Annotated in this window: 204 protein-coding genes, 7 tRNA genes and 4 pseudogenes (2 of these 215 only partly in view); 105 read left to right on the top strand and 110 right to left on the bottom strand. The window is 58.6% G+C overall.

Features of this window, described 5'->3' with window-relative positions; translation table 11 throughout:
• From ACIGEK_RS11115 to ACIGEK_RS11105, 3 genes and pseudogenes are all read right to left on the bottom strand, one after another.
• On the bottom strand, positions 1-168 hold the 5' end (the start) of the coding sequence (locus ACIGEK_RS11115) for an NADPH-dependent FMN reductase (protein WP_397493381.1). Its footprint begins 429 nt before the window's first position; 168 of the gene's 597 nt are visible here — the first part of the coding sequence; its start codon is at positions 166-168; its stop codon lies off the left edge, out of view.
• 115 nt (positions 169-283) lie between these two features.
• A pseudogene (locus ACIGEK_RS11110) lies at positions 284-796 on the bottom strand (methyl-accepting chemotaxis protein); the annotation flags it as partial.
• 345 nt (positions 797-1141) lie between these two features.
• Positions 1142-2209 (bottom strand): annotated as a pseudogene (locus tag ACIGEK_RS11105) (HAMP domain-containing protein); the annotation flags it as partial.
• Positions 2210-2706: 497 nt separating this feature from the next.
• On the opposite strand from ACIGEK_RS11105, the gene ACIGEK_RS11100 reads away from it, so the two are divergent.
• The 4 genes and pseudogenes from ACIGEK_RS11100 to ACIGEK_RS11085 all read left to right on the top strand — a co-directional run bounded on the left by ACIGEK_RS11100 (position 2707) and on the right by ACIGEK_RS11085 (position 7585).
• Positions 2707-4026 (top strand): Na+/H+ antiporter family protein, encoded by a 1320-nt coding sequence (locus ACIGEK_RS11100; RefSeq protein WP_397493380.1) that lies wholly within the window; start codon positions 2707-2709, stop codon positions 4024-4026.
• A gap of 120 nt (positions 4027-4146) precedes the next feature.
• Positions 4147-4923: pseudogene (locus tag ACIGEK_RS11095) on the top strand (cache domain-containing protein); the annotation flags it as partial.
• Positions 4924-5007: 84 nt separating this feature from the next.
• Positions 5008-5829, top strand: coding sequence for a methyl-accepting chemotaxis protein (locus ACIGEK_RS11090; RefSeq protein ID WP_397493998.1), 822 nt, complete (start codon positions 5008-5010; stop codon positions 5827-5829).
• 361 nt (positions 5830-6190) lie between these two features.
• The gene (locus ACIGEK_RS11085; protein WP_397493379.1) at positions 6191-7585 is read left to right on the top strand and encodes a pectin acetylesterase-family hydrolase; all 1395 of its coding nucleotides are present in this window, start codon (positions 6191-6193) and stop codon (positions 7583-7585) included.
• 40 nt (positions 7586-7625) lie between these two features.
• On the opposite strand, the gene ACIGEK_RS11080 is transcribed toward ACIGEK_RS11085, so the two are convergent.
• From ACIGEK_RS11080 to ACIGEK_RS11015, 14 genes are all read right to left on the bottom strand, one after another.
• Entirely contained in the window at positions 7626-8264 is a 639-nt protein-coding gene (locus ACIGEK_RS11080) for a hypothetical protein (RefSeq protein WP_397493378.1), read from the bottom strand.
• A 59-nt stretch (positions 8265-8323) separates the two neighbouring features.
• The gene (locus ACIGEK_RS11075) at positions 8324-8812 is read right to left on the bottom strand and encodes a DUF4442 domain-containing protein (protein WP_397493377.1); all 489 of its coding nucleotides are present in this window, start codon (positions 8810-8812) and stop codon (positions 8324-8326) included.
• Positions 8813-8903: 91 nt separating this feature from the next.
• On the bottom strand, positions 8904-10904 hold the full coding sequence (locus ACIGEK_RS11070) for a PhoX family protein (protein WP_397493376.1): 2001 nt from the start codon (positions 10902-10904) through the stop codon (positions 8904-8906).
• A 192-nt stretch (positions 10905-11096) separates the two neighbouring features.
• The gene (locus ACIGEK_RS11065) at positions 11097-12692 is read right to left on the bottom strand and encodes an isocitrate lyase (protein WP_397493375.1); all 1596 of its coding nucleotides are present in this window, start codon (positions 12690-12692) and stop codon (positions 11097-11099) included.
• 630 nt (positions 12693-13322) lie between these two features.
• Positions 13323-14132 (bottom strand): secretin N-terminal domain-containing protein, encoded by an 810-nt coding sequence (locus ACIGEK_RS11060; protein ID WP_397493374.1) that lies wholly within the window; start codon positions 14130-14132, stop codon positions 13323-13325.
• Positions 14129-14770, bottom strand: coding sequence for a histone acetyltransferase HPA2 (locus ACIGEK_RS11055; protein ID WP_397493373.1), 642 nt, complete (start codon positions 14768-14770; stop codon positions 14129-14131). The genes ACIGEK_RS11060 and ACIGEK_RS11055 overlap by 4 nt, the downstream gene beginning before the upstream one ends.
• A gap of 8 nt (positions 14771-14778) precedes the next feature.
• Positions 14779-15204: a GNAT family N-acetyltransferase gene (locus tag ACIGEK_RS11050; RefSeq protein ID WP_397493372.1), complete on the bottom strand. Its 426-nt coding sequence runs from the start codon at positions 15202-15204 to the stop codon at positions 14779-14781.
• Positions 15197-16363, bottom strand: a complete 1167-nt coding sequence (locus ACIGEK_RS11045; protein ID WP_397493371.1) for a JmjC domain-containing protein — start codon at positions 16361-16363, stop codon at positions 15197-15199. Before ACIGEK_RS11045 ends, ACIGEK_RS11050 begins: the two co-directional genes overlap by 8 nt.
• A 78-nt stretch (positions 16364-16441) precedes the next feature.
• Positions 16442-17812 carry an adenylosuccinate lyase gene (gene purB / locus ACIGEK_RS11040; RefSeq protein ID WP_397493370.1) on the bottom strand — a complete coding sequence of 457 codons (1371 nt, stop codon included), beginning with the start codon at positions 17810-17812 and terminating at the stop codon, positions 16442-16444.
• An 86-nt stretch (positions 17813-17898) separates the two neighbouring features.
• On the bottom strand, positions 17899-18759 hold the full coding sequence (locus ACIGEK_RS11035; protein ID WP_397493369.1) for a DMT family transporter: 861 nt from the start codon (positions 18757-18759) through the stop codon (positions 17899-17901).
• Between the two features lie 2 nt (positions 18760-18761).
• A complete protein-coding gene (gene hflD / locus ACIGEK_RS11030) occupies positions 18762-19382 on the bottom strand; it encodes a high frequency lysogenization protein HflD (protein ID WP_397493368.1) in 621 nt (206 codons plus the stop codon).
• On the bottom strand, positions 19379-20497 hold the full coding sequence (mnmA, locus tag ACIGEK_RS11025) for a tRNA 2-thiouridine(34) synthase MnmA (RefSeq protein ID WP_397493367.1): 1119 nt from the start codon (positions 20495-20497) through the stop codon (positions 19379-19381). Before mnmA ends, hflD begins: the two co-directional genes overlap by 4 nt.
• Positions 20498-20557: 60 nt before the next feature.
• Positions 20558-20998, bottom strand: coding sequence for an NUDIX hydrolase (locus ACIGEK_RS11020; protein WP_304866807.1), 441 nt, complete (start codon positions 20996-20998; stop codon positions 20558-20560).
• A 123-nt stretch (positions 20999-21121) separates the two neighbouring features.
• Positions 21122-23347, bottom strand: coding sequence for an NADP-dependent isocitrate dehydrogenase (locus ACIGEK_RS11015; protein WP_397493366.1), 2226 nt, complete (start codon positions 23345-23347; stop codon positions 21122-21124).
• Between the two features lie 361 nt (positions 23348-23708).
• Between ACIGEK_RS11015 and icd the strand changes: the two genes are divergently transcribed.
• Entirely contained in the window at positions 23709-24965 is a 1257-nt protein-coding gene (gene icd / locus ACIGEK_RS11010; protein WP_090253672.1) for an NADP-dependent isocitrate dehydrogenase, read from the top strand.
• Positions 24966-25043: 78 nt separating this feature from the next.
• On the opposite strand, the gene cspD is transcribed toward icd, so the two are convergent.
• The gene (cspD, locus tag ACIGEK_RS11005) at positions 25044-25307 is read right to left on the bottom strand and encodes a cold shock domain-containing protein CspD (protein ID WP_090386463.1); all 264 of its coding nucleotides are present in this window, start codon (positions 25305-25307) and stop codon (positions 25044-25046) included.
• A 228-nt stretch (positions 25308-25535) separates the two neighbouring features.
• Here cspD and clpS point away from each other — a divergent pair, with 228 nt between their 5' ends.
• Together clpS and clpA are read left to right on the top strand one after the other, a co-directional pair.
• Complete coding sequence (clpS, locus tag ACIGEK_RS11000; protein WP_397493365.1) at positions 25536-25898, top strand: ATP-dependent Clp protease adapter ClpS; 363 nt, start codon at positions 25536-25538, stop codon at positions 25896-25898.
• A 29-nt stretch (positions 25899-25927) separates the two neighbouring features.
• Positions 25928-28198: an ATP-dependent Clp protease ATP-binding subunit ClpA gene (gene clpA / locus ACIGEK_RS10995; RefSeq protein ID WP_160014300.1), complete on the top strand. Its 2271-nt coding sequence runs from the start codon at positions 25928-25930 to the stop codon at positions 28196-28198.
• A 100-nt stretch (positions 28199-28298) separates the two neighbouring features.
• Here the strand turns inward: clpA and infA are convergent, their stop codons facing one another.
• From infA to trxB, 4 genes are all read right to left on the bottom strand, one after another.
• On the bottom strand, positions 28299-28517 hold the full coding sequence (infA, locus tag ACIGEK_RS10990) for a translation initiation factor IF-1 (RefSeq protein WP_002553999.1): 219 nt from the start codon (positions 28515-28517) through the stop codon (positions 28299-28301).
• A 100-nt stretch (positions 28518-28617) separates the two neighbouring features.
• On the bottom strand, positions 28618-29325 hold the full coding sequence (locus ACIGEK_RS10985; RefSeq protein ID WP_397493364.1) for an arginyltransferase: 708 nt from the start codon (positions 29323-29325) through the stop codon (positions 28618-28620).
• 55 nt (positions 29326-29380) lie between these two features.
• On the bottom strand, positions 29381-30061 hold the full coding sequence (gene aat, locus ACIGEK_RS10980; protein WP_397493363.1) for a leucyl/phenylalanyl-tRNA--protein transferase: 681 nt from the start codon (positions 30059-30061) through the stop codon (positions 29381-29383).
• Between the two features lie 59 nt (positions 30062-30120).
• Entirely contained in the window at positions 30121-31071 is a 951-nt protein-coding gene (trxB, locus tag ACIGEK_RS10975) for a thioredoxin-disulfide reductase (RefSeq protein ID WP_397493362.1), read from the bottom strand.
• A 230-nt stretch (positions 31072-31301) separates the two neighbouring features.
• Between trxB and ftsK the strand changes: the two genes are divergently transcribed.
• The 6 genes from ftsK (at position 31302) to cysG (ending at position 38949) form a co-directional block, all read left to right on the top strand.
• Positions 31302-33704 carry a DNA translocase FtsK gene (gene ftsK / locus ACIGEK_RS10970; protein WP_397493361.1) on the top strand — a complete coding sequence of 801 codons (2403 nt, stop codon included), beginning with the start codon at positions 31302-31304 and terminating at the stop codon, positions 33702-33704.
• Positions 33705-33732: 28 nt separating this feature from the next.
• Entirely contained in the window at positions 33733-34359 is a 627-nt protein-coding gene (gene lolA / locus ACIGEK_RS10965; protein WP_397493360.1) for an outer membrane lipoprotein chaperone LolA, read from the top strand.
• A gap of 34 nt (positions 34360-34393) precedes the next feature.
• The gene (locus ACIGEK_RS10960; protein ID WP_397493359.1) at positions 34394-35719 is read left to right on the top strand and encodes a replication-associated recombination protein A; all 1326 of its coding nucleotides are present in this window, start codon (positions 34394-34396) and stop codon (positions 35717-35719) included.
• The gene (gene crcB / locus ACIGEK_RS10955) at positions 35716-36096 is read left to right on the top strand and encodes a fluoride efflux transporter CrcB (RefSeq protein ID WP_397493358.1); all 381 of its coding nucleotides are present in this window, start codon (positions 35716-35718) and stop codon (positions 36094-36096) included. The genes ACIGEK_RS10960 and crcB overlap by 4 nt, the downstream gene beginning before the upstream one ends.
• Before the next feature lie 105 nt (positions 36097-36201).
• Entirely contained in the window at positions 36202-37482 is a 1281-nt protein-coding gene (serS, locus tag ACIGEK_RS10950) for a serine--tRNA ligase (RefSeq protein WP_397493357.1), read from the top strand.
• Between the two features lie 72 nt (positions 37483-37554).
• Positions 37555-38949, top strand: coding sequence for a siroheme synthase CysG (cysG, locus tag ACIGEK_RS10945; protein WP_397493356.1), 1395 nt, complete (start codon positions 37555-37557; stop codon positions 38947-38949).
• Between the two features lie 45 nt (positions 38950-38994).
• Here the strand turns inward: cysG and ACIGEK_RS10940 are convergent, their stop codons facing one another.
• The 7 genes from ACIGEK_RS10940 to ACIGEK_RS10910 form a co-directional block, all read right to left on the bottom strand.
• Positions 38995-39993 carry a glutathione S-transferase family protein gene (locus tag ACIGEK_RS10940; protein ID WP_397493355.1) on the bottom strand — a complete coding sequence of 333 codons (999 nt, stop codon included), beginning with the start codon at positions 39991-39993 and terminating at the stop codon, positions 38995-38997.
• Positions 39994-40077: 84 nt separating this feature from the next.
• Positions 40078-41061 (bottom strand): glycosyl transferase family protein, encoded by a 984-nt coding sequence (locus tag ACIGEK_RS10935; RefSeq protein WP_397493354.1) that lies wholly within the window; start codon positions 41059-41061, stop codon positions 40078-40080.
• Entirely contained in the window at positions 41058-41393 is a 336-nt protein-coding gene (locus ACIGEK_RS10930; RefSeq protein ID WP_397493353.1) for a TusE/DsrC/DsvC family sulfur relay protein, read from the bottom strand. The genes ACIGEK_RS10935 and ACIGEK_RS10930 overlap by 4 nt, the downstream gene beginning before the upstream one ends.
• Positions 41390-41689: a sulfurtransferase complex subunit TusB gene (gene tusB, locus ACIGEK_RS10925; protein ID WP_397493352.1), complete on the bottom strand. Its 300-nt coding sequence runs from the start codon at positions 41687-41689 to the stop codon at positions 41390-41392. The genes ACIGEK_RS10930 and tusB overlap by 4 nt, the downstream gene beginning before the upstream one ends.
• On the bottom strand, positions 41689-42048 hold the full coding sequence (gene tusC, locus ACIGEK_RS10920; protein ID WP_397493351.1) for a sulfurtransferase complex subunit TusC: 360 nt from the start codon (positions 42046-42048) through the stop codon (positions 41689-41691). Before tusC ends, tusB begins: the two co-directional genes overlap by 1 nt.
• A gap of 1 nt (position 42049) precedes the next feature.
• Positions 42050-42442, bottom strand: coding sequence for a sulfurtransferase complex subunit TusD (gene tusD / locus ACIGEK_RS10915; protein WP_397493350.1), 393 nt, complete (start codon positions 42440-42442; stop codon positions 42050-42052).
• 181 nt (positions 42443-42623) lie between these two features.
• The gene (locus tag ACIGEK_RS10910) at positions 42624-43292 is read right to left on the bottom strand and encodes a Bax inhibitor-1/YccA family protein (RefSeq protein ID WP_339411251.1); all 669 of its coding nucleotides are present in this window, start codon (positions 43290-43292) and stop codon (positions 42624-42626) included.
• A 132-nt stretch (positions 43293-43424) separates the two neighbouring features.
• Between ACIGEK_RS10910 and ACIGEK_RS10905 the strand changes: the two genes are divergently transcribed.
• From ACIGEK_RS10905 to galU, 9 genes are all read left to right on the top strand, one after another.
• A tRNA-Ser gene (locus ACIGEK_RS10905) sits at positions 43425-43514 on the top strand.
• Between the two features lie 140 nt (positions 43515-43654).
• On the top strand, positions 43655-44299 hold the full coding sequence (uvrY, locus tag ACIGEK_RS10900) for a UvrY/SirA/GacA family response regulator transcription factor (protein ID WP_397493349.1): 645 nt from the start codon (positions 43655-43657) through the stop codon (positions 44297-44299).
• Positions 44286-46127: an excinuclease ABC subunit UvrC gene (uvrC, locus tag ACIGEK_RS10895; RefSeq protein ID WP_397493348.1), complete on the top strand. Its 1842-nt coding sequence runs from the start codon at positions 44286-44288 to the stop codon at positions 46125-46127. The genes uvrY and uvrC overlap by 14 nt, the downstream gene beginning before the upstream one ends.
• Positions 46128-46160: 33 nt before the next feature.
• Positions 46161-46721: a CDP-diacylglycerol--glycerol-3-phosphate 3-phosphatidyltransferase gene (pgsA, locus tag ACIGEK_RS10890; protein ID WP_397493347.1), complete on the top strand. Its 561-nt coding sequence runs from the start codon at positions 46161-46163 to the stop codon at positions 46719-46721.
• 67 nt (positions 46722-46788) lie between these two features.
• Positions 46789-46864 (top strand) — tRNA-Gly (locus ACIGEK_RS10885).
• Between the two features lie 39 nt (positions 46865-46903).
• Positions 46904-46977: transfer RNA gene (locus ACIGEK_RS10880), tRNA-Cys, on the top strand.
• Positions 46978-47089: 112 nt separating this feature from the next.
• A tRNA-Leu gene (locus ACIGEK_RS10875) sits at positions 47090-47176 on the top strand.
• A 179-nt stretch (positions 47177-47355) separates the two neighbouring features.
• Positions 47356-48717, top strand: coding sequence for a UDP-glucose dehydrogenase family protein (locus ACIGEK_RS10870; RefSeq protein WP_397493346.1), 1362 nt, complete (start codon positions 47356-47358; stop codon positions 48715-48717).
• A 43-nt stretch (positions 48718-48760) separates the two neighbouring features.
• On the top strand, positions 48761-49600 hold the full coding sequence (gene galU, locus ACIGEK_RS10865; RefSeq protein ID WP_397493345.1) for a UTP--glucose-1-phosphate uridylyltransferase GalU: 840 nt from the start codon (positions 48761-48763) through the stop codon (positions 49598-49600).
• Between the two features lie 50 nt (positions 49601-49650).
• Here the strand turns inward: galU and ACIGEK_RS10860 are convergent, their stop codons facing one another.
• Positions 49651-50073 carry a VOC family protein gene (locus ACIGEK_RS10860; protein ID WP_397493344.1) on the bottom strand — a complete coding sequence of 141 codons (423 nt, stop codon included), beginning with the start codon at positions 50071-50073 and terminating at the stop codon, positions 49651-49653.
• Between the two features lie 82 nt (positions 50074-50155).
• On the opposite strand from ACIGEK_RS10860, the gene gorA reads away from it, so the two are divergent.
• On the top strand, positions 50156-51514 hold the full coding sequence (gene gorA / locus ACIGEK_RS10855) for a glutathione-disulfide reductase (protein WP_397493343.1): 1359 nt from the start codon (positions 50156-50158) through the stop codon (positions 51512-51514).
• 7 nt (positions 51515-51521) lie between these two features.
• Positions 51522-52145 carry a trimeric intracellular cation channel family protein gene (locus tag ACIGEK_RS10850; protein WP_397493342.1) on the top strand — a complete coding sequence of 208 codons (624 nt, stop codon included), beginning with the start codon at positions 51522-51524 and terminating at the stop codon, positions 52143-52145.
• Between the two features lie 23 nt (positions 52146-52168).
• Here the strand turns inward: ACIGEK_RS10850 and ACIGEK_RS10845 are convergent.
• The 5 genes and pseudogenes from ACIGEK_RS10845 to ACIGEK_RS10825 form a co-directional block, all read right to left on the bottom strand.
• Positions 52169-53524: pseudogene (locus ACIGEK_RS10845) on the bottom strand (cation:proton antiporter).
• A gap of 297 nt (positions 53525-53821) precedes the next feature.
• A complete protein-coding gene (locus ACIGEK_RS10840) occupies positions 53822-54628 on the bottom strand; it encodes a glycine betaine ABC transporter substrate-binding protein (RefSeq protein ID WP_397493340.1) in 807 nt (268 codons plus the stop codon).
• A gap of 35 nt (positions 54629-54663) precedes the next feature.
• Positions 54664-55158 carry a VOC family protein gene (locus tag ACIGEK_RS10835; RefSeq protein ID WP_397493339.1) on the bottom strand — a complete coding sequence of 165 codons (495 nt, stop codon included), beginning with the start codon at positions 55156-55158 and terminating at the stop codon, positions 54664-54666.
• Positions 55155-56273, bottom strand: a complete 1119-nt coding sequence (locus ACIGEK_RS10830; RefSeq protein WP_397493338.1) for an alkene reductase — start codon at positions 56271-56273, stop codon at positions 55155-55157. The genes ACIGEK_RS10835 and ACIGEK_RS10830 overlap by 4 nt, the downstream gene beginning before the upstream one ends.
• Positions 56274-56291: 18 nt before the next feature.
• A complete protein-coding gene (locus tag ACIGEK_RS10825) occupies positions 56292-56963 on the bottom strand; it encodes an SDR family oxidoreductase (RefSeq protein WP_397493337.1) in 672 nt (223 codons plus the stop codon).
• 188 nt (positions 56964-57151) lie between these two features.
• Between ACIGEK_RS10825 and ACIGEK_RS10820 the strand changes: the two genes are divergently transcribed.
• From ACIGEK_RS10820 to ACIGEK_RS10805, 4 genes are all read left to right on the top strand, one after another.
• Positions 57152-57955 carry a LysR substrate-binding domain-containing protein gene (locus ACIGEK_RS10820; protein WP_397493336.1) on the top strand — a complete coding sequence of 268 codons (804 nt, stop codon included), beginning with the start codon at positions 57152-57154 and terminating at the stop codon, positions 57953-57955.
• 157 nt (positions 57956-58112) lie between these two features.
• Complete coding sequence (locus ACIGEK_RS10815; RefSeq protein WP_397493335.1) at positions 58113-58982, top strand: helix-turn-helix transcriptional regulator; 870 nt, start codon at positions 58113-58115, stop codon at positions 58980-58982.
• Positions 58983-59042: 60 nt separating this feature from the next.
• Positions 59043-59597: a YbhB/YbcL family Raf kinase inhibitor-like protein gene (locus ACIGEK_RS10810; RefSeq protein WP_397493334.1), complete on the top strand. Its 555-nt coding sequence runs from the start codon at positions 59043-59045 to the stop codon at positions 59595-59597.
• A gap of 248 nt (positions 59598-59845) precedes the next feature.
• The gene (locus ACIGEK_RS10805; RefSeq protein WP_397493333.1) at positions 59846-60826 is read left to right on the top strand and encodes a polysaccharide deacetylase family protein; all 981 of its coding nucleotides are present in this window, start codon (positions 59846-59848) and stop codon (positions 60824-60826) included.
• 427 nt (positions 60827-61253) lie between these two features.
• On the opposite strand, the gene ACIGEK_RS10800 is transcribed toward ACIGEK_RS10805, so the two are convergent.
• The 8 genes from ACIGEK_RS10800 to ACIGEK_RS10765 all read right to left on the bottom strand — a co-directional run bounded on the left by ACIGEK_RS10800 (position 61254) and on the right by ACIGEK_RS10765 (position 66146).
• Entirely contained in the window at positions 61254-62429 is a 1176-nt protein-coding gene (locus ACIGEK_RS10800) for a zonular occludens toxin domain-containing protein (protein ID WP_397493332.1), read from the bottom strand.
• Positions 62430-62444: 15 nt separating this feature from the next.
• On the bottom strand, positions 62445-62741 hold the full coding sequence (locus ACIGEK_RS10795) for a DUF2523 domain-containing protein (protein WP_397493331.1): 297 nt from the start codon (positions 62739-62741) through the stop codon (positions 62445-62447).
• A complete protein-coding gene (locus ACIGEK_RS10790; RefSeq protein WP_397493330.1) occupies positions 62742-64031 on the bottom strand; it encodes a virulence factor TspB C-terminal domain-related protein in 1290 nt (429 codons plus the stop codon). It lies immediately after the preceding gene.
• A gap of 75 nt (positions 64032-64106) precedes the next feature.
• On the bottom strand, positions 64107-64313 hold the full coding sequence (locus ACIGEK_RS10785) for a major capsid protein (RefSeq protein WP_397493329.1): 207 nt from the start codon (positions 64311-64313) through the stop codon (positions 64107-64109).
• Positions 64314-64320: 7 nt separating this feature from the next.
• On the bottom strand, positions 64321-64527 hold the full coding sequence (locus ACIGEK_RS10780) for a hypothetical protein (RefSeq protein ID WP_397493328.1): 207 nt from the start codon (positions 64525-64527) through the stop codon (positions 64321-64323).
• 2 nt (positions 64528-64529) lie between these two features.
• Complete coding sequence (locus ACIGEK_RS10775; RefSeq protein WP_397493327.1) at positions 64530-64814, bottom strand: hypothetical protein; 285 nt, start codon at positions 64812-64814, stop codon at positions 64530-64532.
• A 61-nt stretch (positions 64815-64875) separates the two neighbouring features.
• Positions 64876-65109: a hypothetical protein gene (locus tag ACIGEK_RS10770; protein ID WP_397493326.1), complete on the bottom strand. Its 234-nt coding sequence runs from the start codon at positions 65107-65109 to the stop codon at positions 64876-64878.
• On the bottom strand, positions 65109-66146 hold the full coding sequence (locus tag ACIGEK_RS10765; RefSeq protein ID WP_397493325.1) for a phage/plasmid replication protein, II/X family: 1038 nt from the start codon (positions 66144-66146) through the stop codon (positions 65109-65111). The genes ACIGEK_RS10770 and ACIGEK_RS10765 overlap by 1 nt, the downstream gene beginning before the upstream one ends.
• A 127-nt stretch (positions 66147-66273) precedes the next feature.
• Between ACIGEK_RS10765 and ACIGEK_RS10760 the strand changes: the two genes are divergently transcribed.
• Positions 66274-66633 (top strand): helix-turn-helix domain-containing protein, encoded by a 360-nt coding sequence (locus tag ACIGEK_RS10760; protein WP_397493324.1) that lies wholly within the window; start codon positions 66274-66276, stop codon positions 66631-66633.
• 351 nt (positions 66634-66984) lie between these two features.
• Here the strand turns inward: ACIGEK_RS10760 and ACIGEK_RS10755 are convergent, their stop codons facing one another.
• Together ACIGEK_RS10755 and ACIGEK_RS10750 are read right to left on the bottom strand one after the other, a co-directional pair.
• Entirely contained in the window at positions 66985-67254 is a 270-nt protein-coding gene (locus ACIGEK_RS10755; protein ID WP_397493323.1) for a hypothetical protein, read from the bottom strand.
• A 531-nt stretch (positions 67255-67785) separates the two neighbouring features.
• Positions 67786-68808, bottom strand: coding sequence for a zinc-dependent alcohol dehydrogenase family protein (locus ACIGEK_RS10750; RefSeq protein WP_397493322.1), 1023 nt, complete (start codon positions 68806-68808; stop codon positions 67786-67788).
• A gap of 260 nt (positions 68809-69068) precedes the next feature.
• Between ACIGEK_RS10750 and ACIGEK_RS10745 the strand changes: the two genes are divergently transcribed.
• The 4 genes from ACIGEK_RS10745 to ACIGEK_RS10730 all read left to right on the top strand — a co-directional run bounded on the left by ACIGEK_RS10745 (position 69069) and on the right by ACIGEK_RS10730 (position 76001).
• Positions 69069-69986, top strand: a complete 918-nt coding sequence (locus tag ACIGEK_RS10745; protein WP_397493321.1) for a LysR family transcriptional regulator — start codon at positions 69069-69071, stop codon at positions 69984-69986.
• Positions 69987-70153: 167 nt separating this feature from the next.
• On the top strand, positions 70154-71395 hold the full coding sequence (gene mexE / locus ACIGEK_RS10740) for a multidrug efflux RND transporter periplasmic adaptor subunit MexE (protein WP_397493320.1): 1242 nt from the start codon (positions 70154-70156) through the stop codon (positions 71393-71395).
• Positions 71396-71421: 26 nt separating this feature from the next.
• Positions 71422-74601, top strand: coding sequence for an efflux RND transporter permease subunit (locus ACIGEK_RS10735; RefSeq protein WP_397493319.1), 3180 nt, complete (start codon positions 71422-71424; stop codon positions 74599-74601).
• Positions 74598-76001, top strand: a complete 1404-nt coding sequence (locus ACIGEK_RS10730) for an efflux transporter outer membrane subunit (protein ID WP_397493318.1) — start codon at positions 74598-74600, stop codon at positions 75999-76001. Before ACIGEK_RS10735 ends, ACIGEK_RS10730 begins: the two co-directional genes overlap by 4 nt.
• Positions 76002-76085: 84 nt before the next feature.
• Here the strand turns inward: ACIGEK_RS10730 and ACIGEK_RS10725 are convergent, their stop codons facing one another.
• The 5 genes from ACIGEK_RS10725 to ACIGEK_RS10705 form a co-directional block, all read right to left on the bottom strand.
• Entirely contained in the window at positions 76086-76427 is a 342-nt protein-coding gene (locus ACIGEK_RS10725; RefSeq protein ID WP_397493317.1) for a YciI family protein, read from the bottom strand.
• 20 nt (positions 76428-76447) lie between these two features.
• The gene (locus tag ACIGEK_RS10720; protein WP_397493316.1) at positions 76448-76918 is read right to left on the bottom strand and encodes a hypothetical protein; all 471 of its coding nucleotides are present in this window, start codon (positions 76916-76918) and stop codon (positions 76448-76450) included.
• 72 nt (positions 76919-76990) lie between these two features.
• A complete protein-coding gene (locus tag ACIGEK_RS10715) occupies positions 76991-77545 on the bottom strand; it encodes a YdeI/OmpD-associated family protein (RefSeq protein ID WP_397493315.1) in 555 nt (184 codons plus the stop codon).
• Positions 77546-77598: 53 nt separating this feature from the next.
• Positions 77599-77817 (bottom strand): DUF6500 family protein, encoded by a 219-nt coding sequence (locus ACIGEK_RS10710; protein WP_397493314.1) that lies wholly within the window; start codon positions 77815-77817, stop codon positions 77599-77601.
• A gap of 28 nt (positions 77818-77845) precedes the next feature.
• Positions 77846-78121 (bottom strand): hypothetical protein, encoded by a 276-nt coding sequence (locus ACIGEK_RS10705; protein ID WP_397493313.1) that lies wholly within the window; start codon positions 78119-78121, stop codon positions 77846-77848.
• Positions 78122-78454: 333 nt separating this feature from the next.
• On the opposite strand from ACIGEK_RS10705, the gene ACIGEK_RS10700 reads away from it, so the two are divergent.
• The 4 genes from ACIGEK_RS10700 to ACIGEK_RS10685 all read left to right on the top strand — a co-directional run bounded on the left by ACIGEK_RS10700 (position 78455) and on the right by ACIGEK_RS10685 (position 81626).
• Positions 78455-78979 (top strand): transporter suffix domain-containing protein, encoded by a 525-nt coding sequence (locus tag ACIGEK_RS10700; RefSeq protein WP_397493312.1) that lies wholly within the window; start codon positions 78455-78457, stop codon positions 78977-78979.
• A 93-nt stretch (positions 78980-79072) separates the two neighbouring features.
• The gene (locus ACIGEK_RS10695; protein ID WP_397493311.1) at positions 79073-80215 is read left to right on the top strand and encodes an HlyD family secretion protein; all 1143 of its coding nucleotides are present in this window, start codon (positions 79073-79075) and stop codon (positions 80213-80215) included.
• Positions 80205-81248, top strand: coding sequence for a DUF2955 domain-containing protein (locus ACIGEK_RS10690; RefSeq protein ID WP_397493310.1), 1044 nt, complete (start codon positions 80205-80207; stop codon positions 81246-81248). Before ACIGEK_RS10695 ends, ACIGEK_RS10690 begins: the two co-directional genes overlap by 11 nt.
• A gap of 33 nt (positions 81249-81281) precedes the next feature.
• Positions 81282-81626: a hypothetical protein gene (locus tag ACIGEK_RS10685; RefSeq protein WP_397493309.1), complete on the top strand. Its 345-nt coding sequence runs from the start codon at positions 81282-81284 to the stop codon at positions 81624-81626.
• A gap of 7 nt (positions 81627-81633) precedes the next feature.
• Here the strand turns inward: ACIGEK_RS10685 and ACIGEK_RS10680 are convergent, their stop codons facing one another.
• Positions 81634-82965: an ATP-binding protein gene (locus ACIGEK_RS10680; protein WP_397493308.1), complete on the bottom strand. Its 1332-nt coding sequence runs from the start codon at positions 82963-82965 to the stop codon at positions 81634-81636.
• On the bottom strand, positions 82962-83657 hold the full coding sequence (locus ACIGEK_RS10675; RefSeq protein ID WP_397493307.1) for a response regulator: 696 nt from the start codon (positions 83655-83657) through the stop codon (positions 82962-82964). Before ACIGEK_RS10675 ends, ACIGEK_RS10680 begins: the two co-directional genes overlap by 4 nt.
• A 256-nt stretch (positions 83658-83913) precedes the next feature.
• Between ACIGEK_RS10675 and dsbD the strand changes: the two genes are divergently transcribed.
• The 4 genes from dsbD to ACIGEK_RS10655 all read left to right on the top strand — a co-directional run bounded on the left by dsbD (position 83914) and on the right by ACIGEK_RS10655 (position 88043).
• Complete coding sequence (gene dsbD / locus ACIGEK_RS10670) at positions 83914-85593, top strand: protein-disulfide reductase DsbD (protein WP_397493997.1); 1680 nt, start codon at positions 83914-83916, stop codon at positions 85591-85593.
• Positions 85593-86402 (top strand): prolipoprotein diacylglyceryl transferase family protein, encoded by an 810-nt coding sequence (locus ACIGEK_RS10665; RefSeq protein WP_397493306.1) that lies wholly within the window; start codon positions 85593-85595, stop codon positions 86400-86402. The genes dsbD and ACIGEK_RS10665 overlap by 1 nt, the downstream gene beginning before the upstream one ends.
• Positions 86403-86431: 29 nt before the next feature.
• Positions 86432-87175 (top strand): thiol:disulfide interchange protein DsbG, encoded by a 744-nt coding sequence (gene dsbG, locus ACIGEK_RS10660; protein ID WP_397493996.1) that lies wholly within the window; start codon positions 86432-86434, stop codon positions 87173-87175.
• Between the two features lie 118 nt (positions 87176-87293).
• Positions 87294-88043: a 3-oxoacyl-ACP reductase family protein gene (locus ACIGEK_RS10655; RefSeq protein ID WP_397493305.1), complete on the top strand. Its 750-nt coding sequence runs from the start codon at positions 87294-87296 to the stop codon at positions 88041-88043.
• An 85-nt stretch (positions 88044-88128) separates the two neighbouring features.
• On the opposite strand, the gene ACIGEK_RS10650 is transcribed toward ACIGEK_RS10655, so the two are convergent.
• Complete coding sequence (locus tag ACIGEK_RS10650; RefSeq protein ID WP_397493304.1) at positions 88129-88677, bottom strand: ATP-dependent zinc protease; 549 nt, start codon at positions 88675-88677, stop codon at positions 88129-88131.
• A 154-nt stretch (positions 88678-88831) separates the two neighbouring features.
• Complete coding sequence (gene katG / locus ACIGEK_RS10645; protein WP_397493303.1) at positions 88832-91042, bottom strand: catalase/peroxidase HPI; 2211 nt, start codon at positions 91040-91042, stop codon at positions 88832-88834.
• 221 nt (positions 91043-91263) lie between these two features.
• Here katG and ACIGEK_RS10640 point away from each other — a divergent pair, with 221 nt between their 5' ends.
• Entirely contained in the window at positions 91264-91455 is a 192-nt protein-coding gene (locus ACIGEK_RS10640) for a hypothetical protein (protein WP_397493302.1), read from the top strand.
• 24 nt (positions 91456-91479) lie between these two features.
• Complete coding sequence (locus ACIGEK_RS10635; RefSeq protein WP_397493301.1) at positions 91480-91878, top strand: cupin domain-containing protein; 399 nt, start codon at positions 91480-91482, stop codon at positions 91876-91878.
• A 1-nt stretch (position 91879) separates the two neighbouring features.
• On the opposite strand, the gene ACIGEK_RS10630 is transcribed toward ACIGEK_RS10635, so the two are convergent.
• Positions 91880-92215 (bottom strand): DUF1203 domain-containing protein, encoded by a 336-nt coding sequence (locus ACIGEK_RS10630; protein ID WP_397493995.1) that lies wholly within the window; start codon positions 92213-92215, stop codon positions 91880-91882.
• A gap of 179 nt (positions 92216-92394) precedes the next feature.
• Between ACIGEK_RS10630 and ACIGEK_RS10625 the strand changes: the two genes are divergently transcribed.
• The 3 genes from ACIGEK_RS10625 (at position 92395) to ACIGEK_RS10615 (ending at position 95636) form a co-directional block, all read left to right on the top strand.
• The gene (locus tag ACIGEK_RS10625) at positions 92395-92895 is read left to right on the top strand and encodes a disulfide bond formation protein B (RefSeq protein WP_397493300.1); all 501 of its coding nucleotides are present in this window, start codon (positions 92395-92397) and stop codon (positions 92893-92895) included.
• Positions 92896-93206: 311 nt separating this feature from the next.
• The gene (locus ACIGEK_RS10620) at positions 93207-94211 is read left to right on the top strand and encodes a TRAP transporter substrate-binding protein (protein ID WP_397493299.1); all 1005 of its coding nucleotides are present in this window, start codon (positions 93207-93209) and stop codon (positions 94209-94211) included.
• 417 nt (positions 94212-94628) lie between these two features.
• Positions 94629-95636, top strand: coding sequence for a DctP family TRAP transporter solute-binding subunit (locus ACIGEK_RS10615; RefSeq protein WP_397493298.1), 1008 nt, complete (start codon positions 94629-94631; stop codon positions 95634-95636).
• 60 nt (positions 95637-95696) lie between these two features.
• Here ACIGEK_RS10615 and ACIGEK_RS10610 read toward each other — a convergent pair whose 3' ends face one another.
• From ACIGEK_RS10610 to ACIGEK_RS10570, 9 genes are all read right to left on the bottom strand, one after another.
• Positions 95697-97127 carry an efflux transporter outer membrane subunit gene (locus tag ACIGEK_RS10610; RefSeq protein WP_397493994.1) on the bottom strand — a complete coding sequence of 477 codons (1431 nt, stop codon included), beginning with the start codon at positions 97125-97127 and terminating at the stop codon, positions 95697-95699.
• Between the two features lie 71 nt (positions 97128-97198).
• Positions 97199-100306, bottom strand: coding sequence for an efflux RND transporter permease subunit (locus ACIGEK_RS10605; RefSeq protein WP_397493297.1), 3108 nt, complete (start codon positions 100304-100306; stop codon positions 97199-97201).
• The gene (locus ACIGEK_RS10600) at positions 100303-103401 is read right to left on the bottom strand and encodes an MdtB/MuxB family multidrug efflux RND transporter permease subunit (RefSeq protein WP_397493296.1); all 3099 of its coding nucleotides are present in this window, start codon (positions 103399-103401) and stop codon (positions 100303-100305) included. The genes ACIGEK_RS10605 and ACIGEK_RS10600 overlap by 4 nt, the downstream gene beginning before the upstream one ends.
• Positions 103398-104624: an MdtA/MuxA family multidrug efflux RND transporter periplasmic adaptor subunit gene (locus ACIGEK_RS10595; RefSeq protein ID WP_397493295.1), complete on the bottom strand. Its 1227-nt coding sequence runs from the start codon at positions 104622-104624 to the stop codon at positions 103398-103400. The genes ACIGEK_RS10600 and ACIGEK_RS10595 overlap by 4 nt, the downstream gene beginning before the upstream one ends.
• A 235-nt stretch (positions 104625-104859) precedes the next feature.
• On the bottom strand, positions 104860-105360 hold the full coding sequence (tpx, locus tag ACIGEK_RS10590; RefSeq protein WP_397493294.1) for a thiol peroxidase: 501 nt from the start codon (positions 105358-105360) through the stop codon (positions 104860-104862).
• Positions 105361-105501: 141 nt separating this feature from the next.
• Positions 105502-106845, bottom strand: a complete 1344-nt coding sequence (locus ACIGEK_RS10585) for an alanine/glycine:cation symporter family protein (RefSeq protein WP_397493293.1) — start codon at positions 106843-106845, stop codon at positions 105502-105504.
• A 297-nt stretch (positions 106846-107142) separates the two neighbouring features.
• Complete coding sequence (locus tag ACIGEK_RS10580) at positions 107143-110811, bottom strand: translocation/assembly module TamB domain-containing protein (RefSeq protein ID WP_397493292.1); 3669 nt, start codon at positions 110809-110811, stop codon at positions 107143-107145.
• Positions 110808-112535: an autotransporter assembly complex family protein gene (locus tag ACIGEK_RS10575; protein WP_397493291.1), complete on the bottom strand. Its 1728-nt coding sequence runs from the start codon at positions 112533-112535 to the stop codon at positions 110808-110810. Before ACIGEK_RS10575 ends, ACIGEK_RS10580 begins: the two co-directional genes overlap by 4 nt.
• A 99-nt stretch (positions 112536-112634) precedes the next feature.
• Positions 112635-113276 carry a GNAT family N-acetyltransferase gene (locus ACIGEK_RS10570; protein WP_397493290.1) on the bottom strand — a complete coding sequence of 214 codons (642 nt, stop codon included), beginning with the start codon at positions 113274-113276 and terminating at the stop codon, positions 112635-112637.
• Between the two features lie 143 nt (positions 113277-113419).
• On the opposite strand from ACIGEK_RS10570, the gene xthA reads away from it, so the two are divergent.
• The 4 genes from xthA to ACIGEK_RS10550 all read left to right on the top strand — a co-directional run bounded on the left by xthA (position 113420) and on the right by ACIGEK_RS10550 (position 117042).
• Positions 113420-114235, top strand: coding sequence for an exodeoxyribonuclease III (gene xthA, locus ACIGEK_RS10565; RefSeq protein WP_397493289.1), 816 nt, complete (start codon positions 113420-113422; stop codon positions 114233-114235).
• A gap of 103 nt (positions 114236-114338) precedes the next feature.
• Positions 114339-115721: a substrate-binding domain-containing protein gene (locus tag ACIGEK_RS10560; RefSeq protein WP_397493288.1), complete on the top strand. Its 1383-nt coding sequence runs from the start codon at positions 114339-114341 to the stop codon at positions 115719-115721.
• Positions 115722-115850: 129 nt separating this feature from the next.
• The gene (locus ACIGEK_RS10555) at positions 115851-116834 is read left to right on the top strand and encodes a TerC family protein (protein WP_397493287.1); all 984 of its coding nucleotides are present in this window, start codon (positions 115851-115853) and stop codon (positions 116832-116834) included.
• Between the two features lie 4 nt (positions 116835-116838).
• A complete protein-coding gene (locus tag ACIGEK_RS10550) occupies positions 116839-117042 on the top strand; it encodes a hypothetical protein (RefSeq protein ID WP_160014234.1) in 204 nt (67 codons plus the stop codon).
• A 54-nt stretch (positions 117043-117096) separates the two neighbouring features.
• On the opposite strand, the gene ACIGEK_RS10545 is transcribed toward ACIGEK_RS10550, so the two are convergent.
• A complete protein-coding gene (locus ACIGEK_RS10545; protein ID WP_397493286.1) occupies positions 117097-118326 on the bottom strand; it encodes an acyl-CoA dehydrogenase in 1230 nt (409 codons plus the stop codon).
• Positions 118327-118751: 425 nt separating this feature from the next.
• Here ACIGEK_RS10545 and ACIGEK_RS10540 point away from each other — a divergent pair, with 425 nt between their 5' ends.
• From ACIGEK_RS10540 to ACIGEK_RS10495, 10 genes are all read left to right on the top strand, one after another.
• Positions 118752-119684: a LysR family transcriptional regulator gene (locus ACIGEK_RS10540; protein ID WP_397493285.1), complete on the top strand. Its 933-nt coding sequence runs from the start codon at positions 118752-118754 to the stop codon at positions 119682-119684.
• A gap of 19 nt (positions 119685-119703) precedes the next feature.
• The gene (locus tag ACIGEK_RS10535; protein WP_397493284.1) at positions 119704-120033 is read left to right on the top strand and encodes a low molecular weight protein tyrosine phosphatase family protein; all 330 of its coding nucleotides are present in this window, start codon (positions 119704-119706) and stop codon (positions 120031-120033) included.
• Positions 120034-120168: 135 nt separating this feature from the next.
• Positions 120169-120570, top strand: coding sequence for a MerR family DNA-binding transcriptional regulator (locus tag ACIGEK_RS10530; RefSeq protein ID WP_397493283.1), 402 nt, complete (start codon positions 120169-120171; stop codon positions 120568-120570).
• Positions 120571-120599: 29 nt separating this feature from the next.
• Complete coding sequence (locus tag ACIGEK_RS10525) at positions 120600-121763, top strand: isovaleryl-CoA dehydrogenase (RefSeq protein WP_397493282.1); 1164 nt, start codon at positions 120600-120602, stop codon at positions 121761-121763.
• Between the two features lie 18 nt (positions 121764-121781).
• Positions 121782-123389, top strand: a complete 1608-nt coding sequence (locus ACIGEK_RS10520; RefSeq protein ID WP_397493281.1) for a carboxyl transferase domain-containing protein — start codon at positions 121782-121784, stop codon at positions 123387-123389.
• A gap of 91 nt (positions 123390-123480) precedes the next feature.
• Positions 123481-124281 carry a gamma-carboxygeranoyl-CoA hydratase gene (locus ACIGEK_RS10515; RefSeq protein ID WP_397493280.1) on the top strand — a complete coding sequence of 267 codons (801 nt, stop codon included), beginning with the start codon at positions 123481-123483 and terminating at the stop codon, positions 124279-124281.
• On the top strand, positions 124278-126239 hold the full coding sequence (locus tag ACIGEK_RS10510; RefSeq protein ID WP_397493279.1) for an acetyl/propionyl/methylcrotonyl-CoA carboxylase subunit alpha: 1962 nt from the start codon (positions 124278-124280) through the stop codon (positions 126237-126239). Before ACIGEK_RS10515 ends, ACIGEK_RS10510 begins: the two co-directional genes overlap by 4 nt.
• Before the next feature lie 131 nt (positions 126240-126370).
• Entirely contained in the window at positions 126371-127273 is a 903-nt protein-coding gene (locus ACIGEK_RS10505; protein WP_397493278.1) for a hydroxymethylglutaryl-CoA lyase, read from the top strand.
• 200 nt (positions 127274-127473) lie between these two features.
• Positions 127474-129429, top strand: coding sequence for an acetoacetate--CoA ligase (locus tag ACIGEK_RS10500; protein ID WP_397493277.1), 1956 nt, complete (start codon positions 127474-127476; stop codon positions 129427-129429).
• 156 nt (positions 129430-129585) lie between these two features.
• Positions 129586-130230 (top strand): substrate-binding periplasmic protein, encoded by a 645-nt coding sequence (locus ACIGEK_RS10495; protein ID WP_397493276.1) that lies wholly within the window; start codon positions 129586-129588, stop codon positions 130228-130230.
• Between the two features lie 22 nt (positions 130231-130252).
• Here ACIGEK_RS10495 and ACIGEK_RS10490 read toward each other — a convergent pair whose 3' ends face one another.
• Positions 130253-131482: a PilT/PilU family type 4a pilus ATPase gene (locus ACIGEK_RS10490; protein WP_397493275.1), complete on the bottom strand. Its 1230-nt coding sequence runs from the start codon at positions 131480-131482 to the stop codon at positions 130253-130255.
• Between the two features lie 143 nt (positions 131483-131625).
• Between ACIGEK_RS10490 and ACIGEK_RS10485 the strand changes: the two genes are divergently transcribed.
• The 6 genes from ACIGEK_RS10485 (at position 131626) to ACIGEK_RS10460 (ending at position 138057) form a co-directional block, all read left to right on the top strand.
• A complete protein-coding gene (locus tag ACIGEK_RS10485; protein WP_397493274.1) occupies positions 131626-131904 on the top strand; it encodes a peptidylprolyl isomerase in 279 nt (92 codons plus the stop codon).
• 14 nt (positions 131905-131918) lie between these two features.
• Entirely contained in the window at positions 131919-132287 is a 369-nt protein-coding gene (locus ACIGEK_RS10480) for an MmcQ/YjbR family DNA-binding protein (protein ID WP_397493993.1), read from the top strand.
• Positions 132288-132420: 133 nt separating this feature from the next.
• Positions 132421-133935, top strand: coding sequence for a sphingomyelin phosphodiesterase (gene sph / locus ACIGEK_RS10475; protein ID WP_397493273.1), 1515 nt, complete (start codon positions 132421-132423; stop codon positions 133933-133935).
• 107 nt (positions 133936-134042) lie between these two features.
• Positions 134043-134984: a LysR family transcriptional regulator gene (locus ACIGEK_RS10470; RefSeq protein ID WP_397493992.1), complete on the top strand. Its 942-nt coding sequence runs from the start codon at positions 134043-134045 to the stop codon at positions 134982-134984.
• Positions 134985-135074: 90 nt separating this feature from the next.
• Complete coding sequence (locus ACIGEK_RS10465) at positions 135075-136265, top strand: MFS transporter (protein WP_397493272.1); 1191 nt, start codon at positions 135075-135077, stop codon at positions 136263-136265.
• A gap of 205 nt (positions 136266-136470) precedes the next feature.
• Positions 136471-138057, top strand: coding sequence for an ABC-F family ATPase (locus tag ACIGEK_RS10460; RefSeq protein WP_397493271.1), 1587 nt, complete (start codon positions 136471-136473; stop codon positions 138055-138057).
• A gap of 62 nt (positions 138058-138119) precedes the next feature.
• On the opposite strand, the gene ACIGEK_RS10455 is transcribed toward ACIGEK_RS10460, so the two are convergent.
• Complete coding sequence (locus ACIGEK_RS10455; RefSeq protein WP_397493270.1) at positions 138120-138728, bottom strand: FMN-dependent NADH-azoreductase; 609 nt, start codon at positions 138726-138728, stop codon at positions 138120-138122.
• 123 nt (positions 138729-138851) lie between these two features.
• On the opposite strand from ACIGEK_RS10455, the gene ACIGEK_RS10450 reads away from it, so the two are divergent.
• On the top strand, positions 138852-139751 hold the full coding sequence (locus tag ACIGEK_RS10450; protein WP_397493269.1) for a LysR substrate-binding domain-containing protein: 900 nt from the start codon (positions 138852-138854) through the stop codon (positions 139749-139751).
• A gap of 27 nt (positions 139752-139778) precedes the next feature.
• Here ACIGEK_RS10450 and ACIGEK_RS10445 read toward each other — a convergent pair whose 3' ends face one another.
• Positions 139779-140747, bottom strand: a complete 969-nt coding sequence (locus ACIGEK_RS10445) for an alpha/beta fold hydrolase (RefSeq protein WP_397493268.1) — start codon at positions 140745-140747, stop codon at positions 139779-139781.
• 86 nt (positions 140748-140833) lie between these two features.
• Positions 140834-141664: an undecaprenyl-diphosphate phosphatase gene (locus ACIGEK_RS10440; protein ID WP_397493267.1), complete on the bottom strand. Its 831-nt coding sequence runs from the start codon at positions 141662-141664 to the stop codon at positions 140834-140836.
• A gap of 333 nt (positions 141665-141997) precedes the next feature.
• On the opposite strand from ACIGEK_RS10440, the gene ACIGEK_RS10435 reads away from it, so the two are divergent.
• The 4 genes from ACIGEK_RS10435 to ACIGEK_RS10420 all read left to right on the top strand — a co-directional run bounded on the left by ACIGEK_RS10435 (position 141998) and on the right by ACIGEK_RS10420 (position 146829).
• Positions 141998-143632, top strand: coding sequence for a methyl-accepting chemotaxis protein (locus tag ACIGEK_RS10435; RefSeq protein ID WP_397493266.1), 1635 nt, complete (start codon positions 141998-142000; stop codon positions 143630-143632).
• Positions 143633-143638: 6 nt separating this feature from the next.
• Positions 143639-144256, top strand: coding sequence for a hypothetical protein (locus ACIGEK_RS10430; protein WP_090386664.1), 618 nt, complete (start codon positions 143639-143641; stop codon positions 144254-144256).
• A 433-nt stretch (positions 144257-144689) separates the two neighbouring features.
• Positions 144690-146348, top strand: a complete 1659-nt coding sequence (locus ACIGEK_RS10425) for a nitrite/sulfite reductase (RefSeq protein ID WP_397493265.1) — start codon at positions 144690-144692, stop codon at positions 146346-146348.
• Positions 146332-146829, top strand: coding sequence for a DUF934 domain-containing protein (locus ACIGEK_RS10420; protein ID WP_397493264.1), 498 nt, complete (start codon positions 146332-146334; stop codon positions 146827-146829). Before ACIGEK_RS10425 ends, ACIGEK_RS10420 begins: the two co-directional genes overlap by 17 nt.
• Positions 146830-146889: 60 nt before the next feature.
• Here the strand turns inward: ACIGEK_RS10420 and ACIGEK_RS10415 are convergent, their stop codons facing one another.
• Positions 146890-147879, bottom strand: coding sequence for a YhdH/YhfP family quinone oxidoreductase (locus ACIGEK_RS10415; protein ID WP_397493263.1), 990 nt, complete (start codon positions 147877-147879; stop codon positions 146890-146892).
• A 19-nt stretch (positions 147880-147898) separates the two neighbouring features.
• Positions 147899-148918, bottom strand: coding sequence for a protease SohB (gene sohB / locus ACIGEK_RS10410; protein WP_397493262.1), 1020 nt, complete (start codon positions 148916-148918; stop codon positions 147899-147901).
• A gap of 210 nt (positions 148919-149128) precedes the next feature.
• Between sohB and ACIGEK_RS10405 the strand changes: the two genes are divergently transcribed.
• The 4 genes from ACIGEK_RS10405 to ACIGEK_RS10390 all read left to right on the top strand — a co-directional run bounded on the left by ACIGEK_RS10405 (position 149129) and on the right by ACIGEK_RS10390 (position 152292).
• Complete coding sequence (locus ACIGEK_RS10405; RefSeq protein WP_397493261.1) at positions 149129-149839, top strand: histidine phosphatase family protein; 711 nt, start codon at positions 149129-149131, stop codon at positions 149837-149839.
• Positions 149840-149899: 60 nt separating this feature from the next.
• Entirely contained in the window at positions 149900-150211 is a 312-nt protein-coding gene (locus ACIGEK_RS10400) for an SCP2 sterol-binding domain-containing protein (protein ID WP_397493260.1), read from the top strand.
• 208 nt (positions 150212-150419) lie between these two features.
• The gene (locus ACIGEK_RS10395; protein WP_397493259.1) at positions 150420-151487 is read left to right on the top strand and encodes a phosphotransferase family protein; all 1068 of its coding nucleotides are present in this window, start codon (positions 150420-150422) and stop codon (positions 151485-151487) included.
• 37 nt (positions 151488-151524) lie between these two features.
• Positions 151525-152292 carry an SDR family oxidoreductase gene (locus ACIGEK_RS10390; protein ID WP_397493258.1) on the top strand — a complete coding sequence of 256 codons (768 nt, stop codon included), beginning with the start codon at positions 151525-151527 and terminating at the stop codon, positions 152290-152292.
• Positions 152293-152350: 58 nt separating this feature from the next.
• Here ACIGEK_RS10390 and ACIGEK_RS10385 read toward each other — a convergent pair whose 3' ends face one another.
• Complete coding sequence (locus ACIGEK_RS10385) at positions 152351-152998, bottom strand: hypothetical protein (RefSeq protein ID WP_397493257.1); 648 nt, start codon at positions 152996-152998, stop codon at positions 152351-152353.
• A 102-nt stretch (positions 152999-153100) separates the two neighbouring features.
• On the opposite strand from ACIGEK_RS10385, the gene ACIGEK_RS10380 reads away from it, so the two are divergent.
• The gene (locus ACIGEK_RS10380; protein WP_397493256.1) at positions 153101-153886 is read left to right on the top strand and encodes a TSUP family transporter; all 786 of its coding nucleotides are present in this window, start codon (positions 153101-153103) and stop codon (positions 153884-153886) included.
• On the opposite strand, the gene nudC is transcribed toward ACIGEK_RS10380, so the two are convergent.
• From nudC to ACIGEK_RS10345, 7 genes are all read right to left on the bottom strand, one after another.
• Positions 153854-154681, bottom strand: coding sequence for an NAD(+) diphosphatase (gene nudC, locus ACIGEK_RS10375; RefSeq protein ID WP_397493255.1), 828 nt, complete (start codon positions 154679-154681; stop codon positions 153854-153856). The two genes, ACIGEK_RS10380 and nudC, sit on opposite strands and share 33 nt — an antisense overlap.
• Before the next feature lie 2 nt (positions 154682-154683).
• Positions 154684-156363 carry a ferrous iron transporter B gene (locus ACIGEK_RS10370; protein WP_397493254.1) on the bottom strand — a complete coding sequence of 560 codons (1680 nt, stop codon included), beginning with the start codon at positions 156361-156363 and terminating at the stop codon, positions 154684-154686.
• 50 nt (positions 156364-156413) lie between these two features.
• Positions 156414-157226, bottom strand: a complete 813-nt coding sequence (locus ACIGEK_RS10365) for a crotonase/enoyl-CoA hydratase family protein (protein ID WP_397493253.1) — start codon at positions 157224-157226, stop codon at positions 156414-156416.
• 240 nt (positions 157227-157466) lie between these two features.
• Positions 157467-159725 (bottom strand): Orn/Lys/Arg decarboxylase N-terminal domain-containing protein, encoded by a 2259-nt coding sequence (locus ACIGEK_RS10360; protein WP_397493252.1) that lies wholly within the window; start codon positions 159723-159725, stop codon positions 157467-157469.
• A gap of 129 nt (positions 159726-159854) precedes the next feature.
• On the bottom strand, positions 159855-160598 hold the full coding sequence (gene dnaQ / locus ACIGEK_RS10355) for a DNA polymerase III subunit epsilon (protein WP_397493251.1): 744 nt from the start codon (positions 160596-160598) through the stop codon (positions 159855-159857).
• Positions 160591-161043, bottom strand: coding sequence for a ribonuclease HI (gene rnhA, locus ACIGEK_RS10350; protein ID WP_397493250.1), 453 nt, complete (start codon positions 161041-161043; stop codon positions 160591-160593). Before rnhA ends, dnaQ begins: the two co-directional genes overlap by 8 nt.
• Before the next feature lie 36 nt (positions 161044-161079).
• Entirely contained in the window at positions 161080-161841 is a 762-nt protein-coding gene (locus ACIGEK_RS10345; RefSeq protein ID WP_397493249.1) for a class I SAM-dependent methyltransferase, read from the bottom strand.
• A 178-nt stretch (positions 161842-162019) separates the two neighbouring features.
• Here ACIGEK_RS10345 and gloB point away from each other — a divergent pair, with 178 nt between their 5' ends.
• Both gloB and ACIGEK_RS10335 read left to right on the top strand, forming a co-directional pair.
• Complete coding sequence (gene gloB, locus ACIGEK_RS10340; RefSeq protein ID WP_397493248.1) at positions 162020-162793, top strand: hydroxyacylglutathione hydrolase; 774 nt, start codon at positions 162020-162022, stop codon at positions 162791-162793.
• A gap of 98 nt (positions 162794-162891) precedes the next feature.
• Complete coding sequence (locus tag ACIGEK_RS10335; RefSeq protein ID WP_397493247.1) at positions 162892-164460, top strand: LysM peptidoglycan-binding domain-containing protein; 1569 nt, start codon at positions 162892-162894, stop codon at positions 164458-164460.
• Here the strand turns inward: ACIGEK_RS10335 and ACIGEK_RS10330 are convergent, their stop codons facing one another.
• Entirely contained in the window at positions 164461-165906 is a 1446-nt protein-coding gene (locus tag ACIGEK_RS10330; RefSeq protein WP_397493246.1) for an HDOD domain-containing protein, read from the bottom strand.
• 146 nt (positions 165907-166052) lie between these two features.
• Here ACIGEK_RS10330 and ACIGEK_RS10325 point away from each other — a divergent pair, with 146 nt between their 5' ends.
• Genes ACIGEK_RS10325 through fabI form a run of 6 tightly spaced genes read left to right on the top strand, consistent with a single transcriptional unit; the run spans position 166053 to position 174268 of the window.
• A complete protein-coding gene (locus ACIGEK_RS10325; RefSeq protein WP_397493991.1) occupies positions 166053-167882 on the top strand; it encodes an extracellular solute-binding protein in 1830 nt (609 codons plus the stop codon).
• Positions 167879-169738 carry an extracellular solute-binding protein gene (locus ACIGEK_RS10320; RefSeq protein ID WP_397493245.1) on the top strand — a complete coding sequence of 620 codons (1860 nt, stop codon included), beginning with the start codon at positions 167879-167881 and terminating at the stop codon, positions 169736-169738. Before ACIGEK_RS10325 ends, ACIGEK_RS10320 begins: the two co-directional genes overlap by 4 nt.
• Before the next feature lies 1 nt (position 169739).
• Entirely contained in the window at positions 169740-170813 is a 1074-nt protein-coding gene (locus tag ACIGEK_RS10315) for a microcin C ABC transporter permease YejB (protein ID WP_397493244.1), read from the top strand.
• 1 nt (position 170814) lies between these two features.
• On the top strand, positions 170815-171834 hold the full coding sequence (locus ACIGEK_RS10310) for an ABC transporter permease (RefSeq protein ID WP_397493243.1): 1020 nt from the start codon (positions 170815-170817) through the stop codon (positions 171832-171834).
• 1 nt (position 171835) lies between these two features.
• A complete protein-coding gene (locus ACIGEK_RS10305) occupies positions 171836-173443 on the top strand; it encodes an ABC transporter ATP-binding protein (RefSeq protein ID WP_397493241.1) in 1608 nt (535 codons plus the stop codon).
• 30 nt (positions 173444-173473) lie between these two features.
• Positions 173474-174268, top strand: coding sequence for an enoyl-ACP reductase FabI (gene fabI / locus ACIGEK_RS10300; protein ID WP_274086671.1), 795 nt, complete (start codon positions 173474-173476; stop codon positions 174266-174268).
• A 142-nt stretch (positions 174269-174410) separates the two neighbouring features.
• Here fabI and ACIGEK_RS10295 read toward each other — a convergent pair whose 3' ends face one another.
• The 9 genes from ACIGEK_RS10295 to ACIGEK_RS10255 form a co-directional block, all read right to left on the bottom strand.
• Positions 174411-176288 carry a SurA N-terminal domain-containing protein gene (locus ACIGEK_RS10295; RefSeq protein ID WP_397493240.1) on the bottom strand — a complete coding sequence of 626 codons (1878 nt, stop codon included), beginning with the start codon at positions 176286-176288 and terminating at the stop codon, positions 174411-174413.
• A 220-nt stretch (positions 176289-176508) separates the two neighbouring features.
• Positions 176509-176781 carry a nucleoid-associated protein HU-beta gene (gene hupB, locus ACIGEK_RS10290; RefSeq protein WP_010490206.1) on the bottom strand — a complete coding sequence of 91 codons (273 nt, stop codon included), beginning with the start codon at positions 176779-176781 and terminating at the stop codon, positions 176509-176511.
• A 136-nt stretch (positions 176782-176917) separates the two neighbouring features.
• Positions 176918-179311 carry an endopeptidase La gene (gene lon / locus ACIGEK_RS10285; protein ID WP_304869314.1) on the bottom strand — a complete coding sequence of 798 codons (2394 nt, stop codon included), beginning with the start codon at positions 179309-179311 and terminating at the stop codon, positions 176918-176920.
• Between the two features lie 149 nt (positions 179312-179460).
• On the bottom strand, positions 179461-180741 hold the full coding sequence (clpX, locus tag ACIGEK_RS10280; protein ID WP_397493239.1) for an ATP-dependent Clp protease ATP-binding subunit ClpX: 1281 nt from the start codon (positions 180739-180741) through the stop codon (positions 179461-179463).
• Between the two features lie 112 nt (positions 180742-180853).
• A complete protein-coding gene (gene clpP, locus ACIGEK_RS10275; RefSeq protein WP_090241800.1) occupies positions 180854-181489 on the bottom strand; it encodes an ATP-dependent Clp endopeptidase proteolytic subunit ClpP in 636 nt (211 codons plus the stop codon).
• 91 nt (positions 181490-181580) lie between these two features.
• Entirely contained in the window at positions 181581-182891 is a 1311-nt protein-coding gene (gene tig, locus ACIGEK_RS10270; protein ID WP_397493238.1) for a trigger factor, read from the bottom strand.
• 127 nt (positions 182892-183018) lie between these two features.
• Positions 183019-183103, bottom strand: a tRNA-Leu gene (locus ACIGEK_RS10265).
• A 52-nt stretch (positions 183104-183155) separates the two neighbouring features.
• Positions 183156-183231 (bottom strand) — tRNA-His (locus tag ACIGEK_RS10260).
• Between the two features lie 34 nt (positions 183232-183265).
• Positions 183266-183342: transfer RNA gene (locus tag ACIGEK_RS10255), tRNA-Arg, on the bottom strand.
• A gap of 271 nt (positions 183343-183613) precedes the next feature.
• On the opposite strand from ACIGEK_RS10255, the gene folD reads away from it, so the two are divergent.
• Positions 183614-184468, top strand: coding sequence for a bifunctional methylenetetrahydrofolate dehydrogenase/methenyltetrahydrofolate cyclohydrolase FolD (folD, locus tag ACIGEK_RS10250; protein WP_397493237.1), 855 nt, complete (start codon positions 183614-183616; stop codon positions 184466-184468).
• 67 nt (positions 184469-184535) lie between these two features.
• Here the strand turns inward: folD and ACIGEK_RS10245 are convergent, their stop codons facing one another.
• The 6 genes from ACIGEK_RS10245 to ACIGEK_RS10220 all read right to left on the bottom strand — a co-directional run bounded on the left by ACIGEK_RS10245 (position 184536) and on the right by ACIGEK_RS10220 (position 190527).
• Positions 184536-186284, bottom strand: a complete 1749-nt coding sequence (locus tag ACIGEK_RS10245) for an ABC transporter substrate-binding protein (RefSeq protein ID WP_397493236.1) — start codon at positions 186282-186284, stop codon at positions 184536-184538.
• Between the two features lie 83 nt (positions 186285-186367).
• Positions 186368-186640 carry a DUF2160 domain-containing protein gene (locus ACIGEK_RS10240; RefSeq protein ID WP_090386722.1) on the bottom strand — a complete coding sequence of 91 codons (273 nt, stop codon included), beginning with the start codon at positions 186638-186640 and terminating at the stop codon, positions 186368-186370.
• Between the two features lie 11 nt (positions 186641-186651).
• Positions 186652-187452 (bottom strand): carbohydrate ABC transporter permease, encoded by an 801-nt coding sequence (locus tag ACIGEK_RS10235; protein WP_090386724.1) that lies wholly within the window; start codon positions 187450-187452, stop codon positions 186652-186654.
• Positions 187453-187460: 8 nt separating this feature from the next.
• The gene (locus ACIGEK_RS10230; protein WP_397493235.1) at positions 187461-188324 is read right to left on the bottom strand and encodes a carbohydrate ABC transporter permease; all 864 of its coding nucleotides are present in this window, start codon (positions 188322-188324) and stop codon (positions 187461-187463) included.
• Positions 188321-189433, bottom strand: a complete 1113-nt coding sequence (locus tag ACIGEK_RS10225) for an ABC transporter ATP-binding protein (protein ID WP_397493234.1) — start codon at positions 189431-189433, stop codon at positions 188321-188323. Before ACIGEK_RS10225 ends, ACIGEK_RS10230 begins: the two co-directional genes overlap by 4 nt.
• The gene (locus ACIGEK_RS10220) at positions 189433-190527 is read right to left on the bottom strand and encodes an ABC transporter ATP-binding protein (protein ID WP_397493233.1); all 1095 of its coding nucleotides are present in this window, start codon (positions 190525-190527) and stop codon (positions 189433-189435) included. The genes ACIGEK_RS10225 and ACIGEK_RS10220 overlap by 1 nt, the downstream gene beginning before the upstream one ends.
• 260 nt (positions 190528-190787) lie before the next feature.
• On the opposite strand from ACIGEK_RS10220, the gene ACIGEK_RS10215 reads away from it, so the two are divergent.
• Both ACIGEK_RS10215 and ACIGEK_RS10210 read left to right on the top strand, forming a co-directional pair.
• Positions 190788-192659: a sigma-54-dependent Fis family transcriptional regulator gene (locus ACIGEK_RS10215; RefSeq protein WP_397493232.1), complete on the top strand. Its 1872-nt coding sequence runs from the start codon at positions 190788-190790 to the stop codon at positions 192657-192659.
• A gap of 269 nt (positions 192660-192928) precedes the next feature.
• Entirely contained in the window at positions 192929-193756 is an 828-nt protein-coding gene (locus tag ACIGEK_RS10210) for a polysaccharide deacetylase family protein (protein ID WP_397493989.1), read from the top strand.
• A 94-nt stretch (positions 193757-193850) separates the two neighbouring features.
• On the opposite strand, the gene ACIGEK_RS10205 is transcribed toward ACIGEK_RS10210, so the two are convergent.
• The 3 genes from ACIGEK_RS10205 to ACIGEK_RS10195 form a co-directional block, all read right to left on the bottom strand.
• A complete protein-coding gene (locus ACIGEK_RS10205; RefSeq protein ID WP_397493231.1) occupies positions 193851-194639 on the bottom strand; it encodes an alpha/beta hydrolase in 789 nt (262 codons plus the stop codon).
• 74 nt (positions 194640-194713) lie between these two features.
• The gene (gene cysS / locus ACIGEK_RS10200) at positions 194714-196096 is read right to left on the bottom strand and encodes a cysteine--tRNA ligase (RefSeq protein WP_397493230.1); all 1383 of its coding nucleotides are present in this window, start codon (positions 196094-196096) and stop codon (positions 194714-194716) included.
• Between the two features lie 65 nt (positions 196097-196161).
• On the bottom strand, positions 196162-197826 hold the full coding sequence (locus tag ACIGEK_RS10195) for a glutamine--tRNA ligase/YqeY domain fusion protein (RefSeq protein ID WP_397493229.1): 1665 nt from the start codon (positions 197824-197826) through the stop codon (positions 196162-196164).
• Positions 197827-197989: 163 nt separating this feature from the next.
• Between ACIGEK_RS10195 and ACIGEK_RS10190 the strand changes: the two genes are divergently transcribed.
• The 3 genes from ACIGEK_RS10190 (at position 197990) to ACIGEK_RS10180 (ending at position 200643) form a co-directional block, all read left to right on the top strand.
• On the top strand, positions 197990-198484 hold the full coding sequence (locus ACIGEK_RS10190; RefSeq protein ID WP_090386745.1) for a peptidylprolyl isomerase: 495 nt from the start codon (positions 197990-197992) through the stop codon (positions 198482-198484).
• Complete coding sequence (lpxH, locus tag ACIGEK_RS10185) at positions 198481-199209, top strand: UDP-2,3-diacylglucosamine diphosphatase (protein ID WP_397493228.1); 729 nt, start codon at positions 198481-198483, stop codon at positions 199207-199209. Before ACIGEK_RS10190 ends, lpxH begins: the two co-directional genes overlap by 4 nt.
• A 99-nt stretch (positions 199210-199308) precedes the next feature.
• Positions 199309-200643 carry an SPFH domain-containing protein gene (locus ACIGEK_RS10180; RefSeq protein WP_397493227.1) on the top strand — a complete coding sequence of 445 codons (1335 nt, stop codon included), beginning with the start codon at positions 199309-199311 and terminating at the stop codon, positions 200641-200643.
• A gap of 49 nt (positions 200644-200692) precedes the next feature.
• On the opposite strand, the gene ACIGEK_RS10175 is transcribed toward ACIGEK_RS10180, so the two are convergent.
• Positions 200693-201298, bottom strand: coding sequence for a tRNA isopentenyl-2-thiomethyl-A-37 hydroxylase MiaE (locus ACIGEK_RS10175; RefSeq protein ID WP_311091667.1), 606 nt, complete (start codon positions 201296-201298; stop codon positions 200693-200695).
• A 261-nt stretch (positions 201299-201559) separates the two neighbouring features.
• Between ACIGEK_RS10175 and ACIGEK_RS10170 the strand changes: the two genes are divergently transcribed.
• The gene (locus ACIGEK_RS10170) at positions 201560-202423 is read left to right on the top strand and encodes a universal stress protein (RefSeq protein ID WP_397493226.1); all 864 of its coding nucleotides are present in this window, start codon (positions 201560-201562) and stop codon (positions 202421-202423) included.
• A 64-nt stretch (positions 202424-202487) separates the two neighbouring features.
• Here ACIGEK_RS10170 and ACIGEK_RS10165 read toward each other — a convergent pair whose 3' ends face one another.
• A complete protein-coding gene (locus ACIGEK_RS10165) occupies positions 202488-202964 on the bottom strand; it encodes a DUF1289 domain-containing protein (protein ID WP_397493225.1) in 477 nt (158 codons plus the stop codon).
• Between the two features lie 406 nt (positions 202965-203370).
• On the opposite strand from ACIGEK_RS10165, the gene acnB reads away from it, so the two are divergent.
• The 4 genes from acnB to alaC all read left to right on the top strand — a co-directional run bounded on the left by acnB (position 203371) and on the right by alaC (position 209628).
• Positions 203371-205980: a bifunctional aconitate hydratase 2/2-methylisocitrate dehydratase gene (gene acnB, locus ACIGEK_RS10160; protein WP_397493988.1), complete on the top strand. Its 2610-nt coding sequence runs from the start codon at positions 203371-203373 to the stop codon at positions 205978-205980.
• A 504-nt stretch (positions 205981-206484) separates the two neighbouring features.
• Positions 206485-207681, top strand: a complete 1197-nt coding sequence (locus ACIGEK_RS10155; RefSeq protein ID WP_397493224.1) for a CmpA/NrtA family ABC transporter substrate-binding protein — start codon at positions 206485-206487, stop codon at positions 207679-207681.
• 1 nt (position 207682) lies between these two features.
• On the top strand, positions 207683-208261 hold the full coding sequence (locus ACIGEK_RS10150) for an ANTAR domain-containing response regulator (protein ID WP_397493223.1): 579 nt from the start codon (positions 207683-207685) through the stop codon (positions 208259-208261).
• 140 nt (positions 208262-208401) lie between these two features.
• Entirely contained in the window at positions 208402-209628 is a 1227-nt protein-coding gene (gene alaC / locus ACIGEK_RS10145; protein ID WP_397493222.1) for an alanine transaminase, read from the top strand.
• A 168-nt stretch (positions 209629-209796) separates the two neighbouring features.
• Here the strand turns inward: alaC and ACIGEK_RS10140 are convergent, their stop codons facing one another.
• The gene (locus ACIGEK_RS10140; protein WP_397493221.1) at positions 209797-210189 is read right to left on the bottom strand and encodes a hypothetical protein; all 393 of its coding nucleotides are present in this window, start codon (positions 210187-210189) and stop codon (positions 209797-209799) included.
• 211 nt (positions 210190-210400) lie between these two features.
• Between ACIGEK_RS10140 and ACIGEK_RS10135 the strand changes: the two genes are divergently transcribed.
• From ACIGEK_RS10135 to cobA, 9 genes are all read left to right on the top strand, one after another.
• Positions 210401-210718 carry a transcriptional regulator gene (locus ACIGEK_RS10135; protein WP_397493220.1) on the top strand — a complete coding sequence of 106 codons (318 nt, stop codon included), beginning with the start codon at positions 210401-210403 and terminating at the stop codon, positions 210716-210718.
• Positions 210719-211195: 477 nt separating this feature from the next.
• Complete coding sequence (locus tag ACIGEK_RS10130; RefSeq protein ID WP_397493219.1) at positions 211196-212584, top strand: CmpA/NrtA family ABC transporter substrate-binding protein; 1389 nt, start codon at positions 211196-211198, stop codon at positions 212582-212584.
• A 57-nt stretch (positions 212585-212641) separates the two neighbouring features.
• On the top strand, positions 212642-213631 hold the full coding sequence (locus tag ACIGEK_RS10125) for an ABC transporter permease (protein ID WP_397493218.1): 990 nt from the start codon (positions 212642-212644) through the stop codon (positions 213629-213631).
• A gap of 27 nt (positions 213632-213658) precedes the next feature.
• Complete coding sequence (locus ACIGEK_RS10120; protein ID WP_397493217.1) at positions 213659-214453, top strand: ABC transporter ATP-binding protein; 795 nt, start codon at positions 213659-213661, stop codon at positions 214451-214453.
• Between the two features lie 145 nt (positions 214454-214598).
• Positions 214599-215288 carry a polysaccharide lyase family 7 protein gene (locus ACIGEK_RS10115; protein ID WP_397493216.1) on the top strand — a complete coding sequence of 230 codons (690 nt, stop codon included), beginning with the start codon at positions 214599-214601 and terminating at the stop codon, positions 215286-215288.
• 115 nt (positions 215289-215403) lie between these two features.
• Positions 215404-215850, top strand: coding sequence for a thioesterase family protein (locus tag ACIGEK_RS10110; RefSeq protein WP_397493215.1), 447 nt, complete (start codon positions 215404-215406; stop codon positions 215848-215850).
• Between the two features lie 813 nt (positions 215851-216663).
• Positions 216664-217875 carry a nitrate/nitrite transporter gene (locus ACIGEK_RS10105; protein ID WP_397493214.1) on the top strand — a complete coding sequence of 404 codons (1212 nt, stop codon included), beginning with the start codon at positions 216664-216666 and terminating at the stop codon, positions 217873-217875.
• Between the two features lie 240 nt (positions 217876-218115).
• Entirely contained in the window at positions 218116-219783 is a 1668-nt protein-coding gene (locus tag ACIGEK_RS10100) for a protein kinase (RefSeq protein ID WP_397493213.1), read from the top strand.
• Positions 219784-220172: 389 nt separating this feature from the next.
• Complete coding sequence (gene cobA, locus ACIGEK_RS10095; RefSeq protein WP_397493212.1) at positions 220173-220910, top strand: uroporphyrinogen-III C-methyltransferase; 738 nt, start codon at positions 220173-220175, stop codon at positions 220908-220910.
• A 194-nt stretch (positions 220911-221104) separates the two neighbouring features.
• On the opposite strand, the gene ACIGEK_RS10090 is transcribed toward cobA, so the two are convergent.
• The 8 genes from ACIGEK_RS10090 to ppsA all read right to left on the bottom strand — a co-directional run bounded on the left by ACIGEK_RS10090 (position 221105) and on the right by ppsA (position 229384).
• Positions 221105-222070 (bottom strand): OmpA family protein, encoded by a 966-nt coding sequence (locus tag ACIGEK_RS10090; protein ID WP_397493211.1) that lies wholly within the window; start codon positions 222068-222070, stop codon positions 221105-221107.
• 99 nt (positions 222071-222169) lie between these two features.
• Positions 222170-222769 (bottom strand): RNA polymerase sigma factor SigX, encoded by a 600-nt coding sequence (gene sigX / locus ACIGEK_RS10085; RefSeq protein ID WP_397493210.1) that lies wholly within the window; start codon positions 222767-222769, stop codon positions 222170-222172.
• An 88-nt stretch (positions 222770-222857) separates the two neighbouring features.
• The gene (locus ACIGEK_RS10080) at positions 222858-223673 is read right to left on the bottom strand and encodes a mechanosensitive ion channel domain-containing protein (protein ID WP_397493209.1); all 816 of its coding nucleotides are present in this window, start codon (positions 223671-223673) and stop codon (positions 222858-222860) included.
• Positions 223674-223675: 2 nt separating this feature from the next.
• Positions 223676-223921 carry a CrfX protein gene (locus ACIGEK_RS10075; RefSeq protein WP_397493208.1) on the bottom strand — a complete coding sequence of 82 codons (246 nt, stop codon included), beginning with the start codon at positions 223919-223921 and terminating at the stop codon, positions 223676-223678.
• A gap of 54 nt (positions 223922-223975) precedes the next feature.
• Positions 223976-224971 carry a zinc transporter ZntB gene (locus tag ACIGEK_RS10070; RefSeq protein ID WP_397493207.1) on the bottom strand — a complete coding sequence of 332 codons (996 nt, stop codon included), beginning with the start codon at positions 224969-224971 and terminating at the stop codon, positions 223976-223978.
• Between the two features lie 20 nt (positions 224972-224991).
• Positions 224992-225480 (bottom strand): ribonuclease E activity regulator RraA, encoded by a 489-nt coding sequence (rraA, locus tag ACIGEK_RS10065; protein ID WP_397493206.1) that lies wholly within the window; start codon positions 225478-225480, stop codon positions 224992-224994.
• 379 nt (positions 225481-225859) lie between these two features.
• The gene (locus ACIGEK_RS10060; protein WP_397493205.1) at positions 225860-226867 is read right to left on the bottom strand and encodes an alpha/beta fold hydrolase; all 1008 of its coding nucleotides are present in this window, start codon (positions 226865-226867) and stop codon (positions 225860-225862) included.
• Positions 226868-227008: 141 nt separating this feature from the next.
• On the bottom strand, positions 227009-229384 hold the full coding sequence (ppsA, locus tag ACIGEK_RS10055; protein WP_397493204.1) for a phosphoenolpyruvate synthase: 2376 nt from the start codon (positions 229382-229384) through the stop codon (positions 227009-227011).
• 177 nt (positions 229385-229561) lie between these two features.
• Between ppsA and ACIGEK_RS10050 the strand changes: the two genes are divergently transcribed.
• A complete protein-coding gene (locus ACIGEK_RS10050; protein WP_397493203.1) occupies positions 229562-230380 on the top strand; it encodes a pyruvate, water dikinase regulatory protein in 819 nt (272 codons plus the stop codon).
• A gap of 67 nt (positions 230381-230447) precedes the next feature.
• Here ACIGEK_RS10050 and prpF read toward each other — a convergent pair whose 3' ends face one another.
• Positions 230448-230686, bottom strand: the 3' portion of a protein-coding gene (gene prpF, locus ACIGEK_RS10045) for a 2-methylaconitate cis-trans isomerase PrpF (RefSeq protein WP_397493201.1). The gene runs 949 nt beyond the window's last position; only the last 239 of its 1188 coding nucleotides appear in the window; its start codon lies beyond the right edge, outside the window — the gene reads right to left on this strand; it ends in the stop codon at positions 230448-230450.

The raw sequence follows: 230686 nt of genomic DNA, 5'->3' as shown, positions 1-230686 counted from the left end.
GTCGTCGGCGGGCCAAAGCGGTAGCGGGGCGAGCCCCAGGTCAATCACGTTGCTCTGCGCATCATCGGTATGGTCCAGCTGAATCAGGCGCTGGCGCAAGAAGCGGGCGACCTTGCCCGATTGGCTATTAGTACGACCTGAACCAGCCACCAAAGCGATATTGAGCATCGTGTACCTCTCAAATTTATGAGTCATAAATGAAAAACGCAGGCTAACGATTGCTAGCCTGCGTCACAAGGGAACAGCCGCCAGAGTGGCGGACCGATGGTGCTATACCCGGCGTTTAGACGCGGAACTGGTCCATAAGACTTTGCTGGTGATTAGCCAGTTTGTTCAGGCCCTGGCTGATCTTGGCGGACTCATCGGCCTGAACAGAAATTGACTCGGTGACATCCCGGATAGAAGCCACATTGCGGTTGATCTCCTCAGCTACCGAGCTTTGTTCCTCGGCGGCGCTGGCGATCTGCAGGTTCATATCGGTAATGACGCTGACCGCCTGACTGATGCGCTGGAGTACGGCCACTGCCTGCTCGACCTGCTCAACGCTGCCCTGTGCCTGGCGATGGCTACTATGCATGGTGCTGACCACTTCCTTGGTACCACTTTGCAGACCTTCGATGACCTGACGGATTTCCTCCACCGAGTCCTGGGTACGTTTTGCCAGATTGCGCACTTCATCGGCTACTACAGCAAAACCACGCCCAGCCTCACCGGCGCGGGCGGCTTCAATCGCGGCGTTGAGTGCCAGCAGGTTGGTCTGTTCGGCGATCGAGCGGATCACTTCCAGTACCGAGCCGATCTTCTCGCTGCTGTTAGCCAGGCCTTCGACTTCCTGCATGGCCACGTTCATCTCATTGGCCAGCAGTTCGATAGTCGAGGTGGTCTTGCCAATCACGCTCATGCCTTCGCGGCTGGCATGGTCAGCGGTACGCGCGGCTTCTGCGGCCTGGGCGGCGTTGTGCGCAACATCCTGCGCAGTGGCGCTCATTTCCTGGAAGGCGGTGGCAACCTGATCGACTTCACGGAACTGCTGCTGCATGCCGTCGCTGGTCTGGCTAGCGATCAGCGCGGACTGGTCGGCGGTGCTGCGGGCGTCCTGCACACTGCGTTTGACGTCAGCGATGATCGGTTGCAGCTTGTCGAGGAAACGGTTGAACCAGCTGACCAGCTCACCTAACTCATCCTGTTTGGCGTATTCCAGACGGCGGGTGAGGTCGCCTTCGCCACTGGCGATATTTTTCAGCATCGCCGCTACACCGAGAATTGGTCGAGTGACACCCAGCGCCGTCAGCCAGATCAGCAGAATACCCACTACTCCCGCAGCCAGGCCTAGGCCCAATGAAACGGCAGTGCTGCGTGTGCCCATTTCATCCATTTGCGCTTCGAGGCGAGCTGCCGGGGCCAGCAGAACCTTCTCCGGCACCTCCATTAAAACGCCCCAGGGTTGCGACTCAGGGATCGGCAGCAGCGGTTGTAGCACTTGCAGTGCACCGTCGTAGTGCAAGGTTTCTGGGCGATTACTTGCGACCAAACTGAGTATTTCGCTGTGTTGGTCAGTGAAGGCTTTCTCCAGTTTTCCACCTAACAGGCTGCTGTCGCGACTGTGCCCAGCAAGCAAGCCTGCGGGGCTGATGATGCTGACATGTCCAGCACCGTCAAACAGACCTTGGTGCGCGCTGGTACTCAGCTCCTGCAGACTGGCCAGGCTGATATCCACACCCAGTACACCAATCACTTTGTCGCCTTGGATCAAGGGGAAAGCGATGCTGGTCATCAGGGTTTTTACCCCGTCAGCCTCATCGATATAGGGATCAAGCAGACACACCTTTTTTTTCTGCAATGGGCAGCTGTACCAAGCGTTATAGGGCGCGCCGCTGATACCTGGTGTGGTGTCGTTGAGGTTTTCTTCGGTCATGGCCTCGGAGCTGAGTTCGCCGTTATCGCCCTGTGACCAGTAGATCGAAAAGCGACCTTTATCATTGCTGCCTAGGTTTTCCTGATCGGCAAATAGCTCATCCTTGCCATCCAGTGCGTTGGGCTCGAACGCGACATAAATGCCCAGCAAGCTGCGGTTGGCTTCCAATGCACTGCGTACCTGACGAGTCAGGTCTTCACGTAGGTCGAAGGCATCGAGAAAGCGTTTTTCGGCCTGTTCACGAATAAACAATACCTGCGTAGCCGCACCACGCCCGTACTGATAGGCGTCCATAAAATAGCGCTGGATTTGCAAGGCCTGGGATTCGCCGCGTGCGGACATGCGCAGCTGTGCGGACTCTTGCAGCATGGCCGTGCTGGCCTGCTTGACCAGGCTGGCGCTGCGTGAGGCCTGGATAACCGAGGCGGAAACCAGCACCGCAACAATTGCCAGCAAGCAAAGGCCGGCCAGTAGGGTGATCTTCAACTGGATAGAAAGTCGGCTGAACAGCATTTTCAGGACCTTTATATGAATGAGGCTTAGAGCGCCTATCGGCGCTTAGGCACTTTTCTTTAAGTTTCAGGTTAAGTAAAGCAGAGCAAATTGCAGGCCAGTAGCGCTCTTTAAGCCGCAGATTAATCGAAATTAGCAACGCCTTGTACAGAATAATTTACGGGTGTTTTGACAGGTCAGTCAGCATTGTGCAGAGTACGCGCCCTTCGCCGAGCCGGCGCAGCATCCAGAGAAGGTCGAAACCTTCGCGGACCTATTTAAATTGCGGGAGTAAATCGATGAACGCAGTCGTTGCGGCAGTGGGGATCATGCTGATTCTCAGCTTGTGCCGTGTGCATGTGGTGGTAGCCCTGATCGTCGGCGCCTTGGCCGGTGGCCTGCTCGGTGGCCTGGGCATTGAAGGCTCTCTGGCTGCATTTAACAAAGGCCTGGGCGGCGGGGCGACAGTGGCGTTGTCCTATGCCTTGCTTGGCGCATTTGCTGTGGCGATTGCCAAATCCGGCCTGGCCCACGCCCTGGCGGACAAGGCCCTGGCCATGGTCGGTAAGCAGGACGCCAAAGGTGCTGGCCTGCTCAAGTGGCTGCTGATTGCGCTGTTGTTGGTGGTGGCGATTTCCTCGCAGAACATCCTGCCGATTCATATCGCGTTTATCCCGCTGCTGGTGCCGCCTCTATTGTATGTGTTGAGCAAACTGCAGCTCGATCGTCGCCTGATCGCCTGCGTGCTGACCTTTGGCTTGATTACCCCCTACATGTTTTTACCGGTGGGTTTTGGCGGGATTTTCCTCAATGACATTCTGCTGGCCAATGTCGCCAGTGGCGGCGTCGATACCAGCAGCCTGGACGTGAGCAAGGCCATGGCGATTCCGGCGCTGGGCATGCTGTTTGGTTTGCTGGTAGCGGTGCTGTTCAGCTACCGCAAGAAACGTGTCTACGACCTGAGCAAGATCGAACAGGTCGAGCGCGTGGATGTCGCCTACAACCCGCTGAGTCTGCTGGTGGCGGGCGTGGCAATTGTTACTGCGTTTGTTGTGCAGCTGTGGCTGGACTCGATGATTATCGGTGCGCTGGCCGGCTTTATCATCTTCTCGGTGTCTGGCGTGGTGCGCTGGAAAGAGGCCGATGGCCTGTTTACCGAGGGGATGAAAATGATGGCGATGATCGGCTTTATCATGATCGCCGCCGCCGGTTTTGCCGAAGTGATGAAAGCCACTGGCGAAGTGAAAAGCCTGGTCGACAGCTCCGCTGAGCTGATTGGTCACGACAAGGCGCTGGGTGCGCTGTTGATGCTGCTGGTTGGCCTGCTGGTGACTATGGGTATCGGTTCGTCGTTCTCCACCGTGCCGATCATTGCCGCGATTTTCGTACCGCTGGGTCTGCAATTGGGCTTCAGCCCGCTAGCCATTCTGTGCATTGTCGGCACTGCCGGCGCGCTGGGTGATGCCGGCTCGCCTGCCTCCGACTCGACCCTCGGGCCAACTGCCGGGCTCAACGTCGATGGCCAACACAACCATATCTGGGACAGCGTAGTGCCGACCTTCCTGCACTACAACCTGCCGTTGCTGGTATTCGGTTGGGTAGCAGCTATGGTGATTTGACCGGGGCATTGCACGTCTGTTGCGTGTTCGCAAACAGGCGATTCAATCTTTCAGCGGGGCTACCGATAAACCGGTAGCCCCGTTTTAATTTCGCTTCACTGCCAAGCAAGGACCTGCTCTATGCGCCTTACATTGAAATCAAAAGTAGTGCTGCTGGCACTGGTTCCAGTGGTGTTGTTTGCCCTGGTTCTCAGCGGTGCTGCTGCCAAGGTGCTGCAGCATCTGGCGGAGCAAGAGATCAAAGAAACACGTGAGCGGTTGTTACAGCAAAGCCGTGATGAATTGGAACACTACATACAGATCGCGATGGGCTCGGTGCAGATGCTGTATGACGGTGCGGCGCAAGGTGATATGGGCAGCCGTGAGCAGGCGATTAGCATTCTGTCGAAGATCAAGTACGGTAAGGATGGTTACTTTTTTGGCCATGACTCCAACGTGGTCCGCCTGTTCCGTGGTGATAGCTCGGTCGATGTGGGCAAGAGTCTGGCCGATCGCCGCGACCCCAACGGGGTTTACACCAACCGTGAGTTGGTTAATGTGGCGAAAAACAACACCTATTTCGTTAACTACAGCTCGCCATTACCTAGCAATGACGCAGTGTTGGTGCCGAAAATGGCCTACAGCTTTTACCTGCCCAAATGGGACATGGCACTGGGCACGGCAATCAACCTTGACGGTGTAGAAGCACAGATCGCCATGGTGCAGGTTGAGATTGATGAACGCATCAGTACCATCATCACCAGCATCATGATTGTGGCCGCTGTGCTGCTACTGGTCTTTGGCATCGTGGGTGTAGTGCTGAGCAATGCGTTCCTGCGCCCCCTGCAGCAGATAAAAGATAACCTTGATGACATCGCCGCCGGTGAAGGTGACCTGACCCGACGCTTGCCAATCAATGGCGATGATGAACTGGGCCAGTTGGCAGGTTCGTTCAACCGGTTTGTCGAGAAAATTCATGGTCTGGTACGTCAGATTGTCGATATGACGGGCCAGCTAACCGAGCTGGTCGGCCAGGTATCAACTCAAGCCCAGCGCTCGGAGGAGGCCATGGAGCGTCAGCGCCATGAGACCGATCAGGTCGCCACCGCCATCAATGAAATGTCCGCCGCCGCCCACGAAGTTGCGCAGAGTGCCCAGGGCGCAGCTGAAGCGGCGCAGAAGACTGACACCGAAGGCCAGGCGGCGAAAAAAGTGGTCGATGGCAGTATCGAGCGCATCCATACCCTGGTGCAGGACATCCGCGACAGCGGCGTGTCTCTCGACACTCTGCAGAAAGACGTGTCGTCGATTGTCAGTGTGCTCGATGTGATTCGCTCCATCGCCGAGCAAACCAATCTGCTGGCACTCAACGCTGCCATTGAGGCTGCCCGCGCCGGTGAAGCGGGGCGCGGCTTTGCCGTGGTGGCCGATGAGGTGCGGGCGCTGGCTAGTCGTACGCAGCAGAGTACCCAGGAAATCCAGGGCATGATCGACCGTTTGCAGAAGGGCACCCAGGATGCGGTGACCGCAATGCGCCGCTCCAGTGATGCCGGTGATGTGACCAGCGAGCAGGCCAATCGCGCCGGCACGTCGCTGGATGCCATCGCGCAACTGATCGGCACCATCAACGCGATGAACGCGCAGATCGCTAGCGCTGCCGAGGAGCAGACCGCGGTTGCCGAAGAGATCAACCGCAGCGTGCACAAGATTGCCGTGGCGGTCGACAGCGTGGCCGACGAAACCCAGCAGGGCGCGCAGACCGCGCGCAATCTGGCCGGGCTGGGCGAACGACTGGGCGCACTGGTGCGGCAATTCCGCATCTAGCACCTGACGCAACCGCATTGAAAGGGAAGCCATGCTTCCCTTTTTTATTGCGCATACCACTGCAGGAATCACGCGCAGGCAGATAACTGCAGCAGCTTAAAAACCCACCGATCTATATCCAATAAGTATGTAACCCTGTGGTTAGCGGGAGTTTCTTGGACTAACGTGCACGAATCGCCGGGCCCGCTTGAAATCTGAGCAGCGGCGACACGTTTGGGTACGCGTAGTTACTGCTGCTTCGGCGCGGTGTATGAGCAGTCTCCAGTAGGTGATTGGCTGATTTTGGGTGATAGCTGGAGGGGATTCGTACAACGGCTCGGGTATGTGGACCCATCGATAACAACAAGATGAGGGACTCACTATGTCTGTAGCGATAACACTTCGGCGCTGTGTCGCGCCGCTGATGGTTTCGGCCCTGGCCATGCCAGTGCAGGCCGAGCAGGGCGATTACAACTTCTGGCAAACCCTGAGCAACCTGGTGGTTGCACCGGCGGCAGATAACAAGGTCACCCCGGCGCAACGCCTCGGGCCGTATCCGCTACTCGCCAACCCGGGCGGTTTCAACAGCGGCTTCAAACCGGCTAATTACTACGCCTGGCAAACCGTGCAGATGGCCCCGCAAACCGGCGCTGTGTGTGGCAACGGCTCGCCTTACAAGTTCTTCGTCAACCGCGTGCCCAATACCCGTAACACCATCATCTATCTGGAAGGTGGCGGGGCGTGCTGGGACTACGCCAGCTGCACCGGCCAGAGCGGCATTCGCGGTGCGCGCAATCCCGACGGCATTCCCAATGACTACATGAGCCTGCTCAACCCGGGGGCCAGCCTGGTTAGCCCCTTTGTCGTGCGCCTGCATCCCTGGACGCGGGTTAAGACTCAGAACTGGAACATGGTCTATGTGCCGTATTGCACCGGCGACATCTACTCAGGCGACAAGGTTGCAGTCTATGAAGACCCGCAAAGCCAGCAGGCGCCGCTGATCTGGCACCACAACGGCCTGCGCAACATGCGTGCGGTAGTGGGCTGGCTGAAAGACAACCTGCCGCGCCCCACGCAAATGCTGACCACCGGTTGTAGCGCGGGTGGTGCCGGCAGCCTGACCAACTACGCACCAACCCGGCAGGACATCGCGCCCACACGCAGCTTCCTGATCAATGACTCTGGCCCAGTGTTCTCGGCTATCAGTGGTGGGGGCAACGAGGCCTATCCGTCCTTGCCGTTGCAGGGTTTTATTCGCGATGCCTGGGGCCTGGATGCCGGGCCGTTGCCGTACCTGCAGTCACGTTTGCCGGGGCTGAACCTGAACAACCTTGGCAGTCTCTACCCGGCGCTATCGAGCAACCTGGCAGGCGACCGCATGGGCCATACGCACTTTTGGAAGGATCTGAATTACTCGTCCTATTCCTATGAGCGGTTCTACCCAGAGATCATCAATGCACCGAACCAGGTCGCCAAGGAGGCGCTGATCCACGCCAAGTGGGATGTGGACACCGGCAGGCTGCGTAACGAGCTGGCCAACCTGCCGAATGTTGGCGGTTACTTCCCGCAGTACCGCGCGGTCAATGAGAGCCACTGCACCAGCATCATCGAGTTTGCCAACGCGGATATTCAGGAGCAGAACCTGCAGCTGGATGACTTCGTCAATAACGTGATGAATGGCAGCGGCCCGGTACTCGATGCCTCTGAGCAAAGCGACACCGCCGACCGCAACAAGCCCTTCAACCTGCTGTACTACGCGCTCGACCAACTGCTGTAACAACGCCGCCGCCCGACCTGAGCAGCCTGCTCAGGTCGGGTTATTGATAATGCTGTTCACGCGCCTGCTGCAGGCGTTGGCGCAGGTATTCATCACGGCTCAAACCATCGGGGAAGCTATCCATGCTCAGGATCTCCTCAACGATGCGTTTCTCATCGGTCTTGTAACGGCGAAACTCGGCGCTGGGTGTCGCGGCCTTGGCTTCGCGCTCGGCGCTAATCGCCTTGTAGCGCGCGACCAAGGCGGTTGCTTGGTCTTTCTGCGCTTGTTCATCGCCGGTGGTGAGCTGAATCAACCCCAGTTGCAGTAACAACGACTCACTCATGGCCAGCTCGTTGCGCTGCTCGTAAGTCTCGATCTGCTCACGTAAGGCCTGCGCCTGGCTTTCACGTTGTGCGGGGGACAGCTCGGCAGCCCCGCTGACAAAGCTGCGATAGGCCTGATGGAACGCCAAACGCTGCTCCTGGTTTTTTACGGCGGGGTTTTGCAACAGCTCTTGCAGCTGCGCCTCGGTGGGCATCGGCGTTGCGGGGTTATCACCCGTAAACACGCTTGCAGTGTTATCGGCCGGACTGGTCAGCGCGGCCAACGGTGGCTCGTTGTGCAAACGCCAGTACAGCGTACCGAGCACGGCAATCAGCACCAGCCCACCACCAATTAAAAGAGGTTTTCCCTGCACCGGCTATCTCCCGAATAACGCCGCACACTACGGCGTTTTCAGCTTAGCCCAGTCTGCATTCAGCGCTTCTTGCTAACCCAGGCCCACAGCATTTCACACTGGATCGGCTGGATGCCGGCTTCATCGGTCACGGTCACGGCAACCAGTACTTCGCCTTTTTCCTGGGTATGAATGGCTTGAATCTGCTCGGGTGTCAGGCTTGCCACGGCGCGCAGGCTGCCAGTGGCGCGCTTGAGGTAGTCGACCTTGAGGCTTTTGATTAGCGGCAGTTTGTCATCCGGCACGTTCATACCCACCAGAAAACCCGTGGCCGATTCAGCCAGCAACGCCATGGCGGCGGCATGCACGCCTTTAATGTGGTTTTGTACCTTGCGCTTGTTGGCGATGCTCATCACCGCCTGCTGCTGGGTCAGCGTATGCACGCGCACCTTGGCGGTGCCGGCGAACTTCACCTGGGAGCCAAATAGCAGCGACAGCGCCGGGCTTTGCAGGGCGCTGGGCAGTTGCTGGATTTTGTCGACGATACGGCTCAAGCGGTTGCTGGACATGCTTATGCTCTTTGCGCAGAGGGAAGAGCATGAGTCTGTCACAGCAAAATGTGACCGGCCAGGGCTGGCCGGTCACATAATTGCCAGCCGATTAAAGCAGCCGACGGCCGTCTTCACGGGTGATGATCACGGTGGCCGAGCGCGGACGCTGAGCGGGGCCATCGGGCCAGGTGCTGAGCAGGTTAGTCGCCGTGGAGCCTTCGCCCGGGTGCTGGATATTGACGAACAGCGTGCGGAAGTCCGGCGTTGCGGTGATGCCCGTTACCTCGGCGCCCACAGGCCCCACCAGGAACCGCTTAAGTTCACCAGTGCGCGGCTCAGCCACCAGCATCTGGTTGTTGCCAAACGGCCCGCTGCTCAATTGGCTGCCGCTCATGTCGGTCTGAATCCACAGCCGGCCTTCTTCGTCAAACCACAGCCCATCGGGGCTGGCCAGGCGGTTGTCAGCCGTAAGCGGTTTGCCATTCGGGCCGATGCTGTCGCTCTCAGGCCCGGCCAACATAAACAGGCTCCAGGCAAACTTCCGGCCGGCGTAATCCTTGCTTAGTTCACGCCAACGGATGATATGGCCGAACGCGTTGGCTGGGCGCGGGTTGGCGGCATCAGTGCTGGTCCGGGCAGTGTTGTTGGTCAGGGTGAAATACACCTCACCGTTGTCCGGATTGACCGCGCCCCATTCCGGGCGGTCCATCTTGGTAGCACCAACCACGTCAGCGGCCAGACGGGTATTGATCAACACTTCGCCCTGGTCGGCAAAACTCACCCCAGCTGCCATGCAGGCTTTCTGGAATTTCTTGTTGTTGATATCCAGCGCCAGCCATTCACCCTTGCCGCTAGCATCGAAACGCGCGACATACAGCGTGCCTTCATCCAGCAAACGGCCATTACTGCGCCCTGGCCGGTACTTGTCGCGGCTGACGTATTTATAGATGTACTCGTTCTGCGAATCGTCGCCGGAGTAGCACACCACCGGGCGGCCGGATTTTACCGGGGCAAACACCAGGCCTTCGTGGGCGAAGCGGCCGAGTGCCGTGCGCTTGACTGGGACGGATTCCGGCGCGAATGGGTCGATTTCGACAATCCAGCCAAAGTGATTGGGTTCGTTACGATAGTCCGCGCTGGCGGTGGTTGTGATGCGCGTGGCATCAAAACGCTCGAACTCATCACCCGTGAGGTGATCCCAGCCGTAGCGGCTGCTGCTGCGCAGGCCATAGCGGCTCAGTTCGCGCGGTAAGTCGCTATCGCGGCTGGCAAAGTAACCAGCCCAGTTCTCTTCACAGGTCAGGTAGGTTCCCCATGGGGTAAAACCGTTAGAGCAATTGTTCAGGGTTCCGCGGGTTGCCGTGCCTTTGGGGCTGTAACGGGTTTTCAGCAGCACATGACCGCGCGCAGGGCCGCTGATCTGCATGGGCGTAGCCCCGGTGATACGGCGGTTTCGGGCGCTCGGCAGCACGGCCCACTCGCCATTCAGGCCACGGCGTACTTCCACCACTGAAACACCGTGGGCGTTGATCTCCTTACGTACTTCCTCGGCGCTGCTGCGTTTACCGGCAGCGAGCGTCGGGCCATTGGGGTGTAGCAGTGGCGCATCGATATATTCGTGGTTGAGCACCAGCAATCCGTGATCGCTTTTCTTGCCGCCGCGCTGTGCGTCAATCGGGAAGAAATGCATGCCGTCATGGTGCATGCCCAGTTGCTCAGCCTGGTCCTGGGCGCTGTTGCTGCCATCGCTCAGGTAAGCCGGATAGTTGCCGGTTATCGGCGTGCCCCAGGGGATAAAGGGCGTGGCGCGGTAACCCGCCGGCACACTGATGCTGTCTAAACGATTGGTCGCAATAGCCGTGAAGGGCAGTTTGCTGCGCGGTTTAAAGCGCAGCTTATCCAGGCCCTTGGCCGCTGGTTCAGCCGCAACAGCGGCGCCGGGCAGGGCGCTGCCGAGAAACGCCAGAGTGCCGAGCGCGGCACCGGCGGCCAGCACTTGCCGACGACCGACGCCGTCGATCATCTGATTGATATGCGGGTTGCTGGACGCATTGCTGGGCAATTCATCGCCATTGCCGAACAGCACTGAGTTGTCATTATCGTGGCTCATGCAGGCTCCTTGGATTAATCGACGGGTGCCTGACGCTATCCAAGTAAATTGACGTAAACATGACAGCGGCTGTGCGAAAGCGCACAGAATCAGAAAAGGGCAAATTGCAGGCAAAAAAAATCCCAGCATTTCTGCTGGGATTTTTTCAACACCCTCAACCTTGATCGTGGCCTCGGTTGAGTGAGCCGGTTCTTAGCTGAACTGGTTCATGGTGTTGTCTTTGCCGCCGGCTTTCAGAGCAGCTTCGCCAGCGAAGTACTCTTTGTGAGCGTCGCCGATGTCGGAACCGGACATGTTCTGGTGCTTAACGCAGGCGATACCTTGACGGATTTCCTGACGCTGAACGCCTTTCACGTAGGCCAGCATGCCTTGGTCTGCGAAGTACCCTTTGGCCAGGTTGTCGGTGGACAACGCAGCGGTGTGGTAAGTCGGCAGGGTGATCAGGTGGTGGAAGATACCAGCCTGAGCCGAACCGTCGCGCTGGAAGGTGCGGATGCGCTCGTCAGCGATCTGAGCCAGTTCAGTTTCGTCGTAATCAACGCTCATCAGTTTGGCGCGATCGTAGGCAGAAACGTCCTTGCCTTCAGCAACCATGGCATCGTATGCCTGCTGACGGAAGTTCAGGGTCCAGTTGAACGATGGGCTGTTGTTGTAAACCAGCTTGGCGTTCGGGATGGTTTTACGGATTTCGTTAACCATTTCTGCGATCTGGCCGACGTGTGGCTTCTCGGTTTCGATCCACAGCATGTCAGCGCCGTTCTGCAGCGAAGTGATGCTGTCCAGTACGCAACGCGCTTCACCGGTGCCAGCACGGAACTGGAACAGGTTGGAAGGCAGACGCTTAGGACGCAGCAGCTTGCCACCACGGTTCAGAACTACGTCACCGTTGTTCAGGTCAGCAGCGGAAACTTCTTCGCAATCCAGGAAGGAGTTGTACTGGTCGCCCAGGTCGCCTGGCTCTTTGGTCACGGCGATTTGCTTGGTCAGGCCAGCACCCAGGGAGTCGGTACGAGCAACGATCACGCCGTTGTCGATGCCCAGTTCCAGGAATGCGTAGCGAACAGCGTTGATCTTGGCCAGGAAGTCGGCGTGAGGAACGGTTACTTTACCGTCCTGGTGGCCGCACTGCTTCTCGTCGGAAACCTGGTTTTCGATCTGGATGCAGCAAGCACCCGCTTCGATCATCTTCTTGGCCAGCAAGTAGGTGGCTTCCGGGTTACCGAAACCAGCGTCGATGTCAGCGATGATTGGTACTACGTGAGTTTCGTAGTTGTCGATCTGGTTCTGCAGGTCAGCAGCTTTGGCGTTGTCGCCAGCAGCGCGGGCAGCGTCCAGAGCGGTGAACAGCAGATCCAGTTCACGGGCGTCAGCCTGGCGCAGGAAGGTATACAGCTCTTCGATCAGGCCGGATACAGAGGTCTTCTCGTGCATGGACTGGTCTGGCAGCGGACCGAAATCCGAACGCAGAGCAGCAACCATCCAGCCCGACAGGTAGAGGTAGCGCTTGTTGGTGGTCTTCAGGTGCTTCTTGATCGAAATCAGCTTCTGCTGACCGATGAAGCCATGCCAGCAACCAAGCGACTGGGTGTAGACGGAGGAGTCAGCGTCGTACTCAGCCATGTCTTTGCGCATGATGTCAGCAGTGTACTGAGCGATTTCCAGACCGGTTTTGAAGCGGTTCTGAGCGCGCATACGGGCTACGGACTCAGGGTCAATAGCGCTCCAGCTGCTGCCGGCAGCTGCTTTAAGGGCGGCAACGGCTTTGATGTCGTTTTGATAAGCTGACATGGTCAATCCTTCAAAGTATGTGTTTGGTTGAGCACCGACTTCCCCCACCGAAAACTGTGTTGCTGGAGGTTGTTGTAGCCAACTGCAGAACGCCGAGACATCGACTTGAGACGGAATTGATCCGGGAGGAGGGTGACGAGCTAAACAGTTCGCGGGCTTCAGCTGTTGCAAATGAGCGAATCATTTGGCGTTTACCGGCCAAAGATGCTGCCGGACGACTCAACTTGCTGTGCGTGCTGCGCGCTGTTGCTAAACGCTTCCCCGTCCCTCAGGACAACTTCGTTCCAGTCGCAATCTCATCGAACGGCCTTGTGGGCTTTACAACGCAAATCGGCTCGGACGGTAAGTTGGAGCGCGATTCGGAGGGCCTTTCAGCACCTCTGATTAGCGGGAGCGGGGCCATCATGCCTCTGCCAAAAGTGTTCGTCAATTATTTTGTAGTGCTTTTTACATGACTACTACATAAATCCGAAAACGACCGACAAGTCAGCTTTTACGGCTCTATCCGGCGCTTTGCGGGGTTGGGCAATGGCTGCGAGGTTTTTGCTTTGCGGCGGCGACATAGATCAGCCGATGAGCGGTTATCGGCACTGGGCCAGGGCGGCCCAGTGCTAGGGAGGGGCGCGGGGTTTAGTTAACCACGTCGACTTTGACGCGCATGCTCATGTCTTCACGGCCCTGGGTCGAGCGGTGTTGCAGAAAGTCGCCTTGCTCGCCCTGGCTTTGCTCGCTGACGCCGCCAATGCTGATCCATTCGCCCAGTCGTCCGCTGACTCGCGTATCGGTGCTTTGCACATCAATGGCGCCGGGCTGTGACTGGCTGAGGCGATCACGGTTGCTGCTGATGTCGATATGCACACGCTCGCCACTGATGCTGGCCGTGACGTAGAAACCGCGAGTGACGTTGCGATACTGGGTATTGCTATAGGGCTGGCCATAGGCATCACGCCCGCGGGTAGTCAGCGGCACGCTCTGGCCGACCTGAATCAGCGCTGGATAACCCTCAGTGGCCTGCACTTGCTGGGTACCACCGCTGCGGCTGTCGGTACTGCGGCGGATAATGCGCACCTGATCGCGACCATTGATTTCGCCCTGGCCAATCTGTACTTCGGCATTGCCGGCGCTGATCGTGCCGTCGGCGCGGTAACCGCGGTCGGACTGAAAGCCTGATTCATTGGTGTCGACGCTGATCAGCAAGCGGCGTGGTTCGGTGTCGAGTTGCTGCAGCAGGGCGCGCACCTCGGCAATCTTCGCTGGCTCGGCATTGACGATCAACTGGTTGCCATAGGCGTTGACCTTACCCTCGTGGCCGAGCACCGATTGCACCACACTGAGCACTTCATCAGCCGTGCGGAAATTCAGTGGAATCACCTCGGTCGCAGCGCTTAGAGACAGGCTGCAACTAAACAGCGCAGCGGCGAGCAGGGCACGAACCTTCATAGCAGAAAACTCCGTAAATCAGCGTCGGTGATGCTGGTATCCCAGGCTTGATCAAACTGTGCGCGGCGTTGGCGATTACGCCCGGGGTCTTGGTACAGGGCATAGCCGCTGGCCTGGCCAATTTCGGGTAACAGCAGCAAACCGCGATCGTCGGCCAGCAAAAACGCCAGCTCCTCATTAGGGTAGTCCGGGTGCAGCTTGCGGATCTGCAGGTTGGAGGACAGCCGGCGCGAGAGGCTGAGCAGGCGGTGGCCTTCCTTGACCGCACGACTGGGGTCGCGCAGCAGAATACGCAGTTGATTGCGCGGGCTGGCCAGGAGAAAACGGGTGCAGGCGTCTTGCACGCTGCTGTGGTGATAGAGCCAGGGCTCCAGGTCGTGGCTGTAGATGCACAGGCTGCGCTGCGCTTGTTGTAACAGCGCGAGGGCATGGGCGCGGGCCTGTTCGGGCTGGCTGAAGCGCTCCAGCGTGGTGTGCGCGCCAAGGGTGAACGGCGCCGGTTCTGCGCGTGGGCTATCCGGGCTGAGGCTGCCCGGGTTGTGCACAGCAAAACGCCCCGGTGACTGAAACTCGATGGCGGGAAGCTCTATGGGCTCCAGCGGTTCGGTAGGGTCATTCGGGGCGTTTTCGTCGTTCATCTCTGCCTCTAGGCGCTATGACGCACCATGTCCACGTGGGGGATGCCGGCGTCAAGGTACTCCCCGCTGACGATGGCAAACCCGAGCTTTTCATAGAAGGCGGTGGCGTGAACCTGGGCGCTGAGCATTTGCTGGGTCAGGCCACGATCTTCCGCTTCCGCGATCACCGCCTGGATCAGTGCCACACCCACGTTCAGGCCGCGCCAGTCCTTAAGCACTGACACCCGGCCGATATGGCCATCGGGTAACAGGCGCGCGGTGCCGACCGGGTAGTCGCCTTCCAGTGCCAGAAAATGCACGGCATCGGCGTCTTCGGCATCCCATTCGAGCTCCGGCGGCACCGCTTGTTCCGCGATGAAAACGGTTTCGCGAATGCGCCGCAAGTCAGCGTTGTCCTTCTGCCAGTCGGCCAGACGAACCTGTATCTCACTCATCAGCAAACTCCAGGCTGCCTTGTTTGACCAGTTCAACCAACAGATTACGCCCTTCATCATCAGCGAGCCATGCGCCGAGGTTTTCGATGTGCAGGGCATCGGCCGCACACACCAGTTTCAGCAGCTCACGCAGATTGGCCGAAAGCAGACGGCTCTGGCCGCTGGCGAACAGCACCAGATCGTCGCCAACTTCCGACCAGGCCATCCGTGCGCTCGGGTTGCGGATCAGTATCGCGCCATTTTCCAGCCCGGCGATGAAGCCTGCTTCGTCGATCTCGATGCCGGCAATCAACTCTGGATACTTGGGTTCGGTCATGAACTGGCCGAACCAGGTCATCAGCAGGCGCTCATCACTCATGTGCTCGGTGAGCAGGGCTTTGAGACGATCCAGAGCGTCGCGCTGGATCTGCGTCGGGTCGCTGGTCGGCTGCGCGTCGGCATCGCTGTAGCGCTCTTCGTCAGGCAGGAACTGGCCGAGAAAATCGGTGAAATGAGTCAGAACTTCAGCAGCGCTTGGCGCACGGAAGCCTACGGAATACGTCATACAGTCATCCTCAGCGGTACCACAGTGGGCCAGAAGCGGCGGCAGATAAAGCATGTCGCCGGGCTCCAGAACCCATTCTTCAGTTTTAACGAATTCAGCGAGGATCTTCAGATCCGCGTGTTGCAGTGTCGGGCTATCGGTATTGCACTGCTGGCCAACCTGCCAGCGGCGCTTGCCGTAACCCTGCAGGAGAAACACGTCGTAGTTGTCGTAATGCGGGCCTACGCCGCCACCCGGAACGGCGAAGCTGACCATCACGTCATCGATGCGCCACTTTGGCAGAAACTTGAACTCTTCCAGCAGCTCGGCCACTTCCGGCACGAACTGGTCGACCGCCTGCACCAGCAGGGTCCAGTCGCGCTCAGGCAGTTCGGCAAAAGCGTCTTCGGCAAACGGGCCGCGGCGCAGTTCCCAGGGGTGAGCACCATGTTCGATCACCAGGCGCGATTCGATTTCTTCTTCCAGCGCCAGACCGGCCAGCTCGTCTGGGGAAATCGGGCTTTCAAAACCGGGGATGGCTTGGCGTACCAGCAAGGGTTTCTTCTGCCAGTAATCGCGCATGAACTCGCGCGCGGTAATACCACCCAGCAGTTGTAGCGGAGTATCAGAATTCATCGCTAAGCCCTTGATGTAAGTAAATACCCATAAATAAAAACGCCCGGCGCAGCCGGGCGTCTGGGAGGCTGTTGCCGTTTAGATGCGCTTGGCCTGGGCGACCGCGTTGCCGATGTAGCTGGCAGGGGTCAGGAGCTTGAGCTCGGCTTTCGCCTCTGCTGGCATGTCCAGGCCGTCGATAAAGGTCTGCAGCGCTTCGGGGCTGATGCCCTTGCCGCGAGTCAGTTCCTTGAGCTTCTCGTATGGGTTCTCGATGGCGTAACGACGCATAACGGTCTGGATCGGTTCGGCGAGGACTTCCCAGCAGGCGTCCAGGTCGGCAGCGATACGCGCTTCGTTCAGCTCCAGCTTGCTAATGCCCTTGAGGCTGGCTTCATAAGCGATAACGCTATGGGCGAAGCCGACGCCGAGGTTGCGCAGCACGGTGGAGTCAGTCAGGTCGCGCTGCCAGCGGGAGATCGGCAGCTTGCTGGCCAGGTGCTGAAACAGCGCGTTGGCGATACCCAGGTTGCCTTCGGAGTTCTCGAAGTCGATCGGGTTGACCTTGTGCGGCATGGTCGAGGAGCCGATTTCGCCTGCGATGGTGCGCTGCTTGAAATAGCCCAGGGAGATATATCCCCAGATATCACGATCGAAGTCGATCAGGATGGTGTTGAAGCGGGCGATCGCATCGAACAGCTCGGCGATGTAGTCGTGTGGCTCGATCTGCGTGGTGTAGGGGTTGAACTGCAGGCCAAGGTCACCTTCGATGAACTGGCGCGCGTTGGCTTCCCAGTCGATCTGCGGGTAGGCCGAAAGGTGGGCGTTGTAGTTGCCTACGGCGCCATTGATCTTACCCAGCAGCGGTACGGCTGCTACCTGAGCGATCTGGCGCTCCAGGCGGTAGACCACGTTGGCCAGTTCCTTGCCCAGGGTGGTTGGCGACGCTGGCTGACCGTGGGTGCGTGAAAGCATCGGCACGTCGGCGAATTTGATCGCCAGCTCGCGAATAGCTTCGGCAGTCTGGCGCATCAGCGGCAGCAGCACGTCGTCACGGCCGGCGCGCAGCATCAGGGCGTGGGACAGGTTGTTGATGTCTTCGCTAGTGCAGGCGAAGTGAATAAATTCGCTGACCTTGTCCAGCTCAGGCAGCTTAGCGGCCTGTTCCTTGAGCAGGTACTCCACGGCTTTTACGTCGTGGTTGGTGGTGCGCTCGATCTCTTTGACGCGCTCGGCGTGCTCGACGGCGAAGTTGTCAGCCAGCTCATTGAGCACAGCGTTAGCTTCGGCGGAGAAGGGCGCGACTTCAGCAACCCCTTCGTGGGCAGCCAGGCGCTGCAACCAGCGGACCTCAACCAGTACGCGGAAACGGATCAGACCGTATTCGCTGAAAATCGGGCGCAGGGCGCTGGTTTTGCCGGCATAGCGGCCATCAACGGGGGAAACCGCGGTGAGCGAGGAAAGCTGCATGGGAGGCGTTCTCGGACAATCGGGCATTGAAAAGGGCGCATATCATACATGAAATCGGCAGCTGAATCGCGATTGGCTGCGACCGTTCAGCCGCCTTTACCTCTCGCAATCGACAGCAGGCTGGCGCTGAAAATTAGCGCGGCTCCGATTAACGAGGTCACGTCCGGGGTTTCGCCCCAGCGCAGCCAGGCGATCAGCCCGGCAAATACAATCGCCAGGTAGGCAAAGGGACCAATCAGGCCCGGCGATGCCAGGCTGTATGCCTTGGACATGATGATCTGGCTGGAGGTGGCCAGCAGACCGATCACCAGCAGCAGCCAGAGGTCCTGCTCACTTATCGGCTGCCAGGCCCAGGTCAGCGGGATGGCCGATAGCAGGGCACTGAACAGGGAAAAATAGAACACGATGCGATACGCCGGCTCCGTATCGCTCATCTCACGAATCGATACAAAGGCAAACGCAGCCATCACGCTGGCGGACAGGCCGATCAGTGCATGACTATCGAGCAGCGCCGCAGACGGTTTTGCCACCAGCAATACACCGATCAGTCCAACCACGGCGGTCAGCAGCATGCGCTTGCTCAGGGGCTCCTTGAGCCACCACCAGGCAATCAGCGGGGTAAAAAGCGGCGCGGAGTAGGTAAACAGCATGGCGTCGGCCAGTGGCAGGTGGGCAATGGCGTAGAAGAAGCAGTACATCGCCGCCAAGCCGTATGTAGTGCGCCACAGGTGAGATTTCAGGCGTGTGGTTTTGAGCGGGCGCAGGCCTTTGAACAGAATCAGCGGCAAAAAGAACAGTACGCCGACCAGGTTGCGCAAGAACACCACGGACTCGTTGTTGACACTGACCGAGACCTCACGAATACCAACGCCCATCAGTGAAAACAGTAAGGCCGACAGCGCAAGCAGTGCGGCACCCTGAACGGGTTTAACCGAACGGGTGCCCATGTTCACGTACGCAGCAGCGGGTAGAGTTCCTTGAGCAACTTGCTGCGGCTGAAAACCATCTGCCAGCGATGCCCGCCCAGTTGGCGCCACAGACGCGCCGAGCGAATGCCTGCAAGCAGTAGCGCACGGATCTTCGCGGCATTGTTGGTCTGTTGCAGGTGGCGCATATCACCCTGCACTTGGATGCGCTGGCGGAAGGTGCTGATGGTGTCTTGATACAGGCTGGCGCAGTTGGATATCACGTTTTCATGGGTCGGGCCGAAGTGCTCAACCTGCTGCTGTACTTGATCAAGGCGGCTGCCCATGATTTGCAGCATATCGCCGCGCTTATCCAGCTGACGCTCCAGGGCCAGCAGCGCCAAGGCATAACGCAGTGGATCACGTTGCAGGCTGGCCGGGTCGCGCTCCAGGGCGCTGACCAGGGCGCGGTAACCATCACGCAGGTTGAGGTCATCGCCGCCATAAACGTCCAGCGTGTCTCTCGGGTCGCGTACCAATAAGCTGTTGATCATGCAGGCTACGGCGGGCTCGCCGATCTGGCCGGTGCGCGCCAGCTTGTCGACCAACACTGCTGATTCAAATACCGCACCGAGGGCGATCAGTTGCTCGCGGATTGGATTCACGCCTGTAGCTCCCGCGCAGTCCAAGGCTCGGCAATTTCAATCACACCGCCACCGAGGCAGATTTCACCGTCGTAGAACACCACCGATTGCCCTGGGGTCACGGCGCGCTGCGGTTCATTGAATACGGCGCGGTAGCCACTGGCAGTCTTCTCCAGCGTGCAGGTCTGATCGCTCTGGCGATAACGCACCTTGGCCGTCAGCTCACGCGGCGTGCTCAGATCGACCGGGTTGACCCAGTAAATCTCGGAGGCGAGCAGGGCGCGGCTGAACAGCCAGGGATGCTCATTACCTTGGCCAACAATCAATACATTGCGGGGCAGGTCCTTATGCAGGACGTACCAAGGCTCGTCGCTGGCATCTTTCAATCCACCGATGCCCAGGCCCTGGCGTTGGCCAATGGTGTGGTACATCAGGCCGTGGTGACGACCAATGACTTCGCCTTCGGTGGTTTCGATATTGCCCGGCTGGGCCGGCAGGTACTGCTTGAGGAAGTCGCTGAAGCGACGTTCGCCGATAAAACAGATCCCGGTAGAGTCTTTCTTCTTTGCTGTGGCCAGCGCGTATTTTTCGGCGATGGCGCGCACTGCCGGCTTTTCCAGCTCGCCGACCGGGAACAGGGTTTTGGCAATCTGTTCGCCGCCCACTGCATGCAGGAAGTAGCTCTGATCCTTGTTCGGATCGAGACCCTTGAGCAATTCGGTACGCCCGTCGATATCGCGGCGGCGCACGTAGTGGCCGGTTGCAATCAGATCGGCACCGAGCATCAGGGCGTAATCAAGAAAGGCTTTGAACTTGATCTCGCGGTTGCACAGGATGTCCGGATTCGGCGTGCGTCCGGCCTTGTATTCGGCAAGGAAGTGCTCGAACACGTTGTCCCAGTACTCGGCGGCGAAGTTGGCGGTGTGCAGTTTGATGCCGATTTTGTCGCACACGGCCTGAGCGTCGGCCAGGTCATCCATGGCGGTGCAATATTCGGTGCCGTCGTCCTCGTCCCAGTTCTTCATAAACAGGCCTTCGACCTGATACCCCTGCTCAAGCAGGAGCAGGGCGGAAACGGAGGAGTCGACGCCGCCGGACATGCCGACGATTACGCGCTGAGTAGTTGGATCTGACATGGGGATACTGGGCACGGGCTTAAAAAGAGGGCGATTCTAGCAGGCGCAGAGGTGTGGCCGTTAATCGCGGATCAGGCTCAGGGGAAAACACTGGCCGTTCAGGTAGTCATCAATGCAGCGCAATACCAATTCGCTGCGCCAGCGCTCGGGTTGCGCTGCCAGCTCGTCACGGCTCAGCCAGCGCGGGCCGATAATGCCATCATCCAAAGGGTGATTGGGCCGCTGCTGCAGTGGTTTGGCGGCAAAGCACACGCGCTGGTAGGTGATGCCGTTGCTCGGTGCGGTGTAGAGATAAATGCCGGTGACGCCGGTCAGCTCGACATCCCAGCCGGTTTCCTCGAGGGTTTCGCGCAGTGCGGCCTGCAACAGGCTTTCGTTGGCTTCCAGATGGCCGGCGGGCTGGTTGAACACGGCGCGGCCTTCGGCCATTTCTTCGACCAGCAGAAAACGGCCCTGGTCTTCGATGACCGTGGCCACGGTGATGTGCGGCTGCCACTGCATGAACGTGCTACCTGTTATGAGAAAAGGCGATCTTATCCTGATTCTCTCGGCCCTGAATGCACAAACCCCGGCACTGGGCCGGGGTTTGCGGTGTTGCAGCGCTGTGGACGCTGGCGTTACGCCTTAGTTCAGAGCGGCGAGCGCGGCGTTGAAGGTCGCACTCGGGCGCATGACCTGGCTGGTCAGTTGCGGGTTGGAGCGGTAGTAGCCACCGATGTCCACGGGCTTGCCCTGCACGGCGCTGAGCTCGGCAACGATGGTTGCTTCGTTCTCGCTAAGGGTTTTTGCCAGTGGCGCGAACTGCGCTTTCAATTCGGCATCATCGTTTTGTGCGGCCAGTTCCTGAGCCCAGTACAGCGCCAGGTAGAAATGGCTGCCACGGTTGTCCAGCTCGCCGGTCTTGCGCGATGGCGACTTGTTATTGTCCAGCAACTTACCGGTAGCCGCATCGAGGGTCTTGCCCAGCAGTTTGGCTTTAGGGTTGTTGGTCTTGATCCCGGTTTCTTCCAGGGAAACCGCCAGGGCCAGGAATTCGCCGAGCGAGTCCCAGCGCAAGTGGTTTTCTTCGATCAGTTGCTGCACATGCTTGGGTGCCGAGCCGCCAGCGCCGGTTTCATACATGCCACCGCCGGCCATCAACGGCACGATGGAGAGCATCTTGGCCGAGGTGCCCAGCTCCATGATCGGGAACAGGTCGGTCAGGTAGTCGCGCAGTACGTTGCCGGTCACCGAAATGGTGTCCTGACCACGAATCAAACGCTCCATGCTCACGCGAATGGCCTGGTTGTAGTCCATTACACGGATGTCCAGACCGGTCAGATCGTGTTCCTGCAGGTAGGCTTCGACTTTCTTCTGCAGTTCACGATCATGAGCACGCTCTGGGTCCAGCCAGAAAATTGCCGGGGTATTGGACTGGCGAGCACGGGTTACAGCCAGTTTGACCCAGTCACGGATCGGCGCATCTTTGGTCTGGCAGGCGCGCCAGATGTCACCGGCCTCGACTTCGTGCTGCATTAGTACCGTGCCGTCGGCCAGTACCACGCGCATGCTGCCATCGGCGCTCATTTCGAAGGTTTTGTCGTGGGAACCGTACTCTTCGGCTTTCTGCGCCATCAGGCCAACGTTCGGCACGCTACCCATGGTGGTTGGGTTAAAGGCGCCGTTGGTTTTGCAGAAATTGATCATTTCCTGATAGATGCGTGCGTAGGTGCTTTCCGGCATCACCGCTTTGGTGTCCTTGAGCTTGCCGTCCTTGCCCCACATTTGCCCGGAACTGCGAATCATCGCAGGCATCGAGGCGTCGACGATCACGTCGCTGGGGATATGCAGGTTGGTAATGCCCTTGACCGAGTCAACCATGGCCATTTCCGGGCGGTGGCTGTAGCAGGCATGGATGTCATCGAGGATTTCTTCTTGCTGCGACGCGGGCAGGGACTTGATCTTGTCGTAGACGCTGCTGATGCCGTTGTTCGGGTTGACGCCCAGTTCTTCAAACAGCTTGCCGTATTTGTCGAACACGTCTTTGTAGTACACGCTGACAGCGTGGCCGAAAACGATCGGGTGGGAGACCTTCATCATGGTCGCCTTGACGTGCAGGGACCACATCACACCGTTTTCCTTGCAGTCCTGCAGGGTGCGCTCGAAGAAATCGCGCAGCTTGCGGCAGCTCATAAACATGCTGTCGAAGACTTCGCCTTCTTGCAGCGTGAGCTGCTTCTTGACTTCGACCTTGCCGTCCTTGCCGACGAACTCGATGCGCACGTCGCCGGCCTTGGCCATGGTGATCGACTGTTCGCTGGAGAAGAAATCGCCGCCACGCATGTAATCGGCGTGGGACTGCGAGGTCATGCTCCACTTGCCCATGGAGTGCGGATGCTTACGCACGAAGGCTTTGACCGCGGCTGGCGCACGGCGGTCGGAGTTGCCCTCACGCAATACTGGGTTGACTGCGCTGCCCAGCACTTTGCTATAGCGGGTACTGGCGTCTTTCTCGGCGTCAGTTTGCGGGTCTTCCGGGAAATTCGGGATGTTAAAGCCCTGAGCTTGCAGCTCGGCGATTGCGCCTTTGAGCTGCGGCACCGAGGCACTGATGTTTGGCAGCTTGATGATGTTGGCGTCTGGCGAAGTGGCCAGTACGGCCAGCTTGGCGAGGTCGTCGGCGATTTGCTTGTCAGCATCCAACTGGTCGGCAAAGCTTGCAAGGATGCGCCCTGCAAGAGAGATGTCGCGTGTTTCGACGGCAATCTCAGCAGAGGCTGCGAAGGCTTCTACAATAGGCAGAAGCGAATAGGTCGCAAGGGCTGGGGCTTCGTCGGTGAAGGTGTAGATGATCTTCGAGGGGGTGGACATTCTGAGTTAACTCTCTTCTTTGCTGAGCGTGCACAGGCACTCGACATGCACAGGTAAGCGCTGAGGCTCATACGAACGAGCCAGAAGTCGAGGTCTTGCCGCGGTGATGTTGGATGCACCAGTAGAGTGTTGAGCGTTTCGAGCCGTTGAACCGCTGTAGCAGTTCGACGGTTTCAAGAGGCGGACAACGTGTTTGAACGATCCGCGCCTTATGACCTGTTAGTCATTCGTGAAGTATACCACTGCGCTAGCGCGTCGCAGAATGCCTTGGCGCATAAGACCAATGAACATATGGTTTCGCCCGATTCAAGTGGGTTACTCTGGGGCGATCTGACTGTTTAACCACAAGACGGAGTCCAGCATGGGATACCAAAAGATCCAGGTGCCTGCCACCGGTGACAAAATCACCGTCAATGCCGATACATCCCTGAACGTACCGAACAATCCAATCATCCCTTTTATCGAAGGTGATGGTATCGGTGTCGATATCAGCCCGGTGATGATCAAAGTCGTTGATGCGGCCGTACAGAAAGCCTACGGCGGCGAACGCAAGATCTCCTGGATGGAAGTTTACGCAGGCGAGAAAGCCACTCAGGTTTACGATCAGGATACCTGGCTGCCTCAGGAAACTCTCGATGCGGTCAAAGATTACGTCGTTTCAATCAAGGGCCCGCTGACCACTCCAGTCGGTGGCGGCATCCGCTCCCTGAACGTTGCCCTGCGTCAGCAGCTCGACCTGTACGTCTGCCTGCGCCCAGTGCGTTGGTTTGAAGGCGTACCAAGCCCGGTGAAGAAGCCAGGCGACGTCGACATGACCATCTTTCGCGAGAACTCGGAAGACATCTACGCGGGTATCGAGTGGAAGGCTGGCTCGCCGGAAGCGACCAAGGTCATCAAGTTCCTTAAGGAGGAAATGGGTGTCACCAAGATTCGCTTCGACCAGGACTGCGGTATCGGCGTCAAGCCGGTTTCCAAAGAGGGCACCAAGCGCCTAGCGCGTAAAGCGTTGCAGTACGTCGTCGATAACGACCGCGACTCGCTAACCATCGTGCATAAAGGCAACATCATGAAGTTCACCGAAGGTGCCTTCAAAGAGTGGGCCTACGAAATTGCCGCTGAAGAGTTCGGCGCAACCTTGCTCGATGGCGGTCCTTGGATGCAGTTCAAGAACCCGAAAACCGGCAAAAACGTCATTGTTAAAGACGCCATCGCCGATGCCATGCTGCAGCAGATCCTACTGCGTCCGGCCGAGTACGATGTAATCGCCACCCTCAACCTCAACGGTGACTACCTGTCCGACGCCCTGGCGGCAGAAGTCGGCGGTATCGGTATCGCCCCAGGTGCCAACCTGTCTGATACCGTGGCCATGTTCGAAGCCACCCACGGCACTGCACCGAAGTACGCTGGCAAGGATCAGGTGAACCCCGGTTCGCTGATCCTCTCCGCCGAAATGATGCTGCGCCACATGGGCTGGACCGAAGCGGCTGATCTGATCATCAAGGGTACAAATGGCGCCATCGGTGCCAAAACAGTGACCTATGACTTCGAGCGCCTGATGGACGGTGCCAAGCTGCTGTCCTGCTCGGCATTCGGCGATGCACTGATTTCGCACATGTAAGCAAATCAGTTACTTAAAGAAAGGCCGGTCATATGACCGGCCTTTTTTGTGGGCGATTAACTGCCCAGGTGACTCTAATCAGACTTCAACCGTTGAGCCCTGGTGTTGCTTGACTGCGGCGGGCGCTTCACTGGCGGCAGTAGCCGCACTGATGTTTACGGCGTGGAGTCCTTTTGGACCTTGAATAATATCGAAGCTTACCGGCTGGCCAGCCTTCAGCGTTTTATAGCCGTCCATCTGGATAGCCGAGTAGTGGGCGAACAGGTCCTCATCTCGACCATCGGCCAGGATGAACCCATAGCCTTTGGCGTTGTTGAACCACTTGACCTTACCGCTAACCATGCTGATATCCCTCTGCAAAGGACTCCATCACTGGAGTATCATCCACTTCAATTCCACGCTTTGCTTGACGTGAGCAAGCAAAGCTGTGAAACCCCTTAATACCCACACTGGGTATTCATTGTTTGTAACACCGTTTTGCCGATAGTCAAGGCAATGCTGTAACTGGCTGAGAAGCCGTTCAAACTCTGTCTAGCACAGACTATTCGCCCATCAACGAAGCTATTCCGCATGCATGCACGTAGCCAGATTCGACTAACATTCAATCAGGATCGCCCCGAAGAGCATGAGGACGATTCCTTCGGCTTAGCCGTTCAGGAATCCAAGCCCGCTCTGCAGGCGCCTCCTATGTATAAAGTGATTTTGTTTAATGACGACTACACGCCCATGGATTTCGTGGTCGAAATTCTCGAGGTGTTTTTCAACCTGAATCGAGAAATGGCGACCAAAGTCATGCTGACCGTCCATACAGAGGGGCGGGCAGTGTGTGGAGTGTTTACCCGCGATATTGCTGAAACCAAAGCAACACAGGTGAATCAATATGCGAGAGAGAGCCAGCATCCGCTACTCTGTGAAATAGAGAAGGACGGTTAACGCCGGCCACTTGGGCATGAGGTGAAGCTATGTTAAATCGAGAGCTCGAAGTCACCCTCAATCTGGCTTTCAAGGAGGCTCGTACCAAGCGTCATGAATTTATGACGGTTGAGCACTTGTTGCTGGCCCTCCTGGATAACGAGGCCGCTGCAAGCGTACTGCGCGCTTGTGGTGCCAATCTGGACAAGCTGCGGCATGATCTGCAGGAGTTTATCGACTCCACCACGCCACTGATCCCTCAGCACGATGAAGAGCGCGAGACGCAGCCAACACTGGGGTTCCAGCGTGTTCTGCAGCGCGCGGTGTTCCACGTACAGAGCTCCGGCAAGCGTGAAGTGACCGGTGCCAACGTACTGGTGGCAATCTTCAGCGAGCAGGAAAGTCAGGCAGTATTTCTGCTCAAGCAGCAGAGCGTTGCGCGTATCGATGTAGTAAATTTTATTGCCCACGGCATCTCCAAGGTACCGGGGCATGGCGGCCATTCGGAAACCGAACAGGAAATGCAGGACGACGAGGGCGGCGAGTCCTCCAGTTCGAGCAATCCTCTGGACGCTTATGCCAGCAATCTGAATGAGCTGGCGCGCCAGGGTCGCATTGATCCGCTTGTCGGTCGCGAATCGGAAGTCGAACGTGTGGCGCAGATTCTGGCGCGTCGGCGTAAGAACAATCCGCTATTGGTAGGTGAAGCAGGTGTAGGTAAAACCGCTATCGCCGAAGGACTGGCCAAGCGCATTGTCGATAATCAAGTGCCTGATTTGCTGGCGGATAGCGTGGTCTACTCGCTGGACCTCGGTGCGCTGCTGGCTGGCACCAAATACCGCGGCGACTTTGAGAAGCGTCTTAAAGCTCTGCTTAATGAGCTGCGTAAGCGCCCGCACGCCATTCTGTTTATTGATGAAATCCACACCATCATTGGTGCTGGTGCCGCTTCTGGCGGGGTAATGGATGCGTCCAACCTGCTTAAGCCTATGTTGTCCTCTGGCGAGATCCGCTGCATAGGCTCGACGACCTTTCAAGAGTTTCGCGGCATATTCGAGAAAGACCGCGCCCTAGCGCGGCGCTTCCAGAAAGTCGACGTGGTCGAGCCCTCGGTGGAAGACACCATTGGCATTCTGCGTGGACTGAAAGGCCGCTTCGAGCAGCATCACAGCATCGAATACAGCGATGAGGCCCTGCGTGCAGCGGCCGAGCTGGCTTCGCGCTATATCAATGACCGTCATATGCCGGACAAGGCCATTGATGTAATCGATGAAGCAGGTGCCTATCAGCGCTTGCAGCCTTTGGAAAAACGCCTGACCCGTATCGATGTGGCGCAGGTCGAGGACATCGTGGCGAAAATTGCCCGTATTCCGCCGAAGCATGTCAGCAGTTCTGACAAGGAGTTGCTGCGTAATCTGGAACGCGACCTGAAGCTCACTGTATTTGGTCAGGACGCTGCGATTGACTCGCTGTCGACCGCAATCAAGCTGTCGCGCGCCGGGCTCAAAGCGCCGGATAAACCGGTCGGCTCCTTCCTGTTTGCCGGCCCTACTGGTGTGGGCAAGACCGAAGCCGCTCGTCAGTTGGCCAAGGCCTTGGGTGTTGAGCTAATTCGCTTCGACATGTCCGAGTACATGGAGCGCCATACCGTGTCGCGCCTGATTGGCGCACCGCCTGGCTATGTCGGCTTTGATCAAGGCGGCCTGCTGACAGAGGCGATCACCAAAACGCCGCACTGCGTACTGCTGCTCGATGAGATCGAAAAGGCTCACCCGGAAGTCTTTAACTTGCTTCTGCAAGTCATGGATCACGGCACTCTGACCGATAACAACGGCCGCAAAGCAGACTTCCGCAATGTGATCGTGATCATGACCACCAACGCCGGTGCTGAAACCGCGGCGCGGGCATCCATTGGCTTTACCCATCAGGACCACTCGTCTGATGCTATGGAAGTGATCAAGAAGAGCTTCACGCCGGAGTTCCGCAACCGCCTGGATACCATTATCCAGTTCGGCCGTCTGAGCCACGAAGTGATCAAAAGCATTGTCGATAAGTTCCTCACTGAGTTGCAGGCGCAGCTTGAGGATAAGCGTGTCACGCTGGAGGTCAGTGATGCGGCGCGAAGCTGGTTGGCCGAGAGCGGTTACGACGTGCAGATGGGGGCTCGGCCGATGGCGCGCCTGATCCAGGACAAGATCAAGCGTCCACTGGCCGAAGAGATCCTGTTTGGCGAGCTGGCTGAGCATGGTGGCGTGGTGCATATCGATATCGAAGGCGGTGAGTTGACCTTCGATTTCGAAACCACGGCAGAAATGGCCTAGGCGTAGTTTTCTTGCGCGCACAAAAACGCCCGGCATTGCCGGGCGTTTTTACTTGAGCTTGGTGTAACAGATGCCGGAAAACTGAGTTTTCGCTGGCCTGTTAACGGGCGCGGTAAGTAATGCGACCTTTGCTCAAGTCATAAGGCGTAAGTTCAACGCGAACTTTGTCGCCAGTCAGAATGCGGATGTAATTTTTGCGCATCTTTCCGGAGATGTGCGCAGTAACGACGTGCCCATTTTCCAACTCCACACGGAACATGGTGTTGGGCAGGGTGTCGACGACAGTGCCTTCCATTTCGAAGCTGTCTTCTTTCGACATGCAGTAAAGCCCTCGGTATCCAATGAATGGCCCGGTGCAACTGGCGCCAGGCAAAAGCGGCGTGCATTGTGCCCGAAATTTGGGGTTTGCGCCAAGGGCTTCAGTTAAGACTGACCCAGCGTTGGTTGACGAACAGCTCTATTGGCCGGTACTGGGTCTTGTAATTCATCTTGCGGCAGTTCTTGATCCAGTAGCCCAGATAGACCGCATACAGCCCGAGACGCGCCGCTTCGGCAATTTGCCAGAGGATGGCAAAGCGCCCGAGGCTGCGCCGTTCCTCGCTTGGCTCATAAAAGGTGTATACCGCGGACAGCCCGTTAGGCAGTACGTCGGTTACGGCAATTGCCAGCAGGCGACTGCCCTGGCGGAATTCATAGAAGCGCGAAAAAGCCAGATCGCGCACCAGAAAGGTCGAAAATTGTTCGCGGTTGGGTGGGTACATATCGCCATCGGCATGGCGCTGCTCAATGTAGCGCACGTACAGTGCGTAATATTCTTCGGTAAATGCAGGACGTACCAGGCGCACCTGGATGTCCTGATTACGCTTGAAGATGCGCCGTTGCTGACGATTCGGGCTGAACTGCGCAGCTGGAATGCGCGCCGGTACGCAAGCGGTGCAGCGCTGGCAATGCGGGCGGTAGAGGTGGTCGCCGCTGCGGCGAAAGCCCATTTCCGAAAGCTCAGCATAAACATCCGCATCCATGGGCTGGCTGGGGTCGAGGAACAGGGTGGTGGCCTGCTCGTCGGGCAGATAGCTGCAAGGGTGCGGTTGAGTGGCGTAAAACTTCAGGCGGGCCAGCTCAGTCATGATCGACTCTCGGGATCGGTCTTCAACCAAGTGTAAGCCAGGCTGGCAAACTCGCCTAGGCGACCCAGTCAGCCTGGCTGGATTGATCAAGATGAGCGTTCAGATAGCCGGCGAACTCAGTACGCGAAATCGTCTGAGCGCCCAGGCTGAGCAGATGTTCGGTTGGCATCTGGCAGTCGATCAGCACAAAGCCCCAATCCTTCAAGTGTTCAACCAGCGTGACGAAGCCCACTTTGGATGCGTTATCTGCGCGGCTGAACATCGACTCACCGAAGAACAGTTGGCCCATGGCGAGGCCATAGAGCCCACCAACCAGCAGGTCATCACGCCAGACCTCAACCGAATGAGCGATACCGCGCTGGTGTAGTTCCAGGTAGGCGTCCTGCATAGGGCTGGTGATCCAGGTTTCTGCTGCATAGCTGCGCGGTGCAGCGCAGGCGCGGATCACCTCTGCGAAAGCCTGATCAAAAGTCACTCGATAACGGCCCTGGCGCATTACTTTGGCCAGGCTGCGTGATACGTGCAGATTGTCAGGCAGCAGCACGGTACGCGGATCCGGCGACCACCAGAGAATTGGCTGACCATCCTGAAACCAGGGGAAGCAGCCATGGCGATAAGCCTGGATCAAGCGCTCGGGGCGCACGTCGCCACCCGCAGCCAGCAGGCCATTGGGCTCGCGCAGGGCTTTATTTAGAGGGGGGAAATCCAGTGAGTCACGTTGCAGCCACGTCAGCATGTGCAAGGCCGGAGTTGGGCAGAGGAGGGTAGGGCGGACTTTACGTCCGCCCGGTTGGATCAATTGTCGTCGAGGAATTTCTCGACATCCAGCGCAGCCATGCAGCCTGCACCGGCGGAAGTGATGGCCTGGCGGTAAACGTGATCGGCCACGTCGCCCGCGGCAAATACACCTTCAATGCTGGTGGCAGTGGCATTGCCTTCATTGCCACCCTTGATCAGCAGGTAGCCGTCACGCATCTCCAACTGGCCTTGGAACAGTTCGGTATTCGGCTTATGGCCGATAGCGATAAACACGCCTGCCAACGGCAGGTCTTTGCTCACACCGCTCTGCGTATCTTTCAAGCGCGCACCGGTAACGCCCGTGTTGTCACCCAGTACTTCTTCAAGGGCGTGATTCCAGTGCAGCACCACGTTGCCGTTGGCTGCTTTGTCAAACAGCTTGTCTTGAAGAATCTTCTCGGAACGCAGCTTGTCGCGGCGATGCACCAGGTGTACTTCCTTGGCGATATTCGACAGGTACAGCGCCTCTTCAACGGCGGTGTTGCCGCCGCCGATCACCGCTACAACCTGATTGCGATAAAAGAAGCCATCGCAGGTGGCGCACGCCGAGACGCCCTTGCCGGAAAAAGCTTCTTCCGATGGCAGGCCCAGATATTGCGCCGATGCGCCCGTGGCGATAATCAGTGCGTCACAGGTGTAGGTACCGCTGTCACCTTTCAAGGTGAAGGGGCGCGACTGCAACTCAGCGGTGTGGATGTGGTCGTAAACGATCTCGGTTTCAAAGCGCTCGGCATGCTTTTGCATGCGCTCCATCAGCGCCGGACCAGTCAGACCTTCAACATCACCGGGCCAGTTGTCTACTTCGGTAGTGGTGGTCAGCTGACCGCCAGGCTGGATACCGGTAATGATCACGGGCTTGAGGTTGGCGCGGGCAGCGTAAACGGCAGCGCTATAACCGGCAGGGCCGGAACCCAGGATGATCAAGCGTGAATGCTTGACTTCGCTCATAAAAACACCTCATAAGCCTTTGTCACAAAAGAGAATGCATGCTCCAATTGAGCCGCACGGACGATGTTGGCGGATATGCTACACCGAAGCAGGCAAAGAGCGGGAGTCAACCGCCGTAGCTGTTTATGCATACAGCTCGGTCTGGTATCGTTTGGCTAAACCCGTACAATCGCTGCATATTTTGCCGTTAACCAATTATTCGGCGCCTGTGGCGCAGGAACAGATGCGTTTTGAAGAAATCTAGCCCAACCGCACAAGCCCCTCTCTGGCGTCAGCAACTGCCTTATCGACTTAAAGAAGGCGCGCTGATTGGCCTGGGCGCACTTTGCCTTTATCTATGGATGGCCCTGCTGACCTACGATGCGGCCGATCCTGGCTGGACCCACACCAGCAATGTGGAACAGGTACAGAACGCCGCCGGCCGCGCCGGTGCCTGGTTTGCCGATATTTTGTTTATGGCGCTGGGCTATTTTGCCTACCTATTCCCGTTGCTGTTGGCTGTTAAAACCTTACAAGTATTTCGTGGTCGGCATCAGCCATGGCAGTGGAGCGGCTGGTTGTTCTCCTGGCGGCTGATTGGCCTGGTGTTCTTGGTGTTGTCCGGTGCTGCGCTGGCGTATATCCACTTCCAAGCGAGCTCAAGCATGCCGGCATCTGCAGGGGGCGCGCTGGGTGAAAGCCTTGGCCAGCTCGCTATTACTGCCCTGAATGTGCAGGGCAGTACGCTGCTGCTGATCGCACTGTTTTTATTCGGGTTGACGGTGTTTACCGACCTTTCCTGGTTCAAGGTGATGGACCTGACCGGCAAGATCACCCTTGATCTGATTGAGCTGATCCAGAGTCTGGCCAACCGCTGGTGGAGTGCGCGGGTTGAGCGCAAACAGCTGGTAGCGCAGTTGCGTGAAGTCGATGAGCGCGTCAGCGAAGTATCTGCGCCGATCGTGCTGGATCGCCGTGAACAGGCCAAAGTCAAAGAGCGCCTGATTGAACGCGAAGAGTCGCTAAACAAGCACATGAGCGAGCGGGTTAACCGCCCAGCCCCGTTAATAACACCGCCGGCCGCGCCGAAAGCGCCTGAGCCGAGCAAACGCGTGCTGAAAGAGAAGCAGGTCAACCTGTTTGAAGACAGCGCCCTGGCCGGCAGTCTGCCACCGATCTCCATCCTCGATGTGGCAGAGAAAGTTCAGAAGAAATATTCACCCGAATACCTGGAAGCGATGTCCCGCTTGCTTGAGATCAAACTCAAGGAGTTTGGTGTCGAGGTTATCGTCGAATCGGTTCATCCGGGCCCCGTGATTACCCGCTTCGAGATCCAGCCGGCAGCAGGGGTCAAGGTCAGCCGTATTTCCGGCCTGGCCAAGGACCTCGCGCGCTCGATGGCAATCATCAGCGTGCGGGTGGTGGAAGTTATTCCCGGCAAAACTACCGTCGGTATCGAAATCCCTAACGAAGACCGGCAGATCGTGCGCTTCTCCGAAGTGCTGTCGTCGCCCGAGTACGACGAAGCCAAGTCGCCGGTTACCCTGGCTCTGGGTCACGATATCGGCGGCAAGCCGGTAATCACTGATCTGGCGAAGATGCCCCACCTGCTGGTGGCCGGCACCACCGGCTCGGGTAAATCGGTCGGGGTCAACGCAATGATCCTGTCGATTCTGTTCAAGTCCACGCCGGAAGAGGCGCGCTTGATCATGATCGACCCGAAAATGCTCGAGCTTTCGATCTACGAAGGCATCCCGCACCTGCTGTGCCCGGTAGTGACCGACATGAAGGAAGCCGCCAACGCCCTGCGTTGGTCGGTAGCCGAGATGGAGCGGCGCTACAAGCTGATGTCGAAGATGGGCGTGCGCAACCTGGCCGGCTTCAACCGCAAGGTCAAAGATGCCGAAGAAGCGGGTGAGCCGCTGAGTGATCCGCTGTACAAGCGCGAAAGCATGCACGATGAAGCGCCGCTGCTGAAAACCCTGCCTACCATCGTGGTCGTAGTCGACGAGTTCGCCGACATGATGATGATCGTCGGCAAGAAAGTTGAAGAGCTGATCGCGCGTATCGCGCAGAAGGCCCGTGCGGCGGGAATCCATCTGATTCTCGCGACACAGCGCCCTTCGGTGGATGTGATTACCGGTCTGATCAAGGCCAACATTCCGACCCGTATGGCCTTCCAGGTATCGAGCAAGATCGACTCGCGAACCATCCTCGACCAGGGTGGCGCCGAACAGCTGCTGGGTCACGGGGACATGCTGTATATGCCGCCGGGCACCGGCTTGCCGATACGCGTACACGGCGCATTCGTTTCCGATGAAGAAGTGCACCGCGTGGTCGAGGCCTGGAAGCAGCGTGGTACGCCTGACTATATCGATGACATCCTGGCCGGCGCCGAAGAGTCTGGTAGCGGTTTTGAGGGTGGCAGCGGCGAGGGCAGTGAGGGTAGCGAAGCTGACCCGCTTTACGATGAAGCAGTCAACTTTGTCCTGGAAAGTCGCCGCGCCTCTATTTCTGCAGTGCAGCGCAAGCTGAAAATTGGCTACAACCGTGCCGCGCGGATGATCGAGGCCATGGAAATGGCCGGCGTCGTCACCTCAATGAACACCAATGGCTCTCGCGAGGTCATAGCACCAAGCCCCGTTCGCGATTAACGCCTAGCCCGATCTGATAAGGAGTCCCATGCGCCTGATTCGCATGTTGTTGCTGACCGTACTGAGTTTTACCAGCGTTGCTGCCATGGCCGACGATGAAGTTGCCGTGCAGCGCCTGACCGAGCTGCTCAACCAGGCGCAGACCATTACCGCGCGCTTTTCCCAGTTGACCCTCGATGGCAGCGGTACTCAGCTGCAGGAAACCGCGGGCCAGCTCGCGCTAAAACGCCCGGGCCTATTCCGCTGGCACACCGATGCGCCGATGGAGCAGCTACTGGTTTCTAACGGTGAAAAGGTCTGGTTGTATGACCCTGATCTGCAGCAGGTGACCATCCAGACCCTCGACCAGCGTCTGACACACACTCCGGCCCTGCTGCTGTCTGGTGATGTTTCAAAGATCCGTGAGAACTTTGAAATCAGCCATAAGGAGGCCGGTGATGTCGTTGATTTCATCCTCAAGCCAAAATCCAAGGACACCCTGTTCGACAGTCTGCGTCTGTCGTTCCGTAACAAGGTGCTCAACGATATGCAGCTGATCGACAGCATTGGCCAGCGCACCAACATTCTTTTTCTTAACGTGAAAATGAATGAGCCACAGGACGATGCGCAGTTCACCTTCGAGATCCCGGCCGGCGCCGACGTGATTCAAGAGTAAATAGCTCAAAAGCTAGAGGCGTTAAACCGCAGTCATGGATCTGTTTCGCAAGGCTCCCGTTGCTCAACCCCTGGCTGCCCGTTTACGTGCAGCCAGCCTGGATGAGTACGTCGGCCAGGAACATTTGCTGGCCCGTGGCAAACCCTTGCGTGAAGCGCTGGAGCAGGGTGCGCTGCATTCGATGATCTTCTGGGGGCCGCCGGGCGTCGGCAAGACCACCCTGGCGCGGCTGCTGGCGCAGGTTTCTGATGCGCATTTCGAGACGATTTCTGCCGTGCTCTCCGGGGTCAAGGAGATTCGCCTGGCTGTGGAAGTGGCGCAGCAGCATGCCGCGCAATATGGGCGGCAAACCATTCTGTTTGTCGATGAAGTGCACCGCTTCAACAAGTCGCAACAGGATGCTTTTCTCCCGTACGTGGAAGACGGCACGCTGATCTTTATCGGCGCCACCACGGAAAACCCCTCGTTTGAGCTGAACAACGCCTTGCTCTCACGGGCTCGTGTTTACGTACTGAAAAGCCTGGATGAAAGCGCGCTGCGCAAATTGGTTGACCGCGCGCTCAGTGACCCTAAAGGCTTGGGCGATCGCCAGCTGAGTCTGCCAGAAGAAAGCTTCAAGATTCTCCAGGCTGCCGCCGATGGTGATGGTCGGCGCCTGCTCAATTTTCTGGAAAATGCGGCGGATCTTGCCGAAGACGGCAGCGAGATCGGCAGCGAACTGCTGCTCAATTTGCTGGGTGATACCCGTCGACGTTTCGATAAGGGCGGCGAAGCCTTCTACGACCAGATATCGGCCCTGCACAAATCCGTGCGCGGCTCCAGCCCGAACGGCGCGCTGTACTGGTATGCGCGCATGCTCGATGGTGGCTGTGATCCGCTATATATCGCCCGGCGCGTAGTGCGCATGGCCAGCGAAGACATTGGCAACGCCGACCCGCGTGCCTTGACCCTGTGTCTGAATGCCTGGCATGTGCAGGAGCGCCTGGGCAGCCCCGAGGGCGAATTGGCCGTGGCGCAGGCGATTGTCTACCTGGCCTGCGCGCCAAAAAGTAATGCGGTTTATAACGCCTTTAACGCCGCCATGCGCGACGCCGCCGAACACGGCTCGCAGGAAGTTCCCCTGCATCTGCGTAATGCGCCTACCAAACTTATGAAAGAGTTGGGCTATGGCGACGAATACCGCTATGCCCACGATGAGACTGATGCCTATGCGGCGGGGGAAGATTATTTTCCTGAAACCTTCGAGCCGCGCGAGTACTACCAGCCGGTGCCGCGCGGTTTGGAGCTGAAGATTCGCGATAAGCTGCAGCATTTGCAGAACCAGGACCGCAGTAGCCCCAGGCAGCGGAGAAAACCATGATAGGTATAGTGATTGCCGTAGCGCTGGGCGGCATGCTTGGCACCCTGTTGCGCTTTGCCACCGCCAACTGGGTCAGTACCAACTGGCCGCAGCATTTCTACGGTGCGACCCTGGCGGTGAATATTCTCGGTTGCCTGCTTATCGGCTACTTGTATGGCCTGTTTCTGCTGCGCCCAGAACTGCCACTGGAGTTGCGTGCAGGGCTGATTGTTGGTTTTCTGGGCGGCCTTACCACCTTTTCATCTTTTTCTCTCGACACCGTGCGCCTGCTAGAAAGCGGCCAGATACCGTTGGCCCTGGGCTATGCGGCAATCAGCGTGTTGGGTAGCCTGCTTGCCACCTGGGCGGGGCTGAGCTTGGCGCGCCTGTGGCAGTAATGGCGCCGGCCATTGGCACTTCCCCCTGTTTAAGCCTTAAACTGCGCGGCATTGCGCGCCATGGCTACTGCCATGCAAACCCTTGTGATGTGTTGAGACCAGAACATGCTCGATTCTAAACTCGTTCGTACCCAGCTCCATGAAGTGGCCGAGCGCCTGGCCGCCCGTGGCTTTGTCCTTGATGTTGCACGTTTTGAAGCGCTTGAAGCCCAGCGCAAGACGCTGCAGACCCGCACCGAGCAGCTCCAGGCCGAGCGTAACAGCCGCTCCAAATCCATTGGCCAGGCCAAGCAGCGCGGTGAAGACATTGCGCCGTTGCTGGCAGAAGTGGACCAAATGGGCAGTGATCTGGAGCAGGGCAAGCGTGACCTCGATAGCATCCAGAGCGAACTCGACAATCTACTGCTGAATATTCCCAACCTGCCGCACGAGTCGGTACCGGTCGGTGAGGATGAAGAGGGCAACGTTGAAGTGTCGCGCTGGGGCACGCCGCGCAGTTTCGATTTCACGATTCAGGATCACGTCGCCCTTGGCGAGCAGCATGGCTGGTTGGATTTCGAGACCGCTGCCAAGCTGTCCGGTGCGCGCTTTGCCCTGCTGCGTGGCCCTATTGCCCGCATGCACCGCGCGCTGGCGCAATTTATGATCAACCTGCACACCGGCGAGCACGGCTATGAAGAAGCCTACACGCCCTATCTGGTGCAGGCGCCGGCGTTGCAAGGTACCGGCCAGTTGCCGAAGTTTGAGGAAGACCTGTTCAAGATCAGCCGCGAAGGTGAAGCCGATCTTTACCTGATTCCGACTGCTGAAGTGTCGCTGACCAATATCGTCGCGGGCGAAATCCTTGACTCCAAGCAGCTGCCGCTGAAACTGGTAGCCCACACCCCGTGCTTCCGCAGCGAAGCCGGCGCATCTGGCCGTGATACCCGCGGCATGATCCGTCAGCATCAGTTCGACAAGGTCGAGATGGTCCAGATCGTTGAGCCGAGCAAGTCTTTCGAGGCACTGGAAAGCCTGACCGCCAACGCTGAGCGCGTACTGCAGCTGCTCGAACTGCCATACCGCAAACTGGCACTGTGCACCGGTGATATGGGCTTCGGTGCGGTGAAAACCTACGATCTGGAAGTCTGGGTGCCGAGTCAGGACAAGTACCGTGAGATTTCGTCCTGCTCCAACTGCGGTGACTTCCAGGCGCGCCGTATGCAAGCGCGCTACCGCAACCCGGAAACCGGCAAGCCCGAGCTGGTACACACTCTCAACGGCTCCGGCCTGGCAGTCGGTCGCACTCTTGTAGCCGTGCTGGAGAACTACCAGCAGGCCGATGGCAGCATCCGCGTTCCGGATGTATTGAAACCCTATATGGGCGGCATTGAAGTAATCGGCTAAGCCGGCTTCAGTTGCACGTGACGGGGCGGCCAGTGCCGCCCCGTTTTGTTTACCCGATCGAGAGCGTGCGTCATGGATTTTCTGCCCCTGTTTCACAAGCTGCAGGATCGTCTGGTATTGGTGGTCGGTGGCGGTGAAGTTGCCGTGCGCAAGGCGCGCTTGCTTAGTGATGCCGGTGCGACATTGCGGGTCGTAGCGCCGGATATTCGTGAAGAGTTGCGTGAGATGGCAAGCGCCCGCAATGGCGAGGTGCTGCTGCGTGATTACCAATCGACGGATTTGCAGGGCGTGGCGCTGATCATTGCCGCCACCGATGACGAACCGCTGAACGCGCAAATATCGGTCGAGGCCCAGGCCCTAGGTATCCCGGTCAATGTGGTGGATGCGCCGAAGCTGTGCAGCGTGATATTCCCCGCTATCGTCGACCGCTCGCCGCTGATTGTCGCCATCACCAGTGGCGGCGACGCCCCAGTGCTGGCTCGGTTGATTCGCGCCAAAATCGAAACCTGGATTCCCGCGACCTATGGCCAGTTAGCTGGCCTGGCCAAACGCTTTCGCGCCCAGGTTAAAGGGCTGTTTCCGGATGTGCAGCAGCGCCGAGTGTTCTGGGAGGATGTGTTCCAGGGCCAGGTCGCCGAAAGCGTCTTCGCCGGCAAACTGCAGGAAGGTCAGCGTCTGCTGGAAGAAAAGATTGCAGGGATTGCACCGCGCGCCCTGGGCGAGGTGTATCTGGTTGGCGCCGGGCCGGGCGATCCTGATCTGCTGACCTTCCGCGCCTTGCGCCTGATGCAGCAGGCCGATGTGGTGTTGTACGACCGCCTGGTAGCGCCGGCGATTATCGAACTATGCCGCCGCGATGCTGAACGTATCTATGTTGGTAAACAGCGCGCCGAGCATGCGCTGCCGCAGGATCAAATCAATCAACGCCTGGTCGCTCTGGCCAAAGAAGGTAAGCGCGTACTGCGCCTCAAGGGCGGCGATCCGTTTATTTTCGGCCGCGGCGGCGAAGAGATCGAGGAACTGGCCGCTCACGGGATCCCGTTTCAGGTGGTGCCGGGCATCACTGCTGCGTCAGGTTGCGCTGCCTATGCGGGGATTCCGCTGACCCACCGTGACCATGCGCAATCGGTACGTTTTGTTACTGGACACTTGAAAGATGGCAGCAGTGACCTGCCCTGGAGCGAGCTCACGGCTTCCAGCCAGACTTTGGTGTTCTATATGGGCCTGGTGGGTTTGCCAATGATTTGCAAACAGCTGATCGCCCATGGCCGTGCCGCATCAACGCCGGCGGCATTGATCCAGCAGGGCACCACGCAGAACCAGCGGGTGTTTACCGGTACATTGGCCAACCTGGCCGAGCTAGTGGCTGAGCATGAAGTGCATGCGCCGACCCTGGTGATCGTCGGCGAAGTAGTGCAGTTGCGCGAAAAGCTGGCCTGGTTCGAAGACGCTACTCGCCGGGATTAGCGGCGGCAGGAGCTGGGACCCTCTGCCTGGGTCCCAGGGGCATACTTAGCCTTGGTAAATACCCTTACCCACCAGACGCTCACGGTCATGCGCTCGGTCTAAGACCAACTGCGGCCCCTTGGGAATCACCCCGGTTGGGTTAATCGTGGCGTGGCTGGCGTAGTAGTGACTTTTGATGTGGGTGAAGTCCACTGTCTCAGCAATGCCTGGCCACTGGTACAGCTCGCGCAGCCAGTTTGACAGGTTGGGATAATCTTCCAGTCGACGCAGGTTGCACTTGAAGTGGCCGTGGTAAACCGCATCGAAGCGAATCAACGTGGTGAACAGGCGGATATCAGCTTCTGTCAGGTACTCGCCGGCCAGATAGCGGCGGCTATCTAGGCTAGCTTCTAGCCCATCCAGAGCCTCGAAAAGCTCATCGAACGCTTCTTCATAAGCATCCTGGCGTGTGGCAAAACCAGCACGGTAGACCCCGTTATTGATGGCGGGGTAGATGCGTTCATTGAGGGCGTCGATCTGTTCGCGTAAATGCGCGGGATAAAAATCGAGGCGATTGTTCGTTAGTCCATCGAAGGCACCGTTGAACATGCGAATGATCTCGGCTGACTCATTGCTGACGATGCATTGCTGCTGCGTGTCCCACAGCAGGGGAACCGTAACTCGCCCAGTGTATTGGGCGTCATCGGCGGTGTAGCGTTGGTACAGGTAGTTCAGGTCATCCAGGGCATCACCGCTGGCACCGTGCTCAGTATCGAAAGTCCAGCCATGCTCGCGCATTAACCAACTGACGACCGAAACGCCAATCAGCGGTTGCAAGCCTTTTAGCTGGCGCAAAATCAGCGTGCGGTGCGCCCAAGGGCATGCGAGTGATACATACAGGTGGTAGCGCCCAGCTTCGGCAGCAAAGCCGCCAGTGCCACTGGGGCCGGCTGTACCGTCGGCGGTGATCCAATTGCGGCGTTGTGCGTCTTCACGCTGGAAGCGGCTAGTGTCGCCGGTGTCATACCACTGATCTCGCCAGTGTCCGTCTATAAGCAGGCCCATAGGACTGACTCCGTGATGCATGAAGGGTCAGTCTAACGGCTTGTAATGGATGGAAAGGTGCAAAAAAGCGCCTAAACACATCAGTTAGTTCGATGTTTTACGTGTATGCCAGCAGTGTTTCGCTTCATCAAAGGCGGCCTCACGACTGCGCCCTAGGGCGCGCAGAGCCAACGCCATGGTGCTGATTACGGCAAGCTGACCGTAAGCATCCTCAACGCTGCCACGCCAGAACGCTGACAGATGCGCGGCCTCAAGTGACTCCGGTTTGACGTGACGTTGTGCTGATAGAGCCGGCCATTCTTCATCCCAGTTTTCACCATTAGCGGTGCCGTAGAGGTGGCTGGTGGCGTCCGGGTTGATCTCGATTTCGCCGCCTTCGCCCTTGATCACGATGGCGTTATCGCCCAATAACTGGCTGGCCTCGCGATGGACTGCCTGATAACCCGGGTGGAAGATGCTCTGCAGGCCGCAGCGTGCGCCCAGAGGGTTAAGAATGCGGGTGAGGGAGTGGATAGGTGAGCGCAAACCTAGAATGTTGCGCAGATCAATCATCCGCTGCAATTGCGGCATCCAGTCACCCAGGGGGATAAACGCGAAATGCTGTTCGGCTAGTGCTTGCTCAACACTCCCCCAGTTGTGGCACAGCGGAATGTCGAGCGCCTCGAGTAGTTGCTCGCTGTACAAGCGGCCCGCAGTGTGCGGTCCACCGCCATGCAGCAATATGCGAATGCCGCTATTGGCCAGCGCTTTGGCGGCCAACAGAAACCAGGGTAGATGGCGTTTCTTGCCGGCATAGCTTGGCCAGTCGAGATCGACTGGGATCGTCGGCGCCTGTAAGTGTGCACGCACGGCTTCAGCAAAGCCGGCCATTTCCTCGGCGCTTTCTTCCTTGTGCCGTAGCAGCATCAGGAATGCGCCCAGCTGGCTTTCTTCGACCTGGCCATCTAGCAGCATGCCCATGGCCTCGCGTGCTTCCTCACGGGTCAGATTGCGTGCGCCGCGCTTACCCTTGCCTAGAATGCGCACAAATTGAGCGAAGGGATGTTCCGGCGGGGTCACAAGGTTCATAGGCAATTGGTCGGCTTGGGCAGGCCCGCCAGCTTGGCGGCGAGTTTGGCGGGAGCGCCATTGAACAGGCGATTGAGATGCAGGCTATTGCCTTTCTCGGGGCCGATTTTCACGGCAACAAACTTAATCAGCGGGCGATTGGCCGGCGACAACTGAAACTCGTGATAAAAGCTGCGCACCAGCCAGAGAATTTCCCAGTGATCGGCGCTCAAACTGATGCCCTCACGTTCTGCCAGGGCGTGCGCAGCGGCCTCGGACCAAGCGGCCAGGTCGAGCAGATAACCGTCCTTGTCCAGCGCGAGGCTGCGGCCCTCAATATTCAATGTCGTCATAGCCAGGTGTTTACCTTGTCGTATTGGCAGCTCAGTGCAACGAAAGCGGGATAATCGACCAGCGTGAGGCGGGCAGGGTGTGCAAGGCCGCGGGCCTGCACATCTTCATCCAGGGCATACAGCGCAATGGCCTCTGGCATCAGCTCCAGCGCCTGACGCTGTGCGCTGCCGGCCTGCAAGGCATATACAGCATCACCACATAGCAGCAGGGCATCCCGACTGCCGAGCAGGCGCAGGCAACTGCTCAGACGGCTATCGGTAAAGGGCGAGTGTGAAAGTACGTGCAAAGTAGCCATCAGAGCGTAATCACCTGGTCGTAGCGGTCAATCAAGGCGCTTAGTTCTGCATCATCCAGGCGCTCGACGGCCAGGCTGCTGGAATGGTCCTGTAGGCCGCGTTCTTCAAGGCTGCGTTGAGCAACATAGAGTGCCTCGACACCGAACATCGGCAAGGCCTGTAAGTTGGCGCCAAGGTCCTTCTGCTGCAGGCGGACGGGCTGCTGTGAGCTGCTCAGCTGGAATACCCCGTCATCAAGAAACAGCATGCCAATCGGCAAATCGAAGGCGCCGCCGGCCAGCGCTATATCCAGCGCTTCCCGCGCACCGGGACCGGACCAGGGCGCTTGGCGGTTGATGATCAACAACGACTTACTCATCTCAAGGCCCTCCAAAACACACCAGCCGATCCGCCAGCTGCGCCGCTTCGTGCAACTGGCCAAGGCCGGAAAGCTCCCAGGGTGCATCCAGGTTCGCGGCAGTGCGTGAGTAACGCTGCGCTTCGTCGTCATTCAGCACGCCACGGCGTAACGCAGCGGCAATGCACACCACGCCATCCAGTTGCTGCGCTTGCACGAACTCACGCCATTCACGTGCTAGATCCACTTCATCCTGCGCGCAGACCACATTGCTTGACGCGCTGTGTACGCCGTCCTGGTAGAAGAACAGCCGAACAATTTCATGCCCACCCGCCAATGCTGCCTGAGCAAAACGCAGCGCACGGCGCGAGGAGGGCGCATGAGGAGGAGAGAAAAGGGCGATGGCGAACTTCATAGCAAACCTGGCAAGCCAATTTGCTGGAATGATAAAGCCTGAGTTACCAAGATGCGCGCGGCAGGCATAAAAAATGATCGGGAGCCATTTTTAACGTCGTCTGCGGCGGCCCGAAGGCTGCCAGTCACAGATGGCAGGCATAAAAAAGCCCGCCGAAGCGGGCTTTGTACAGCTGCTTGAATCAATCGTCGCCGCCCATAATGCCGAAAATCTGCAGCAGGCTGACGAACAGGTTGTAGATCGATACATACAGGCTGATCGTCGCCATGATGTAGTTACGCTCTCCGCCATGGATGATCGCGCTTGTCTGGAACAGGATGCAGGCCGAGGAGAACAGCACGAAACCTGCGCTGATTGCCAGTTGCAAGCCGCTGATCTGGAAAAAGAACCCGGCAACCATCGCACCAATAAGCACAAAGAAACCCGCAGTGATAAAGCCACTGAGGAAGCTCATGTCCTTGCGGGTAGTCAGCACGTATGCCGACAGGCCGCAGAACACCAGGGCCGTCATGGCAAAGGCCGAGCTGACAACTTCAGCACCGTTGGCCATGCCCATATAGCGATTGAGGATAGGGCCGAGGGTGTAGCCCATGAAACCGGTCAGGGCGAGGGTCGAAACCAGACCCCAGGCCGAGTTACGCAGTTTGGCGGTGAGGAAGAACAAGCCGTAAAAGCCGATCAGCACCACGAATATATTCGGATAAGGCACATTGGCGCGCTGCGCGATGTACGCCACCAGGCCGCTGAAGGCCAGGGTGATGGCCAGCAGGCCATAGGTGTTGCGCAAGACGCGGCTGACTTCTTGCTGCTCAACCTGCGTGTGGTCAAGTGCATAATTGTGTTCGTTCATGGCGACACTCCTGAAATGGCTGATGGTTCCGTGACCAAGGTCAGGCCCGATCATAGCAGAGGCAGATAAAGAGCCAACACGCAGAGTTTGACAGCGTGTTGCGTTCGGGTAAGATTGCCGCCCGCAAACGCCGGAAGCGTGGCAGAGCGGTTGAATGCAACGGTCTTGAAAACCGTCGAAGGGGAAACTCTTCCGTGAGTTCGAATCTCACCGCTTCCGCCAAATTCCTCTGGCCGTCACACAAGTGCATAGTTTTATTGACGCTTGCTTTTTGACGGTTATGCGCCAAGCTGGGTTTAATTAATTTCCAGCCTTCCAACCCAACCAGCAGCTCTTTGCTGCTGATGCAAACGGGGTGTCGCTTGATCAGGGTGCTTGTTGTTGATGACCACGACCTGGTACGTACTGGCATCACCCGTATGCTGGCTGATATCGACGGCCTGCATGTAGTTGGGCAAGCCGAGTCCGGCGAAGAATCCCTGAAGAAAGCCCGTGAATTGAAGCCCGATGTTGTCCTGATGGACATCAAAATGCCGGGTATTGGTGGCCTTGAAGCGACGCGCAAGCTGATTCGCAGCCATCCTGACCTTAAAGTCGTCGCGGTTACCGTCTGCGAAGAAGATCCGTTCCCCACGCGCCTGCTGCAAGCCGGTGCCGCCGGCTACCTGACCAAGGGCGCCGCGCTGGAAGAAATGGTTCAAGCCATCCGCATGGTGTTCAGCGGCCAGCGCTATATCAGCCCGCAGATTGCCCAGCAGTTGGCCCTCAAGTCGTTCCAGCCGCAGAGCAGCAATTCGCCTTTCGACCTGTTGTCCGAGCGTGAAATCCAGATCGCTCTGATGATCGCCGGCTGCCAGAAGGTTCAGGCCATTTCCGACAAGCTCTGCCTGTCGCCGAAAACCGTAAACACCTACCGCTATCGCATCTTCGAAAAGCTGTCGATCACCAGCGATGTCGAGCTGGCCCTGCTGGCCGTGCGCCACGGCATGATTGATGCCGGCAGCTGACGAAACCCGCGCCGCCTTCGATTCCAGCGCATTTCTCTCCACCTGCAGCGGTCGCCCCGGCGTGTACCGCATGTTCGATGTGGACGCCAAGCTGCTCTACGTCGGCAAAGCCAAGAACCTGAAAAAGCGCCTGGCCAGCTATTTCCGCCAAAGCGGTTTAGCGCCGAAGACCGCCGCCTTGGTGGGCCGAATCGCCCAGGTCGAAACCACCATCACCGCCAACGAGACCGAAGCGCTGCTGCTTGAGCAAACGCTGATCAAGGAATGGCGCCCGCCGTACAACATCCTTCTGCGCGACGATAAGTCCTATCCCTATGTGTTTCTTTCCGATGGTGACTTCCCGCGGCTGAGCATCCACCGTGGGGCGAAAAAGCAGAAGGGCCGTTACTTCGGCCCGTATCCCAGCGCCGGGGCCATCCGCGAAAGCCTCAACCTGTTGCAGAAGACTTTTCTGGTGCGCCAGTGTGAGGACAGCTTTTACAAGAACCGCACACGGCCCTGCCTGCAGTACCAGATCAAGCGCTGCAAAGGCCCCTGTGTCGGCCTGGTGGAGCCCGCCGAATATGCTGATGACGTACGCCATTCAGTGATGTTTCTTGAGGGGCGCAGCAATGCCCTGACCGATGAGCTGTCCAGCGGCATGCAGGCAGCGGCAATGGCGCTCGACTTCGAGCGAGCGGCCGGGTTGCGTGATCAGATATCGCTGCTACGCCGGGTGCAGGACCAGCAGAGCATGGAAGGTGGCACGGGTGATGTGGACGTGGTTGCGGCTATGGTCAACCCTGGTGGCGCCTGTGTGCATTTGATCAGTGTGCGCGGCGGTCGGGTGCTCGGCAGTAAAAACTTCTTCCCGCAGGTGGCAATCGAGGAGGAGGGCAGCGGCGTATTGCTGGCCTTCCTCGCGCAGTATTACCTGAGCAGTCAGGAGCGCGACCTGCCGAGCGAGCTGATCGTCAATGCGCAGCACGAAGACTTCCCGACATTGATCGCCGCCATCGATGAGCTGCGCGGCCGCGAATTGAGCATCAGCTACCGCGTACGTGGCACCCGCGCGCGCTGGCAGCAGCTGGCCGTGACCAATGCCGAGCAGGCATTGGCGGCGCGTTTGGCCAATCGGCAACACGTTGCTGCGCGCTTTGATGCGTTGGCTCAGGCGCTGGATATGGATGAAGTGCCGCAGCGCCTGGAATGCTTCGACATCAGCCATTCCAGCGGCGAAGCAACCGTCGCCTCCTGCGTGGTATTTGGCCCGGAAGGCCCGCTGAAATCCGATTATCGCCGCTACAACATTGAGGGCGTGACGCCTGGTGACGATTACGCTGCCATGCACCAGGCGCTGACGCGACGCTTCAGCAAGATCAAGGATGGTGAAGGCAAGCTGCCGGACATCCTCCTAGTCGACGGCGGTAAAGGCCAGTTGGCAATGGCCCGCGAAGTGCTCGAGGAGATGGCGGTGCCTGATCTGATTCTGCTCGGTGTTGCGAAGGGCACCACGCGCAAACCGGGTTTGGAAACGCTGTACCTGAATGACGCCGCCCATGAGTTCACCCTGCCAGGCAATTCGCCGGCACTGCATTTGATTCAGCAGATTCGCGATGAGTCGCACCGTTTTGCCATTACTGGGCACCGCGCACGCCGTGGTAAAACCCGGCGCACCTCCACATTGGAAGAGGTAGCCGGCGTAGGGCCAAAGCGGCGGCGCGAGCTGCTCAATCACTTCGGCGGGCTGCAGGAATTGTCGCGCGCCAGTATCGAAGAAATCGCCAAAGCACCTGGGATCAGTAAAAAACTCGCCGAGTTGATTTATGCCGCCCTGCACAGTGAGTAGAATGCCGGTTCTCTTTACCGCCAAGTTGTGTCGATGAATATCCCCAACCTGCTTACCGTGCTCCGTGTATTGCTGATACCGGTGTTTATTCTGCTGTTCTACCTCCCCTTCAGTTGGAGCTACTGGGCTGCCAGCGCGGTGTTTTCAGTCGCTGCAGCAACCGACTGGCTGGATGGTTACCTGGCCCGCCGTTGGGAGCAGAGCACACCTTTTGGCGCTTTCCTCGACCCGGTTGCCGACAAGCTGATGGTGGCGGTTGCCCTGGTATTACTGGTGGCTGAGCACACCAACCTCTGGCTGACGCTACCTGCGGCCATCATCATCGGTCGCGAAATTGTGGTTTCGGCGCTGCGTGAATGGATGGCAGAGATAGGCGCCCGCGTGCATGTTGCCGTATCAAAACTGGCCAAGTGGAAAACCGCAGCACAGATGGTCGCCTTGGTGATTTTGCTGGCTAATCCGCCGACCTTTACTGCCTGGGTTGTGCTCGGTTACGCGCTGTTGATCATTGCCGCCGTACTTACCCTGTGGTCGATGGCGCAGTACCTGCTGGCCGCATGGCCACACCTGCGAATCACTGCAGAAAAGAAATAAGCTTTTTTGAATCAAGGGCTTGACGCGCCGTTCTGAAGCTATAGAATGGCGGCCGTCAGCACGACAAGCGGGAATAGCTCAGTTGGTAGAGCACGACCTTGCCAAGGTCGGGGTCGCGAGTTCGAGTCTCGTTTCCCGCTCCATTTTCAACGGGCCGTTTTACACGGTCCGTTTAGTTTCAAGGCTGAGTAGCAGAGTGGTTATGCACCGGATTGCAAATCCGTGAACGCCGGTTCGATTCCGACCTCAGCCTCCAATTAGAAAAGCCTCGTAGATCACTGATCTATGAGGCTTTTTCATTTAAGCTTGAAACCTTGCGAGGCATCCAAGGGCTGTATATAGTCCAAGCCTCGCAATGCAGCGCTACCGCCCGAATGGCGAAATCGGTAGACGCAAGGGACTTAAAATCCCTCGAGGGTAACCTCGTGCCGGTTCGACCCCGGCTTCGGGCACCATGTACATGATTTCAGATGTTCCTGTATGAACCTGAAACCCACTAAAACCGGCCTTCGTTGCCGGTTTTTCTGTGCCTGGCATTTATCATCAGGGCCTGTCATCCGAACGCCTTATTCATGTCATACGTCTGCCATCTGCTTTAGCTGCAATCGCGGTAACTCAGTGAGGAGTGCAGGCGATGCGGATTTGTGTGATTGGCGCGGGGTATGTAGGGCTCGTTTCGGCGGCCTGTTTTGCCGAGATGGGCAATCGTGTTGTCTGCGTTGAGCGTGATGCGCAGCGTGTGGCGCGGCTTGCCCGTGGTCAGTCACCGATTTATGAGCCAGGGCTGGAGGCCATGCTGCAGACGCATTTGAACAGCGGCCAACTGAGTTTCACACAGCACCTGAATGACGCTATCAAGCAGGCTGAGATCATCTTTATTGCCGTCGGCACGCCAAGCGGGGAGGACGGCTCTGCGGACTTGTCGTATGTGCTGGCTGTGGCTGATGAGCTGGGCGACCTGCTTGAAAAAGGCTGCATGGTGGTAAACAAATCAACCGTACCAGTTGGGACGGCAGAACGTGTGGCACAACGCATCAACAGTCGCTTGAGCAAGCGCGACAAGCGCTTTGCGGTGACACTGGCGAGCAACCCGGAATTTCTCAAGGAGGGCTCAGCGATTGACGACTTCATGCGACCGGACCGGGTGATTGTCGGCTGCGATGAGCCCCAGGGGCATGAGCTTTTGCGCCGCCTGTATGCGCCGTTTCTACGCAATCACGAGCGTTTGTTATGCATGGGGCTGCGGGCGGCAGAGTTCAGCAAATATGCCGCAAACGCCTTTCTAGCCACCAAGATTTCTTTTATCAACGAAATGGCCAGTCTATGCGCGCGCCTGGATGTCGACATTGAGGATGTGCGGCGCGGCATCGGCAGCGATAAGCGTATTGGTACTCACTTTATCTATGCTGGTTGCGGCTATGGCGGCTCGTGCTTTCCCAAGGATGTACGCGCGCTTATTCGCTGCGCGGAGCAGGAAGGCATTGAACCAGGCATCCTACGCGCAGTCGAAGCCCGTAACGCGCTGCAGAAAACCCTGTTGTTCCAGGCACTGCGTGAGCATTTCTCTGGCTATTGGCAGGGTCGAGTTGTGGCGCTGTGGGGCTTGGCGTTCAAACCAGGGACCGAAGATCTGCGTGAAGCCCCCAGCCTGGTTCTGTTGGATGCCTTACTAGCAGCCGGTGTCACCGTCCAGGCGTGCGACCCAGTCGCTACAACCGCTCTGGCAGAACGCTACGGTCAGGCGATCAGCAGCGGCCAGCTGCACTTGAGCACATCGCCGTATAGCGTTGTTGAAGGTGCGGATGCGCTGGTATTGGTCACTGAATGGAAGCAATTTCGCCAGCCCGACTTTGCCCGCATTCGTGGTTTGATGCGTATGCCGGTACTGTTTGACGGGCGCAATATCTACGATGCCGTGCAGTTGGCTGAGTTGGGTTTTCTCTACCGAGGCATTGGCCGGCCCGCGCAGGGGCATTGTAAGGCCAGTGCAGCCTGATAGACTGCGCACGCACTTTTCACACCATTGCTCAAGGTTACCCATGATCAAGAAATGTTTGTTCCCAGCAGCCGGTTACGGCACACGATTCCTGCCTGCCACTAAGGCTATGCCTAAGGAAATGCTGCCGATCGTGAACAAACCGTTGATCCAGTATGGCGTCGAAGAAGCGCTGGAAGCCGGCTTGACGGAAATTGCCATGATTACTGGCCGCGGTAAGCGCGCGCTGGAAGATCACTTTGACATCAGCTACGAACTTGAACATCAGATCCGTGATACCGATAAGGAAAAATACCTAGTTGGTATCCGTCGACTGATCAACGAATGCAGCTTTTCCTACACCCGCCAGGTGGAAATGAAGGGGCTGGGCCACGCGATTCTATGTGGTCGCCCGTTGATTGGTGATGAACCCTTCGCGGTGGTGCTGGCTGATGACCTGTGTCTGAATCTGGATGGCGATGCGGTGCTGACGCAGATGGTCAAACTGTATAACCAGTTCCGCTGCTCGATTGTGGCCATCCAGGAAGTGCCGCCAGAAGAAACCCATAAATATGGGGTCATCTCCGGCGAGATGATTCGTGATGACATCTACCGGGTTAACAGCATGGTTGAGAAGCCAAAGCCGGAAGATGCCCCCTCGAATCTGGCGATCATTGGCCGCTATATCCTCACGCCGGATATCTTCGACCTGATCGAGCAGACCGAGCCTGGCAAAGGTGGTGAGATTCAGATTACCGACGCACTGATGAAGCAGGCGCAGAATGGCTGCGTGATGGCCTACAAGTTCAAGGGCAAACGCTTCGATTGCGGCGGTGCCGAAGGCTACATCGACGCCACCAACTTCTGCTTTGAGAACCTCTACAAAACCGGCAAGGCCTATTAATTCGGCTGGCGCGCGGTAATACACAGCCACCTTCGGGTGGCTGTGTGCATTCAGGGCAGCGGCATATGTTCGGCGCCAGGCCCTAACGGCTGGCCGTAGCTGAACTCCACATAGTTGCCTGCGGGATCACGCAGACCGCAGTAGTAACCAACGGGGTAGGGTTCGTCACGCGGCTCCCAGACCAGGCATCCTGCCACTCGCGCTCGCGCTGCGACGTTATCAACCTGTTCTCGACTTTCCAGGGCAAAGCCAAAGTGGCTGTAGTCATCCGCAGCCAAATGGCGATCCTGTCCACCCGGCATGATCACAAAAATAAAGCTGTGTTCCTTACCCTGTTCGGCCATCCAGACAATCCGTGAGCCTTTGCCTGCGCGCTGGTGAATCACCTGCATCGCGCAGAACTGCTCGTAAAAGCTTACGCAGGCGTCGAGGTCAGGCACGTGCAAGGCCAGATGAGTAAGGGTAGGGCGCATAACGGCTCTCCTGTTCTGCATGCATCAAGTTTAGGCACTGACGCGCCTTGGGGTATGCTGGCTGCCTGTTCTGGAGGCTGAAATGACCTACGACTTCGACCTATTTGTAATTGGTGCCGGTTCTGGCGGTGTGCGGGCTGCGCGATTTGCTGCCGGCTATGGCGCGCGCGTGGCGGTTGCCGAAAGCCGCTACCTCGGTGGTACCTGCGTCAATGTTGGCTGCGTACCGAAGAAGCTGCTGGTCTATGGCGCACATTTCGCCGACGACTTCGAACAGGCGCAAGGCTTCGGCTGGGAGCTGGGGGAGGCCAGGTTCGACTGGTCGACCCTGATCAGCAACAAAAACCGTGAAATAGATCGACTCAATGGCATCTATCGCAACCTGCTGGTTAACAGCGGTGTGACCTTGCTCGAAGGCCACGCACGGATTGTCGATGAGCAGACTGTCGAACTGGGCGGTAAACGCTACAGCGCCAAACATATCCTGATTGCCACCGGCGGCTGGCCGCAGATTCCTCAAGTACCTGGGCATGAACATGCCATTGGCTCGAATGAAGTTTTCTTTCTTGAGCGGCTGCCCAAACGCGTGCTGGTTGTAGGCGGTGGCTATATTGCCGTGGAGTTCGCCTCGATCTTCAACGGCCTTGGCGCCACAACCTCGTTGCTTTATCGCGGAGAGCTGTTCCTGCGTGGCTTCGACAAGGCCGTGCGCTTGCACCTAGAGGAAGAGTTGAGCAAGCGTGGTGTGGATCTGCAATTCAACAGCGACATCGCCCGCATTGACAAACAGGCCGATGGTAGCCTGCTGGCCACCCTCAAGGATGGCCGCATGCTTGAGACCGACTGTGTTTTCTATGCCACCGGACGTCGGCCGATGCTGGATAACCTGGGCCTGGAAAATACCCATGTGCAGCTCGATGAGCGCGGCTTTATCAAGGTCGATGAGCAGTACCAGACCACAACGCCATCGATTCTCGCCATTGGTGATGTGATTGGTCGTGTGCAGCTGACACCTGTTGCGCTGGCCGAAGGTATGGCGGTAGCACGACGCCTGTTCAAGCCAGAGGAGTACCGCAAGGTCGACTACCGGATGATCCCGACTGCGGTATTCAGCCTGCCTAATATCGGCACAGTCGGGCTCAGTGAAGAAGAGGCGAAGGAGGAGGGCTATAGCGTCCAGGTTTTCGAAAGCCGCTTCCGCCCAATGAAACTGACCATGACCGAAAGCCAGGAACGGACCCTGATGAAACTGGTGGTGGACGCGGCTACAGACCGCGTGCTTGGCTGCCATATGGTCGGTCCAGACGCTGGTGAAATTGTGCAGGGGCTCGCCGTTGCTCTGAAAGCTGGTGCCACTAAACAGTTATTTGATGAAACCATCGGCGTGCACCCAACGGCCGCCGAAGAGTTCGTCACCATGCGTACTCCTGTGTCGTCCTGAGGTCAGCATGGCGCAACTGTTCTATCTGGCCGATCTGTTCGGCGTTGCAGTCTTTGCCATCACCGGCGCACTTATGGCCGGGCGCAAGTCCATGGACTTGTTCGGCGTTCTGGTGATTGCCATTGTCACCGCACTGGGCGGCGGTACCTTGCGTGACCTGATTCTGGACAACCATCCGGTCAGCTGGATTCGCAACGACCTGTACATCGTCATCGCTTCATTGGCGGCAGTAGGCACTGTGATCTGGGTGCGGTTGACCCAGCCAATTCACGAGAAAGGCCTGCTATTGGCGGACGCCTTCGGCTTGGCGGTGTTTACCGTAATCGGCACCGAGGTTGCTATGCAGCACAACGTGCCACATAGCACGGCTGTAATCATGGGTGTGATCACTGGAGTTGCCGGCGGTGTGATGCGCGATGTGATCTGCAACGAGATCCCGCTGATCTTCCAGAAAGAAATCTACGCGACAGCCTGCATTGCCGGTGCCCTGATGTTTATCGGCATGCGTGCGCTGGACACACCACACTGGCTGGATACTGGCGTGGCCATGCTTACCGTGCTGCTGATTCGCCTGGCGGCCATTCGCTGGCATGTCGCGTTGCCCAGCTTCCATTTATTGGATCGCGATTAGTTACCCGACTCGGGCAGCACCTTTCATGCGCGGCGCTTGAGGCGCTCGTAATAACCCAGTAGAGGCTGGCTGGTTAACCCGTGCAACACGATACTCATGGCCACCACACTCAGCACAAGATCGCTCGCTGTTTGCGCCACCGTGCCGGGTAACCCATGATTGATTGCGTAGCTAAGGTAATAAAGGCTGCCAATGCCACGAATGCCAAACCAACCAATCAGTAGCCGATGCGCAGGCGGCATTAGCCGACCTCCGATCAGCAGTAGCACCATGCCCGGACGCGCCACGCAGAATAGTGCCAACCCCATAGGCCGTGCGCGCCAGTCCCAGTGTTGATACAGCAGGGCACCGAGCAGAGTAACCATAAGCACTTCCAGGATACGTTCCAGCAAACTGCCAAATGATAGGATGTCCATCATTAGGGCTCCCGCGGCCACCTTGGGATGCTCATCCTTGTCTTCGCCAAACTCGATATCTCCGTGTGTCTGGCCTTTTTCACGAGTCATTGAATTGCTTGTCCGCTTTTCTGCGGGCTGCTCATGTCCTTGGCTAGCAGTCACTTCGGCATGGCGTAAACCCAGCCCAGCGGCAAAAGTCGCGAGAAAGCCCCAGCCTCCGATGCTTTCTGCACCTACATAGGAAAGAGCGATCAAGGCCAGAGCAAGGAAATCATTGGCTGATATGGTCGTGTCGGTCTGGCGGGCACGTAGATGGATGACTAGCCGGCCAACGCTCCGCCCCAGCGTATAGCCCAGTAACAAGCTGACGGGAACGGCCCACACGATATAGATCAAAAACCAATCGAATGCCTCGCGCAGAGGGCTTATGGGCGGCTGGTCACTAAACTGAAGGGTTAATAACGCTGCGATAACAAAAGGAAAGGCAATGCTGTCGTTCAGTCCAGCTTCCCCCGAGATGGCATAACGCACGCGATCCTCGTCCCCAGCGTGGCTGACCTGCACTAGGCTGGCCAGCACCGGATCGGTAGGCGAGAGGATGGCCGCTATCAACAGTGATAGCCCCCAGCTCAGACCGAATAGATAGTGGGCGATAAGCGACACACTGAAAATGGTACCGAGGAGCACCGGGCCAGCGAGTAACCAAGCGGCTTACCATTCAGGCGCGCGAAACGGCAGACGCAGTTTTAGCCCGCCGATAAACAATGAAATCTATACAGCGATTTCGGCCAGGTGTTCTAACCAGGTGGAAATGTCCAATAAATCCTGCTGCCAGATGCCCAGGCCAAGCGGACCTATCGCCAGGCCGAATGCCAGATAAAGCGTTGACGTTGTGACCGGCAGAAGCCGCACAAAGGCGGAGGCCAGTCCGAGAATCAATAACAGGGTGCCCATCACCAGCATCCACGTGCTGAAGCTCATTGGCGCTTATCCACGTTGTGGTGAGTGTGCGGATGTGGGGATGCCACAAACAAAAAGAGAGACGTTTGGGTTCGAAGCAGAACGACCGCGCAAAGTTCATCATTCCTGATGGACGGGGCACAGATAGTGTTGTGCTCAACGAATTCAGGACACTGGTTTAGTGTTTATCCGCCCAGTGATTCGGCTTCCACAGGTGTTTTATATCCGTTACAGCTATGGCCGCGCTGGGCGAAGCGCGGCGCCCTATCGGGTGTCCAGAATCATTGAGCCACAACAGTGTTCCTCTGACGAGATGGCTCAGTCGTTGATCGGCACCAGCCACTGGTCGAGTGTCTTTGAATTGGCGGCCAGCCATACCTGTGCGGCAGTTTGCGGCTGCAAGCCGCCACGGTTGATGGCGAAGTCGAGTTCTGCGACCTGGGCATTACTCAGGCGGATGTTGTCCAGCACCTGCAGGTGTTGCGGGCTGAAACACTGCAGGCGGTCCTCTCTGGCCAGCAGCACCGCACGGTCGGTGCCGCCGAGCAGACCCAGCGGCTCATGCAGTTCACGCAGGCGATGCTGCGCATGCAGAAACTGTGGTTGCCATAGCGGTACCACCGCCCAGCGGCGTTCGGCGATCGCCGTTTCGATGGCCTCGATGCATTGCCCCTGCGTGCCGGTCAGAAAACGGTAGCCAGCGTCTGCCAGGCCGTAGGCCTGCATTATCTGTTGCGAGAAACGGGTGATCCCGGCGCCAGGGCCGATGCCCTGGATCACCGGCGTCATCCGTGCGCGCACGGCTGGGCGCAGGAGGTCCGCGATCTCGGCGACCTCGCTCTGCGGTACGTAGTCCGGCACACCCCACAGGGCATAGGGCTGGTAGTGCAGACCCAGCTCACGGGTGGCCACGCTCTGTTGCACTTGCTCAAGGTACAGGCCGTGGCTGGAGGGCAGCCAGGCCGAGGCCAGCATGTCGATCTGGCCCAGGCGCAGGCGTTCGAAGTTGGCCTCGTGCGGCGCATGGCTGCAGCGAACCCTGCACCCCAGATGTTCGAGCACTGCAGCGACCACGGCGCCAGTGGCGTGGTGGAAGGTCAGGTCAGTGATTCCCAGGTGAATCATTCAAGGTGCTCCTTGCCGCCATGGCGGCTCATAACTCAGTCGATGTCCGGTCGCGGCATGGCCTCGCCCAGCACGGCGTTTTCGGGGCGGTAGGGAAAAATCAGCTCGATGGTCACGCCGTTGGGATCCTCGAGAAACAACTGGTGCTCGCCGATCTGCGGCACAATGCGCTCGCGAAACGTCCGGCCGAGGCTGAGCAGGTGCTGTTGCATCTCGGCCAGGTGCGTGCCGCGCAGCGAGATGTGGTCGACGCAGCCACTGCCGTCGGCACTCTCCTGCCCGCCCAGGTAGGCCTGAAGCTGGCGGTCGTCAGTGGTCACGGCGACAAGGTGCAGCACCGGGTGGGCGCCGACATACAGCCAGCGCCCTGGGAAGCGAAACGCCGGGCGCGGACCGTCGCTCAAGCCGATCACCCGAGTGAAGAACTCGACCGTCTCCTCCAGGCGGCTGGTACGCAGCGTGAAGTGATCGAGCCCCAGGATGTTGCCCGCCGGCAGGCCGGCGCCCTGGTTCTGGGCCTGCCGGCTCACAGTTCAAGTTCCTTGACCGGGAGCGCGGGATAATCGGTATAGCCGCGCGCATCGCCGCCGAACAGGCTGGTCGGCTCGAAGTCCGCCAGCGGCAGGTTCTCGGCATAGCGGCGTGGCAGGTCGGGGTTGGCGATGAACGGGCGGCCGAACGCCACCAGATCGGCATAACCCTTGTCCAGCACCCACTCGGCGTGTGCCTGATCGTACTTGCCAGCGACGATGATCGGGCCGCGAAAACGCTGACGGATGTCCTGGCGAAACGCCTCGGTGAACTCGGGGGCATCGTCCCAATCAGCCTCGACCAGATGCAGGTAGGCGATCTGTTTGTCGTCCAGGTAGCTGGCCGCGTCGAGAATGGTCGGCAGGATATCCGGGCAGGCCATACCACGCGCGGTCAGGAACGGAGCCAGGCGAATGGCCGTGCGCTCGGCGCCGACTTCGTCGGCCACTGCGTCAATCACCTGACGCAGAAAGCGCAAGCGATTCTCCCGCGAGCCGCCGTACTCGTCGCTGCGCAGGTTGGAGGTGGTGCGCAGGAACTGGTCGATCAGATAGCCATTGGCCGCGTGCACCTCAACGCCGTCGAACCCAGCGGCAATGGCCTGTCTGGCGGCGACTAGGTAGTCCTCGACGATTGCCTGTATTTCCTCGCGCTCGAGTGCTCGCGGGATGGGGCAGGGGTGCATGGCGCCCTCGCCGGTGACCGGGTCGACTTTCCAGATCGCGCCGTCGAAGGCGACGGACGAGGGGGCGACCGGAAGCTGCCCGTCATGAAAGTCCGGGTGCGACATACGCCCGACGTGCCAGAGCTGCAGGTAGATGCGCCCCCCGGCCTGGTGCACGGCGCGGGTCACCAGGCGCCAGCCTTCCACCTGCTCGGCACTGTGGATGCCGGGGGTGAACGAGTAGCCCTTGCCCTGTGGCGAGATCTGGGTAGCCTCCGAGACGATCAGCCCGGCGCTGGCACGCTGCGCGTAGTAGCTGGCATTGAGGGCGTTAGGCACGTCACCTGGCTGCGTGCTGCGCGCGCGCGTCATCGGTGCCATCACCAGGCGATTGGCCAGTTCCAGGTTGCCAACGCGGACCGGCTTGAAGAGTTTGCGAGAGTCAGACATGAAGGTTTCTCCGTGGGATCAGTTGATGAGTGCGCCGCCATCGATATCGATGACCGCACCTGTCATGAAAGGGTTGTCGATGGCCAACAGGTAGCCCTGGGCCAGGTCTTGCGGCTTGCCTACACGGCCAACCGGCAGATTGTTGGCTGCGCGTTGCAGCATGGCCAGGCGCGCGTCCTCTGCCATGCCGGCGTAGGCTTCGCTGTCGGTCAGGCCGGGGCTGACGACATTCACCCGCAACGGCGCCAGCTCACGGGCCAGCACCTTGACGACTGCTTCGAGCGCTGCGTTCATCGCCGTCTTGACGAAGGTGCCGGGCACGGCGCGGCGTGCCAGGAAGCCGCTCGTCAGCGTCAGGCTGCCACCAGGGCGCAGGTGCTGTGCGCCCACCTTGGCCACGGCCAGGCTGCCCCAGAACTTAGCGTCGAAGGCGGCCCTGGCCGCGGTCAGATCCATGTCGAGCAGTTGCCCGCCCGGCGCTTGTGATCCGGCGGTGAAAATCAGGTGGTCGATAGTGCCGATGGCCTCGAAATAGCGCTCCACGGCGCTTAGGTCGGTGACGTCTAGCCCGCTGCGGCGGCTGGCCACCAGCACCCGGCCCGGGCGCTCGCGGAGTGCATCTGCAAGTGCCCGACCGATACCCGTGTGGCCGCCAATAATGACGCTGGTACTTTGCTCGGTGAAGTTCACTGTGCTTCCCCTTTGATGAACGATGGGGTTACCTTATGCTTTGCGCTGCAGGCTTAAAATCCAGCAATAATCGAAAATATATTTCGGATATTACGAATTATGCTCAACCACCTGGAGCTGTTCCTGCTGATCATCGAGAAGGGGGGCTCTCCGCCGCCGGGCGCGAGCTGGGGCTCTCGCCTGCCTCGGTGTCCGAACGCCTGGCCGCGTTGGAATCGCACTATGGCGTGGCGTTGCTGACCCGAACCACCCGTTCGATTAGTCTGACTGACGAAGGCCGAACCCTGGCCGAGGGCGCCCGCCGTCTGCTTGCCGAAGCGGAGGAACTGGACAGCCGGGTGCGTCTCGGTGCGCAGAGCCTGAGCGGGCCGGTGCGCTTGAGTGCCCCGGTCGATCTGGGGCAGGCGCGCATCGTGCCGATTGTCGATCGCTTTCTCGACGAGCATCGCGAGGTAAGCGTCGAGCTTAACCTCACCGATGGCTTCGTCGACCTGGTCAGCCAGGGCCTCGACTTTGCCGTGCGCTACGGCACGCTGGCCGATAGCAGCCTGAAGGTAAAACCCATTGGCGAGAACCGACGCGTCGTGTGCGCTGCGCCTGCCTACCTAGAGCGCATGGGCATACCGCTGCACCCTGATGAACTGCACGGGCATGACTGCATCGTCATGCGTTTCGGCATCAACAGTGATCACCAGTGGTCGTTTCTCGTCGACGGCAAGCCCTACTCGGTCGCCGTCCGCAGCCGGCGCATGGCCAACCATGGCGAGTTGGTCAGGCGCTGGGCCCTGCAGGGCCATGGCCTTTGCCTGAAATCGGTGTGGGACGTGCAGTCCGACCTTGATGCCGGACGGTTGATCGAGGTACTGGCGCCATACAGTGCGGCACGCACAGCTCTGCAGATCGTCTACCCCGGGATGCGCAGCCAACCGCGCCGCGTACGGGCATTGATCGAGGCGATCGCCATGGAGCTTTCCGCCGATGACAGAACCTAGCCAGAGCGGGCAAGCGCTCTAGTTTGCGCTTCCCGATGGCCCCCCAGTAGATTGGCACAGCGAATAGCGTTTCAGACTGGCTCTGGTCCGCACGTCCGCCACGCATAATGTGCATGTGAGCACTGCCTTCCGAGGTGCGGCGCGACTGGGAAAGCCAATGGTAGAGAAACAAACCGAAAAGGAACTGTCCCTCGTGTCCACTCCCGTTACTGAGATTGTTTCCGCTCCGGCTCAGGTTATTCGTATTTCCAGCAGTGCCAGACATCGTGTGAGAACCCTGTCGATCCGCCAGGACCTTCTGGTGCTGGTGCGCCGTGGCCGCAAGGCACTCATCGCGCCAACCGGGACACTCAATGTATCGAAGAACGAAGTGGTGGTGCTGGCACGGGGAACCCAGTGGGACGTGCTCAATGATCCCGCTGACGAATCGAGCTACGAGGCGTTGGCCTTAGCCTTTTCCGACGAACCTGTCAGGGCGGTTGCGGCGATCCTGCCGCCGGGGCAGGGCGAGCTGTCCGCAGCCAGGACAATGGACCTTGACGATGAACTGAGTGAGGTCATCGAGCGCACTGCGGCGGCACTGGAGGCTGCGACGGTTTCTCCTTTGCTGCAGCGCCACCGGCTGATCGAGCTGTTGCTTGTCCTGGGTGAGCGTGGCGTGCGTCTCAAGCCCATCGAGCAGATTTCCTGGGCAGAGCGTATTCGGCGACTCATCGCTCTGCGGCCTGAAGAGGACTGGAGAATCGAGCGTCTCGCCGAGGTCTTCCATACTAGCGCCTCGACGCTGCGCCGACGCATCGAAGGATCAGGGTTTACCCTCGCCGGACTGGTCCGCGAGGTGCGACTGGAAACGGCTCTGGTCCTGCTGCAGAGTACCCAGCGCTCCATCAGTGACATCGCCCTGCATTGTGGCTGGGAGTCACACAGCCGTTTCAGCGCGGCCTTCCAGGCACGTTGGGGATTTGCGCCTTCGGTGATGCGTCAGCGTTTGGCGCAAAATGGCTCGCTTCTGGAGCGTTTGGCGTAGCGGGGCAGGGTACGTGGCCGGATCATTGTCGCTGTCGAATACTGTAAAGGAATCTCTCTGATGCGCCCTGTGATCGCTATCGCTCTTGCTTTCGTCTGCCTGCCCGCATTGGTCAGGGCTGCAGACTTCACGCTTACCAGCCCGTCGTTCGCAGACGGGGAAACCCTGTCTGAACGGCACGTATACAGCGGTTTCGGCTGTCGTGGTGACAACCTTTCGCCGGCGTTTTCATGGAGTGGCGCGCCAGCCGGAACGAAAAGCTTTGTGGTCACCGCTTACGATCCGGATGCACCCACAGGATCGGGATGGTGGCATTGGGTGCTTTATGACCTGCCGGCAAGCACTTCATCGCTGCCAGAAGGCGTTGGCCAGACCGCTGGCCAATTGTTGCCGGAAGGGGCGGTACAGGGCGTCAGCGACTACGGCACGCCAGGTTTTGGCGGCGCTTGCCCGCCGCAGGGGGACAAGCCGCACCGCTATGTTTTCACGGTGCACGCGTTGAAGGTGGAAAAGCTGGAGCCACCATTGGCGAACGCCTCGCCAGCGCTGATCGGGTTCCTCGTGCATTTCAATAAGCTGGCTAGTGCAAGCGTAACGGCCACTTACGGACGTTAATCGAAGGACTGCACGGGACCTGTGTCCGGGATTACGCAGAGCGTTTCGGCCGCTGCCGGGGCAGGCTCTGTTGCAATCAGTCAGGTCATTGGCTAGTGGGCAAAGACCCCGATGGGGTCTTTCTCATCACGTGACCTGAATCGGTGGTGCAACCTTTCGTGATTTCCGAAAACAGTTTTACTGGTTGGCCCGATTAACAGTTTTCTCGGCAAGCCTATGATTCAAGCCCTCTTACAAGGATATGAGTCATGGCAAATAGACGCGATTTCATGAAGGGCAGTCTGCTGATTGGAACGATGGCCGCATCAGGCCTTGCGCTGGCGGGGGCCTCTAGTCAACGGCCGTTGAATTCCGCTTCGGTCTCTCAGAACGCGCCGTTCTGGCCGGGCGATTCACGCCTGGTCATCTCACTGTCGCTGCAGTTCGAAGCGGGGGCTCAACCAGCCAATGCCGAGAGTCCGTTTCCACCGTTGGACAGCCAGTACCCGGACACGATTGCCCCAAGCTGGTATGAGTACGGGCCGCTCGAGGGCGTGCCGCGCTTGCTGAACCTGTTCGACAAGCATGGAGTTAAGGTGACGTCGCATATGGTCGGCAAAGCGGTGGAGGCTCACCCGGAACTCGCCGCCGAGATCGTGCGGCGGGGCCATGAGGCGGCGGGGCACGCGCTGTACTGGGCGCCTCAGTACAGCCTGTCCGAAGCGGAAGAACGACAGCACTATCAGGAAGCGTCCGACATCATCGAGCGTGTGACGGGACAGCGGCCCGTTGGTTTCAATGCGTTCTGGATGCGCCACTCCCGCGAGACGCTAAATATCCTGCAGGATCAGGGCTTCATCTATCACGTCGATGATCTGTCGCGTGATGAGCCCTCCATCATCCCCGTGCGAGGCAAGCCGTTTGCCGTTGTCCCCTATACCCTGCGAAACAACGACATCGGCCGGATCGCCGGATCAACCGCAATGACCGGGGCCGCCTTGTTGCAAGAGCTCAAAGACGAGTTCGATGTGCTCTATGAAGAAGGTCAGTATCGTCGGCGGATGATGTCGCTGTCGGCCCATGATCGTATTGGTGGCACGCCGACGGTGGTACATGCGCTCGATCAGTTCATCGCCTATGCCAAGTCGAAGCCTGGCGTGGCGTTCATGCGTAAGGATGAGATCGCCCGCTGGGCGCTATCGCGTCCTGACACGCCAAATAATCCGCCCAGGACATTCGATCGTGCGTAGATGACGCACGTCCAGCATCTCGCTTATTCGTCGAGCAACAGCATCGCATTGGGAGGGAACCTGATGTTTTTGCTACACAATCAGCCTGTAAAGCTGCTAGTCCGCGGCTGGGCCAATTATGAAGGACTGTTGGCGTACTACGCCTGTGGTACGCACGCAGTTACTTGAATTAATCTTCAATGAGCGCTACTCAGCAGCCTAAGAGGGCTATGGGGCATGCCGTAGTCATGCGCTGAGGTGGCTGACAATGTTGATGCAGGTACTTACAGAGGGCTCAGAGTACAGCACCAATGAAACGGCCTTCGTTTAACATAATATACATTATACGAAGCCTCTAGTCAGGAAGGCAGCAACGAGGCGCTGTGCTTTACGATCTGCGCGTTCTAGTACCGCGCACAGGGTTTTAATGAAAACCCCTCAAAAACGATTATAGGCTCGGTTCTGCGCGTGTAGTGATTCCGATAACCGTCGTGCGCGCTGGCTGTTGATCCTGGGCAAGGTTAGACGCTACCGCTGGCGATTCCGTAGCCGTACCAGCGCGTGCCGCGCTCAGCCCGGCCCCGGAATCGCTCTGAACGATGCGATCAGGCCTGGCAGGATCAAAAGCACCGTTCTCGACGTAGTTCATGCAGGACTTAAACGAAATATCCATGCGCGTGCCTTGCTGGCTGTTGCAGCGGCAACCATGAAGCCGGCCGGCCTTGTAGCCGATGGCCATACGAATAGCGTTACGGCGTACAAACTCTTCGTCCCTGGATGACATGCAACTGGGCTTCGGATAGCTAACGGGCTTGGTCAGTTCGTCGTAAATAGGAGCCGATGACGGAACATCAGGAACACGCGGTATACGCTCAGCCAGATACTGCTCTGGTGTCGCCAGTTGAGCCTGTCCGGTTTGAATCGGCAAACCTGAAGGTGCTGCAGCGAAATCGTCTACAGGCTCAGCAACGGCCATAGTCGAAACCCGCGATTGATAGACGTAATAACCACCGGCAATGAGCAAAGCAACGCACGCGGCGAGGACGTACATGGCCTTAGGAACTCTGAACCTCATGTGATGCTCAGCACCGTCAGCAATCGACTTGTAGGCACCGAAATAGGTCTTGTCGATGGTGATCCGGGTGGTTTCAGCGTCAGCGATGTCGACGCGCTTTTCGACCTCGAGGCTCACGATCTCGAAGCGCAAACGCTTAACGATGCTGCCGGAACCGCCCCGGTGATAGTGCAAATGCTCGGTTGCCAGCTTGCGCATATGCACATCGATAAGGCTTGGTTTTTGAGTGATGCAGTTCAGGTGGTGACCTTTGTGGCGCATCACTTCCAGGGCGCTGGCAAATTCAGGGACTGCCGAACCCTGAGGACGAACCCGGAAAAAGCTCTGAGCTTCGTCAATCACGATCATGGCGTTTTCGGGAAGGTTGAACCATTCCCTGGGATTATCGAACTCAATCCAAGTTGCCTTAATCGCTGGGTGATCAGGCTTGAAATCTCTAATGTTGTGATAGTAAACCGTACGCCCCTCTTTCGCGGCCTTAGTGTCGACTTCCTTAATGGTATTAAGCGTTTTACTCGCGCCCTGGGAACCGGTACGTAATGTAAACATAGGACTCCCCTCCCCTTATTTAATTGAACCAAGACCGGTTTTTGTACCGGTTGTTTTGTTCATGCCGGAAATAATGGCACGTGCAGTAACAGCAGAAAGAACAATATTTATTGCAACGTCAGCTTTAAGCATGCCCAGGATGGCGAGAACTTCTGGGGGCGAACCGCCGAGCTGAGTTACTAAATATGACTTAACCGTTGATAACAGGGCTGTGATACCAACATAGGAAACAGCACCGATGCCCAGGGCAGTAAGAACTTTCGCAGCAAGCGGGCCAACTATTGAAGACAGGAACAGGAATATAGCGGGCATTTAATCACCTCCAAAGGCGCGGCCAACGTATATGGCAAAGAACAACGATGCGAATGCAATTGATAGAGGGCCAAGCCAGTTAGCGGCCTTGCAAATGGGCTGCCATGAAAACGTTATCGAGCGGCCAGCCGTAGAGATGTAAATAGATCTGTCAGCCGGGCAACTGGAAGGAAGCCAGCGAGCAGCACTGGTGCCACTGGAGAAAAGGCCAGCAACATCAACCTCGGCCTCGGTCACCTGATATTCAGGCTTTGCAGCTTCGGCCAGAACAGTACCTTTGTGCTGCTCCCAATCGAGCGCGCAAGTCTGCTTTTTCTGCTGGCGAAGGATGGCGCACTGAATGGCATCACCTTCGCATTGCAACTCAGCATTGCAGGCTTCACCGGCAACAGAGGACTCGACAGGCTTGCACTGATTAGGGTCTGTGGCTGGATCGCAAGAACCATCATCACCGCCCTCGCCCGGATCACCATCATCACCACCGTCGCCGCCATCACCGTCACCATCGCCGTCACCATCACCAGGGCCAGTACCACCACCACCGGGGTTAGTACCGCCGCCGCCTGGATCGGTCGGATCAGTAGGGTCGGTCGGGTCAGTAGGATCAGTTGGGTCTACGGGATCAACCGGATCAACTGGATCGACGGGGTCTACAGGGTCAACCGGATCAACTGGATCGACAGGGTCAACGGGATCAACTGGATCAGGTGGAATGCTGCCGCCAGTACCATCATCACCAGGGCTGCAAGCGGTGCCGGTATAAGTGCCAGCACCATGGCAAACACCAGTTGACGAACCAACAGCAGAAGCAACACAAGTACTAGTGCCAATAGCTACGCGGCATGCGCTATGACAAACATGCTCGCGAGTGCCCAAGCCATTAAGGTCAGGCATGGTCAAAACCCAGTTCATTGACTGGCCAGCTTGAGTTTCGCAGGGATCAGGATCAGGGGGCGGAATACACTCACCAGTTGTATCGTCGTTTTCAGGCGGACAAACATCGCCAGCGCGCTTAGCAATTTCATTAAAGGCCCAAGTACCGTTTGGGTTATTAGCCGGGCATCTATATTGATTTGGCCCGATGCGCTCAACACTGCCTAAAGAATACTTGCCATTAGCTGGGCGAGTACTATTGATATGCTGAATCCAAGACTGGCAAGCTGAACTAGGGGAAGGGAAAGTCCCGGGAGAACCATCAACCTTCCAAGAAAAACTTAATGCAAAAGAATCAGATGCGCCCAAAAATAAGAAAAACAAAAGCCAGCGTAAGGACAATGAGCATATATTCATTTGGGCCGATCCCCATAATTCAAACCTCATTAAGCAAAAGGCCCGGATTAACCGGGCCTGTTAAACAACAGCTATTTACATGGCTTTGCGAATCCACTTAAAAGCCATGATTCCGACGAGAACAACAAGAACCAGACCGCCGACTACAGCAGCATCGGCACCGGCGGCATTAATTGCAGTTGAAACAGCGGCTGGAACTTCAGCGTAAACGTTACCGACAGCGCCGACAGAGATAACGGAAACAGCAGCAACAGGGGTAAACAGTTTTTTCAGAGCATTCATAAATCACCTATTTAATATTGAGGGCTTTCTTTATTGCAAGAATGCCAAAAACAATCGCAAACAAAACAAGAGTTTGTCCGTGAAGCTCTAAAGCATCCTCAGTTGTCATCCCGTTGCCGGGAAGTTGGTCAGCCTGGACAGCCAGCAATGTTCCTGTGCAGGTAGGAGAACCCGAGGTAGCAGACCATTGGCCATCGCAGACAAGAACTTGCATGGTTAGCCAGCAGCCTTAACAGCAGGTGCCTGGAGGCGGCGAGACTGGCGAGGGTCGAAATTGAATACAACGCGACCGTCTTTAACATCGCCCTGGAGAGAACAGACATACTCGCCCTGGGAGAGAACTTCTTTTACGTCAGCGCAGTAGTAAGAGAACTTCTGCGGAAAATCGACACCCTCAAGAACTACAAAAGCTTCGGCCATGGTGTAAGGGTTGCCCTTACCAGAAACGCCGGAACGATGTGTGCAGCTTGGGGTAACAATCAACTTAACTTCCATAGCCATGATATTGCCTCTTTATTGAGCACCGGCATCTTATGACCGGCAGGGTTTGCCCAGGTGGGCGTTAATAGCGCTCGCCTACATATGGAGCGGATTTTTCATTGCGGATAAATTTGTATTTGCTGTCATTATTGATCTGGACAGCAGATTCAATCTTTTCAGCGGGCGTTCTATTTGCAATAGCGTCATAGCATTCCTGGATGACACTTCCGTTAGTTTGAACATTGCGCATTCTCTGTTGAATTTCTTCGCGGCGCGTTGACTTGCCCATGAAGAAGTTGTCAATACCATTTTTCATTAGCAAGCCCGCCGTGCGGATTGGTGAATTAATCCGCGATCAAAAAAGAACGCTGGAATAGCGGCGGGTTTGGCTTCCAATATGCGGATCATTGGAATGACATTAGAATCGTCGCGACGGTCGCAACGAATGTTAATGTCAATACCAAGCCCCATTAGCTGCTCGCGATGGCGGTAATAAGTGCCATTCGCCAACATCTGCTTAAGATCATGACCAGATTTCCATAGCATATAAGTGCCAAGGATTTTTGATGGAAGTTCCATCATTTGCTTACTGTTTAATTCAATCTGCTCAGACATATCTAATTCCCCTATAAAGTGGCGGTACTGAGCCCATAAGACCGCCGGGGTTAGTTGAAACGCATTTTCAAGGTCTAATGCCTTGAGCTTCTTTGAGCGCAAACGCAGCTCTACACGCAGCTTGTTATCAAGCCATTCATGAATTTCAGGGTTTTCGTTTATTTCATCTGGCAACTTGTGAGAGCCACCAGCATTCAACTCATCAGCCTTGCAATAACAAACAACAGACCAATGAGAGGAACCTTTGCCGAAAGTGAGAGTGCCGCGATTGTTTACTGGGCGGCCATGGCGTGACTTGCACTTGAACTCGCCAGCTCGCAACCAGGAACGAACATCGCCACGGGTTGGAAGCTCAAACATGCGGTTGTAATCGACGCGAGTAATGCGGTATCGCCCTGCCCTCACCTTCTGCTTTTCGATGTCGGTGGGATTCAGATCAACCAAGCCGCAGAGTCGCTGGAATGTGTCCCACATCAGTGCAACAAGATCGTCGGAGCCGACGAGGTTGTGGCCCTGGAGCCACTTGCTGGGATTGCCGTCTATGTAAAGGTGTGTGGCGTTTCCCTTTCCGTCGCCGCCTATGCTGCGAACATGGATGCTTGATTCGTATGAGCCACGAACGTGCATCTTGCGAGGGGTTTCCCATGCGACCGTGCCGTCAGCTTCGATGCAAACCACAGCGCCGCTATCTAGCGGTGAGTGCTGTAGTTCGATCATTGCCGCGATCCAATCGATCATCCCTAAAACCTGTCAAGACGCATATGTGAGTCGTCAAGGTGCAAGATGTGATCGGAGAGGGTCAACAACATCTGATCCGCCAAGGATTCGGATATGATCCAGAGCTTTTGACCAAGGGGTAGGATCGATGGAAGAAACGACGCTGAGCGAAGTGACAATGGCCATAGGCGAAAACATAAAGAGAGCCAGAGAAAACAAGGGGCTCAAGCAGGAAGAGGTGGCCGAGAAAGCAGGCATACCCCTGTCGACATACAAAAATTACGAGCATGGCAAACAGCCACCCCCAGGGGATCGAATCGGAGCCATTGCTAGGGCTCTGGGAGTATCTGCGGACGAGATCGTTTTCGATGAGAGCGAGAGACAGGTAACCGATGAGCTTAAGGCGATTTTCAGGCGGTTCGACGATCTGCCACCTGAGCTTAAAACACAGGCAAAACTGGCAATGCGCGGGCTGCTGATGGGATATGAATCGGAGCTGCTGAGGTAGAGGGAGGATTCCCAAAATGGGAGAAAAGTCGGGTATCACCTATACCGACTTTTCGGCCAAATCGGCGGCGCCTGGAAAACCTAAAAGCGGGTGATTAGGGCGCGAAGTGCCATCGGTGGAGCAATGAGCCAGCAGGACGCGAAAAAGCCCCCAGAGTGCCTATACGGACGCTGGGGGCTTTTCTTTGGCTGGAGATAGGCCGCTACGCGGGTACCGGCGCGCCGAAGGTGGTGGAAACAGGCGAAGGAACTGCAAGCGCCTAATCGCCCTGCGGGCGAGGTCGAGGTATGACGACTAAAAGGTACTAATTCTGTTCCAGGGAATCGCCTGCAGGATCTCGCCCGGGAAAATTTAGGTACCGTTTGCCATAAACAAATCACCCTGGCCAGCAGCTTCAACCAGAAGCGCGGCAGCAGATCGGGCGGATTCTAAAACCTGCTGCTGGCGGGCAATGATCCTGCGAAGTCGGGCAATTTCATGGCGCGCATCACTCAGCTCTATGGCGAGACCAGGGGCAGCTAAAGCGGAAAGCATGAAGGCCTTAGATGCAACACGCTGACCAGTGTGCTGCATCAGAATATCTGCATCTGCGTCATCAGCCTGGAATTTGACTAGGGGCATGGCGTTCTCCTTTGGTACCAAATAGACCCAGCTCGATCTCGACCAGGTGCGAATTATGGTACCAGAGCAAAAAGAGAAAGTGGTACCTAAATTGATCCTGGGCGAGCGGTGCTGGCAGGCATTTTGGTACCTGATCAAATATCAAGAATCTGCCTGCAGGCGTCGTGCAGGAGAGCTAATCGACGGTCGAAATCGGCGCTTTCATGCTGAAAGTCGGCTAGGCCGGCGCTGAGTTTTCGCACCTGGGCAACGAGCCGCGGGTAATCCTCAAGGATATGACAGACAGCATCAGAGGCCTCGCGCCCTGGGGCGTAGAGCTGTGCCTGCTTGATTAGGTGGGGAGGTACTTCGAGGGGCGTTCGCATAATGGCCGTTACATTAAATCGGGCCTGGACTGGTGGCTAGCTTCCAGGCCCGACTGAACGTAACGACTGTGAATTATACGAAGCATAGTATGTCGAGCGATGAACCCGGCCTACCCAGGATTCACCACCCAAGCCCTAATAAGGGTTTCGTACAATGTGGCTTAGTTCACTGTTTGCCAAGATCCAGCAACACGCGGCCACGGCTTGGACAGGTTTCCATGTAACGATGCGCTTCGACTACGTCATCGAAGCTGTAAACCTTGTCGATCAACGGCTTGAGCAAACCGTCTGCCGTCAGCTGATTGATACCTTGCACGGCCTTGGCCACTGCAGCCTGGTCTTGCGGAATGTTCAACTCTTCCTTACCCGTGAAGTTACCGATGCAGTGCACGAAGAACTGGATATTTTTCTGGAACGCCGCGCACGCTGGGAATGGCGTTTCATTGCCGCCTTGCAGATCGAACAGGATCAACCGGCCGCGCGGCGCGATGGCATCACCCAGCAGACACATTTGTGGGCCACCCAGCGCATCCATCACCACATTGACGCCACGGCCATCGGTGAGTTTGCTCACGCGACTGACCAGGTCCTGCTCTTCAGTAAGAATGATGTGATCTGCACCCAGCTGCTTGAGAAAGTCGCTGTCTTCGGCAAATGCTGTAGCGGCAATTACCGTGGCGCCAAGAGCCTTGCCCATCTGCACGATATACGGGCCCCAGCAGCGACTTGCAGCGGTTACCAGCACAGTTTCGCCTGGCTGCAAACGCGCCAGTTCGACGAAACCGAACCAGCCGACCATAGATGGCAAGTAGTGCACGGCGGCCTGTTGCACGGTCAGATTATCTGGGTAACGCGCCAGAGAGCTGCGCGGTAATACCACGTGCTCGGCGTAACTGGGATACCGATTGGCGCTGTGCCCCGGGAAGCTGGCCACCCGGTCACCCACGGCCAAATCTGTAACGCCATCACCGACGGCCAGCACCACACCGGCCAGTTCGTGGCCAAGGCCGGCCGGTAATTGCGTCGGAGTATTGGCCAGATTCTGCCGCCAGAGCACGTCGTACCAGCTGACGCCCACAGCCTCAACACCGACCAGCACTTCACCTGCGGCCGGCGCCGGCGCTGTGCGTTCTTCGATCTTGAGGACATCAGCCTCACCAAACTCATGGAAACGAACTATGCGGGACATCGCAAACCTCTTCGGTTGACCCATTCAGGGCGCGGCAACTAACTGCAATTGTGCGCGTTAAAGATGCGGCGACCTCTTATGGCCACGGACTTTATCCGGGCTTTGCCAGCAATTCCACCGCTCGGAGCTGATATTCACCATGCATGTGGATGATGATGAGTCACGCATAGATCATTTTTCCGTGCATATTGCCTGGCGACAGCATTCGGCATTAGCCTGAGTCGCGCACAAAACTGCAGCCTCTTCAGAATGGACAACGGATGAACCGTAATGATCTTCGCCGCGTCGATCTCAATTTGTTGATCGTCTTTGAAACGCTGATGCACGAACGCAGCGTGACCCGTGCGGCGGAAAAACTGTTTCTTGGCCAACCGGCCATCAGTGCCGCCCTCGCCCGTTTGCGCAGCCTGTTCGATGACCCGCTGTTCGTACGTACAGGCCGCAGCATGGAGCCCACTGCGCGGGCCATGGAGATCTCCGCCCTGCTCTCTCCGGCGCTGGATTCGATTTCCACGGCTGTCAGTCGTGCGGCTGAATTCCACCCGGCCACCAGCACAGCAGTGTTTCGCATTGGACTATCAGATGATGTTGAATTCGGCTTGCTGCCACCGTTAATCAAGCGTCTACGGGCTGAAGCCCCCGGCGTGGTGCTGGTAATTCGCCGTACCAATTACCTGCTGATGCCGGCGCTGCTGGCCTCAGGTGAAATTTCGGTGGGCGTTGCTTACACCGAAGAGCTGCCGGCCAACGCCAAACGCAAGGTATTACGGCGCAGTAAACCCAAACTACTGCGAGCCGATGCCGCGCCCGGCGCCTTGAGTTTGGATGATTACTGCTCGCGGCCCCATGCGCTGGTGTCGTTTGCTGGCGACCTCAGTGGTTTTGTCGATAGAGAGCTGGAAAAACTCGGACGCAAACGCCGCGTGGTGCTCGCCCTGCCCCAGTTCAATGGTCTCGGCACCTTGCTGGCAGGCACCGATATTGTCGCCACCGTGCCGGATTACACCGCAGCAGCCCTGACCTCTGCAGGCGGCGTGCGCGCAGAAGAGTTACCCCTGCCCACCCAGACCTTCGAGTTGCACATGGCTTGGCGCGGGGCGCAGGACAATGATCCGGCTGAGCGTTGGCTGCGTTCGCGCATCCAGATGTTCTGTGGTGACCCGGACAGCCTGACCTGAACGTACACAGCGCCCTAGCCTGGGCGCTTTGTTCACATGGTTAGATATTGATACAAGCCTGCCAACCATCATTCTGAGTGATACATATCTTCGAGTCGTTCGATTCGTCGTCATAGACCCCGCGCCGCAGACTCCGCCCATTCATTACACCCTCGGCGGAAGTACACATGGAACAGTCCAATAAGAACCTCTGGCATTTTTCCCTCGCCCTTGCCGCAGTGCTGGTATTGAGCGCCTGCGGTAAAGCGCCTGAAAGTGCACAACAAATGCCCGCAGCCAAAGTAAGCGTGGCCGAAGTTATCGAACAACCGATCAATGAGTGGGACGAGTTCACCGGCCGACTGGAGGCACCAGAGTCGGTCGATATCCGCCCGCGCGTGTCCGGTTTTGTTGACCGCGTGGCCTTCAACGAAGGCAGTCTGGTGAAGAAAGGCGATCTGCTGTTCCAGATCGACCCGCGCCCATTTCAGGCCGAGGTCAAACGCCTTGAAGCCCAGCTACAACAAGCTCGTGCCAGCCTCGCGCGGACGCAAAGCGAAGCCAGTCGCGGCGAGCGTTTGCGTCAGAGCAATGCCATTTCTGCAGAGCTCGCCGATGCCCGAGCAAGCGCCGCAGCAGAGGCCAAGGCCGCTGTAGCAGGCATCCAGGCAGAACTGGACAACGCCCGCCTCAACCTCAGCTTTACCCGCGTCACAGCGCCGATTGATGGTCGCGTCAGCCGTGCGGAAATCACTGAAGGCAACCTGGTGAATGCCGGGCAAAGCCACCTCACCACGCTAGTCAGCACCGACAAGGTCTACGCCTATTTCGATGCTGATGAGCGCGTGTTCCTCAAGTATGTCGAGTTGGCGCGCCAGGCAGGCGGCCAGACGCGCGATGCCAGCCCTGTGTACCTGGGCCTGTCCAGCGAAGAAGGCCACCCACACCTTGGGCAGCTGAACTTTCTCGACAACCAAGTCAACCCGCAGACCGGCACCATCCGTGGCCGCGCGGTATTTGATAACAGTGACGGGCGCTTCACTCCAGGCCTCTATGCGCGCCTCAAATTGGTCGGTAGTGGCCAGTACGACGCAGCGTTGATCAAGGATGAAGCGGTCGGCACCGACCTCGGTAAGAAGTACGTCCTGGTACTCGATAAGGACAACGCCGTGCAGTACCGCGCCATTGAACTGGGGCCAAAGCTGGCAGGCTTGCGCATCGTGCGCAGCGGTCTGGCCGAGGGCGAGAAGATCGTAGTCAACGGCCTGCAGCGCGCCTTCCCCGGCTCCACTGTTGATCCGCAAAGCGTGCCCATGGCCGATGAAAAGACCCAGGCGCTGCTGACTGAGCAACGTCAGGCCATCGAACGCCAGAACAGCCGCCGAGTTGCTGCAGAAAGTAGCCCTGCCAACATTGCGCCACGCGGCTAATACGCTGTTATATAGGTAAAACGACGATGAATTTCTCGCAATTCTTTATTCAGCGGCCGATCTTCGCCGCGGTGTTGTCACTGCTGATCCTGATCGGTGGTGCCATTTCGCTGTTCCAGCTACCGATCAGCGAATACCCGGAAGTGGTACCGCCTACTGTGGTTGTGCGCGCCACCTTCCCCGGTGCTAACCCCAAGGTGATCGGTGAAACCGTCGCCTCGCCACTCGAGCAGGCAATTACCGGTGTGGAAGGCATGCTCTATATGTCATCCCAGGGTACGGCCGACGGCAAGATGACCCTGACTCTGACTTTCGCCCTTGGCACTGATCTGGACAAGGCCCAAGTGCAGGTGCAGAACCGCGTCACCCGTACCATGCCGACCCTGCCTACTGAGGTACAGCGTCTCGGCGTGACGGTCGACAAGGCCTCGCCGGACCTGACCATGGTTGTGCACTTGACCTCGCCCGACGACCGCTACGACATGCTGTATCTGTCCAACTACGCCGCGCTGAATATCAAGGATGAGCTGGCGCGCCTGGATGGTATCGGCGATGTACAGCTTTTCGGCCTGGGCAACTACTCGCTGCGTGTGTGGCTGGATCCAAACAAGGTCGCTTCGCGCAACCTGACTGCAGCAGATGTGGTCAACGCCATCCGTGAGCAAAACCGTCAGGTGGCTGCCGGCTCGCTCGGTGCGCCGCCGTCGGACGCGGGAAACAGCTTTCAGCTGTCGATCAATACTCAGGGCCGTCTGGTCACTGAGGAAGAGTTCGAAAACATCATCATCCGCGCCGGTGAAAACGGCGAAATCACTCGCCTGAAAGACATCGCGCGGATCGAACTGGGCTCCAGCCAGTACGCCCTACGCTCCTTGTTGAACAATAAACCCGCAGTCGCTATCCCGGTCTTCCAGCGCCCCGGTTCCAACGCCATCGAGATTTCCGATGCGGTGCGTGAGCGCATGGCTGAGCTGAAGCAGAGTTTCCCGCAGGGCGTGGACTACGAAATCGTCTATGACCCAACCATCTTCGTGCGCGGCTCCATCGAGGCGGTGGTACATACCCTGCTCGAAGCCATCATCCTGGTGGTGCTGGTAGTGATTCTGTTCCTGCAAACCTGGCGCGCGTCGATTATTCCGCTGGCCGCGGTACCGGTATCGCTGATCGGCACCTTCGCCGTAATGCATATGTTTGGCTTCTCGCTCAACGCGCTTTCGCTGTTCGGCCTGGTGCTGGCCATCGGCATCGTGGTGGACGACGCCATCGTTGTGGTGGAAAACGTAGAACGTAATATCGGCCTGGGCAAAACCCCGGTGGAAGCCACCAAGCAGGCGATGAAGGAAGTCACCGGCCCCATCGTTGCCACGGCCCTGGTGCTGTGTGCGGTGTTTATTCCCACTGCCTTTATTTCCGGGCTTAGCGGACAGTTCTATCAGCAGTTTGCGCTGACTATTGCCATCTCCACGGTGATCTCGGCCTTCAACTCGCTGACCCTGTCCCCTGCCCTGGCCGCCGTGTTGCTGAAAAGCCACGACGCACCGAAGGATCGCTTCTCCAAACTGCTCGATAAACTGTTCGGTGGCTGGTTGTTCAAGCCGTTCAACCGCGTATTCGACCGCGCCAGCCATGGCTATGTCGGCACCGTGAAGCGCGTGCTGCGCGGCAGTGGCATCGCTCTGATCGTCTATGCCGGGCTGATGGGCCTGACTTACCTGGGCTTTGCCACTACACCAAGCGGTTTCGTACCGGCGCAGGACAAGCAATATCTGGTGGCCTTCGCCCAGCTGCCGGATGCGGCGACCCTGGACCGCACCGAAGACGTGATCAAGAAGATGTCGGAAATCGCCGGCAAGCACCCCGGAGTGGAAAACACCGTGGCCTTCCCTGGCCTGTCGATCAACGGCTTCACCAACAGCCCGAACAGCGGCATCGTCTTTACGCCACTGAAGCCGTTCGATGAGCGCAGTGATCCCTCGATGAGCGCAACAGCGATTGCGGCCGAGTTGAATGCGCAGTTCAGCGAGATTCAGGATGCCTATATCGCCATCTTCCCACCACCACCAGTGCAGGGCCTGGGCACCATCGGCGGCTTCCGCCTGCAGGTGCAGGACCGTGGCAACTTGGGTTACGACGAGCTGTATGTGCAAACCCAGAACGTCATCGCCAAGGCCCGCGCGCTGCCGGAGCTGGACCCGATGTCGGTGTTCACCAGCTACCAGGTGAATGTGCCGCAGATCGATGCTGCAATCGACCGCGAAAAGGCCAAGACCCACGGCGTGGCGATCAGCGACATCTTCGACACCATGCAGATTTACCTGGGCTCGCTGTACGCCAACGACTTCAACCGTTTTGGCCGTACCTATCAGGTCAACGTGCAAGCCGAACAACAGTTCCGCCTGGAACCGGAGCAGATCGGTCAGCTCAAGGTGCGCAACAACCGTGGCGAAATGGTCCCGCTGTCAGCTTTCCTCAAGGTCAGTGCCAGCTCAGGTCCGGATCGGGTGATGCATTACAACGGCTTCCTCACCGCCGAAATCAACGGCGCGGCAGCCCCGGGCTATAGCTCCGGCCAGGCCGAGGCAGCGATGGCAAAACTGCTCAAGGAAGAACTGCCCAACGGCATGAGCTTCGAGTGGACCGACCTGACCTACCAACAGATCCTCGCCGGTAACAGCGCGATCTTCGTCTTCCCGCTCTGCGTACTGCTGGCCTTCCTGGTATTGGCCGCTCAGTACGAAAGCTGGAGCCTGCCGCTGGCGGTGATCCTGATCGTGCCGATGACCCTGCTGTCGGCCATTACCGGGGTCATCCTGGCTGGTGGCGACAACAACATCTTTACCCAGATCGGACTGATCGTACTGGTGGGGTTGGCCTGTAAGAACGCCATCCTGATCGTCGAGTTCGCCAAGGAAAAACAGGAAGAAGGCATGGACCGCGTCAGCGCCGTATTGGAAGCCTGCCGCTTGCGTCTGCGGCCGATTCTGATGACCAGCTTCGCCTTCATTATGGGCGTGGTGCCACTGGTGCTGTCCTCGGGTGCCGGTGCGGAAATGCGTCACGCCATGGGCGTTGCGGTATTCAGCGGCATGCTTGGGGTGACCTTCTTCGGCCTGCTGCTGACCCCGCTGTTCTATGTGCTGATCCGTGCCTTTGTGGAGAAGCGCGAAGCGAAGAAAGTGGCTCGTTTGCAGGAGGTGCAGGCATGAAAACATTCAATGCCAAGCCCCTGGCCATCAGCCTGCTGAGCTTTGCGCTGACAGCCTGTGCTGTCGGCCCAGACTACCAGGCACCGCAAACGGAGGCCGCCCAGCTGAGCGCAACACAAAGCAGCAACTACGATCGTTCGCGCTTCGAAGTCAGTTGGTGGCAGCAGTTCGATGACCCAACCCTTAACCAGTTGGTGCAACAGTCCCTGCAGGAAAACCGCCAGCTACGCGTGGCCTTTGCCCGCCTGCGTGCGGCCCAAGCTATCCGTGATGACCTTGGCAACGACCAGTTGCCGACCATCACCAGCCGCGCCAGTGGTGAGTTTGGCAAAGCCCAGCAACCGGGCGTAACCGAGCAGCGCGTGCGCGGCGAGCGTTATGACCTGGGTCTGGACATGCTTTGGGAGCTGGATCTGTTTGGCCGCATTCAGCGCCAACTGGAAGCCAGCGACGCCGAATTGGACGTCGCCGAAGCCGACTATCGGCAACTGCAAGTCAGCCTGATCGCCGAGCTGGTGGATGCCTACGGCAGCCTGCGCGGCGCGCAACTGCGCGAACGCATTGCCCGCGACAACCTGAAAAACCAGCAGGAATCCCGCGCCATTACCGAGCAACTGCGTGAGGCCGGCGTTGGTAGTCAGCTGGATGTGCTACGCAGCGATGCGCGTCTAGCCGGCACCGAAGCCAGCCTGCCGCAACTACAGGCCGAACAGCAGCGCGCCAAGCACCGCATCGCCACCCTGCTCGGCCAACGCCCGGACCAATTGAGTGTGGATCTCTCTGCTCAGGACCTACCTGCAATTGCCAAAGCACTACCGGTTGGCGACCCCGCCGAGTTACTGCGCCGCCGCCCGGATATCCGTGCGGCCGAACGGCAGCTGGCCGCCGCCACCGCCAATATCGGTGTGGCCACGGCAGACTTGTTCCCACGGGTGAGTTTGTCCGGTTTCCTCGGCTTTACCGCCGGGCGTGGCTCGCAGCTGGGTTCATCTGCGGCGCAAGCCTGGGGCCTGGCACCGACTATCAGTTGGGCAGCGTTTGATCTGGGCAGCGTGCGTGCACGTCTACGCGGGGCCGAAGCCGAAGCCGATGGTGCGCTGGCCAATTATGAGCAACAAGTGCTGCTAGCCCTGGAAGAATCCGCCAACGCCTTTAGCGATTACGGTAAACGCCAGCAGCGGCTACTGGCCCTGCTACGCCAATCCGACGCAAGCCGCGCCGCAGCCGAACAAGCCCGCGTGCGCTACCGCGAAGGTGAAGTGGACTTCCTCATATTGCTCGACGCCGAACGTGAACGCCTAAGCGCTGAAGACGCCCAGGCCCAGGCGGAAGTCGATCTGTATCGCGGCATCGTCGCCATCTACAAAGCCCTCGGCGGCGGGTGGCAGCCTAACGCCTAGAACCTGTTTGCAGACTCTCCCCCGGTTGGCTTGCCAACCCCTTCCCGCTCCACGGCAGTTGCTCCTTGCCGTGGGGCTTTTTTATTAGTGAAACGGCCGCACCTCAACCGGTGCCCGGCAGGCAATGGCGGCCTTGCGTCCCCACTCCAGCGCCTCACCCAAATCAGCGGTTTCCAGCACCCAGAAACCGCCCACGTGCTCATTAGTTTTCAGGTATGGCCCGTCGCTAATAAACACCTCGCCATTGGGCTGCGTTCGTAGCGATTTCGCACTGCGCGCCGCGTGCAGACCTCCGACGAAAACCCGGACGCCAGCAGCTACCATCTCGTCATTAAGCACGTCGATATCGCGGGTCATTGCATCGTCTTCGGCTACGAGCGGGTCGTAGTTGTCGGGATGATGTATAGCAACCAGATACTGCGCCATAACGCCTCCTGCAACGGGCTTTAGTCGCGGTTAGCGCGTTCAACGCCGTGTCGTACGCGCTCTTGTGTCATGAATGAGCGTAATCCGCCGAGCGCCATTGCAAACAGCAGCGCAAACCCAAGATTGAGCAGCGCGTTTTGCCAGAAGCCTGAGAGCAGCGAATAGGCAGTGTCTGGGATAAACCACGCGATTAACGAAACAACGAACATCCACCACGCGTCTTTGCTGCCTCTGCGCACCGGGCCAAGCGCAAGAAACATAAGCACAGCACCCCAGCCAAACATCACCGAGCCCAAAACTGCATGGACAAGGCTGATATAAGCCACAGCCTCAGGGCCAAATGTATTGAGGTGTGCAGTCGATGCATAAACCAGCAGGCTGAACCCTTGCAGGGTAAAGCCCGGAATAACCACAAGCACAAGCCCAAACAACATAAGCCCTGCGGTGGCTGCAACGAGCAAACGCCAGCATAAAGTCTGATTACTGTTCAAGGCATGCTCCATGCGGCGAATTCTGTGATGAAATTGGTGAGTTCCATACAACTTCCGAACGCCATGTCCAATTTATAAATCTGCGGCGTCGGGCGCACGGAAGGCCTTACTGTAGTAGCCCGACTGGTCGAAGCAGCAAACATGCTTCTTGCCGGATGAAAGCATATCGCAGGCATCACTAATTCGTTTGGCACGAGTCTTAAGTTGCTTGGCTGAAGTAATCCAATGTATCCAGTCCAATCGTGCGATGGTCGTCGTATCGGTCCAAACCTTATGAGCCTCAGGCATGGCTGCCAGCGCCTCCTGAAAATCAGCTGGAATGTCAGGTTCTGGCTCCTGCTTCACAGGAGTTAGCTCTAGAGTGACGATATCCCCAACAGTCACGCCCGCGGCTTCGTGTAACGCTCTACTTACCTGTAACCAATGGCTCAGCTGACCATCAGGCTCAAGAGTCGCCTGAAAATGATGCCCATTAATTGTGCCTTCAACTGTCGTTTTTCCTCGCCTTGGCAGCTTTTCACTCACATCTTTCGGCAGGACTACGAACGCCCACGAAATATCACTACCAAGCTGCACCGGGCGATGAAGCTTTGCCTCAAATCGGGATTTCGCATCGGCTTTACTCATTGCCACTCCGCCCAACATTTGCGCTTGGTTAAACTGGCTGTTGACTGAATTAATCAGAGTCCTGATTCAGCCATTGACTTTATTTTTGCAGCCTTCTCGAAATGATCAAGCTTGTGGGTTTCTATCCACCATCTTGCGGCTTCCATAAGAAGCTCTGGATCATCATTTTTATTTGCGAAGAACGCGTAAAAAGAAACACCAACAGCCTCACCCTTGGCAATTATCTTCTTTGTACAAACACCGATGATTTTATTTCTTAGCTCTTGCCGCATTAACTTGAACTACCTTTTGCTTAACGTTTTAACTGAACAGGCCAGCTATTGCACTCGCTATGCCTTCTATAACTGCTACAACTCCGTCGATCATGGCCTCGAAGGTTCCGATTACTACCTCCAGAGTGCCTTCGTCGCTTTGGACAAGAGGTGCAGCTGCTCCGGCAATGGAAACAGCTATAGCTGCCATAGCAACAGAGTGGAAGCCCACAATGACAATGTAAGCTGCAGCCCCCATAAGCAAGGCCGCACAAAGTGAATTAAAGCCCCTCAGCAATTTTGATCTTTCTACTTTCTTTTTCATTTGCGAACCCGTTATAGCTGGATAAAACGTGTTGAATATACATAACGTTTGATTAAGGGATGGGTTTTAGTCCGTGCTTTTGCCGCAACACTGTAGTAGTCCTCAAACAATTGCGCCGTAGCATCAGCCCAAACCGTGACAATGCCAAGGCTCGGTCTAAGCACGCTATAACAAACGTCCTCCCCTAAAAACGCTCAGCAAACCGGCGATGCACAGGCATCGAGCAACCCCGCGCAATAACGCTGCGCCACGCTGGTTTTGTGCTAGATATTTAGCTGATGGTTTTGGGGGCTTTAGGCCAATAACAATAATCGCAAGGGACGGTACGCGCACATGACTACAGAGCAGAACACAGCCCAGCCCAAGTCCGCCCATTGGCGGTTCAAGTTGGGCATCGCGATTATCTGTTTGATTCCGGCTTTGTGGCTTCTGGTGCCGCTGGCGGCGGCAGCGGATGTGCCGGGGTCCAAGGTGGCGGCGCTCTCGGGGGCCCTGTTTATCCTTAATAAAATTCTCTTGCTGCTGGTCATCGCCGTCATGGGCAAGGCCGGCTTCCAGGAGTTGAAGCAGCATATCTATGGCTACATGTCTTCGATGGTGCCAAGCAGCGATGATGAGATTAGCCCGATGCGCCATCGCATAGGTTTGGTGATGTTCTGCCTGCCGCTGCTTTCATCCTTTCTCGAACCCTATATCGATGCTGTAGCCCCAGGCTTGCGGCCTAATAACTGGGTGCTGCAGATGCTCGGCGATGCCATGTTGATCGGCAGCTTCTTTGTGCTGGGCGGCAATTTCTGGGAGAAGCTGCGCGCGTTGTTTATTCGTACCGCGCGGGTCACCAGCCAGGACCCTGCCTGAACCTGACCGACCTGAAGTCCCGCGCCAGGCGCGCGGACCTCACACTGCCTAGCAACCCTTTGCGGTTACTACATCAGCCTTACGGAAATCTATATGTCTGAAGCATTAGAGCAGCCCGACAGCACTCCCCCGCCGCCTACCGAAACGCCGGCCACCGCCCCCGCTGAAAGCCCCGCTCAGCCGTCTAGTCCGTTGCGGCGTGTTGCGTTGATCGTGGTGTTGGTGGCCGCCGTACTATTTGCTTTGTCCGTCCTGATGGAGCGCATCACCCCTTCCACCTCGCAGGCCGTGGTGCAAGGATATGTGGTGCAAATGGCCTCTGAGGTGGGCGGTCGCGTAGTGGAAATCGCGGTGCTCGATAACGCGCGAGTAAAAGCTGGGCAGCTGCTTTTTCGCATCGATCCGCAGCCCTACAAGATTGCCGTTGCTGAAGCCGAGGCACGCCTTGAGCAAACAGGCCAGGCCTTGGGGGCCAACACCGCATCGGTGGATGCGGCCCAGGCTCAGCTCGTTTCGGCCCGCGCCCAGCGCGACAATGTGCGTGAGCAAGCGCGCCGGGTAATGCAGCTGGTTGAACGCGGCGTATATGCGCGGGCACGGCTGGATGAAGCCACCGCATCGCTGAGTTCCGCCGAGGCTGCCGTGGTCAAGGCGCAGGCAGACTTGCAGCGCGCACGTCAGGAGCTGGGGCCAACCGGTATGGATAACCCGCAGTTCAAGCAGGCACTCGCGCAACTTGAGAAGGCCCGACTTGATCTGGTGCGCACGGAAATTACCGCCCCGGCCGACGGGGTGATCACCAATCTACAGCTCGCCGTGGGCCAGGTGATTAGCGCTAGTCAGCCTGCGCTGACTTTTATCGACACCGGTACCGTATGGGTTTCTGCGGCTTTTAAAGAAAACAGCCTGGAGCATGTACAGGCCGATGACACCGCTGAGCTGGTGTTCGACGTGTTGCCCGGACGCATTTTCAATGCCCGGGTCGAGAGCGTTGGCTGGGGCGTGGCAACGGAAGGCAGCAGTTCTTCTACCCTGCCTTCGGTGCGCAACGAGAGCGGCTGGGTACGCGACCCGCAACGCTTCCCCGTGCGCTTGGTAGTGATGGAACCTTACCCGAAAGGCCTGCGCTACGGCTCACAGGTCACGGTAGTGATTTACACCGGCGATAACCCGCTGGCGAATATTTTCGGCGTAATCACCGCGCGGCTTGTGGCCCTGCTGACCTATGTCAACTGAGACCGCGGCCGGCATACCCCCGTCAATCGATCTGGCGCGCGCCAAGCGTCAGGGCTTGCGTGTGGCCCTGGCGGTGACGTTGGGCTTCAGCGTGGGGCTGCTGAACGGTAGCGTGCTGCCCTTTCTCGCACCGTTGTTCGCCACCCAGTTTCTGCTGGCAAGCTACAGCCCACCCGGCTTGCGCCAGGGGTTGGGTACGGTGTTGCTGATCTTTATTGTCGGCGCGCTGCTGATCTTCCTCACTGGCCTGCTCGGTGACCGGCCGTTGGTGCTGCTGCCGCTGCTGTGGCTGTGCTACTTCACCTGCTTTTTCGCTCAGGGGCGTCAGGTGGGCGGCGCGGGACCGGCGTTGATGCTGGTGATCGCCATCGTGGTGCCGCTGCTCGACATCCTACAGCGTGATCTCGGTGAATCGATTGTGGCGATTCTGGCCAAAGCGGTCAGTGTCGGTCTGCTGCTGACCTGGGGCGCTCACGCGGTATTCCCGGACACGGGTACGGCAGATGCCAACGCCGATCCGCCGTCACGCCTTGACCCTGGCAGGGTGACACGCCAGGCAATGGTCAGCGGCGCAATCCTGCTGGGGATGGTTGCGCTGTGTTTGATTGATCCGCGCCTGGCCACGGCGATGGTCATACCGATCACCGTCGCCTCATTGCTCAGCCAGCTTGAGCTGACCATGAGCCAGCGAGCCGCCGTCGGGCTGATCGCGCTCAACCTGCTGGGCGGGGTTGCTGCATCCCAGGCGTTTACCTTGATCGAGATGAAACCCACCCTCTGGCTGATAACCCTCACTGTGCTGCTGGTAAGCCTGCTGTTTGCCGGCAAGGCAGTAATGGGCACGACAACGGGCAAGGTATTTGGCGGCGGGCTGACGACCTTTCTGATTCTCTTTGGCCTTGGCGTTTCACCATTGCCAGGTGAAACGCCGGAGTTGTTTTCCACGCGAATTGCCTATGTGCTTTTCGCGATTGTGTATGCCTTGTGCATGGCAAGCCTGTTCTGGCCCAAGCCGCGCAACGCCAGCCACTAATTACTGTACTGCTGCTAATTCAGGTGCCGTTATATGCGCAAGCTCTGGAGCAAGTACCTGGCGCTGTTGGATGCAGACTTAAGCGCCAAAATCTTCGACAACATCAAAAATCTGTTGGTCTGCGCGCTGTTGTTTGCCGCCGGCACCGATGCATTGCGAGGCGACCATCAGATTTTTATGGGGCTTTGGGGCTCAACACTCGCCGGTTGGGGGCTGATCATCGTATCGGCGCTTCTGCTGCTACTTAACATCAGCGACGCCCTGCACCGCCTGGCCAAACTGCGCCATCACGTGGTGCTGCAGGTCTTTATGTTCCTGCTTTATCTGATTCTGGCTGTGCGTGTAGTGGAAATAGTCTGGAGCTTCAGGACTGTATAGCGCCCCACTACACCTCACCGGCCGCACGGGTAACGACCAGCAAGCTCACGCAGAACCCATTGCCCGTATTGGCAAACTCAAGCTTGCAGCCACAGCGCTCAGCGATGGCCTTGACGATGGAAAGCCCCAGGCCGCTGCCTTCGCCCGTGGAGTTGCGCCAGAAGCGTTCAGTCAGTTGGGCGAGCTTGTCCGCAGCCACGCCAGGCCCGGAGTCGCGCACGCTGAAACAGACCTTATCCCCACGCATTTGCACGCTCAGGCTGACGGTAGTACCGGGCGGGGTATGCCGTTGGGCGTTGTCCAGCAGGTTGCGCAAGGCAGCAATCGCCAGGGTTGGCGGCATATCCAGCAAGCGTTGGGCGCTGGCGTCGAGCAGTTGCAGTTCGATGGCTGGCTGAGCTTGTTGCTGGGCGTCGCCAATAGCCATCTGCGCCACTTGCTCGGCGCTGTATTGCTGGTTTTCGTCAAACGGCAGGCGGCCCTCCACACGGGCCAGGAGCAGCAACTGCTCCAGGGTCTGATGCAGGCGGTCGGCACCTGTTTCGGCGTTCGCCAGTGCCTGGCGGGCGGTTTCACCTTCGGTCATGCCGGCCACTTGCAGGTGGGTCTTGATCGCAGTCAGCGGGCTGCGCAGTTCATGGGCGGCATCGTCGGTCAGTCGGCGTTCACACTCGATAGCCTGGGCGATACGCTGAAACAGCTGGTTCTGGGTTGTCACCAACGGTTGCAGCTCTCGGGGCAGACCTTCGATTTGCAGCGGCTCGATGCAGTCGGCACGACGCTGGGCCAGCGCCTGGCGGATGCGCTGCAGAGGCGATAACTCACGGCTGAGGCCAAACCAGAGCACCAATAGGCTGCCGACCAGGGCCAGCAGCACCGGAGCGGCGGCAGCCAGTAGGATGGAACGTTTGAGTGTGTCGCGTTCATCCAGACGGTCTGCCGTGGTTACGCGCATGTCGCCTTCAACCAGGGTGAAGGTGCGCCAGGTGAGATCACCAATGGTGCGCTCATGGAAACCGCTTCCTACCACGCCCAACGAGCTGTCCGGTGCGGCGCGGCTGCTGGCGAGAATCTCGCCGCGCACCGAGCTGATCTGACAGGCGATGCCTTCGGGAATACCCAACTGCTCGGTGCTGAGCGGTGTACTGCCCTCCCCCTGTTGCGGTGGCGGCAGCTGGGCGAGCAATCCTGCGACCATACGCGCTGATGAGGCCAGGCGCTGATCGAGTGAAAGGGTCAACTGATTACGCAGATCGAACAGCATCCACACGGCGGCCAGCGACCAGAGCAGCACAAAGGCCGAGCCGAGAATCAGGGTCAGGCGCAGACGCAAACTCATTGGACGTTGCTCTCGTCAGGGGTGGTTGCATGCCCGGCCGGCCCCAGGCGGTAGCCCAGGCCGCGTACCGTCTCGACGATGCTGTTGCCCAGCTTGCGTCGCAGGTGGTGGATATGCACGTTGAGGGCGTTGCTTTCGACCTCACCATCGAGGCCATAAACCGCATCCTTGAGCTGTTCGCCGCTGAGCACTCGGCCTGAGCTCTGCAACAGCGCCTGCAGCAATACTTGCTCACGGCGCGACAGGTCGACCGGCTGCTCATGCAAAAACGCCTGGCAGGCTACTGGGTCGTAACGCAGCGGGCCATGCTCGATCTGCGGCGTGGCGCGTCCGGCGGCGCGGCGCAGCAAGGCATGCAGGCGCGCGGCGAGTTCGCGCAGATCGAAGGGTTTGACCAAGTAGTCGTCGGCACCCTCCTGCAGCCCTGACACGCGGTCGGCAACCGAGTCACGGGCGGTCAGCAGCAACACGGGCAACGCCATACCGCGCTGACGCAGGCGGCGCAGCAGGCTCAGACCGTCTTCGTCCGGCAGGCCCAGATCCAGCACCAGTGCGTCGAACTGCACTGTGCGCAGCAGCGCCTCAGCCTCGGCCGCAGTCGCGGCGTGCATCACGCGAAAGCCCTGGGCGGTGAGCCCGGCCACGACGCCACTGGCGATCAGGGCGTTGTCTTCAGTCAGCAATATGTACATGAAACCAGTCCGTGGAGGATTTTGAAGTATCCGTTGTCAGGATTAAGCCGCCGTTATCGCGGGGCACGAAATGATAACCGCCGACTGCAATTTGCGCCGATTATCACATCGTTAATCCTGACTTAACCGCCAACTGCGATGCTCTGCGCCTCGACATTCACAGACGTGGTTATGCATGCGCACGCTTCTACTGTTCTCTCTGATGTGGGCCTGGCTACTGCAGCCGGTACAGGCTTCCAGCTTTTAAACTAGCCCACTGCTGACGGGTAACAGCCAGCAGGCGGACTTCCTCCCCGCCGAGCAGGCGTTCGAGCTTAGCGTCGAGCCTCAGGCCAATGGCGAAACCCTGCTGCGCTGGGATATTGCCCCCGGCTACTACCTCTATCAGCACCGCCTGCAGTTCAGCGGTCTGCCCACCGGGGTTAAGCCCGAGCTGCCGCCAGGGCTGCCGTATAGCGATGAGTTCTTCGGTGACTCGCAGATCTACCGTGACCGCCTGGAGCTGATCCTGCCTGCTGGTAACACCGGTAGCATCCAGATTGGCTGGCAAGGCTGCGCCGACGCAGGGCTCTGTTACCCACCGCAGACCCAGCAGATTGATCTGTCCGGCAAGGGCGCATTGAGCGAACCGGGCACATCCCTGGCTGAAGACCAGGCTCTGGTTGGCGGCCTGCAGAACCAGACTCTGGCCTTGAGCCTGCTGGTGTTCTTCGGCTTGGGCCTGCTGCTGGCATTTGCTCCCTGCTCGTTGCCGATGCTGCCGATTCTCGCCGGTATTGTGGTTGGCAGCGGTGCATCGCCGCGTCGCGGTTTGGCACTGGCCTCGGCCTATGTGGTGAGCATGGCGCTGGTGTATGCCGCGCTGGGCGTGGTCGCTGCACTGATGGGCGCCAACCTGCAAGGCCTGTTGCAGCAACCTTGGTTGTTGGCCAGCTTCGCTGCGCTGTTCGTGCTGCTGGCCTTGCCGATGTTCGGCCTGTTCGAGTTGCAGCTGCCGGCGGCCCTGCGTGACCGTCTGGAAAACGCCGGCCGTAAGCAGCAAGGTGGCAGCCTGATGGGTGCCAGCATGCTCGGTCTGTTCTCCGGCCTGCTGGTCGGCCCGTGCATGACCGCGCCGCTGGCCGCCGCCCTGCTGTATATCGCGCAGAGTGGCGACGCGCTGCACGGTGGTCTGGTGCTGTTTGCTCTGGGCCTGGGTATCGGTACGCCGCTGGTGTTGCTGGTGACCCTAGGCAACCGCTTCCTGCCGAAACCGGGCGCGTGGATGGACCGGGTCAAGGTGGTGTTTGGTTTCCTGTTCCTGGTGACCGCATTGCTGGTGATCCGCCCGCTGCTGGACGAATCGATCTGGCTGGGCCTGTGGGGTGCGCTGCTGATTCTGCTGGCCAGTGCCCTGCTGCAACTGGCGCGTCAGGTGCAGCAGCACACCAGCCTGAGCAAGGCCGCAGGTGCACTGCTGGGGCTCTGGGGCATGACGATGCTGCTGGGTGCCGCAGGTGGTGCCAGCGACCCGCTGCAGCCGCTCAAAGTGTTCACCGGTACCGCTGTTGCCGCTGCACCGAGCGAGCAGCACTTCATCGACCTGAACGAGCCGGCCGCGCTGGAGCGCGAGCTGGCCGCCGCCAAGGCCGAGGGCCAGTGGGTGCTGGTGGATTACTACGCGGACTGGTGTGTGTCGTGCAAAGTCATGGAGAAAACCGTGTTCGGTAACCCCGAGGTGCAGGCCAGCCTGCAGGGCGTTCGCGTACTGCGCCCAGACGTAACCGAGAGCAACGCGGCAAGCCGCGCGCTGCTCAGCCGCTTTGAAGTGCTGGGCCCGCCCACTCTGCTGTGGATCGGCCCGAATGGTGAGGAGCGCCGCTCGCAGCGCATCACCGGCGCGGTGGATGCCGAGCAGTTTCTGCAGATATGGACGACTACCCAGGAGCGTGGTTGATGTTAACGATCAATATCGGGCCGCTGGCCCTCAGCACTGCCCATGTGTTGTTGCTGCTCAGCCTGCTGCTGGCGACGTTTACAGGCTGGTACGTCGGCCGGCGCAGCGCGGTAAACCCCGAGAAACAGCTGTTTCGCTTGCTGCTGGTGGCCATGCTAGTCGCCCGAGTGGCGTTCGTGGCGGTCTATTTCGAGCACTACCGCGAGCAACCTTGGCAGATGTTGGATATCCGTGACGGCGGCTTTATCGCCTGGCCAGGTTTGTTGGCAGCCCTGCTGCTGGGTACCTGGCTAGCCTTGCGCACGCCAACTATTAGAACCTCGCTGGCAAGCGCACTGGCTGTCGGCGTACTGAGCTGGGGCCTAGGCAGCCTGACCCTGCATGGCCTGGAGCAAGGCACGCGTTTGCCAGAGCTTTCTTTCAGGGACAGTAACGGTGCCACGGTGGCGCTTGAGGACTATGTCGGCAAGCCACTTGTGGTCAACCTCTGGGCCACCTGGTGCCCGCCCTGCCGCCGCGAAATGCCGGTACTGGCCGAGGCGCAACGCGATAACCCGGAGCTGACCATCCTCTTCGTCAACCAGGGCGAAGGCCAGGGTGTAGTCAACCAGTACCTGGAGGCCGAATCCCTGGGGTTGGACAACGTACTGCTCGACAGCGGCGGTCGCCTGGGTCAGCACGTCGGCTCCATGGCCCTACCCAGCACGCTGTTCTACGACGCCGAAGGCCGCCAGGTTAGCAGCCACCTGGGTGAGCTCTCCCGCGCCAGTCTGGCTCGTGCGCTTGAAGTATTTAACAAGGAACAATAACCGTGAAAAAACTGATCAATCTCCCCGTAATGCTTTCAGCATTAACCATGCTGACCGTGCCTCTATTGCACGCCGAGGATTGGCCAGCTCCGATCAAAGCAGTCGAAGCGCGCGGTGCCGAAATCATCCAGCGCTTCGATGCCCCGAGTGGCCTGCAAGGCTATGCCGCCCGCTACAACGGCCAGGGCGTCGCCCTTTATCTAACGGAGGATGGCCAGCACGTACTGGTCGGCAGCCTGCTCAATGCCAAGGGTGAAGACCTCTCGCAGCAGCCGCTGGACAAGCTGGTGTACGAGCCACTGGCCAAGGCAATGCTCGGCAAACTGGAGCGCAGCACCTGGATCGCCGACGGCAGCGCCAAGGCCCCGCGCATCATCTATATGTTCTCCGACCCCAACTGCCCGTACTGCACCATGTTCTGGAAGCAGGCGCGACCCTGGGTCGAGGCCGGTGATGTACAGATCCGTCACGTGATGGTCGGCATGCTGCGCCAGGACAGCGTCGAGAAGGCCGCTGCCCTGCTCAATGCCAAGGATCAGCAAGCGGCGCTGCATGAGCATGAGTCCGCCGGCAAAGCCAGCAAGCTAAAAGGCTTGAAGAAAATTCCAGCGGCGATTCAACAGCAGCTCGACAGCAACCTTGGCCTGATGGCGGAGATGGGCGTAGCGGCTACTCCGGCGATTTTTTACCCGGACGAAAGCGGCCAACTGCGCCAGCAGCGCGGTGCGCCAAGTCCCGATGTCCTCAAACAGATCATGGGGCCGCGCTCCTGATCGCAACATCGCGCACTGAGCGGTTTCGGTCGATAATCCGAGCCCCAGGCGCGTGGCAATAGATTGCTCACACCTTAGTCAGACCAACTGACTTAATTTTTTGTAAAGGAGATACACCATGACAACTACCCAAACGCTGCAAGGCAAAGTGGCTTTCATCCAGGGCGGTTCGCGCGGTATCGGCGCGGCCATCGTCAAGCGTCTGGCCGCTGAAGGAGCGGCAGTGGCATTCACCTTTGTGTCCTCCGCCGAGCGGGCCAATGCCCTGGCCAGTGAAGTCACTAGCGCTGGCGGCAAGGCCCTCGCACTCAAGGCCGACAGTGCCGACGCAGCAGCCGTGCAACAGGCTATTCGCACTGCGGTCGAGCACTTCGGCGGCCTGGACATTCTGGTTAACAACGCCGGTGTACTGGCCTGGGGTAGTACCGAAGAGCTGACCCTGGAACAGCTGGATCACACTATGGCGGTCAACGTGCGCAGCGTGTTCGTCGCCAGCCAGGAAGCCGCCAAACACATGACCGACGGCGGGCGCATCATCAACATCGGCAGCACCAACGCCGAGCGCATCCCGGTGGCCGGTGGCGCAATCTACGCTATGAGCAAATCGGCGCTGGTCGGCCTGGCTAAAGGCATGGCCCGCGACCTGGGCCCACGCAACATCACCGTGAACAACGTACAGCCCGGCCCAGTGGACACCGAGATGAACCCAGCCGATGGCGAGGGTGCCGAATTCCTGAAAGGCCTGATGGCGCTGGATCGCTTCGGTAAGGCAGGTGAAATCGCCGGCTTTGTCGCCTACCTGGCCGGCCCGGAAGCGGGTTACATCACCGGGGCCAGCTTGATGATTGATGGCGGTTTTTCGGCCTAACCCCTGACTGAAACAAGGGCATGTGCGATTCGTCACATGCCCCGATCAACTGGCGAAGCCTTCGGAAAACTCGATCAATTGCGCATCAGCTGGTCTGAGTGCAACTTGGCTGCCCAGCCGAGTAACGCACGCCAGGGCTGACTGCGGCATTAAATTCTTTCAAGGCTGATGAGCCAATCAGCAGTGGGTATTCAAAAGCGCTACGGTCGGTCAGATTGACTTCGATGTTCTTCAGCTCATTGCCTACGCAGATGTCCATCTCGATCACTGGGCGCGCGGTGTACAGCTGTTTGTCGCCAGGGTTGCGGTCATTGGCGCGGCGTTTGATATAGCTCATGCGCGCCAGCGGCCTTTCGATGACCTGCGCTTGCTTGGCGTCTGCCAGACCTAACTGGAAGCGTACCCACTCGCCGCCATCGCGCTTGAACATTTCAATATTCTTGGCACTGAGCGAAGCGGTTTCGGCACCGGTGTCGAGCTTGGCGGGCAGCTCCAGGGCCAGTTCATGCAGCGAAACCTGCTCGTGCAGGCCATAGATCTGCGGTTGCTGGGTGGCCATCGCACCAGAGGTGAATAACGTGACGCACAGAGCCAATGTTGCGGTGATCTGTGGTGGCGGTGTGAAGTTGGCCATGCCGAGGCTCCAGTGGATATAGAAAGTGGGGCCACGATAACGATGCTGGCTGAATTCAAACTGAATCAGGTACTTATAAGCACTTCGCCCCGCCATGAATGACCATGACGGGGCGAAGTGGTTTCATCTGAGGCTGCTCAAGCCTCTGTGCGGATCACTTGAGATCGAAGCGATCCAGGTTCATCACCTTGGTCCAGGCTGCGACAAAATCCTTAACGAACTTGGCTTGCGCATCGCTGGTGGCGTAGACCTCGGCCAATGCGCGCAGCTGGGAGTTGGAGCCGAACACCAGGTCAACCTGGGTGCCGGTCCACTTCAGATCGCCAGTTTTGCGGTCACGGCCTTCCAGAACACCTTCGCTGGCAGACTTCTGCCACTTGGTACTCATGTCGAGCAGGTTGACGAAGAAATCAGTGCTCAGGGTTTCCGGGCGCTTGCTGAATACACCATGCTGGGCTTTACCAGCATTGGCATTTAGCGCACGCAGGCCACCGATCAGCACAGTCATCTCCGGCGAGGTCAGCTCAAGCAGTTGCGCCTTGTCTACCAGCAACTCGGCAGCAACGCTTTCGTAGCCCTTACGGGCGTAGTTGCGGAAGCCATCAGCCTTGGGCTCCAGCACCGCGAAGGATTCGACATCGGTCTGATCCTGCGATGCGTCGGTACGACCCGGGGCAAACGGCACCACTGCATCCACACCGCCCTTCTTCGCCGCGGCTTCCACCGCTGCGATACCGGCCAGAACAATCAGGTCGGCCAGGGAGATTTTCTTGCCGCCGGCGGCGGATGCGTTGAAGTCCTTCTGAATGGCTTCCAGCGCTGCCAATACCTTGGCCAGTTCGGCCGGCTGGTTGACCTCCCAATCTTTCTGCGGAGCCAGACGAATACGCGCACCGTTGGCACCACCACGCTTGTCGCTGCCACGGTAAGTGGAAGCCGACGCCCAGGCAGTGTTGACCAGTTGCGCAATCGACAGGCCGGATGCCAACACCTTGGCCTTGAGGCCGGCGATGTCCTGCGCATCCACCAGTGCATGGTTGACGGCCGGAACCGGGTCTTGCCAGATCAGCTCTTCCTGCGGCACCAGCGGGCCGAGGTAGCGGGCACGCGGGCCCATGTCACGGTGGGTCAGCTTGAACCAGGCGCGAGCAAAGGCGTCAGCAAACGCTTGCGGGTTCTGGTGGAAGTGACGGGAGATTTTCTCGTAAGCCGGGTCCATACGCAGCGACATATCGGCGGTGGTCATCATCGGCGGATGCTTCTTCGCCGGGTCGTGGGCGTCCGGGATCAAGTGCTCGGGTTTAACGTTCTTCGGCGTCCATTGGTGGGCGCCAGCCGGACTTTTGCTGAGTTCCCACTCGTAGCCGAACAGCATATCGAAATAGCCGTTATCCCAGATTGTGGGGTTGGGCTTCCAGGCGCCTTCGATACCGCTGGTGGTGGTGTGTACCCCTTTGCCGGTACCGAGCTTGTTGATCCAGCCCAACCCCTGCTCTTCAAGCGGTGCCGCTTCTGGCTCGGGGCCGACCAGCGCCGGATCGCCAGCACCGTGGGCTTTACCGAAAGTGTGACCGCCAGCGACCAGAGCCACGGTTTCTTCATCATTCATGGCCATGCGGGCGAAGGTTTCGCGCACATCACGGCCGGATGCCAGCGGGTCAGGGTTGCCATCCGGACCTTCCGGATTGACGTAGATCAGGCCCATTTGCACAGCGGCCAACGGGTTTTCCAGATCGCGGTCACCAGAGTAGCGGCTGTTGGGTTTGTCGCTGGTAGCCAGCCATTCGGTTTCCGCGCCCCAGTAGGTGTCTTCTTCAGGCTCCCAGATATCCGGGCGGCCACCGGCATAGCCGAAAGTCTTGAAGCCCATGGATTCCAGGGCAACGTTACCGGCCAGGACGAACAGGTCGGCCCAGGACAGCTTGCGTCCGTACTTCTGTTTGATCGGCCAGAGCAGACGGCGCGCCTTGTCGAGATTGCCGTTGTCCGGCCAGCTGTTGAGCGGAGCAAAACGCTGGTTACCGGTGCTCGCACCGCCACGGCCGTCATGAATGCGGTAGGTGCCGGCTGCGTGCCAGGCCATGCGAATCATCAGGCCGCCGTAGTGGCCCCAGTCGGCTGGCCACCAGTCTTGCGAGTCGGTCATCAACGCGGTGAGGTCCTTGATCACGGCATGCAAATCAAGCGTCTTGAATTCATCGGAATAGTTGAAGCCAGCCCCCATGGGGTCGGACTTGGAGGAATGCTGATGGAGAATTTTCAGGCTGAGTTGGTTAGGCCACCAGTCGGCATTCTTCGGTGCACCGCCAGCCACACTATTGGTCCCTGCAGCACCCGAGAACGGGCATTTCGCATCATTTGACATGTCTCTCTCCTGTTGTTTTTCACCTAGCGGGGTGGACTCAGCTTGGTAGCTGGACGGCGAACGAGCCAATAGGATTTGGGTATGACCTTTATAGTAGTCAGGGAATATGACTCAGTGACTATAGAGTCATCGACGTAAAACAGCTGATAGAGTGACAGGTGTCGCGCCCTGTCCGCGCCGAAAAGCACCGCGTTAAATCACCCAGAATGAGCGTTTGAATCGTGGAAGAGCCTCGCCAAACAGCAACCATCAGCGACGCCGATGTACTGGCCTATATGCAGCGCCAATTGCGCTCCGGCCGCGTAAAGCCGAGCGTGCTGGTGAGCCTGACGCAAAAGGAGTTTGCCGATGTCAGCCATGAGCGCATCGTGCAGTGTTTCAATCAGTTGGATTCTTCCCTACTCAAACGCTGAGCCTGGATAAGGCAGGAGCACAGGATGAGCACCAACCAGCCTGAGGAAATTCTGCATAGCTATCTGCATGTGCAAGATGGCGGAAAAACTGAGCAGATTGCCGTTACCGAGCAGTTCTGGAGTGATGTGGTCAATGGCGCGAGGCCTGAACTGGATCAAGGTCGGCTGATGTCCGCCTTCAGCTTTTCGGCAAACTGGCCCAGTTGGGAACGCCACCCGGCAGGTGAGGAGCTGGTCATGCTACTAAGTGGCAGTGCAGTGCTGCTGCTTGAAGAAGCAAACGGCGAGCGCGCACTGCTGCTGGATACCGTTGGCAGTTACGTGCTGGTGCCACAGGGTGTGTGGCATACGGCCAGAACCACACAACCCACTACGCTGCTATTCCTCACGCCCGGTGCCGGCACCGAACATCGTCCTGTGTGATCTAGCCGACACTCGCGCGCTCGACCCGGCACTGGAAGCAGTTGAACTTGGAGCGAATATGCACATAGGCCACGCTGGGATCGCTAAGTATCTGCTGGCAGACTGCAGTTAGCGCCTTACCCGGCACCACTTGGCCTGTGTCGTAGCGAATCCTGTCATCGCCCCCATAACCTCGAACTATCGCCGGCTCCAGGTAGGCAAACCAGGCCGGTAGCTGTGCCTGATCATAGTGCTGACATGGCTGGTTATGCAGAAAAATAGGGCCGGTCTCGGCATAAGGCTGTAACTGGGTAAAGGGGCGGTGGGCCAGAACAAGTTTGCTGCCACCGGGGGCTATATAATCATCCCGTGCCTGAATCTGGGCTTGTCTACCTATTCGCTGGCGATCATCCTTGCGCTGCTGGCTTTGTATCTGGATAGCTCAAACAGGCCTGCAACTTAACTCTGCGCCACGCATCTGATACGTCGGCACATTATCTGCCTTAGCCACCGCGCCAGGCCCTTTCGGAGATTAAGATGTCCCGTCCCACCTCGCTCAAGCCCCTGCTAACCCTGATTGCTCTCGCCTGCTTTGCCATGCTCGGCGGGGCTCTGCTGTTGCAGCATCTGGCCGGTTGGGAACCCTGCACTCTGTGCATTCAGATTCGTCTGTGGCTGCTCTGTGGTGGCGTTATCAGCCTGCTAATTCTGGCTGCGGAAGCTCTCAACCTACGTTGGCTGACCCTACCGCTCTGGCCGTTGCTACTCGCTGCTGCGGGGATGGCGGTGTATGACAACACGCACCTGGTGCTGATCGAAACCGGCGTACTGGAAAGTTCCAGTTGCTCGCCCTTCCCCTTCTATGCCTTCTACCTGCCGCTGCATGACTGGCTGCCTAGCGTGTTTATGAGCGCCGGGGTGTGCGGACAGAACGACTACAGCATTCTCGGCCTGTCGTTTACCCACTGGACCCTGCTCAGCGTCGCCCTGCTCTTAGCACTGTGCCTGTTTACAGCCTGGCGCGCCGCACGACGCTGATACCCCAGCAGTTCTCTCTTGCGAGGTGGCGGTAAAACGCCACACCCGCTATCAATAAGCGGTTTTTTGCCGATTTTTGCGTGCAACTGGCGATTTATCGCCAGTTGCTGTGCGCTTGATCACGCTCATTTCGTGACCGCGCAGGCCCTGTAGCCGAGTTGTCACTTTGGCATAAGCATTGCGATACAGGCGTTGCACTGCGCACGGCAACCTAGCGTGTCGTCGCGCCAACCTGACGCTTGCACTAGCCTGCTGAAACCCACCCTGGCACGCCGTCAGCACACCAACATAAGAACAACAGGAACAACGCTATGTTCAAGTCGATCTGCGCTATCGCCGCTGGCAGCCTGCTGCTGGCGTCTACCACGCTTCACGCGGCAACCGACAAGGGGCCAATCGTGATCAAGTTTGCCCACGTGGTTGCAGACAACACCCCCAAAGGCCAAGGCGCATTGCTGTTCAAGAAACTGGCCGAGGAACGCCTGGGCGACAAGGTAACAGTTGAGGTTTACCCCAACTCCACGCTGTACGGCGATGCCAACGAACTTGACGCTCTGGCTAAGAACGAGGTGCAACTGCTGGCACCATCGCTGGCCAAGTTCGAGAAATACACCAAGCAATTGCAGGTGTTCGACCTGCCCTTCCTGTTCGATGACCTGGACGCCGTCAACCGCTTCCAGAAGCGCGCCAAAGGCCGCCAACTGCTGCGTTCCATGGAGGCACACAACATCGTCGGCCTGGCCTACTGGCACAACGGCATGAAACAGCTTTCGGCAACTAAGGCGCTGCTGGTGCCCGGGGACGCAGCTGGTTTGAAGTTCCGTATCCAGCCATCCTCAGTGCTTGAGGCGCAATTTAACCAGCTCGGTGCCACGCCGCTGGTACTGCCATTTGCCGAAGTATTCGAGGCACTGAAAAGCGGCAAGGTACAGGGCGCGGAAAATCCCTGGTCAAACATCTACAGCAAGCAACTGCACAGCGTGCAGCCATATATCACCGAAACCAACCATGGCGTGCTCGACTACATGCTGGTGAGCAATCCACGTTTTTGGTACGCCATTCCGCACCAGATCCGCATGGAACTGGAAGGCATCATTGATGAGGTGACTTTTGAGGTGAACCGTCAGGCCGAAGCCGCCAACCAGGCCGACCGCGACCGCATCGCCGCAGCCAACGGCACCCAAATTATCGCGCTTACCGATGAGCAACGCGACGCCTGGCGCCAAGCGATGCAGCCGGTGTGGCAACAGTTCGAAGGCGTGATCGGCGCCGATATAATGAAGGCTGCGCAAACGGTTAACCGTAACAAGCGTTAAGAGCCTGTTCACGATCTCGCGAGCTAGAGTCATACAAAGCACGCCGACTGATCAAAACGGCAAGGAAACGGACTGGGCTCGCACACGAGTGTACGAGCAGTACAAAAGCATTACTCGTTTCTCTCGCCCTGCGGGTCACGCTAAAACGCGTTAGCCGCTTGCGGCTTTCCTAGCCGGTTTTAAACACAGCCGGGCCCGCGCGCAGCAGATCGTGAGCTGGCTCTAAGACGTGCGCCATCGCACTCCATTGCCCCGCCAAGTGCAGTAACCTCCGCGCCGCTCTAACTAGACCCGCTGTTCGTCCCTGGTTGATCACCGGGGATGCCAGCAAAAAGCCGCTACGCTTTAACGTGCGTATAGCGCCTGATGACCCCAATTGATCAAGACTGCTTGCCTGCCCTAACCAAGGACTCCCCTATGTTCAAGTCGATTGCTGTTATAGCCGTTGGCACCCTGCTGTTCAGTGCACTCAACCTTTGCAACGCTCAAGAACAGGAGCCCATCCTGATCAAGTTTGCCCATGTCGCCGATGAGCAGACGCCCAAAGGCCAAGGTGCCTTGCTATTCAAACAGTTGGTCGATCAGCGCCTGGCAGGCAAGGTCAGCGTTGAGGTTTACCCAACGTCCAGCCTATTTGGTGATGACAACGAATTGCAGGCTCTGGCCAATAACGAGGTGCAAATGTTGGCACCGTCGTTGGCCAAGTTCGAGAAATACACCAAACAACTGCAGGTATTCGACCTGCCCTTTCTGTTCGATGACCTGGAAGCCGTCACGCGTTTCCAGAAGCGCGCCAAAGGCCGTCAATTGCTGCGCTCCATGGAGGCACACAACATCATTGGCCTGGCGTATTGGCACAACGGCATGAAGCAGCTCTCAGCAACTAAAGCGCTGCATGTGCCCAGTGATGCGGCGGGTTTGAAGTTCCGTATTCAGCCCTCCAGTGTGCTGGAGGCGCAGTTCTATCAAATCGGGGCGGCGCCCCTGGCCATGCCCTTTGCCGAGGTTTTCGCTGCGCTGCAGAGCGGCAAGGTGCAAGGCACCGAAAATGCCTGGTCGAACATCTACACCAAGCAACTGCATACATTGCAGCCATTCATCACCGAGACCAACCACGGCGCGCTCGACTACATGCTGGTCAGTAACCAGCGCTTCTGGTTTTCCATTCCTCACCAGATCCGCAGCGAGCTGGAAGCCATCATTGATGAAGTGAGTTTCGAGGTGAACCGCCAATCCGAGGCAGCCAATCGCGCGGACCGTCAGCGTATCGAGGCGTCTGGCAGCAGCCAGATCATCAGCCTCAGCGCCGAACAACGCGCTGCCTGGCGCGCCGCTATGCAGCCGGTTTGGCAGCAGTTTGAAGACGAGATCGGCGCAGACATACTCAAAGCCGCGCAAACGGTTAACCGCAAATCTCGCGAATAGCACTTTCTCTGAGCCTTAAGCGTCAATACGGCGGCTTTCCGTACTGGCGCTTGAGATCGCTTAGCGGTCTTTTTGCACGTCTAAGTCATCCTGCCAACCACCACCCAGCGCAGCGATCAGCTGCACGCTGACGGTCAGACGGCTGCCTAGCAGAGTGAGGTTGCTGCGCTCGTTGTTCAGCGCGGTGGCCTGCACATTGACCACGCTGTTGAAGTCCACGGTGCCGGCGCGGTACTGGTTTTCGATCAGGCGCAGGGATTCGCGGGCGGCGTCCAGAGCTTCTTGTTGCACCACTGCTTCTTGCTGCAGCACGCTCAGCTGCACCAGGTAGTCCTCCACTTCGCGGAAGCTATCGAGCACCGATTGGCGGTATTGCGCCACGGTCTGATCGTAAGCCGCTTCGCTGCGTTCCAGTTCGGCGCTGCGTGCGCCACCATCAAACAGCGTCAGCGCCAGTTGCGGGCCGAGGGACCAGAAGCGATTGGGCAAATCGATCCAGTCGGCAAAGCTGCTGCCACGGTAGCCGCCGCTGGCGGAGATAGTCAGGTCTGGGTACCACGCCGCTTCAGCCACACCGATGTCGGCGTTGGCGGCTATCACCCTGCGTTCGGCGGCAGCCACATCCGGACGGCGCTCCAGCAGCTGTGATGGCAGCGCCACGGGGATTGTTGGCAACACCGGCAATTGCTCGCGCACGGCGATGCTCAGCTCGCTGGGCGGCACGCCGATCAGTACGGCAATTGCATGCTCCAGCTGGGCACGTTGCCACTGCAAGTCAATCGCCTGGGCTTGAGTACTTTTCAACTGGGTCAGCGCCTGGCTGACATCGGATTTAGGCACGATGCCGGCGTTGTACTGGTTTTCCGTGAGCTTCAGCGAGCGCGCATAGGCCGCGACAGTGGCATCGAGCAGGCGCTGCTGATCATCCAGCACGCGCAATTGCAGGTAGTTCTGCACCATCTCCGATTGCAGGCTGAGTTTCAGTGCAGCCAGATCGGCGGCACTGGCCTGGTAACCGGCGCGGCTGGACTCCAGCGAGCGGCGCAGCTTGCCCCAGATATCGAGTTCCCAGGCGGCATTCAGGCTCAGGTCGTAGCTATTACTAACGCTACCACCGCTGGTGGTCGTGGTATTGGTTGAGCCGCTACCCTGGCTGCTGCGGGTGGCCCCGGCGCTGCTCGACAGGCTCGGGTAAAACGCTGCACGTGCGCCGCGCACCAGGGCGCGGGCCTGGCGGTACTGCGCTTCACTGGCGGCCAGGTTCTGGTTGGAAATATTCAACCGTTCAACCAGCGCATTCAGCTCGGCATCGCCATACAGCTGCCACCAACTGCCGCGCGCCAGCACATCGCCGGGCTTGGCCTGGGTCCAGCCTTCAATTTGTTTGAACTGCGCCGGGGTTTGCAGCAGCGGGCGTTGGTAATCCGGGCCGATGGCGCAGCCACTTAACAATAAGCTGAGTCCAAGCAGCCCCATGTAGGAGCGGGCCATGCCCGCGAAGGGCTTGGCAACAGAAAAGGGCTCGCGAGCATGGCTCGCTCCTACGGGTGTTGGCAGCAGAGTCATAACGGGGTTTCCAAAGCAGCGTCAGTGCGCACACCGCGCCAGCGGTTAACCCGATGGCGCAGACGGTCGAAATACAGGTAGATCACCGGAGTGGTGTAGAGGGTCAACAGTTGGCTCAGCACCAAGCCACCAACAATGGTGATACCGAGCGGCTGACGCATTTCCGAACCTTCGGCGCTGCTCAGCATCAGCGGCAGCGCACCCAGAATCGCCGCCAAGGTGGTCATCATGATCGGGCGGAAACGCAGCAGGCAGGCCTGGCGGATCGACGCCTCAGGGCTTAGCTGTTGCTGGCGTTCCAGTTGCAGCGCCAGGTCGATCATCAGAATGGCATTCTTCTTGACGATGCCGATCAGCAGAAACAAACCGAGCAGCGAGATCAGACTGAACTCAATGCTCATCAGCTGCAGCGCGAGCAGCGCGCCCACGCCGGCCGAGGGCAAAGTGGAGAGAATAGTCAGCGGGTGGATATAGCTCTCGTAGAGTACACCGAGGACGATGTACACCACCACCAGTGCCAGCAGGATCATCCATGGTTGGTTTTGCTGGGTCTGCTGGAATGCACCGCCGGTGCCGCCCATCATGCCCTGCACCTCGGTCGGCAAACCGACCCGGGCAATCGCATTATCGATGACCTGGCTGGCCTGATCCAGGCTGACCCCGTCGGCCAAGGCAAAGCCAATATTTTCAGAGGCGAATTGGCCCTGATGGTTGACCCGGTCTTCCTCCAGGCTGCGCTCCCAGCGGGCGAAGCTAGACAGCGGCGCGCGCGCGCCCTCGGCGGTGATCAGCTGAATCTGTTCGAGGGTTTCCGGGTATTGGGCAAACTGCGGGTTGATCTCCATCACTACGCTGTACTGGTTGAGGCTGTCATAGATGGTCGAGATCTGGCGCTGGCTAAAGGCGTTGTTGAGCACGGCTGTGATCATGTTCATGTCCACGCCCAGCCGTTTGGCCATATCGCGGTCAACCACCAAGCGGATCTGCTGGGTGCCCTCGGCCTCCTTGGCGTCGATATCGGTCAGCTCCGGCAGGGCCCGCAGCGCTTCACGCACCGGCGGCAGCCACTTGCGCAATTCGTCGAGGTCGCCAGACAGCAGCATGTATTCGGTTTCCGAACTGCGCCCTTCCCGACCGCCGATTTGCAGGTCCTGATCGGGCATAAGGAACATCCGCCCACCCGGCACTTTCGGCACCGACTGGCGCAGGCGGTTGATCACCACCTGGGCGCTGACCTTGCGCTCGGTAACAGGCTTGAGGCGCACGATCATAAAGGCGTTGTTGATACCGCCACTGCCACCAATAAAGCCCGCCACACTGTCCACCGCAGGATCAGCCAGCACCGCACGGCGGTAGATTTCCATTTTCGGTTGCATGACCTGAAAGGAAAGACCGTCATCACCGCGAATAAAGCCAATCAGCTGGCCGGTGTCCTGCTGCGGCATAAAGGTCTTCGGCACGCTGACAAACAGAAATATATTCAGCGCAATGGTCGCCAGTAAGCTGAACAGCATCAGCAAGGAATGCTTCAGCGCCCAGTCCAAACCGCGCGCGTAAAACGCCAGCACGCGCGTCTGCACGGCCCCGCCCCAACGCTGCATGGCACTGGGCTTATGTTCGGTGGTTTCGGCCTTGAGCCAGCGTGCGCAGAGCATCGGCGTCAGGGTCAGCGACACCAGCAGGGAAATCACGATGGCCACGGCCAAGGTGATGGAAAATTCGCGGAACAGCCGCTCGACGATGCCGCCCATAAACAGGATGGAGATAAACACCGCAACCAAAGAGAGGTTCATCGCCAGCAAGGTGAAGCCCACCTCGCGCGCGCCCTTGAACGCGGCCATCATCGGCGTTTCACCGGCTTCGATGTGCCGCGAGATGTTTTCCAAAACGACGATGGCGTCGTCTACCACCAGACCGGTAGCAATGATCAGCGCCATCAGCGACAGATTGTTCAGCGAAAAATCCAGTAGGTACATCACTGCAAAGGTGCCGACCAGTGATACCGGCACAGCCAGGGCCGGAATCAGCGCTGCGCGCCAGCGGCCGAGAAAGGCGAATACCACCAGAATCACCAGCACCACGGCGATCAACAGGGTCTGCTCGGCCTCATGCAGGGTGGCGCGAATCACCGGCGAGCGGTCCATTGCCACTTCCAACTCGATGTTCGCGGGAATCACCGCACGCAGGGCCGGCAGTTGCTCGCGAATGCCGGCGATGGTTTCGATGATGTTGGCGCCGGTCTGGCGGTTGATCACCAGCAGCACCGCCTGTTCATCGTTGAAGAAGCCGCTGTTGTAACGGTCCTCGACGCCATCGGTAACGGTCGCCACATCGCCCAGGCGCACGGCTGCACCGTCCTGATAGCGGATGATCAGCGGTAGGTAATCGGCAGCTTTTTCCAGCTGATCGCTGGCCTGCACCTGCCAGTGGCGCTCGGCATCTTCCACCGCACCTTTAGGCCGTTTGGCGTTGGCCGCGCTGATGCTCTGACGCACTTCATCGAGGGCAATGCCGTACTGATCAAGCAGACGCGGTTCAAGTGCCACACGCACAGCGGTCAATGAGCTGCCGCCGATCTGTACTTCTCCCACACCGGTTACCTGGGCGAGTTTCTGCGCCAGGATGGTCGAAGCCACGTCATACAGCTGGCCCTTGTTGAGTACGTCGCTGGTCAGCGACAGCACCATGATCGGCGCTTGCGACGGGTTGATCTTGGCGTAGGTCGGCATGCTGCGCATGCCGCTGGGCAGCAGCTCGCGTGAGGCATTGATGGCCGCTTGCACTTCGCGGGCGGCGGCGTTGATGTCACGGTCCAGGTCAAACTGGAGCATGATCCGCGTGCTGCCCTGGCTGCTGCGGCTGTTCATCTGGCTGATGCCGGCGATGGTACCGAGCGAACGCTCCAGCGGCGTGGCCACACTCGACGCCATGATCTGCGGGCTGGCACCCGGCAAACTGGCCTGTACGGTGATCGTGGGGAAATCCATTTGCGGCAGCGGCGCCACCGACAGCAATCCGAAGCTGACGCCGCCCAGCAGCAGAATTGCCAGGCTCAGCAGCAGCGTGGCGACTGGCCGGCGGATAAAGGGCGCAGAAAGGTTCATCGGCTGACCACAAGCCCGGCCGCGCTGCGACCACTGATGCGCCGCGACAGGCGATCGAAGTACAGGTAGATCACCGGCGTGGTGAACAGTGTCAGCACTTGGCTAAGTAGCAGCCCACCGACCATCACCAAGCCCAGCGGCTGGCGCAGCTCAGCCCCGGAACCGCTCGCCAGCATCAGCGGAATCGCACCAAATAGCGCGGCCAGGGTGGTCATCAGAATCGGCCGAAAGCGCAGCAATGCCGCCTGGTAGATCGCCGCTTCCGGCTGCATACCCTGATTGCGCTCGGCGTCGAGGGCGAAGTCGATCATCATGATCGCGTTCTTCTTGACGATGCCGATCAACAAGATGATGCCGATAATTGCGATCAGGCCAAGCTCATTACCGCTAATCAGCAACGCCAGCAGCGCGCCGACACCTGCCGAGGGTAATGTGGAGAGGATGGTGATCGGGTGGATATAGCTCTCATAGAGCACGCCGAGCACGATGTACATGGTGACGATGGCCGCCAGAATTAGCAGCAAGGTGCTCGACAACGAGGCGCGGAAAGCTTCTGCCGCGCCCTGGAAGCGCGTCTGCACCGCCGGCGGGATGCCGATCTCCTGTTCGACCCGCTCGATCACCGCCACTGCCTCACCCAGGGATACGCCGCTGGCCAGGTTGAATGACAGCGTAGCGGCCGGGAACTGACCGATGTGGTTGATCAACAGGCTGGCGGCGCGTTCCTCAACCTGGGCCAGGTTCGACAACGCGACCTGTTGGCCATCGGCGGCCTTGACGTGAATCTGCCGCAGCGCCGCCGGGCCAATGCTGCCGGCGTTCTCGCTTTCCAACACCACGCGGTATTGGCTGGCCTGGGTGTAGATGGTGGAAATCTGCCGCTGACCAAAGGCGTCGTACAGCGCGTTATCGATATCGGCAATGCTTACGCCGAGGCGCCCGGCCATGTCGCGGTCGATCTGCAGAAACACCTGCAGACCACGGTTTTGCAGGTCGCTGGCCACGTCAGTCAGCTCCGGCTGCTCGCGCAGCGCGCTGACCAGTTTGGGTACCCACTCTTCCAGCAGGCTGATATCCGGCGATTCCATGCTGAACTGGAACTGCGTGCGGCTGACTCGATCCTCGATGGACAAATCCTGCACCGGCTGCAGGTACAGCTCGATCCCAGGAATCCGCGCCAACTCCGGACGCAGCCGTTCGATGATCTGGCTGGCGCTGACATCGCGCTCGGCCCGTGGCGTCAGGTTAATCAGCAGGCGGCCGCTGTTCAGCGTCGGGTTATCACCATCCACACCGATATAGGACGACAGACTGGCAACGGCCGGGTCCTGTAAAACCACCTCGGCCAGGCGCTGTTGGCGCTCGCTCATGGCGCGGAAGGAGATCGACTGCGGCGCCTCGGAAATGCCCTGGATCACCCCGGTGTCCTGCACCGGGAAAAAGCCCTTGGGCACGGCCAGGTACAGCAGCACCGTCAGCGCCATCGTGGCGATGGCTACCAGCAGGGTCAGTGGCTGATGCTTGAGCACCCAGGTCAGCCACACGCCGTAACGCGCGATCATGCCGTCGATTACCGCCCCGGCGGCGCGGTAGAAGCGCCCTTCTTCTTCGGGCTTTTCCGCCTTGAGCAAGCGCGCGCACATCATCGGCGTCAGGGTCAGCGACACCACTAGGGAAATCAGAATGGCCACCGCCAGGGTGATGGCAAATTCGCGGAACAGCCGCCCCACTACGTCGGCCATAAACAGCAGTGGAATCAGCACGGCGATCAGCGAGATGGTTAGCGAAACCAGGGTAAAGCCGATCTGTTTGGCACCTTTGAGCGCCGCATTCAGCGGCGTTTCGCCCTCCTCCAGATGGCGGGCGATGTTCTCCAGCATGACGATGGCATCGTCCACCACAAACCCGGTGGCGATGGTCAGGGCCATCAGCGTCAGGTTGTTGATGGTGAAGCCGGCCAGGTACATCACACCGAAGGTGCCAATCAGCGATAGCGGCACGACGATGGATGGAATGATGGTTGCCGACACCTTACGTAGAAACAGGAAGGTCACCAGTACCACCAGGGCGATGGCCAGCAGCAGCTCATGTTGCACGCCCTTGACCGCCGCGCGGATGGTTTCGGTGCGATCGGTCAGCACGCTGACCTCAACGCTGGCCGGCAGGCCTTGAGTCAAATTGGGCAACAGGGTCTGGATACGGTCGACTACATCGATCACGTTGGCCCCGGGTTGGCGCTGCACATTGACCAGCACCGCTTCGTTGCGGTTGGCCCAGGCGGCCAGGCGCTGGTTCTCGGCACCGTCGATGATGCTGGCAACATCCTTCAGACGCAGGGTGGCGCCGTCCTTGTAGCCGAGAATCAGCTCGCGGTATTCGTCGACGGACTTCAGCTGATCGTTGGCATCCAGTTGCGATACCCGGGTCGGCCCGTCAAAGTTGCCTTTGGGCTGGTTGACGTTGCTGGCGGTGATCAGAGTACGCACATCGCTGAGGTTCAAACCATAGGAGGCCAAGGCTTCCGGGTTGACCCGCAAACGCACAGCAGGGCGTTGGCCGCCGGCCAGGCTGACCAGACCAACGCCGCTGGTTTGCGCGAGTTTTTGCGCCAGGCGGGTATCGACCAGATCAAATACCTGCGGCAACGGCAAGGTTTTCGAGCTGATGGCCAGGGTCAGTATCGGGGTGTCAGCCGGGTTGACCTTGTTGTACACCGGCGGTGCAGGTAAATCGTCGGGCAGCAGGTTGCTCGCACCGTTGATCGCGGCCTGCACTTCCTGCTCGGCGACATCCAGCTGCACCTCCAGGTTGAAGCGCAGGGTAATCACCGAAGCGCCGCCCGAGCTGGTTGAGGACATTTGTTTCAGCCCGGCCATCTGACCGAACTGGCGCTCCAGTGGCGCGGTGACCGCACTGGTCATCACGTCCGGGCTGGCGCCGGGATACAGGGTCATCACCCGGATCGTCGGGTAATCCACTTCTGGCAACGCCGACACGGGCAGCAGCCGATAAGCGATCAGGCCACTCAAGAAGATCGCCAGCATGATCAGCGTGGTGGCGACCGGGCGCAGGATAAACAGGCGAGAGGCGTTCATTGGGCGCGCGGCGCTCGGCTGCCTTCAGGGGCGGCCGCTTCGGTCTGGGCGGCGACAGGCTTGTCGTCGATCACCTCAACCTGATTACCCGAACGCAGGCGATCAGTACCTTCCAGAACCAGGCGATCGCCCGGCTTGAGGCCCTGCTCGACGACGTTAAGCTGGCCATCGCTGGCGCCGACGTTGATGGGCGTCAGCTGTACTTTGTCTTCAGCGTCGACCACATAAGCGAAAGTACCGCTGGCACCAAACTGCAACGCTGCCGTTGGCATCAGGGTGACGTTCTGCAGGGTTTTCACCCGCAGGCGCACGTTGACGAACTGGTTGGGAAAGAGCAGTTCTTCGGCGTTGGCGAAACGCGCTTTGAGCTTGACCGTGCCGGTGGCGGTGTCGATCAAGTTGTCGATGCTTTCCAACTCGCCTTCGGCCAGCTGGAGTTTTTCACTGCGATCCCAGGCCTCGACGGTCAGGGTCGCGCCACTGCGCAATTGCTGCACCACTGCCGGCAGCTCGGCTTCTGGCAGGGTAAACATCACGGCAATCGGCAGGTTCTGGGTAATCACCACCAGCGGCAGCGTATCGCCACTGCTGAGCAGATTGCCGACATCAGCCTGACGAATGCCCAGGCGACCGCTGATAGGTGCGCGGATCTGGGTGAAGTCGAGGTTCAGCCGCGCAGTGGAGACATCCGCCTGTAGGCTCTTGAGGCTGCCGCGGTATTGGTTGACCAGCGCTTCCTGGGTGTCGAGGGTCTGCTTGGCAATCGAGTCTTCGGCATACAACCCGCGGTAACGCTTCAAGTCCAGTTCGGCATTACGCAGTTGCGCCTGGTGTTCCTGCAACGCACCCTGGGCTTGCTGCAAGGCGATTTCATAAGAGCGCGGATCGATCACCGCGAGCAGATCGCCAGCTTTAACCTGCTGGCCATCCTTGAACAGCAACTTGACCAGCTCACCGTCGACCCGGCCACGCACATTCACCGTGTTATAGGCGGTAACGGTACCCAGGGCCTTGAGCTCAACCGGGAAATCGCCCTGGCTGACCGTCGCCACGCGCACCGGCACCGGGCCGCCATCGCGCCACGGGCCGCCACGCCCGGGGCTTTCCGGCGGGCTGGGCCAGAACCACCACAGCATTAAGGCGAGAACAACCAGCGCGAGCGAGCCGACCTGCCACTGGCGCGACAGGTTGCGAGGACGGGTGGTGAGCTGTGTATCAGGCATGGCGACGATCACTTCCTTGGGGAGCGTGAACGATATTCACTATCAGCTGCCCTGCAAAGCCTCTTTACCGCCTATTTACCTTTTCCTTACGTTACTAAATGTCTGATCCGAATAGAAAATTGTCGGGAACAGTGTTCAACGTCGCATAGCGACGGCGTGTAGGTGGCGGCCAGGGAAGGCAGGCCACAAATAAAAACGGCCTGCAGAGCAGGCCGTCGATGCAGGGTGGCTGTACTTACTTGAGCACGGTCATTGCAGCTTCGTAATTCGGCTCGTCGGCGATTTCACCGACCAACTCGCTGTGCAGCACCTTGTCATTCTCATCCAGTACGACCACTGCACGGGCAGCAACACCCACCAGCGGACCGCTGGCAATGGCCACACCATAGCTCTGCAGGAAGTCGGCACCACGCATGGTCGACAGGTTGATGACGTTTTCCAGACCTTCGGCCCCGCAGAAACGCGCCTGGGCAAATGGCAGGTCAGTGGAAATGCATAGCACCACGGTGTTAGCCAGCTTGCTCGCATTTGTGTTGAAGGTACGCACGGAGGTGGCGCAGGTCGGGGTGTCGACGCTTGGGAAAATGTTCAGGACTTTGCGCTTGCCGGCCAGGCTGGCCAGGCTCACATCGCTCAGGTCACCGGCGACCAGGCTAAACGCCGGCGCTTGCTGACCAATCTGCGGCAGTTGACCGGTGACTTCAACCGGGGAGCCTTTGAGAGTGACTTGTGCCATGGGAACGATCCTTTTCAGCGATATTGGAGAGGGTTAACAAGTAAGGGCGCGAACCTGTCAAATGGCAAGCACGCGCCCCTGCAGAGTGGGAAAGCAGAGCTGACCGTTGAGTCAGACTACCCTGCTCGCCCAGGCGACACATCAATTTTTAGCGAAGTGATCCTTGGTCAGCTTAACCACAATCGGGCTAAGCAGCAGCAGCGACAGCAGGTTAGGAATCGCCATCAGACCGTTGAGGGTGTCAGCCACCAGCCAGGCGAAGTCCAGGTGAGCAATTGCACCGAACGGCACAGCTACCACCCAGAGAATGCGGAACGGCAGGATCGACTTGGTGCCGACCATGTATTCCCAGCACTTCTCGCCGAAGTAGCTCCAGCCGAGGATGGTAGTGAAAGCAAACACCACCAGGGCAATGGTCAGAATGTAACCGCCGACACCTGGCATTGCCGACTCAAAAGCCGCCGCAGACAATGCAGCACCGCTGGCGCCGCTGGTCCATACACCCGAGGTGATGATCGCCAGGCCAGTCATCGAGCAGATGATGATGGTGTCGATAAAGGTCCCTAGCATGCCGATCATCCCTGAACGCACTGGGCTGTTGGTAGTACCGGCCGCTTGAGCGATACCGGCAGTACCCAGACCGGCTTCGTTAGAGAAGATACCGCGCGCCACACCAAAGCGAATTGCCGCCATCACTGCAGCACCAGCAAAGCCGCCAGTCGCAGCAGCTGGGCTGAAGGCATAGGTGAAGATCATTTCAAAAGCCGCTGGAATTTCAGCAGCGTTAACCACCAGCACCACGAACGCGGCAATGATGTAAGCCACGCACATAAACGGCACCAGGGTCGCGGCCACTTTACCGATACGCTTGATACCACCGAGGATCACCATGCCGACGAAGACCATGGTGACCACGCCTGTGACCCACAGCGGCACGTTGAAGGTGGTTTGCAGGGCCGCGGCCATGCTGTTGACCTGCACCATGTTGCCGATCCCGAAACCGGCAAAGCCGCCGAAGATGGCAAACGCGGTACCGAGCCACAGCCACTTCTTGCCCAGGCCGTTCTTGATCGCGTACATCGGACCGCCAACGTGCTCGCCGCGCTCATCCTTCTCACGGTAATGCACCGCCAGCACTACTTCGCAGTACTTGGTGGCCATGCCGACCAGAGCGGTACACCACATCCAGAACAGCGCACCCGGGCCGCCGAGGAAAATCGCGGTAGCCACACCGGCGATATTACCGGTACCGACGGTAGCAGCCAGGCAGGTCATCAGCGCCTGGAACGGGCTGATCTCACCGCTTTCCGCGTCACCTTTCTTGCGGCCTTGCCACATCAGTTTGAAGCCTGCGCCGATCTTGCTCAGCGGCATAAATTTCAGGCGCAACATGAGGAACAGACCAGTACCGAGAATCAGCACCAGCATGGGCGGGCCCCAGACCACGCCATTGAGTTGATTAACCAGGGTGTTGACGAATTCCATGCTCATTTCCTTATTCTTGTAGTGAACGCGAGGTGGGTAGCCTTCGCTTGTCCGATTGCCGGGTAGGCCATGCTGTTACGCAGAAAGCGAGCTGGATTGGCGCGCTTGCAAACAACGGATCGGGCTATCCCCGTCAGCACAACGACTGCCCGGTGATCAGCGGCGGTCAGTATATGAAGACTGTGATAGTGGTTTTCACTGTTTAGATTTCAACGCTCAGACGTTTTGAGCGAGGTGCGCAATTTAAACGCGAATTAACTGGGTTAATCCAGCGTGAGCCCGCAGTAAATTGGCTTACTAGAAGTCGCGACGGTAGAACAGGTCCAGTGAACTGGCCAATCCGCTGGCAGCCTCGAGATAGAGCTTGCGGCTCAGTTCGTAGCGCAGCGCGATGGTATTCGCTGGCTCAAACACCCCCACGCCGTAACGCAGACTCAGACGCTCGGACAGGTTGCCGCTGGCCACCACACTGGTGGTTACTCCCGAGCCTTGAGTGTCGAGTTGGAAATCGCTGATACCCAGGCCCTGCGCCAGGCTATTGACCAGTGGCGCACTGCCGGCCATGCCCAATGCCAGTGCGGCTTGCGCCAGCATCGTATTGTCACCACCGCCCTGCCCCAATGGCCGGCCCATGACCAGGTAGGACAGCGCCTGCTCCTGGCTCATGGCCGGTTCGGAAAACACCGTGCTGGTCGGTTGCGCGGCATTGCCGCTCAGGCGCAGACCGGCAGTTACGTCATCGACCTGACGCACTGCCTCGATATCGAGAAACGGCTGATCAATCGGCCCGGCGAACAGCAGGCGCGCGCGGCGCACACTCAGGCGCTGACCATACGCGCGGAAACGACCCTTGTTCAGGCTCAGCTCGCCACGGGTGTCCAGATCATTGCCGATATGCACGCGGCCAAGCAGCTCGGCGTCGAGGCCAAAGCCGCTGAAAGTCAGGCGCTGCTGACCGACTTCGACATCAATATCCATGGCAATTGCTGTGGCCTGTTGCGGCGCGCTGTCGCGGCCCACCACCCGTGCATCGCTGGACATCTGCACGGTTGAAGGTGGCAGCTCGCGTACTTCAATCTTGCCGCTGGGAATCAGTACCTTGCCGGCCAGCGACAGCTGCTCATCATGCAAACGCAAACGTAGATCTGGCGCGACCTCTAGTGCGGCGTAGGGCTCCATCGTCACGGGCAACCGGCTGCCCCGCAGTTGCATGTCCACCAGCAACCCATCGGCCCAGCTCAGCTCGCCATTCAGGCTGCCCTGACCTTGTTCGCCACTACGCCAATCACCCTCCAGCTGCAGCCGTTCACCTACGATCTGCGCCTGCAGTTGCAGCTGCTCGATATTCATGGGCAGCTCGCCGCCGCTTATTTCGCCATTCAGCACGCGCAGGTTGCCGTTGATCTGCGGCGTCAGCAGCCCGCCTGACAAGGTGCCCGCGCCGTTCAGTTGCCCGGCGATGTGCTCAACCATCGGCACAAATGGGCGCACCAGAGCCAGATCCAGGCCATTCAGGCGAAAGCTGCCGGACAGCGGCTTGCTCGCCGGGCGCGGATCAAGCTGAGCCTGCAGCGAAAGTTCGCCAATGGCCGGGCCACGTAGTTCCAGCAGGCTGTCGATGCGTTTCGGGCGCAATTGCGCGCTCAAGCGCAGGCTGTCGTAAGCAAAATCCAGCCACTGTTGCTGATCGCGAATGCGCCAGATACCGCTGCCGGCATCCAACTCCAGGCTGCCATTCGGGCCACTGGCCGGCATATCCAGCTGCAGCCGACCATTGAGTTCGCCTTGCCAGGTAAAGTCCTTGGGCCACAGGGCCGCCAGGCTGTCCATGGGGAAGTTGCTTAACTGATAGTCCAGCTTGGGCTGTGGCAGCAGGCGCTGCTGCGTTCCACACAGGCTGACATCAGCAGAACGCCAACAATGCGCGCCCAGGCTGAGCTGCCCACTGGCCAGCCGCACCAGCGTGGCAGGCTGTTGCAGGCGCCAATCCTGACCGCTGCTTTGCACTTCGCCACGGCTCAGGCTGCCGCGCCAGTTGCCCTTGTCCAGCTTGCCGGCCAGGGCCAGTTGGCTATTTAGCAGCGGGCCTTGCAGCTGCATTTCAAGGCTCTGCTGGTACTTATCACCAGTGGCCGTGGCATCCAGACGCCCCAGTTCGGTTTCGCCCAGTTGGATGCCTAACGCTTCCAGGGTGATCCGGGCACGCTGAGCGCTGTTCAGGCTGGCGTCGAGTTTGAGCTGTTGCAGGCGCTGGTCCTCAAAAGCCAGGCGCTTGCCTTGTAGCTGCAACTGGCCCTGGGGCGCTTGCAAGCTGCCAGCCAGATCCAGCTGGCCATTGAGCTGACCCAGCAGCCCCGGCCACAGCTGGCCCAGTCTCGGCATCGACAGTAATAACTGGCCGCTCAGCTGTTGCTGCAAAGCGGCCTTACCGCTGAGGCGGTTATCACCCAGACGCACATCCAGCGCACTCAACTCGCCCTGCTCTAGGCCGCCGGCAAACTTCGCCAGCAACGTGGCCGGCTGCCCGCGCAAACGGCCGGTTAGATCGATATCGGCGTTAAGCTTGAGCTGCTGATTGATCAGACTGCCAGAGCTGTTTAACGGCCCGACAAGACTGCCAGGTAGCTCGGCCAGCCAGTAAGCCGGGTCAAGCTGACTCAACTGCAGACGCACATCCCAGCTCAGTTGCTCGGCAAAACCCAGGCTGACCTGACCTTCGGCACGGCCCTGGCCGGCCTGCAAGCGCAGCTCGGGTAAATACAGCTTCTGTAGATCGCCACTTAGCGGGCTTTGCAGGCTGAAAGAACCAGCCGGGCCATCCAGTTCAGCGGCGAAATGGCCAAGATAGTTGCCATCCTGATAGGCCAGTTCACCACTGAGCGTGCGTAACACCACAGGCGCTGGTTCTGCCAGCAGATAAAGACGCTGCCAGGGGAAATTCTGCCAGTTAAAGCGGCTGTCCAGACTCAGGCCCTGCTGCCAGTTCAACTCGCCGCTTACTTGTACCTGCTGCTCGGGGCTGGCGGTCAGGCTCAGATTGCTGATCGCGGCGCCGTCAGCTTTGAGCAAACCCGCCAGCGCCAAGGCTATCGGTCCCTCCGCTGCGGGCAGGCTGGCACTGCCGATGATCTGGTAGCCGGCCTGCAGATCGCCCTGGGCATTTAGCTCAAGCTGCTCAAGGCGCAAGCTATCCGGCAGCTCGGCGCTGGCTTTGAAGGCCGCGACCTGCACACGCAGTTGCGCCGGCAGGTGCTGCGCCAAGGGCTGCAGCCAGCCGCTCAGCTCGCCGGTCAAATAACCACTGCTACTGGCCGTGACCTGCACCCGCTCGCGCAGTTCGCCGTCAAGCTGCAATGCCACCGGCCAGGCCTGTTGCTCAGGCGCTGGTAACTGCAGCTCTCCGCTCAGCTGTAACGGCCAGTTGCCGGAGGTTTGCATCTGGCCCTGTAGTGCCAGCTGTAGATCAGCAGTGCGCAGACTGAGGTTATCGACCTGAATACCCTGCCTAGTCCAGCGCGCGGCCAGTTGCAGGCCTTGCAACTGCTCTGCGCCATTAAGCTGCAGGCTGTCGATCTGCACCTGACCCAGTTGCAGCGCCAACGGCAGGCTCAGGTCCGGCAGGCTGAAAGGTTCGCTGCTGGGTTGTTGATCATCCGGGAAGACCAGGCTGATCGGCCCGCTGTGTAACTGCTCGATACACAGGGTTAGGCGCAACAGGCATGCAGGCGACCAATCCAGGTTAGGCGCCATCAGCAGAACGCTGTCATCACCCTGCTGCCAGCGCAGCTGCTGTGCACTCCAGCTGCCGCCCAGGCGACCATTGAAACCGTCCACCTGCACGCCTGGTACCTGAGCCAACAACCATCGACTGCCGGCCTGAGTGCCCACTAGCAGAGTCAGGCTGACGGCCAGTGCAAGCAGCAGGCCCAGCAGACTGAACAGCCCATAACGTAGCGCGCGCTTCACAGTTCCGGCCCCATGGAGAAATGCAGGCGCACGCCGCCCTGTTCATCCAGTGGATGTGCCAGGTCGAGGCGTAACGGCCCCAGCGGCGAAACCCAGCGCACGCCTACGCCCACCGCGCTTTTCAGCGATGGAATCTGCAGCGACTCGAAGGTATTACCCTGGTCGAAGAAGCTCGCCAGACGCCAGCGCTCGGTCAGGCTGTACTGGTATTCCAGGCTGCTGGTAAACAGGTAGCGCCCGCCGACTTTGTCCCCTTCGCTGTTTTCCGGGGATAGGCTCTGGTAGTCATAACCGCGCACACTCTGGTCGCCCCCAGCGAAGAAGCGCAGCGATGGCGGTACATTGGCAAAACCGTCGGACTCAGTGCCGCCCACCTGCACCCGGCCCAGCACACGGTGGCGCTGGAAGAATGTGGTCAGGCCTTTGAGCTGGATATTGCCGTGCAGCACATTCGCATCGGACAACAGCCCCTTGGCCGAGCCGGCCAGATCGAACTGCAGGCGATAGCCGTGGTTGGGGTCGATCTGGTTGTCGCTGTGCAGGTAGGAGTAGCTGATACCCGGCATCAACAGCGTACTGCTGCCGGCGTCATCGCCAAGGTCGTACTGCTCGTGCTGCCACTTCAGCGACAGCACCCGCTGCCAGCCGTTGTCGAGCTTACTGTGCCATTCAGGGCCAACGGTCAGCAGGCGACTGCTGCTGTCGGTATTTGCCAGGTCTTCGGCTTGATAGCCACCGGCGATGCGCAATTTATCGGTCAGCGGCGGATCGAGCGGCACGTCGTACCACAGGCCGACATTCTGCCGTGGCGCCGACAGCTCGAACTCCGCGCCATAACTATGCCCCTGGGGGTTGGCCCAGTGCCGCGTCCAGTTAGCTCGACCGCGCGGGCCAACGTCGGTCGAGAAACCAAGCCCCAGACCCATGCTACGCGGCTTACGCGCCTGCAACTGAACCTCTACGGGGATCTGCTCGCCAGAAGCACTGCTCGGGTTGGCATCCACCTGTACCGACTCGAAATAACCACTGGAGCGCAGCGCCTGATACAGCTCGGCAATCAGTGCCGAGTCGTAGGGCGTATCGGCTGGAAACGGTACCATGCGCTGCAGCAGCTGCTCATCGAATGGTGAGTCGCCGCTAAAGCTCACGTCACCCAGTTGGTAACGCGGCCCACTGAGGTAGACCAGCTCGATATCGGCAACCCCAGCGTCCGGATCTATCGTCAGGTGCTGACTGCTGAAGTGCCCAGCGAAGAAGCCATAACGCGAGGCCTGATTCTGAATCTCACGCTTGGCCGCGTCGTAACGCCCATGATTGAGCTGCGCCCCGCTACGCAGCTGTGGGTCACTCGGTGTACGGAAGGCGCGCAGCTGCGCAGCGGGGCCTTCGACGCGCACCACCACATCACGCAAACGCACCGGCTCACCCGGCTGAATACGCAGGGTCAGGCGCGGCGTTGTGCCCTCTCTGACCTCTGAAGTGATCTGCGCCTGGTAATAGCCGAGGGCCTGGGCGGCCTTTTCCGCCTGGTTCTCGGCCACTCGGCGATAACGCTGGAGGGCCTCGGTATCGCGCTCGCCCAGGCTGCCGATATAGCCCTCGATGTTGCTTTTTAGCGCGCTATTGGCCGGTTCAGCCCGCACGCGCAGCTGTGCTTCGGCCAGGGCCGTTGCACTCAGCAGCAGAAGAAACAGCCCTGCGAGAAGGTTGGGGAAAACAGACATGAGGGCGATGCTAGCACGAGCTCAGGGCCGACTTAGAGCAGTAGTGCGGGCAATTAGTTACGACTCGGTATGCCGGCAGACACACCGAGCAGGCCATTTTCAGGCGCTGGCCTTGATCGCTACTTGCGGGCTAGGATGGAAAAACACGTGCTCGATAATCGGCCCAATGGCCACCTCACCGAGTTCCTCATAGCCCTGACGCTTGTAGAACTCCAGGTAATGTCCATTACCGGTATCCAGCACCACGCCCTGGGAGCTGGCGTCTTCGGCGCACCAGTTGTGCAACGCCTCAAGCAGTTGCTCACCGAAGTGCTTGCCCTGATATTCAGGGTGAATGCCGAGCAGCGGCAGCACGTGGTAAGGCCCCGGCGGCAGGCAGGCGATTATTGCATCGTGGTATTCCAGGTAACGCTTGGTGCAACGGAAACCGGTGGTCAGCAGCATGCGCATGCGCCAGCCCCAGCTTTCGGTGATATCCATGCGCCGCTGCGGCGGAGCGATCAGCGCCATACCAATCAGGCGGTCGTCGATCAGCAAGCCAATAGCCGGCAGGTCTTCGGCAAAATGCTGCTGTACCAGCTCGCGTACGGTGGCGCGCACACGCTGGTCATAGCCTGGGCGCTCGGCCTCAAACAGGTAAGCAAAGGTGGGGTCATGGCGGTAGGCGTGGTACAGCAACGAGCGGGCTTCGCGGGCATAGCCGCTATCGAGCATGCGAACTTCGGCGAGACTGTTGGGCATCTGCTTGACCTCTGTTGTTCTTGATTTGCTGGGCCTGCAGCCACGTTAGCACCGCGCACCCAGCGCCGCTACAGGCTGGCAGGCAGGGCGGCTAATCGGCTAGCATCGCGAGCTTTCCAGAGCCACAGCCAGGACTGCCGCCCATGAAGATCGTCTCCTTCAATATCAATGGCCTGCGTGCACGCCCACATCAACTGGCCGCATTGATCGACAAACATCAGCCGGATGTCATCGGTCTGCAAGAAACCAAGGTGGCCGACGAGCAATTCCCCGAGGCGGATATCCGCCAGCTCGGCTACCACGTGCATTATCACGGCCAGAAAGGCCATTACGGCGTCGCCCTACTTTCGCGCCAGGAACCGCTGAGCCTGCACAAGGGCTTTCCCGGGGATGCCGAAGACGCCCAGCGGCGCTTTATCTACGGCACCTTTGCCGATGCCCAGGGCAACCCGGTCACGGTAATGAATGGCTACTTCCCGCAGGGTGAAAGCCGCGACCATCCGACCAAGTTTCCGGCCAAACAGCGGTTTTATGCGGATTTGCAGAACCTGCTGCTCAGCCAGTTCAGCCCCGAACAGGCGCTGGTGGTGATGGGGGATATCAATATCTCGCCGGAAGACTGCGACATCGGCATCGGCGAGCCAAACCGTCTGCGCTGGCTAAAAACCGGTAAATGTAGCTTCCTGCCGGAAGAGCGCGAATGGCTGGCCACACTGAAGAACTGGGGCCTGGTCGACAGCTTCCGTCACCTCAACCCAGCGGTGAATGACCGTTTCAGCTGGTTTGATTACCGCAGCCGCGGTTTCGAGGACGAACCCAAGCGTGGCCTGCGCATCGACGTGATTCTCGCCTCCCAGGCCTTGCAGGCGCGGATCAAGGATGCCGGCGTTGACTACGACCTGCGCGGCATGGAAAAGCCTTCCGACCATGCGCCGATCTGGCTGGAACTGGCGCAGTAGCCTGTAGTAGAGCCTTCACATAGATAAGTGACTGTCATATTACAGTCACTTTTTTGTCTTATCGTCGCGGCACTTTCACTCACCCATATAAGGTGTTTGCCGCATGCTGCGCGCCTCCTCTGCCTTCGAACGTGATACCTGGATTCGCACCGTCAGCTTTCTGCTGCTCGGCTCTATCTGCTACGCCCTACCCTGGTCAGTATTTGCTGCCCTGCCCATCCCCAGTGACAACAGCAGTGTGCTGCGCATTCAGGGCTCCAACACAATCGGCGCGCGACTTGGCCCGGCGCTGGTCAAAGGCTTGCTTGAAGAACAGAGCCTGAGCGCCATTCGCATTGAGGCCGGCAAAGCAGAAAACGAGCAGAGGATCACCGGTAAAACCGCCGATGGCCGCAGCGTCAGCATTGAAGTGGCGGCCCACGGTTCAGGCACCGGTTTTACTTCACTGGCCGACGGCAGCGCCGAATTGGCTGCCTCCTCCCGGCCGATCAAGGACAGCGAAGCCACCAGCCTGCTGAGCCTGGGTGACCTGAAAAGCGCCAGCGCCGAGCAGATCATCGCCCTCGACGGCCTGGCCATCATCTTGCACCCGAGCAACCCAATCGCGGCGCTGAACACTGCGCAGCTGGCGCAGATATTTGCCGGCGAGATCAGCGACTGGGCGCAACTCGGCGCACCAGCCGGCGCCATCACCCTGTACGCCCGTGATGATAAGTCCGGCACCTTCGACACCTTCAAGGAACTGGTGCTCAGCGCCAACGGCAAAGCCCTGGCACCTGGCGCCAAGCGTTTTGAATCCAGCGAAAAACTCTCCGATTTAGTCAGTCAGGATCGTAACGGCATCGGTTTTATTGGCTTGCCCTATATCCGCCAGGCCAAGGCTGTGGCGATTGCCGCCGGTGACTCACAACCGATGCTGCCGAGCCTGACCCTGATCGCCACCGAGGATTACCCGCTGTCGCGCCGGTTGTTCTTCTATAACCAGCCGGATTTGAGCAATCCCTGGGGCCGTGCACTGGTGAAGTTCGCCCACAGCACGCGCGGCCAGGCGATTGTTGATCAGAACGGTTTTATCGCGCAGACCGTGCAGGCGGTAAAAATCCCTGCGAACGGGCAAATGCCGGCGAGCTACCAGGACCTGGCGAAAAACGCCCAACGTCTGTCGGTGAACTTCCGCTTTCAGGAAGGCAGCGCCAACCTCGACAACAAGGCCCTGCGCGACCTCAAGCGGCTGATGGCCTACCTGCAAGAGCAGAACAAGCTCCGCGACAAGGTGGTGCTGGTGGGCTTCGGCGATGCCAAGGCCGACACCGCCCGCGCCGAACTGTTATCAAAACTGCGCGCCATGGCGGTACGTCGCGAGCTGAGCAAAGGCGGCGTGATCTTCCGCGACATCATCGGCCTGGGTGATGAACTGCCGGTGGCCGCCAACAGCGGCGATGACGGACGGATCAAGAACCGCCGGGTGGAAGTCTGGGTTTACTAACGGAAACTGCTGCGGGGCCTGCTAACCTTAATCGAGCGTGACGCCGGGCCCCTCTGGCGGTGAGCCTTCACTGTGATGTCGGAGTCACTGAGTTGATTCTCAACTTAGGCAGACATTCGAGGTGGCTCCATGGATAGCTTGGCAAGCATGCTCACCACCCCATTATTCGGCACCTCTGGCTGGTTCTGGCTGGCCTTTCTACTGATCATCCTCGGCTTGCTGATACTCGACCTCGGCGTGCTGCACCGTGATCAGCATGAAATCGAAATGCGCGAGAGTCTGCTGCTGTACAGCGGCTACTTCAGCGTTGGTATGGCCTTCGGCGGCTGGATCTGGTTACAGCTGGGTGAGACTAGGGCGCTGGAGTTCTACACCGGCTTTCTGGTCGAACAGTCTCTGTCGATGGACAACGTGTTCGTCATGGCAATGATTCTCAACTTCTTCGCCATCCCCCGGCGCTATCAACACCGCGTACTGTTTTGGGGCATCCTCGGGGTGATTGTGCTGCGTGCGACGATGATTGGTCTGGGCGCGGCGCTGGTGCAGAGCTTCGAATGGGCGCTGTACCTGTTTGGCGCGTTTCTGCTGTTTACCGGGGTACGCATGCTTTCTGCTCAGGAAGAACATCACCCTGACCTCGCCCAGAACCGCTTACTGCAATTCCTGCGCAGGCATATCCGGGTGACCGATGATATGCACGGCGGACGCTTCCTGGTGCGTCAGCCGGATAGAACGTCGGGCAAGCACCTGCTGCATGCCACGCCGCTGCTGCTGGCGCTGGTAGTGATCGAGCTGGCCGACCTGGTTTTTGCCGTGGACAGTGTGCCAGCAGTGCTGGCCATCTCTCAGGACCCTTTTATCGTCTACACCTCGAACATCTTCGCGATTCTCGGCCTGCGCGCGCTGTACTTTGCTCTGGCCGCATTGATGCACCGCTTTATCTACTTGAAGTACGCCCTGGCTCTGGTACTGATGTTTATCGGTGGCAAGATCTTTCTCCACGAAATCATCAAGGTGCCCGCCCTGCTCTCGCTGTGCATGACTCTCGGCTTGCTGGCGGGCGGAGTGATACTGTCTCTGCTGAAAACTCGCACACCCAGGCAGGAGCATTGATCGTTTGAGCTCACCGAGCATCGTTATCGAACCGCTGCTGCAGCGCGGCAAGCTACGCTGGCAAGTGCGCATGGGCAGACGCAGCCTGATTTTTCATCAGGAACAAGCCGCCCGCGCCTTCGCCGCGCAGTTGCATATGCGCCTGCTCTGGCTGCAACAGAGCGCCAGTCCGGATGATGAATTTGCCCCGCCAGGAACACCGCATTAGCCAAAACGCACAAGGCCCGCATTTGCGGGCCTTGTGCGTTTTCAGTGACGCGTTTTAGCGGCTGGCTTTCATCATTTCTTTCGACACGTACTTGCCGATCTCGAACTTGCCAACGGCCGCGCGATGCACTTCGTCCGGGCCGTCGGCCAGGCGCAGGGTGCGCTGCATGGCATACCAGTAGGCCAGCGGGAAATCGTTGGACACCCCGGCACCGCCATGGATCTGGATTGCCCGGTCAATCACTTTAAGCGCCACGTTAGGTGCAACCACTTTGATCTGGGCGATTTCACTGGCCGCGATCTTGTTGCCCACGGTGTCCATCATATAAGCCGCGTTCAGGGTCAGCAGGCGGGCCATATTGATCTCCATACGCGAATCGGCGATGTGATCGATATTGCCACCCAAGCGCGCCAGCGGCTTGCCGAAGGCAGTGCGGTTGATCGAGCGCTCGCACATCAGTTTCAGCGCGCGCTCGGCCATACCGATGGAGCGCATGCAATGGTGGATACGGCCTGGGCCAAGGCGACCCTGGGCGATCTCAAAGCCACGACCCTCGCCCAGCAGTACGTTCTCATAGGGCACTCGGACGTTTTCAAACAGCACTTCGGCATGGCCGTGTGGCGCGTCGTCGTAGCCAAATACCGGCAGCGGGCGCAGCACTTTCACCCCCGGCGCGTCCATTGGCACCAGAATCATCGAGTGCTGCGCATGGCGCGGACCATCCGGGTTGGTCAGCCCCATAAAGATCATGATCTTGCAGCGCGGATCGCACGCACCGGAAGTCCACCACTTGCGGCCGTTGATCACCCACTCATCGCCCTGGCGCACGGCGCTGGCCTGCATATTGGTGGCATCAGAGGACGCCACACCCGGCTCGGTCATGGCGAACGCGGAGCGGATGGTGCCGTCCAGCAGCGGCTTGAGCCACTGCTCTTTCTGCGCTTCGTTGGCGTAGCGCACCAGTACTTCCATATTGCCGGTGTCCGGCGCGGCGCAGTTGAACGGCTCGGCACCGATCAAGGAACTGCCCATGATTTCCGCCAGCGGCGCGTATTCGGTATTGGTAAGGCCGGCGCCCAGTTCGGACTCCGGCAGAAACAGGTTCCACAGGCCTTCGGCTTTAGCCTTGGTTTTCAACTCTTCCATGATCGCGGTGGGCTGCCAGCGGTCGCCTTCATTGACCTGTTGCTCGAACACGGCTTCGGCTGGATAGACATGGGTCTCCATAAACGCGGTGACGCGTTCACGCAGCTGCTGAACCTTGGGGGAGTAGGCGAAATCCATGATGGCTACCTTCTGACGCTGATTTTGGGGGAGTTCGGTGAAGTGGAAATGATGCTAGAACAGGGCTTAGGATTTATCTAATCTATTCTCACCGTGTATAAACATTCATCACCGATATATGATTAATTAGGGTCTGTTGCCGTTTCTTCGCGAGCTGCGTTGCTGCGCAAAATCTCGCCGGGCTAGGCGGAGGAAGCAGGTAATGGTTGTTCCCATGCCAAGTCCTCCAACAACGCATGGCGCGATTTTGCGCGCAACCCGAAGGGCCGGGCCTGTTTTAGCGCGATACTGCGTTTCTCGACACTCATTTGGAACAACCAAACTTCGTGTCTCGTGCCTTGCCTCGCGCTAAAACAGGCTTCGGCGCGGCCGCGAACGAAACGGCAACAGCCCCTAATACCGACAACCTGCGGAGCGAGCGTGTAATGAATCTGAACAAGGTCGACCTCAACCTCTTTGTCGTCTTCGATGCCATCTACACCGAGGCCAATCTGACCCGCGCCGGACAGATCGTCGGTATTACCCAGCCAGCCGTTTCCAACGCACTGGCGCGCCTACGGGAAACCTTCAATGACCCGCTGTTCGTGCGCACTGCCCAGGGCATGGTGCCCACGCCAATGGCACAGAACATCATCGGCCCGGTGCGCAACGCGCTGCAGCAGCTGCGTATCTCTGTGCAGGAAAGTCGCATCTTCAACCCGGCCCAGGCTAACAAGACCTTCCGCATCAGCATGACCGACCTCACCGAGGCTATCGTCTTGCCGCCGCTGTTTCAGCGCCTGCGCCGCATGGCGCCGAACGTGAATATCGAAAGCATGCTCGCCCGTCGCCGTGAAACTACTAAGGAGCTGGCCGCCGGCCGTCTGGATTTTGCCGTGGACGCCCCGCTCAACACCGACCCGCAGGTGCGCCACGTCAAGCTGATGGAAGACCGCTATGTCTGCGCCCTGCGCCGCGGCCACCCTATGGCTAAAGAGAAAATCAGCCTCGACGAATATATGGGCCTGACCCACATCCATATCTCCAGCCGCCGCAGCGGCCTTGGCCATGTTGACCTGGCCCTTGGTCGCATGGGCATCCAGCGCAAGATCGCCCTGCGCTCGCAGCATTACCTGATGGCTACCACCGTGCTGCAAGGCACTGATATGGCCATGACCGTGCCGGAACGCTTTGCAAGGCGTAACGACCTGCACTTTGTCGAACTGCCAATCAAGGATATGACCCCTCTGGAAACCCATATTTACTGGCACGAAAGTACCGACCAGGACCCGGCAAACCGCTGGATGCGCGAGCAGATCATCGAGATTTCCCAGCAGGCTACGGCCCTGGAAAAGAAAAACCAAAAGGCCCAGGCCTGAACCATCGGATAGCAAGAACATGCCACTCAGGGTCCTGTTTATCTGCGCCAAGAACCGCCTGCGCAGCCCAACAGCCGAGCAGGTTTTCGCCGATTGGCCTGGGGTGGAAACGGCCTCGGCCGGGGTTAACCGTGATGCCGATATTCCAGTCAGCCCGGAACTACTGGAATGGGCCGAGCTGATTCTGGTGATGGAAAGCCGCCATCGCCGCAAACTGGCCGAGAAATTCCGCCGGAATCTAGCCAACAAGCCCATTCACAGCCTGAACATCCCCGACGATTACGCTTTTATGGAACCCGCGCTGGTGCAGGTGCTGCAGCAGCGTGTTCCTCAATATTTTTCTAGATAAGCACTGTAAGTCGCTATCAAGTAAAGACTTTATCTGTCCATTTCTACTCAACCAGATCGCTGTTTCAGGTACCCGGGTTGACGGCAGGTCACGGCAAGTTTACGTTAACGTAAAGGTAAACAAGAGCGCTGTCGTATGTCCGCTACCACCTACTCCATTTCCGAACTGGCCCGCGAGCTGGATATCACCACCCGCGCCATTCGTTTTTATGAAGAACAGCAGATGCTCTGCCCCGAACGCCGCGGTCAGGAACGCATCTACACCGCCAAGGACAAGGTCACCCTCAAGCTGATCCTGCGCGGCAAACGCATCGGTTTCTCGCTCGCCGAGTGCAAGGAACTGATCGAGCTGTACGACCCGGTGCACGGCAATCACAAGCAGCTGCACACCTTTATGGTGAAGATCGCCGAGCGCCGCGCCCAGCTGCAGCAGCAACTGCTGGACATCGAACAGATGCAGCTTGAGCTGGATACAGCCGAAGAGCGCTGCCTGGCGGCCTTGGCTGAAACTGATAAAAAACAAACCGTTATCTCCTGAACTTAATTCTAACAATCACAGGTGGAACCATGAGCTACCCATCTCTCAACTTCGGTCTCGGCGAGACCATCGATATGCTGCGTGACTCGGTGTATCAGTTCTCACAAGCCGAACTGGCCCCGCGTGCCGCGCAGATCGACCGCGACAACGAATTCCCCATGGACATGTGGCGCAAGTTCGGCGACATGGGCCTGCTCGGCATGACCGTGGAAGAGGAATACGGCGGCACCAACATGGGCTACCTGGCGCATGTGGTGGCGATGGAAGAGATCAGCCGCGCCAGCGCCTCGGTCGGACTGTCCTACGGCGCGCATTCCAACCTGTGCCTGAACCAGATCCGCAAGAACGGCACTCACGAGCAAAAGGCCAAGTACCTGCCCAAACTGTGCTCCGGCGAACACGTTGGTGCCCTGGCCATGAGCGAGCCGAATGCCGGTTCTGATGTGGTGTCGATGAAGCTGCGCGCGGAAAAACGTGGCGACCGCTACATACTCAACGGCAACAAAATGTGGATCACCAACGGCCCCGACGCCCACACCTACGTGATCTACGCCAAGACCGATATCAGTGCCGGCTCGCGTGGCATGACCGCGTTTATCGTCGAGCGTGATTACAAGGGTTTCTCCCGCCACCAGAAGCTGGACAAGCTGGGTATGCGCGGCTCGAACACCTGCGAGCTGGTGTTCGAGGATTGCGAAGTGCCGGAAGAGAACATTCTCGGCGCGGAAGGCGGTGGTGTGCGGGTGCTGATGAGCGGGCTGGATTACGAGCGTACCGTGCTCTCCGGCGGCCCGACCGGGATCATGACAGCCTGCATGGACGTGGTGGTGCCCTACGTGCACGAACGTCAGCAGTTCAAGCAGTCGATCGGCGAGTTCCAACTGGTGCAGGGCAAATTGGCCGACATGTACGCCGGAATGAACGCCTCCAAGTCCTACCTGTACAACGTGGCCAAGGCCTGCGACCGCGGCGAGGAATCGCGCAAGGACGCCGCCGCAGTGATCCTTTACACCGCAGAAATGGCTACCAAAATGGCGCTGGACACCATCCAGCTGCTCGGCGGTAACGGCTACACCAACGAATACCCAGCCGGCCGTTTGCTGCGCGACGCCAAGCTCTATGAGATCGGCGCTGGCACCAGTGAAATCCGCCGCATGCTGATCGGCCGCGAACTGTTCAACGAAACCAAATAGCCTGACGGAGCGCGCCAGATGGCCATTCTGCACACTCAAATCAACACCCGTTCACCGGAGTTCGCCGCCAATAGTGCGGCAATGCTTACCCAGGTAAACGACCTGCGCGTCCTGCTCGCCCGCGTTCATGAAGGCGGCGGCGCCAAGGCCCAGGAACGCCATACCTCGCGGGGCAAGTTGCTGCCACGCGAACGCATTAATCGCTTGCTGGATATCGGCTCGCCGTTCCTCGAAATCGGCCAGCTGGCTGCCTATGAGGTCTACGGTGAAGATGTACCGGCGGCTGGCGTGGTGGCTGGCATCGGTCGGGTCGAAGGTGTTGAGTGCATGATCGTGGCCAACGACGCCACGGTGAAAGGCGGCAGTTACTACCCGCTGACCGTGAAAAAGCACCTGCGTGCGCAGACCATCGCCCAGCAGAACCGTCTGCCATGTATCTATCTGGTCGATTCCGGCGGCGCCAACCTGCCGCGTCAGGATGAAGTGTTCCCCGACCGCGAGCACTTCGGCCGGATTTTCTTTAACCAGGCCAATATGTCGGCCATGGGCATCCCGCAGATCGCCGTGGTCATGGGTTCTTGTACCGCTGGCGGCGCCTACGTGCCAGCCATGGCTGACGAAGCGATCATGGTGCGCAACCAGGCCACCATCTTCCTCGCCGGCCCACCACTGGTAAAAGCCGCCACCGGTGAGGTGGTCAGCGCTGAAGACCTTGGCGGTGCCGATGTGCACTGCAAAACCAGCGGTGTGGCCGACCATTACGCTGACAACGACGAACACGCTCTGGCCATAGCCCGGCGCAGCATCAGCAATCTCAACTGGCGCAAGCTCGGCGTACTCAACAACCGAGCGCCGATCAACCCGCTGTACAGCGGTGAAGAGCTGTACGGGGTGATTCCGGCGGACGCCAAGCAGCCCTTCGATGTGCGTGAAGTCATCGCCCGCACCGTCGACGGCAGCGTATTCGATGAATTCAAGGCGCTGTTCGGCACCACCCTGGTCTGCGGCTTTGCGCATATCCACGGCTATCCGGTGGCAATCCTCGCCAATAACGGGATCTTGTTTGCCGAATCGGCACAAAAAGGCGCGCACTTTATCGAGCTGGCCTGCCAACGCGGCATTCCCCTGTTGTTCTTGCAAAACATCACCGGCTTTATGGTCGGCCAGAAGTACGAAGCCGGCGGCATCGCCAAGCACGGCGCCAAACTGGTTAACGCCGTGGCCTGCGCCAAGGTGCCGAAATTCACCGTGATCATCGGCGGCAGCTTCGGCGCGGGTAACTACGGCATGTGTGGTCGCGCCTACGATCCACGTTTTCTGTGGATGTGGCCGAACGCGCGGATCGGCGTGATGGGTGCCGAACAGGCCGCCGGCGTACTGGTGCAGGTCAAGCACGAGCAGGCCGCTCGCGCCGGGCAGCGCTTCTCTGCCGAGGATGAAGCGGCACTTAAGCAGCCGATCCTCGAACAGTACGAGCGCCAGGGCCACCCTTACTACTCCAGCGCACGACTGTGGGACGACGGTGTTATCGACCCGGCGCAAACCCGCGACGTACTGGGCCTGGCATTGTCCGCCAGCCTTAACGCGCCGATCGAGCCGACCACCTTTGGCGTGTTCCGCATGTGATTCGTGGGAGGGGCTTTAGCCTCGATGTTTTTCGCTTTGTCGCGGCTAAAGCCCCTCCCACAGAGCTAACTCATTTTTCGAGTCGAACACCATGACCAACTTCAACACCATCGAGCTGCAAACAGACCCACGCGGCTTTGCCACCCTCTGGCTTAACCGCGCGGACAAGAACAACGCCTTTAACGCCGAAATGATCCGCGAGCTGATTCTCGCCCTCGACGCGGTGATGGCCGACAAAACCCTGCGTTTCCTGCTACTGCGCGGCCGCGGCAAGCACTTCTCCGCCGGCGCGGACCTGGCCTGGATGCAGCACGCGGCAACCCTGGACTACAACGCCAACCTTGCCGACTCACGCGAGTTGGCCGAGCTGATGCACAACCTATATCAGCTGAAAATTCCCACCCTGGCCGTGGTGCAAGGCGCCGCTTTCGGTGGTGCGCTGGGTTTAATCAGCTGCTGCGATATGGCCATCGGCACCGTTGACGCCCAGCTGTGCCTGTCCGAAGTGCGCATCGGCCTGGCACCGGCGGTGATCAGCCCCTTTGTCGTGCAAGCGATTGGCGAACGCGCGGCGCGCCGCTATGCCCTGACGGCCGAGCGTTTCAGCGGCGAACGCGCCCAGGAGCTGGGGCTGTTCGCCGAATGCTACCCGGCAGAGCAACTCGATGACGCGGTAAACACCTGGGTCGACACCCTGCTGCTCAATAGCCCGCAAGCCATGCAGGCCAGCAAAGACCTGCTGCGCGAAGTCGGCAGCGGCGTGCTGACTCCAGCGCTGCGCCGCTATACCGAGAACGCCATCGCCCGCATTCGCGTCAGCCCCGAAGGTCAGGAAGGTTTGCGCGCCTTTCTGAATAAACGTAAGCCCGCCTGGCAGGAGCCACAAGCATGAGCCTTAAGCCTATCGACACCTTGCTGGTGGCCAACCGTGGCGAGATCGCCTGCCGGGTGATGCGCACAGCGAAGGCCATGGGTATCCAGACGGTTGCGGTGCACAGCGCCATCGACGCCAAAGCGCGCCATGTGCGCGAAGCCGATCTGGCGGTAAACCTCGGCGGAGCCAAACCGGCGGACAGTTACCTGCGTATTGACGCACTGATTGCTGCTGCCAAGGTCAGCGGTGCCCAGGCAATTCACCCCGGTTACGGGTTTCTCTCAGAGAACGCCGGCTTTGCCCGCGCCATCGAAGCCGCTGGCTTACTGTTTCTCGGGCCACCCGCCTCCGCTATCGACGCCATGGGCAGCAAGTCCGCCGCCAAGGCGCTGATGGAAGCCGCTGGCGTGCCGTTAGTGCCGGGTTATCACGGCGAAGCACAGGATGTGGAGACCTTCCGCACTGCCTCGAACGCAATCGGCTACCCGGTGCTGCTCAAGGCTGCTGCCGGTGGCGGTGGCAAAGGTATGAAGGTGGTCGAGGTTGAGAGCGAACTGGCCGAAGCCCTGGCCAGCGCGAAGCGCGAAGCGCAATCGTCGTTCGGCGACTCGCGCATGCTGGTGGAAAAATACGTACTCAAACCGCGGCATGTGGAAATTCAGGTTTTTGCCGACCAGCATGGCAGCTGCCTGTACCTGAATGAGCGCGACTGCTCGATCCAGCGCCGTCATCAAAAAGTGGTTGAAGAAGCCCCTGCCCCTGGTTTGTCAGCCGAATTGCGCCGCGCCATGGGCGAAGCGGCGGTCAAGGCCGCCCAGGCCATCGGCTATGTTGGCGCAGGTACCGTAGAGTTTCTGCTGGATGAGCGCGGCGACTTCTTCTTTATGGAGATGAACACCCGTCTGCAAGTGGAACACCCGGTGACCGAGCTGATCACCGGCCTGGACCTGGTGGCCTGGCAAATCCGCGTGGCTCGTGGCGAAGCGCTGCCAATCACCCAAGATCAGGTGCCATTGATTGGCCACGCCATCGAAGTAAGGCTGTATGCGGAAGACCCGGATAACGACTTCCTACCGGCAACCGGCACCCTGGCGCTGTACCGCGAAGCCAATGCTGGCCAAGGCCGCAGGGTCGACAGTGGCGTCAGCGAAGGCGATGAAGTCTCGCCCTTCTATGACCCCATGCTCGGCAAGCTGATCGCCTGGGGCGAAAACCGCGAAGAGGCGCGTCTGCGCCTGCTGGCCATGCTTAAGGAAACCTGCGTGGGCGGGGTCAAAACCAATCTGGCCTTTCTCACCCGCGTTCTAGCCCACCCGGCCTTTGCCAATGCCGAGCTGGATACCGGCTTTATTCCACGTCACGAAGCGCAGCTTCTGCCTCCAGTAACTGAGTTGCCGGCCGAGTTCTGGCAATTGGCCGCCGAAGCCTTTGTGCAAAGCGAAGCGCCGCTGCAGCGGCCCGACGACTGCCACTCGCCCTGGGCCTGCAATAACGGTCTGCGTCTGGGATTACCGGCAGAAACAGACCTGCACCTGAGTTGCCAGGGCGAACGCCAGGTAATTCGCCTGCGCCATGCTTCGGCTTCCACCGTACAGTTACAAGGCGAGGTCCTGCAGGTTGAGCGCGACGGCCTGCGTCAGCAGCATCTAGCGATTCGCCGCGGCGACAGCCTGTATCTGCACTACGCCGGCGAGCTGCGCAGCATTCAGCGCGTCGACCCGATTGCCGAAGTTGAAGCCGGCCATGAGCATCACGGCGGCCTGACGGCACCGATGAACGGCAGTATCGTGCGCGTGCTGGTCGAGGCCGGCCAGCAGGTCGAAGCCGGCACTGCGCTGGTGGTGCTGGAAGCGATGAAGATGGAACACAGCATCCGCGCTCCGCATGCCGGCACCGTCAAGGCGCTGTATTGCAGCGAGGGCGAGATGGTCAGCGAAGGCGCCATACTGGTGGAACTCGATGAAGCCAGCGCATGACGATGTTTTGTAGGAGCGGCCAAGGCCGCGATCAGGGTTTATCGCGGCCTTGGCTGCTCCTACAGGCGAGCACAGCAACGTAGGATGGGTTGAGCAACGCGATACTCATCGAGACGAACAACGAGGCAACGATGAACCTACCCAAACAAGTCCGCCTGGTTGAAGTCGGCCCGCGCGACGGTTTACAGAATGAGAAACAGCCGATTAGCGTGGCCGATAAGGTGCGCCTGGTCGATGAGCTGTCTGCCGCAGGCCTCGGCTATATCGAGGTAGGCAGCTTTGTCTCGCCCAAGTGGGTACCGCAAATGGCTGGCAGCGCCGAGGTGTTTGCGCAGATCCAGCAGTTGCCGGGTATTACCTACGCGGCGTTGGCGCCTAATTTGAAAGGCTTTGAAGGTGCGCTGGAAGCAGGCGTGCGTGAAGTGGCGGTATTTGCTGCGGCGTCGGAGGCCTTCTCGCAAAAGAACATCAACTGTTCGATCAGCGAAAGCCTGGAACGCTTTGTCCCGGTGATGGACGCGGCTCGCCAACATGGCATTCGCGTGCGCGGTTATGTCTCCTGCGTGCTGGGCTGCCCTTATGACGGCGCTGTGCCGCCCGAGCAGGTCTCCATGGTCGCTCGTGAGTTGTACGCCATGGGCTGCTATGAGGTGTCGCTAGGCGACACCATAGGTGCAGGTACTGCAGGTGACACACGCCGATTGATCGACGTGGTGGGCCGCGACATTCCCCGTGAAAAGCTGGCCGGACACTTCCATGACACCTACGGCCAGGCCTTGGCGAATATCTACGCAAGTCTGCTGGAAGGCATCAGCGTGTTCGACAGCTCGGTCGCAGGCCTCGGCGGCTGCCCTTACGCCAAAGGCGCCACCGGTAATGTCGCCAGCGAAGATGTGCTGTACCTGCTTGAGGGGTTAGGCATTGAAACCGGCATCGATATGGGCAAGCTGATCGCCGCCGGCCAGCGCATTTGCGCGGTGCTGGACAAGCCCAACGGCTCACGCGTGGCACGGGCCAAGCTGGCCAGTGCGTAAGCTTTTATTTACGCACTGTAAAGCGCCGCACTCAGGCTCACTCACCGCTGCCAGGCTGCGGTGCAAAGCGACTACAGCAGCGGCGGCTACCGATTAGCGCGTGCGCTAAACAACTCGGCGCAAGCCCTGCGCCAGCCAGTAGGCTTGCAACAATAAGCCGGCTAATCGCGCCGGCATAACAAGAATGATGAGGAAGCACGATGCAACAGCCCCTGTGGACGCCTTCTGCCGAACGTATCGCCGCCACTCGGATGGACAGCTTCCGCCGCTTCGTCAATCAGCGCCATAGCCTGCAACTGGCCGACTACCCCGCCCTGCACGCCTGGAGCGTGGCGCAGCGTGAAGCCTTCTGGCAGACGATTGTCGAGTTCTTCGATATCCGCTTTAGCGCTCAACCCGAAGCCGTACTGCAGGAAGGCAGCACCATGCCCAGCGCCCACTGGTTCCCCGAAGCTACGTTGAACTTTGCCGAGCACCTGCTACGCCGCCGCGACAACCACCCGGCACTGATCGCCATTGGCGAAGACGGCTCGCGTGAGCAACTGAGCTATTTTGAGCTGGCCGCCCATGTCGCCGGCCTGCAACGCAGCCTGCGTGATGCAGGTGTTGGTATCGGCGACCGCGTCGCCGCTTTTATGCCCAATACGTGGCAAACCCTGGTCGGAATGCTCGCCACAAGCAGTCTCGGTGCCACCTGGTCAAGCTGCTCACCGGATTTCGGCATCCAGGGCGTGATCGACCGCTTCGGCCAGATCGAACCCAAGGTGCTGATCGCCGCCGCCGGCTATCGCTATGCTGGTAAGAACCTTGACCTGACTGCCAAGCTCAATGAAATCCTCGAGCGCCTTCCCTCGCTTGAGCAGCTGATTGTGGTGCCCTACTCCAATGCTCAGGCCAAAGCCGCCGACTTCCACTCGGAGGCTAAAGTGTCGTTGTGGCAGGACTTCTATGAGGCTGGCGGCGAACCTGAATTCACCAAGGTGGCCTTCGATCACCCGCTGTACATCCTCTATTCCAGCGGCACCACCGGCGTACCCAAGTGCATTGTTCACGGCACGGGCGGCACACTGCTGCAGCACGTCAAAGAACTCGGCCTGCACACCGACCTGACCGCCGACGACACGCTGTTTTACTACACCACTTGTGGCTGGATGATGTGGAACTGGCTGGTTTCGGGCCTAGCCCTGGGCGCGACGCTGGTGCTGTTTGATGGCTCACCTTTCCATCCGGGAGCCGAACGTTTGATCGACCTGATCGACGCGGAGAACATCAGCATCTTCGGCACCAGCGCCAAGTTTCTCGCCGCGCTGGAAAAAGCCGGTGCCAAACCCGGCAGCACACACGCGCTGCAGCGCCTCAAGGCGATTCTGTCTACCGGATCACCGCTGTCCCATGAAAGCTTCGAGTACGTCTACCGCGAGATCAAAGCCGATGTGTGTCTGTCGTCGATCTCCGGTGGCACCGACATCGTCTCCTGCTTCGCCCTCGGCAACCCAGTGCTGCCGGTGTGGCGTGGTGAGCTGCAGTGCAATGGCTTAGGGATGGATGTGCAGGTGTGGAACGAAGCCGGCCAACCGGTAAGCGGCGAGAAAGGCGAACTGGTCTGCGCGCAGCATTTCCCGTCGATGCCAGTGGGTTTCTGGAAGGATGCTGATGGCAGCAAGTTCCAGGCGGCCTACTTCGAGACCTTCCCCGGCATCTGGGCCCATGGCGATTACGCCGAAATCACCGAGCACGGCGGTGTGGTGATTCACGGCCGCAGTGACGCGGTACTCAACCCCGGCGGCGTACGCATCGGCACGGCCGAGATATATCGCCAGGTAGAAAAGGTTGAAGACGTACTGGAGTCCATCGCCATCGGCCAGGAATGGGATGATGACGTTCGTGTGGTGCTGTTTGTGCGCCTACGTGACGGTGTAGAGCTGAGCGAGGCGCTGCAAGCACAGATTCGCCAGGTGATCCGCGCCAACACCACCCCGCGCCATGTGCCCGCCAAGATCATTGCCGTAAGCGATATCCCGCGCACCATCAGCGGCAAAATCGTCGAGCTGGCTGTGCGCAACGTGGTGCACGGAAAACCCGTGAAAAACACCGATGCGCTAGCCAATCCACAGGCGCTGGAGCTGTATCGCGACCTGAATGCTTTGCGGAACTGATGTGCCAAAAAGTCCAGTCTTGTCCGGTATGCAGTGCCTATACTTCAGGCCAGTCGTTGTCGGAGTGCTGCCGTGGTTCTGCACTGGATCTGTCTCATTGCGTTGCTGGCACCGCTCAGCCTGAGTGTTCACGCACAGGAACCCCTAGAGCTACACATGCCGGATGCACCGCCGCTGACATTTGTTAGCTTCAAAGGCGGCTATGGCATGGTTGGGGATGTGGCCTTGGCCGCAATCGCCAGGGCTGGGTATCTCAGCCACATCTATGTAACTCCCTGGCTGCGAGCCCAGCAACGGGTCAGCCGCGGCCATAACCAACTGATCATTCCCCTCTCACGTACGCCCGAACGCGAAGCCCAGTACACCTGGATTGCACCGATTGCGCCGCTTGAGCGTGCATTCTTCAGCCTCGACGCGCCGGTGGCTGACTTTGCCGAAGCGCGCCAACGCTACCAGCGTATTGCTGTCGGTACGGGCACTGCACAGATGGAAATACTCAAGAGCCAGGGATTTAGTGACAAACAAATCGTCAGCCTCAAACTCGGCGACAATCCTGCGCGGATGCTCGAGTTGGGCCGCGTCGATGCCTGGTTTACCGGGGTTCCAGAAGGGTTGTATCAGTGGCCCAAAAGCGACAACAGCTTGCAGATGAGTCCGATTATGGAAAGTACCGACATGTACCTGGCGTGCTCAAAGCACTGCGACGCAGAATTGCAGGAAAATCTGCGTCGCGCAGTCGAAGCATTGCGCGCTGAAGGTACCATCCAGCGAATGCTGGAAACCTACCAGCCCGAACGCTAACAACCCTGCCGCACCCAATCACTCAAATGCCTTTGCGCCCTGGGTCCTCTGGCAGTTGCTCTTCTTCGATATCCTCCAGCTTGAGCTCCAGTCCCCACTCGCCTGCCGAAGCAGCTGGCGCCGCCGGGTGTGGCGCGGCAGCAACAGGCGCGGGTGTTGGCGCTGCGGCGGCCTGCACCGGCGTAGCTGGATTATCGCGATAGAGCTTGAGTTTTAGCCGCACGTTGTTCGCTGAATCGGCGTTTTTCACCGCTTCTTCTTCATCAATCGAGCCATCGTTAACCAGGTCGATCAGCGCCTGATCGAAGGTCTGCATACCGAGGTTCTTCGACTTCTCCATGATCTCCTTGATCTCGGAAAACTCGTTGCGCTTGATCAGGTCACGAATAGTCGGCGTGCCCAGCAGCACTTCCACCGCGGCCCGGCGCTTGCCGTCGATGGTTTTTACCAGCCTTTGGGAGACAAACGCCTTGAGGTTGTTACCCAAATCATTGAGCAACTGCGGGCGGCGGTCTTCCGGGAAGAAATTGATGATTCGATCCAGCGCCTGGTTGGCGTTGTTCGCGTGCAGTGTGGATATCGCCAGGTGGCCAGTGTCGGCAAAGGCCAAGGCATGCTCCATGGTTTCGCGGTCACGGATCTCGCCGATCAGAATCACGTCTGGGGCCTGACGCAGGGTGTTCTTCAGCGCGGCATGGAAGCTGCGGGTATCGACCCCTACTTCGCGCTGATTGATGATCGACTTCTTATGCTTGTGTACGTACTCCACTGGGTCTTCGATGGTGATGATATGGCCGCCGCTGTTGCGGTTGCGGTAGTCGATCAACGCCGCCAGGGAGGTCGACTTGCCTGAGCCGGTGCCACCGACAAACAGCACCAGGCCGCGCTTCTCCATCACCGTTTTGAGCAGTACTTCCGGCAGCTTAAGGTCTTCAAACTTGGGAATGTCCATCTTGATATTGCGCGCGACAATCGACACTTCATTGCGCTGTTTAAAAATATTGATACGAAAGCGCCCGACGCCAGCAATGGAAATGGCCAGATTCATTTCCAGCTCACGCTCGAACTCCTCGCGTTGCGCCACATCCATTACCGAATCAGCAATATCGGCGACCTCGCCCGCTTTCAAAGGCTCGGCGCTCAACGCCTTGAGCACACCATTGAATTTGGCGCAGGGCGGCGCACCGGTAGAAAGGTAAAGGTCAGACCCGTCCTGGCTGGACAGGATTTTCAGCATGGCGTTGAGGTCCATAAGGCGCGATCCCACAAGTTGGATGTATTACGTTAGGCCAAGATCGGCCAGCCTTCCCGGGAAATTCATCACCCCCTCGCAGACGGCGCTAAGCGATTGAAAATACTGGCACAATAGCCCTTCACAAAAACGAGGACTGCGTCATGGCAAAGGCAATGGCCCGCCACATTCTGGTTAAAACCGAAGCTGAAGCCGCCGCACTGAAGAAGCGTATCGCCGCTGGCGAGGCATTCGACGTGTTGGCGCGCAAGTATTCAACCTGCCCATCCGGCAAAAAAGGTGGTGACCTCGGTGAGGTGCGCCCGGGGCAGATGGTACGTGCCATCGATCAGGTGATCTTCAAAAAGCCAGTGCGTGAAATTCACGGCCCGATTAAAAGCCAATTTGGCTACCATCTGGTGCAGGTTTTCTACCGCGAGTGACATTTGGCATGACCATGACCACCCAGCAAATTGCCGCGTTCTGCCTGAGCCTGCCGGGTGCCCGTGAGGACATCAAATGGGGCGGTGTGCGGGTGTTTTCGGTGGCCGAGAGCAAGATGTTCGCCCTGTTTCACCTAGGTAGCCATGACGGTTTGGCCTTTAAGGTCGATGCCGACCTGTTTCTCGGCTATTGCGACCGCCCGGGCATCCGCCCTGCGCCTTATCTGGCCCGCGCACGCTGGATCAGCATGGCCGCGCCCTACCCGCTTAGTGATAAGGAACTGCAAGCGCTGCTGACACGCTCCCATCAGTTGGTGGTCGGCAAACTACCCAAACGCCTGAGACTGGCCCTGTTACTCGACCCTCCAGCAGCAGATTCGTAACAACCTCGTCATGCCGATGTAACCCGCACAACGCAGACTGCGCTGGCGCTGGTCTAGCCCACCCACCTTTCGATCATTCTCGTCGTCAACGGTGACTGGAAGACTGGCCATTCCCCTATCCGGAGGCCACCCCATGCATCGCTGCCTGCTGCCACTGCTGTGTTTCAGTACGCTTGCCCTCTCCGCCCCGATCTTTGCCCAGGCAAACCCGGATGAACAGTTCAAACTGCTGGCGCATAACGTGTTTCTGCTGCCCAGCACGATAAAACCGGGTTGGGGTCAGCAACAGCGCGCAGCATTGATCGCCGAGGCGGCGTATATCCAAGGCCAGGATGCGGTGATTCTCAACGAGCTGTTCGATAATCCGGCGTCGAACATCCTTCTCGATGGACTAAAAAGCCAATACCCGTTTCAAACGCCCGTGCTCGGCCGTAGCCGCACGGGCTGGGATGCCACTCTGGGCGCCTATTCGGATACCACGCCGGAAGACGGTGGTGTAGCCATCGTCAGCCGCTGGCCAATCGAGCAACGCGTGCAGTACGTCTACAGCCAGGGCTGTGGCGCGGACTATCTGTCGAACAAGGGCTTCGTCTACGTCAAACTCAATCGCAATGGCCAGGCCGTGCATATCATCGGCACCCATGCGCAGGCGGCGGATACCGGCTGCCCGGATGGCAAAGGCACGGCGGTACGGGCCAGCCAGTTCGATGAACTGCAGAGCTTCATCAGCGCGCGCGGTATTGCCCTCGATCAGCTGGTGTTTATTGGCGGCGACTTCAACGTAATCAAGGGCAGCAGCGAGTACCACGACATGCTCGCCCGTCTGCAGGTCAACGCACCGGACAGCTTTGCCGGCAGCGACACCACCTTTGATACCCAGCGCAACGGTATCGCCAACTACCAATACCCCAACCATGCTCCGGAATATCTGGATTACATCTTCGTTTCGCGCAACCACCGGCAACTGCCGTTCTGGCACAACCAGGCCCTGGATACCCCGGCGCCGCGCTGGACGGTCAACCTGGCGGGTGCGACCTGGCAATTTCAGGACTACTCCGATCACTCACCGGTAGCCGGCTTTACCCGCGCCGACAGCACGACGCCAACCCGCGCCAGCAAACCGCAGCAAAACCTCTACGGAGAGGTGGTCTTGCAAAGCACCAGCACCGGCAAAACCCTGCGCGCCGGCAGCAGCAAGGCCAACGACTGGGTGAAGATCAACGGCAGCGGGCTTGAGCCAGAAAGCCTGTTCAGCCTGCGCAACTGGTACCACCCGGAAAGTTTCTGCATCCGCGATGGCGACTACATTGAAGTCGAATCTCGCCGCCACCCCGGCTATTGGCTCAACTGGTGGCTGGGCGGTGGCGGCGGTAACTACGCCTATTACATGAAGGCAGGCGACTCATCCAACCAGCTACGTATCGAACTGCCCAACAACAGCGGCTGCCTCAAGGATGGTGACAACATCCGCCTGCGCGACCGTGACACTGTGCGCGGCAGTGACTACTACCTGCAGAACTGGGCTTCCGGCAGCTGGAAAGAGCACCTGTACCTGTGGAGCAGCTCACTCGCCAACGCCGAACAGTTCCGCGTGCACCTAAAGCGCCCTGCGCACTACCCGGACTGGAGCAGCAAGCTGCACTATTAATAGGCAGAAGGCGGTTGCAATAAACCGCCTTGAAATTGCATCAGCAGCCTTGAGTGATCAGCTGGGTTAACCTGCTCAGCGTACCCACAGCTATACAAGGCCGCCGCGTGTTCTCCTCTGAGCGTTTGAAAGGCATTGATGTATTCGTCTGCGTCGCAGAACTCGGCAGTTTTACTGCAGCGGCCGAGCGCCTGAGTCTGACCAGCTCTGCGGTGAGCAAAGGCATTGCGCGGCTGGAAAGCCGCCTGGGCATTCGCCTTTTTGAGCGCACCACGCGCCGGCTGGCGTTGACGGATGCGGGCACAGCGTTCTACCGAACCTGCACGCGTGTGCTCGCCGACCTGGAAGAGTCAGAGCTGGCATTGCATACCGAGTTCTTCGAACCGCGCGGGCGTATCCGTATTGATCTGCCAGCCTCCTACGGCCGTATGCACGTGCTGCCGGTAATTCTGCAGTTCGTAAAGCAGCATCCGCTGCTGATGCCGCATATTTCCTTTACCGATAGATTTGTCGACCCAGCCGATCAGGGCATCGATATGCTGGTGCGGATCGGCGGTTCGGATGTTTGGCCAGCCACCCTGGGGCACCGCTACCTGGGCGCCGAGCGCCTGATTTACTGCGCCGCTCCTGAGTACTTGTCCAGGCGTGGTACGCCGGCAAGCGAAGCTGAGCTTGAGCAACACGACTGCGTGCTCTACGGCCATAGCAATGGCCAGGTTAGCCCCTGGTACCGGGACGGTCATCAGCCGAGCGATAAGAAGCGCCGAATCATGCCGGCGCGAATCGCTGTCGGTGATGGCGAAGGTGAGGTGCTGGCCGTTCTGGCTGGCTACGGCATTGCGCAATTGCCCACCTGGCTGGTGCAGGAGCACCTAGATAGCGGCGCACTGGTCGAGGTGCTGCCGCAACTGGCCACCGAGGGCCTGCCGATGAACCTGGTCTGGCTGAAAAAGCGCGAAGCACTGCCCAAGGTCAGCGCCTTGCTGGAAGCACTCGCAGCCTGCCTGTCTCCTGCAGGCCACGCCTTGCCCGCGCACGCAAATAAGTGAATCTGAATCATCAATAGCCAGAAAAAACGCCAGGAATAGACGCCTAAAGAATCAATATCATGACGCCCTCATTGAACAAAGAGCGACGTCATGAGTGCTATCGAATCCCACCAGCCACAGGCTTTATCTGCTGCTGGCTCTACGCGAAGCATTACCATCCTGGCCATTTCGGCCTTTCTGATCGTAACCACAGAGTTCCTGATTATCGGTTTGCTGCCAGCCTTGGCCCGCGACCTTGGCATTTCAATTGCCGCAGCCGGTCAATTGGTCACGCTGTTCGCCTTCACCGTCATGCTCTCTGGTCCACCGCTTACCGCCGCCCTCACCCACTTGAACCGGAAGAAACTGTTTATCGCGATACTGTTGGTCTTCACGTTTGCCAACAGCCTAGCGGCGCTGTCATCGAACATCTGGGTACTGGCGCTTGCGCGTTTTATCCCGGCGCTGATGCTGCCGGTCTTCTGGGGCACTGCCAGTGAAACGGCAGCGCAACTGGCCGGCCCGGCAAAGTCAGGCCAAGCCATTGCCCGGGTATATCTGGGTATCACCGCTGCGCTGCTGCTGGGCATTCCCCTAGGCACACTGGCGGCCAACGGCATCGGCTGGCGGGGAGCCTTCTGGCTGCTGGCGGGCTTGTCACTGCTTATGGCCTTTGCCATAGCGATCTATATGCCAAAAGTTGCGCGCACCGCGCGGGTCGACTTCCTCAAGCAAGCGCGCATCTTCAAAGAACCACTTTTTCTGGCCAACGTCGTACTGTCGATCATCATCTTCAGCGCCATGTTTGCTGCCTACACCTACCTGGCGGACATACTGGAGCGCGTGGCCGGCGTGGCCCCTACACATGTCGGCTGGTGGATGATGGGCTTCGGCGCCATAGGCCTGATTGGTAACTGGGTTGGCGGCAAAGCAGTGGATCACTCGCCGCTCATGGCCACAGCCCTGTTTGTGTTGCTGCTGGCGGCGGGCATGGCCGCCGTCACGCCCCTGGCGAGTTCAGGTCTACTTTTCTGCATCGCGCTCGCGCTCTGGGGCATTGCCAACACAGCGCTGTATCCGATCTGCCAGGTGCGAGTGATGAACTCAGTGAGCCACTCCCAGGCCCTGGCTGGGACGACCAACGTTTCTGCGGCCAACGCCGGAATAGGTATAGGAGCAATTGTTGGCGGTTTGACGATCCAAACCGCAGGCATCGCCAGCGTTGGCTACGTAGCTGCGGCCGTGGCCGGTCTTGCACTGGTGTTGATGCCGTTGCTGAGTCGCTTGGCAACACCCAAATAATGTACAGAGAAGCGGAATTGGCTTCCCACCTGTCCAATTCCGCCCTCCCACGGCAGCCAGGCCCAGGCGCAAAAAGGGTTCTGAAGAACGGCTAGCCCCCTTGAATAGAAACCCCGCCTGTCCCATACCCTGCCCTTTACCTACGTAAACCGCTACAATCGCGCCCCTTTCGCGCCCGTGCGCCCGCTCAACTGGACCAAGATTCGTGATCTCCACCGCTAATATCACCATGCAATTCGGCGCCAAGCCGCTGTTCGAGAACGTTTCCGTCAAGTTTGGCGGCGGCAACCGTTACGGTCTGATCGGGGCTAACGGCTGCGGCAAGTCGACCTTTATGAAAATTCTTGGTGATGATCTAGAGCCGTCCGGTGGACAGGTGATGCTGGAGCCTAATGTGCGCCTGGGTAAGCTGCGCCAGGATCAGTTCGCCTACGAAGAATTCACCGTGATCGACACCGTGATCATGGGTCACGAAGAGCTGTGGAAGGTTAAAGCCGAGCGCGATCGCATCTATTCGCTGGTCGAAATGAGCGAAGAAGACGGCATGAAGGTCGGCGAGCTTGAAGGTGAATTCGCCGAGATGGACGGCTACACCGCTGAGTCCCGCGCTGGCGAGCTGCTGCTCGGCCTGGGTATTCCGCTGGAACAGCACTTCGGCCCGATGAGTGAAGTGGCTCCAGGCTGGAAACTGCGCGTGCTGCTGGCTCAGGCGCTGTTCTCCGATCCGGACGTGCTGCTGCTCGATGAACCAACCAACCACCTGGATATCAACACCATCCGCTGGCTGGAAACGATTCTGACCACGCGTAACAGCACCATGATCATCATTTCTCACGACCGTCACTTCCTCAACAGCGTGTGCACCCACATGGCTGACCTGGATTACGGCGAGTTGCGCCTGTTCCCCGGCAACTACGACGAGTACATGACGGCGGCTACTCAGTCACGCGAGCAACTGCTCTCGGACAACGCCAAGAAGAAAGCGCAAATCTCTGAGCTGCAAAGCTTTGTTAGCCGCTTCTCGGCCAACGCCTCGAAATCCAAACAGGCCTCGTCGCGCGCCAAGCAGATCGACAAGATCCAGCTGGCCGAGGTCAAGCCATCCAGCCGTGTCAGCCCGTTCATTCGTTTCGAACAGAACAAGAAGCTGCACCGTCAGGCCGTGATGATCGACAAGGTAGCCAAGGGTTTCGACGGCAAGGCTCTGTTCAAGAACTTCAGCTTCCAGGTTGAAGCCGGCGAGCGCGTGGCGATTATCGGCCCGAACGGTATCGGTAAAACCACCCTGCTGCGCACCCTGGTCGGCGAACTGACGCCGGATGCCGGTAACGTGAAATGGACCGACAGCGCCGAGCTGGGCTATTACGCCCAAGACCATGCTCACGACTTCGAAGACGACGTTAGCCTGTTCGACTGGATGGGCCAGTGGACCACCGGCGAGCAGATGATTCGCGGCACGCTGGGGCGCATGCTGTTCAGCAACGACGAAATTCTCAAATCGGTGAAGGTGATCTCCGGTGGTGAGCAAGGCCGCATGCTGTTCGGCAAGCTGATCCTGCAAAAGCCTAACGTGCTGGTGATGGACGAACCGACCAACCACTTGGACATGGAGTCCATCGAGGCGCTCAACCTGGCACTGGAAAACTACCCCGGCACGCTGATTTTCGTCAGCCACGACCGTGAGTTCGTCGGTTCCTTGGCCACGCGCATCATCGAGCTGTCGGCCAACGGCATCACCGACTTCAGCGGCACCTACGACGACTACCTGCGTAGTCAGGGCGTGATCGTTTAACCGGCTTCCAACCGGCATAAAAAAGCCCGCTCATTGAGCGGGCTTTTTGCTTTATGCGAGCTTTACGCTGCGGCAAACAAACCGGTGATCTGTGCTTGCGCCGACTTGAACGCATTGGCGCGCGGCTCATCGCCATAGGCCAGGCCTTCAGCACGAACGATCTCGATGTCGGTGATACCGAGGAAGCGCAGCACCAACTGCAGGTATTCCTCATGTGCCTGGCCACTTGGCTGGCCAGCGTGAATGCCACCTGCGGTGGACACGATTACCACCTTCTTGCCGCCGGCCAAGCCCTTAGGGCCATTTTCGTCGTAGGCAAACGTCTTGCCGGCGACGGCAACGCGGTCGATCCAAGCCTTGAGCTGAGTCGGCACAGTGAAGTTATACATCGGTGCGCCAATCACGATAGCGTCGGCGGCGAGAAACTCATTGAGCGTTGCTTCGGCCAGTTCAACTTCATGCTGCTGCGCCGCATCGCGCAATTCAGCTGGGGTACCGCCGGCAACCAGGCTCGCAGCAGACAGGTGGCTCAGCGCGTCACTGGCCAGATCGCGATAGCTGACTTGCGCTTCAGGCTCTGCGGCCAGCCAGGCGTCGACCACGGCGCGGCTGAGTTGGCGCGAAGCTGACGAGTCGCCGAGGATGCTGGAATCGAGGTGCAGTAGTTTCATGACAATCTCCAAATTGAGATCGCCCCGTGGCGATCAAGATGCTGGAGATACTATCGATGAAAGCAATAGCCGATTAGTCAGCGTAAATGCGATAGTTCGTCCTACTGATAGGACGATAAAGCCATGCATGACCTCAATGACCTGTTCTACTTCGCCAAAGTGGTGGAAGCCGGCGGCTTTGCTGCAGCCGGGCGCAGCCTTGGAATTCCCAAATCCCGCCTGTCGCGGCGGATTGCCGAGCTGGAAAATCGCCTTGGTGCACGCCTGCTGCAACGCACCACGCGCAAACTGGCGCTGACTGATATCGGTGAGCGTTACCTGCGCCATTGTCAGGCCATGCTGCAAGAAGCCGAGCAGGCCGAAGAAACCGTGGCCAGCCTGACCAGCGAGCCGCGCGGCCGTCTGCGGGTCAGCGCGCCCGGCGGCATCGCCCTGCTCTCGGAGTTGGTGGTGAGTTTTATTGCGGCCTACCCCAAAGTGCAACTGGAGCTTATTCAGACCAACCGACGCATCGACCTGCTCAACGAAGGTGTGGACGTCGCCCTGCGTGTACGCAGCGCCGAGGATGAAGATCCAACGCTGATTACCCGCCGTTTGCGTCCGGCACAAGCCTTTATGGTGGCTGCGCCAGACTTGCTGCAGCACGCTCAGGTCGGCACGCCAGACGATCTTACTGCACTGCCGGCACTAGGCGCCCTGGAGGCGGATCGCAGGATTCACCTGCGTTTGCAACACGGCCGCGGACGCGTTCAGGAAGTTGTGTTGGAAGCGCGCCTAGCCATCGAGGACTTCAGCGTACGCAAACACGCGGCTATGGCCGGCCTGGGCTTTACCATGCTGCCCGCTCCCCTGTGCCAGGATGAGCTCGCCGATGGCCGATTGATACGCCTGCTGCCTGATTGGGCACTACCCGCTGCCAACCTGCAGGCGGTGTACACCCACAGGCGCGGCATGCTACCGGCCGTACGGGCGTGGATCGAACATCTCAGTGACGCCTTTAGCCGCTGGGATCAGCCGATCTAGCGATGCGGTATCAACGAAGCCTGAGGTTTAACTGGGAAAATGCCGGGCGAGAAAGGCCAGCAGCAACTGATTAACCTGCTCAGCCTGCTCGTTCTGAATCCAGTGGCCGCAATCTTTCAGCACATGCTGCTCAAGCCGCGCGATGCGCTTAGGCATCTGCTTGAGGGTGTAAGCCTCAAGGCTGCCGACAGGGTCCCTATCACCGAGCAGAAACAACGCCGGTTGTTCGATCTGCCGATCAGCCAGGGCTTCGGTACGCTGCCAGTTACGCTCAAAATTGCGGTACCAGTTCAGCGCGCCGTAGAAGCCACGACCGTCGAAGGTTTTCAGGTAATGATCAAAGGCTGCGCTGTCGCACCAGGCCGGCAGCGTGCCAGGGTCCTGCATGCCATCGAACAACCAAGCACCAGCGGGTTTCTCCTGCAGAAAGTGATCCCTGGGTACGGCCGCCGAGGTGTTGTGCATCATCATGCGTAGGGTGCGCGGTATGTCCGCGTCCATTTCCGCCTCAGCCACGCCAGGTTGCTGGAAATGCAGAATGTAGTGAAAACGCTCGGCATACAGATGACGCATGATCTCAATGGCGGGCTGCTTGGGGCGCCCGCCAAACGGCACGGCCATACCGACAACCGCCGTAACCCGGTCGGGCTCAAGCAGGGCCAGGTGCCAAGCAATCGGCGCGCCCCAGTCGTGCCCCACAACGCACACCTCATACTGGTCGAGCAGGTCCATGGCGGCCTGGATGTCGGCGCAGATGGTGATCACGTCATAGGCCGCCGGATCGCGCGGCGCGCTGCTTTGGCCATAGCCGCGCATTTCCGGAATCAGTACGCGATAACCGGCAGCCGTGAGCGGCTCGATCTGCTGACGCCAGGAATGCCAGCACTCGGGAAAGCCGTGCAGTAACCAGATAGGTCGCCCCGTCGCGGGGCCGGCGCTGTAAAGGCTCAGGCCAATGCCATTGACCTGAAGGATTTGCTGCTCGAGCTGATGCATAGGTGCCTCCATTTAACCGAGGCCACTATGACAAAGGCGCACCCTAGGATGCGCCTTTATTTATTCGCCGAATGCAGCTCCAACAGTCAGACCTGCGCCGTACTCCAGTCAATCCATTGCAACTGCCAGGTCGCCAGAATCAGTAAACCAAAGCCGATGCGGTACCAGGCAAACACCGCATAACTGTGCTTGCCGATAAAGCTGAGCAGCGCCCGCACCGCAATCATGGCGAAGATAAACGAGGTAACGAAGCCGATGGCAAATACCGGAAAGTCACTGGCCTGAAACAGATCACGGTACTTGTAGCCGGAGTAAGCAGCTGCACCCACCATCGTCGGCATGGCAAGAAAGAAGGAAAATTCGGTAGCAGCCTTACGCGATAAACCGAACAACAGGCCGCCGATGATCGTCGCGCCGGAGCGAGAAGTGCCGGGAATCATCGCCAGGCACTGAGCGAAGCCAATCTTCAGCGCATCCTTCCAGGTCATCTCATCCACGCTCTCGGCGTGCACCAGGTGGGTGCGCCGCTCAGCCCAAAGCATGATCACCCCACCCACCACCAGCGCCAGGGCAACAGTGATCGGGTTGAACAAGTAATGATGGATAAGATCGGCAAATAGCACTCCCAGCGCCACGGCCGGCAGAAAGGCAATCAGCAGATTGGCGGAAAAACGTTGCGCCATCGGTTCTTTAGGCAGGCCCACAACGATGTCGAGGATCTTGCGCCGGTACTCCCACACTACCGCGAGGATTGCCCCCAGTTGAATGATGATATTGAAGGCCATCGCCCGCTCGCCGCCAAAATCAATCAGGTCGGCCACGATGATCTGATGCCCAGTACTGGAGATTGGCAGAAACTCGGTAACGCCTTCCACAATGCCCAGAATCAGTGCCTGAACAGCAACCCAAAGATCCATCCCCACCCCTAAATACGTGCGTCACCGGCACGAACAGCAAAAAACATGATGATGAACTCGTGAGGGTGTATGACCGATTTGCTTACAGAAGGTTCCTGCCGGACAAAATAAATAATCAAATCACACACTTAACCCCAACGACGCAGATCCTAGCAGAGAACCTGGGCACTTAGCGCATCCCGCGCAGCACCGGCACTCTATTCAAACCACAGAGACCCCCACGGCATAGCTCACCTACACTTTGTTTATCTGCCAATTGGCCTAAGGTCTAACGTAGCCAATAAACACTCTTGACCTATAAGAGGCGTAAAACAACAAGGGAGAACCACCTCCATGAATAGCCTGCGCAGCCTACCCATTAACCGTCGTCTATGGCTGATCCTGGTGGTCGCCATCCTCATGCTAATTATTCAAGGCGCATTATTGCTCAAGCAGATCCATACCGATCTGTACGCCGCCAAAGCCGAAAAAACCCAGCACATAGTCCAGAGCGCCGCTGGCATTCTGCAGCACTATTATGACCTTGAAGCGTCAGGCAGTTTGACCCGCGAACAGGCACAGAAACAGGCAACGGAAACCATCCGCAGCCTGCGTTACGCCGGCCAAGAATACTTCTGGATCAATGACCAGACCCCCGCAATGGTCATGCACCCGACTAACCCCAAGCTCGAAGGCCAGAATCTTTCAGGCTTCAAGGACCCCGACGGCAAGGCACTGTTCAATGAAATGGTTGCGATCAGCAAAAGCCAAGGCGCCGGCCAGGTCGATTACCGCTGGCCAAAACCGGGCGCCAGCGACCCCGTTCCCAAGGTGTCTTATGTGCAACTGTTCCAGCCCTGGGGCTGGATCATCGGTTCCGGGGTCTATGTCGACGATGTGCAAGCCGAGTTTCAGGCACGGGCGTTGAAAACTGTGCTGATCGGCCTGGCGATTGCGGTACTTGTAGCCCTGCTGATCGTGCTGATCGTACGCAGCATCACCCAGCCCCTGCAGCAGGCTGTCAGCGCCATGGCCAATATCGCCAGCGGCGATGGCGACCTGACGCGCAACCTCGATACCCATGGCAATGATGAGCTATCCGCCCTGTCCCGCCACTTCAATGCTTTTACCGACAAGCTACGCCAGGTGATCAAAGAGTCCCTCGACTCTGCCGGCCAGCTTGATGCCGCCGCGCGCAACCTCGGCGAGGTTTCCGGCCAAGCGCAGCAGCACAGCGAACAGCAATCACAGCAGATGGAGCTGGTCGCCACAGCGATCAATGAAGTCACCTACGGCGTGCAGGATGTGGCGAAGAATGCCGAGCACGCCTCAACCGAAGTGCATGCAGCCGAAGAACAAGCCCTGCAGGGCCAGCAGAATATTGAAGCGAGCCTGCGGCAGATCAACGAGCTGTCCGGCACCATTGATCAAGCAGTAACGGTGATTCAGGCTCTGGCCCAGGAAAGCACGCAGATCGGCAGCGTATTGGAGGTTATCCGCTCGATTGCCGAACAAACCAACCTGCTCGCACTCAATGCCGCCATCGAAGCCGCTCGCGCCGGTGAGCAAGGCCGTGGCTTTGCCGTGGTTGCCGATGAGGTACGCCTGCTGGCGCAACGCACGCAAAAATCCACGGCTGAAATCCAGGTCATGATCGAGCGCCTGCAAGGCAACTCAGAGGCCGCAGTCAAGGTTATCAACGACAGCAGCAAAGCCTCGCAGCAAACCATCGAACAGGCCAGCCAGGCCGGCTCCAGCCTGACGTTGATTGCCAACGGGCTGCGTAATCTCACCGGTTTGAACGCTTCCATCGCCAGCGCGACACTGCAACAATCGCACGTGGTCGAAGACATCAACCAGAACGTCACCCAGGCGGCCAGCCTGGCCCATAACAATGCCATGGCGGCGCAACAATCCAGCGATGCCGGGCAACACCTAGGTCAGTTGGCCGAGCAGCTAAACCGCCTGCTTGGGCAGTTCAGGGTATGAAACGCAATGAGCGATATGGAACACCAGGAAGTCGACCTAAGCAAACCGCAGAACCAGGACCTGATCTGGGACCTGGACAGCATCGCCCGGCGCGAGCTGGCCGAACGCTTTATCAAACTGTTCGAGAACCGCCTATGCGTGTACTCGGAATCGACGCGCCAGCTGTACACCAACTATGACCTACACTTCCCCAGCGATATGGGCCGCAAGATGGTGGTGCTGCCCAACCCTTACGCCTTCCATGACACCCTGCATGGTATCGAAGCACATGCCGTGCGCAAAACTGGATTGTGCGTGCTGCCCGGCGTGGTCCTGCGTAAGCCCGGCTTGCTGCTGACTACGATGATCAAGGAAGGCGGTCCGGCACCGAAAACCATGCCATTCAAACCCGCGCTGGCACAGATCATCAGCAACCAGAAGAAGGCCGGCGATATCTTCCTGCCAATCATGATGAAGGGCGACCTGCGCGAGTTCGACCAGCAGATGCCCTATATTCACCTTCACCGCCTACAGGTCAGTCGCCTGACGCGACTATCGACCTTCGAGCGTGACGATATTCAGCAGTCCATTACGCGCAAACTGCTTATGCTCTATCGCCAGGCCGACAGCCTCAGCTGCCACTGAATCCCACTCCTGCTCTGCAGACAATAAAAAGCGGACATCCATTAATGGGTGCCCGCTTTGTGCTTTAGCTGCTGCCAGGTCTTATTGCTGACTGACCCAGAACACCGCTGTGGCGACGAAGATCACAATCAAGGCAAATATGGCCTTGGCATCTACCACGCTGTCAGCATTATCCGGTTCACTGTGCTCGCTCATGGATTACCCCTCTTGTTGTGTTTATGGGTGAATCGTTTTATGCAGTTAAGACCAGCATGCCTGCTTACTCAAGCCGTAGGGCTATGTTCAGCGCCCTTCTTATCCCTTTAAGTTCTTTCCATATACTCAAACATCACTTTTGCGCATAACCCTGAGCTGGTATCTTCCTCCGGCTCCGCAGGGAGTGCGCGGCCGTGCGCGCTGATTAGCTGTAAAAAGCCTGATAACAGGACACTCCATGTACGTATACGACCAGTACGACCAAAAAATCGTCGAAGACCGCGTCAAGCAGTATCGCGATCAAACCCGCCGTTACCTCGCTGGCGAACTAAGCGCTGAAGAATTCCGCCCGCTGCGCCTGCAGAATGGCCTGTATATCCAGCGCTTTGCGCCGATGCTGCGCGTTGCCGTGCCATACGGTCTGATGTCGTCCGCACAAGTGCGCATGATGGCCAAGATTGCCCGTGACTACGACAAGGGTTACGCGCACATCAGCACTCGCCAGAACGTTCAGTTCAACTGGCCAGATCTGGAAGATGTACCCGACATTCTCGCCGAACTGGCCACCGTGCAGATGCATGCGATTCAGACCAGCGGCAACTGCATCCGTAACACCACCACCGACCAGTTTGCCGGTGTGGCCAAAGATGAACTTATCGACCCACGTCCGTGGTGCGAGATCATCCGTCAGTGGTCGACCTTCCACCCCGAGTTCACCCACCTGCCACGCAAGTTCAAGATTGCCGTCAACGGTGCAGTGAGCGACCGCGCTGCGATTGAAGTGCACGACATTGGCCTGGAAGCGGTACAGAACGATGCCGGTGAGCTGGGCTTCCGTGTATCCGTCGGTGGCGGCCTGGGTCGCACGCCGATCGTAGGCAGCTTTATCAACGAATTCCTGCCATGGCAGCACCTGATCAGTTATCTCGACGCCATCCTGCGTGTATATAACCGCTATGGCCGCCGTGATAACAAGTACAAGGCGCGGATCAAGATTCTGGTTAAGGCGTTGACCCCTGAAGTGTTCGCCGAGCGTGTGAATGCTGAGTGGGTACACCTGAAAGACGGCCCTAGCACCCTGACCGAAGCTGAAGTGGCGCGCGTTGCCGCGCACTTTATCGACCCAAGCTACAAAGACCTCGACGATCAGGATTCCGCGCTTGCAGCGTTGGATGCCAAGCATCCAGGTTTTGCCCGCTGGCGTCAGCGCAATACCTTCGCCCATAAGAAGCCGGGCTACGTCGCCGTCACTCTGTCGCTGAAACCGACCGGCGTAGCGCCGGGTGACGTCACCGACAAGCAGTTTGATGCAATTGCCGACCTGGCCGACCGCTACAGCTTTGGCGAAGTGCGCAACAGCCATAACCAGAACATCATCCTCGCGGATGTTGAGCAGGCGCAGCTGTTCACCCTGTGGGGCGAACTGCGTGAAAACGGTTTTGCTACGCCGAACGTCGGCCTGCTGACCGACATCATCTGCTGCCCTGGCGGCGACTTCTGCTCGCTGGCCAACGCCAAGTCGATCCCGATTGCCGAAGCCATCCAACGTCGTTTCGATGACCTGGATTACCTGTTCGACATCGGCAATATCGACCTGAATATCTCCGGCTGCATGAACGCCTGCGGTCACCACCACGTTGGCCATATCGGCATCCTCGGGGTGGATAAGAAAGGTCAGGAGTTCTATCAGGTGTCCCTCGGCGGCAGCGCCGGTCGTGACGCCAGCCTGGCGCAGATCCTCGGCCCATCCTTCGCCGAAGCGGACATGGCTGACGTGATCGACAAGATCGTCAAGGTCTATGTCGAACGCCGCACCGAAGAAGAGAGTTTCCTCGACACCTTCCGCCGTATCGGCGTCGACCCGTTCAAGGAACGCGTATATGCAGCGAATCATTAAGAACGGTCAGCTGATCGACGAAAGCTGGCACCTGCTGCCCAAAGACGCCACGTTGGACGGCATTCCCAACTGCGACGATCTGATTGTGCCTTTGGGCTTGTGGGTCGAGCACAGTACCGCGCTCAAGGCCCGTGATGGCGGCCTGGGCGTGTGGCTGGACGCGGGCGAGGAAATCGAGGAAATCGCCGATCAGCTGGATAACTTCCAGGTCATCGCGCTGAACTTTCCTGCTTTTACCGATGGCCGTCACTGCTCCACCGCCTACCTGCTGCGCAACCGCTACGGCTATAAAGGCGAAGTGCGCGCCATCGGTGACGTGCTGCGTGATCAGCTGTTCTCTTACCTGCGCGTAGGCTTTGATGCCTTCGCCCTGCGTGAGGACAAAGACCCGCTGGACGCCTTGAAAGCCTTCGAGGAGTTCAGCGAGGTTTATCAGGCCTCCACGGACCAGCCGCTGCCGCTGTTCCGTCGCCGCGCCTAAGCAGTCCGCAGTACGTAAAAGGCCACCAATTAAGGTGGCCTTATCGTTTCTGGAATGCGCCTATGTCAACTTGACCAGCACGCGCCCAACCTGCTTACCGGCCAGCACCTGAGCGATGGCAGCAGGCAGTTGCTCCAAGGTGACTTCACTCACCAGCGCCTCTAGATTGACCTTCCATTGCAGCGACAGCTTGTCCCACATCGACGCCTTGACCACCAGAGGCAGCTCGACCGAGTCGACCCCAAGCAGATTCACCCCACGCAGGATAAACGGCAGCACACTGCCCTTAAAACCGACGCCAGCCGTCAGGCCGCAGCAGGCAACGCTGGAGCCGTAGCTCAGCGACTTGACCACGTTGAACAGGATATCCCCACCCACGCAATCTACGGCGCCAGCCCACTGCTCCTTGAGCATCGGTTTGTCGGTGCCATCCAGCAACTCGGAACGCAGAACAATCTGCTGCGCGCCCAGCGCCTTGAGGTAATCACCCTGCTCCGCTTTGCCGGTCGATGCCGCAACGCGGTAACCCAGGGTGGTCAGCAACGCCACCGCGACACTGCCAACGCCACCGGTGGCACCGGTCACCAGTACAGTACCCGCATCCGGCGTTAGCCCGCTTTGCTCCAGCTTGTCGACACACAGCGCGGCGGTCAGCCCAGCGGTGCCAAGCACCATGGCCTCGCGCAGCGACAAGCCCTTGGGACGCTTCAGCGCCCAGCTGGCAGGGATACGAATGTACTGAGCAAATCCGCCCGAGGTGTTCATGCCCAGATCGTAGCCGGTGACGATCACCTCATCATCCACGCTGAATTCGGCCACACTGGACGCTTCCACCACACCGGCAGCGTCGATGCCTGGGGTATGCGGAAAGTTTTTGGTCACGCCGCGGTTGCCACTGGCCGACAAGGCATCCTTATAGTTGAGCGAGGAATACTTGACCCGAATCAGCAGCTCGCCGGCCGGCAAGTCGTCGATCTCCCGCGGCACAATCACTTGTTCGAAACCGCCCGCTGCGCTCTCACGGACCTGCAATGCACTGAACTTGCTCATATCGACTCCCTTTAAACGGTTACCAGAAGCGCTGCTGATTCAAACGACTCAGCCAGTTCAGAACGAAACGATCCAGCGCTACGCTGCCCGCCAGCCCAACGCGCTCCTGCAGGGTTTTCTTTTCGGCATAGTGCAAATGAAACAGCTCGGCGCTCTTCGCTCGCTCTGCCAGGTATTCGTCACTGGTCCTCAGTTCATCGACCAGCTGCTTTTCCAATGCCGCCAGGCCCAGCCAGACTTCACCAGTGGCAATCTGGTCAATGTCCAGCTTCGGGCGGTAGCGGGCAACAAAACCCTTGAACAATTCATGGGTGGTTTCCAGGTCTTCCTGGAACTTCTCCCGGCCCTTCTCGGTATTTTCGCCAAACACGGTCAGAGTGCGTTTGTACTCACCAGCGGTCAGTACTTCAAAATCGATGTCATGCTTTTTCAGCAGGCGGTGCACGTTAGGCAGCTGAGCCACCACACCAATCGAGCCGAGAATGGCAAATGGCGCGGAAATAATCTTCTCGCCGATGCAGGCCATCATATAGCCGCCGCTGGCCGCGACCTTGTCGATACAAATGGTCAGCGGCACGCCCGCCTGACGAATACGCGCCAGCTGCGATGAGGCCAAACCATAGCTGTGCACCATGCCGCCGCCGCTTTCCAAACGCAGCACCACTTCATCCTGCGGCGTTGCCATAGTCAGTAAAGCAGTGATTTCGTGACGCAGGTTATCAGTGGCCGAGGCTTTGATATCGCCATCGAAATCCAGCACATAAACGCGCGGTTTATGAATGCCGGCCTTCTTTTCCTGCTTGGCGGCCTTGGCTTCGGCTTTGCTCGCAGCTTTCAGTTGGTCTTTGTCGAGTACCGCGTGCTCCATGCGCTGATGCAGCTGCTTGAAGAAATCATTGAGCTTGTTCACCTGCAGCTGGCCAGTGCTCTGACGGCCCTTGCTGCGCAGTGCGGCAATCGTCACCAGCACCACCAGAATGGCCACAACCAGGGTGACTGTCTTGGCCAGAAAGCCGATGTACTCTGCAAAAAACTCCACGTATTCCCCCTTGTCCCAATGGCAGCGCACGTTCATCGACCGCGCTGAATAGTGCCCAAGCATACCGAGGCCATGGGTCGGCGGCCAGCAAGCAAGGCCTGGTCATTCAGCGGACTCATGCAATTCAAACAAGCGTATGTTTTTACGTTGACAGCTCCTGAGCTTCACCATACCCTCGCGAAACTTTCAACGTACCGGAATCGAGCGGACGTGGGCAGCATCTACCTGATTCGACATGGCCAAGCCTCCTTCGGTGCAGACGATTACGATGTGCTATCGCCCATCGGAATTCGCCAGGCCGAAGTGCTGGGCGCGCACCTCGCGCAACTCGGCGTGCGTATTGATCGCAGCGTCAGCGGAGATCTGCGCCGTCAGCAGCACACGGCTAACAGCGCTTTGCAGCAGTTGCACGACGCCGGCATTAGCATACCGACACTGGAAATTGATTCTGCCTTCAATGAGTTCGATGCCGATGCGGTGATCCGCAGTTTGTTGCCGGACATGCTTGGCGAAGAACCTGAAGCCTTGCACATCCTGCGTAATGGCGCGCAGAACCGCGCTGAATTTCAGCGCCTGTTTGCCAAGCTGATTGGTCGCTGGATTAGCGGCGAACACGACACGCCGGATCTGCAAAGCTGGCAAGGCTTTGTCGAGCAGGTCCAGGGCGGCCTCACCCGACTGCTGGAACAGGCCGAGAGCAAACAGAACATTGCAGTATTTACCTCGGGCGGCACTATTACCGCCCTGCTGCACCTGATTACCGGTATCGCGCCCGCACAGGCTTTCGAGCTGAACTGGCAAATTGTTAACACCTCACTAAGCTGCCTGAAATTTCGTGGCAGCCAAGTGAGCCTGGCTTCCTTCAACAGCAATGTGCATTTGCAGCTGTTGAAGGCGCCGGAGCTCATCACTTATCGCTGAGCTGCGGCCCACTGCACCCGTCAAGGGCGCTAGAAAAAACCTGAGAAAAAGGAAGAAACCATGAGCGTTGCAGACATCGTCAATACCATGCAGTCCAAATTCAACGCCGGTGCCGCTGCAGGCCTGGATCTGGTGTTCCAATTCAACATCGAAGACGGCGAGAACTACGCGCTGATCGTTAAAGACGGCACCTGCGCCGTTGAGAAAGGCGACAACGCCAACGCCAACGTGAGCCTGATCATGGACACCGAAACCCTGAAAGGCATCACCAGCGGCGAAACCGACGGTATGCAAGCTTTCATGTCCGGCAAACTGCGCGCCGAAGGCGACATGATGCTGGCCATGAAACTGGGCGAGCTGTTCCCGGTTTAAGCGGCAAGGCAACTGCGCTAAAAAACAAACCGGAGTCCTTGACTCCGGTTTTTTTATAACTAAAAAAACAGCTTGAATAGCCAATCAGGCAGCTTGATTGGGTAGCAACACGCCCACCTATAACGGCGTGTAATCCTTGTTAGGCAAAGGCTGCAGCATTAGATTAGCTAATTATCTTAGGCACCCATCATAAGTAGAAGGGATAAACATGGCGCTTACTGACCAGTCCACCCGTATCCGCGAAGGCGAAGAACTCGACGCCGCGGTCATCGACCAGTACCTCAAGGCGCATATCCCCGGTCTGACGGGCGAGCCACGTATCAGCCAGTTCCCTGGCGGTGCCTCGAACCTGACCTACCTGCTGGAATACCCGGGTAAAGAATTCGTCCTGCGCCGCCCGCCTTTTGGCCATAAGGCCAAATCCGCCCACGACATGGGCCGCGAATACCGCATCCTCAATCAGCTCAACGCCGGTTTCCCCTACTGCCCGAAAGCCTACGTGCACTGCATCGACGAGTCGGTGATAGGCGCCGAGTTCTATGTAATGGAGCGGGTCAACGGCATCATCCTGCGTTCGGACATGCCGGCCGAGCTGAACTTCAGCGCCGAGCAGACCCGCGAGCTGTGCAAGAGTTTTATCGACAAGATGGTCGAGCTGCATAACGTCGACTATCAGGCCTGCGGCCTCGGTGATCTGGGCAAGCCTGAAGGTTATGTGCAGCGGCAGATCGGTGGCTGGAGTGATCGCTACGACAAAGCCCTGACCCCCGACGCGCCGCTGTGGGAACCGGTCAAAGCCTGGCTCAAGGACAAGATGCCTGCCGACCACCACAAGCCGGCCATCGTGCACAACGATTACCGCTTCGATAACGTGATTCTGAATCCACAAAACCCAAGCCAGATCATCGGCGTGCTCGACTGGGAGCTGACCACCATCGGCGACCCGTTGATGGACCTGGGCAACACCCTCGCCTACTGGATCGAAGCTGGCGACTCGGCACCGATCCAGCTGATGCGCCGCCAGCCAAGCAATGCGCCGGGCATGCTGACTCGCCAGCAGTTCGCCGACTACTACGCCGAACGCTCGGGCATCGAAATCAAGAGCATCGATTTCTACTACACCTACGGCCTGTTCCGCCTGGCCGGCATTGTGCAACAGATCTACTACCGCTACTTCCATGGCCAGACCCAGGACAAACGCTTCGCGCAGTTCATTCACATGAACAAGCTACTGGAGCAGATGAGCCTGCAGGTCATCAATAAATCGCAGCTGTAAACGGCCGAACAGGCCTCTCATAAGAAAGGAAAAGCCCATGTCCAAGACCCAACTGTTCGACCTCGACGGCAAGATCGCTTTCGTCTCCGGCGCCAGCCGCGGCATCGGTGAAGCCATCGCCAAACTGCTGGCCCAGCAAGGCGCCCACGTGATTGTCTCCAGCCGCAAGATCGACGACTGCCAGAAAGTCGCCGACGCGATCATCGCAGACGGCGGTAAAGCCACCGCAGTTGCCTGCCATATCGGCGAGATGGAGCAGATCAGCAACGTTTTCGCGCAGATCAAAGAGCAGTTCGGCCGTCTCGACATCCTGGTCAACAACGCCGCCACTAACCCGCAATTCTGCAACGTACTGGACACTGACCTGGGCGCATTCCAGAAAACCGTCGATGTAAACATCCGCGGCTACTACTTTATGTCCATCGAGGGCGGCAAGCTGATGAAGGCCAATGGTGGTGGCAGCATCATTAACGTCGCCTCGATCAACGGTGTTTCTCCGGGCGAGTTCCAGGGCATCTACTCGGTGACCAAGGCTGCGGTTATCAGCATGACCAAAGTCTTCGCCAAGGAGTGCGCGCAGTTCGGTATTCGCTGTAACGCCCTGCTGCCTGGGCTGACCGACACCAAGTTCGCCTCGGCGCTGGTGAAAAACGACGCCATCCTCAACCTCGCCCTGCAGCGTATTCCGCTCAAGCGCGTAGCCGACCCGAGCGAAATGGCTGGCACTGTGCTGTACCTGGCCAGCGATGCCTCCAGCTACACCACCGGCGTGGCGTTGAATGTGGACGGTGGCTTTCTCTCCTGAGAAACCCCATGCAATAAAAAGGCGACCTTAGGGTCGCCTTTTTTACATCCACTGGAATTTACTGCCAGTCTTTCAGCGCCTGCTTGGCTGCGGGGTTCATCGGCTCGGCGAGCAAACCGGCAGGCGTCAGGTTGATGCTGTAAACCGCATCATCGGCAAGCGGCAGATAGGTCACCCTGCGCGCCTGGGGGTCGAAGATAAACAGGTCATGCGCTCCCAGCCGCAGCCAGCGCCACAGATCGATGCCATAAGGGCTGCGCGCCAGTTCGACACGAGTGTGCTGCGCCAGGCTTTGCTGCTCGATGGAGAGGAAGCGCCCCGATAATTTTTCCAGGCGATAACCAGGCTGCAGGCCGATCAACGCCGCCAGGCCTTTCCACTGCAAGAAGCGCGCATCCAGTTGCCAGAGATCGCCCTCCATGGTCAGCGTGCGCTCACGACCGCCCTCAAGCACACTGACGCGATACAACGGGCCGTCAGCCTTGAAGCTCAGCGTGGCCAGCGGCTTGCCTTCAGGAATTGCTGCATAGCTGCGCAAATCGTTGGCAAGCAGGCCAATCAAGGCCGCCAGGGCGAGAAATGCCAAGCCACAGGTGCCACGCAACCAACCGAGAAACCATTGCCGATTGAACAGGATGCGCGCTGCAACAAACACCGCCAGTAACCCCAGCAATGCCGTTGCCCATGCCAGTCCGCCGTATTGCATCGCCGTGCATTCCTTATGCTTGAAATTGCCGGCATTATGCGCAGCTACCTGGCTGTATAACAGCAAGACAACACCACAATTAGACACAGGACGTGTTTTTTAATGGCTTTCCCGTTTGAACTCAGTGTTGACCTGAGCACCCTGGCGATTCTTGCCCTGGTCGCGTTTATTGCCGGCTTTATCGATGCAATTGCCGGCGGTGGCGGCCTGCTGACTATTCCCGCGCTGCTGACTGCCGGCCTGCCGCCGCACTTGGCCCTTGGCACGAATAAGCTGAGCTCGACCTTTGGCTCAGCCGCAGCCAGCTACACCTTCTACCGGCGCAAGCTGTTTGACCCCAGCCAATGGCGCAATGCATTGATCGGTACGGCGGTCGGCGCCCTGCTTGGTGCCGCGATGGCGCAATGGCTGCCGTCTGAATGGTTGAACCAGCTGCTACCTGCAGTGGTGTTTGGCTGCGGCCTCTACCTGCTGTTTGGCAAAACTCCGGCCGCGCCGCTGCTCGCCGAGGCGCCGATCGCCAAGGGCCGGCAGTGGCCACAAAGCCTCAGCTTGGGTTTCTATGATGGTGTGGCGGGCCCAGGCACCGGCGCCTTCTGGACAGTCAGTAGCCTGCTGCTCTACCCACTCGACCTAGTCAAGGCCAGCGGCGTAGCGCGCAGCATGAACTTTGTCAGCAATATCTGCGCCCTGAGCGTGTTTATCATCAGCGGGCAAGTGGCCTGGCTGCTGGGCATCTGCATGGGGTTGGCGTTGATGGTCGGCGCGTTTCTCGGCGCACGTACGGCGATCAAGGGCGGTTCGAAGTTCATCCGCCCGGTATTTATCTTGGTGGTACTGGCGCTGACCGTGCGCCTAGCCTGGCAGCACTGGTTCGGGCAGGCCTAGGCGGCGTGCCACATAGACGTCAATCAGATAACGAGCAATCGAGCGGGCTGCCGGCAATGGCGGCAGGTCATGCACGCTGAACCACTGCGCATCCTCGATTTCCTCGGCCTGCATAACGATATCGCCACCGGCGTACTCGGCATGAAAACCCAGCATCAGTGAATGCGGAAACGGCCAACCCTGGCTGCCGAGGTACTGCAGGTTACTGATCTCGACCCCGACCTCTTCGCGCACTTCACGGGCTACGCAGTGCTCGACTGATTCGCCTGCTTCAACAAAGCCTGCCAAGGTGCTGTAGACCCCAGCAACAAAGCGCGGCGAGCGCGCCAGCAAAATCTCATCGCCGCGGGTTACCAGCACAATCATGCTCGGCGAAAGTCGCGGGTAATGCTGCAACTCACAGCGCACACAGTGCATCGCGCGTTCGCCAGGCACGTGCTGCATTGCCCCGCCACAACTGCCACAGAAACGGTGCTGGCTGGCCCAGGTACCGATTTGTGTGGCATAGCTGAGTAGCTTGAACGTGTCGGCATCGCCCTGCAGCATAAACTGACGCAGGCTCTGCCAGGCGCAGCCCGGCATGTCGAAAGGATGACCCAGCTCCAGCAGGTAGACTGCATCACCATCAAAATGGCCCAGGCCATGCTCTGCGATAATCGGCAAGTCCTGCTTCTTCAGCCATTCACGGGGGAACAGCGCACCGTTACTGTCTGCCAGAAAATGCTGCTTGCAGTGCGCGACCACCCAGCCACCAGGTTGCTGACTGTCGAGCAGAGTGGGTTGCCAGCGCTGCATGCTCAAGCCCCCAGCTGCATGCCCAAGGCCCGCACGCTTTCTGCAGCGAGATCAAGCACGCTTGGCTGGGTTTCCGGACGCATCACCGCGCCGGCTTCGAGGTAGTATTCCAGGCTGCTCAAGGCATCGGCGAGAGTTTCCAGCATCTGCTCGGACGGCATCTGCGGGGCATCGAACATATGCTGCTGGATGTAATCGGCGCAGGCACCGACCAACAGAGCAGCACGCTCCTGACCAAGGAACCACAATCCGCCGCGCACGGCCTGCAGACTGAACGGCACGTTAGACAAGTGCATGCGCTCGCCACCCGACTCCAGGTATGCGGTAATCGCCCGCTTGGCCAACGCCAGGCCCGCCTGGGCCTCATCGACCACCACAATGCGAGCTTCGTTGAGCTGATGCAGGGCGAAAGACTCAGCTTCGTCACCCGGCTTCGCCTGGGCAGGTCGCGTTTCACGGCGCTCGCCACGCTCCAGGCTGGCGACCATGCCTTCGACGTACAGCACGGCATCTGCCAGCTTATGCAGCTCCTGAGGTGCGGGAGCGCTTTCTTCGCTCCAGCTGGCAACAGTTTGCAGCTGGGCGTTAAGGGAGTTACCGGCCGAACTCAGGCCGACCATACCGAGGGTCTTGCTCAGCTTGCCAAGCAAGGCGTGCAGGCTATTGAGGCTGTCGCTTTGCAGGGTGCCACGCTCGATCAGGTCGAGCATGTCTTTGACGCTGCTAAGCTCCTCACGGATCGCCGAACTCAAAGAGCGCATCACTGCCTGACCCGGGCCTGCCAGGCGCTGGTATTCCTCTTCCAGCAGATGATCGGTAAAGGGCAGCGGCGTCAGACCGAACACTTCACTCAAGGCCGCTGCTTGCGGCCCACGGCTGTCCGCAAGGGCCACCAGATAGAGCAATTCCTTGAGCAAACCACGCGGAGCTTCGTACTGGCCATTGACGAGCATCTGCTTGAGCTCGCGGTCAATCCGCGAGAACAGCTGTTTACGCGACTTGCGGGCCAGCAACTGACCCTCAACCTGAGCCTCAACGGCCGCCGCGCCGACCCAGCACAGGCGACCGCGCGGCTCGTTAGCAAAAAGGCTGTCGAGGCGAGTCAGCGCTCGGCCCATCAACTTGAGACTGGCCTGTGGATTCTGCTCACGGATAAAGCCCAGCAGGCCCACCTGATACATATGCCGCAGACGACGCCCTTCACTTTCACGCGCCGCACCATCCACCGATGGCGGCGCGGTACGCGGACGAGCATGATCGAGGCGCACACTGAAAAAGAAGCTTTCTGGCAAAGCAGGCTGACCGCCCGCCTGGCGCAAGTTATTGATCGCTGGCAGCAGCAACTCCGGCATTTCCTGACGATTAGCTTCGACGTTTTCCAAGTAGCGGCGCAACACATGCAGCGCGTTGCTCAGGGCAGAAAGCTGGGCATCACGTTCTTCACCGGCACCGGCGGGAATATCGGTGGCCTGATCCAGCACTTCCTGAGCCAGCAACTCGGCTCCGGCCAGCTCGATCAGGTTCAGCGTCCCGCGCACCTGATGCAGGTTTTCCACGGCTTGCTGCAGCAGGCTGCCGTTGTGGCGGTCGGCAATAAAGTGTTCAAGGCTCGACTCGGCCTCTTCCATAGTGGTGAACAGTTCATCGCGCACCAAATTAAGCGACGTGGCTCCAGAAACCATGAGCTATTGCGCCTCCCGCGTCGGTAATAAAAACAGGTGGAAAGGCAACATCAGTCAGCGAACTCCGGTTTCTGCTTACTCATATGAGCCGTCATGGCCACCCGCAGATCGGCAGATTGCAGCATGGCGGCGTTCCAGGTGGCGATATATTCCAGGCCGTCATCGACCCGGTGATCGCGCATATAACGAATCATTTCCTTGGTGCCACGAATTGCCACTGGCGACTTGCTGGCGATCTCGCGAGCAATGCCCATTACGCCATCCAGCAGGGCATCAGCATCGGCATAGGTGCGGTTGACCAGGCCAATACTTCGAGCCTCTTCACCATTGATGGTGCGGCCGGTAAAGGCCAGCTCGCGCATCATGCCATCACCAATAATGCGCGGCAGGCGCTGCAAAGTACCGACGTCGGCGGCCATGCCAATGTCGATTTCCTTGATCGAGAATTGTGCATCTACAGTGGAGTAACGCATATCGCAGGCCGAGACCAGATCAATCGCGCCACCCAGGCAATAGCCTTGAATGGCGGCCAGAACCGGTTTGCGGCAGTTATCCACGGCATTGAACGAGGCTTGCAGTTCGAGAATCTTGCGCCGCAACTTTTCGGCATTGCGGCCGACATCCGGGCCCAGTTGGCTACCGACTGAGGCCAGCATCATCAGGTCGATACCTGAGGAGAAATGTTTGCCCGCACCGGAAATCACCACTGCGCGCACTTCATCGGTGGCGTCGATCCAGCGGAAAATCTCGATGATCTCGCTCCAGAAGTCCGCGTTCATCGCGTTAACTTTTTCCGGGCGATTGATCACCACATGGGCGACCTTATCTGCCAACACGACATTAAAGGCTTTGTAGTCGGACACGGCAGTCATCCTCAGCTGGGGCGCAAGCGCACAATGAAAATCTTCTTATGCTAAAAATCGAGCAACTATAACAACCAACCGACAAATGTCGATGCTGGCCACTGTGACGCAGACCACGTCATCAAAGTTAAGCTCAATTTTTACTTATCGGCGATAAGCGCTTGATCTACTGAGAAAGACAGGCGGTAAGCCGACGAATAACGTCGGCGCCGCCAAGCAACGCTATAGGACAGAGCAGGCTCAGGCCTTGATGCAGTCCACGGTGTAGACGCCTTCCTCACGCTGCAGGCCGTGCACATCGGCATCGAAACCGGGGAAGCTGCGATCAAAGGTGCGGGCAAAGGCTAGGTAGTCAATGATCGAGCGGGTCTGCGCGGTAAAGCGTTCACCCGGCATGATCAGCGGAATACCTGGCGGATATGGCACCAGCATCACCGCAGCAATACGGCCTTCCAGCTGCTCAATTGGCACCGCCTCAACTTCGCCGCGCACCAGCTGGTTGTAGGCATCGGCAGGTTTTATCGCCACTTCCGGTAGCACCGTGTACATACGCTTGAGCGCCTTGGCCGTGGCGTTTTCGCGATAGCAGGCATGCAAGGCATCACACAGATCGCGCAGGCCCATACCCTGATAGAAGGTTTTACCGGCCTGGGCAATCGAAGGCAGTACATCGCTTAACGGCAGGTTGGCGTCGTAGCTGCGTTTGAACTCCAGCAGCTCGGTCAGCAGCGTGCTCCATTTGCCCTTGGTAATGCCCATGGAGAACAGCACCAGGAAGGAATACAGGCCAGTCTTCTCCACCACCAGGCCGCGCTCCCAGAGGAATTTGCTAACCACAGCCGCCGGAATGCCGCGCTCGTCCAGCTTGCCATCGGCAGTCAGTCCCGGCGTCACCAGGGTCACCTTGATCGGATCAAGCAGTACGTAATCTTCGGCCACATCACCAAAGCCATGCCACTCGGCTTGTGGCTGCAGCAGCCAGTCCTGAGTCACCACATCATCGGTGCCTTCTGCCTTAGCCGGCTGCCAGATGCTGAACCACCAATCATCGCTACTGAGGTTCTGCCGTAGATTGGCCAGGGCGCGGCGGAAACTCAGGGCCTCATCGAAGGTCTCCTGAATCAGCGAGCGCCCTGCCGGGCCTTCCATCATTGCCGAGGCCACGTCCAGCGAGGCGATGATGCCGTACTGCGGCGAAGTGGAGATGTGCATCATAAAGGCTTCGTTGAAGCGGTCACGGTCCAGTTGACGCACACCGCCATCCTGCACATGAATCATCGAGGCTTGGCTGAAGGCCGCCAGTAACTTGTGCGTCGAATGGGTGGTAAACACCAGCGGCGCATCTTCAGTGCGCGCAGTGCCCATGCCGTAACGCCCGGCATAGAACTCGTGAAACGCTGCATAGGCATACCAGGCCTCGTCGAAATGCAGCACTTCCACGCTGTTGCCCAAGGTCTGCTTGATCAGCTCGGCGTTGTAGCAAAGGCCGTCGTAAGTGGAGTTGGTCACCACCACCAGCTTGACCATCGCCCCACTGCTGCTCGGCACACGGCCGCGTGCCAGCGGGCTGGCATCGATCTTCGCCTGAATCGACTCACGGCTGAACTCGCTCAGCGGAATCGGGCCGATGATGCCCAGTTCGTTACGCTCCGGGCACAGGTACAGCGGGATCGCACCGGTCATGATGATCGAATGCAGGATCGACTTATGGCAGTTGCGATCCACCAGAACCAGGTCATCACGTCCGACCATGGAGTGCCAGACGATCTTGTTCGCCGTCGAGGTACCATTGATAACGAAGTAAGTGTGGTCTGCGCCGAAGTTACGCGCCGCGCGGGCTTCCGCCTCAGCCAACGGGCCGGTGTGATCAAGTAGCGAGCCCAGCTCCGGCACCGATACCGAAAGGTCAGAACGCAGGGTGTTTTCACCAAAGAACTGGTGAAACGCTTGCCCAACCGGGCTCTTGCGATAGGCCACCCCGCCGCCATGGCCGGGCGTGTGCCAGGAATAGTTGGATTGTGCGGTGTGCTGCACCAGCGCCTTGAAGAATGGCGGCAGCAGACAGTCCAGATAATTGCGTGCGGCACGGGCCACCTGGCGCGCGAGGAACGGCACGGTATCTTCGAACAAATAGAGAATGCCGCGCAGCTGGTTGAGATCGACCATGGCCTCGGCCGGCGCGTTCTCGATGGTCACCTGCTCGCCCAAGGCGAAAATCGGCAACTGCGGCGCGCGACGGCGAGCGATACGAATCAGCTCGACCATGTCCTGCAGCAGGTTTTTGTTTTCACCCGCACCTTCGGCGGCGACCAGAATGCAGGCTAGGCCGTGGTGCGTGGAGGCCACGATGCGCCCCTCGGCGGAACTGGCGGTGGAAAGAATGCTGAAGCCGTCCTGCTCCAGTTCTTGGGCGATGGCGCGTACCCGGTCACCGGCCACGGTATCGGCCTTGATGTCACGGTGCACAATCAGGACGGGAAACTTGAGGTCTTTATACATTGTGGCGTCCCTGGGAGTGACAGGCCCTAGCCTGCCTATCGCCTCAGGGTAGAGGCTGGCTCAGCCAGGCGGAACCCCCTCTGCGTGACGCTGTACGAAAAGGTCGCGAGCGGATAACTCGCGACGCAATCAGGCCTCGGCTTTCGACTGCTCCATCTGCACCCAGAGCGGCGGTGCGCCAGCGGACTTCTCGATAATTGCCAGGCGTGCGGCGTGCTCGGCCAGCTCGGCAGCGCTAGCCTGGATAACCCGCGTACGCGCCCGCTCAGCAGGCAAGCGGCGAATCGCGCTGGGCTGCTGGCGGCCATTGCTGTCGCCTTCCGAACCATCACCAGCGAGGGACAGATTGGTCTGCCCGCCGGTCATCGTCAGGTAGACGTCGGCGAGAATCTCGGCATCGAGCAAGGCGCCGTGCAGGTCACGGCCAGAGTTGTCGACGCCATAACGTTTGCACAGGGCGTCGAGGTTATTGCGCTGCCCTGGGTGGCGCTCGCGGGCCATCATCAGGGTGTCGAGGATCGAGCAGTGCTCGCTTATATCAGCGCGGTCGTCCTGCTTGATCAGGGCAAATTCGTTGTTGATAAAGCCAACGTCGAACGCCGCGTTGTGGATGATCAGCTGCGCGCCCTTGATGAATTCGAAGAACTCATCAGCGACTTCCTTGAAGCGCGGCTTGTCTTTCAACGCATCATTGGTGATGCCGTGGACGGCAATTGCGCCTTCATCGATCTCGCGATCAGGCTGCAGGTAAACGTGGAAATGCCGCCCGGTCAGGCGCCGGCCGATCAGTTCAACACAACCGATTTCGATGACGCGATGGCCATCGGCCACCGGCATACCCGTGGTTTCAGTATCCAGAACCACACTACGCATGCTTCAACCCTCTTACTTCATCAACACCGCGATTGGCCAATTGGTCGGCACGCTCATTACCCGGATGACCGGTATGGCCGCGCACCCATTGCCAGGTGACGTTGTGGCGGTTTACCTGCTCATCCAGCTGCTGCCACAGGTCGGCATTTTTCACCGGTTGCTTGGCGGCAGTTTTCCAGCCGCGCTTCTTCCAGTTCGGCATCCAGTCCTGAATGCCCTGCATCACATACTGCGAGTCGGTAACCAGACGCACATCGCAGGAGCGCTTCAACTCGGCCAGAGCGCGGATCGCGGCGGTCATTTCCATACGGTTGTTGGTGGTCTCGGCCTCGCCGCCCCACAACTCTTTTTCCACACCTTTGAAAATCATCAACGCGCCCCAGCCACCAACGCCAGGATTACCCTTGCAGGCGCCGTCGGTGTAGATCTCGACCTGTTCACTCATGTATCTACAATCTCTCGCTCAATTTATCGGCCGATGCTATTTCTGCGGCGTTTCACGCCGGCTGACTTTGGCTACCGGCATTGGCAGCAGCTTGCCCACCGGCTGCCTACTGGGCTGGCGCAATGGCCGCAACCCCACCACCAGTTTGCGAGCCACCAGCACGTAAAAACCGCCACCGGGCGGCTGCCAGGCCGCACCCAGTCGCTCCAGCCCAGCCAGCCGCGCTTGCCAGGCCGGCGCAGAAAGCGGCGGACGATAGCACCCGAGGCGGCGTTTCTCCAGCGCGAAGCCCAGCAGGTGCAACCAGTCGCTGACCCTACTGGGCGCAATACAGCGGGCCTGGCGCAGCGCGTCGCGGGTAAACAGATGACGCGCTCCCCAGCTGCTCATTGGATTGATCCCGACGATCAGCAGATGCCCACCCGGGCGCACGCTGCGCGCCGCCTCACGGAGCAGGCCGTGGGGCGACAGGCTGAAATCCAGACCATGCTGCAACACCACTACATCGGCAGCGTGTTCGGTCAACGGCCAGGATTGCTCCTCACAAACAATCTCCACGCCCTTAAACGGCGCGCCAAGGCGCACGCTGCGCTGAATCTGTTGAGCATCCGGCGGCGTATCGGCGGCTGGACCGTAATACACCAGATAACCACCGAAGAAACGCGCCAGCTCTTCTTCCAACAGTTGCCGCTCCTGCTCCAGCAACAACTGACCGAGCGGACCGCTCAGCCAACTGCGCGCTGCCGCGATAAGGTCGAGCCACTCACTGTCGGCATGGGCAAAAGGGTGATCGGACATTAGGGGCTACTCCCATATTATTCACGACCGAGCTGGGACTTAGAGCCTACATATGATCTCGCGAGCCAGAGCCCGTTTTTAACGCAGCAGGGCCGGCACGCAGCAGATCGTGCTGCATTAGCCAGCACCGCCATTGCACCCTAAGATGCACCTTTGTGCCCTGCTTAGCGACCCACTCATGATTAAAATCGACGCCCTGCCTGCATTCTCCGACAACTATATATGGCTGCTACAAGACCCTGAGCAGCGCCGCTGCGCAGTTGTCGACCCCGGTGACGCCGCACCGGTAGAAGCGTGGCTGGCGGCCAATCCCGGCTGGCAGTTGAGCGACATTCTGATCACTCACCATCATTTCGATCACGTCGGCGGAATTGAACGACTGAAGTCGAGTACAGGTGCGCGGGTGCTGGGCCCGGCCAGAGAGAATATCCCTGGCCGTGACCTGGCGCTGCGCGACGGCGATCAGGTCGATGTGCTTGGCCAGCGCTTCGACATATATGAAGTGCCCGGACACACCCTGGGGCATATTGCCTATATCCAGCCTGAGCAGCACTGGCTGTTCTGTGGCGACACGCTGTTTGCCGGCGGCTGTGGTCGCCTGTTCGAAGGCAGCCCGGAGCAGATGCACAACTCGCTCAGCCGCCTGGCCGCCCTCCCCGAGCAGACTCAGGTGTTCTGCACCCATGAATACACCCTGAGCAACCTGCGCTTTGCCGCAGCAGTTGAACCGAGTAATTCTGAAATCAAGGAGCGCTTGGAGCAGGTCAGCCAATGGCGCGAGGCTGGGCAAATCAGCCTGCCGTCATCGATTGGCCTGGAACGTGCCACCAATCCGTTTCTACGTAGCGCACAACCGTCGGTCGGCGCCCGCATTAGCGAGCGCGAAGGGCCTGCAAGCCGCTCGCCAACGCAGGTTTTCGCGGCTTTACGCGCTTGGAAGGACCATTTCTAAACCTCGACAACCACACAAAAGACTGGTTAAAACTTGACCAGGGGCATGCTGGTTCCTAGAATCGCCCGACCTTTTCGCCGGGAAGTACATCGCCGCCAATGCCTCTATCACCACGCAAACCCTTGAATTTAAAGGCATTAGCACAAGGCGTTCAGGCGTTTGTGGTGATCACTTGTATAACCCTGGCAGGCTGTCAGACCGGCAACCAGCACAGCTCAGATAGCGGCCGCGACACCGACCGTGCCGTCGGGCTTGAGCAGGAACCGGAGTGGCTCAACAGCGGCGTGGCAACAGCCCCCGAAGAGCCCAAGGACATCTGGGAGCGGGTGCGCAACGGTTACCAGCTGCAGGACATCATCACCCTCAACCCGCGCATTGAGCAGCAACGCCTGTGGTTCGTCAGCAACCCTTCGTTTATTGAAAAAGCCGGCGAGCGCAGCAGCCCCTATATCCACTTTATCGTTGAGCGCCTGGAGCAGCGCAATATGCCGATGGAGCTGGCGCTGCTACCGATGATCGAAAGCTCGTACAACCCGCTGGCCTACTCCCATGCCAATGCGGTTGGGCTGTGGCAGTTCATCCCCTCTACCGGACGCAACTTCAACCTGCGCCAAACCAACTGGTATGACGGCCGCCGCGATGTGATGGCCTCAACCGATGCAGCGATCAGCTACCTGACCCGCCTCAAGGAAATGTTCAACGGCGACTGGCTCTTGGCACTGGCGGCATACAACGCCGGCGAAGGCCGCGTCAGCCGAGCGATTGAGCGTAACCAGAAGCTCGGCCTGCCGACCGATTACTGGAATCTCTCGCTGCCGGTGGAAACCCAGAATTATGTACCCAAGCTGCTGGCCCTCTCGCAAGTGGTGATGACGCCGCAAGCCTATGGCGTCAGCCTCGCGCCGATTGCCAATGAGCCGTACTTCGAGAAGGTTGAATTCACCCAGCGCATGGATCTCGCGCGCGTCGCCGCCATGGCCGACCTGGATGAAGACGAGTTGTATCTGCTCAATCCCGCGTTTAAAAAAGGCATAACCCTGGATGGCCCGCAGCACCTGCTGATACCAACCGACAAGGCCGAGCTGCTGACCGCCAACCTTTCACTGATGAAACCTCAGGAATTGGTGGACTGGCAGCAGTACCGGGTGCGTTCAGGCGACAGCCTGCACAGCATCGCCAACCGTCATCAGCTGACCGTGAACACCCTCAAAGACATCAACAAGCTCTCCAGTAATAACCTGCGTATCGGCCAGGTGCTGAGCATTCCCGCACAGCCCGGTGTACCGGCGCGCGAGCCAGTGTTCCAACGCAGCGTCGCAAACAGCGCGCCGAGCCGTACCTACCGGGTGAAAAACGGCGACAACCTCTGGCTGATTGCCAAGAACCACAAGGTTGCCGTCAAGGATGTGCAGCGCTGGAACAAGCTTTCCGGCAACAACCTGCGGGTCGGCCAGGTGCTCACCTTGCAAACTGGAAAACCCAGCAGTGGTGGGAGCGGCAGCGCGCCACGCCAGAGCGCGACCTATTACAAGGTGCGCCAGGGTGACTCGCTGTACCTGATTGCCAAGCGCTTCAAAGTGCCGATGAAGAGCCTGCAGAATTGGAACCCTAAAGCCGGCAAGGCGCTCAAGCCAGGGCAAACCCTGACCCTATATAGCCTGAACTGATCAGGCCTTCTTGCTCATCGCCTCCAGGCAACGCCCGGTCAACTGGGCAAAGCGCTGAAAGGCGACAAACTGCTCGTGCTTCAACGCCCGCCCCGATACCCGACTGTCGGCATACAACAAGCCAATTTCGCGGGTGCCGGCCAACAGCGGCGCGATAAAGAACATGCCCTGCCCCAGGCGCTGGCGAATCGGCTGAGTGACCAACTCATTAAGGTTGTAACTGGCCGGTACGCCCATCCATAACGCCTCTTTATTACGCAGCGCATAACTGAAAATATGCGGCTGCTCTTGCTGCGCCACGGGCAAGACGAAATCATGACTCCAACCCTCGGTGCCTTCGCCAACCACCCGCTTGGCGCGAAAACAGCTTTGCCCATCCGCCAGCACCACCAGCATGATGCGCTCCAGCCCAGCCCCCTGATGCAGCCCCTTGAACAGGGTGTCGAGCACCAGGCCGAGATCGCTGCGCCGCGAGACCATCAGCCCGAGATCCTGCAGAGCCTGCTGCAAAACCAATAAATTGGGCTGTAACAGGCGCGCCTTGCGCTGCTCCTGCTGCAGTCGAATTTGTTCCGGATCAGTATTAGGAATCAGTTTGCACAGTTGACTGGCGCCGAAGGTCGCGGCCATCTTCACGGTTTCCTCGGCACTGGCCAGCACCTGCTGCATGGCTTCCTGCGGAGTCACCCCAATAAAACTCGCCAACTGGCCGACCAGTGCCTCCATAACCGGGGTATCCCAGCCATCCAGCGCTGCCTGGCTGATCTTCGCCCCGAGGGTCACGGCTTTGACCGCCGGATCATTCTGGCTGGTCGATTGATGCGCCAGGCTGACGGTGTCGCCCAGATTCCAGCTTTTCACCAGCGACAAACTCAGCTGACGAAAGCTGGTGCCGAGCAGCTGCATCACCACTTCATCCTCATCGACACCGGGCTGAGCCAGGGCGCTGGCCAGATCATCCGCCGCATCACCGGCGCAGCCCCAGAACGCCAGCTCACCGACGTTATGTAACAAGGCGGCGATAAATACTTCCTCATCATTTTTTGTCAGCACGTAGCCGGCAATATTGCGTGCCTGTACGGCGGCATGAAACGAACGCGCCAACAGTTGGGCGAGCTGATCACGCGAGCTGCGCGCCAGCAAGCCGTCGATCAGGCTGACCGACAGCCCAATCTGACGCACGTTGTCGAAGCCGATCAGCACGATGGCGCGGGAAATGGTGCGGATAGGTTCTTGGGAGGGGTTGTAATAGACGCTATTGCCGATGCGCAGCACCTTGGTGGTCAAGGCCGCATCGCGTAGCAATACATCCGCCAGTTGCTGCACAGAGGATTTGTCGCCGAGGGTCAAACGGTGCAGGTCCTGCACCACAGCGGCCAGAGCGGGTAATTCGGCTTGGTTGAAGCGATCGATCCATGACTGCAAACCATGGCAGGCTGTTACCAAAATGATGTCCTCACAATTAGTTAACTCAGTGTAGCCAAAGTGCCGCTATTGCTTGGCCGCGAACCTACCCTTTTTCCAGCCGATACAAGCTGTTAATGTGCCTGACCAGCAGCCCACAAGACGCCACGGATCGGATATTTCACTTGATACGTCCCCTCCTCTCGCTACTTCTCTGCATGGCCATCAGTTCATCTGCCTGGGCCACTCTGTATAAAAGCCACGGTTACGCCCAGTTTGGCGAGCTGAAGTATCCCGCCAGCTTTACCCATTTCTCCTGGGTCAACCCGGAAGCCCCCAAAGGTGGCACGCTGCGGATGATGGCCAACGGCACCTTCGACACGCTCAACCCTTACACACTCAAGGGCAGCAGCCCGATCAGCACCGCCAACTTTCTGCAATACGGCGTCAACGAGCTGAATGCACCGCTGATGGTCGGCACTGGCGCCTATGACCCTTCCGGTGATGAGCCCGCTTCCAGCTACGGCCTGATCGCAGAGTCGGTGGAATACAGCGATGATCGCAGCTGGGTGGTGTTCAACCTGCGCCCCGGCGCGCGCTTTCACGACGGCAAGCCGATCACCGCCTACGACGTGGCATTTTCCTACCGTTTGCTGCTCAAGGAAGGTCATCCGCAATACCGCACCAACCTGCAAGAAGTAAAACGGGTCGACATCCTTAATCGCCACAGCATCCGCTTTGTTCTCAAACGCGCCGGCAACTCCCTGCTGATCCTGCGCCTTGGTGAATTACCAGTACTGCCACAGCACTACTGGAAAAACCGCGACTTCAAGGCCACCACCTATGAGCCGCCGCTGGGCAGCGGGCCCTACCGGATTACCCAGGTCAGCCCTGGGCGCAGCCTGCGCTTTGAGCGGGTCAAGGACTGGTGGGGCGCGAAGCTGCCAGTCAACCGTGGCAAATACAATTTCGACCGAGTCGACGTGGAGTTCTACCGCGACAGCCATGTAGCCTTCGAGGCATTCAAGGCCGGCGAATTCGACATTTATATCGAACAGCAGGCGAAGAACTGGGCCAACGGCTATCGCTTCCCGGCGTTAAGCCGTGGTGAAGTCGTCAAGGCGGAAATCCCGCACCAGATTCCAACCCAGACCCAGGCACTGTTTATGAACACCCGCCGCGCGGTGTTTGCCGACCGACAGGTGCGTGAAGCCCTGGGCCTGATGTTCGACTTCGAGTGGGCCAACCGCGCGCTGTTCAACAGTTCGTACACGCGCGCAAAAAGCTACTACCCCAACAGCGAGTTCTCCGCCCGCGGCAAACCGGAAGGTGCGGAATGGCTGTTGCTGTCGCCCTACCGCAAGCAGTTGCAGGCACAACTGTTCAGCGAGCCCTTCAGCATGCCGCAGACCGATGGCCGGGGTATCCCGCGGGAAACCTTGCGCCGCGCCCTCGGTCTATTGGCCGAAGCCGGTTGGAAGCCATCCGGCCAACACCTGCTCAATAGCGATGGGCAGCCGCTGCGTTTCGAGATTTTGCTGGTTAACCCGAACCTTGAACGAATCCTCCAGCCTTTTACCGAAAACCTCGCCAGCATTGGCATCCAGGCCAACCTGCGCACCGTCGACCGCGCCCAGTACAAGCAGCGCCTCGATCAATACGACTTCGACATGATTCTGCTCACACTGCCGCAAACCCTCAGCCCAGGGCTTGAACAATCGCAGTATTTCCACTCGTCCCAGGCCAAGATCAAAGGCGGCAGGAATTACGCAGGGGTTACCCACCCAGTGGTCGATGCAATGATCGAAAAATTGCTGTCGGCACAGAGCCGTGACGAGCAGATCGCCGCTACCCGCGCCCTCGACCGGGTACTGTTATGGCAGCACTACAGCATTCCGAACTGGTATATCGACTACCACCGCCTGGCTTACCGCAACCGATTTGCCTTCGTCACCACGCCGTCCTACACCCTGGGCCTGCGTACCTGGTGGCTGAAATCCATGGAGAACGCTGAATGACCCATGCATTGCGCGCCCTGTTTATCCACGTCAGTGGCATTGCCCTGCTTGGCGTTGCCAGTCTGGCCCTGGCCGCCCCCAAGCACGCACAAACCCTGTATGACGAACCACCCAAGTACCCGGCCAACTTCAAGCACTTCGACTACGTCAATCCGAATGCGCCCAAAGGCGGCAACTTGCGCCAAGCCGGGTTTGGTGGCTTCGATAGCCTCAACCCCTTCATTTCCAAGGGCGTATCTGAAGAAAATATAGGCATCATCTACGACAGCCTGACGCGCCCCAGCCTGGATGAACCCTTCACCGTTTACGGCCTGCTCGCAGAAAAAATCGAAAAAGCGCCGGACAACGCCTGGGTACGCTTCTACCTGCGCCCCGAGGCACGCTTCCACGACGGTCAGCCGGTGACGGCCGAAGACGTCAAATTCAGCTTCGATACGCTGATGAGCAAAGGCGCACCGATGTACCGCGGCTATTACGCCGATGTCGAAAAGGTCGAGGTCGAAAGCCCCAACAGTGTCCGTTTTGTTTTCAAGCAGGCTGGGAACCGTGAGCTGCCGCTGATCGTCGGCCAATTGCCGGTATTGCCAAAGCACTGGTGGGCCAAGCGTGACTTCAGTAAAGGCAGCCTCGATGTGCCGCTGGGCAGTGGGCCTTACAAGGTGGCGGACGTGCAGGCCGGCCGTTCGATTCGCTATGAGCGGGTCAAGGACTGGTGGGGCAAGGACTTGCCGGTCAATCGCGGCTTTTACAATTTCGACACCCTGGAAATCGACTACTACCGCGACAACACCGTCGCCCTTGAAGCACTCAAGGCTGGGCAATTCGACTATTGGCTGGAAACCAGCGCAAAGAACTGGGCCACCGCCTATAACACCGCCGCGGTGGCCAATGGGCAGCTTATCAAGGAAGAGATCGCCAATCGCAACCCCACCGGAATGCAGGGTTTTATCTTTAACACCCGCCGTCCGTTGTTCAGTGACCGCCGCGTGCGCGAAGCCCTGGGCCTGCTGTTCGATTACGAGTGGACCAATCGTCAACTGTTCAACGGCGCCTACACCCGCACCCGCAGTTATTTCGACAACTCCGAACTGGCCTCCATCGGCCTACCGTCCGCTGATGAGTTGAAGCTTCTGGAGCCACTTCGCACGCAGATTCCACCTCAGGTATTTACCGACGAATATCAGCCCTCGGTCACCGATGGCAGCGGCATCATTCGTGAGCAGCAGCGCCGCGCCTATCAATTGCTCCAGGAAGCCGGCTGGCGTGTCGATAGCGATAGCGATAGGATGCTGGATAACACCGGTAAACCGGTGACCATCGAATTTCTGCTGGCGCAAGCCGAATTCGAGCGAGTTCTACTACCGTTTAAACGCAACCTAGCCGACCTGGGCATTGAACTGGTGATCCGCCGCGTCGATGTATCCCAGTACGTCAATCGGGAGCGCTCGCGTGACTATGATCTGATTGTAAGAGGCTTTGGTCAGTCCAACTCACCCGGTAACGAGCAGCGCGAATACTGGCACTCCAGCAGCGCCGACAACCCCGGCAGCCGCAACTTTATCGGCCTGAAAGACCCGGCAGTGGACAGCCTGGTCGAGGGTCTGATCAACGCCGATTCGCGCCAGAGCCTGATCACCCACACCCGCGCCCTCGACCGCGTGCTGCTGTGGGGCCATTACGTGGTGCCCAACTGGCATATCAAGACCTGGCGCGTGGCCTACTGGAACCGTTTCGAGCACCCCAAAGTCAGCCCGAAATACGACTTAGGCCTCTACACCTGGTGGGCCCGCGCAAAATCACCTGAAGCGGCGGCCGACGAAGCTGCCGCGCAGAACACTGCCGACGTGGAGCAATAAGATGCTGGCGTATATCTTTCGTCGGTTGCTGCTGATCATCCCCACGCTGTTCGGCATTCTGCTGATCAACTTCATCATCATCCAGGCCGCCCCCGGTGGCCCAGTCGAGCAGATGATCGCCAAGCTCGAGGGCTTTGACGGCGCGACCAGCCGGATTGCCGGCGGTGGTGCTGAGGTGTCCGTGGCTGGCTCCAACTACCGCGGCGCTCAGGGCCTTGACCCCGAGCTGGTAGCGGAAATCGAGCGTATGTATGGCTTCGACAAATCCGCCCCGGAACGTTTCTGGCTGATGCTCAAGAGCTACGCACAACTGGATTTTGGCTCCAGCTTCTTTCGCGATGCCGAGGTTATCGACCTGATTATCGAGAAGATGCCGGTGTCGATTTCCCTGGGTTTGTGGAGCACGCTGATCATGTACCTGGTGTCGATCCCGCTGGGCATCGCCAAGGCCACCCGCCATGGCAGCGCCTTCGACGTCTGGACCAGCTCAATGATCATCGTCGGTTACGCCATCCCCGCCTTTCTCTTCGCCATCCTGTTGATCGTATTATTTGCCGGCGGCAGCTACTGGGACTGGTTCCCGCTGCGCGGGCTGACCTCGAACAACTTCGACGAACTGAGTTTTACCGGCAAGCTGCTCGACTATTTCTGGCACCTGGCGCTACCCGTTACCGCCCTGGTGATTGGTAACTTCGCCACCCTGACGCTGCTGACCAAGAACAGCTTTCTCGATGAGATCAACAAACAGTATGTGGTTACTGCCCGCGCCAAGGGCCTGAGCAATACCCGTGTGCTGTATGGCCATGTATTCAGCAACGCCATGCTGATCATCATCGCCGGCTTCCCTGCGGCTTTTATCGGCATCTTCTTTACCGGCTCCCTGCTGATCGAGGTGATCTTCTCCCTCGACGGCCTGGGACTGATGAGCTTCGAGGCCGCGATCAACCGCGATTACCCAGTGGTATTTGGCACCCTGTTTATCTTCACGTTGCTGGGCCTGGTGGTGAAATTGATCGGCGACATTACCTACACCCTGGTCGATCCGCGTATCGACTTCGAAAGCCGGGAGGGTTGAGATGAAACTGTCCCCAATCAATCAACGTCGCTTCCAGCTGTTCAAGGCCCACAAACGTGGCTGGTGGTCGCTGTGGGTATTTCTCGCGCTGTTCTTCGTTACCCTCGGCGCCGAGCTGATTGCCAACGACAAGCCGCTGGTGGTGAGTTACGACAACGAGTTGTATTTCCCGGTATTCAAGCGCTACCCGGAAACCACCTTCGGCGGCGAATTCCCACTGCAGGCCAACTACAAAAGCCCATATATCCAGGAGCTGTTCAAGGAGAAGGACGGTTGGATGATCTGGCCGCCGATCCGCTACAGCTACTCCAGCATCAACTACGACCTGCAGGTGCCCGCCCCGGCGCCACCGTCGGCTGAGAACCTGCTAGGCACCGATGACCAGGGCCGCGATGTACTGGCGCGAGTGATCTACGGTTTCCGCATCTCGGTGCTGTTCGCCCTGATCCTGACCCTGGCCAGCTCGGTAATCGGCGTGTTTGCCGGGGCCTTGCAGGGCTTCTATGGCGGCTGGGTCGACTTAGTCGGGCAGCGGTTTCTGGAAATCTGGTCGGGCCTGCCAGTGCTCTATCTGCTGATCATTCTGGCCAGCTTCGTGCAGCCGAACTTCTGGTGGCTGCTGGGCATCATGCTGCTGTTCTCCTGGATGAGTTTGGTTGATGTGGTGCGTGCCGAGTTCCTCCGTGGACGCAACCTGGAATACGTGCGCGCGGCCCGCGCCCTGGGCATGCAGAACGGCTCGATCATGTTCCGCCATATCCTGCCCAACGCGATGATTTCCACCATGACCTTTATGCCGTTCATCCTCACCGGCGCGATCGGCACCCTCACTGCGCTGGATTTCCTCGGCTTCGGCCTGCCGCCTGGCGCGCCGTCATTGGGCGAGCTGGTCGCCCAGGGCAAATCCAACCTGCAAGCACCCTGGCTGGGTATTAGCGCCTTTGCCGTCCTAGCTCTAATGCTGAGTTTGCTGGTGTTTATCGGCGAAGCCGCACGCGATGCCTTCGACCCGAGGAAATGACATGACCGACTCCAACACCCTTATCGAAGTCCGCGACCTGGCTGTCGAATTCGTCACCGGCAGCCTGAAACAACGCGTGCTGGAAGGCGTCAGCTTCGATATCAAGCGCGGCGAAACGCTGGCCTTGGTGGGCGAAAGCGGCTCGGGTAAATCGGTCACCGCGCACTCAATCCTGCGCCTGCTGCCCTACCCCCTGGCCCAGCACCCGAGCGGCAGCATTCACTACGCCGGGCAAGACCTGCTCAAACTGAACGAGAACAAGCTGCGCGGTATTCGTGGCAACCGCATCGCTATGGTCTTCCAGGAGCCCATGACCTCGCTCAACCCGCTGCACAGCATCGAAAAGCAGATCAACGAAGTACTCGCCCTGCACAAGGGCCTACGCGGCAAAGCTGCTACTGCGCGCACCCTAGAGCTACTAGAACTGGTTGGTATCCCTGAACCGCACAAGCGCCTCAAGGCTTACCCACATGAGCTGTCGGGCGGCCAACGCCAGCGCGTGGTGATCGCCATGGCCTTGGCTAACGAGCCAGAGCTGTTGATTGCCGACGAGCCAACCACTGCGCTGGACGTCACCGTACAGCTGAAGATCCTCGAACTGCTCAAGGACCTACAGGCACGCCTGGGCATGGCGATTCTCTTGATCAGCCACGACCTCAATCTGGTGCGGCGCATTGCCCATCGTGTGTGCGTGATGCAGCGCGGACATATCGTCGAGCAAGCCGAATGCGAAACGCTGTTTAAAGCGCCACAACACCCTTACACCCGTGAACTGCTGGGCGCAGAACCTACTGGCGGGCCGGTTGATCAACCACCCGGCAAACCCATGCTGGAAATCGATAACCTGCGCGTCTGGTTCCCTATCAAAAAAGGCCTACTGCGCCGTACCGTCGACCACGTCAAAGCCGTGGACGGCATCGATTTCAGCCTGCCGCAGGGGCATACCCTGGGCATCGTTGGCGAAAGCGGCTCGGGCAAATCCACCCTAGGCTTGGCGATTCTGCGTCTGCTCGGCAGCCAAGGCGGCATCCGCTTCCAGGGCCAGGCCATCGACAACCTGTCGCAAGAGGATGTCCGACCGCTACGCCGACAGATGCAGGTGGTCTTCCAGGACCCCTTCGGCAGCCTCAGCCCGCGTATGTCGGTGGGCCAGATTGTTGGCGAGGGTTTGCAGATCCACCGTATGGGCAGCGAGGCCGAGCAAGAACAGGCCATCATCGACGCACTGGTAGAGGTCGGCCTGGACCCGGAAACCCGCCACCGTTATCCCCATGAGTTCTCTGGCGGCCAGCGCCAACGTATCGCCATCGCCCGCGCACTGGTGCTGAAACCTGCACTGATCCTGCTCGATGAGCCGACTTCGGCCCTCGACCGTACCGTGCAGCGCCAGGTAGTCGAGCTGCTACGCTCGCTGCAGGCCAAATACAACCTGACCTACCTGTTTATCAGTCACGACCTGGCGGTAGTCAGGGCCTTGAGCCACCAGGTGATGGTGGTCAAACAGGGCAAAGTAGTCGAACAAGGCCCGGCGGCACGTGTCTTTGCCGCGCCACAGGACATCTATACACAGCAGTTGCTGGAAGCAGCCTTTATGGTCCCAGCTGGTTAATTCTTGTAGACAGGAAGAGGAACAACACCCATGGGTTTTCTAAGCGGCAAGCGCGTACTGATCGTTGGCGTCGCCAGCAAACTGTCCATCGCCTCCGGCATCGCGGCAGCCATGCACCGTGAAGGCGCCGAACTGGCTTTCACCTACCAGAACGAAAAACTCAAAGGCCGCGTCGAAGGCTTTGCCGCTGATTGGGGTTCGAACGCTGATCTGTGCTTCCCTTGCGACGTGGCCAACGATGAGGAAATCGCCTCGGTATTCGAGGCTCTGAGCAAGAAGTGGGATGGCCTGGATTGCATCGTTCACTCCGTTGGCTTCGCCCCGGGCGACCAGCTGGACGGCGACTTCACCGACGTCACCACACGCGAAGGCTTCCGTATCGCTCACGACATCAGCGCCTACAGCTTCGTTGCCCTGGCCAAAGCCGGCCGCGAAATGATGAAAGGCCGCAACGGCAGCCTGCTGACCCTGTCCTACCTGGGCGCCGAGCGCACCATGCCGAACTACAACGTCATGGGCATGGCCAAGGCCAGCCTGGAAGCCGGTGTACGTTACCTAGCCGGCAGCCTCGGCCCAGAAGGCACTCGCGTTAACGCTATCTCCGCAGGCCCAATCCGCACCCTGGCGGCTTCCGGGATCAAGAGCTTCCGCAAGATGCTCGCTGCCAACGAGAAGCAGACCCCGCTGCGCCGCAACGTGACCATCGATGAAGTCGGCAACGCCGGCGCATTCCTCTGCTCCGACCTGGCCTCAGGCGTCAGCGGCGAGATCATGTACGTCGACGGCGGCTTCAACACCACCGCCATGGGCGCCATGGAAGAGTAAGTCGTTAAATCGCAGCAATAAAAAAGGCCGCTTACTTAAGCGGCCTTTTTTATACGTTGCCATCCTTGGCAGTTACCCTAAGGGCCGTTGCTACGCGACGTTAACAGTGGCGTCCTGCCATTGCTTTGTTCAGTCACATCGATCAGAAGCGCTCGATATCCGCTGTATCTTCCAACTGCTTACGGAACGCGGCGAAGTCCTGCTGACCGACGCGCGAGGCGAGGAAGCGGCTGTACATGGCCTTGTCCTCCCCCGACAGCGTTTGCTCCGGCTGGCTCACGCCGTTGAGGCGGATGATCACGAAATCACCGTTGCTCAGGCTGATACCAGCGAAGGTCGGCTTGTCGGCCGCTTCAGGCTTGGGCATGCGGAACAGCGCCTGTAGCACCACCGGTTCAATACCTTCCTGGCTGCGAGTGGCCGCTTCGACCACATTCCAGCCCTGCTTGGCATCGGCCTGGGTCACCGGCGTCTGAACGTCACGCAGAGCAGCCAACTGCTCTTCAGCCTTAGCTTTCACCGCTTCGCTTGCACGGACTTTGGTCAGCTGGGCACGGATACTGTCGGCAACCTGCTCAAGCGGCAGCTGCTCAGGTTTGTTGTGCTCTTTAACGCGCACCACCACAACAGTGTTGGGGTCGAGTTCGATCACACTGCTGTTGCTGCCGTCTTCAAGCACTTCATCGCTGAATGCCGCTTGAATCACCTGACGATTAGCCGTGAGACCTTCAGTGCCACCCTGACGACCGAAGGCGTCAGTGGTCTTGACCTCAAGACCCAACTCCTGAGCAGGCTGGGCCAGATCAGACGCTTCAAACGCAGCGTCTTCGAGGTCTTTGGAGACTTCGACAAAGCGCTGCTCAACCTGACGCGCCTTAAGGTCGCGCTTCAGTTTCTCTTCCAGGCTGGCCAAGCTCGGTACTTCCGGCGCCTGAACGCCCAGGAGCTTGATCAGGTGCCAGCCGAACTCGCTGCGTACGGGAGCCGACACAGCATTTTCGTCCAGCGCATACAGCGCTTCTTCAAAGGCAGGGTCATACACACCCGGGCCGGCAAAGCCCAGATCACCGCCCTCACCTGCCGAACCCGAATCATCGGAAAATTCTTTGGCCAGCGCGGCGAAATCTTCGCCCTGCTCAAGACGCTTTTGCACCGCAACCAGCTTAGCCTGGGCTTGTTCGTCATTCAGCTTATCGTTGACCTCGACCAGAATATGCGCGGCACGACGCTGTTCGGCGAGGTTGGCGATTTCACTCTGATAAGCGCTTTGCAGCGCCTCATCGGTAACTTCAACCTGATCGAAGAAGACGTCTTTTTTCAGCTCAACGTATTCCAACACAACCTGCTCAGGGCTCATGAACTCGCTGGCCTGAGCCTCATAGTAGGCCTTGATGTCATCGTCACTGAGTGTGACGGCATCCAGATCAGCTTTGAGGGTCAAGGTAGCGAAGTCGCGAGTTTGCTTTTCCAGTGCGGCAAAGGCTTGCACTTGGGCATCGGTGACAAAACCGCTGTTTGCCAGGCCGGCGCGCAGCTGACCGATGAGCATTTCCTGCTCTAGCATCTGACGGAACTGCAAGCGGCTGTAACCCAGCTGACGGATAACTTGATCGAATCGCTCAGCATTGAACTGGCCATCGACAAGAAATTCAGGTGTTTTCAAGATCAGCTGATCAAGCGCTTGTTGCGAAAAAGCGAACTTGGCGTCTTTGGCGCTATCGAGCAGCAAGGTACGCTCAACCAGACCATTCAGGGCGGCTTCACGTAGCAGCTTCTCATCCAGCAAGGAGGCATCAAAATCGCGCCCCAACTGTTGCAGCAACTGACGACGCTGCATCTCGACAGCCTGGCTGAGCTCGGCGGAAGTGATCTTCTCGCCATTCACATCAGCGGCATTCTGGCTATTACTGGTGCTGGTAAAAATGGCATCAACACCCGTCAGCGCGAGCAGCGCGACAATGATGCCGATGATGGTTTTGGCAATCCAACCCTGTGAATTGTCCCTGATGTTTTGCAGCATGCGTCCCCCAGAACGACTGTAAAAATAAAGCAGTCGCGCAGTGTGGGTAAAATCCGGATAGAAGAAAGGCGCATCAGTGGATGCGCCTTCTCGTAACTGGCGAAGCGGATCGAACTCAAGCAGCTGATTCGTCGTGTTCAGCAAGTTATGACTGACTGAACATCCCGCCCCGCATCAGACCAGTCATTCAACTGATCTGCTGGGCAAAACCGAAAGAGGCTTAGTTGACAGCGTCTTTCAGAGCTTTACCGGCTTTGAAGCCTGGAATCTTGGCAGCAGCGATGCTGATCGGGTTACCAGTTTGTGGGTTACGGCCAGTGCGAGCAGCACGCTCTTTAACAGCGAAAGTGCCGAAGCCAACCAGTACTACGGAGTCACCAGCCTTCAGAGCGCCAGTAACGGATTCAATTACTGCGTCCAGCGCACGGCCGGCAACAGCTTTTGGGATATCAGCAGATGCAGCGATGGCATCGATCAGTTCCGACTTGTTCACTCTTAAGTCCCCTTAATTTCTATTGAGTTTATTTCTTGCTTTTAAATGTAAGCGAAGCTGGTGCGGAGAGCCTGCTGACACGATAAGAGCCGCTTTATAACAAGGGCTCTAAAAATGTGTCAAGAAACCCCTCCGGCTAATGCGTGCTAATTCGCTCCTTGGAATCAGTCTCGCGCTTTTCATCCTTTGCAACCATGGGAGCCGCATCAGGCAAGGGCTCCGGGGCGTATTGCAGCGCAATTTGCAGGACCTCGTCAATCCATTTAACCGGTTTAATCTGCAGGTCTTGCTTAATATTCTCCGGAATCTCTTTCAAATCGCGCACATTCTCTTCTGGAATGATCACCGTCTTGATTCCACCACGGTGAGCAGCCAGCAGTTTTTCTTTCAAACCACCGATGGCCAATACCTGACCACGCAGGGTAATTTCACCGGTCATTGCCACGTCCGCACGTACAGGGATCTGCGTCAGGGCTGAAACCAGCGCCGTACACATACCAACGCCTGCGCTGGGGCCGTCTTTGGGCGTAGCCCCCTCCGGCATATGGATATGGATGTCCTGCTTCTCATAGAAGTCCACAGGCACGCCCAGACTCTTAGCCCGACTGCGCACAACTGTCTGCGCAGCGGTGATGGACTCCAGCATCACATCGCCGAGCGAACCAGTTTTGATCAACTGGCCTTTGCCAGGCACTACCACCGCTTCGATGGTCAGCAACTCACCACCAACCTGAGTCCAGGCAAGGCCCGTAACCTGGCCGATTTGATCCTGCTGCTCGGCCAAACCATAGCGGTGCTTGCGCACGCCGAGGAAATGTTCGAGCGAATCAGCCGTGACAGTGACCTGGAAACGCTTCTCGGTGGAATGTTCCTTAACCACCTTGCGGCACACCTTGGCAATCTGTCGCTCCAATCCGCGCACCCCAGCTTCGCGGGTGTAGTAGCGAATGATGTCGCGGATCGCTGCGTCCTCAAAAACCAGCTCGACCTTTTTCAGACCGTTGGCCTGAACCTGCTTGGGCGCGAGGTATTTGATCGCGATATTGATCTTCTCGGCTTCGGTGTAACCCGGTAGACGAATCACTTCCATACGGTCCAGCAACGGACCTGGGATGTTCATCGAGTTAGCGGTGCAGAGGAACATCACATCGGACAGATCGTAGTCGACTTCCAGGTAGTGATCGTTGAAGTTGTGGTTCTGCTCTGGGTCCAGCACCTCGAGCAACGCAGAGGCAGGATCGCCGCGCATGTCCTGGCCCATTTTGTCGATTTCGTCGAGCAGGAATAGCGGATTACGCACGCCAACCTTGGTCATCTTCTGAATCAGACGGCCCGGCATAGAGCCGATATAAGTGCGGCGGTGGCCACGAATCTCTGCTTCATCACGCACGCCGCCAAGTGCCATGCGCACGAACTTGCGGTTGGTGGCACTGGCAATCGACTCGGCCAGCGAGGTTTTACCCACGCCAGGCGGACCGACCAAGCAAAGCACCGGACCTTTGATTTTTTTCACACGTTTTTGCACAGCGAGGTATTCAAGGATGCGCTCCTTGACCTCATCCAAGCCGTAGTGATCGGCATCCAGGATGGCTTCGGCACGCGCCAGATCCAGGCGCACCTTGCTCTGCGCCTTCCATGGCACATTGACCAGCCAATCGATGTAGGAGCGCACCACGGTGGCTTCAGCCGACATCGGCGACATCTGCTTGAGCTTGTTCAGCTCGGCATTGGCTTTGGTATGCGCCTCGGCCGTCAGGCCAGCATTTTCGATGCGCTTTTTCAGCTCATCAAGTTCGTTATGGCCCTCTTCGCTGTCGCCAAGCTCTTTCTGAATGGCCTTCATCTGCTCATTCAGATAGTACTCGCGCTGACTGCGCTCCATTTGTTTCTTGACCCGGCCGCGGATGCGCTTCTCGACCTGCAGCAGGTCGATTTCCGCATCGAGCAGCGCCAGGACATGCTCAACCCGCGCAGCCAGATCGGTGATTTCCAGAATTTCCTGCTTCTGCTCGATCTTCAGCACCATATGCGCAGCCATGGTATCGACCAAACGGCTCGGCTCATCAATGCCATTGAGTGACGCCAATACTTCGGCAGGCACCTTTTTGCCGAGCTGCACGTACTGTTCAAACTGGCTGAGTAGGCTGCGAGTGAAGACCTCGGACTCACGCTCGGCGGCATCAACCTCGTCAATCAGTTGCACTTCAGCCCGGCAATGACCGTCGACTTCGATAAAACGCTCAATTTCGCCGCGCTGCTCGCCTTCGACCAGCACCTTGACGGTGCCGTCGGGCAGTTTCAGCAACTGCAACACAGTGGCCACGGTACCGACGCGATAGAGACCAGCCTCATCGGGGTCGTCGTCAGCAGGATTTCTCTGAGCAAGGAGCAGAATCTGCTTCTCGCCCGTCATCGCAGCCTCAAGGGCTTCAATGGATTTTTCACGCCCGACGAATAACGGAATGACCATGTGCGGATAGACCACAACATCGCGCAACGGCAGGAGAGGCAATTCGATGGTTGTCTTCATGATTTCGGCTCTACGGCGGCCATACGGCCGTAAACAGATGGGATGACCCTTAGCCCTAAGATGGGGGCAGCCCAAACAAAAAACAAGCGCTGGCGCAGCAAAAGCAAAGGGGCCCGCAGGCCCCTTGCTTTCAACATGTTACAACGCTGTTACGCGTCAGGCGCAGCCTTGGCTGGCAGCTCGTTATTCTCATAAATAAGCAACGGCTTGGAGGTGCCATCGATAACACTTTCATCGATAACCACCTTACTGACGTCGGACTGCGACGGAATCTCGTACATGGTATCGAGCAGGACACCTTCGAGAATTGAACGCAGGCCGCGGGCACCGGTTTTACGCTCAAGCGCCTTGTGGGCAACTGACTTCAGCGCATCAGGACGGAATTCCAGCTCTACACCTTCCATCTCGAACAGCTTGCCATATTGCTTGGTCAAAGCGTTCTTCGGCTCGGTCAGAATCTGCACCAAAGCCGCTTCATCGAGCTCATCCAGTGTTGCGATAACCGGCAAACGACCAACGAACTCAGGAATCAGGCCAAATTTGACCAGATCATCAGGTTCAACAGCGCGCAGTGACTCGCCAACTTTTTTGCCCTCTTCCTTGCTGCGAACCTCGGCATTGAAACCGATTCCGCCCTTGGTCGAACGGCCCTGAATAACCTTCTCCAGCCCTGAAAAAGCACCACCACAGATAAACAGAATATTGCGCGTATCAACCTGTAGAAATTCCTGCTGTGGATGCTTACGACCACCTTGCGGAGGCACAGATGCCACAGTCCCTTCAATCAGCTTGAGCAGCGCTTGCTGTACACCCTCACCCGATACATCGCGGGTAATCGATGGGTTGTCGGACTTGCGCGAAATCTTGTCAATTTCATCGATATAGACAATACCCATCTGGGCTTTTTCTACATCGTAGTCGCACTTCTGCAACAGCTTCTGAATGATGTTCTCGACGTCTTCCCCCACATAACCGGCTTCGGTCAGGGTGGTGGCGTCAGCGATGGTGAAGGGCACGTTGAGCAAACGAGCCAGCGTTTCAGCCAACAGCGTTTTACCCGAGCCAGTCGGACCAATGAGTAGAATGTTGCTCTTACCTAACTCAATGTCATCTTTCTTGTCGCGCTGGTTTAGGCGCTTGTAGTGGTTATAAACCGCTACAGCCAAAATTTTCTTCGCACGCTCCTGACCAATCACGTACTGGTCAAGGATGCCGCTGATTTCCTTGGGGGCAGGCAGTTTATGCGCACTGCTCTCGGCCTGGGCCTCCTGCACCTCCTCGCGGATGATGTCGTTGCACAGGTCTACGCACTCGTCGCAGATGAAGACCGAGGGGCCGGCAATTAATTTGCGCACTTCATGCTGGCTTTTGCCGCAGAAGGAGCAATAAAGCAACTTGCCGTTGTCCTCGCCGTTGCGGGTGTCAGTCATTCGTTCGATCCAAATCCGATAGGCTTGCAACACAAGATGAAGGCTTATGCGGGCTTTTTCAAGCCCGCCGGAGGCCGGACACGCCGACCTGCCCTATTTTGAGCTGCTTATATTAAGCGGGGCGCTTTTCAATCACTGCGTCGATCAACCCATACTCACGAGCGGCTTCGGCGCTCATGAAGTTATCACGATTGGTATCGCGCTCGATTTCTTCCAGGGTGTGCCCACTGTGCTTGGCCATCAGCGTGTTGAGGCGCTCGCGGATAAACAGGATTTCCTTGGCGTGGATCTCGATGTCCGACGCCTGACCCTGGAAACCGCCCAGAGGTTGGTGAATCATCACGCGCGAGTTCGGCAGGCAGTAACGCTTGCCCTCGGCGCCAGCGGTCAGCAGGAATGCGCCCATGCTGCATGCCTGACCAATACAGGTGGTCGACACGTTAGGCTTGATGAACTGCATGGTGTCGTAGATCGACATACCCGCCGTCACCGAACCGCCTGGGGAGTTGATGTAAAGGTGGATGTCCTTGTCCGGATTTTCCGCTTCAAGGAACAGCAGTTGCGCACAGATCAGGTTGGCCATGTAGTCTTCTACAGGGCCTACAAGAAAGATCACTCGCTCCTTGAGCAGGCGCGAATAGATGTCATAGGCGCGCTCACCGCGAGCCGACTGCTCGACAACCATGGGTACCAGGCCGCCAGCGGCTTGGATATCAGGCATTTGCTGCATAAAAGGATTGCGGGACATGCTTGCACTCGCTCCCTAAATAGTCATGTCACAAATACGCATAAGCCAGCACGACGGCTGGCTTATGACGCATTCGAACGAGGTAAAGAAATCAGGCGGCTTGTGGTGCTTCTACCGGCTTGACTGCTTCTTCGTACGAGACCGCTTTATCGGTCACGTTGGCCTTCTGCAAAACAGTATCTACAACTTGCTCTTCCAGTACAACCGAACGCACTTCGTTCATTTGCTGGTCGTTTTTGTAGTACCAGGCCACAACCTGCTCAGGCTCTTGGTAAGCCGAAGCCATTTCCTGAATCATTTCGCGAACACGGGCGTCATCCGGCTTCAGCTCGCACTGCTTGACCACTTCAGCCACAACCAGACCCAACACAACGCGGCGCTTGGCTTGCTCTTCGAACAGCTCAGCTGGCAGCTGATCAGGCTTGAGGTTGCCACCGAACTGCTGAACGGCCTGCACACGCAGACGGTCCACTTCGTTGCTGATCAGCGCCTTCGGCACTTCGATCGGGTTGGCAGCCAGCAGACCGTCCATCACCTGGTTTTTAATCTTGGATTTGATGGCCTGGCGCAGCTCGCGCTCCATGTTCTTGCGCACTTCGGTGCGGAAGCCTTCCAGGCCACCTTCTTTTACGCCAAACAGGGCAAAGAAGTCATCATTCAGCTCAGGCAGCTGAGGTGCCGCGATGCTGTTGACGGTGACGGTGAACTCGGCAGTTTTGCCAGCCAGATCGAGGTTCTGATAATCAGCCGGGAAAGTCGGGTTGATTACGCGCTCTTCGCCAGCTTTGGCGCCTACCAGTGCATCTTCAAAGCCTGGGATCATGCGGCCAGAGCCGAGAACCAGCTGAGTACCCTTAGCCGAACCGCCCGCAAAGGCTTCGCCATCGATCTTGCCAACGAAGTCGATGTTCAGTTGGTCGCCATTCTCAGCAGCGCGCTCGGCAGCTTCGAAGCGGGTGTTCTGCTTGCGCAGGATTTCCAGCATGTTGTCGACGTCAGCATCAGCCACGTCAGCCTGCAGGCGCTCGATGGCAATGGATTCGAAGCCGCCAACGGTGAATTCAGGGAATACTTCGAAGGTCGCAACGTATTCCAGATCCTTGCCTTTCTCAAACGACTTCGGCTCAACGGCCGGAGCGCCAGCTGGATTGAGCTTCTGCTCAACAACGGCTTCGTAGAAAGTGGATTGGATCAGATCACCCAGAGCTTCCTGACGAGCAGCATCTTCATAACGCTGACGGATCACACTCATTGGCACTTTGCCAGGGCGGAAACCAGGAACTTTGGCACGGCGGGCAGTCTGCTGCAGACGCTTGTTGACTTCAGTTTCGATGCGCTCAACAGAGACACCAACGGTCATGCGGCGCTCGAGAGCAGAAGTGTTTTCAACAGAAACTTGCATGGATAATCCTCGTTGCACACATAAGCCGGCCGTTTACCGGGCCCTAATTAAGGGCATGCATTCTAGAGGGTCGATTTGCAGAAGTCACCCTAGATGCAGGCGGCAAACGGGAGGGAGTTCTAAAAGATGGTGCGGACGGAGAGACTCGAACTCTCACGCCTTGCGGCGCTGGAACCTAAATCCAGTGTGTCTACCAATTCCACCACGTCCGCGTGGTAAAGCCTTATACAAAAACGCCAGGATTTAACCTGGCGCCTTGGAATATGGGGTGGACGATGGGGATCGAACCCACGACAACAGGAGTCACAATCCTGCGCTCTACCAACTGAGCTACGCCCACCATATTGCATTTTGCTTGAGCCAAGACCGCCAAATGGCGCACCCGGCAGGACTCGAACCTGCGACCATCCGCTTAGAAGGCGGATGCTCTATCCAGCTGAGCTACGGGCGCCTATCGATCTGCTAATGCAGACTTAAAGCTTTCGGCTTCGGAAAAAACTTTGCAGCTTCGACCTTTGCCGTCTTACCCAGCGACTGGCTGTGCTCGACAAGCGGGGCGAATGTTATAGAGCCGGTTTCAGGTCGTCAACAGGAAAAGTTAAAAAAATTCAGCCATTTAAAGGAGTTACGCGAAAACCGCGGCGTGCGCCTTTGCCCCACAGCATGGTCATGCGAGAATGCGCGTCCTTTTTCCATCCTTTCTTTATGGTTAACTAAGCGCAATGACCGCACAACTGATCGATGGCAAAGCAATTGCCGCCAGCCTGCGCCAGCAGATCGCCCAACGTGTCGCCGAACGACGCCAGCAAGGCCTGCGCGCACCCGGGCTGGCAGTGATTCTCGTCGGTAGCGACCCTGCGTCTCAGGTCTACGTTTCGCACAAACGCAAAGACTGCGAAGAAGTTGGCTTCGTCTCACAAGCCTATGACCTGCCAGCCACTACTGGGCAGGACGAGCTGATGGCATTGATCGACCGCCTGAATGACGAGCCGAGCATCGACGGCATTCTGGTACAACTGCCGCTGCCGGAACATCTTGACGCTTCTTTATTGCTAGAGCGCATCCGCCCGGATAAAGACGTTGATGGCTTCCACCCCTACAACATCGGCCGCCTGGCCCAGCGCATGCCATTGCTGCGCCCCTGCACTCCGAAAGGCATCATGACCCTGCTGCAAAGCACGGGCGTTGACCTGTATGGCATGCACGCAGTGGTGGTAGGCGCGTCGAATATCGTCGGCCGACCGATGGCAATGGAGCTGCTGCTGGCCGGCTGCACCGTTACTGTCACCCACCGTTTTACCAAAGATCTACCGATGCATGTCGGCCAGGCCGATATCGTCGTAGTCGCGGCAGGCAAGCCTGGCCTGGTGCATGGCGAGTGGGTCAAGCCCGGCGCCATCGTCATTGACGTTGGCATCAACCGCCAGGTCGACGGTAAATTGATTGGTGACGTGGTGTATGAAACTGCCCTGCCCCGAGCAGGCTGGATTACCCCAGTGCCAGGCGGCGTTGGCCCGATGACCCGCGCCTGCCTGCTGGAAAACACCCTGCATGCCGCCGAGCACCTGCACGACTGAGTGCAGCGCTGACAGAAATAAAAAACGGCACCTGTAGGTGCCGTTTTTTTATGCCGAGCTCAAGCCACTACGTTTGGTCGCGGGCTTGTTCCCAGGACTTCAGCAGCTCGTTGTAGTTGATGGTTTCACCCTGAGGCTTCTCGTTGGCCAGCTTGGGCTTCGGTGCACCCGGCTGATCCAGCCAGTACTGCGGATCACGTGGCTCATTGAGTTTCGGGCCACACTCACCGAGCACACCAGAACGCTCCAGACGAGCCATCATGGTGTCCTGTGCAGCAGCAAGGCCATCCAGCGCCTCTTGTGGTGTTTTATCACCGCTGGCTGCTTCAGCAATAAACTGCCACCACAGCTGCGCCAGACGCGGGTAGTCCGGCACATTGGTACCGGTTGGAGTCCACTGCACGCGAGCAGGGCTGCGATAGAACTCCACAAGGCCGCCCAGTTTCGGCGCTACGTCGGTCATGGCTTGCGAGTTGATATCAGACTCACGAATCGGCGTCAGGCCAACCAGAGTCTTCTTCAACGATACGGTTTTCGATGTCACGAACTGCGCATACAGCCAGGCTGCCAGGCGCTGTTTCTCTGGGGTGGACTTGAGGAAGGTCCAGGAACCAGTGTCCTGATAACCCAGCTTCATGCCCTCTTCCCAATACGGGCCTTTAGGCGACGGTGCCATACGCCATTTCGGCGTGCCATCTTCGTTGACCACTGGCAAACCAGCTTTGGTCATGTCGGCAGTGAAGGCGGTGTACCAGAAAATCTGCTGAGCAATGCTGCCCTGCGCGGGCACCGGACCAGACTCAGAGAAGGTCATACCCTGCGCTTCTGGTGGCGCGTATTTGCGCATCCAATCGACATATTTAGTGGTGGCATATACAGCCGCTGGGCCGTTGGTATCGCCGCCACGGGAGACACTGGAACCTACAGGGCGACAGCCGTCGACCCGGATACCCCACTCATCCACCGGTAAACCATTGGGCAGGCCCTTGTCGCCGCCACCGGCCATGGAGAACCAGGCATCGGTGAAGCGCCAGCCCAGGGATGGGTCTTTCTTGCCGTAATCCATATGGCCGTAGATGCGCTGGCCATCGATTTCCTTGACCTTCTCGGAGAAGAATTCGGCGATGTCTTCATAGGCCGACCAGTTAACCGGCACGCCTAACTCATAGCCGTAAATTTCTTTGAACTTGGCCTTCAGTTCCGGGCGCTCGAACCAGTCGGCGCGGAACCAATAGAGGTTGGCGAATTGCTGGTCGGGCAGCTGATACAGCTTGCCATCAGGCCCGGTCGTAAACGACAGACCAATAAAGTCTTCGAGATCCAGGGTCGGCGATGTTACCGCCTTGCCCTCGCCCTCCATCATGTCGCTGATCGCCACCGCCTTTCCGTAGCGAAAGTGCGTGCCAATCAGGTCCGAGTCGTTGATATAGCCGTCGTAGATGTTTTTGTCCGACTGCATCTGGGTTTGCAGTTTTTCGACTACATCGCCTTCCTGCATCAGGTCATGCTTGAGATTGATGCCGGTGATTTCACTAAAGGCCTTGGCCAGGACCTTGGACTCATATTCATGAGTGGCAATGGTTTCCGAAGCCACACTGATGCTCATGCCACGGAACGGCTCGGCCGCTTTGATAAACCACTGCAATTCAGCCAACTGCTGCTCAGGCGTCAGGGTCGAGGGGTTGAACTCCTCACCGATCCACTTCTTTGCCGCTTCTTCGTAGGCATCAGCCCAGGCTGCGCCGCTCAAGCCGGACAACGTCAGCAGGGCAGCCAGCGCCATGCTATGTCGAGTTTTGTTGTTATTGTCGAACATAGAGACCTCCATCTCAGGGTTTGGAATGAGGCAAACGGGTCATGGCCGCGCCCAACAAGCTGGCGCAGCCAAGGCAGCCCGAATTAGCCCCAACGCATCACTGCAAACAACCAGAACAGGGACAGCACCGAGGCTATCCAGACACTCCAATCGGTCGCGCCCACCACCAGCAGGTGCAGGTAGGCACTTCCAAGCAGACCGATAAACAACCGATCACCACGCGTGGTGCTGATCGGCAACAAGCCTTTACGCTCGATACAGGGCGAACGCAGTTCCCAGATCGTCATGCCGACCAGCAGCATGCCGATAAAGCCGAAAAACAACGCCGTTGGCAGAGTCCAGGCCATCCAATCCATAGTCGCTGCTCCTATACCCGGCCCAAGGCAAAGCCCTTGGCCACATGATTGCGGACAAACCAGATCACCAGCATGCCCGGCAGTATGGTCAACACCCCAGCCGCCGCCAGCACACCCCAATCGATCCCCGACGCTGACACGGTGCGGGTCATTACTGCGGCAATCGGCTTGGCATCCACCGAGGTCAGGGTGCGCGCCAGCAGCAGCTCGACCCAGGAAAACATGAAGCAGAAGAACGCGGTGACGCCGATGCCCGAGCCGATCAGCGGGATAAAAATCTTCACGAAGAATTTTGGAAAACTGTAGCCGTCGATATAGGCGGTTTCGTCGATTTCCTTCGGCACTCCAGACATAAATCCTTCCAGAATCCACACCGCCAGCGGCACGTTGAATAGGCAGTGCGCCAGCGCCACGGCAATATGCGTATCGAACAAGCCGATGGACGAATACAGCTGAAAGAACGGCAGCAGAAACACCGCCGGTGGCGCCATGCGGTTAGTCAGCAGCCAGAAGAACAGGTGCTTGTCGCCGAGGAAACGGTAGCGCGAAAACGCATAGGCCGCCGGCAATGCCACCGTCAGCGAGATCATCGTGTTCAGACACACGTAATACAGCGAGTTGAGATAGCCCTCGTACCAGCTCGGGTCGGTGAAGATCACCTTGTAGTTTTCCAGGGTGAACGCATGCGGCCAGAGCGTCAGGCCACCGAGGATCTCGGTATTGCTCTTGAACGACATGTTCAGCAGCCAGTAGATCGGCACCAGCAGGAACAGGACATACAGCCCCAGTACCACCTTCTTGCGTAGGGTCATGGTCGGCCTCAGCGGGTCTTATCGTTGTGGGTCATGGCGGTGTAGAACAGCCAGGACACCAACAGGATGATCAGGAAGTACACCAGCGAAAACGCCGCCGCTGGGCCCAGGTCGAACTGACCGATGGCCATTTGCGTCAGGGTCTGACTGAGGAAAGTGGTGGCGTTGCCCGGCCCGCCGCCGGTGAGCACAAAGGGCTCGGTGTAGATCATGAAGCTGTCCATAAAACGCAGCATCACCGCGATCAGCAGCACGCTCTTCAGCTTGGGCAGCTGGATATGGCGAAACACCGCCCAGTCAGATGCACGGTCGATACGCGCGGCCTGGTAATACACATCAGGAATGGCGCGCAGGCCCGAATAGCACAGCAATGCCACCAATGAGGTCCAGTGCCAGACGTCCATGATCAGCACAGTGACCCAGGCGTCGCTGGTATTGGAGGCATAGTTGTAGCTGATGCCTAGGCTATTCAGGGTCCAGCCAAGCAGGCCAATGTCGGCACGGCCAAATATCTGCCAGATGGTACCAACCACGTTCCACGGAATCAGCAGCGGAATCGCCAGCACGATCAATACCAGCGAGGCCATGCGACCCTTGGTCGGCATGCACAGGGCGATGGCAATCCCTAAAGGAATTTCGATCAGCAGTACACACGCGGAGAAGATGAACTGGCGTAGCAGCGAATCATGCAGGCGGGTGTCCTGCAGTACCTGCTTGTACCAATCGACCCCGACGAAATAACGGGTGGATTGGTCGAAGATGTCCTGCACCGAGTAATTGACCACCGTCATCATCGGCACGATGGCGCTGAACGCCACCAGCAGAAATACCGGCAGCACCAGCCACCAAGCCTTGTTGTTCTGCACCTTCATGGCTGCACCTCCAGCGCTTGCGCCTCAACCAGAAAATCATCGGCGTAAAGCATCAACCACTGTGCCGGGAAGCTCAGGTATACCTGTTGCTGCGGCACTGGCTGATCTTCCTGCAGGCGGACCTTGAGTGAATGACCATCGAGCTTGAGGGTAAGAATTTTATAGGTGCCGAGGTCTTCAACATGCACCACCTCGCCACACAGCGCATCTTCGTTTGGGCCATCCCAGACGTGGATGAACTCCGGACGGATGCCGATTTTCAGCTTGGCCCCAGGTAGCTCGGCAAGGCGCCGATTGAGCGCTGCCGATAACGGCAGCACGGTGTTGTTGAAACGCACTCCGCCGGCATATGGCAGCACATCAATCAGGTTCATCCCCGGGCTACCAATGAAGTAGCCAACAAAGGTATGGCTGGGGCGCTCGAACAACTCACGCGGCGTGCCGAACTGGACAATCTGACCGCCATACATCACCGCGATCTTGTCGGCGAAGGTCGAGGCTTCGAGCTGGTCGTGGGTGACGTAGACCATGGTGATATTGAACTGCTCGTGAATCTGCTTGAGCTTGCGCCGTAGCTTCCACTTGAGATGCGGATCGATCACCGTCAATGGCTCGTCGAACAGGATCGCCGAGACATCATCGCGCACTAGGCCGCGACCCATGGAAACCTTCTGCTTTTCGTCGGCAGTCAGGTTGCTGGCGCGCTTATGCAGCAACGGGTGCAGCTCCAGTACCTCGGAAATTTCGTTGACCTTGGTGAGGATCTTCGCCTCATTCATGCCCTGATTACGCAAGGGGAAGGCCAGGTTGTCGAACACCGTCATGGTGTCGTAGACCACCGGAAACTGGAAAACCTGGGCGATATTGCGCTGCTCGGGCGGCAACGCGTTGACCACCTTGCCATCAAACTGCACTTCGCCGTGCGAAGGGCTGAGCAGTCCGGAAATGATGTTGAGCAGGGTCGACTTGCCGCAGCCGGATGGCCCCAGCAGCGCATAGGCGCCGCCCTGCTCCCACACATGATTCATCTCGCGAATGGCGTAATCAGCCGCACCAGCAGGGGCGCGACTATAACTGTGGGCCAGATTGAGCAAACGGATCTCGGCCATCAGGCAACCCTCCCCAGACGCCGGCTTGGCGCCTGAATCAGCTGCCCATCCGCAGAAAAGACAAACAATTTATGGGTCGGGATATAAATAAGAATCGAGCTATCCACGTCGTATTCATGCACCCCAGGCAGATGCAGCACCAGCACGAACTGCTCGTTGCGCACATGCAGAAAGGTTTCCGAACCGCTAATCTCGGCCAGTTCGACCGTCACCGCCAGCTCCAGATCATCGTCGTTGGACGGCACTAGACCGATATGACTGGGACGTACGCCGAAACGATATTCACCTTCGGCGATGCCTTGCAGGTCCGGGTTAAGCGGGAAATGCACGGTATCGGCAAAACTTACTTCGGTGCCGCTGACGCGCCCCGGCATCAAGTTGATCGCCGGCTCCGAAAACAGCTCTGCCGCTAACACCTGCTGTGGGCGGTGATAGACCTCAGCGGTCTTGCCGCTCTGCACCACTCGCCCCTCATGCAGGATGGTGGTGGTGCCACCCAAGGCCAGCGCCTCGTTGGGCTCGGTGGTGGCGTAGATAGCAATGGTGTGGCGGGCCTGGAACAGCTCGCGCATCTCTTGGCGCAGCTCTTCGCGCAATTTGTAGTCAAGGTTGACCAGCGGCTCATCGAAAAGAATCAAGGAAGCGTCCTTGACCAGCGCCCGCGCCATAGCCGTGCGCTGCTGCTGGCCACCGGACAACTCCAGCGGGTAGCGATTTAGCAAACCATCAATACGCAGCATCTGCGCCGTGGCATGCACTTTTTCTTCAATCAGCGCCTTGCTCACACCGGCCTGGCGCAGCGGCGAGGCGATGTTCTCGAACACCGTCAGGGTCGGGTAATTGATGAACTGCTGATAAACCATCGACACGTTGCGCTGACGCACCGGCACCTGGGTCATATCGGCGCCATTCATCAGGATGCGCCCGCTAGTGGGCTTATCCAGACCGGCCATCAGGCGCATCAAACTGGTCTTGCCGGATAGCGTGCGCCCCAGCAGCACATTGAAGGAGCCGGGTTCGAAGCTCAGGCAGGCATCGTCGATATACAACTGGTGATCGACGATACGCGTGACATGCTCCAGGGTAAGTGACATGGGCCGTCCTTTTTCTTGTTATCTACCCAGTAACAAGGCGAGTTCCGTGCCAACCCCTTTAAAAGAATGTAAGCCATTGATTTAAAACATCTACGCTTGCACGCTGGCAACCACAGAAGACAACACTGAACACTTTTGAACAGTGCACAGTGAACAACTGAACAGTCATAGCGTTGACATTGAACAGCCTTCGGCGACACTGCAGGGGCCCGGCGCAGACCGTGGCCCATAACAACAAAAAACCGCGCGAGATACCTGTCATGGCTGACGCTGTCACTGCCCTGCCCCACGAGACCATCATCCAGGACTCCTGGACCCGCTGCCGTGACTACGGCCTGACCCACCAGAGCACCCCGATCTTCAGTCAGCCCGAACGCGGCGAAGTCAGCGCACTGTTGGAAAGCCAGCACGCCCTGGTGCACACCACCCACAAGGAAGTGCTGCCCTACTACGGCACCATCCTGGCCAACTCCAATTGCCTGATCATGCTGGCCGATCACCACGGCCAGGTGCTGCAATCCTGGGGCGACCAGCGCTTTATCGAGCCCAGCCGCGCCGCCGGCTTTGTCGCCGGGGCCACCTGGCTGGAGCGTTACACCGGGACTAATGCCATTGGCACCGCCCTGAGCTGCGCCCAGGCGGTTCATATTCAGCACGATGAGCACTTTCTCAAAGCCAACCGCTTTATGACCGGCTCAGCCTCGCCGATTTTTGATGAGCAAAGGCAGATGATCGCGGTGCTGGATGTTTCCAGTGACAGCTACCTGCCGCCCTCGCACACCCTGGGCATGGTCAAAATGATGAGTCAGTCGGTGGAAAACCGCTTGATTCTCAACCTGTTTCAGCAGCGTTACTTCCAACTGAGCTTTAACACCAGCCTGGATAACCTGAGCAGCCCCTGGGCCGGGCTGCTGATTTTCGATGACCAAGGCCAGGTGGTATCCGCCAATCGTCGTGCCGACAGCCTGCTGGGCGTGGGCCTGGCCCAGGTGAATATCGAAAGTCTGTTCGACGTACCGCTGCAGCAACTGCTTAACCAACCCGAGTCGCTACCGTTCAACCTGCGCGCCAGCGGGCGCTTTCGCTTCCACGCGCAGATCAAACGCCCGCAACAACCTTCCCCCATTCAGGCTCGCGACTTTCGCCAAAACCAGCCGCCGCCTGCTAGCGCCAACAGCAACCCGTTCACCCTGGCCTCACTCAATTTGGGTGATCCGCGTGTTGATAAAGCCGTACGCCAGGCCGAGCGCCTACTGGAAAAAAACATCCCGATTCTGGTACATGGTGAAACCGGCGTCGGCAAAGAAGTCTTCGTCAAAGCCCTGCACCACGCCAGCTCGCGCGCCAGCCAGGCGTTTATCGCGGTTAACTGCGCAGCCATTCCGGCTGAACTGGTGGAGTCCGAACTATTCGGCTATGAAAAAGGCGCGTTTACCGGGGCCAATCAGAAAGGCAGCATCGGGCTGATCCGCAAGGCCGATAAAGGCACGCTGTTTCTCGACGAAGTCGGCGATATGCCGCTACGGGTGCAGGCCCGCCTGCTGCGGGTATTGCAGGAACGCTGCGTACAGCCGCTGGGCAGCAGTGAACTGTACCCGGTGGATATCCGCCTGATCTCCGCCACCAACCGCCCACTGCGCCAGGATGTGGAAGGCGGGCTATTCCGCCAGGACCTCTACTACCGCATCAGCGGCCTCAACCTCGAACTGCCGCCGCTGCGCGAACGCACCGACAAGGCCGCGATGGTTAAGCGCATCTGGGACCACCACCGCGAGCCGCAGCAATGGGCTGGGCTAAGCCAGGAAGTGCTGAGCCTATTCGAGCGCCACCCCTGGCCCGGTAACCTGCGCCAATTGAGCAGCGTCCTGCAGATCGCCTTAGCCATGGCAGAGGATCAGCAGATCCGCCCAGAACATTTGCCGGATGATTTCTTTGCCGATTTACAGCCGGCGGCTGCGCAAACAGCCACCCTCCAGCCATCTCCACAACCATTGGCCAGCACCAGCACGGATGATCTGGCCAGCCAATACCAGGCCTGCGGCGGCAATATCTCGCACCTGGCGCGTAACCTCGGGGTTAGCCGCAATACACTGTACAAACGACTGCGAGAAACTGGCCTGACGACGCGCTAGAACGCGCCGCAGCAGCTGTAACACTTGGCCAGAGTAAGCTTTCTTAACCAGTCATGGACTTATATGACCCAGGCAGGGTCGAAACCTGTAGCTCGTCAATTACAGGTTCCCACTGCGAGCGCAGCCGCATAGACTCCGCGCCCCTTGATCTCCCGCGCATCTGCCCTGCCATCCTTACCCTCGCGAGCCAAAGCCTAATGCGTTACCCCGCAACTGCAACAAACGCTTTTTCGCGAATCACGCAATTGACCTACGCCTTAATCAGCATGATGTTGCTGAGCGCCTGCACCAGCATTGCACCGCCACCACCAAACCCCGAGATTGAGCCGATACGCTTTCTCCTAAGTTTCGATGACGGTCCAAGCGCCAGCGCCGGCGATAACCCAACCGAGCAAATCCTCGACACCTTGGCAGACAACCCAGTCCAACCCGGGATCAAGGCACTGTTCTTTGTCCAGACCCGCGCAGCAGCAGCCGGCGGCAGCGTTAAAGGCCAGGCACTACTGCAACGTCAGCAACGTGAAGGCCACTTACTGGGTTTTCACACCGCCACCCCAGGCCATGCCAACCACCGCTTTCTCAGCCCGGAAGCTCTGGATCAGTCGCTGAGCGACGGTGTTGCTGACCTGACCGCCATCAGCGGCTCGGCACCACGCCTGGTGAGGCCACCCTTCTGGAATTACGACGAACGCACGTTCGCCGCCTACCAAACGCATGGCCTGCGCTTGCTGCTGACCGACCTGAGCGCCAATGACGGCAAGACCTGGGGCATCAATGGCAGCCTGCGCCGTCGCAGCAATCTGCGCGATCAACTGGCGCGAGCCGCGCAGCAGATCAGCGTCGGCGCTTTGCCAGCGGTAGACGGGGTTATTCCGGTAGTCGTGACCTTCCATGACCTCAACCCCTACACCGCGCGACATATGCAGGAATACCTGCAGATCCTTATGGATGTGGCCAAAGACGTTGGCCTAGCCACAGATAAGCAACCGTTCTACAGCAACCGCGAGGCCCTGCAACGTGCGGCCCTCAGGCGCGCACTTGGCGATCCACTGCAATACGCTCGCCTGCCGGGAATATGGAACTGGCTGTGGAACTAAGCCCTGCGGCCTAACTGTGACACGTGACCGCTATAAGTCTGCTCACACTCTCACGCGCGCAGGTCAAACAAGGCCAAGGCTGGCGAGCTCCGCGTTAGCCCTTACACAACGCGCCCTTAAGTAGCCTCAGGTACTCCGGGCTTTGCGATAACGAGTTATGCCCCGCCGCCGGAATAACCTTGAGCGCAGCCACACCCGTGGCGAAATGGCTGAAAAGCGCGTCGGTGCTGGCGCGCGGGATGACCTGATCCTGCTCCGCCGCGATCAACAGCGTTGGCACACGAATCTGTTGGGCATACTTCCAGGACTCGAATTTATCCTTAAGCAGCCACTGCACGGGGATATACGGGAACCGGCTCTGCGCCAGCTCTTGGGTGCTGTTGTAAGGCGTAATCAGAACCAAATGGGCTGCTGGCCGCTGGCTGGCAAGGCGCACCGCCACACCCGAGCCCAGACTGCGCCCCACCACCACGGTGCAGGGGTGCTGGGCATAAACTTGGTCAAACAAAGCGAGCGCATCGGCTTGAATAGCCTCTTCTGAGGGCGAGCCGCTGCTACCGCCGTAGCCTCGGTAATGCAGCAGGTAGAGCGCATGGTCGCGGAGAGCCTGGGAAAATTCGGGCAGATTGAGGGAAACATCCTCGCCGTTGCCGCCGAAATAGATCAGAGCATTTCGCCCCTCGAGTGGCCGGGTGGAAACCAGCACCTCGGCACCCTCTATGGGCAGCTTGAGCAGCGTGTTGGGATTATCGATAGCGCGGGGCTGCGGGAAGTAGATAAGCGAACGCTGAAACACCAGCAGAGCAACGCAGAGCAGCACATACAAGGCCACCGCCCAGAGCAGAAACGTACCCAAGGTTCGCGATAGACGACTGACGTGCATTGGGTCTTTCCTCTGTCCTATAACCGCAAATAAACAAGCCGCTCGAAAGCGGCCTGTTTAATCCAACGCCTGTCTTACTCAGCCAGACGCCAGGTCGTAGCGCCCTTGCTGTCCTCCAGCACCACGCCCATGGCGGTGATCTGATCACGGATGCGGTCAGACTCTGCCCAGTTCTTCTCGGCGCGAGCTTGCAGACGCGCAGCAATCAACGCTTCAACTTCGGCAGCATCAACCTTGCCAGCAGCGCCTGCCTGAAGGAACGCCTCAGGCTCAAGCTGCAGCACGCCGAGGACCCCAGCCAGCTCCTTCAACCGAGCCGCCAGACCGGCAGCAGCCTGTAGATCAGTGTCGCGCAGGCGGTTGATCTCACGCGCCAGTTCGAACAGCACGGCGCAGGCTTCTGGCGTGCCGAAGTCATCGTTCATGGCCGCTGAAAAGCGCTCGACAAAGGCTTCGCCACCCGCAGGTGCCGCTTCCGGCAACCCTTTAAGCGCGTTGTAGAAGCGCTCGAGCGCGCTCTTGGCGTCCTTGAGGCTTTCTTCGGAGTAGTTGATCGGGCTGCGGTAGTGGCTGGACACCAGCAGGTAGCGCACCACTTCCGGGTGGTACTTCTCCAGCACATCGCGAATGGTGAAGAAGTTGTTCAACGATTTGGACATCTTCTCGCCGTTGATGCGGATCATCCCGCAATGCATCCAGGCGTTGGCGTAAGGCTTGCCGGTGGCCGCCTCACTCTGGGCAATTTCGTTTTCGTGGTGCGGGAATTCCAAGTCGCTGCCGCCACCATGAATATCGAAAGTCTCACCCAGGCAGCAGGTCGACATCACCGAGCACTCGATATGCCAGCCCGGACGACCTTCGCCCCATGGTGATTCCCAGCTCGGCTCGCCGGGCTTGACGCCTTTCCACAGCACGAAGTCCAGCGGGTCTTGCTTGGCTTCGTCCACTTCAATGCGCGCACCGATGCGCAGGTCTTCAATCTTCTTGCGCGACAGCTTGCCGTAGCCCATGAACTTGGCAACGCGGTAGTACACGTCGCCATTGCCGGGAGCGTAGGCGTAACCCTTGTCGATAAGGGTCTGGATCATGCTCAGCATGCCCGGAATATGATCCGTGGCACGCGGCTCCATGTCTGGCTTGAGGATGTTGAGACGCGCTTCGTCCTCGTGCATCGCAGCGATCATGCGCTCGGTCAGCACATCGAACGGCTCGCCGTTCTCCCGGGCGCGATTGATGATCTTGTCTTCGATGTCGGTGATATTGCGTACGTAGGTCAGGTCATAACCGCTGAAGCGCAACCAACGGGTGACCAGGTCGAAGGCCACCATGCTGCGGCCGTGGCCGATATGGCAGTAGTCGTATACGGTCATGCCGCACACGTACATGCGCACCTTGTTACCGTCCAGCGGTTTGAAGGCTTCTTTGCTTTTGGTCAGCGTGTTGTAGATCGAGAGCATCGGCATTCCTTGGAAAACCACGGGCCGGCGTACCGGCCCGGTTTTAATCAGAGCAACTGAGTCTTTTATGCCCAGGAGTCGCGCAGCGTCACAGTGCGGTTAAACACCGGCGCACCCGGCTTGCTGTCTTTGATATCAGCGCAGAAGTAGCCTTCGCGCTCGAACTGGAAGCGTTCTTCTGGCGCGGCTTCGGCCAGGGATGGCTCGGCGCGACAGCCCTTGAGCACCACCAGCGAATCCGGGTTGATGTTATCGAGGAAGCTGCCGCCCTCTTCGTCTTTCTCAGGGTTGGCAGAGCGGAACAGTCGGTCGTACAGGCGCACTTCGCACTCAACGCTTTCAGCCGCTGGCACCCAGTGAATCACGCCCTTGACCTTGCGGCCTTCGGGGTTCTTGCCAAGGGTGTTTTCGTCATAGCTGCAACGCAGTTCGACGATGTTGCCGTCAGCATCCTTGATCGCTTCGTCGGCGCGAATCACGTAGCTGCCGCGCAGACGTGCTTCGCCACCGGGGATCAGACGCTTGAAGCCGGCCGGCGGGACTTCTTCGAAGTCGCTGGCATCGATATAGATCTCGCGGCTGAACGGCAGCACACGCACACCCATCTCCTGTTTCGGATGGCGCGCCAACTCCAGGTTCTCAACCTGACCTTCTGGGTAATTGGTGATCACGACTTTCAGCGGCTTAAGCACACACATGGCGCGAGCAGCGTTGGCGTCAAGATCATCACGGATGGCGAATTCGAGCATGCCCACATCCACTACACCGCCAGCGCGGTTGACGCCGATCATGTCGCAGAAGGTGCGGATCGACGCAGGGGTGTAACCGCGGCGACGGAAGCCCGACAAGGTCGACATGCGCGGGTCGTCCCAACCGTTGACGTGCTTCTCATCAACCAATTGCTTGAGCTTGCGCTTGCTGGTGATGGTGTAATTCAGATTAAGGCGGGCGAATTCGTACTGACGCGGCTGCGCCGGGACTGGCAATTGCGCCAAGAACCATTCGTACAGCGGTCGATGATCTTCAAACTCCAAGGTGCAGATTGAGTGCGTCACGCCTTCGATGGCATCCGACTGACCGTGGGTAAAGTCATAGCTCGGATAGATGCACCACTTGTCGCCCGTCTGGTGGTGATGGGCATGACGAATGCGATAGAGGATCGGGTCGCGCAAATTAATGTTCGGCGAGGCCATGTCGATCTTCGCGCGCAGCGAACGCACGCCATCAGCGAATTCGCCGGCTTTCATGCGCGCGAACAGATCAAGGTTTTCTTCAACGCTGCGCTCACGGAACGGGCTGTTCTTGCCCGGCTCAGTGAGGTTGCCGCGGTAGGCGCGCATTTCTTCGGCGTTGAGGTCACAGACAAAGGCCTTACCGGCCTTGATCAGCTCAATGGCCCAGGCATGCAGCTGGTCGAAATAATTGGAGGCATAACGCTCCTCGCCAGCCCACTGAAAGCCCAACCACTGCACGTCGCTCTTGATCGCGTCGATGTATTCCTGGTCTTCCTTGGCCGGGTTGGTGTCGTCAAAGCGCAGGTTGCACTCACCACCAAACTCCTTGGCCAGGCCAAAGTTCAAGCAGATCGACTTGGCGTGACCGATATGCAGGTAGCCGTTGGGCTCCGGCGGGAACCGGGTGATGATTTTCACGTGCTTGCCGGCATCCAGATCGGCCTGGACGATGGGACGAAGAAAGTTAGCGGCGGCGACAGTTTCTGGCTTGCTCATGGGGTCCTTGATCATGCAGGTGCGCGGCGTAGGGTAGGCCGACTAAAACAAAGCGCTTATCATAGCCGAAGCTGTCAACCCCCTGACAGGCCCAAGAACCGCTGCAATGCCCTTTGCTGGAAATTCAGCGGCTCACGGAATTATCGACAGAGCGATTACCTACATGATCAAGCTGCACACCAACCACGGCGTTATCACCCTTAACCTGTTCGAAGACAAAGCCCCGGAAACTGTGGCCAACTTCAAGCAGTACGTCTCGGAAGGCCACTACGACAACACGGTGTTCCACCGCGTAATCAGCAACTTCATGATTCAAGGCGGCGGTTTCGAGCCGGGCATGAAACAAAAAACCACCCGCGCCCCGATCAAGAACGAAGCCAACAACGGCGTCGCCAACAAGATCGGCACCGTAGCTATGGCCCGCACCATGGAGCCGCACTCGGCCTCTGCGCAGTTCTTTATCAACGTGGGCGACAACAGCTTCCTCAACCACAGCGCACCTACCGTACAAGGCTGGGGTTATGCGGTGTTCGGTGAAGTAGTTGAAGGCATGGATGTGGTCAACGCCATCAAGGCCGTTGCAACCACCAGCAAATCCGGCCACCAGGATGTACCGGTTGATGACGTGATCATCGAGCGTGCAGAGATCGTTGAGTGATTCTACTGATCTCCGATCTGCATCTTGAACAGGAGCGCCCGGATATCAGCCGGGCGTTTCTGCACTTTCTCGAAACCCGTGCAGTTCACGCCGACGCCCTGTATATCCTCGGCGATTTCTTTGAAGTGTGGATCGGCGACGACGCCATCACGCCTTTTCAACGTTCGATTGCCCAAGCATTGCGCAGCCTTAGCGAGCGCGGCCCGCGTATTTACCTGATGCATGGCAATCGTGATTTCCTGATCGGCAAGACCTTCTGCCAAGAAGCTGGCTGCACCCTACTTCCCGACCCGTGCGTGATCGAGCTTAACGGTGAGCGGACATTACTGATGCATGGCGACAGCCTGTGCACTCAAGACATCGGCTACATGAAGTTGCGCCGTTGGCTGCGCAACCCCATTTCGCTGTTTATCCTGCGCAACTTGCCGCTCAAAACCCGGCAAAAACTGGCGCGCAAACTGCGCAATGAAAGCCGTACGCAAACCCGCATGAAAGCCAGCGATATTGTCGACGTCACCCCGAATGAAGTACCGCGCATCATGGCCGCCCACCGCGTGCACACCCTGATTCACGGCCATACCCACCGCCCTGCCACACACTCGCTGCAAGTCAACGGCCAGGTAGCGCAACGCATCGTCCTCGGCGACTGGGATAAACAGGGCTGGGCGTTGCAAGTTGATCGGCAGGGGCTGCAACAAAGCGCCTTCGAACTGGCTCCTACTTGAAACTTTGACGGCGCGCACAAAGCGCTAAACGGCCCCTCTTGACGGATTATTCGCCGATCATCAGCATCGGCGACCTCAAAACGCCATCAGGGACCGATCATGCTGATCAACAAGGAACAGCTCTTAAAATACGCCATTGCCCCAGCCGCACTCGTAGCGCTGAGCTTTGTTACATTCAACAGTGTGTTTTTCTATAACGAAGCCGGTTTTGCCACCCACGTGCGGACCATCTTCGGCGAAGAGAAAGTGGTCGACGACGTCGGCTACGCCACCAAGTGGTTCGGCCGCGCCACAGCGTGGAAGAAGGCCCTGAGCGTGCAATCGGTACTCACCGAAGCCCTGGCTATCGATGACAGCAGTGATAACGACTCGCTTGGCGCCACTATCGAAGCCTTTCCGATCGTATTTCTCGGCAACGTCGACGCCAAAGTCGAATCCTCCGCGCGTTTTCGCCTGCCTGCCGGCGAGCAGTTTCTGAAAATCGCTCAGGAATACCGCAACCCAGAAAACTTCATCAAAACCGCCCTGGTTCCGGCCATCAAAGAAACCCTACAAGCCACCGCCTCGCTGATGAGCGCCGATGATTTCTATGCCGGTGCGCGCAGCGAGTTCGCCGCCGAGTTCGAAAATCAGCTCAACGACGGCTTGTATCTGATCAAACGTCGCGAAGTACGTGGCCCGCGCGGCCATCAGCCGAGCCAGACGGCGATTCTGCAAGCCGGCACCGAGCAAGGCGCATTCGGTGACAACAATGTCAGCCATTTCATCACCGAGAAGGTAATGGACAGCAAGGGTATTCCGGTACGCAAACAGCAGCAGTTCCGCAAATATGGTGTGGAAGTTGTCGAAGCGCGCATCACCAACGTCGACCCCAACCCGCAATACAAACAGCGCATGGTCAAGGTGCAGCAAGCCCTGGCCGAACTCGCGGTAGCACGGCAAAACCGTTTGAAGGAAGAAGAAGAGAAACTACTGGTCACTGCACGCGGTGAAAAGGAAGTGGAAGCACGCCGCCAGGAAACCCTGCGCGATCAGATTGAACGCACCACCCAGGCAGAAACCGAAAAGCAGTTGGCGCGAATCAATGCCGAACGGGAAAAAGGTCGCGCCGAGATCGAGAAACAAACCGCCGAATTACTGCGCGATAAAGCGGCAATCACGGCCGATGCAACAAAAATCACCGCCGATGCCGATGCCTATGCACGGGAAGCGGTAATCAAGGCCGACGGTGCATTGCAGCCCAAGCTCGACGCCCTGATCGCCATCAACAAAGTCTGGGCAGAAGCTGCGGCGCAGGCGCCGGTACCGAGCGTGATGATGGGCGGCGGTAGCGAGGGCTCCAGCAGCCGCCAGGATGAGATCAGCCAACTGATGGGCGTGCTGGCCACCAAAGCCGCACGTGACCTGTCACTGGATCTGAAAGTGCAGCAATAATCAGCACCGCAGCCCTACAAAAAAGCGCCCTACTGGGCGCTTTTTTGTTTCACAGCGGCGGCACCCCGCTGTGAAAACGAAACTCAGTGTCTGGCGACTCGATCAACTCTCGCTCCGCCGCCCTCACCCGCTCGATAGCCTGGTTTACGTCACGCTCATCGCCGTACTGATACGCCAGCTTCAGATAATTCTGAAAATGCCGCGCTTCGCTTTTCAGCAGACCGAAGTAGAACTTGCCCAGCTCTTCATCTAGATGCGGCACCAATGCCTCGAAACGCTCACAGCTGCGAGCCTCGATAAACGCACCAACCACCAAGGTATCCACCAATTTGTGCGGCTCATGGGTGCGCACCACCTTGCGCAAGCCCGAAGCGTAGCGCGCCGCCGATACGGGGCGCAGGCCGATCTTGCGGCGTTTCATGATGCGCAGCACCTGCTCATGGTGCACCAGCTCCTCGCGGGCCAGGCGCGACATGGCGTTGAGCAGATCGACATAGGTGCTGTACTTGGCCATCAGGCTCAGCGCCGTACTGGCGGCTTTGAATTCGCAGTTCTTATGGTCAATCAACAGGGTCTGCTGGTCAGCCAAAGCGGCAGTGATCCAGGCGTCCGGAGTGCGGCAGCCGAGAAACTCGTGAATTTCCGGCAGGTTCATCGACTCACCTCCGCAACCAGGCGGTCATATGCCGACAGACATGGCTTGGGCATACAGGCAGAACAACGCAACAGAACATCGGTCACAGCTAACAGATACATAAATTCACAAAACCAGGCGAGCAGGAATGATAAGGCTAGAGCGCGGCCATTATACGAATGAGCGCACGAACAGCCACTCGATTGACGCTGATCAAGCACCAAGCCAGTGGCAGCGATCTATAGTGATAAGCAGCACAACTGACTGCACATGGAGATGATCATGCAAGCTATTCGCAGCATTCTGGTGGTGATGGAGCCCAATCACACGGAAGACCTGGCCCTGAAACGCGCCAAACTGATTGCCGGCGTCACTCAATCACACCTGCACCTGCTGGTATGCGACAAGAAAAGTGATCACACCGCTTACCTGCGCGACCTTTCCGGCTTGCTCAACGGCGAAGGGTTCAGCACCTCTAGCCAGCAGGCTTGGGATGAAAGTCTGCACCAGACCATCATCAACGTGCAGCAGACTGAAGGCTGCGGCCTGGTGATCAAACAGCACTTCCCTGACAACCCACTGAAGAAAGCCCTGCTAACCCCCGACGACTGGAAGCTGCTGCGCTACTGCCCGGCGCCAGTGCTGATGGTGAAAACCGAAAAATCCTGGGCGGGCACCGCCATCCTGGCGGCCGTCGATGTCGGTAATGCCGATAGCGAACACCGCACCCTGCACACCAGCATCGTCAGCCATGGCTTTGATATTGCCGCCCTGGCCAAGGCCGAACTGCATGTCATCAGCGCCCATCCGACGCCCATGCTCTCGGCCGCCGACCCGACCTTCCAGCTCAAGGAAACCATCGAGGCGCGCTACCGCGAGCAATGCAAGGCGTTCCAGGCCGAGTACGAGATCAGCGATGAGCGCCTGCATATCGCCGAAGGCCCGGCCGATGTGCTGATCCCACAGGCTGCACATCGACTCAACGCGGGTGTGACGGTGATCGGTACCGTGGCACGTGCCGGCATTTCCGGCGCGCTGATCGGCAATACCGCCGAGGTGATTCTCGACTCGCTGGAAAGCGACATTCTGGTGCTCAAGCCGGACGACATCATCGCCCACCTGGAAGAACTGGTCGCCCAGCGCTAACCCAACTACAGCGCAACAAAAAAGCCGCCTAAAAACAGGCGGCTTTTTTATTTAGAAGATGGATTCAGACTCTTACTTCAAGCCCCTCGAGCAGAAACCGCGGCGCGATGTAGCGCTCGTAGTGCGCCTCGGACAGCAAAAAGAACTCGCGATCAATCGCATCACGCAATTCCGGCAGGTTCCACTCGCGAAACTCCGGCAACAGCACCATGCCATAGGCATTCAACTGACTGATCACCCGCGCGCCACGGGCAATCAGCTGATAGGCCCAGCAGTACGGCGACTGCTGGGGGACAAAGCGAATTTTGCGCTGTTCCAGCTGCATGCGCAGGCGATCAGCGTCGAAAATTTCCAATTTTGCCGCCATCACCTGCACCAACAGCACTTCCAAGCGCAGCCATACGGCGCGTTTTTCCTCGTCGTTATAGCCGTTCCAGTTGATGACCTCATGATGGAAGCGTTTGCAGCCACGGCAGACTAAATCGCCGTAAACAGTGGAGCACAGGCCGACACAAGGAGTTTTGATGCGTTGGTTGGACATAACGAAAGGCATGGGTACTGACGGACAGGCTGGCATCTTAGCCCTTTGTCTAAGGCAGATCACCCCTATATAAGCGGGGCCTTTGGCTTAACTTTATCAAAGCTTTCCAGTAGAATCGGCCGGCCTTTTAGAGGCAGCAACGTCCGTTGGAAGCTGTTTTCAAAGCGTCACGAGCACAGTCAATCCTGCAGGTTCGATGTTGGTGCAGCCCCTTGAGCCACTCTTCAAGTGTCTGCACCAGCCCTCATCCAGCCCGTCCTGCCGGCGTAAAACTTTGAAAACAGCTTCTGCAAGAAAGCAGCACAACCTCGGCTGAGCGGCCCATAAAGCCACGAAGCGCCTGGTTTGTTGGTTTCTGGATCGCGTCCCGGACAACGCTTTGGGACCACTGATGAGGGTAATAACTGTGCTTGAAGCCTATCGCAAACATGTAGCAGAGCGTGCCGCTCAGGGTATCGTGCCCCAGCCGCTGAACGCCGAACAAACCGCAGGCCTGATCGAGCTGCTGAAAAACCCGCCAGCCGGCGAAGAAGCTTTTCTACTCGACCTGATCACCAACCGCGTGCCGCCAGGCGTCGACGAAGCCGCCTACGTCAAGGCCGGTTTCCTCTCTGCCCTTGCCAAAGGCGAAGTCACCTCCCCACTGATCAGCAAGCAACACGCTGTTGAACTGCTCGGCACCATGCAGGGCGGTTACAACATCGCCACCCTGGTTGAGCTGCTCGACGACAGCGAACTGGCCGGCGTGACTGCAGAACAACTGAAGCACACCCTGCTGATGTTCGACGCTTTCCACGACGTCGCTGAAAAAGCTAAGAACGGCAACGTTCACGCCAAAGGCGTACTGCAATCCTGGGCTGACGGCGAGTGGTTCAAAAACCGCCCGACACTGGCCGACAAGATCAGCCTGCGCGTGTTCAAGGTCACCGGCGAAACCAACACCGACGACCTGTCCCCGGCTCCAGACGCCTGGTCGCGTCCGGATATTCCACTGCACGCCCTGGCCATGCTGAAAATGGCCCGCGATGGCATCGTGCCGGACGAGCAAGGCGTAACCGGTCCGATGAAGCAGATCGAAGCTATGCGCGGCGAAGGCTTCCCAATTGCCTATGTCGGTGACGTAGTCGGCACCGGCTCCTCGCGTAAATCCGCCACCAACTCGGTGCTGTGGTTCTTCGGCGACGATATCCCTAACGTGCCGAACAAGCGCGCTGGTGGTTTCTGCTTCGGCAGCAAGATTGCTCCGATCTTCTACAACACCATGGAAGATGCCGGCGCCCTGCCAATCGAATTCGACGTTTCCAACATGCACATGGGCGATGTGATCGACCTGTACCCGCATGCTGGCAAAGTCTGCAAGCACGGCACCGACGAAGTACTGACCACCTTCGAAATGAAGACCCCAGTACTGCTTGACGAAGTCCGCGCTGGCGGCCGTATCCCGCTGATCATCGGTCGCGGTCTGACCGAGAAAGCGCGCGCAGAACTGGGCCTGGGCCCAACCGACCTGTTCAAGCTGCCTGAGCCACCTGCTGCTAGCACCAAGGGTTTCACCCTGGCGCAGAAGATGGTCGGCAAGGCGTGCGGCCTGCCAGAAGGCAAAGGCGTGCGTCCTGGCACCTACTGCGAACCGAAGATGACCACCGTCGGTTCCCAGGACACCACTGGCCCGATGACCCGCGACGAGCTGAAAGACCTGGCTTGCCTGGGCTTCTCCGCTGATCTGGTGATGCAGTCGTTCTGCCACACCGCGGCCTATCCGAAGCCAATCGACGTCACCACCCACCACACCCTGCCGGATTTCATCCGCACCCGTGGCGGCGTATCTCTGCGTCCTGGCGACGGCATCATCCACAGCTGGCTGAACCGCATGCTGCTGCCGGATACCGTCGGCACCGGTGGCGACTCGCACACCCGCTTCCCAATCGGCATCTCCTTCCCGGCCGGTTCCGGCCTGGTGGCCTTCGCCGCTGCCACTGGCGTAATGCCGCTGGACATGCCGGAATCGGTACTGGTGCGCTTCAAGGGCAAACTGCAACCGGGCATCACCCTGCGTGACCTAGTGCATGCCATCCCTTATGTGGCCATCCAGAAAGGCCTGCTGACCGTCGAGAAGAAAGGCAAGAAGAACATCTTCTCCGGCCGCATCCTCGAGATCGAAGGTCTGGACGAGCTGACCGTTGAACAGGCTTTCGAGCTGTCCGACGCCTCTGCCGAGCGTTCCGCTGCAGGTTGCACCATCAAGCTGCCGGAAAAAGCCATCGCCGAGTACCTGCAGTCGAACATCACCCTGCTGCGCTGGATGATAAGCGAAGGCTACGGCGATGCCCGCACCATGGAACGTCGCGCTCAAGCGATGGAAGCCTGGCTGGCCGATCCGAAGCTGATGGAGGCCGACAAGGACGCCGAGTACGCCGAAATCATCGAAATCGACCTGGCCGATATCAACGAGCCGGTTCTCTGCGCACCGAACGACCCGGACGATGCTCGTCTGCTGTCCTCCGTTCAGGGCGAGAAGATCGACGAAGTGTTTATCGGTTCGTGCATGACCAACATCGGTCACTTCCGCGCTGCCGGTAAGTTGCTGGAAAAAGTCGAAGGCACCCTGCCGACCCGTCTGTGGCTGTCGCCGCCGACCAAGATGGACCAGCATCAGCTGACCGAAGAAGGCTACTACGGCATCTACGGCAAAGCCGGTGCGCGCATGGAAATGCCGGGCTGCTCGCTGTGCATGGGCAACCAGGCACGCGTTGAGGCGAACTCCACCGTGGTTTCGACCTCCACCCGTAACTTCCCCAACCGTCTGGGCGATGGTGCCAACGTTTACCTGGCCTCGGCCGAGCTGGCTGCTGTTGCAGCCATCACCGGTAAACTGCCGACTGTTGAGGAATACATGGTCTACGCGAAGAAAATCGACACCATGGCAGCGGACGTCTACCGCTACCTGAGTTTCGACCAGATCGCCGAGTTCCGTGAAGCCGCTGCAAACGCCCAGATCCCTGCTGTTCAGGTCTAAGCGTTACCCGCGACAAGAAAGCCCCGCCTAGTGCGGGGCTTTTTCTTTGTGCCTGCCTTGCTAAAAAACGCCGTACAACTACTGTTGGGATGTGGATGCACAATGCACCACAAACCATCTGGAGAGACTTATGAAGCAATTGATTATTGCCGCACTCTGCGTAATTGGCTTGGCTGGCTGCAGCAGTGGACACATCGCCACTACCACCGACGGGCAAGTGCTGACCAGCGGTAGCTAAAGCCGCATGCAACAAGTCTCTCAAACGCCGCTCAGGCAAACGCGGGAACGCTAACCCTGAACGGATCCAAAACAAACCCTGCTATGGCGGGGTTTGTTTTGTCTGAAGCCCACCAGCCAGCACTGGCACATGCATTGCTTCGCATCAGCTAGTACAACCGTTTCCAACGGCGGAAATGGCTGAAATAGACAATGGTGTCGTTCTGATCGCAGACTCAAGTCGGCGCTCGGCACGGCACCTTTTTGTGTGGGCACAGGAAACGCACCATGAATGAGTACGACATCAGCCGCAGCGATACACCGGAAAAACCGGTACTGAATATCGGCTTTATGGCCCTCACAGACGCCGCATCGGTCATCGTGGCCGCCACCCAGGGCTTCGCCGAGAAGCATGGCCTGACCCTCAACCTGCAGCGCCAGGCCTCCTGGGCCACCCTGCGCGATAAGCTACTGAGCGGCGAGCTGGACGCCGCTCATAGCCTCTATGGCCTGGTTTACGGCGTACAGCTTGGTCTGGGCGGCGCGCCAGCCACCGATATGGCGGTGCTGATGGGCCTCAATCAGAACGGCCAGAGCATCAACCTGTCGCCCGACCTGCAAGCCGACGGCGTGAGCACTGGCAGCGCATTGGCGCAACGTGCGCACCAGTCCGGAGCAAAACTGACCTTCGCCCAGACCTTCCCCACCGGCACCCACGCCATGTGGCTGAATTACTGGCTGGCCAGCCAAGGCATTCACCCGCTGACTGATATCGACAGCGTCGTCGTACCGCCCCCACAGATGCTCGCGCACCTCAAGGCCCGACGTATCGATGGTTTCTGCGTCGGCGAACCCTGGAGCGCCCAGGCGGTGGATGAACAGATGGGCTGTACCCTGAGCACCAGCCAGGCGATCTGGCCCGATCACCCGGAGAAGGTTCTGGGTTGCACCCGCGAATTTGCCGAACAACACCCCAACAGTGCTCGCGCCCTGATCATGGCGGTGCTGGAAGCCAGCCGGTTTATCGATGAGAGCGAGGAAAACCAACGCAGTACGGCGCAACTACTCAGCGGCAGCGAGTATATCGACGCGCCGCTGTCGGCCATCCAGCCGCGCTTTCTCGGCCAGTACCAGGACGGCCTTGGCCATGCCTGGCAGGACGCCCACCCGCTGCGTTTTCATGCGGACGGCGCGGTCAACCAGCCCTATCTGTCCGACGGCATGTGGTTTATGACCCAGTTCCGCCGCTGGGGCTTACTGCGCGAAGACCCGGACTACCTGGCTATTGCCCGCCAGGTGCAGCGACTCGACCTTTACCGCCAGGCTGCCGAGGCGCTCGGTATCGACATACCCGGCGATATGCGCAGCAGCCAGTTGCTCGACGGCCAGGTTTGGGACGGCAGTAACCCGGCCGGTTACGCACACAGCTTTGCCCTGCACGCCCTGGCCGATGTGTCCCTCAGCGCCCAACAGGAGAGCCGCTAAGATGCTGCGCATCCTGCTGATCAATGACACCGCAAAGAAGGTCGGTCGCCTGAAAACCGCCCTGACCGAGGCCGGTTTCGAAGTAATCGACGAATCCGGATTGACCATTGACCTGCCGGAACGGGTCGAGGCAGTACGCCCTGACGTGATCCTGATCGACACCGAATCGCCCAGCCGCGACGTGATGGAACAAGTGGTGCTGGTCAGCCGCGATCAGCCGAGACCGATTGTCATGTTCACCGACGAGCACGACCCAGGCGTGATGCGCCAGGCAATCCAGAGCGGCGTCAGCGCCTATATCGTCGAAGGCATTCACGCCCAGCGCTTGCAGCCGATTCTCGATGTGGCCATGGCGCGTTTCGAGAGCGACCAGGCGCTGCGCGCACAGCTGCAGGCCCGCGATGCGCAGCTGGCCGAACGCAAGCGCATCGAGCTGGCTAAGGGCCTGCTGATGAAAATGAAAAGCTGCGACGAGGAACAGGCCTACACCCTGATGCGCCGTCAGGCCATGAGCCGTCAGCAGAAGCTGGCGCAGGTGGCCGAACAGATCATCGCCATGCACGACATGCTCGGTAGCTGAACCGAGCTGCACTGTTATGCCACTGCGCCACTTGACTGTGCTGGACAGCCGGGTGGCGCGCCGCTTATCTTCGCCGCCTGGCCAGCGCACTGGCCAACGTCGCTCGGACGGTTCCGGGCGCTTACGTATCCGAGGAAAGCATGGCTGACCAAGCTTCGCGCCGCTTTGCGCGCATTGATCGACTCCCCCCTTACGTTTTCAATATCACCGCCGAGCTGAAGATGGCCGCGCGTCGCCGTGGTGAAGACATCATCGACTTCAGCATGGGCAACCCGGATGGCCCCACGCCGCCGCATATTGTCGAGAAGCTGGTGCAGGTCGCGCAGCGTGAAGACACCCACGGCTACTCCACCTCGCGCGGCATTCCACGTCTGCGCCGCGCTATTTCGCGCTGGTACAAAGACCGCTACGAAGTCGAGATCGACCCGGAAAGCGAAGCCATCGTCACCATCGGCTCCAAGGAAGGCCTGGCGCACCTGATGCTGGCAACCCTGGACCATGGCGACACCGTGCTGGTGCCCAACCCCAGTTACCCGATCCACATCTATGGTGCGGTCATCGCTGGCGCCCAGGTACGCTCAGTGCCGCTGATTCCCGGCGTGGACTTCTTTGCTGAGCTGGAACGAGCGATTCGCGAATCGATCCCCAAGCCGAAGATGATGATCCTTGGCTTCCCCTCCAACCCGACCGCGCAGTGCGTCGAGCTGGATTTCTTCGAGCGTGTGGTAGCCCTGGCCAAGCAATACGACGTGCTGGTGATCCACGATCTGGCCTACGCCGATATTGTCTACGACGGCTGGAAAGCCCCGTCGATCATGCAGGTTCAGGGCGCCAAGGACATTGCCGTAGAGTTCTTCACCCTATCGAAGAGCTACAACATGGCAGGCTGGCGTATCGGTTTTATGGTCGGCAACAAGGAGCTGGTCAACGCCCTGGCGCGGATCAAGAGCTACCACGACTACGGCACTTTCACCCCGCTGCAGGTGGCGGCGATTGCCGCGCTAGAAGGTGATCAACAATGCGTGCGCGATATCGCCGAGCAATACCGTCATCGCCGCAACCTGCTGGTCAAAGGCCTGCACGAGTTGGGCTGGATGGTCGAAAACCCGAAAGCCTCGATGTATGTCTGGGCAAAGATTCCCGAGCAGTACGCGCAGCTCGGCTCGCTGGAGTTCGCCAAGAAGCTGTTGCTGGAGGCCAAGGTCTGCGTCTCGCCTGGCATCGGCTTTGGCGACTATGGCGATGATCATGTGCGCTTTGCCCTGATCGAAAACCAAGACCGCACCCGTCAGGCAATTCGCGGGATCAAGACGATGTTCCGCGCCGATGGACTGTTACCCGGCAAAAAAGCTAAGACCGACGAATAAGCAACAGATAGAGGGTACTGAAAGGTACCCTTGAAATTTCTTCAAAGTCTCGCGAGCTAGTATCCTGCAAGGCAAAAACAGGCAAGGAAGCGGAGTGTACTTTTGTACATGAGCATTCCGAGCCTGTTTTTAACGCAGCAGGGCCGACGCGCAGCAGACTTTGAGTTTTCAGCCGGAGTAATCCAGCACCGTCCAAACCCGGGTCAGGCCATCGGTAATCACGCAACCGCTCTGCCCCAGTTGATTGTTGCTGTGCAGCGACATCAGGTTGGTCATGCCATCCGCCGCATCCGAGCGTTCGCTCAACCACTGCACACGGCCGCAATTGGCCGTTTCGATCACATAACTGGCCGCTACGGCAGAACCCTCGCTCGGCAGTCTGATCACATCCACCACCGTGCCCTGCTCTTCCACGCGCTTGCCGTCCGATACCAGCACGGCCCAGGCCAGGCCGTTCTCAATCACCAGGTAGGTGCCATTAGCCCTGGGTTGATCAAGCTGCGGTTGCGCACAGCCGGCCAAAAGACCCAACAGCACAATTGTCATCAGCATCTGTTGCATTGTTAGTGACTCCTCTGCAGTGCCTGTGGCCATTGGCTTTGCGGGCAGATGGCGCGAGTGATCGAGTAGGTGCCGGTTAAGGCCTTGGGCTTACTATTATCGAATACTGTTTATTTGTACAGTATTTTTCGATTACCCTTGGTCATGCCATCCAGCCAACCATGCCGCCCGGCAGATCGGGCCCATACAAGGCGTTAACAGGAGTACCCAGATGCTCGACGTACTGCAGCTGAAACACAGCGTAAACCGCATGCCCTTGGAAAAAGTCCGAGCTACCGTCAATGAATTACAGCTTGAAGGCATCGTCACTGAGGGCAAAACACCGTTTTCCCGGGTGCACTTCAACACCTGCTTTGCCGAGATCGAAGCCTTGCTGCAACGCGCGGGCTATCACCGGCAGCTGGATGTAGTCGGCTATCAGGGCCTGGCCTATGCCATGTTCGACCCGTCGCGATGGGAGGCAGTGGAGGTACTGCGCTGGCTTAAGGAATTCATAGAAGAAGCGCAGCGCCGGCCTGCAGCACAGTAACGCCGCGCTGTAGTTAGAACCCAATAGTGTGCGTTTACGTAAAGCATGTGATGCGGGTAATGCAGTGCCCGATGCAATCGGGCCTGGCGAACCAAAAACGCTCACCTTTGTGAGTAGCTGCACGCCTCTGGCTCAGAACGCGACCTCATCGGCCCGGGAAATAAACCCGCCGGCCTGTCAATAGCAGCCTAAATTAATAGTTAGATAACTTTCTTAACTATATGTATTTAAATAACTTACTGACTTTTCCTAGACTCGATATAGACCCACTGAGGGCCTAATCGGCGATAGCAACTGGCGGCTTTAATAAAGCTGGCAAGCCCTTTGCAATGACCTCCTCAAGACCTAATACCCGTCTTCAGATCGCCAACGGCGGTGATCGGGACGAATAGACAAAGACGTCAAAGGCAAACTGCCCTCGCTGGGCGGTGTTGGCCGTTGACGTCTTTTTTCGTTTCTGAGGCTTGAGGATTTACCATGCGTCATTTCAACGCTCGCCGTTCGCTGCTGAAAAAGACCCTGACTGGCTTTGGCTGCGCCGCAGCCCTGTTGCTCAATCCGCTCAGCCTGCAAATCAGCCTGGCTGCCGAACTGGAAAAGGACGAACTCAAACTCGGCTTTATCAAACTTACTGATATGGCCCCGCTGGCGATCGCCTACGAAAAAGGCTTCTTCGAGGATGAAGGGCTGTACGTCACTCTTGAAGCCCAAGCCAACTGGAAGGTACTGCTGGACCGAGTTATCACCGGCGAACTCGACGGTGCGCACATGCTCGCTGGTCAGCCTCTAGGCGCCACCATCGGCTTTGGCACCAAGGCAGATGTGGTCACCGCATTTTCCATGGACCTCAACGGCAACGGCATCACCATGTCCAATGCCGTGTGGGAGGAAATGAAAAAACACGTGCCGATGGCAGACGGCAAACCGGTGCACCCGATCAAAGCTGATGCACTGAAACCGGTCATCGAGCAATACAAAGCCAAGGGCAAGCCGTTCAACCTAGGCATGGTGTTCCCGGTATCCACCCATAACTACGAGCTGCGCTACTGGCTGGCTGCTGGCGGGATCAACCCGGGTTATTACGCACCGGGCAAAGGCGACATCACTGGCACCCTAAACGCTGACGCCCTGCTCTCGGTCACCCCGCCGCCGCAAATGCCTGCCACCCTGGAAGCCGGCACTATCAGCGGCTACAGCGTCGGCGAGCCGTGGAATCAGGCTGCCGTGTTCAAAGGCATCGGCGTACCGGTGATTACCGACTACGAGATCTGGAAGAACAACCCGGAGAAAGTTCTTGGTGTTTCCAAAGAATGGGCCGACGCCAACCCGGAAACCCACAAGCGTCTGGTCAAGGCCCTGATCCGTGCCGGCATGTGGCTGGATGAAAATAACAACGCCAACCGCGCCGAAGCCGTAGAAATCCTCGCGCGCCCTGAATACGTGGGGGCCGATGCAAAGGTGATCGCCAACTCCATGACCGACACCTTCGAGTACGAGAAAGGCGACAAGCGCGACGTACCGGACTTCAACGTGTTCTTCCGCTACAACGCCACCTACCCCTACTACTCCGACGCTATCTGGTACCTGACCCAGATGCGCCGCTGGGGCCAAGTCAGCGATGCCAAGCCGGATAGCTGGTACTTCGACATTGCCAAGCAGGTCTACCTGCCGGCGGTGTATCGCAGCGCCGCAGATGAGCTGATTGCAGAAGGTAAAGCCAAGGCTGAGGACTTTCCGCCGGCTAGCGAGGAAGGCTTCCGTGCGCCAACCAATGAATTTATCGATGGCCTGAGCTACGACGGGCGCAAACCCAACGCCTACATCGAGCAATTCAAGATTGGTCTGAAAGCCGACTCCACGCTCTAACCCATCCGGCGCCCGGGGTCCGCACCTGCCGCCCCATCGTTACCAGAGGATATGACGATGAGTAATCCAGCCGTCGCCCAACCCATTCAAGACACCCTGAAAACAGCCCGCGCAGCCGCATTCAAGCGCTGGCTACCGAATTTGTTGATGCCAACCATCGGCGCCCTGGCCTTCTTATTGTTCTGGCAACTGGTTGCAGGCAGCATCGATACCAGTCTCGGCAAATTCCCGGCTCCGACCCAGGTGGCCACTCAGTTCGGCGCACTGGTCAATGAGCACCTGCGCGAACAGAAAAAGGCCGATGCGTTCTTCGAGCGCCAGGAAGTGCGCAATGCCGAAAAGCTGGCCAAAGACCCCGCCGCCAAGGTCAGCATTCGCCCATACACCGGCAAACCAACCTTCTTTAAACAGATCCTCACCAGCCTGTACACGGTGATGACTGGTTTTCTAATTGCTTCGCTCATCGCTATCCCACTGGGGATTGTCTGCGGCTTGAGCAAACCCATCTATATCGCCATCAACCCGCTGATCCAGATTTTCAAACCGGTATCGCCGCTGGCCTGGCTGCCATTGGTGACCATGGTGGTCAGCGCCGTGTACACCAGCAGCGAGCCACTGTTTGCCAAATCCTTCGTCACCTCGGCGGTTACCGTAGCGCTGTGCTGCCTGTGGCCCACCGTGATCAACACCACAGTGGGTGTGGCCAACCTGGACAAAGACCTGCAAAACGTCAGCCGCGTACTTAGCCTGTCGCCACTCAGCCACGTGCGCCGCATCGTCCTTCCGGCAGCCATACCGATGATCTTCACCGGTTTGCGCCTGTCGCTGGCCACCGGCTGGATGGTGCTGATTGCCGCTGAAATGCTCGCGCAAAACCCGGGCCTGGGTAAATTCATCTGGGATGAGTTCCAGAACGGCAGCTCCAACTCCCTGGGGCGGATCATGGTGGCGGTGGTAGTCATCGGCCTGATCGGTTTCGCCCTCGACCGCCTCATGCTCGCACTGCAACGCCGTGTCAGCTGGGACAAAAACGCCGACCTGCGCTAAGCGCATCGAAGAATTGAGGAGCATCACATGAACCGTCCACACCTCGAACTGTCCGGCGTCGGCATCGACTTCCCCACCGACAAGGGCCTGTATTGCGCACTGCAAAACGTCAACCTGAAGATCGACAAGGGCGAATTCGTTTCCTTGATCGGTCACTCCGGCTGCGGTAAATCCACCGCCCTGAACATCGTCGCTGGGCTATATCAAGCCACCAGCGGCGGGGTCATTCTCGATGGCCGCGAGGTCAACTCGCCCGGCCCGGAACGCGCCGTGGTGTTCCAGAACCACAGCCTGCTGCCCTGGCTGTCCTGCTACGAGAACATTGAACTGGCCGTACGCCAGGTATTCAAGGGCGATAAAAGCCGCAGCGAAATGCGCGACTGGATTGAGCACAACCTGGCTCTGGTGCACATGACCCACGCTCGCGACAAACGCCCGAGCGAAATCTCCGGTGGCATGAAGCAGCGCATCGGCATTGCCCGCGCCCTGGCCATGCAACCCAAGGTGTTGTTGATGGATGAGCCCTTCGGTGCCCTCGACGCCCTGACCCGCGCGCATCTGCAGGACTCGCTGATGGAGATCCACGCCGACCTCGGCAACACGGTGATCATGATCACCCACGATGTCGACGAAGCCGTGCTGCTCTCGGACCGCATCGTAATGATGAGCAACGGCCCGGCCGCCAGCGTTGGCGAGATTCTTCATATCGAACTGGAGCGCCCGCGCGAGCGTATTGCCATGGCGCACGATACGCGCTACCACGAGTACCGCGCCGCAGTACTGGAGTTTCTCTACCAGAAGCAGGTGCGCCCCGCCGCCTAGTACACGCCAGCGCTGAATAGTCAGGTGCAGGCCTGACTGTTCCGCTGCTGATAAACAATCACCCCACCGGTCAGTCCAACTGAACTTAGCGTGCCGATCATCACCGAACAGGAGCCAGCCAACCCAGCATTCATAAGGACTACCTGTGCTTGACCTGACCACCTGGAACCTATCGATCCCCACTGACCCAGGCCCTGCCACCATCAGCACTGCGCGCCTCAACAACGGCTATAGCAGCCAGTATTTCCGCCGCAACGCCGACCACAGCGTCACGCTCTGGGTCCCGGTCAACGGCTCACACACCGCCAATGCCCGTTATCCGCGCAGCGAACTACGTGAGACTCAAGCCGACGGCAGCCTGAGCAACTGGTACCACGCCAGCGCTGACAACTATCTGACTGCGGTCCTTAGCGTCAATCAAGTCCCAAGCAAGAACAAAATCGTGATTGCCCAGGTGCACAGTAAAGATCAACCCGGTAGCGACAACGACCCACTGCTGAAACTGCAATACCACTATCTACGCGGCGTAGGTCGCCTTGAACTGCTGCTACGCAAGCGCCCAGGAGACAGCGACGTACAGAACATTCTGTTGGCAGAAAAAATTCAGCTGAATCAGCGCTTCAGCTACGAGTTGCGCATCACCCCGAGCGGCAAGCTCGGCGTAAAAGTCACCAGCAGCCATGGCGATAACGGCTCGTTCTACCAGCAACTGAGCGGGTACTGGAGCACGCAACTGCTCTACTTCAAAGCCGGCGCCTATGTTCAGGATAACTACGGCCCCACTCAAGAAGGGGGACGAGTGACCTTTTACTGGCTCAATACCCTGCACCGCTGAGCATCCTAAGATTAACCAGTGGGTATCATTGATGGGTTGGATGGCAGCTCATGGCGATGTGCCCACGTACAATGACGCCCTGCACCAGCACCCTTCCGCTTGCACGAGACGCCCTATGGCCCGCCTGACCCTTGAGTTCCCCGAAGACCAATTCTGCTACAGCACTCATCTAACCGTGCGAGTCACCGATATCAACGCGGCCAACCACCTGGGCAATGATTCGATGATCTCGATGATTTCCGAGGCACGGGCACGCTTTCTGTTTGAGTTCGGCATTGAAGAAACCCAGGAAGACGGCACCGGCATTATCGTCACGGACCTCGCCACCACCTACCGCGCAGAGGCTCACGCACGCGACCAATTGCTGTTTGAAGTCGGCGTGATGGACTTCAACGCCTACGGCGGCGACATCACCTTCCGCATCACCCGCCCGGCCGACGACGCGCTGGTGGCCATGGCCAAATCCGGCTTCGTGTTTTTCAACTACAAACTGGGCAAAGTGGTGCAGATGCCGGCGACCTTCAGCGGCAAATTCAGCAAGGTCAACTGGCTGGGCAAGTGATCTGGGCTTGCCGGCATAAAGCTGGTGATTGCCTGCCTGATTACGCCTGATCGCGACAAACATGAGCAGATTGAGCCTTAATTGCTCAATTATTCGGCTACCTCCGTGACAGCTGGCACATCCTCTGCTACGCCTTAGGCATAACAACAAAAGCAGGGGAATTGCTATGCCGACCACGCGCAGCCATGTCCGCCACGCCGGGCTTTTGAGCAACCTACTCGCTCTGGCCCTCCTCACCCTTCCCTTACCCACCCAGGCTGCAATTGCCGCCGCCGACGCCAGACCAAGTGACTCACGCTGCAGCACGCTAACGCTTACCAGTTGACGCACTCGAACCAAGGCCCATCGCGGCCTGCCCTTATCCAACCTGGTTTGCCAGAACCGGGAACACACTCTGCGCCCTATTGAAGGGCAGCCCCCCTAATAACGCCTCCTTTTGCAGCACGAGTGCAGCTATCCAACAGCTGAAAACCCGTTGATCCAAGGCTTTGCCCGGTTGGCGCAGCTCTTGCTATAGCCCTGTTACAGGTAGCCAATGGCGGCTGCTCAACTAACGACAAAGACGTCGCATAAACCTCGCCCCAGGGCGTTCGGCTTATGCGGCGTTTTGCGTTTTACGCCCCAGCGTTTGGGGCCGGCGCCTGCCCTGCGATCCAGGACTGGCGCAAGTAACTCTCTCAACCCAGCTGTGGCTTCGGCCTCAGGGTGGCGTACCACAAGTACGCCACCTCCCCGATGGGTTGCGGCCGCCGTGTCCACGACCATGGCGTACCGCACCCCACCGGGACCCTTTTTTGCTGAATGAGGTTTTCGATGAATACACGTTTCTGGAAATCCGGCCATATTCCAACCTTGTTCGCCGCGTTTCTGTATTTCGACCTGAGTTTTATGGTGTGGTACCTGCTCGGCCCACTAGCCGTACAGATCGCTACCGATCTCGACCTGAGCGCGCAACAACGCGGCTTGATGGTTGCCACGCCGATTCTTGCTGGCGCCGTACTGCGCTTGCTAATGGGCTTTCTAGCCGACCGCCTATCACCCAAAACCGCCGGTCTGGTTGGTCAGGTGATCGTCATCGTGGCGCTGTTCTGCGCCTGGCAGATTGGCATCAGCACATATGAGCATGCATTACTGCTCGGCCTGTTCCTCGGTTTTGCCGGTGCCGCGTTCGCTGTCGCCCTACCCCTGGCCTCGCAGTGGTATCCGCCACAGCATCAGGGCAAGGCCATGGGCATTGCCGGTGCGGGCAACTCCGGCACCGTGCTAGCTGCACTGTTTGCCCCAGGTTTGGCGGCGCTGTTTGGCTGGCAGAATGTATTCGGCTGGGCACTGATCCCGTTGCTGGCGACCCTGCTGATCTTCGCCCTGGTTGCCAAGAACGCCCCCGAACGGCCCAAGCCAAAAGCCCTGAACGACTACCTGAAAGCCCTAGGTGACCGCGACAGCTGGTGGTTTATGTTTTTCTACAGCGTGACCTTCGGCGGCTTTATCGGCCTGGCCAGCGCCCTGCCCGGTTACTTTAACGACCAGTACGGCCTAAGCCCGGTGACTGCCGGCTACTACACCGCCGCCTGCGTCTGCGCCGGCAGCCTGATGCGCCCATTGGGCGGCGCACTGGCCGACCGTATCGGCGGCATCCGCTCGTTGCTGATGATGTACACCATGGCCTCCCTGAGTATTGCCGCTGTCGGCTTCAATCTGGAAAGCTCGGCCGCCGCGCTGACCCTGTTCGTCACCGCCATGCTTGGTCTCGGTGCGGGTAACGGCGCGGTGTTCCAGCTGGTGCCACAGCGCTTTCGCAAGGAAATCGGCGTGATGACCGGGCTGATCGGCATGGCCGGCGGCATCGGCGGCTTCCTCCTCGCCGCAGGCCTGGGCACCATCAAGCAGCAGACCGGTGATTACCAGCTCGGCTTGTGGCTGTTCGCCAGCCTCGGCGTACTCGCCTGGTTCGGCCTCTACGGGGTCAAGCTGCGCTGGCGCACCACCTGGGGCAGCGCCGCAGTCACCGCCGCTCGGGTGTAACTGCCGAATGTAGGGTGGATGACGCTTTATTCATCCACCACAAAGCAACGGTGGATCGGTAAAGCGCGATCCACCCTACACCAACCCCTTGGAGCACTGAGGCAAAGGCGGGGCTGACTGGCAGCGCTTATTGCACTGGTCAGGAAAGGCGGGAGAAGTCGGCAGCGGCTCTCCTTAGCTGCCTCACCAGCCTCGCCTTTGCCTCAGCGCTTCCTCAGCCAACGACCCAGGAACCTCTGCATGGCCTTGCAACTGACCTTTGGCGAAGCCAGCGCCACTGGCCCGCGCAGCGAAAATCAGGATGCCATTCGCGTAGTTACCCCGGCTCCTGCACTGGCGGCCAGCAAGGGCTATCTGTTCGCCCTCGCCGATGGCGTTAGCCAATGCGCCGACGGCGGTCTGGCCGCCCGTGCCACCCTGCAGGCCCTGGCACTGGATTACTACTCCACCCCGGAAACCTGGGCGGTGACCCAGTCGCTGGACCGCGTACTGGTCGCGCACAACCGCTGGTTACAAGCCAATGGCGGCGGTCAGCCGCTGCTAACCACCCTGAGCGCACTGATCCTGCGCGGCCGGCGTTTTACCCTGGCGCACGTCGGTGATTGCCGGGCCTATCGCTGGCTAGACGGTACGCTCGAGCGCCTCAGCGAAGACCATGTGTGGGAACAACCGGGCATGCAACATGTGCTCAAGCGCGCCATGGGTCTAGACCAGCACCTAGTGATGGATTACCTGGATGGCGAGCTGCGCGAAGGCGAATGCTTTGTACTGGTCAGCGACGGTATCTGGGCCACCTTGGGCGACGCTGGCATTCAGCGCATCCTCCATGATGAGCAGGACCTGCCCGCCGCCAGCAGTGCGCTGGTCAATGCCGCGCACCTGGCCGGCAGTCAGGACAACGCCAGCGCTCTGCTGCTACGCATCGAAGCATTGCCGCAAAGCGATCTGGCCGACACCCTGGCGCAACTGCAGCACTGGCCGCTACCAGCCAAACTGCGTGAAGGACAGAACTTCGAAGGCTGGCAGGTCGAGCGCTTGCTGGCCGAATCGCGCCAATCCTTGGTCTACCGGGTGCGCGATGCCCAGGCGCGGCGTTGGCTGCTGAAAACCTTGCCACCCAGTCGCGACGATGAGCCGCAAGCCGGCCCCGCGTTGTTGCTCGAAGAATGGTTTCTGCGTCGCGTGGCCGGGCGCTTCTTCGCCGAAGTGCATCCGCTGCCGAAGCGTCAGCATCTGTATTACGTGCAGCGCGAATACGCCGGGCAAACCCTGGCCGAACATCTGCGCCTGAGCGGCCCACTGGGGCTGCCGGAATGGCAGGACATTGCCCCGCGACTGATCAAGGCCCTGGGTATCCTGCATCGGCGCAATATCCTGCACCGCGATATCAAGCCCGAAAACCTGCTGTGGGGCGATGACGGCGAGCTGCGCGTGCTGGACTTCGGCCTGGCCTACTGCCCCGGCCTGACCCGCGATGAAGCCTGCGAACTGCCCGGCACCCCCAGCTATATCGCCCCGGAAGCCTTTACCGGCGCAGCACCCAGCCCACAGCAGGATCTCTATAGCGCAGGCGTTGCGCTGTATTTTCTGCTCACCGGGCATTACCCGTATGGCGAAATTGAAGCCTTCCAACATCCGCGCTTCGGCCAGCCGACGCCAGCCAGCCGCTATCGTCCAGATTTACCCAGCTGGGTCGACGACAGCCTCAACCGGGCCCTTATTGCCGAGCCAAAGCAACGCTATGAAACCGCCGAAGAATGGCTGCTAACTCTAGAGCAGGCGGAACGTAAATCCCTTAGCAGCCGGCCACGGCCACTGCTGGAACGTGAACCGCTGCTGGTCTGGCGCGGCGTTGCGTTGTTTTCCCTGCTGCTGAACCTGGCCCTGCTGATCGGGCTACTGCGTTAAAGCCGCAACTTGCGCACCAATACTGCGCAAGGCGCCTTTAAACGGTGCGTAAAAACTTCGCAAATCAGCTGTAACTCGCTGATAAGTCTTGAAAATACGCACTAAGCAAGTTGGCACAGGCTCTGCATCGGTAATCGCACAATTTATAAAGCGCGGCCTCAACGAAGAAGGTTGCACTTCCCGATAAAACGGGACTTGGACAAAGGCGTCCTCGCTAGGTGACTAGCGGGACGCCTTTTTTGTGGCCAGCCATCCATGGCGGCCACCCTACGGGCCGTCGCGGGGCGACGTCAAAAATTGCTCCCGGCAATTTTTGTTTTGCGTGAGTTTTATTCAGCAGATGGCCAGGCAATACGGCTACTGCGCAGCGAATGCCTGAGGAGATCAATATGAGCGCAAAAGTCTGGCTGGTAGGCGCAGGCCCCGGTGACCCGGAGCTGCTGACCCTCAAAGCAGTTAAAGCCCTGAACCAGGCCGAGATCGTGATGATCGATGACCTAGTCAATCCCGCCGTACTGGAGCACTGCCCCAACGCGCGGATCATGCCGGTCGGCAAGCGCGGCGGTTGCCGCTCCACGCCACAGGCGTTTATTCATCGTCTGATGCTGCGTTATGCCCGCCAAGGCAAATGCGTGGTACGCCTGAAAGGCGGCGACCCGTGCATCTTTGGCCGTGGCAGTGAAGAAGCCGACTGGCTGAGCGAGCATGGCATCGAGGTGGAAATGGTCAACGGCATCACCGCAGGCCTGGCCGGGACCACCAACTGCGGCATCCCTCTGACACTGCGCGGCGTAGCCCGCGGAGTCACCCTGGTCACCGCGCATACCCAAGACGACAGCAGCCTCAACTGGCCAGCCCTGGCCCAAAGCGGCACAACGCTGGTGGTGTATATGGGCGTGGCCAAACTGGCAGAAATCCGCGAAAGCCTACTGGCAGGCGGTATGCGCGCCGACATGCCCGTGGCCTTGATCGAGAACGCCTCGCTGCCACACCAGCGCGACTGCCGCAGCAGCCTCGCGGCCATGCAACAAGCCGCCCACGACTTCAAATTAAAAAGCCCGGCCATTCTGGTGATTGGTGAGGTCGCGGCTCAACCTAACATGCAGCTCGCTGCTATCAGCGCCTAACCGCTTCGCGTTCCGCGAAGTTACTCTTGCCCGCCACAAGCGGGCTTTTTTATAGCAGGGCTTTTTGCAGGCAAAAAATGATCGGGAATCATTTTTAACGTCGCGCAGCGACGGCCCGCAGGGTGGCCGCCAGGGATGGCGGGCCAATAAAGAAAAACCCGGCCGAAGCCGGGTTTTCTATACAGCCAGATCGATTACTGCTTGATCTGAGCTTCTACTTCAGCTTCTACGCGACGGTTAACAGCGCGGCCAGCATCGGTAGCGTTGTCAGCAACCGGACGAGCTTCGCCGTAGCCAGCAGCATTAACGCGAGTAGCGTCTACGCCGTACTGGTTGACCAGCACGTCACGAACAGCGCTCGCACGACGCTCGGACAGTTTCTGGTTGTAGGCGTCACTGCCTTTGGAATCAGTATGACCTTCAACCACGGTAGTGGTCTGTGGGTACTGCTTCATGAAGTCAGCCAGGTTCTTGATGTCGCCGTAGCTTTCTTCTTTAACGCTGGCTTTGTCGAAGTCGAACTTAACGTCCAGCTCAACGCGAACCAGTTCCATCGGCTCTTCAGCAGCAACTGGCTCAGGAGTCGGTTCAACAGCAGCAACGGCAACCGGAGCCGGCTTGCTGCCGCCACCGAAGTTCATGCCGATACCGACGCTTGGCGCCCACTCGGTGTCGCCTTGGTCGATGTTGTACTGAGCTTCAACGCCAGCACGGGCATAGAAGTTGTCAGTGAAGTAATACTTGGCGCCGCCGCCGATGTTGGCGAAGGTAGAACCGTTACGACCATTGCGACCGGACTGACCGATGCTCTGATCCGAGAAACCTGCAGAAACGTAAGGACGCAGTGCGTCGCCAGCGTTGTTGAAGTGGTACAGAGCATCCAGAGCGGTGTTCGAGCCCTTAATGTTGCGGCCATCTTCGCCACGGGCGTTGTGCACTTCGTCGTAAGCCAGGCGCAGTTCAACGTCGTCAGTCAGGTAGTAGCCGATGCTACCGCCGAACAGATTGCCGTTGTTTTTGAAGTCACGGGCGCTATCGAACATTTCTTTCTTAGCGAACCCCTCCACTTCGACAGCGCCTTGACCCTGAGCCAGAACGCTGAGGGAGGATGTGGCCAACAGCGAGCCAATGACAACGCCTAAAGTGTTTTTCAATTTCATTACTAATGTTCCCTATCTTGGTGGTCAGTAAGTTGCCTGACAAACACAAGACAACTCAGCCGGCAATTCTATCAGAATTAACCGTTAACTAAGATGGCTTTATTCAAGATAAGTTTCAGAACTATCGGAAAATTTATCGCGCAGACGATCAAGTGCACGTTTATAGCGCATTTTCGTGGCGCTCAGGCCCATGTGCATAATGTCGGCAATCTCTTGAAACTCCAGCTCTGCGACAAAACGTAGCACCAGAATTTCCCGATCAATCGGATTGACGTGCACCAGCCATCGATCAAGACCCGCCTTATCTTCAGGCCTTGGCGCTTTTTCTTCGGACGCTTCTTCAAGCGGATCCAAACTTAAGGCGTCAATAAGACGACGTTTACGCCGCTCTTTGCGATATTGAGTAATACATTCGTTGTAAGTAATGCTGTACAGCCAGGTTTTAAACTTTGATTTGCCCTCAAAGTTTTTAAGGCCATATAAGACCTTAAGCATGACCTCCTGACAAACATCGTCAGCATCACGGTCGTTACCTAAATAACGCGCGCACACATTGAACAAAGTGCGCTGGTAACGACGCATCAACTCTTCATAGGCACGGGTTATGTGAAACAACTCGTCATGGGCACGCGCCACCAACTCTTCGTCCGAGAGTTCGCGGGGGTCGTAACGCAGAGATACAGAGTGGGCTTTATTCAAAACGAGTCGGGCCGACAGTCAGGACATAAGCCAGCGCAGCCTGCAAATCAGGCTGCGGATTGGCCGCATACAATAACAGGGATTGGCCTTAGCGGCTGCTTACCTGCTGCTCGAGCAAGGTACGGTTGGCCACTGAAACCAGTTCACCAGCTTCCGTCAGCAACGTGGTTTTAACCGTGCCGATTTCCTCGATCTGCCCTTCGACCGCACCAACCTGCACTTGTTGCCCAACCTCATACAACTCGCGCACATAAATGCCGGCCAGAATCTGGCTGGCAATTTCGCGACTGCCTAAGCCTAGCGCCAGGGCGACCGCCAGACCCACCGAGATCAGCACAATGGCAATCACGTTGTTGAGCAGGTCGGTTTTCACCTCAAGCTGACCGATCGCCACCGAGATACTGATGATGATCACCAAGCCCTGGGCAACGCGCCCCAGCCCGCTCGCATAGTCCAGTCCAACGCCTTCTGCAGCGCCGCGCACCAGGCCGCTGACCAATTGCGCCAGCAGCACGCCAGCGAGCAGCACCAAGGCCGCGCCGAAGACTTTCGGCAAGTACAAGGCCAGCACATCAAGCGTCGCGGAAACCCGCTCCAACCCAAGAGACTCGGCAGCCGTAACCAGGAAGATCAACAGTACGAACCAGTAAACGATCTTGCCGATCAGGGTCGATACCGGCACCTGAATGCCAGCACGACTCAGCAACTTGGTCAGGCCCGTACCGGCCATAAGGCGATCCAGGCCGATTTTGCCGAGCAATTTCGACAGCAGCGTGTCGAGGAACTTGGCCACCACAAACCCCAGCAGCACGACCACCATGGCGCCAAACAGGCGCGGGATAAAGGCGGCAATCGGGGTCCAAACGCTGGCCATCGCATCAACCAGAACTTGAGTAAATTCCATGCTCAGTCAGCCTTATTAACAGTTGAATCGGTGGGTTTACGACGCGAGACCGGCGCCACATGCGCCGAGCCGTTGTTCAGCGCCAGCATCAGCGCGCCTGCCCAATGCCCCATCAGTGCGAACAGATCACCAGCACCGACCTGGCGGTTGGCGGTTTTCAGCACGCGATGCAGGCAAGCGTCATCGTCGTGACTCGAGGTCGGCGACTTGAGCAAATCGCGCAGTGATTCTTCAAAAGGATCGTGCATGGCGCACCTCACAGGATGTGTCGGCTAGACGAGACGAGTACAGGGCAAGTCACATCAGATCCAGCGCAAGCGACGAAACAGCAGCCACTGCACCAGCGCCACAGCGGCCATCAGCGAACAGGCCAGGAGGAAACCATGCGGGCTTTCCGAGCCGGGAATGCCACCGACATTAATGCCGAGCAAGCCGGTGAGAAAGCTCATCGGCAGGAAAATCCCGGTGATGATGCCGAAGCGATACATGGTGTGATTCATCCGCTCATCCATGCGCCGATTTTCAGCCTCCAGCAGCAGGCTGACACGCTCACGGCTGAGTTCGAGCTCTTCCAGGTAACGGGTCAGGCGGTTGTTCAACTCATTCCAGTAACCACCATCACCCTCAACAAACCATGCCTGGGCACTGGCGGTCAGTTGAGCGTAGATATCACGTTGCGGTGCCAGGAAGCGCCGCAGGCTGGCAGCACGGCGACGGATCTGCAGCAGCGTGGAATGATCAGGAGCCTCACTGGCTTCAGCATCGGCGGACTCTTCCAGATCATCAATCTGCTCCGACAATTCACCTACCAACAACTCAACTTTATCCGTCAGGTAGTGCGCCATGCTGAGGATCAGCTCGGCCGAGGTTTTCGGCCCACGGCCGGCCAGCAGGTCTTCGATCAATGCCTCAGTGGCCCGCAGCGGTCGTAGGCGCAAAGAAATGGCACGCTGCGTATCGGCAAAGATGCGCACAGAGACCATATCTTCGGGCTCAGCACCCGGATTGAGGTTCAAACCACGCAAGAACAGCAGCAACTGCTGCTCGGGCAAGGCCAGCAGCCGCGGCCGCGTGTTCTCCTCAAGCAGCAGGTCACAGCAGAACTCACTCAAACCACTTTCTGCACGCAACCAGGCGTGCGTCTGCGGATGACCGCGATCCCAATGCAACCAGAGGCTTTCCTGCTCAGCCAGAACCAACCCAGGTAACTCATCCCGAGCAATGCTGCGAGCGCCGCCCAGGCCATTGAGGACAAAGGCATGTACCAAGCCCCACTGAGCGTTCTCACCTTCGTGCATGACGGTTTCCTGCAAGCGCCCTACTCCGGCATCTGCAGCGCAGATGGCGAGATGATCACGCCATTGTTGTCGGCATAGATAAACTCGCCCGGGCGGAAGGTCACGCCACCAAAGGTCACCGCAACATTGAGGTCACCAATACCACGCTTGTCGGTTTTCATCGGGTGGCTGGCCAGGGCCTGGATGCCCAGGTCGGTCTGCGCCAGCACATCGACATCACGCACGCAGCCATACACGACAATACCTTCCCAGCCATTCTTTGCGGCCTTCTCGGCGAGCATGTCGCCCAGCAGTGCGCGGCGCATGGAGGCACCACCATCAACCACCAGCACCTTGCCTTTACCTGGCTGATCAACCTGCTCCTTGACCAGCGAGTTGTCCTCGAAGCACTTGACGGTGACGATCTCGCCACCGAAGGAATCGCGACCACCAAAGTTGCTGAACATCGGCTCAACCACCTGGACCAGTTCCGGGTAGGCGTCGCACAGATCGGGCGTGATGTAGTGCATGGCAAAGCTCCTTGGATAGTGTGAGGGTGCTTACAGGTCGATCCCGACCCGATCCGCATCATAAACCACAGGCAAATACTCAAGACTGGCGCAGGGCGCATTCAACGCGCGGCCACTGGCCAGTTCAAACTCAATTCCGTGCTGCTGGAAACGCAACACACCAGCAGTGACGCTGTCCTTATCCAGTGCTAAAACTTGATGGTGGGCAGCGGTTGCCCAGTAACAAGGTACAACCTTCGACTACCAGCAACAGCAGACTACGCCCCTGCAGCTGAAAAACCTGCCGATAGCTACCATCCAGGTTGAGTAAGCGTTCAAGAGCAACAAACATCGCACCAGCGCCTTCGCAGCAAACTGAACCGCGATACTAGCCGCAAGCTTACTCAGCAGAAACGGCGTTATTACCTTCTAGGTCGCGGCTTTCCAGCTCAGCAGCCACCTGCGGGCTCTTGCGCAGCCATTGCTCGACCAAAGGCCAGACCTCGCGCTGCGCCTCTTTACTGACGAGCATTTCGACATGACCAAAGTCACCGCTAAAGCCATGCTTCTTGCCCAGGCAAAGAAACTCACTCAAGGGCGAGCCGAATTGCTTGAGCAGCTTTTCGCAGGCCCAGGCCGGGTCCTGATGATCACCTAGCGCAGCCACCGCCATAACCGGTACACGCACGTCGGCCAGACCAGCCCACCAATCACGATCAGCGTCGCCAAAACGGCCGAACAAGCCGTGCCAACGCAAGCTTTCGACCGCCAGACCAATCGGTTCATCCTCAGGGCCGCGCTTGAGCCGCGACCCTGAAATCACCGAGAAACGCTTAAGCAGCAAGCGGCTGCCCCACTCCAGCGGCGGCAACTTCAGCGGCCAGTAAACCCGACTGATCTGGCTGCCGAACAGTACGCCGGAGGCGACTTTACTTTCATTCAGATAATGCCCACCGAGCGCGCCAGCAAGAATGATCCCGCCGAGGGAATGCCCCAGCCAGTGAGCCTTCTGCGGATTCTGCTCATAAACAAAGTCTGCAATCGCTGGCAGGTCGTAACGCACGTAGTCAGTGACCGTATTACGCGTGTAGTCGCGATTACGCGGCGACAGACCATGGCCACGCATCTCGGCAATCCATACATCAAAACCGGCGCGTGCTAGGTAAGGACCCAAGCCAATGCATTTGGGCGAGTACCAGAAACGCCGGTTGGAAAAACTGCCAGGGATCAGAATCACCGGTACGCCACGGTCCTGCTCATGCCCGGCACGACCGAGACGTGTCAGAGCCAATTCGACACTGCTGTCCGGGCTGTTACCAGGCTTGAGACGATAGACATCCTCGCTCAAATCGCCCCGAAACTCCGCGCTGATCAAGGTAACGGGGAAAAGCTCACTGCTGCTTTGCATCTATCTTCGCTCTGGTACAACAAATTGCCGGGAGCAATTCTTTCACGTCGCAGGCGACGGCCCGGAGGGGAAGCACAGGTATGTGCTGGCACAAAAAAGGGCAGGATCAACCCGCCCTTGCACAGAGATTTGAAAGTGCTATTAGGCCGGAGCTTGGCCTTCAGCCAGGAAGAACCAGGTATCGAGTACCGAATCCGGGTTCAGCGACACGCTTTCAATGCCCTGCTCCATCAGCCAGCGCGCCAGATCCGGGTGATCCGAAGGACCCTGACCGCAAATACCAATGTACTTGCCGGCCTTGTTACAGGCCTGAATGGCGTTGCTCAGCAGCTTCTTAACCGCGGGATTACGCTCATCGAACAGATGCGCAACGATACCGGAGTCGCGATCCAGGCCCAGGGTCAGCTGAGTCAAGTCGTTGGAGCCGATGGAGAAACCGTCGAAAAACTCGAGGAACTCTTCAGCCAGAATCGCGTTGGACGGCAGCTCGCACATCATGATGACCTTCAGGCCATCCTGACCACGGGCCAGGCCGTTAGCGGCCAGCAAATCAACTACCTGACTGGCTTCACCCAGGGTGCGCACAAACGGCACCATGATCTCGACGTTGGTCAGCCCCATCTCGTTGCGCACTTTCTTCAGCGCGCGGCACTCCAGCTCGAAGCAGTCACGGAACGATTCGCTGATGTAACGCGAAGCGCCACGGAAACCGAGCATCGGGTTCTCTTCTTCCGGCTCGTAAAGTTTGCCGCCGATCAGGTTGGCGTATTCGTTGGACTTGAAGTCCGACAGACGCACGATGACCTTCTTCGGCCAGAACGCAGCGGCCAGGGTGCTAATGCCCTCAACCAGCTTCTCGACGTAGAAATTGACCGGATCGTCGTAACCGGCGATGCGCTTCTCGACGCTGTCTTTGATCTCCGGCGGCAAGCCGGCGAAGTTCAGCAGCGCTTTAGGGTGTACGCCAATCATGCGATTGATGATGAATTCCAGACGCGCCAGGCCAACACCTTCGTTCGGTAGCTGGGCGAAGTCGAACGCGCGATCGGGGTTGCCGACGTTCATCATGATCTTAAACGGCAGATCGGGCATCGCATCGACCGAGTTTTTGCGAATATCGAAGCCCAGCTCGCCTTCAAAGATAAAGCCGGTGTCGCCTTCGGCGCAGGAAACCGTCACACCCATGCCATCTTTCAGCACCTGGGTGGCGTTGCCGCAACCGACTACCGCTGGAATACCCAGCTCGCGGGCGATGATCGCGGCGTGACAGGTACGCCCGCCACGGTTGGTGACGATGGCGCTGGCGCGCTTCATCACGGGTTCCCAGTCTGGATCGGTCATGTCAGAGACCAGCACATCGCCGGGCTGGACTTTGTCCATCTCGGACACGTCATGGATGACCCGCACGCGGCCTGCGCCGATCTTCTGACCGATAGCGCGACCTTCCACCAGCACAGTGCCGGTTTCCTTGAGCAGGTAGCGCTCCATTACATTGACGTTGGTGCGGCTTTTCACCGTTTCAGGGCGCGCCTGAACGATATACAGCTTGCCGTCGTCGCCATCTTTGGCCCACTCGATGTCCATCGGGCGACCGTAGTGCTTCTCGATGATCATCGCCTGTTTGGCCAGTTCGCTGACCTCAGCATCCGACAGGCAGAAGCGCGCACGTTCGGCGCGATCCACATCGACCACCTTGACCGATTTACCGGCCTTGGCTTCGTCGCCGTAGATCATCTTGATCGCCTTGCTGCCCAAGTTGCGGCGCAGGATGGCCGGGCGACCGGCTTCCAGCGTTTGCTTGTGCACGTAGAACTCATCCGGGTTCACTGCGCCCTGCACCACGGTTTCACCGAGGCCGTAAGCGCCAGTGATAAACACCACATCACGGAAGCCCGATTCGGTATCGAGGGTGAACATCACGCCGGCGGTGCCGGTTTCCGAACGCACCATGCGCTGTACGCCTGCAGACAGGGCGACCAGTTTGTGGTCGAAGCCCTGGTGCACGCGGTAGGCAATAGCGCGGTCGTTGAACAGTGAGGCGAAGACCTCTTTGGCCGCGCGAATCACGTTGTCCACGCCGCGAATGTTCAGGAAGGTTTCCTGCTGGCCGGCAAACGAAGCATCAGGCAGGTCTTCGGCGGTCGCGGAGGAACGTACGGCAACAGCCATATTGTCGTTACCACCGGCCATTTCGGCGAAAGCGGTACGGATCTGCGCGTTCAGCTCTTCGGGGAAGGACGCATCCATCACCCACTGACGGATCTGCGCGCCGGTCTTGGCCAGGGCGTTGACGTCATCGACATCAAGGGCATCAAGCGCGGTATGGATCTGCTCGTTCAGGCCACTCAGCTCGAGAAAGTCCCGGTAGGCCTGGGCCGTAGTGGCGAAACCGCCAGGCACCGAAACTCCGGCACCGGCAAGGTTGCTGATCATCTCGCCCAGGGAGGCGTTCTTGCCCCCTACGTGCTCAACATCGTGATTGCCGAGCTTATCGAGGGAAACTACGTACTCTACCAAGGTGATCTCTCCACTAACGGTGTTGGAAAAACTCAGGAGCTGGATGGTTCGGCGGTACTTGCCCGCACGATTGTGGCCTGGCCCTGGAAAATAAGTAACAATGCCAGCCAGTTCGGCCCTGCAAAGGCGGGCCTATGATAGCCAAGAATTCTTCCTAGCTTAAGGCCCATGGTGCAAATGAAACGAACCGCTTTTTTCATCTCCGACGGCACCGGCATCACTGCCGAAACCCTGGGTCAAAGCCTGCTGGCGCAGTTCGAAACCATCGACTTCACCAAACTCACGCGGCCTTATATCGACAGCGTGGAAAAAGCCCGCGCAATGGTACAACAAATCAACAGTGCGTCCGAGAAGGACGGTGCCCGCCCAATCATTTTTGACACCATCGTCAATCAGGATATCCGCGACGTCTTGGCCGAGTCCGACGGTTATATGATCGATATCTTCTCGACCTTCCTCGCCCCACTGGAGCAGGAATTAACCTCGCACTCTTCCTACTCGGTCGGCAAATCCCACTCCATCGGCCACAACTCCAACTACATGGAGCGTATCGAGGCGGTGAACTTCGCCCTCGATAACGACGACGGTGCACGCACCCACTACTACGACAAGGCCGACCTGATCCTTGTCGGCGTCTCGCGCTGCGGTAAAACCCCGACTTGCCTGTATATGGCAATGCAATACGGCATTCGTGCCGCAAATTATCCACTGACCGAAGATGACATGGAGCGACTGCAGCTCTCTCCGGCCTTGAAAAAGTACAAAGATAAGTTATTCGGCCTGACCATCGACCCGGATCGACTCACCGCCATTCGCAACGAGCGCAAGCCTAACAGCCGCTACGCCAGTTATGCCCAATGTGAATTTGAGGTGCGCGAGGTGGAAAACCTGTTCCGCCGCGAAAACATCAATTTCATCAATTCCACGCACTTCTCAGTAGAAGAGATATCCGCCAAGATTCTGGTGGAAAAAGGTGTTGAACGCCGCTTTAAGTAAGGCTCACAACCACTTGATACAAGAGGAAAAGGCTCGATAACTTCAAGCCTTTTCTTACTTTATCGAGTCAGATCAAGTCACCAGGAACACGCACCCAGCCTTCCATCAGAATCCGCGCGCTACGCGACATAATCGCCTTGGTAACCGTCCACTGGCCATCGACCAGCCCAGCCTGGGCGCCGACGCGCAAGGTGCCTGATGGATGGCCAAAACGCACTGCTTCGCGCGCACTGCCACCGGCAGCCAGATTGACCAGAGTTCCAGGAATCGCCGCTGCCGTGCCGATGGCAACGGCACAAGTGCCCA

Source organism: Pseudomonas sp. NPDC079086 (assembly GCF_044542155.1).
GTDB lineage: Bacteria > Pseudomonadota > Gammaproteobacteria > Pseudomonadales > Pseudomonadaceae > Aquipseudomonas.
Note: the sequence above shows the minus strand (reverse complement) of the source record. Positions and strands in the feature narration are given on the sequence as shown.

Excerpts from the sequence above, each read along its gene's own strand:
- katG (WP_397493303.1), bottom strand. The coding sequence starts at position 91,042 with ATGTCAAATGATGCGAAATGCCCGTTCTCGGGTGCTGCAGGGACCAAT.
- ACIGEK_RS10400 (WP_397493260.1), top strand. The coding sequence starts at position 149,900 with ATGAGCGTTGCAGACATCGTCAATACCATGCAGTCCAAATTCAACGCC.
- ACIGEK_RS10680 (WP_397493308.1), bottom strand. The coding sequence starts at position 82,965 with ATGAGTTTGCGTCTGCGCCTGACCCTGATTCTCGGCTCGGCCTTTGTG.
- ACIGEK_RS10425 (WP_397493265.1), top strand. The coding sequence starts at position 144,690 with ATGTACGTATACGACCAGTACGACCAAAAAATCGTCGAAGACCGCGTC.
- ACIGEK_RS10110 (WP_397493215.1), top strand. The coding sequence starts at position 215,404 with ATGGCCCGCCTGACCCTTGAGTTCCCCGAAGACCAATTCTGCTACAGC.
- ACIGEK_RS10295 (WP_397493240.1), bottom strand. The coding sequence starts at position 176,288 with ATGCTGCAAAACATCAGGGACAATTCACAGGGTTGGATTGCCAAAACC.
- ACIGEK_RS10195 (WP_397493229.1), bottom strand. The coding sequence starts at position 197,826 with ATGAGCAAGCCAGAAACTGTCGCCGCCGCTAACTTTCTTCGTCCCATC.
- ACIGEK_RS10575 (WP_397493291.1), bottom strand. The coding sequence starts at position 112,535 with ATGTCTGTTTTCCCCAACCTTCTCGCAGGGCTGTTTCTTCTGCTGCTG.
- ACIGEK_RS10315 (WP_397493244.1), top strand. The coding sequence starts at position 169,740 with ATGCTGGCGTATATCTTTCGTCGGTTGCTGCTGATCATCCCCACGCTG.
- ACIGEK_RS10765 (WP_397493325.1), bottom strand. The coding sequence starts at position 66,146 with ATGATCGATTGGATCGCGGCAATGATCGAACTACAGCACTCACCGCTA.
- ACIGEK_RS10735 (WP_397493319.1), top strand. The coding sequence starts at position 71,422 with ATGAATTTCTCGCAATTCTTTATTCAGCGGCCGATCTTCGCCGCGGTG.
- lolA (WP_397493360.1), top strand. The coding sequence starts at position 33,733 with ATGCGCCTGATTCGCATGTTGTTGCTGACCGTACTGAGTTTTACCAGC.
- ACIGEK_RS10685 (WP_397493309.1), top strand. The coding sequence starts at position 81,282 with ATGCGCAAGCTCTGGAGCAAGTACCTGGCGCTGTTGGATGCAGACTTA.
- ACIGEK_RS10935 (WP_397493354.1), bottom strand. The coding sequence starts at position 41,061 with ATGAACCTTGTGACCCCGCCGGAACATCCCTTCGCTCAATTTGTGCGC.
- ACIGEK_RS10445 (WP_397493268.1), bottom strand. The coding sequence starts at position 140,747 with ATGCATCAGCTCGAGCAGCAAATCCTTCAGGTCAATGGCATTGGCCTG.
- ACIGEK_RS10805 (WP_397493333.1), top strand. The coding sequence starts at position 59,846 with ATGGCAAATAGACGCGATTTCATGAAGGGCAGTCTGCTGATTGGAACG.
- ACIGEK_RS10360 (WP_397493252.1), bottom strand. The coding sequence starts at position 159,725 with ATGTATAAAGACCTCAAGTTTCCCGTCCTGATTGTGCACCGTGACATC.
- ACIGEK_RS10450 (WP_397493269.1), top strand. The coding sequence starts at position 138,852 with ATGCATGACCTCAATGACCTGTTCTACTTCGCCAAAGTGGTGGAAGCC.
- tpx (WP_397493294.1), bottom strand. The coding sequence starts at position 105,360 with ATGGCACAAGTCACTCTCAAAGGCTCCCCGGTTGAAGTCACCGGTCAA.
- ACIGEK_RS11055 (WP_397493373.1), bottom strand. The coding sequence starts at position 14,770 with ATGAACGACGAAAACGCCCCGAATGACCCTACCGAACCGCTGGAGCCC.
- purB (WP_397493370.1), bottom strand. The coding sequence starts at position 17,812 with ATGCAGCTTTCCTCGCTCACCGCGGTTTCCCCCGTTGATGGCCGCTAT.
- ACIGEK_RS10710 (WP_397493314.1), bottom strand. The coding sequence starts at position 77,817 with ATGCGGCAAGAGCTAAGAAATAAAATCATCGGTGTTTGTACAAAGAAG.
- ACIGEK_RS10135 (WP_397493220.1), top strand. The coding sequence starts at position 210,401 with ATGCTCGACGTACTGCAGCTGAAACACAGCGTAAACCGCATGCCCTTG.
- icd (WP_090253672.1), top strand. The coding sequence starts at position 23,709 with ATGGGATACCAAAAGATCCAGGTGCCTGCCACCGGTGACAAAATCACC.
- clpP (WP_090241800.1), bottom strand. The coding sequence starts at position 181,489 with ATGTCCCGCAATCCTTTTATGCAGCAAATGCCTGATATCCAAGCCGCT.
- ACIGEK_RS10530 (WP_397493283.1), top strand. The coding sequence starts at position 120,169 with ATGTCCGCTACCACCTACTCCATTTCCGAACTGGCCCGCGAGCTGGAT.
- tusB (WP_397493352.1), bottom strand. The coding sequence starts at position 41,689 with ATGGCTACTTTGCACGTACTTTCACACTCGCCCTTTACCGATAGCCGT.
- ACIGEK_RS10705 (WP_397493313.1), bottom strand. The coding sequence starts at position 78,121 with ATGAAAAAGAAAGTAGAAAGATCAAAATTGCTGAGGGGCTTTAATTCA.
- ACIGEK_RS10385 (WP_397493257.1), bottom strand. The coding sequence starts at position 152,998 with ATGCAATACGGCGGACTGGCATGGGCAACGGCATTGCTGGGGTTACTG.
- gorA (WP_397493343.1), top strand. The coding sequence starts at position 50,156 with ATGACCTACGACTTCGACCTATTTGTAATTGGTGCCGGTTCTGGCGGT.
- ACIGEK_RS10150 (WP_397493223.1), top strand. The coding sequence starts at position 207,683 with ATGCTGCGCATCCTGCTGATCAATGACACCGCAAAGAAGGTCGGTCGC.
- dsbG (WP_397493996.1), top strand. The coding sequence starts at position 86,432 with ATGCTTTCAGCATTAACCATGCTGACCGTGCCTCTATTGCACGCCGAG.
- ACIGEK_RS10730 (WP_397493318.1), top strand. The coding sequence starts at position 74,598 with ATGAAAACATTCAATGCCAAGCCCCTGGCCATCAGCCTGCTGAGCTTT.
- gloB (WP_397493248.1), top strand. The coding sequence starts at position 162,020 with ATGATTAAAATCGACGCCCTGCCTGCATTCTCCGACAACTATATATGG.
- ACIGEK_RS11060 (WP_397493374.1), bottom strand. The coding sequence starts at position 14,132 with ATGAAGGTTCGTGCCCTGCTCGCCGCTGCGCTGTTTAGTTGCAGCCTG.
- cobA (WP_397493212.1), top strand. The coding sequence starts at position 220,173 with ATGAGCGCAAAAGTCTGGCTGGTAGGCGCAGGCCCCGGTGACCCGGAG.
- ACIGEK_RS10395 (WP_397493259.1), top strand. The coding sequence starts at position 150,420 with ATGGCGCTTACTGACCAGTCCACCCGTATCCGCGAAGGCGAAGAACTC.
- cysG (WP_397493356.1), top strand. The coding sequence starts at position 37,555 with ATGGATTTTCTGCCCCTGTTTCACAAGCTGCAGGATCGTCTGGTATTG.
- nudC (WP_397493255.1), bottom strand. The coding sequence starts at position 154,681 with ATGCAGCGCTGGCAACCCACTCTGCTCGACAGTCAGCAACCTGGTGGC.
- ACIGEK_RS10545 (WP_397493286.1), bottom strand. The coding sequence starts at position 118,326 with ATGGATTTCGCCTACTCCCCCAAGGTTCAGCAGCTGCGTGAACGCGTC.
- ACIGEK_RS11070 (WP_397493376.1), bottom strand. The coding sequence starts at position 10,904 with ATGAGCCACGATAATGACAACTCAGTGCTGTTCGGCAATGGCGATGAA.
- ACIGEK_RS10075 (WP_397493208.1), bottom strand. The coding sequence starts at position 223,921 with ATGCACGATCCTTTTGAAGAATCACTGCGCGATTTGCTCAAGTCGCCG.
- ACIGEK_RS10230 (WP_397493235.1), bottom strand. The coding sequence starts at position 188,324 with ATGAAGGTGCAGAACAACAAGGCTTGGTGGCTGGTGCTGCCGGTATTT.
- ACIGEK_RS10775 (WP_397493327.1), bottom strand. The coding sequence starts at position 64,814 with ATGGCTATGGAAGTTAAGTTGATTGTTACCCCAAGCTGCACACATCGT.
- ACIGEK_RS11050 (WP_397493372.1), bottom strand. The coding sequence starts at position 15,204 with ATGAGTGAGATACAGGTTCGTCTGGCCGACTGGCAGAAGGACAACGCT.
- ACIGEK_RS10785 (WP_397493329.1), bottom strand. The coding sequence starts at position 64,313 with ATGAATGCTCTGAAAAAACTGTTTACCCCTGTTGCTGCTGTTTCCGTT.
- galU (WP_397493345.1), top strand. The coding sequence starts at position 48,761 with ATGATCAAGAAATGTTTGTTCCCAGCAGCCGGTTACGGCACACGATTC.
- ACIGEK_RS10215 (WP_397493232.1), top strand. The coding sequence starts at position 190,788 with ATGGCTGACGCTGTCACTGCCCTGCCCCACGAGACCATCATCCAGGAC.
- ACIGEK_RS10170 (WP_397493226.1), top strand. The coding sequence starts at position 201,560 with ATGCAAGCTATTCGCAGCATTCTGGTGGTGATGGAGCCCAATCACACG.
- ACIGEK_RS10050 (WP_397493203.1), top strand. The coding sequence starts at position 229,562 with ATGAAACGAACCGCTTTTTTCATCTCCGACGGCACCGGCATCACTGCC.
- ACIGEK_RS10780 (WP_397493328.1), bottom strand. The coding sequence starts at position 64,527 with ATGCAAGTTCTTGTCTGCGATGGCCAATGGTCTGCTACCTCGGGTTCT.
- tusD (WP_397493350.1), bottom strand. The coding sequence starts at position 42,442 with ATGAAGTTCGCCATCGCCCTTTTCTCTCCTCCTCATGCGCCCTCCTCG.
- lon (WP_304869314.1), bottom strand. The coding sequence starts at position 179,311 with ATGAAGACAACCATCGAATTGCCTCTCCTGCCGTTGCGCGATGTTGTG.
- crcB (WP_397493358.1), top strand. The coding sequence starts at position 35,716 with ATGATAGGTATAGTGATTGCCGTAGCGCTGGGCGGCATGCTTGGCACC.
- dnaQ (WP_397493251.1), bottom strand. The coding sequence starts at position 160,598 with ATGCGTAGTGTGGTTCTGGATACTGAAACCACGGGTATGCCGGTGGCC.
- trxB (WP_397493362.1), bottom strand. The coding sequence starts at position 31,071 with ATGAGCGAAGTCAAGCATTCACGCTTGATCATCCTGGGTTCCGGCCCT.
- ACIGEK_RS10485 (WP_397493274.1), top strand. The coding sequence starts at position 131,626 with ATGGCAAAGGCAATGGCCCGCCACATTCTGGTTAAAACCGAAGCTGAA.
- ACIGEK_RS10190 (WP_090386745.1), top strand. The coding sequence starts at position 197,990 with ATGATCAAGCTGCACACCAACCACGGCGTTATCACCCTTAACCTGTTC.
- ACIGEK_RS10415 (WP_397493263.1), bottom strand. The coding sequence starts at position 147,879 with ATGAGCAAGTTCAGTGCATTGCAGGTCCGTGAGAGCGCAGCGGGCGGT.
- ACIGEK_RS11035 (WP_397493369.1), bottom strand. The coding sequence starts at position 18,759 with ATGGGCACCCGTTCGGTTAAACCCGTTCAGGGTGCCGCACTGCTTGCG.
- ACIGEK_RS10930 (WP_397493353.1), bottom strand. The coding sequence starts at position 41,393 with ATGACGACATTGAATATTGAGGGCCGCAGCCTCGCGCTGGACAAGGAC.
- ACIGEK_RS10960 (WP_397493359.1), top strand. The coding sequence starts at position 34,394 with ATGGATCTGTTTCGCAAGGCTCCCGTTGCTCAACCCCTGGCTGCCCGT.
- ACIGEK_RS10430 (WP_090386664.1), top strand. The coding sequence starts at position 143,639 with ATGAGCGATATGGAACACCAGGAAGTCGACCTAAGCAAACCGCAGAAC.
- cysS (WP_397493230.1), bottom strand. The coding sequence starts at position 196,096 with ATGCTCTCGATCTACAACACGCTGACCAAAAGCAAAGAAGCCTTCAAA.
- aat (WP_397493363.1), bottom strand. The coding sequence starts at position 30,061 with ATGCTGACGTGGCTGCAACGTGACTCACTGGATTTCCCCCCTCTAAAT.
- clpX (WP_397493239.1), bottom strand. The coding sequence starts at position 180,741 with ATGACTGACACCCGCAACGGCGAGGACAACGGCAAGTTGCTTTATTGC.
- ACIGEK_RS10520 (WP_397493281.1), top strand. The coding sequence starts at position 121,782 with ATGGCCATTCTGCACACTCAAATCAACACCCGTTCACCGGAGTTCGCC.
- ACIGEK_RS10840 (WP_397493340.1), bottom strand. The coding sequence starts at position 54,628 with ATGATTCACCTGGGAATCACTGACCTGACCTTCCACCACGCCACTGGC.
- ACIGEK_RS10695 (WP_397493311.1), top strand. The coding sequence starts at position 79,073 with ATGTCTGAAGCATTAGAGCAGCCCGACAGCACTCCCCCGCCGCCTACC.
- ACIGEK_RS10725 (WP_397493317.1), bottom strand. The coding sequence starts at position 76,427 with ATGGCGCAGTATCTGGTTGCTATACATCATCCCGACAACTACGACCCG.
- ACIGEK_RS10615 (WP_397493298.1), top strand. The coding sequence starts at position 94,629 with ATGTTCAAGTCGATTGCTGTTATAGCCGTTGGCACCCTGCTGTTCAGT.
- fabI (WP_274086671.1), top strand. The coding sequence starts at position 173,474 with ATGGGTTTTCTAAGCGGCAAGCGCGTACTGATCGTTGGCGTCGCCAGC.
- uvrC (WP_397493348.1), top strand. The coding sequence starts at position 44,286 with ATGCCGGCAGCTGACGAAACCCGCGCCGCCTTCGATTCCAGCGCATTT.
- ACIGEK_RS10245 (WP_397493236.1), bottom strand. The coding sequence starts at position 186,284 with ATGTTCGACAATAACAACAAAACTCGACATAGCATGGCGCTGGCTGCC.
- ACIGEK_RS10570 (WP_397493290.1), bottom strand. The coding sequence starts at position 113,276 with ATGCCCAACAGTCTCGCCGAAGTTCGCATGCTCGATAGCGGCTATGCC.
- ACIGEK_RS10750 (WP_397493322.1), bottom strand. The coding sequence starts at position 68,808 with ATGTCCCGCATAGTTCGTTTCCATGAGTTTGGTGAGGCTGATGTCCTC.
- rnhA (WP_397493250.1), bottom strand. The coding sequence starts at position 161,043 with ATGAGTGAACAGGTCGAGATCTACACCGACGGCGCCTGCAAGGGTAAT.
- mnmA (WP_397493367.1), bottom strand. The coding sequence starts at position 20,497 with ATGTCAGATCCAACTACTCAGCGCGTAATCGTCGGCATGTCCGGCGGC.
- ACIGEK_RS10515 (WP_397493280.1), top strand. The coding sequence starts at position 123,481 with ATGACCAACTTCAACACCATCGAGCTGCAAACAGACCCACGCGGCTTT.
- ACIGEK_RS10480 (WP_397493993.1), top strand. The coding sequence starts at position 131,919 with ATGACCACCCAGCAAATTGCCGCGTTCTGCCTGAGCCTGCCGGGTGCC.
- ACIGEK_RS10540 (WP_397493285.1), top strand. The coding sequence starts at position 118,752 with ATGAATCTGAACAAGGTCGACCTCAACCTCTTTGTCGTCTTCGATGCC.
- ACIGEK_RS10815 (WP_397493335.1), top strand. The coding sequence starts at position 58,113 with ATGGTAGAGAAACAAACCGAAAAGGAACTGTCCCTCGTGTCCACTCCC.
- ACIGEK_RS11075 (WP_397493377.1), bottom strand. The coding sequence starts at position 8,812 with ATGTCCAGCAACCGCTTGAGCCGTATCGTCGACAAAATCCAGCAACTG.
- ACIGEK_RS10455 (WP_397493270.1), bottom strand. The coding sequence starts at position 138,728 with ATGAAACTACTGCACCTCGATTCCAGCATCCTCGGCGACTCGTCAGCT.
- ACIGEK_RS10675 (WP_397493307.1), bottom strand. The coding sequence starts at position 83,657 with ATGTACATATTGCTGACTGAAGACAACGCCCTGATCGCCAGTGGCGTC.
- ACIGEK_RS10310 (WP_397493243.1), top strand. The coding sequence starts at position 170,815 with ATGAAACTGTCCCCAATCAATCAACGTCGCTTCCAGCTGTTCAAGGCC.
- ACIGEK_RS10650 (WP_397493304.1), bottom strand. The coding sequence starts at position 88,677 with ATGGCCAACTTCACACCGCCACCACAGATCACCGCAACATTGGCTCTG.
- ACIGEK_RS10745 (WP_397493321.1), top strand. The coding sequence starts at position 69,069 with ATGAACCGTAATGATCTTCGCCGCGTCGATCTCAATTTGTTGATCGTC.
- ACIGEK_RS10760 (WP_397493324.1), top strand. The coding sequence starts at position 66,274 with ATGGAAGAAACGACGCTGAGCGAAGTGACAATGGCCATAGGCGAAAAC.
- ACIGEK_RS10860 (WP_397493344.1), bottom strand. The coding sequence starts at position 50,073 with ATGCGCCCTACCCTTACTCATCTGGCCTTGCACGTGCCTGACCTCGAC.
- ACIGEK_RS10390 (WP_397493258.1), top strand. The coding sequence starts at position 151,525 with ATGTCCAAGACCCAACTGTTCGACCTCGACGGCAAGATCGCTTTCGTC.
- ACIGEK_RS10225 (WP_397493234.1), bottom strand. The coding sequence starts at position 189,433 with ATGGCCGAGATCCGTTTGCTCAATCTGGCCCACAGTTATAGTCGCGCC.
- ACIGEK_RS10235 (WP_090386724.1), bottom strand. The coding sequence starts at position 187,452 with ATGACCCTACGCAAGAAGGTGGTACTGGGGCTGTATGTCCTGTTCCTG.
- ACIGEK_RS10770 (WP_397493326.1), bottom strand. The coding sequence starts at position 65,109 with ATGAAAAATGGTATTGACAACTTCTTCATGGGCAAGTCAACGCGCCGC.
- ACIGEK_RS10605 (WP_397493297.1), bottom strand. The coding sequence starts at position 100,306 with ATGAACCTTTCTGCGCCCTTTATCCGCCGGCCAGTCGCCACGCTGCTG.
- ACIGEK_RS10535 (WP_397493284.1), top strand. The coding sequence starts at position 119,704 with ATGCCACTCAGGGTCCTGTTTATCTGCGCCAAGAACCGCCTGCGCAGC.
- ACIGEK_RS10625 (WP_397493300.1), top strand. The coding sequence starts at position 92,395 with ATGTCCCGTCCCACCTCGCTCAAGCCCCTGCTAACCCTGATTGCTCTC.
- ACIGEK_RS10100 (WP_397493213.1), top strand. The coding sequence starts at position 218,116 with ATGGCCTTGCAACTGACCTTTGGCGAAGCCAGCGCCACTGGCCCGCGC.
- ACIGEK_RS10380 (WP_397493256.1), top strand. The coding sequence starts at position 153,101 with ATGGCTTTCCCGTTTGAACTCAGTGTTGACCTGAGCACCCTGGCGATT.
- sph (WP_397493273.1), top strand. The coding sequence starts at position 132,421 with ATGCATCGCTGCCTGCTGCCACTGCTGTGTTTCAGTACGCTTGCCCTC.
- ACIGEK_RS10175 (WP_311091667.1), bottom strand. The coding sequence starts at position 201,298 with ATGAACCTGCCGGAAATTCACGAGTTTCTCGGCTGCCGCACTCCGGAC.
- ACIGEK_RS10910 (WP_339411251.1), bottom strand. The coding sequence starts at position 43,292 with ATGAACGAACACAATTATGCACTTGACCACACGCAGGTTGAGCAGCAA.
- clpA (WP_160014300.1), top strand. The coding sequence starts at position 25,928 with ATGTTAAATCGAGAGCTCGAAGTCACCCTCAATCTGGCTTTCAAGGAG.
- ACIGEK_RS10435 (WP_397493266.1), top strand. The coding sequence starts at position 141,998 with ATGAATAGCCTGCGCAGCCTACCCATTAACCGTCGTCTATGGCTGATC.
- tig (WP_397493238.1), bottom strand. The coding sequence starts at position 182,891 with ATGCAAGTTTCTGTTGAAAACACTTCTGCTCTCGAGCGCCGCATGACC.
- ACIGEK_RS10335 (WP_397493247.1), top strand. The coding sequence starts at position 162,892 with ATGCCTCTATCACCACGCAAACCCTTGAATTTAAAGGCATTAGCACAA.
- ACIGEK_RS10655 (WP_397493305.1), top strand. The coding sequence starts at position 87,294 with ATGACAACTACCCAAACGCTGCAAGGCAAAGTGGCTTTCATCCAGGGC.
- ACIGEK_RS10500 (WP_397493277.1), top strand. The coding sequence starts at position 127,474 with ATGCAACAGCCCCTGTGGACGCCTTCTGCCGAACGTATCGCCGCCACT.
- ACIGEK_RS10495 (WP_397493276.1), top strand. The coding sequence starts at position 129,586 with ATGCCGGATGCACCGCCGCTGACATTTGTTAGCTTCAAAGGCGGCTAT.
- ACIGEK_RS10985 (WP_397493364.1), bottom strand. The coding sequence starts at position 29,325 with ATGACTGAGCTGGCCCGCCTGAAGTTTTACGCCACTCAACCGCACCCT.
- folD (WP_397493237.1), top strand. The coding sequence starts at position 183,614 with ATGACCGCACAACTGATCGATGGCAAAGCAATTGCCGCCAGCCTGCGC.
- ACIGEK_RS10600 (WP_397493296.1), bottom strand. The coding sequence starts at position 103,401 with ATGAACGCCTCTCGCCTGTTTATCCTGCGCCCGGTCGCCACCACGCTG.
- ACIGEK_RS10940 (WP_397493355.1), bottom strand. The coding sequence starts at position 39,993 with ATGGGCCTGCTTATAGACGGACACTGGCGAGATCAGTGGTATGACACC.
- ACIGEK_RS10320 (WP_397493245.1), top strand. The coding sequence starts at position 167,879 with ATGACCCATGCATTGCGCGCCCTGTTTATCCACGTCAGTGGCATTGCC.
- ACIGEK_RS10665 (WP_397493306.1), top strand. The coding sequence starts at position 85,593 with ATGTTAACGATCAATATCGGGCCGCTGGCCCTCAGCACTGCCCATGTG.
- ACIGEK_RS10755 (WP_397493323.1), bottom strand. The coding sequence starts at position 67,254 with ATGCCCCTAGTCAAATTCCAGGCTGATGACGCAGATGCAGATATTCTG.
- ACIGEK_RS10240 (WP_090386722.1), bottom strand. The coding sequence starts at position 186,640 with ATGGATTGGATGGCCTGGACTCTGCCAACGGCGTTGTTTTTCGGCTTT.
- ACIGEK_RS10715 (WP_397493315.1), bottom strand. The coding sequence starts at position 77,545 with ATGAGTAAAGCCGATGCGAAATCCCGATTTGAGGCAAAGCTTCATCGC.
- ACIGEK_RS11045 (WP_397493371.1), bottom strand. The coding sequence starts at position 16,363 with ATGAATTCTGATACTCCGCTACAACTGCTGGGTGGTATTACCGCGCGC.
- rraA (WP_397493206.1), bottom strand. The coding sequence starts at position 225,480 with ATGCACTACATCACGCCCGATCTGTGCGACGCCTACCCGGAACTGGTC.
- ACIGEK_RS10560 (WP_397493288.1), top strand. The coding sequence starts at position 114,339 with ATGCTGCGCGCCTCCTCTGCCTTCGAACGTGATACCTGGATTCGCACC.
- ACIGEK_RS10210 (WP_397493989.1), top strand. The coding sequence starts at position 192,929 with ATGTTGCTGAGCGCCTGCACCAGCATTGCACCGCCACCACCAAACCCC.
- ACIGEK_RS10830 (WP_397493338.1), bottom strand. The coding sequence starts at position 56,273 with ATGTCTGACTCTCGCAAACTCTTCAAGCCGGTCCGCGTTGGCAACCTG.
- ACIGEK_RS11020 (WP_304866807.1), bottom strand. The coding sequence starts at position 20,998 with ATGCAGTGGCAGCCGCACATCACCGTGGCCACGGTCATCGAAGACCAG.
- serS (WP_397493357.1), top strand. The coding sequence starts at position 36,202 with ATGCTCGATTCTAAACTCGTTCGTACCCAGCTCCATGAAGTGGCCGAG.
- ACIGEK_RS10810 (WP_397493334.1), top strand. The coding sequence starts at position 59,043 with ATGCGCCCTGTGATCGCTATCGCTCTTGCTTTCGTCTGCCTGCCCGCA.
- ACIGEK_RS10585 (WP_397493293.1), bottom strand. The coding sequence starts at position 106,845 with ATGGAATTCGTCAACACCCTGGTTAATCAACTCAATGGCGTGGTCTGG.
- tusC (WP_397493351.1), bottom strand. The coding sequence starts at position 42,048 with ATGAGTAAGTCGTTGTTGATCATCAACCGCCAAGCGCCCTGGTCCGGT.
- ACIGEK_RS11100 (WP_397493380.1), top strand. The coding sequence starts at position 2,707 with ATGAACGCAGTCGTTGCGGCAGTGGGGATCATGCTGATTCTCAGCTTG.
- ACIGEK_RS10635 (WP_397493301.1), top strand. The coding sequence starts at position 91,480 with ATGAGCACCAACCAGCCTGAGGAAATTCTGCATAGCTATCTGCATGTG.
- ACIGEK_RS10505 (WP_397493278.1), top strand. The coding sequence starts at position 126,371 with ATGAACCTACCCAAACAAGTCCGCCTGGTTGAAGTCGGCCCGCGCGAC.
- ACIGEK_RS10090 (WP_397493211.1), bottom strand. The coding sequence starts at position 222,070 with ATGAAATTGAAAAACACTTTAGGCGTTGTCATTGGCTCGCTGTTGGCC.
- ACIGEK_RS10595 (WP_397493295.1), bottom strand. The coding sequence starts at position 104,624 with ATGCCTGATACACAGCTCACCACCCGTCCTCGCAACCTGTCGCGCCAG.
- ACIGEK_RS10440 (WP_397493267.1), bottom strand. The coding sequence starts at position 141,664 with ATGGATCTTTGGGTTGCTGTTCAGGCACTGATTCTGGGCATTGTGGAA.
- ACIGEK_RS10620 (WP_397493299.1), top strand. The coding sequence starts at position 93,207 with ATGTTCAAGTCGATCTGCGCTATCGCCGCTGGCAGCCTGCTGCTGGCG.
- ACIGEK_RS10080 (WP_397493209.1), bottom strand. The coding sequence starts at position 223,673 with ATGGAATTTACTCAAGTTCTGGTTGATGCGATGGCCAGCGTTTGGACC.
- ACIGEK_RS10610 (WP_397493994.1), bottom strand. The coding sequence starts at position 97,127 with ATGGCCCGCTCCTACATGGGGCTGCTTGGACTCAGCTTATTGTTAAGT.
- ACIGEK_RS10155 (WP_397493224.1), top strand. The coding sequence starts at position 206,485 with ATGAATGAGTACGACATCAGCCGCAGCGATACACCGGAAAAACCGGTA.
- ACIGEK_RS10690 (WP_397493310.1), top strand. The coding sequence starts at position 80,205 with ATGTCAACTGAGACCGCGGCCGGCATACCCCCGTCAATCGATCTGGCG.
- ACIGEK_RS10370 (WP_397493254.1), bottom strand. The coding sequence starts at position 156,363 with ATGGTTTCTGGAGCCACGTCGCTTAATTTGGTGCGCGATGAACTGTTC.
- ACIGEK_RS10800 (WP_397493332.1), bottom strand. The coding sequence starts at position 62,429 with ATGTTTACATTACGTACCGGTTCCCAGGGCGCGAGTAAAACGCTTAAT.
- pgsA (WP_397493347.1), top strand. The coding sequence starts at position 46,161 with ATGAATATCCCCAACCTGCTTACCGTGCTCCGTGTATTGCTGATACCG.
- ACIGEK_RS10420 (WP_397493264.1), top strand. The coding sequence starts at position 146,332 with ATGCAGCGAATCATTAAGAACGGTCAGCTGATCGACGAAAGCTGGCAC.
- ACIGEK_RS10490 (WP_397493275.1), bottom strand. The coding sequence starts at position 131,482 with ATGGACCTCAACGCCATGCTGAAAATCCTGTCCAGCCAGGACGGGTCT.
- ACIGEK_RS10060 (WP_397493205.1), bottom strand. The coding sequence starts at position 226,867 with ATGCAAAGCAGCAGTGAGCTTTTCCCCGTTACCTTGATCAGCGCGGAG.
- ACIGEK_RS10510 (WP_397493279.1), top strand. The coding sequence starts at position 124,278 with ATGAGCCTTAAGCCTATCGACACCTTGCTGGTGGCCAACCGTGGCGAG.
- ACIGEK_RS11065 (WP_397493375.1), bottom strand. The coding sequence starts at position 12,692 with ATGTCAGCTTATCAAAACGACATCAAAGCCGTTGCCGCCCTTAAAGCA.
- clpS (WP_397493365.1), top strand. The coding sequence starts at position 25,536 with ATGCATGCACGTAGCCAGATTCGACTAACATTCAATCAGGATCGCCCC.
- ACIGEK_RS11090 (WP_397493998.1), top strand. The coding sequence starts at position 5,008 with ATGACGGGCCAGCTAACCGAGCTGGTCGGCCAGGTATCAACTCAAGCC.
- alaC (WP_397493222.1), top strand. The coding sequence starts at position 208,402 with ATGGCTGACCAAGCTTCGCGCCGCTTTGCGCGCATTGATCGACTCCCC.
- ACIGEK_RS10205 (WP_397493231.1), bottom strand. The coding sequence starts at position 194,639 with ATGCACGTCAGTCGTCTATCGCGAACCTTGGGTACGTTTCTGCTCTGG.
- cspD (WP_090386463.1), bottom strand. The coding sequence starts at position 25,307 with ATGGTTAGCGGTAAGGTCAAGTGGTTCAACAACGCCAAAGGCTATGGG.
- ACIGEK_RS11015 (WP_397493366.1), bottom strand. The coding sequence starts at position 23,347 with ATGTCCACCCCCTCGAAGATCATCTACACCTTCACCGACGAAGCCCCA.
- ACIGEK_RS11085 (WP_397493379.1), top strand. The coding sequence starts at position 6,191 with ATGTCTGTAGCGATAACACTTCGGCGCTGTGTCGCGCCGCTGATGGTT.
- ACIGEK_RS10790 (WP_397493330.1), bottom strand. The coding sequence starts at position 64,031 with ATGAATATATGCTCATTGTCCTTACGCTGGCTTTTGTTTTTCTTATTT.
- ACIGEK_RS10525 (WP_397493282.1), top strand. The coding sequence starts at position 120,600 with ATGAGCTACCCATCTCTCAACTTCGGTCTCGGCGAGACCATCGATATG.
- ACIGEK_RS10130 (WP_397493219.1), top strand. The coding sequence starts at position 211,196 with ATGCGTCATTTCAACGCTCGCCGTTCGCTGCTGAAAAAGACCCTGACT.
- ACIGEK_RS10870 (WP_397493346.1), top strand. The coding sequence starts at position 47,356 with ATGCGGATTTGTGTGATTGGCGCGGGGTATGTAGGGCTCGTTTCGGCG.
- ACIGEK_RS10345 (WP_397493249.1), bottom strand. The coding sequence starts at position 161,841 with ATGTCCGATCACCCTTTTGCCCATGCCGACAGTGAGTGGCTCGACCTT.
- infA (WP_002553999.1), bottom strand. The coding sequence starts at position 28,517 with ATGTCGAAAGAAGACAGCTTCGAAATGGAAGGCACTGTCGTCGACACC.
- ACIGEK_RS10180 (WP_397493227.1), top strand. The coding sequence starts at position 199,309 with ATGCTGATCAACAAGGAACAGCTCTTAAAATACGCCATTGCCCCAGCC.
- mexE (WP_397493320.1), top strand. The coding sequence starts at position 70,154 with ATGGAACAGTCCAATAAGAACCTCTGGCATTTTTCCCTCGCCCTTGCC.
- ACIGEK_RS10850 (WP_397493342.1), top strand. The coding sequence starts at position 51,522 with ATGGCGCAACTGTTCTATCTGGCCGATCTGTTCGGCGTTGCAGTCTTT.
- ACIGEK_RS10165 (WP_397493225.1), bottom strand. The coding sequence starts at position 202,964 with ATGTCCAACCAACGCATCAAAACTCCTTGTGTCGGCCTGTGCTCCACT.
- ACIGEK_RS10700 (WP_397493312.1), top strand. The coding sequence starts at position 78,455 with ATGACTACAGAGCAGAACACAGCCCAGCCCAAGTCCGCCCATTGGCGG.
- ACIGEK_RS10305 (WP_397493241.1), top strand. The coding sequence starts at position 171,836 with ATGACCGACTCCAACACCCTTATCGAAGTCCGCGACCTGGCTGTCGAA.
- ACIGEK_RS10105 (WP_397493214.1), top strand. The coding sequence starts at position 216,664 with ATGAATACACGTTTCTGGAAATCCGGCCATATTCCAACCTTGTTCGCC.
- xthA (WP_397493289.1), top strand. The coding sequence starts at position 113,420 with ATGAAGATCGTCTCCTTCAATATCAATGGCCTGCGTGCACGCCCACAT.
- ACIGEK_RS10140 (WP_397493221.1), bottom strand. The coding sequence starts at position 210,189 with ATGCAACAGATGCTGATGACAATTGTGCTGTTGGGTCTTTTGGCCGGC.
- ACIGEK_RS10070 (WP_397493207.1), bottom strand. The coding sequence starts at position 224,971 with ATGCACGAAGGTGAGAACGCTCAGTGGGGCTTGGTACATGCCTTTGTC.
- ACIGEK_RS10465 (WP_397493272.1), top strand. The coding sequence starts at position 135,075 with ATGAGTGCTATCGAATCCCACCAGCCACAGGCTTTATCTGCTGCTGGC.
- ACIGEK_RS10125 (WP_397493218.1), top strand. The coding sequence starts at position 212,642 with ATGAGTAATCCAGCCGTCGCCCAACCCATTCAAGACACCCTGAAAACA.
- ACIGEK_RS10220 (WP_397493233.1), bottom strand. The coding sequence starts at position 190,527 with ATGTCACTTACCCTGGAGCATGTCACGCGTATCGTCGATCACCAGTTG.
- ACIGEK_RS10120 (WP_397493217.1), top strand. The coding sequence starts at position 213,659 with ATGAACCGTCCACACCTCGAACTGTCCGGCGTCGGCATCGACTTCCCC.
- ACIGEK_RS10795 (WP_397493331.1), bottom strand. The coding sequence starts at position 62,741 with ATGCCCGCTATATTCCTGTTCCTGTCTTCAATAGTTGGCCCGCTTGCT.
- ACIGEK_RS10555 (WP_397493287.1), top strand. The coding sequence starts at position 115,851 with ATGGATAGCTTGGCAAGCATGCTCACCACCCCATTATTCGGCACCTCT.